This window comes from Flavobacterium sp. KH_035 (assembly GCF_057839565.1).
Genome location: NZ_CM174492.1, coordinates 2,074,961 through 2,305,646 on the forward strand (window position 1 = coordinate 2,074,961; position 230,686 = coordinate 2,305,646).

A 230,686-nucleotide genomic window follows, 5' to 3' on the forward strand; every position below is an offset into this window, starting at 1 on the left:
TGAAAAACAATCGGGTAGGGGGTTTGATATTGATTATTCCTTCCAGATTACCGTTTTGCTGGGTAAACGTTCCTATTTTGGTATCAATCAAATTCCAGGTGTATTTTTTGCGTTCCCGTCTGATCTCTCTGAAGAAGTTAATTCCCCAGGTTTGCTTGTCTTCCCCAGAAAAACGCAAGGCGGCATACGGAATTTTTATTTCGACCGCCCAGCCTTTGTCATTAAGCACCGCTTTACTGATCCATACAGCATCCCATGAATAATCCTCGCCATTGGCATCTGTCATGATACAGTCGCCCTGAACATCAGCCGCTGAAACAAAGAACTGAAAATTTTGCTGACCGTCGTTAAAGCCATTTATAAAGACTCCAAACAAATCGGCTGTTCCGAAATTGTCACGCTGTGAAATCTCCTTCAAAACCTTATTAGGATCATCATACAGCAGCGCGGCAATATAAATCGCGTCATTGTTGTACAGAACTCTAACCTCGGTCTTTTGATTGTCCGGAATAGGTTTACCGTTATCGGGTTGGTACATTACAAAATCTGAAGCGGGCGTAACATTTTTCCAAGCCGGTTCGTCAATTTTTCCATCAATTAAAATATTTTCTTTAGTCAATTGAGCTTGCAGGGTTTTCTTTTGGGCATAACCCCAAAAAGAAAAGAAAAGGAAGCTGATAAAAACTAATTTTTTCATGCGGTTTTAAGAATCGAAAAATGGATGTAATGGCTTTTGTTAATAGACCCGATTTTTTTTAAAATGTTACAGTTTTAATTGAAATAAATGATTTTTCTGTCTTTTTTGCAAGAAAAGTACGTAAAAGCGTGTTTATTTTTATCATTGGGTAAACCTCCTACAAAAATATTTGTTTTTTGGTCTAAATGCTAATTTATTACTTTGATTTTGTTAAAGTTTCAACAAAATACGGCTGATTTATAGCCTTAAATTTTGACAGGTACATTTTTTTTATACTTTTGCCAAACCCCAAGCTTTGTTTAACCTAAAGAAATTCAATGATTTACAAGATTTATCCGTTACTGGTGTTTTTACTGTTGTCTTTTGGTAAAGATTCAAATAATACCACCGAAGTTAAAAAGGCGACTGTGAAAACTATCGCTAAAGTTAAAACACTTACTGTTGATTCTAAAATTGAAAGTATCTATAATACTTTAAATTCGAATCATTTTTCACTCCCGGAACTCAGAACTTTTTCTGAGGCTCTAAAGGGTTTTTACCTCTTGAAAGAAAGAGGTATAATTCAAAAAGATATCCTGACACTTATCGACTTTAGTTTGTCTTCAAACACAAAACGTTTGTGGGTAATCGATCTGGCAACCAATACTGTTTTATTTAATTCCTTAGTTGCTCACGGTAGAAATACCGGAGAAGAATTTGCATCTAATTTTTCAAATGCAAATTCATCTTTCAAAAGTAGTTTAGGATTTTATGCAACGGGTGAAATATATCAGGGAAAACACGGTGCTTCTTTGCGTTTAGACGGACTGGAGAACGGTGTTAATGACAATGCCCGTGAACGTGGAGTTGTAATGCATGGCGCTGACTATGTTTCGGAATCGTTCATTAGAAATAACAAACGATTGGGCAGAAGTCAGGGATGTCCGGCAATTCCAATGGAGATGACTAAAGAAATCATCGAGATCATAAAAAACAAATCGCTTTTGTATATCTATCATCCATCCAGAAGTTTCGCGATGGAAGAAAGGTTAATTTCTTAGCTTAGCATACAAATCTGAATCTAAATTATAAATATCAGCTCTGAAAATGAGCTGATTTTTTTTGCTCCATGCCGTCCAGTACCATTGGTATAAGGCATATTTTTTGGTAATTCGGATACTCGTTGTTTTCTTGGAGGCAATTATAGTATCAATTTTGTCTTTAGACCAATTTGTTGAATCACCCAAAATATGCTCAGCCAGTTCCAGCGGATTTTCTACACGAACACATCCCGAGCTTAAAGAACGGTTGCTTCTTCCGAAATTATTGCGGTGGTTGGTGTCATGTAGGTAAACACTATGGTTGTTTGGAAACAAAATTTTCATTAACCCTAAAGCATTGTTGTAGCCGGGACTTTGTACGTAACGGTAATTTCTGGGTTTGTTTTCGTTCCAGGCATTGGGCTGAACTATATTTCCGGCAGTATCATAAATAGTAATGTTTTTATTGGCTAAGTAATTACGATTGCGTTTCATTGCCGGAACCACATCTTCTTTTAAAATCGTTGGCGGTACCGTCCAGGTTGGGTTAAAAACCACCGTTTTTAATTTCGAAGTGATAATTGGGGTTTTTCTTTTACTTGTACCTACTACAATATTTCGTACCAAAGTGGTGTCTTGACTTTCGACAACATGTAAGCTGTAATCGGGAATATTTATAATAAAGTAATTTTCGGCTAAATCAGTAGTGTACCATCTCCAGCGTTCTAAGTTGGCTATGATTTGTTCTTTTCTTTTTTGTTTAGAAAAGTTTAAAGCATTTATAGTTCCTACCCCAATAACACCATCAGAAGCTAAGCCATGTCTCTCTTGGAATTTTTTGATCGACTCAAAAGTTTTTTGATCGTAAATTGAAGTAAGGCTGTCTTTTCCGGACATGTCTTTCCAGTATAAAAGCCTTTTTTTAATGTTGATCAAAGCGGTATTAGTATCGTTTAAAACAATTTTATTGACAGATTCAATAGTTTTAACATCGTCATCAGGAAAAGTATTGATAATTTCCAGTGCTTTTAATAGCTGTTTGTAAGGAGATGCCTTTGACTGAATACCGTCAACAATGCTGTCCAGTTTGTTTTTGTTGAACGCTTTTATCAGGACATTATTTACATCAAATGTTTTTTCTTCTAAATCCCAGTCAATGTATAGTTTTTTGGGGTCTAGTTTTCCTTTGTAAAGATGGTTGAGGTATTTTTCAAAATTATAAGTAAGCAAAATGTCATACGTTGCCAGATCGGCATCACTTAACGAACTGATTCTGCTTTCGAATTTTTTTAGCCTCGAAGCTTTGTAATCTTCAGGGTTTAATCCTAATTGTTCGGCATTTGACAATTGCGACAACACATAAGTTCTTTTTTTTAAGTTTCCCCAAACTGTAGAGTTTTCGGATGAGCTGTAGAACTGTTTAAGCGTTTCGCTTTTAAAAGTACCAATTAAAGCCGTGTCAATGGTCACCTTTCTTTCGTCAGTAAGTATAATGGCTGGGGTAGCTTTTTTTACTACAGGAATAATTTTAGGAGTGTCCTTTTTGCAGGCAATAAATAGGCATACTACTAATAAGAAGTAAAAATTCTTCATTTGATATTCTTTTAAACATAAAATTATCTCGCCAGTGTTTTTAGTTTGAACAGAATTGTCTGGGTAATGACGTTTCGTTCTTTTGTAAAATGTACAGTAGCGGTTTTGGTATTAAATCAAATCGGCTTTGTTTGCATTGCAGTAGGTTTTGCAATGTTTGATTAAAGCCTTTTCAAATTCGTTTTTCTATTGGAGCTTTTTTTGAAAAGATCCTTTTAAATGAGAATTTGATTTTTTCGGCAAATATAGGTTTGATTTTTTCAAAAAATGAAATAATTCCTATTAATTTTTTATTACCAAATAAACCCGGTTGATTGGCTATTTTTTAAGTTCTTCTTTCAAAGATACAACTTTCGGCTGATTTTTCTTTTCTGAAAATGGAGCGGCAATCGATATAAGTTTCTTTTTGGGCAATTTTGGCTAAACAACCCTAAAAACGCGGAAAATAATTGAGGTGATAACTTTTTAATTTTAAATAAGTTATCGAAAAATGTGAATTTTTATTGATTTTTTTTGCAGAAAAGCTTGCTTTGAACTGAACTTATGTTCTATATTTGCACCACAGTAATGCGAAAGTAGCTCAGTTGGTAGAGCTCCAGCCTTCCAAGCTGGTTGTCGCGAGTTCGAGCCTCGTCTTTCGCTCTAAAAAAACCGAGATTTAATCGTTTCGGTTTTTTTAACAAAGCTAAATAGTTTTTGACTTTTATTTTTTTAATAACTTAAAATTATTTATATTTGCACCCTGTTAATGCGAAAGTAGCTCAGTTGGTAGAGCTCCAGCCTTCCAAGCTGGTTGTCGCGAGTTCGAGCCTCGTCTTTCGCTCTTTAAAAAACCTCAAACATTTTGTTTGAGGTTTTTTTTGTTTATGGTCATAATTGGTCCGCGCAAAAAAAATAAAATCTGTATCTCTGTATATGAAGTGGAATTTTAAAAGATTGGAGTTTAGAAAATTTAGGATTTAATAGAAGAGATTTGAGATTTAAAAGATTTCTTGTGTTCTTCATGGTTGAAAAAAAAAATACGCGGATCATACTGATTCGCCAGGCGAAAGCGCGGGTCAGCACGGATTTTTTATGTTATCTGTTTGATAATAATTTGTGTTCTGTTGAGGGATCCGTTTTTATCAGCATTTTCGTGAAACGAATCCGCGTTATCTGTGTTCTGGTTAGAATCAAAAAAAGAAAAAATTCCAAATTCCGAATCTTTATATCTAATTTGATTAAAAAATTGGAATTTGGAATTTAAAAAGATTGGAATTTATAAATGTTGTGTTTTTATTTCAGATGGCTTAAATCACTACCTGTTTCTAATTCTGTTGGAATTTCGTTTTGTAGAAATAAACGAGCTTGCAGGTTTCCTCTTAGGGTGATTTTATCGCCTTTTACTTCCAACCAGCTGCCTTCTCGTAAGCCTAAAACCGGAATTGTATTAAAAGCATGAAACTCTTTAATTCGTGTTTCTCTTGTTTCTCCCATGTGTTTCGATTGTAGATCCGGGTCTAAGTAATGTGGGTTTAGATTGAAAGGGATTAAACCTAGGGTTTGAAAACTTGGCGGATAAATGATAGGCATGTCATTTGTGGTTTGCATAGATAATCCGCAAATATTACTTCCGGCACTTGTGCCTAAATAAGGTGTTCCGTTTTTTACAGTTTCGGCAAGAAGCTGCATGATGTTGTGTTTGTACAATTGGGTAACCAGTAAAAAAGTATTTCCACCTCCGGTAAATATTCCTTCAGCATTTTTTATAGCATCGTCTGCGCTTTCAAATTCATGGATTCCTTTAACAGAAATGTTGATTGTAGCAAAAGCCTGTGAAACTTTTGCAGTATAATCGTCATGCGAGAGACCTCCGGGTCTTGCGAACGGAATAAATAAAATGCTGTTGCAGTTTTTAAAATGAGAGTGTAAAGTAGGGAGTAAATACTCTAAATAACCGCCTTCATGAAGAGTAGAAGTGCTGGCAATGATAATGCTTTTCATATAATTTTAACTCAGGTTGAACCGGTTAAAGATATTAAAAACTCTCTTTTTGTAGCCTCTTTATTGAGTTTAATTAACATATTTTTACCAACTCCTTAGTATTAAATTTGGAGAACATTAAGATATTTTTACAGTTTTAAGAGAAACGCTAAATAATTGTCATCGATGCATAAGGTTATCTGTTTTTTGGTTATTGTTTTAGGGCAAACCGGTTGGTTACAGGCTCAGGGCAAGGCTGTTTTAAACGGACGAATAGCTTCGAATGCTGCTGATCTGGAAGGTGTTTATGTAATCAATGCTCAGACAGAGGTAATGACAACAACAGATGCTGAAGGTGCATTCTCGATTGTCGCCAAAGCGGGTGATGAACTTGTTTTTTCTTCCATACAATTTAAGGAATGCAAAGTGTTGTTAACAGCGGAGAATTTTTCGGATATCAACTTTACGGTGAAACTCAATATGATAATGCATCAGTTGCAGGAAGTAATCGTGAAAAATTACAGTAATGTGAATGCTGTTTCTTTGGGAATTATTCCTGCGGGGCAAAAGTCATATACGGCAGCTGAACGAAAATTACGTACTGCTACCGATTTAAATGCGTCGGCAAGCGCAGGAGGTATGGTGGGGGCTTCTGTTTCTGCTGATCCTTTATTGAATTTTTTTTCAGGACGTACCGCCATGCTTAAAAAAGAAGCAGTGGTAGAGAAAAAAGAGGCTTTTATGAAGCTTTTAGAGAAGATGTTTACGCTCGAGCATTTTGTTGACCGATTGAAAATTCCTCTGGAATATGTGAAAGGATTCGAATATTACGCAGTAGATAATGATAAATTCACAGTGATTCTGAACTCTAAAAACAAAACTTCGACGGAGTTTTTGTTGGGAGAATTAGCTGTTAAGTATAAAGAGATAATTGCAAGTGAAAATAAATAAGATCATATACATTGCCCTGCTGCTGTTTGTTCAGTTGGGTTTTACGCAAAATAAAACTTCGAAAGAAATTTTTGGACAGATTTTCGAGCAGTCTACTTCGGTTGACGCTGTAAATATCATCAATAATGCAACTCAGGTAACGGCTGTTTCAGATGCAAATGGTCTGTTTTCGATCGTAGTAAAAGAAGGAGATGTTTTGGTGTTTTCGGCGGTAAATTTGGAAGGTTATAAAAAGAGAATTACGGCAGAAGATATGAATTCAGGTTCGCTTCAAATTAAAATGACAGCCAAAGAAGTAGAGCTTAAAGAAGTAGTTGTGAATGAAAATGCTAATATTACGGCTGAAAATTTAGGGATAATTCCATACGGACAAAAAAAATATACAGCTGCAGAACGAAAAGTTTATACTGCAACTTCTACTTCAGTAGACAAATTATTAAATAAGATTTCCGGACGAACTGCGATGCTTAAAAAAGAGATTAATGTAGAAAAGAAGGAGATGCTTTTCAGGAAAATGGAATACCTTTTTGATGAAAATTATTATACAGACCGATTGAGAATCCCTGTGACAGATATTAAAGGATTTCAATTATATTGTGTCGATGATGCTGAATTTGCCGTATCTTTGGATAATAAAAACAAAACAATGAGTATGTTTTTATTAACCGATTTAGCCCGAAAATATCTAATAATTCTCGAAAATGAAAAATAGCCTAACTGTATTACTTATAAGCCTGGTTTGTCAAATTGCACTGGGACAAAATTCAAGAAAACCATTACATGGACAAGTTACGAATAAGTCTCTCGCCATTGAAAGTGGTTATGTGATGAATGTAAATGCAAATGTCAGAACATTTATTGGTTCAGGCGGATTGTTTGATATCATGGCAAGACCTAAAGACACCTTATTGTTTACAGGATTGGCATTTCAATCTAAAAAAATTGTACTGACGGAGAAAGACTGTGCTGAAATTTTGCTTTCGGTGCCTTTAAACCTCATAAGCAATGAGCTGAAAGAAGTTTTGGTGCATAAAGATCTTAAAGTGAAATCGCTGGGAGGAGGATCTCAGAAATATGTTGATATGCAATTTGAGGATGATAAACAGTCTACAGCTAAAAATATTGCAATGTACTCTGATCAGACGATTAAGTACGGAATGGACTTCGTTAGAATTTTTAAAGATGTTAAAAAGCTGCTTTCTAAAAATGATGAAGTCAAAGAGGAAGTTATAACTGATATGGCTTTTATCGAATATTCAAGATCTAATTTTAAACCAAATTTCTTTACAGGTACCTTAGGGTTAAAAGAAGATGAGATTGAGTTGTTTTTAATGTATTGCTCTAATGATCCGGAATCAAGAAAACATCTTGACCCAGACCAAAAATTTGAATTGATCGATTTCTTAGTTAATAAAAATAAGGAATTTAAAAAAGTGAAAGTTTCTCAGTAATGAAAAATAAAGTAATCTATCTTTTACTTGGGATATTGTTTTTATCGCTCACTGCTTTTGCATTCCATAAGTTTTATGTGGGTGTTTTTCAGATCAACTATGCCGCTGAAAAAAAGATGATTCAGATTACTTCCCGTATTTTTATTGACGACCTGAATAATGGTATGGAGAAAAAATACCATAAGAAAACATTTATTGGAACTGATAAAGAAACCGAAGCAGATGTAGAGTTGTTAAAAAGATACCTTTCGGAAAACTTTAGCATTAAAATAAACGGTCAGTCAAAGCCCATTACTTTTTTATCTAAAGAAGTAGAGGCTAGTGATGTTTTGGTGTGTTATTCCCGAATAAAAGACATTGATAAATTTAAAACCATTGAGATTTCTAACACGATTTTAGTGGGTTGGAACGCTGAACAACAGAACATTACGCACATTACGGCATTTGGTAGTAAGAAAAGTGTTCTGTTTACGGAATCTTCAAGGAAAGAATTGTTAAAGTACTAAATAATATATAAAATTATTATTTTAAATTGTTATTTTCACACCCTGACAAAATTACCATTAAAATTTTATGAAAAAACTTTCATTATTATTGATTTTTCCTGCCATTCTTATTGCTCAGGAGAAAACAGTTGCTCCAAAGCAACAAGGGAAGTATGATACGAACAAATTCAGCCAGATGTACGATCTGTTAGCTACTCCAAATATGTTTCGTACCGCTTCGGGAGCACCGGGTCCTGCGTATTACCAACAGCAGGCAGACTATAAAATTGATATTGAATTAGACGATAAAAAATCAAGAATAGATGGTTCTGAAGTAATAACTTATTCTAATAATTCTCCTGATGTTCTGGAGTATTTATGGATACAGTTAGACCAAAATCAAGCTAGAGCAAACGGTCAAACCTCTTTGGCAGAAAGCGAGAAAATCAATCCTGTTTTACCATTGGATGGATTTTCAAGCAAATATTTGAAAAAAGATTTAGAGCGTGGTTTTAATATCGAACAGGTAAAAGACGCAAAAGGAAATCCAATGTCTTATACCATTAATGAAACCATGATGCGTATTAACCTGGCAACACCGTTAAAACCGGGAGAGAAAATTTCTCTGGCCATCAAATGGTGGTACAATGTTAATAACTATAGAAAAGAAGGTGGCGGACGTTCCGGTTATGAGTCATTTGACAAAGACGGAAACAAATTATATGTAATTGCTCAGTTTTATCCAAGAATGGCCGTTTACAATGATGTTGAAGGCTGGCAGAATATGCAGTTTTGGGGAAGTGGAGAATTTGCATTGCCTTTTGGTAATTTTGATGTAAACATTACAGTTCCTGCAGATCACATTATTGATGCGACGGGAGAATTGACAAACAGAGCTGAAGTTTTCACGCCAGAGCAGGTAAAACGTTACGAACTGGCTCAAAAATCATTTGATAAGCCGGTTGTAATTGTAACACAAGCCGAGGCTGAGGCAGCAGAAAAAGGTTTTTCGGAAAAGAAAAAGACATGGAGATTTAGTGCAAAAAATGTACGTGATTTCGGAATTGCTTCTTCAAGAAAATTCATTTACGATGCAATGGCTGTGAAAATAGGAAACAGAGTCGTGATGGCGGAGTCTGTTTATCCAAAAGAGGCAAACCCTTTGTGGGGAGAAACTTCTACAATGGTAGTGGCGCACACTTTAAAAAGTTATTCAGCACACACCTTTGATTATCCTTATCCAAAAGCAGTATCTGTTTCGGCAGAAGATCAGGGGATGGAATATCCAATGATTTGCTGGAATTATGGTCGTCCGGATGAAAATGGAGTAACAAGCAAAGAAGTTAAAAACGGAATGATTGGTGTTGTAATTCACGAAGTGGGACATACTTTTTTCCCAATGATTGTAAACTCAGATGAGCGTCAATGGAGTTGGATGGATGAAGGATTGAACTCTTTTTTACAATATATGGCAGAACAGGAACGTGATCCAAGCTTTCCTTCAAGACGTGGCCCTGCAAAGAATATTGTTCCTTACATGAGTGGAGATCAGAAATTTTTAGAGCCTATTATGTCTAACTCTGAAACCATTCATCAATTTGGAAATAATGCATACGGAAAACCAGCAACTGGTCTTAATATTTTAAGAGAAGTTGTAATGGGAAGAGAATTGTTTGACTATGCTTTTAAAACATATGCCAATAGATGGAAATTTAAACACCCAACTCCTGAGGATTTCTTTAGAACGATGGAAGATGCTTCGGCGGTTGATTTAGACTGGTTTTTCAGAGGATGGTTTTACTCTACAGATTTTGTAGATATCGGAATTAAAGAAGTAAAACAATATTATGTTTCTGAAACGCCAACAGCAGATATCAAAGATATTAAAGTTAGAAAAGGACGTTTTGGATTTGATAAAGGGCCTTTTGTATATTTAGTTGCCGGTGATAATGCTGAGGTAAGCGCTTCCAATAAAAAGGCTTTAAAAGTAGAAGAGATAAAATTATTATCAGATTACGTTAGTCAGACTTTTACAGCAGAGGAAAAAGCAAGCCTGAAATCACCTAAATATTTCTATGAGGTAGAGTTTAACAAACCAGGAGGAATGATCATGCCAATTTTGGTTGAGATTACTTATGAAGACGGTACAAAAGAAAATTACCAGTATCCGGCTCAAATCTGGAGAAAGAATAATGATACCGCTAAGAAAGTTTACGCAACTGAAAAAGCAATCAAAAGCATTCAAATAGATCCAAAATTAATGACTGCCGATATTGATGTAACCAACAATAGCTGGCCGAAAATAGAAGAAAAGTCAAAATTTGATTAATAATAAGCTTAAAAGACTCTGAAAAGAGTCTTTTTTTTTAAGTAAATTTTAAAACGGTCCGTTGCAAAATTTAATATCTTTGTGACACACAAAAATAAAAGATATGTTTGGTATAGGAGGAGGAGAATTAGTTTTTATACTGTTTATAGTACTAATGCTTTTTGGTTCAGATAAAGTGCCGGAAATCGCCCGTACAATGGGGAAAGCGATGGCTCAGTTAAAAAACGCAACTAACGATATTAAAAGTGAAATTCAAAAAGGAGCCGAGGCTAATGGCCTTGATACAAAATCGCTTACAGATATAACTGGTAATATCAATGCGCAAATTAACGATGCCAAGAGTAATTTGATGGGGGATTCTGCTAATTTATTAGGAGACACTGCTACAGAAATAGACAAAGTAAAAGAAGATATTGATTTAATCTCAGGACCTGTAAAACGCCAAAGATAATATGCTCGAAAAAATACAAAAAATAGACACCGAACTATTGGTGTATCTTAACGGTTTAGGTTCTGAAACATACGACAAATTTTGGCTGATTATTACCAGTCAATTGAATTGGACTCCTCTTTTTCTATTGTTCTTTTATTTGATTTTTAAAAAGTTGGGAGGTAAACAAACCTTATATCTATTGCTTTTTATAGCTGTTCTGATTACGTTTACAGATCAGGTTACCAATTTGGTAAAGTACACTGTTCAGCGATTGCGACCATGTAATAATCCTGACATCAACACCATTATTCGTGTGGTACAAAGCCGAAAATCGTTTAGTTTTTTCTCTGGTCATGCGGCCAATACAATGGCGGTAGCTACTTTTTTATACTTCGTTTTACGAGGTCGTATTAAGTATTTGGGATTTATCTTTCTATGGCCTTTGATTTTCGCTTATAGCCGAATTTATCTGGGATTGCATTATCCGGGAGACATTCTGACTGGTTATTTCGCAGGAGCACTTTTCGGAGCATTACTTTATTTGGTATATCGTAGGTTGAAACCACAATATTTTCCGGGTTAGTTTTTTTGAAGGCTCTGAGGTTCTAAGATACTAAGGTTCTAAGTTTTTTTTTGAGAAAACTTAGAACCTTATTTGTTTAGTATTTTAATTGTTTTGAAAAAACGTTTTTTCACTCCACTCTAATCCGGAAGGAAGCTGCTGATTGCTAAATTCGATATGAATAACTCTTCTTCTCTCGTTATTTGTGGTTTTATTGGAAGCGTGAAACAATAAAGGCTTCATTATCATAATATCGCCTTGTTCAACTTCACAAATGGTTTCATTTGCATTTTCAAAATCCATGTTTTCAACTCTGAAAATTCCCTTAGAGTGTGAATTGTTTATCACTTTTAAAGCGCCATTTTCTTTTGTCGTTTTATCCAGATGAATTCTTATGGTGAAATTTTTTTCTAAAACTTCTTTAGGAGGCTGAACGGCAAATTGATTTTGTTTCACAGTCCAATTTTCGAAATTTTTAACTTCAATTTTCTTGTCAACTGAAATAGTTAAATCCTGATGGTAAGCGACAAACCAGTTTGATTTTTCGGGCTTGTCAAAATAAATTGATTTGGTTATGAAATACCCGTTTCCAAAATTAGATTTGATAATGTTTTTCAGATTTTCATTGAAAATAAAGTCTAAAGTTTCCGGAACTTCTTTATGGAATTGTCTAATGGCAAATAAATCTTGAGACTTTCTAAAAGTTGCATTATCAAAATCATTTCCGGTTACATTTTCAATTAATGAAATTAATTTTTCAATTTCAGTTTCATCGTAAACATTGTTTATGATTGCAAAACCTTGAGAGTTTATTTTGGTGCTGTAATTCATATTTAAAAATCACTGTTGAATTGTCTCCAGCTTTTGCTGGAGAAATATATTTTTAGAAATACAAAGAGGCTTTAGCTAAATTATCACAGTTTATTTAATTCAGCTAAAGCTGAAGACAAGTAATTCAATCAGTCAGAAAAAAAACGTAGAGCCTTAGTATCTTAGCCTCTTTTCTAAAGCACTCTGCTAACCGTCAACCCATCTCGAATAGGCAATAAAACCGTTTCTACTCTCGGGTCATTTTTCAAGAGTAAATTGTACTCTAAAAGTACTTTGGTGCTAACGTCATTCGGATGAACCGGTTCCAGTATTTTTCCACTCCACAAAACATTATCCGATAAAATAATACCGCCTTTGTTCATCTTTGGAACAATCATTTCCCAGTAATTCAGGTAGTTTTCTTTATCGGCATCAATGAAAACCAAATCAAACTTAACATCCAGAGTTGGAATGATCGTAATAGCTTCGCCTAAATGCTGGAAAATTTGTTTTCCCCAGGGCGATGCATCAAAGTATTTGCGTTGAAAATCAATTAATTCCTCTTTGATATCAATAGTATGAAGTTGTCCGTTTTCCTGCATTCCTTCACATAGACACAAAGCGGCATAGCCGGTATAAGTGCCAATTTCAAGAATGTTTACAGGACGAATCAATTTGGATAACATGCTTAGAACACGCCCTTGAAAATGTCCGCTAAGCATCCTCGGCAAAAGTATTTTTTGGTACGTTTCTTTGTTGAGTTTTGCTAATAATTCCGGTTCGTTCTCAGAATGTTGTTCGATATAATCTTCGAGGTCTTGTGAAATAAAATGCATCTTGTAGTATCTTCTAAATTTGAGTGTAAAAATACAAAAATATTGGCTCGCTTTGGGGTATAAAAAAAACCATTCGTTGTAGCGAATGGTTTTGATTTTAGAATGAGAAGGGACTATTTTTTCAAAGCGTCTTTAACTTCTTTTGCGGTTTTTACAGTTCCGTCTTTAGCTGCTTTAGCTGCATTTTCTACTTTTTCAGCGCCTTTTTTCGTCGCGTCTTTTACATCTTCAGCTGCTTTTTTCGTAGCATCTTTTACGTTTTCGGCAGCATTTTCTGTTTTGCTTACAGCACTGTCTTTTACTTCTTCAATATCTGTTGTTAAAGAGTCAACCTTGTTGCCAAGAGTTAATTCTTCTTCTGCAGGTTTTGGTTCTTTCTTTTCGCAAGATTGAACACCGAATGCTAATAGAGCGATAACAGCCAGACTTAAGATTTGTTTTTTCATAATGAATTGATTTTTTAGATTGATAAAATTTAAAGGTTATAAAGCTGAAAAATAAAGATACACATTTTAAAATAATTGAGCTCTTTGTAAGATTACTTTCCTTTTGAGTGCAAGACAATTCTCGTGCCAAAAATTTATGTTTTGAAAAGTTGCACTAGTTTTTTTGAAAATTCACTTTTAGAAGAGAAGATTACATTGTTGTTCTTTAATTCTAATTGGTGTTCTTTAATTGTTATTTAATCACTAAAACATTTTCATTTTTTACATAATCAGTTAAGGTAATATTGAAAAGCACGGTTAATTCTTTGCCGGCTCTAACAACTCCAAGTGCTGCTGAAGGAGGAGCCATTTCAAAATCACCAAAAGTCATTCGGTTAGAACCTTGCAGTGTAAAAGTATCGTTATTGTAAGCTGTTACTCTTATCTGGGTTTTGTAGTCCTTGCTGACACCCGCGATGGTATAGGTTCCGGTAAGCATCCAGGTTGTTTCGTTTACTTTATCGGCAGATTTTAGAACATACTTGATGGTTTTGTATGTCTTTGTATCCAGAGTTTTATAGGCTACATCATCCATACTGCTTTTGCTGCTTTTTATGCTTTCCGCTAATAAGGTTACGGTTAGGTTTTTAATATCGGTTATTTTTGAATCTGCGACGCTTAAGTAAGCGTTGCCAGATGCTTCTGATGATTTCATTACCCAATCGTGTATGTTGGACGTTCCTGCAACTTCAAAAGTTGATTTGGATAGGGTGTATTTCTTTTGAGAATTTGCTTGTAAAGTTAACATGGTTACTACTGTTAATAAAATTGATTGAATCGTTTTCATCTGTATGTGGTATTTATTTAGTTAAATTTAAGATCAGTTTCTAACTAAGTCTGGCTTTGTTAGTGAGTTGCTGTCTTTTTCTTATGTCAAATGTATCACGAACGAATAGCATAAGAACTGATAAAAATCATGGTTAGGATTTTATTTAAAGCTTATAATAGAAAGGAAAAATGTACTTCCTGAAAAGTGTTTTATAAAAAGATCTTTTAAAAAGACATTTTCGTTTTATTGATTTTTAAACAAGAATGACTCTAAAAATCAAAAAAAATGACAAAAGTGATTAACTTTGCAGCATGCAAATTGAGAAAAAAGACATACGAGCCTTATCAAAAGATCAGTTACGCGATTTTTTTGTCGCTAATAATGACAAAGCTTTTCGTGGAAATCAAGTCTATGAATGGTTGTGGAGCAAAGGAGCGCACAGTTTTGATGACATGACCAATGTTGCCAAAACAACTCGTTCTATGCTGGAAGATAATTTTGTAATCAACCATATTAAGGTTGACACCATGCAGCGCAGTAGCGACGGAACAGTAAAAAATGCTGTTCGTTTACACGATGGTTTAGTGGTAGAATCAGTTTTGATTCCAACAGAAACAAGGACAACGGCTTGTGTTTCAAGTCAGGTAGGATGTAGTTTAGATTGTAATTTTTGTGCCACTTCACGTTTAAAAAGAATGCGAAATCTGGAGCCGGGAGAAATCTACGATCAGGTTATTGCCATAGATAAAGAGAGTCGTTTGTATCACAATCACCCGCTTTCGAATATCGTTTTTATGGGAATGGGAGAGCCTTTGATGAATTACAACAATGTAATCAAAGCGATTGATATGATTACATCACCTGTAGGTTTAGGGATGTCTCCAAAACGTATTATGGTTTCCACTTCGGGAATTCCTAAGATGATTAAAAAAATGGCCGATGATGGTGTGAAATTCAAATTGGCAGTTTCACTGCATTCCGCTATCGATGAAGTTCGTGCACGAATCATGCCTTTCAGTAAAAACTTCCCATTGGCAGATTTAAGGGAATCCTTAGAATACTGGTACAGAAAAACCAAGAATAAGATTTCTTACGAATATGTAGTCTGGAAAGGGATCAATGATGATAAAGCATCGATTGATGCTTTGGTGAAATTTTGTAAGTATGTTCCGTGTAAAGTCAATTTGATTGAATACAATCCAATTGATGACGGTGAATTTCAGCAAGCTTCAGAAGAATCTATTCTGGCTTATATAAAAGCATTAGAAAACATTGGCGTAGTGGTAAAAGTACGTCGCAGCCGCGGAAAAGATATCGATGCCGCTTGTGGACAATTGGCGAACAAAGAAGGATAGATGCTGTTTTGTCCGGCAAATAAATAGTACAATCGATTTTTTATCAATATCCTTTTCAAGCCTGAATTCAAATCAGACTTAATAGAATGTTCCTGACCCGGTTTTTTACATTAGTGTATAAATTATTGATATACTAATGTAAAATACACAGGGTTTTTTTATTTAAAATAGTATATTTGGGATCGAAATGAATATTACTTCTCAAATAAAACAGCCCATCTTTAACGAGATGGAACTTTTTGAAAAAAAGTTCCATGAATCGATGACCTCAAAGGTGGCTTTATTGAATCGTATCACCTATTACATAGTAAACCGAAAAGGAAAACAAATGCGTCCGATGTTTGTTTTTTTAACCGCTAAAATGGTTTCTGAAGGTATTGTAAACGAGAGAACGTATCGTGGCGCTTCTGTAATCGAACTTATTCATACAGCCACTTTAGTACACGATGATGTCGTAGACGATAGTAACCGTCGCCGTGGATTTTTCTCCATCAATGCACTTTGGAAAAATAAAATAGCCGTTTTGGTTGGAGATTATTTACTATCCAAAGGACTTTTACTCTCTATAGACAATGGTGATTTTGATTTACTGAGAATCATTTCTGTAGCCGTTCGCGAAATGAGCGAAGGCGAATTACTTCAAATCGAAAAAGCCAGAAGACTCGATATTACCGAAGAGGTTTATTACGAGATCATCCGAAAGAAAACAGCAACACTTATTGCGGCCTGTTGTGCACTTGGTGCAAAATCGGTAATTGAAGATGATGCTCAGGTCGAAAACATGAGAAAATTTGGTGAGCTTATCGGAATGGCTTTTCAAATCAAGGATGATTTATTTGATTATAGCGAAGAAGCTATAGGGAAACCAACTGGAATCGATATTAAAGAACAAAAGATGACTTTGCCTTTAATTCATGTATTAAATACTTGTACCCCGCAAGAAAAAAAGTGGTTGATAAACTCCATCAAGAACCACAATAAAGACAAAAAACGCGTCAAAGAAGTTATTGCTTTTGTAAAAAATAATAATGGTTTGGCTTATGCTGAACAAAAAATGGTGCAGTTTCAACAGGAGGCACTTTCTTTATTAGCGAATTTTTCGGATTCTGAGTTTAAAGACGCCCTTATTTTAATGGTAAACTACGTTATTGAAAGAAAGAAATAATTTTTTTTAAATTAGATAATTAGGAAATTTGTTAATCAGATAATTGATTTAATTTTTTGAAAATCAGCTATTTAGTTATGTGTATTGGAATTTGGGATTTTTTTTTTTTTTCACCCCCCATGCAACCATTTCAAAACGTTATGCGTCTATGCTAATAGAAGTCTGTTACTAAACCAAAACCAAATGCTTATTAATGAAAATTATTCACCTACATCAGGAAGAAACTGAAATTATAAAGTTGGCAGTCGGTAATAATCGACAGGCGCAACAGCAAATATACAGTCGGTTTTCCTCAAAAATGTTAAGTGTTTGTCGACAGTATATAAAAGACATTCAACTGGCAGAAGATGTAATGATAACCGCCTTTATGAAAGTGTTTACGAATTTAAGCAGATTTGAGCACAAAGGAAGTTTTGAAGGATGGGTCAGGCGAATTATGGTGAACGAATGTATCTCTTATTTGAGAGTTCAGAAAAAAGTAAAATTTAGTGAAGAAGAAATTTATGTCGAAGAGAGTTTCAATGCAATTGACAGTCAGTTTTCGATCGATCAGATTCAGTTTTTAATTGATGCTTTACCGGATGGTTATAAAATGGTTTTTAATTTATACGCCATAGAAGGATACAAACACAATGAAATTGCCAAGATGTTAGGGATTAATGAAGGAACATCGAAATCGCAATTATCGCACGCCAGAAAGATGCTGCAAACACAAATTACAATTTTAAAAAGACAAGATAATGGAACCGAATAATTTTGAAAAGGATTTCCGTGAAAAACTAAATCAGCATAAAATAGAACCAAGTGACAAAGCCTGGGATCGATTGGATGCGATGCTGAGTGTTGCTGAGGACAAGAAAACAACGATTGACCTTCGTTCACGACAAACCGAAAAAAAGAAATGGATGTATGTTGCGGCAAGTTTGGTTGGGTTTTTACTGGTTGGAACCTTCTTCTTTAATCAGAATAAAAATGTAAACCAAACGCCAAAAGATGCAATTGTCATTGAAGAAAATACACAGAAAAATTCGGTTGTACAGCCAGCTTTAAATATAAAGGATACTGTTGTAGAAGTGGTAGCGGTTTCAGATGAAAAAGTGACTAAGAATTCAGTTAAACAAGAAAACCATCAAATTTTAAAACCACATAAAACTATTAAAAATGAATCAAATCAAATAGCGGAGTCTTCAATCATCATCAAAAACAATCATCAAAAACAATCAACCCTTGCCGAGACTTTAGTTGCTGAGAATTCTAAAAAAGAAACTGTAGATCAGTTGTTGGAATCGGCTGAAAAAACAGTTGTCGCTGAGAATTCGGTGAAGCCAAAATCTAAGCTAAAAGTCAACGCCAATGATTTGCTGAATCAGGTAGATGGCGAATTAGAGCTGTCGTTTCGTGAAAAAGTAATTACAAAAGTCAATAAAAATTACCAGACGGTAAAAGTGGCTTTGGCTAATCGAAATCAGCAAGAATAAAGTTTCAAACTCCAATCCGGAACGCTCCGATTGGGGAAATCAAAAAATTAAAAAACAAAATCGTAATTCCGATAACTATCGGGTAGGTTTTTAGTGCCAATTCCGAATCAAATTAATAATGTATAAATCATCAATCAATAATCAATTTTAAAAAGAAAACAGTCATGAAAAATTTTACCATTTACCTCGTTATTTTAGTCTTCTTGTTTGTTAGTAAAGTAGTTGGTCAGGAGACTTTTGAGTCAAAAGCGAGAAAAATTGCCAACAAAATAGAGAAAGTTACGAAAGAGGAAAAAGAAGCTTTGAAAGAAGAAGTTGAAGCGATTAATGTTCAGTTGTCTGAAGGAAAAATCACTCAGGAACAAGCAGATAAGCGTAAAAAGGGATTAGCAGAAGCCAGAGCGGTTATTATCGAAGAAAAAGTAACACTGGCGCAAAATGAGTTAAATGATTTAGTACAGCAAAAAGTGGACGGAAAAATCAAGGAAGGGAATTATAAAAGTGGGCGTGCTTTGATTGTTCATTGGAATGACATAGAATGGAAGGGAAATAATAAAAAAAGAAAAGATTCTATACGCGGCGAAAGAAGAACGACATCGCAGTTTGTATTTGCAGCAGGATTGAATAATATGATGGTTGATGGTAAATTACAGGATTCTAAATATAGGTTTACAGGATCACATTTTTACGAATGGGGATTTACCTATAATACCAGGTTAATGAAAAACGATAATTTGTTACACGCTAAATACGGATTGTCTTTAATGTATAATAATATTCGTCCGAGAGATAATAAATATTTTGTAGTCAATGGAAACCAGACAGAATTGCAAACCAATGCGATTCATTTAGATGAATCCCGTTTTAGAAATGTGTACATCGCAGTGCCAATTCATTTAGAGTTTGACTTTTCAAGACCAAAAGTGAGTAACGGAAAAACTTACTTTAGAACACATGATAGTTTTCGCTTTGGAATTGGAGGTTACGCAGGGGTCAATGTAAAATCTAAACAAATTCTAAAATATGATCAGGACGATTTAGATTATAAGACAACTGTAAAAGGAGATTATAATGTGGATAATTTTATTTACGGATTGAGTTCTTACATTGGTTATAAAGAAATGAGTTTGTATTTGAAATACGATTTAAACCCATTGTTTAGGAATAATACTGTAAAAGAAAATAATATTTCATTGGGATTAAGATTTGATTTTAATTAAGAATACAATTGATTAGTTAGTGAGAAGAGCGCTTCGAAAGAGGCGCTTTTTTTTGCTTAAAATTGCCCAATTTCATGGGGATTTGTGTACTTTTACACACTTCAAATTTTCTAAATATTTTACGTTTTGATTTCACAAAGTACAATTGATTCTGTTTTTGAAACTGCTCGTGTAGAGGAGGTTATTGGTGATTTTGTCAATTTAAAACGAGCCGGAAGTAACTTCAAAGGCTTAAGTCCATTCTCAGATGAGCGCTCTCCGTCGTTCATGGTGTCACCTGCAAAAGGAATCTGGAAAGATTTTAGTACCGGAAAGGGAGGGAATTCAGTTAAATTCCTGATGGAACATTCGCAGTTCACCTATCCGGAAGCGATTCGATATCTGGCGAGAAAGTATAATATAGAGATTGAAGAAACGGAGCAGACAGATGCTGAAAAAGCAATGACTGATGTTCGGGAAAGTATGTATCTGGTTTCAGAATTTGCCAAAGAATATTTTCATAAAACGCTTCTGAATTCAGAAGAAGGTAAGGCGATTGGACTTTCTTATTTTAAGGAAAGAGGTTTTACCAATGAAACTATCAAAAAATTTAGTTTAGGATATTCGCCGGAAACCTGGGATGCTCTTACTAAAGAAGCTTTGGGTAAAGGATACAAACTGGAATTTCTGGAAAGTACCGGTTTGACAATCGCAAGAGAAGATCGTCCGTTTGATCGATTCAAGGGACGTGTTATGTTTCCTATTGAAAGTATGTCTGGGCGTGTTTTGGGGTTTGGAGGACGTATTTTAACGAATGATAAAAAAGCAGCAAAATACTTAAACTCGCCCGAAAGTGATATTTACCATAAAAGTAAAGTGCTTTATGGAATTTTTCAGGCGAAACAGGCTATTGCAAAACAAAATAACTGTTATTTGGTTGAAGGTTATACCGATGTAATTCAGTTTCATCAGGCCGGAATTGAGAACGTTGTGGCTTCATCGGGAACTGCATTAACACCTGATCAGATTCGTCTGGTAAATCGATTAACGCGAAACATAACCGTTCTTTTTGATGGGGATGCCGCGGGATTACGGGCTTCTGTTCGTGGAATCGATTTGATTCTGGAAGAAGGAATGAATGTAAGAGTTTGTGCTTTTCCTGACGGAGAAGACCCGGACAGTTTTGCACGAAAAAATTCTCATGATGAACTGGTTGCTTATTTAGAAGAAAACAGTAAAGATTTTATACAGTTTAAAGCATCTCTTCTGATGAAAGAGGCTAAAAACGATCCTATAAAAAAGGCCGATCTTATTCGGGATATGGTTAACAGTATATCTAAAATTCCGGATCGCATTCAGCGTGAGGTTTATACGCAGGAATGTGCCAGAATTATGGATATTTCTGAGCAGGTTTTGGTGAGTACTTTGGCGCAGCTGATTCAAAAGGATATTGCCGAAGTCAATAAAAAACAAAAGCAGGAACAAAAACCTTTTGAGGTTTTTAGGAATCAAAGTCCAAAAAATACCGGATATTCAGGAGGTGATCCGGATGATCCAAGAACAGGGCCGCCCGAAGATTATTATCCGGGGGAGCCTGGGTTTGCCCCACAAGAATCAGCTGAAAAAGTTGATGTTTTATACCGTTTAGAACGTAAAGTAATTGAGATTTTATTACTTTATGGAGATAAGAAGGAAGAATTTGAAGATGTGCTTTTAAAAAACAATGATGAAGGCGAAGTTGTGATGGTCTCTGAAATGAGAGAATACAAAGTGTATGAACGTATTTATTTGAGTTTACAGGAAGATGAAGTAGAGCTTTCTAATAATCTGTTCCGTGATATCTTCACCGATTTAATTGGGTTTTATAATCAGAATGAAAAATTCAGTCTCGAACAATATTTAATGCGTTTGCAGCCTGATTTTGCTCAGGAGGTTACGGATATTTTAATGGAGGATGAAAAACTAACGCTGCACGATTGGGAAGGTCAGAACATTTTTTCTAAAATGAAGCACGAAACCATTGCACAGTATGTTACAGAAACGATTATGTCTATGCGTTGGTTTTTGGTTGATAAAATCATCCATGAATTAAAAAGCTCTATAAAACCTGATAATTCAGATAATACAGAGCTTTTGTCTATGGTTGTCGATTACTCAAAATTAGTTAACTCATTTTCGAAAAAACTGGGTAGAGTAATGTCGAGATACCATTAAATAATTTCTAAAGTCTTAGCTTTGTTTACTAAGTCAACTAAATTAGTAACATTTAATTTAGTTAATAATCTTAATTTGTAAGTACTGATTGTTTTTTCGTTCAGGTTTAAGATTTTAGAGATTTCATTGTTTTTCTTACCATCACTTAAGTAGCGTAAAACTTCGATCTCACGATTTGAAAGTTTTCTGTACAAACGCTCGCTTTTGCTTTGTTTCGCAATAAGAGCCATGTTTTTGCGTACTGTTTCGTTGATGATAATTTTTCCTTCGTGTACTTTAATAATAGAAAGACCTAAAGTTTCAAGTTTTTCTGTTTTATGTACATAACCGGAAACTCCTGCTTTAATAGCATTTGGAGCGTACATTTGTTCAGCGAGGTCACTAAAAATTACAATTTTTGTTTTCGGGAAATTTTTTAAGATAGATTTTACTTCAAAAATACTTGAAAGTCCTTCCAGTTCTAGATCTAGAATCAGGATGTCGATTTCTTTCGTTTGAAGGATATCTCTAACCATTGAAAAATTGCCGACGTTGGCAACAATTGAAATTTGATCGTGGTCTTTGAAATAAGACTTAACGCCAAAGTGAGTCACAGGATGATTGTCTGCAAGACATACTTTAATCATAATTTTTACCTTTTTTAGAATTGTTCATGTTTTTGGAACTGTAAAATTAATAAATAAATTCTGTAATTAATTGCAGACAAATGTTAAAAAGTATTATTTTAACGTTTTTGGTATTATGCAGACCGGAATTGGATCCATTTTATGCTTGTTGCTGGTGTTTAAACGTTTATAAATTTCAAAGACAGTTTTTTCTCTCCCACTTAAGTCAGTTCCCGTGTTTCCTGACTCCGAGGTCAACATTGCCCATTCTAATTCGTCATAACTGGCGCCTAATTGATCCTCGTCGGTACGGTTGTCGCCAAATAATCCATCAGTAGGTGCGGCGGTTAAAATTGACTCCGGAATTGTTAAAAATGCCCCCAGAGCGTATACATCTGACTTCATTAAGTCGGCAATTGGGCTTAAATCGACTCCACCATCTCCATATTTAGTGTAAAATCCTACTCCAAAATCTTCTACTTTGTTTCCTGTTCCTGCTACAAGTAAACCATGAATTCCTGCTAAATAATATAAAGAAGTCATTCTTAAACGGGCACGTGTATTGGCTAACGATAAGTTTACTTTTGCTTCGTCATCAGTTTTGGGTACAGCACTTTTAAAGGCTTCAAAAGTGGCGGTTAAATCGGTTTCTACATTCGAAACATTTGGAAAACGTTTCTTAAGTTGTTCAATATGCTCTCTTCCTCTTGAAACCTGATTGGGAGCCTGGTGAATTGGCATTTCGACACACAAGACTTTTAAGCCTGTTTGCGCACATAAGGTTGAAGTTACAGCAGAGTCAACTCCGCCTGAAATTCCAATTACAAAACCATTAACTTTTGCCTGGGTAGCATAATTTTTTAACCACTCTACAATGTGGGCGTTTACTTTTTCTGTCTGAATGGTACTTTTTTTAGCCATAATAGTTCAAGATTTAAGATGCAGGGATGTATATTTGCACAAATATTTTTAAGCGCAGTTTGCTTAAAATATGAGCAACACAAATCTAATTAAAATAAAATGAAAATATATCGCTTAGCAGTGGTTCTGTGCTTGTTTTTTTTGTCCTGCGATCAAAAAACTAAAGTCGAAAAAGCAGTAGAAGAAATTCCGGTTGATATTAAAGTAGAGCGTTTTGATAAGGTGTTTTTTGAAACTAAACCAGAGGATCTGGCTAAAGTAAAAAAGCAATATCCTTTCTTCTTTCCGGTAGGAAATGATGACAATATCTGGCTGAAAAAAATGCAGGATCCAATCTGGGGAGAAGTTTATGCGGAAGTTCAGAAAAAATACAGCAATTTTGAGCCTGTACGCGAAGAGTTCAATGCGCTTTTTCAGCATGTGAAATATTATTTTCCTAAAACAAAAACGCCAAAGGTAATAACTGTAATTGGTGAAATGGATTATAATGCCAAAGCAATATACGCAGACAGCCTGGTAATTGTAGCATTGGAGTTGTATTTGGGGAAAGATCATAAGTTTTATGAATTTCCAAGTTATCTGAAACAAAATTTTGAAGAGAAACAAATTATGCCCGATGTGGTTTCGAGTTTTGCTTATCGAAACATTCCGGCCTTTCCGGATAAGAATTTAGTTTCTCAAATGATTTTTGAAGGAAAACAATTGTACGCAAAAGATCTACTGCTGCCGGATTATACCGATGCTGAAAAAATAGGTTATACACCTGAGCAAATAAAATGGAGTCAGGAAAACGAAGCTTATATGTGGCGCTATTTTATTGAAAATGAAATGCTGTATAGTGATGATCCAAAACTAACAACCCGATTCATAGCGCCGGCACCGTTTTCTAAATTCTACTTAGAAATTGACAACGATACTCCTGGTCGAATAGGAGCTTGGCTGGGATGGCAAATGGTGCGGTCGTATATGAAGAATAATAACGTAACTTTGCCGGAATTATTAAAAACAGAAGCAAAGGTAATCTTTGAAAAATCAAAATATAAACCTAAGAAATAATGTCAGATACAATAAAATCAGAAATTAGATTCAATATAGAATTAGATGAAAACCGCGTTCCGGAAAAATTATCATGGACGGCTAAGGATGGCGGAGTAGAAGCGGAAGATGCAAAAGCAATTATGTTGTCTATTTGGGATAGTAAAGCGAAAGAAAGCATGCGTATTGATTTGTGGACAAAAGATATGCCGGTAGATGAAATGAAGATTTTCTTTCACCAGACTTTGGTTGCTATGGCGGATACTTTCAAACGCGCAACAGACGACGAGAAAATGTCAGACACAATGAAGGACTTCTGTGACTATTTTGCAGAAAAACTGGATCTAACGAAATAGTTAAAATTCCAATAAAAAAAATCCCAAATCCCAAGTTTTAGTAATTTGAATTTGGGATTTTTTTATTGATTGCTTCTCCTTCTACGATTGGAATTTGGAATTTTCCTATTGGAATTTCTATTTACCTGTTTTTATTTGACAGATCGTTTTTTCAAATCTTTAAAAATTCGTTTTAAAGCTCCTGTCATCAAGAGGTCTGAATTTTTATAAAACGTTATATTGTCTATAAGTTTACTTGATTTTTCGGTTTCCCACATAGATTTTGTGTTCCCTTTGTTGGTTATGCCAATAACTTTTTGGGAGTAAATAATTTGCTGTAAATTTAAATCGTATATCTCTAAGGTTACTGAAGCTTCATTTTTTTTAGTGGAGTATTCATCTTGATAAAGTTCTATTGAAGATAAGTCGCTTCTGTCTTTTTTTGTGGAAATATTGATAAAGAAATCAAAACCAGTTCCGTCTTTTAATTCTTTTAGCTTTAAATGATTTGGGTTTAGATTGATTTTTCGGGTTACGAGCAATCCATTAACGTCATGAATATATAAAATCCGATCACCTAGCCTCTTTTTGAAGAATTCTAAAGATTTCTCGGTTAAGTTGTCTTTAGAGTTTTTTGGACAATCTAATTCATTTAAAAGCCATTTTCCAGAAGTAAAATCAACTCCGGTTCTTTGTCCTGTGGTAAACATGTAATGAGATGACTGACAGGAAAATAAAAAGAGGAAAGAAACAATGCAAAGTATGAGATTTATTGATTTGAAATTATTCATAAAGTATAATTGATTTGGATTCAAATATAAGATGAAAATATTTTACAAGGTTTTTCTTTAAAATAAAAATCCCAAATCCCAAGTTTTAACAATTGGAATTTGGGATTTTTTTATTGATTATTTTGGGATTTGGAATTTCCCTATTGAAATTTAAAACCCTGAGTTGTTTTTAAAAACTTCCTGATTTACTTCGTCGATATAGGATAAAAGTTCTTCTTTTCCAGTGGCCTCCGTAGATGAGGTTACGAAATATTGAGGCATTTCGGCCCAGTTATTGGCAAACATTTGTTTTTTATAAGCTGCGATATGAGAATCGATTTTTACTTTGCTGATTTTATCTGCTTTGGTAAAGATGATGCAAAACGGAATTTCGCTTTCTCCCATATAAGACATGAATTCGATGTCAATTTTTTGCGCTTCATGGCGAATATCAATCAAAACAAAAGCGCAAACTAATTGCTCTCTGGTTTCGAAATAGTCCGTGATAAATTGCTGGAAAACAGATTTTGTTTTCTTGGACACTTTGGCGTAACCATAACCCGGTAAATCGACTAAAAACCAATTGTTATTGATTTTAAAGTGATTAATTAACTGTGTTTTTCCAGGTCGCCCTGATGTTTTTGCTAAATTTTTATGATTGGTAAGCATGTTGATCAAAGAGGATTTACCTACGTTTGATCTTCCGATAAAAGCATATTCTGGTAAAAATTCCTGCGGGCATTTTGATACTTCAGAATTGCTGACAATGAATTCGGCGGTATTAATTTTCATGTTTTTTGTTTTTAAAACCTCCTAAAAGTCGAAAGTTAGATGCTATAAATTCTTTTTAACGAGCCATTCTTCCAGAATTTTGTTGAATTCCTGAGGGTGTTCCATCATAGCAGCGTGTCCACATTTGTCTATCCAGTACAAAGTTGAATTAGGCAATAATTTATCAAATTCTTCGGCAACATTTGGGGGAGTAACAGCGTCATTTTTACCCCAGATGATACAGGTTTCTGTTGTCATTTTTGGTAAATCTTTGGCCATATTATGACGAATGGCGCTCTTGGCAATCGTCAGGGTTTTGATCAGTTTGATACGGTCATTAACGGTTGCATACACTTCGTCAATAAGCTCCGGTGTTGCAATTGCAGGGTCGTAAAAAACATCTTCAGCTTTCTTTTTGATGTATTCGTAATCGCCTCTTTTTGGGTAGCTGTCTCCCATTGCGCTTTCGTAAAGCCCTGAGCTTCCTGTTATTACTAGTCCTGCAACTTTTTCAGGATATAGTTTTGTGTGGTAAAGTGCAATGTGACCGCCTAAAGAATTGCCCAGCAAGATAACGTGATCAAAGCCTTTAAAAGTAATAAAGTCTTTTACATACTTGGCAAAGCTTTTTACGTTCGTTTTTAAAATGCTTTGAGTGTATATTGGCAAATCCGGGATTACAACTTTGTATCCTTTTGTTGGAAAATATTCGGCTACAGCATCAAAGTTACTAAGGCCTCCCATTAAGCCATGTAAAATAACGATAGGAGTTCCTTCTCCAGCTTCATAATAGCTGTATTTGCCTTCTTTTTTGTAGTGTTTGTCCATTTAATTTAATGCCAATTTCAATTTGGACAAATATAGGGTTTAATAAATAAAAATGAATTTTTGCTACCGTTTTTTAACTAGATAATTTTAGTATAATTTATAAGTGATTAAAAATCAGTTTAAATGGTTGTTTTTGGCGGATTTTTTAAATGTTAATAAATCGGTATAATAGCTAAATTTTTAAGAAAAATAGTGCGTATTTTTTTTGAATGATTAGTGTTATTGATAATTCGTTAATGATAAGTTAATGTATTGATTGTCTATGTGTTAAGAGAAGTGGGGGGAAAGTGGTTAAACTTATTAACAAAGTGGTATATAGTGGTAAAATGTGGTAATATTTTTTATATTTTTGTCCTATAACATATTAATGAATTTTTCTTGAACACAATTGTCGGAACATATGAGTGTAAAGTCGATGCTAAGGGAAGGCTAATGTTGCCTGCGCCCTTGAAAAAGCAGCTGACTTCCTCTCTTCAAAACGGATTCGTTTTGAAGCGTTCTGTATTTCAACAGTGTTTGGAATTGTATCCAATGGACGAGTGGGACCTGATGATGCAAAAAATCAACAAGCTGAATCGCTTTGTAAAAAAGAACAATGATTTCATTCGAAGATTTACTGCCGGTGTTAAAGTGGTAGAGATTGATGCATTGGGGAGATTATTGGTTCCAAAAGATTTGGTGACTTTTTCGGGTATTTCTAAAGATGTGGTTTTTTCATCTGCGGTTAATATTGTGGAGATTTGGGATAAGGATTTATATGAAAAATCAATAAGCGGCGAAGATATGGATTTTGCAGATCTAGCCGAAGAAGTAATGGGAAATATTAATGACGACGACAATGGAATATCATAATCCGGTTTTGCTTCATCCTACAGTTGATGGTTTAAATATTAAACCTGACGGCATTTATGTAGATGTTACGTTTGGAGGCGGGGGGCATTCAAAAGAAATTTTGAAACGATTAGGGCCAAACGGAAAATTATTTGCTTTTGATCAGGACGAAGATGCGCTTGCGAATGCATTACCGGATGAACGGTTTACCTTAATTAATGAGAATTTCAGATTCATAAAAAGATTTCTGCGTTTTCATGGTGTTAAAGGAGTAGATGGAATTTTGGCTGATTTGGGTGTTTCATCACATCAGTTCGATGTTCCGGAAAGAGGTTTCTCGACAAGATTTGATGCCGAACTGGATATGCGGATGAGTCAGAAAAATGATTTAAATGCTTATCGGGTAGTTAACGAATATGAAGAACAGGATTTACGTCGTGTTTTTTTTGATTATGGGGAATTGAAAAATGCTCCGGCTTTGGCAAGAACAATTGTAGAAGCAAGACAAGGTTATCCGATCAAAACGACAGATGAATTGAAAGAAGTTCTGGCAAAATATTTACCGGAAAGAGTTCGCAACAAAATATTGGCTCAAATTTATCAGGCCATCCGAATTGAGGTAAATCAGGAAATGGATGTTTTGAAAGAGTTTATCGAGCAGTCGTTAGAAATTTTAAATCCAGGTGGAAGATTTTCGGTAATCTCTTACCATTCTTTAGAAGACAGGCTGGTAAAAAGATTTATCAAAAACGGAATGTTTGAAGGAGAGCCGGAAAGAGATTTTTACGGAAACTTTTCAGTACCGTTTAAAACAATCGGAAAACTCATTGTACCGGACGATGCTGAGATCAAAATCAACAATAGAGCAAGAAGTGCAAAATTAAGGATTGCTGAGAAGATATAGTTTGTGAAATGTTGGTTGTGAAATGTGAGTTTGAAACCATAAACAGTTAAACGATTAAATGGTTGAAGGCTTAAGCAATTAAACAGACTAGTATAATATATATAGGTAGAAAAAATGAAAAGTGGTGTATTTGATATATTAAAAGCAAGATTTCTGATCAATGATGATGCAGTAAAAAATTGGCGCTTCATTGTTTTTATTATTCTGCTTGCAATTCTGATGATTGCAAATACACAGCGTTACGAACAGAAGGTTTTTGAAATTGCAAAACTGAATAACGAAGTAAAAGAATTGCGATCTGAATTTGTAGACCGTCGTTCAGAATTGATGAAGTTAAAAATGGAATCAACGATATCGGATAAAATGCTTGAAAAAGAAATTTTTCCATCGACGGTTCCTCCAATTAAAATAGAAGTAAAAAAAGAAGAAGAAAAAAGTTTCTTTAAAAGAATATGGCAGTAGAAGATAAACATATATCCTACAGAATTTACCTCGTAGCAGTTTTCATCTTTGTGATGGCAATTGCTATTGTTGTTAAGTTGACCAATATTCAATGGGTAGAAGGAGATTATTACAGAAAACTGGCGAAACAGCGTACCGTTAGAAATTTTGTAATTCCGGCAAACAAAGGAAACATCTATTCGGCTGACGGAAGTTTACTGGCGACATCAATTCCTAATTATGAAATTCGTTTTGATGCTAAAGCTCCAAAAACGGAGACTTTTGAGAAATATGTGAAAGCATTATCCGACTCATTGGCAACTGTTCTAGATCGCCCAGGTGGATATTATGAGCAGGAATTAAGAAAAGCAAGAGCAAATAAAAACCGTTATTATTTGATTGCCCGTAATTTGAGTTATACTGAATATGTGAAAATAAAAGGCTTTCCTTTATTCAGTTTAGGAGCTTTTAAAGGAGGGATTATTGTTGAACAGGAAACGGTAAGAAAACATCCTATAGGGAAAATTGCGGAAAGAACCATTGGTTATGACCGTATTGATCCGGCAACCGGAGTTGAAGTAGGTAAAGGGATTGAATGGGCTTTTAAAAGTTATCTGAACGGTAAAGACGGTAAAATTTTAAAGCAAAAAATAGCCAAAGGACAATGGAAACCAATTCGTGATGTCAATGAAGTTGATCCTCAGGATGGTTTTGATGTAGTGTCGACAATTGATGTTTTTATTCAGGATATCGCGCATCATGCCTTATTGAAACAGTTGGAAGAATACGAGGCAGATCATGGTTGTGTAGTAGTAATGGAGACTGAAACGGGTCATGTAAAAGCGATTTCCAATTTAGGAAGGGCAGAAGACGGATCGTATTATGAAACCACAAATTACGCTATAGCTGAGTCGCATGAGCCGGGATCGACTTTTAAATTGGTTGATTTAATGGCGATTTTGGAAGATAAAGTGGCCGATACAAGTACGGTTTATGACAGTCATGGAGGAGTGGTGAGATATTACGGACGTGTAGTTCAGGATTCTCACAGAGGAGGTTACGGGAAAATTTCATTAGCACGCGGATTTGAACTTTCGTCGAATACTGTAATGGTTCAGGCAGTTTATGACAATTATAAAAGTGATCCGTCAAAGTTTGTAAATCATATTAACTCGTACGGATTAAATAAAACATTAGGCTTGCATTTTAAAGGAGAGGGAAGGCCTTATATTCCACAACCAGGAGACAAACATTGGTCGGGAGTTTCACTTCCGTGGATGGCTTTTGGTTACGGAGTTTCGGTAACACCTATGCAGACACTGGCGCTTTATAATGCAGTTGCCAACAATGGGGTGATGGTTAAGCCGCAGTTTGTTTCCGAAATTAAAGAATGGAATAAAACGATTAAGAAGTTTGATGTAGAAGTAATCAATCCGAAAGTATGTTCGCAGGAAACCATTAATAAAGTAAGAGCGGTATTGCTCAATGTGGTTAAAAAAGGAACCGGTTCTAAGTTGTATTCGAAAGATTTTTCGATGGCAGGAAAAACAGGAACCGCACAGGTTAATTATGGAGGGAAAGAAGGAAAGTCGGCTTTGTATTATGCATCCTCTTTTGTGGGATATTTTCCGGCCGAACATCCTAAGTACTCTTGTATAGTAGTAGTGCATAAGCCTAATACATCAAAAAATAATTATTATGGAGCAGACGTTGCAGGGCCGGTTTTTAAAAGAATCGCTCAAAAAATATTTACAGACGCGCCCTCAACAAATAAAATAAAACGACTGGATTCAAGGATTCCAAAACAAGACGACAGTTATAACAAGTATACCGCAGAAGCCAATAAAAAATTAAATCAGGTTCCGGATTTAAAAGGAATGCCGGGAATGGATGCTGTTGCATTGTTAGAAAACCTTGATTTAAAAGTAAGGGTTATTGGAGTAGGAAAGGTGAAAAAACAGTCTATTCAACCGGGAAAAAACATTAGTAAAAACGCAATTATAGTATTAGAATTATCGTGAAAATACTGAAAGACATATTATACAAAGTAGCGATTGAATCTGTGACAGGTTCAACAGAAATCGATATACATAAAATTGATTTTGACTCGAGAAAAATTGAGGCAAATGACGTTTTTGTAGCTATTCGCGGATCACTTTCAGATGGTCACGATTATATTGAAAAAGCGATTCAGTTGGGTGCCATTGCAGTTATTTGCGATACATTGCCTGAAAATATCGAAAAAGGAATTACCTATATTAAAGTAAAAGATACCAATGCGGCTTTGGCTTTTATGGCGGCTAATTTTTTCGGAAATCCATCCGAAAAATTAAAACTGGTTGGAGTTACCGGTACAAACGGAAAAACAACCATTGCATCATTATTATTTCAGTTGTTTCAAAAGGCAGGTTTTAAAGTTGGGTTATTATCAACTGTAAAAATCATGGTCGATGAAACCGAATATAAAGCGACACATACCACACCGGATTCAATTACGATCAATCATTATCTGAACGAAATGATTGAAGCAGGTGTAACGCATTGTTTTATGGAGGTAAGCTCGCATGGAATTCACCAAAAACGAACTGAAGCATTACATTTCGTGGGTGGGATATTTACGAATTTATCGCACGATCATTTGGATTACCATCCCACTTTTGCGGAATACAGGGATGTGAAAAAATCTTTTTTTGATTCGTTGCCAAAAACAGCTTTTGTCTTATCAAACATTGATGATAAAAATGGAAGTGTGATGTTGCAGAATACGGTTGCCAGAAAATTTACTTATGCTTTAAAATCATATGCTGACTTTAAAGCGCAGATTCTGGAAAGCCAATTGTCGGGTTTATTGTTGAAAGTAAACGATAATGAAGTTTGGGTAAAACTAATCGGAACTTTTAATGCTTACAACGTTTTGGCAATTTACGGTACAGCTGTAGAATTAGGAATGGATAGTCTTGAAGCGTTGCGCTTACTGTCTGATTTAGAAAGTGTTTCGGGACGTTTTCAGTATATTGTTTCAGAAGGAAACATAACAGCGATTGTTGATTATGCCCACACGCCGGATGCTTTAGACAATGTTTTAAAAACAATTAACGATATCCGTACCAAAAACGAACAGCTGATTACAGTTGTAGGTTGTGGCGGAAACAGAGATAAAACGAAAAGACCAATTATGGCAAAAATTGCTACAGATCTTAGTGATAAGGCAATTTTAACCTCAGACAATCCAAGAAACGAAGATCCTGAAGTGATTTTAGACGAGATGGAAAAAGGGGTTGAGGCTCATAATTATAAAAAGATATTGAGAATTTCCGATCGAAAACAGGCTATTAAAACGGCTTGTCAATTGGCGCAGCCCAATGATATTATCTTAATTGCCGGTAAAGGTCATGAAACTTATCAGGAGATAAATGGAGTACGTCATCATTTTGACGACATGGAAACGGTAAAAGAAATTTTAGAACAATTAGGGAAATAATAATAGGGAAATTCCAAAATGGAAATTCCAAAATCCAAAACCCAATTTAATGTTGGAATTTGGGATTTAAAAATTGGAATTTAATTCAAAATCGGAATTTAAAAAATAGAGAAATATGCTATACTATTTATTTGAATATTTAGACAAAACATTAGATGTACCAGGAACGGGAGTTTTTCAGTACATCACTTTCAGATCGGCTTTAGCATTGATGCTTTCATTGCTTTTGTCAACGATTTACGGAAAAAGAATTATAAACTTTTTGCGTAATCAGCAAGTTGGTGAAACGGTTAGAGAGTTAGGTCTTGCAGGTCAGAATGAAAAAGCAGGAACTCCGACAATGGGGGGACTGATTATCATTTTTGCGACGCTCGTACCGGTTTTGTTGTTTGCCCGTTTGCATAATATTTATATCGTATTGCTTATTGTGACCACACTTTGGATGGGAACAATTGGTTTTGTAGACGATTACATCAAAATATTCAAAAAAGACAAGCAAGGACTTAAAGGAATCTTTAAAGTTATTGGACAGGTTGGTTTAGGTATTATAGTGGGATCTGTACTTTATTTTAATCCTGCTGTAACTGTTAGAACAGATACAGGAAGAACAGATATTTTTAAAGCGTCAGGTAACAATACAACGGTAGTTTTGCCGGCACCTGTTGAAGAAAAGTCAACGGCTACCACAATTCCTTTTGTGAAAAATAACGAATTTGACTATGCCGAAATCTTAGCGTGGACAGGTGAAGGATATGAAAAATGGGCTTGGTTGATTTTTATTCCGGTGGTAATTTTTATTATCACAGCAGTTTCAAACGGTGCAAATTTGACGGATGGAATTGACGGACTCGCCGCGGGAACCTCGGCAGTTTCGGTTCTGGCTCTGGGGATATTTACATTCCTTTCGGGGAATATCATTTTTTCAAATTATCTCAATATCATGTATATACCGAACTCAGGAGAGATGACAGTTTTTATCTCTGCATTTGTTGGGGCGTTAATTGGTTTTCTTTGGTACAACTCTTATCCGGCTTCAGTTTTTATGGGAGATACGGGAAGTTTGACTATTGGGGGAATTATTGCAGTTTTGGCAATTGCAGTTCGAAAAGAGTTATTGATTCCGTTATTATGTGGGATCTTTTTGGTAGAAAATTTCTCTGTGGTTTTACAGGTTAGTTATTTCAAATTTACCAAAAAGCGTTTCGGTGAAGGCCGAAGAATTTTTCTGATGTCGCCATTACACCATCATTATCAGAAGAAGGGGTATCATGAGAGTAAAATCGTAACCCGATTTTGGATTGTTGCCATCATGTTAGCCATATTATCAATCGTTACTTTAAAATTAAGATAGATGAGATTGGTAGTTTTAGGTGGAGGAGAAAGTGGTGTAGGTACTGCTATTCTCGGAAAGAAAAAAGGATACGATGTTTTTGTATCGGATTTTGGAAAGATAAAAGAAAGTTACAAGGAAGTTCTTATCATTAATAAAATTGCCTGGGAAGAAGAACAGCATACAGAAGACCTGATTTTAAATGCCGATGTGGTGATGAAAAGCCCAGGGATTCCGGAGAAATCTCCCATCGTAAAAAAACTGGTAGCAGCCGGAGTAAAAGTGATTTCTGAAATCGAATTTGCAAAACCTTTTACAGAAGCATTGACTATTGGGATTACAGGTAGTAACGGTAAAACTACCACAACGATGCTGACACATTATTTACTGAAGTCAGCGGGTTTGAATGTAGGGCTGGGGGGAAACATAGGAAAAAGTTTCGCCTGGCAGGTTGCCGAGAATAAATACGATGCCTATGTGCTTGAACTGAGTAGTTTTCAGCTTGACGGAATTATTGATTACAGACCCGATATAGCCATTATAACCAATATTAGTCCGGATCATTTAGACCGATACGAATATAAATATGAGAACTATATCAATTCGAAGTTTCGAATAACAATGAATCAGACCGAGAGTGATTATTTGATTTATGACGCAGATGATGAGGCGATTGCAGGATGGTTGAAGAACAACAAAACAAAAGCAAAATTAATTCCTTTTTCATTGACTGAAAAATTAGGTGAAGGGGCTTCTATAAATAACAACAAAATGGAAATAAAGATCAACCAAGAAGAGTTTACAATGGAAACAGAACACATTGCGTTAGAAGGAAAACATAATATGAAAAACGCAATGGCAGCAAGCTCTGTAGCGAAGTTGATGCAAATTAGAAATGCAACAATTCGCGAAAGTTTATCGAATTTTCAAGGTGTTGAACACCGTTTAGAGAAAGTGCTTAAAATTCAGAATGTTCAATACATCAATGACTCAAAAGCGACAAATGTTAATGCTACTTTCTTTGCTTTAGATAGTATGAATGTACCGACAGTTTGGATTGTTGGTGGAGTTGATAAAGGAAACGATTACAATGAATTGATGTCATTAGTTCGTGAAAAAGTAAAAGCTATTATTTGCCTTGGAGTTGATAATCATAAAATAATCAATGCTTTTGGGAATGTGGTTGACATCATGGTTGAAGTAAATAATATGAACGACGCTGTAAAAACAGCACAACGTTTAACAGAAAAAGGTGATACGGTTTTATTGTCTCCTGCCTGCGCAAGTTTCGATTTATTTGAAAGCTACGAAGACAGAGGAAGACAGTTTAAGCAAGCGGTGCACAATTTATAAAAGATAGTTTATAGTTTCATGTTTCAGGTTTCAAGTTCGATGCCTAAAACATGAAACCTGAAACAAAAGAAACCTGAAACAAAAGATTATGAAAGAGCTGGTGAACAAATTAAAAGGAGACAGGGTAATATGGTCATTCGTGGCTTTATTGGCGTTGTTTTCGTTTATGCCTGTTTTTAGTGCGAGTAGTAATTTGGCGTATATAGGTCATGGGACTGGAAACACCTTAGGGTATTTGGTGAAACATCTGGCTCACGTTTGTATTGGTTTTCTGATTATTTATTGGGTACATCGTGTGCCATATCATTATTTCAGGGCGATCTCAAAAATTGCGTTGCCTATTGTTTGGTTTTTACTGCTTTATACTTTATTAAAAGGTACTGTTATTGCAGGTGCAAACGCGAGTCGTTGGATTCAGGTTCCTTTTATCGGAATTACGTTTCAGACGTCGACATTGGCCGCCAGTATATTATTCATATTTGTGGCGCGATATCTGTCGAAAACCAGAGAAGAGAACGAACCGTTTCAGGCTTCGTTAATACAGCTTTGGTTGCCGGTTTTTATTACGTTGGCACTTATTTTACCTGCAAATTTTTCGACTACGGCGTTGATTTTTGCTATGGTAATTATGCTGACATTTATTGGTAAGTATCCATTAAAATATATTGGTTTTATCATTGGTTCCGGAATTGCAATGTTTGCGTTCTTCCTTTTGGTGGCAAAAGCGTTTCCGGATTCTAGATTCTTTAGCAGGGTAAGTACCTGGGGGAGTCGTATAGAAAACTTTACAACTGATAAACCGGATGAAGATGATTATCAGATTGAAAAAGCAAAAATTGCAATAGCATCTGGAAAACTGGGAGGTTTAGGACCTGGAAAAAGTGTTCAGAAAAACTTTTTACCACAGTCTTCTTCCGATTTTATCTATGCGATTATTGTTGAAGAATACGGTTTAGTGGGCGGAGTGTCGATTTTGGTTTTGTACTTATTGTTATTGTTCCGATTTGTGATAGCCTCGCACAAAGCCAATACATTGTTTGGGAAGCTCGTCGTCGTCGGGCTCGGGTTCCCGATGATCTTTCAAGCAATGATTAATATGGCAGTTGCGGTAGAGCTGTTGCCGGTAACAGGACAAACACTTCCATTGATTAGTAGTGGAGGTAGTTCGATTTGGATGACTTGTTTTTCTCTTGGGATCATCATTAGTGTAACGAAGAAAGAAGAAGAAATCGCTGAAGAGCAGGAAGAAAAAGAAAGAAGGAGAGAAGCACTTCAGAGGTTGATTGATAAAGAATTAGCAGAAGAAGATTTGCCTGCAGATGAAAAGATATATGAAGAAGAAGGATCGTATTCGATTGAAGACAATTCAAGAAATCCGATGAATGCAGTTTTAAATAAATAAGTATAGAGCTGAGATAATAGAAGAAAGAAAATAGAGGAATAGGTTGATAAGTTATAGAGGGAACTCATGACTCACAACTCAGTAACTAAATAAAATATGACAAAATATAAATTCATATTAAGTGGTGGTGGTACAGGTGGGCATATCTATCCTGCAATTGCTATTGCAAATGAATTAAAATTACAATTTCCCGATGCTGAGTTTCTTTTTGTAGGGGCTAAAGATAAAATGGAAATGCAGAAAGTACCTCAGGCGGGTTACGAAATCAAAGGCCTTTGGATTGCAGGTTTGCAAAGAAAGCTGACATTACAAAATTTAATGTTTCCATTAAAACTGGCAACAAGTTTGCTGGAGTCAAGACGAATTATAAAACAGTTTAAGCCAAATGTGGTGATTGGTACAGGAGGTTTTGCCAGCGGACCTTTACTGCAGGCAGCTGGATCGGCTGGAATTCCAACAGTTGTTCAGGAACAGAATTCGTTTCCGGGAATTACAAATAAATTGCTGAGTAAAAAAGCAAATGCAATTTGTGTAGCCTACGAAAATCTGGAGCGTTTTTTTCCAAAAGAAAAAATCGTTCTGACCGGGAATCCGGTTCGCCAGGATTTGATTGACATCGAGAGCAAACGTGCGGAAGCAATTGCTTTTTATGGTTTAGATCCGAATAAAAAGACATTGTTGGTTTTAGGTGGAAGCTTAGGAGCGAGAAGAATCAATCAATTAATTGAAAAAGAATTGCAAAAATTTCTTTCACAAGATGTTCAGGTAATCTGGCAATGTGGAAAATTATATTTTGAAGAATATAAAAAGTACAATCAGCAAAATGTTAAGGTAATTGATTTCATTGAAAGAATGGATTTTGTATATGCAGCTGCAGATGTGATTATCTCACGTGCAGGAGCATCATCGGTTTCGGAATTGTGTATTGTAGGGAAGCCGGTAATATTTATTCCGTCACCTAACGTAGCTGAAGACCATCAGACTAAAAATGCACAGGCTATTGTAGAGGCTAAAGGAGCTATTTTACTGAAGGAATCAGAATTAGATAATGAATTTAGTATTGTTTTTGAAGCTTTGCTTAAAGATGAAGGAAAGCAAAAACAATTGAGTGTAAATATTAAGAAGCTGGCAATGCCAAAAGCAACACAGGCAATTGTAGCTGAGATTGTGAAGCTGATTTAGCTGTAGGCTTTAAGCAATAGGGTGTAAGCTTGTTGTTTAATGAAGAACGGCGAATGGTAAGGTAATAAAATTAGAGAATAAATAATTAAAGATAAAAGTGGAAGGCTTATAGCCTAAAGCCTATTGCTTAAAGCAATAAAAAAGCAAAAAAAAAAATGAATTTAAATCAAATACAAAACGTTTATTTTATTGGTATTGGAGGCATCGGAATGAGTGCTCTGGCCCGCTATTTTAAAAATATAGGGAAACAGGTTTCGGGTTACGATAAAACGCCATCAATGCTGACAAGCGAGTTGATTGAAAGCGGTATTGATATTCATTTTGAAGATAATATTGGTTTAATTCCAAAGGACTATTATACCGAGAATACACTGGTGATTATTACACCGGCTGTACCCAAAACACATTCTGAATGGAATTATTTTACAGAAAGAGATTATGTGGTTAAAAAACGCGCTGAAGTTTTAGGGATTATCACTAAAGACACGTTTTGTTTTGCTGTAGCAGGAACACATGGAAAAACTACAACCTCAAGTATTTTAGGGCACATTTTGTATGAAAGCGGGGCAGATGTCACTGCTTTTGTGGGTGGAATTGTAGAGAATTATAATTCGAATCTAATCGGAGAAGGAAAAACAGTAACCGTAGTAGAGGCAGATGAATTTGACCGTTCGTTTTTGCACTTACATCCTAATATTGCCTGTATTACTTCAATGGATGCAGATCATTTGGATATTTACGGAACCAGTGATGCTATTGAAGCTTCGTTTGTCGAATTTGCTTCAAAAGTAGAAGATAAAAATAACTTGTTTATAACCAAAGAACTGCCGCTTGAAGGAGTTCAGTGTGCTATAAATGAAGAAGCAGTATATAAGGCTTTTAATGTTCGTATTGATAACGGAAGTTATGTTTTTGACGTGCAGACACCATCAGAAGTTATGACCGACCTACGTTTCGGATTGCCTGGAAAACACAATTTAATGAATGGATTGATGGCTATTGCAATGGCTAAAACGTTCGGCACCCCGACCGACTCCATTGCAAAGGCCATTGCTTCATTCAATGGAATCAGAAGACGTTTTTCATATCAGATTAAGACTGAAAATTTAGTTTATATAGATGATTATGCGCATCATCCAACAGAGATAAATGCTGTTCATCAGGCGGTTAGTGAATTGTATCCAGGACGAAAAGTTCTAGCGATTTTTCAGCCACATTTATTTAGCAGAACAAGAGATTTTGCAGATGGATTTGCCGAAAGCTTGTCTCAGTTTGACGAAGTATTTTTAATGGATATTTATCCGGCACGTGAATTACCAATGGAAGGGATTACATCGGAATGGCTGTTGGGTAAAATGACAAATTCGAATAAAAAAATTGTTGCAAAAAATGATTTATTAGCGGAGATCAAAGCCAGTGATGCGCCAATAATTGTGACAATAGGAGCTGGTGATCTTGGTGAAATGGTTCCATCAATCAAAAAAATGCTGAATGAAAATATTTAATTGGACAAATATTCGATTAGTACTCATTTTTGGGCTTGTTCTTTTTTTATATTCTTTCGCGCAACACCGAAATGGAGATAGAAAATTGAAGAAATCTATGGTTGTTTTTGTAGGAGAAAATACGCTTTTTGTGAAGCCCGAAACGGTTAATAAATTGTTGATAGAAAATAAAAGAGATGCTTCCAGTATTAGAAAAGATGAGTTAGATTTGAATAAGATAGAGAAAACCCTCGATGCGCAAGACATGATTGAGAAGTCAGATGTTTTTGTAAGTATCGATGGCGTTCTAAAAGCAGTAGTAAAACAGAAGACACCAATAGCGCGAGTTTATGATGGTGATCAGTCTTTTTATATTGACTATGAGGGTAATAAAATGCCTTTGTCAGCCAATTATACTGCGAGAGTTCCTCTTGTTTCGGGGGCAATTAATAAAAAAAATAACGAAGATTTAGCTGCTTTATTTCGCACAATTTATGACGATGCGTTTTTGAAAAAAAACATCATTGCAATACAAATTATGCCTAATGGCAGCTTAAAAATGTTTAATAGAAATTATAATTACTTCATCGATTTTGGCAGAACGATGAATGTTGATAAGAAATTTAATAACTATAAAGCCTTTTTTCAAAAAGCGGTTTTAGATAGTTCGTTATACAAATACAATAAAATTGACCTTAGGTTTACGGAACAAGTAGTTTGCACAAAATAATAGAAAATGGAAAAAGATAACATTGCAGTAGGTCTAGATATTGGAACAACCAAAATAGTTGCCATGATAGGCAAGAAGAATGAATATGGTAAACTGGAGATTTTGGGTATTGGAAAATCCAAAAGTTTGGGAGTCGCAAGAGGAGTTGTAAACAACATCACACAAACGATTCAATCGATTCAGCAGGCAATACTTGAAGCAGAAAACAATTCGGGTTATAAAATTAAGGATGTGGTTGTGGGTATTGCCGGACAGCACATCAGAAGTATTCAGCATACAGATTATATCAGCCGTAATAATCCGGAGGAAGTAATTGGTGAAAAAGACATTCAACTTTTGATTGATCAGGTTAATAAACTGGCCATGTTACCGGGAGAAGAAATTATACATGTTTTGCCACAAGAGTTTAAAATTGACGGGCAATCTGAAATTAAAGAGCCTATCGGAATGTACGGAGGTAGACTGGAATCCAGTTTTCACGTAGTGGTAGGACAGGCTTCTTCGATCAGAAATGTTGGAAGATGTATTCAGAGTTCAGGAATTGAACTATCCGGACTAACATTAGAACCTTTGGCTTCTGCCGATGCGGTTTTAAGTCAGGAGGAGAAAGAAGCCGGAGTCGCGTTAATTGATATTGGTGGCGGAACAACAGATTTGGCCATTTTTAAAGATGGCATTATTCGTCATACTGCAGTGATTCCTTTTGGAGGAAATGTTATTACAGACGATATCAAAGAAGGTTGTTCAATTATTGAAAAACAAGCAGAGCTTTTAAAAATAAAATTCGGATCGGCCTGGCCAGGAGAAAATAAAGACAACGAAATTGTTTCTATCCCAGGATTAAGAGGAAGAGAGCCAAAAGAAATTTCGCTTAAAAACTTATCCAAAATTATTCATGCCCGTGTGGTGGAGATTGTAGAGCAGGTTTTTGCAGAGATTAAGGCTTACGGACACGAAGATCCCCGTAAAAAGTTAATTGCCGGAATCGTTCTTACAGGTGGTGGTGCTCAATTAAAACACATTAAACAATTAGTAGAGTATATTACTGGTATGGATACCAGAATTGGATATCCAAATGAGCACCTGGCAGGAAATTCCAGCGAAGAAATTTCCAGTCCGTTATTTGCAACCGCAGTTGGTTTAGTAATGAACAGTATCGAAAATAGTACACAAAGTGCTGTTAGAATGGAGATTGTAAATGATCAGCCAAAAGTGGTTTATAGAAATGTACCACCACAGCAACAACAGCCGGTACAACAGCGATACGAAGTAGAAGAAAACTACGTTGAAAGAGTAGAAACTATTGAAGAAACCAGAGAAGTTCGAAACAGCAGTTCTAAGGAGGAATCTACGGAAACAAAAATAAGAAGATCATTTTTTGACCGATATGTCGATAAAATCAAAGATTTTTTAGACAACGCAGAATAAGACAATAAAAAGAAAAGGATTACTTTATTGGCCCCAAGTCAAGAAGTAAAAAATGTATTAAATAAGAATTTCAAAAACCAAAAAGATGATGAGCAACTCAGAATTTGGAAGTATTTCATTTGATTTACCAAAAAACCAATCAAATGTTATCAAAGTAATAGGTGTAGGTGGAGGTGGTAGTAACGCTATCAACCATATGTTTAAACAAGGTATTAAAGGCGTAGATTTTATCGTTTGTAATACCGATTCACAGGCACTGCAGAATAGTTCGGTACCAAACAAAATTCAGTTAGGTATGAACTTAACAGAGGGTCTTGGAGCAGGAGCAAATCCTGATGTAGGACAACAGTCTGCTATAGAAAGTATCGCTGATATCGAGAAAATGTTGGACCGTGGTACTAAGATGGTATTTATTACCGCTGGTATGGGTGGTGGAACAGGTACCGGTGCAGCTCCGGTAATTGCACAATTGGCCAAAGAAAGAGAAATTTTAACTGTTGGTATTGTTACTATTCCGTTTCAGTTTGAAGGGAAAGTGCGTCAGGAGCAGGCACTTTTAGGAATCGAAAAATTGCGTAAGCAGGTCGATTCATTAATTGTGATCAATAATAATAAATTAAGAGAAGTATACGGAAATCTTGGTTTTAAAGCCGGATTCTCTAAAGCAGATGAAGTTTTAGCAACTGCCTCAAGAGGTATTGCCGAGGTAATTACGCACCATTATACTCAAAATATCGATTTACGTGATGCTAAAACTGTTCTTTCGAATAGTGGAACAGCGATCATGGGATCTTCTGTTGCCGAGGGAGAAAACAGAGCTAAGGAAGCTATTATTTCGGCATTGGATTCTCCGTTGTTAAACGACAATAAAATTACAGGAGCCAAAAACGTATTGTTGCTTATCGTTTCTGGATCAAATGAGATTACCTTGGATGAAATCGGTGAAATCAACGATCATATTCAGGTAGAAGCAGGTTACAATGCTAATATTATCATGGGGGTTGGTGAAGACGAAACTCTTGGTGATGCTATCGCTGTAACTATTATTGCGACAGGTTTTGATGTTGAACAACAAAATGAAATCGTTAATACAGAGCCTAAGAAAATCATTCATACTTTAGAAGATGAGCAAAGAAGCGTTCATAATCTAACGAATAAATCAGTTACTTCCTTTGATTTAACAATCGATACACCAACGAGTAAATCAGAAGAAAAAATTGTTTTTGATTTAATGGATGATGAAGATACGGTTGCTCCCGTAACACCTACTCCGGTTGTGCCAGTTGCAGTTACTCCATTTGAAGTTGCTCCGGTTGCAGTTATTAATCAGGACGAATTAGTGGTAATGTCTGAGTTTATAAAAAATCTTGACGTTACTTTTGAAATTGTTTCGCCTATAACGGATATTGATTTTACAATTACAGCTCCGCAGGCAGAAGTTTTTCAGGATGTAAAACCTGTTCAGCAAGTGCAACAAAGAACATTCGAAAGAGAAGAGCAAACGACATTTTCATTTGATTTGCCAATCTTCAGATCAGAGCCTGAAGTGAGAAAAGAACCAGTTGTTGAAGAAACTAAAATCTTATTCGAATTAACAAACGAAACCCGTAACATTAAAGTGAATGATCCGGTTTCATTTGTACCGGTAACGGAACTTTCTGATAAGGGAATCATCAAGTATTCTTTAGAAGAGTACATGGAAGTTGAAAACGATTTAATGACATCAAAGCCGGTTGAAAAAGTGGTAGAAGAAGTAATTCCTGAGGAATTGAATATCACAATGAAACCAAGACCTGATTTTGCTACTGATGCCGATTATTCAACAACGGCTAATGTTTCTCCAATGGAATTGACAATTGAAGAAACTTTACGTTTAAGAGCTGAAGAAAGAAGAAAAAAATTAAAAGAATTTAATTATAAATTCCATAATAATGTGTCGAGAATTGATGAATTGGAAAAGGAACCTGCTTACAAAAGATTAGGTATCGATTTGTCTAATTCACAATCAAATAACACAAATTCGAGAATTTCGGTTGGAACAGATAGTAACAACGATTTACAATTGCGCTCCAACAATTCGTTTTTGCACGACAACGTAGATTAATTTTAGAATCATAATAATTAGGATAACCCGAAAATTGGATTTAATTTTCGGGTTATTTTTTTTATCTTCGCACAGAATTTAAAATTTGACTTCGTAAATGGCTTTTTAAAGTGAATCTTAATTAGTAGTTCGAGTGGAGACAGTATTATAATTTTAAATGTAATTATTAATCTATAAGCTTAGCTTATTTAAATAGAATTAAAAAATGAGTTTACAAACACTAATCATGGACGAGATTAAAACCGCCATGAGAGCAAAAGATACAGTAGCATTAGAAGCATTAAGAGCGATTAAGTCTGAAATGTTATTGGCTGCAACGGCTTCAGGTTCTAAAGAAGAATTAACAGAAGACGATGAAGTTAAATTGCTTCAAAGATTGGTGAAAACCCGTAAAGAAAGCGCCAGAATCTTTACAGAACAAAACCGTCCTGATCTAGCAGAACCGGAATTGGCTCAGGTTGCTGTAATCGAGAAGTTTTTACCGGCTCAGTTAAGTGAAGAAGAAGTAGAAGCAGTAGTAGCAAAAATCATTGCTGAAACTGGAGCTTCCGGAATTGCTTCAATGGGTAAAGTAATGGGATTAGCTTCTGCACAATTAGGAGGAACAGCTGAAGGGAAAACCATTTCTGCAATTGTAAAAAAATTATTGGTATAAAATGTCAATATGTAAATTCTAATTTTTAAATTCCAAATTCCAATTCTAAAACTTGGATTTGAATTTTGAAAAATTAATATTTTTGATCGCGTAGTTCAACTGGATAGAATATCAGATTTCGGCTCTGAGGGTTGGGGGTTCGAACCCCTCCGCGATCACTTTAAAAAAAAACCTATTTCGTGATGAAATAGGTTTTTTTTGCTTTTTATAAACTGCCAAGTAAGCTTTTTTATAAATATTGAGACTTTGTAAATTCTATCGAGTTAGATTGATAGAATTAGAATCATTTTCTATTAAAGACAATTAAGTAGATCTTCCACTGTACTTATCATCTTTTATCTCTTCCATATTTTTCTTAGGCGTTTGATCATTGGACTTTCTTGCTTTTTAGTAAGCTCATCAAATGGTATTTTACAGTTGCCGGATATTTCAATATCGGTTAAGTTGTTATTTGGGGTGTCTTTATAGTTCTTTATTTCTAATTCAAAAAGTTCTTCTTCGTCAGGTGGTTGCTTTATGTCTGCACCGCCTTTATGAGGAAACGGGATATAATTGTCGGGTGGTTTTGGTAGTTTGCTTTCACATTCGCCCGAACACAGGTTTACAAGGAGAGGTAGAACGTCAGTACCTACTTTTAGAGAAATCCAAAGTTGATTTACTTGTTCGTATGTTGTGTTTTGATTACAAATACTACAGTTCACGGTTTGTCCTGAATAGCGTATCGGATTATGATTTAAACGTGGGAATTTCATTCGGTTCTTCCAATTGCCATATAAAATCCGTGTACTTATTCTGCTGTCTTTAAGTTTTTTGCACTTTGTAATTTCGTATGGAAACCAATGTAAATCATAAGAAGTATATGCATCAAAGTATTCAAGTGCTTCCATATCTCCAATTTCTGGAGGAATACGCTTTAATTTACTTCCATAAAGCCATACTTTTTTGACTTTTTTTAACTTAGAAATGGTCTCTGGTAAAGTATGTATTTGAGAAAATAATTCTTGACCAAGTTCTTCTACCGGAGAAAATTCTTCAAGGTTTTCTGTGGCGACCTTGTCAACATAATCACAGATTTTTTTCCAAGCAAGAGAATTTTTATCTTGTACTTCATTTTGTATTTTAGATATTCTTTTATTCATTTTTTCTTGTTTGCGTCTACATCTTTTCGAATATTCTTTAGTAATCGAAAAGATAAAATTAGGTTAATTATTAGAATAAATTGACAACTCATAGTTCCGTCCAAATTTATTAGACGGAACTATGGTACGTTTGCTACAACAAAAAACTTCTCGAGAAAATAATTTTGTTGAAATTTATTTATTAACTATTTTAAAATTTAAAACTTATGAATTTAGAGAATTTAAATTTAGTAGAGCTTAATGTTAAGGAATTGCAGGAAATTGACGGAGGTGATCCTTTTTTAGCTTTTATAGGACTTGGCGCGCTAATAATTGGAATTGGTTTATTGTCTAATAAAAACAGAAAAATCAATGGCCCTAGCGGGAATGGGAATAATGATCCGTCAGGTTATTATAAGGGTGATTTGCTTACAAATGGAATGTTTTAATTCCTTAATGAGTCTTGATGAAAATCAAGGCTCATTTTAAATTTACGATATCAGTAAAGCGGATTAACGAAATGTGAAAAATTAAAGTGACTCATAATGAAAAAATATTTTTTAGAATTAATTAAACGTGGAATCTTATCTCTAATTGCGTTTTTGGTGTTTTCATGTGGACTGAAATCAGTTCCCTCTGAATATACTTTTATTGAAAATGGATTAGTGAATGTGGAGTTAAGTAAACTTGGTAATGGAAAAATACTGATTTATAACGGAGCCGGTTTTTTATATAAAATGGATAATACCGGGGAATTGAATATTTGGATCGATGGTAAGTCTTTGGGGCAACTGAGAACGAATGAGTATGTTGTAATAGATCTTGAAAAAGGAAAGCGCAAATTTGAAATTTTACATTTTGATGTGGTCAATATGAGAAGTAAAAAGGAAGTTGAAATTGATGAACATACTAAAATTATTAGAATCAAACCCAATCTTTTTTCTAATAGGCTTTCTGTAACAAATAAAATGCCTGGGAATTTTACTGAATTTAGGTATACTAAAAAGTGATTTTGAAATTACAGCTCCCTGTGTTTTTAATAATTGAAAAGAACTTCATTGATAACATTTTTTGATGTATGTCGATATTAATTTACTGAACAAATAGCACTTTTTTTTCCATAAAAAATGCCCCTAATAGTGTTTAGCTTTTTGGGGCATGTTCAAATTTGGTCCTTAAATGACTTCTTTTTTATGTCTTAACAGTTTTATCTCGTTGATTTTTAAATAATTTCTATTTTTCAGATCCCGCTTTTGGTTTTCTTATCAGAATGTAAAGTGAGACTAAAAAAACAATGATGTAAAGTGTTGCTAATGCGGGTTTTTCGAATTTTAGCTTTTCAAAGTCGAATTGTTTATACAGCGTTACTCCTAAAATGATAGCTACGATCAGAAAAGTAAACGATATAGATCTTTTTTTTTCCATTTTTTAAGGTTTTATAGGTATTTTAATTAGTATTCTTAGAATAGCGACAACTATTCCTGCGGGTATCATTGCCAACAGAATAGCATGTAGCTGCTTTTAAATCATAGCAAGTTTTTTATTGATTTTCCTTTTTATTCCGACAGAAAATTACTTTCTGGAAAATAAATTCTCTACCACCCAGGCCGGCCCGATCATTAAAAACTGAAGGTCTTTTAGAAAGGAAGGTTTTTTTCCTTCGATATTATGCCCGTAGAATTGTCCAATCCAGGCAATCGCAAAGACACTAATTGAAAATATCCATAAAGGTAAAACTTGCCCGACATAAAAATTTACAATCAGGCAAATTGCTGATAAAACGGCAATCTTAAAGGTCATTGCTACTGATAAGCGAATGTAAAAAAGAAGTACAAAAACTAAAACAACAGCGGCCCAATTTTCTATAACTGGGGCATTTAGTTTCAAAGTATTTGAAATGATGCTACTTGGAATACTCATTAACAACCCTACGATTGAAAAGTAAATTGCAGGTACACAAATATAATGAATCGCCTTGTTCTTTGGGTTTTGATGACTTACTGCATATTCATCAAACCATTGTTCTAATGTTCTCATTGTTTTGGATTTAGGATAGTAAATCTACTAAAATTTCTTTTAGTTTTATCTATTTTAAACTTTCGTAGAAAGAAATGTGGCTAATCTTCAGAAAAATACTGATGTAGGAAGGAATGGTAATTTAGCTGAAGACAATTCAGAGAATCCTTAAAATGTAATAGAGTTTGTAATGATAAAGCAGATATAAAAATGGTTAGTATAAAAATTAAAGTTGCGTCGTTTTAAAATTTCCATACTTCTACGACTACGAAAAAATGTTAAAACTTAGATTAAACACTCAAATAATAGAGTATATGTCTTATTTTGATAGTTTTATGGCTTTATTCGGTGTGCTATTCGTTTTTTACTTATTAAATTTGGCAAAATTTAAAATAAATCTTGTTAAATAATTGAGTATGAGTGGAAAGAAAACTAAAAAAAAGAGAGTCATACAAGTTTATGTCACTTTACAACGTAAAGAAGATCAAACGGAGAAAGTAATAAACAAGTTCAATTTTCATGAATATTTAGAGGTAAGAAATGATACTTTGGAAGATATAATCATAAAAGCAAGAATAATATTTAGTGTACTTATTCTTCTCGCTTTTTTCGTTTCATTTATAACATTATTGATCATGAGAGTTATTGATTAATGACACTGAGAAGTTTCTTTCTGATTGTAATCAAAAACATTGTCCCATAGTGCGTCGATCGTACTGAGTGATTGATCTAACGAAATTACGCTCCATTTTCCATTGGATTCAATACCAAGCCCCATATCTTGTAGTTTTAGCAAAGCATCCTGAACATCAAAATCGAGGTCTGTATTTAGTTTTGTTGTAAACCATGATTCAATTTGAGTATCGAGTTCATTGGCAGTAATTGGGAATTCAGCTTTGTACAAAAATGTATAAGCCAGAATGGTTTCCTTTAATACCTCCTCTTCAGAAGAATTCAACAGCGAATAAAAAGCTCCGCTGTTATTTCCAAGGTTCTTAAAATAAAGACTATCTGAAAGTATTTTGGAATATTTAATTTTCTTATTGACAAAGTTGCTGTATTGACGGAACAGATAAAGTGACAAAATGCCCAATGCTATTAAACCTTGGTTTAAAGAAGCTTTGCTGTTAAGTAAATCTATTGTCTCACCAGATTGATATGCCGCATACATACCGATCAAAGCAGGGATTACAGTTGTGCTTAAAAGGGAAATTCCACCTCCGATTCCGGGAACCCAAAAAAACAGTTTATCTGTGGTAGACATTCTCGGAATGGCATTTGGAAATATGGTTTCGAGATCATTTTTAGGAACACGTTTAAAAATTTTTAAAGCAACTGATCCAGGTTCAATGGGCATTTTCCCCAATTTTACTTTCTTTTCTTTAATATAATCCTCTTCGCTGTAATGGAGATAAATTAAGACACGATCATAATATTCGATTTCAATTTCTTTTTTCCAGAAAAAATATTTCTTAATCTTTTCGTTTGCTTTATGATGCCCCCGTACGTATAATTCGTAATCTTTAAAGGCATTAAAATCAATTGAAAGTTTTAAACCAATTAAGTCTGAATCTTCAAAAGCTTTGTCTAGTGTTTCCTGATCTATTCGGCGATAATTCCCTTGTTCTAAAACCGTAAGCAATGTTTTTTTGAAAATGGTGAAATCGCTTTTTCCTCTAAAACTTTTACGTTCTTTTGGACTCAAATCCGGATCAAACTGAGCATAGTTTTGTTTTAGATTTCGGTTAAGATTAAAAGCTTCGTAATGAAAATAATGCTCGATAATATCGAACAGTTTTTTGAAATCATCAACTTTTTTCGAATCGTCAGCAAAGGTGCTAAGCTGTTGTTCCAGTAAGAATTCTTTGTTAAAAGGAATATAATGTTCTCGTGTCATAGAGATTTAGGGCTTTGTTTTTTAAGGCTCAAAGATACATAGGTTCAAAGTGATTTTGTTTTGATCATCATAGAGTTTTTTGGAGTTTGTTGTTGTTTTATATTCAACGAGGAAGAAATCTTTGCCGTTACCTAATATTAACTGAAGCAGGCGTAATAATTGAAGAAACATAATCAAAAAAAAGTGAGACTTTTAATCGTTGGCATCGATTAGAAATCTCACTTAATTGTTCCAAAAAAAATGACATCATTTCATAATCTTCCCTTAGGAAAACTATAGTTTTAAATAAAAATTATTTACGGCAATTTTACCACTTAATAAAGATCTGACACCCCGTATTTATACCTGTTTTTAGATTTTTTTGCCACAATAATACAAGCGTGAAAAGGCTGGTTTTTGCTTTGATAATGAGGTTTTTAGTTTTTTTAAGGTTCTTCGACTTCGTAGTGCAGCTGAAGTGGGATTTTGTTTGATACTATTTTCGTTCAGCTTTTTTTAATTCTATTATTTTGCTGATGTACTGTATCAGGTTTTCTTTCTCTACCGAAAAGGGGGCTTTTTCGTCTTCTGTACTCAGATACAAATGGGCGATACTTTGGGCATCCATATTTTTGTTTAGGTAATGGTATTCAGTATACTTTATAATGTTTTCTACAAAAAGTTCCTGTAGCTTACCTTTTTCTATAGTTTCTTCGTCTCCATTTTTTATTTTTTCTATTTCAGATTCGGGTAAATCAATAGTGAGGTAAGTAGTATCTACAGCCACGTTAGAGAGCATTTCTTCTGTCGCTTTTCCTGAGGCATTGCAATAAGCACAGGGGCCGGGTGCCCATTTTAATTGATTGTTTAAACGTTGTATATCTTCCCAATCTACAAAACCTTTTCCGAGACATCTTGGGCATCTGGAATTTGATTTTTTAAACAGAAAATTAAAAAGAGTCATTTTTTAAAATTTGGTTAAGGTTTTACAGTCTCACGAAGATAATTTATTTATGTAAGAAAAATATCTTTAAAGCAGATTGTTTTTTGAGATTATAAACATTTTAATAATAGAAAAAATATCAGGTTTTTGCTCTGCAATAGGCCCCGTTTTTAAGTGTAGAAATTTGAACAGAGAACCTGTAAGTCAGATATTTTATATTGTTGTTTGGTCTTAAAAAAAATGTGGAAAAATAGAATATTTTTATCGAGAGCAGAATCGAATTCAGAAAGTTTTGTTTAAATTTATGCACCTCAAATTTAAAGAGAATCTACAAGTTAAAGTAACCGGAGTTAAGAACCGGAATTGCCTATATAGCATTGCGTCTAAGGGATTTTTTTTTAAGCCAGTATTAAATATTTTTAATGTTCGTGTAACAGAAATTGGGAGCGAACGTCTAAGTATAGGGTATCATCATTAGGAAACCTCAGGGTTATTTTAGATTCGGAATTTCTCATAATCCATTTTAATTAGGATTTATAATTCGGCGTAGTTCTGTAATTCGTTGATTATTTCATGTATCATTAAAGTAGAAAAATATGGTTGTTGAAGTTTTTAAAACAAATGTGCAAAAAGAGGCAGATAAAAACTATGTCATTGCCGTTATTCAAACCCAGTTTCCTGATTATAAAATCAACTTTGATTTAGAAGATTGCGATAAAATATTGCGTATAGAAGGTATTGATCTGCAGCCTGACAATATTATCGATTATGTAAATTGTCTTGGATATACTTGTGTAAAATTAGAATAATTAAACTATGATAAATTTTATTGTTTTTTGCTTTTTACTGTTAGTGAAGCAGTTTTAAGATTCGGTTTTAGAATAGGAAAGCTTTCTTTAATATATGTGCACATTATTTTTTAAATTTGTGCTCTTATGAAAAAAAAGTCTTCTCTTTTTGATTTCACTCAAAAGGTCAATTACAAAAACGAAATTTTAGCGGGATTAACAGTTGCTATGACCATGATTCCTGAATCATTATCGTTTGCAATTCTAGCTGGTTTTCCACCTTTGGTGGGATTGTATGCTGCTTTTATTGCGGGTTTGGTTACCTCTGTTTTTGGAGGAAGACCAGGAATGATTTCGGGTGGGGCAGGAGCGACCGTTATTGTTTTAATCGCTTTAATGAAATCGCACGGCATAGAATATGTTTTTGCAGCTGTCGCACTTGGAGGTATCGTTCAGATCTGTGTTGGACTTTTTAAACTAGGAAAATTTATCAGACTGGTACCGCAGCCAGTCATGTATGGTTTTGTAAACGGACTTGCGGTAGTAATTTTTATGTCACAGCTGGAACAATTTAAAACCGTTGTGAATGGACGAACTATTTGGCTACAGGGATCTCCACTTTATATTATGCTGTGCTTGGTTCTACTTACGATTGGAGTGGTAGTGCTTTTTTCGAAGATAACAAAAGCAGTTCCTGCTTCTTTGGTGGCTATTATGGTCGTATTTGCAATCGTACTAATCTTTAATATTGAGACCAAAACGGTTCAGGATATTGCTTCTGTGCAGGGAGGATTTCCTCCTTTTCATATCCCGAATATTCCACTTTCTTTGGAAACTTTAAAAATTATATTTCCGTATTCGGTAATTGTTGCGGCAGTGGGCTTAACAGAAGGTTTACTAACGTTGAATCTTGTCGATGAAATAACGCGTACAAGAGGTAATAGCAACAGAGAATGTATTGCTCAGGGGAGTTCAAACATTTTGAATGGTTTCTTTTTTGGAATGGGGGGATGCCCAATGATTGCACAAACACTGGTTAATCTCTCTGCTGGTTCGAGAGCACGACTTTCGGGAATAATCGCTTCTTTAACGATTTTATTGATTATCCTTTTTGGAGCTCCTGTAATTGGTAAATTACCAATGGCTGCTTTAGTAGGAGTCATGATGATGGTTGCGATTACCACTTTTGAATGGGCGAGTTTCAGGATTATTAACAAAATGCCGGCGCATGATATTTTTGTGGGTGTTTTGGTGGCAGTTGTTACTATTTTACTGCACAATCTGGCGTTAGCGGTTCTGATTGGAGTAATTATTTCTGCCTTGGTTTTTGCCTGGGAAAGTGCCAAAAGAATTCGTGCCAGACATTATATTGATGAAAAAGGGACAAAACATTACGAAATCTATGGGCCATTATTTTTTGGCTCTACAGCTGCTTTTATAGAAAAATTCGATCCTGTAAACGATCCCAATCATGTGATTATTGATTTTAAAGAAAGCCGCATCGCAGATATGTCAGCTATCGAAGCATTGAATAATTTGACGAAAAAATACAGTCAGTTAAACAAAGTGATTGAATTGAAGCATTTAAGCAAAGACTGTATTGTTTTACTTAAAAATGCTGAAGCTGTTATTGCCGTAAATGTAATTGAAGATCCAACGTACAAAGTTGTTTCTTAGTAGCTTAATGTGTCTATTAGATAATTAGATAATTGCTGTACGTTACGCATAGAAATTTCTAATTTTCTAATTGACAAATTATCTAATTGCCACATTTTCTAAATTATTTAAGCATACTGCTAACCTCGCTAAATTTTCCGTCTACTTCGTCAATTTGCAAGCCGAGAATATGAGCAATTAAAGGGTATACAGAAACATTCTGAAAGGATCCGACCGTTTTATTTACTTTAAAAGCGGGGCCTTTAGCATAAAAAATAGCCTGCATGTCTTTCTCTTTGTTGTCGTATCCGTGTGTACCTCCGCTTACATGTACCGATTTTTCTTTTACTAAACTATATCCTTTTTTGGCCTCAATGACAAAATCATGAACTCTCGGATTAGTTCCGAAGTGTAATCTTTTAGGAACCTCTTTGGATTTCCAGAATTTAATATGCGGTACTTTCTTTAAGGCATTTGCAATCGAATCCTGAAAGCCGGGTTTTGCCTGAAGACTCATGATTGGATTAATTACAGCACTATAACCAAGCCATTCGGGCTTTAGGTAATCCAGAACGGCTACTTTTTTATCATCGCTAATGTTCGCCATTCCATGATCTGAAACGATAATTAAATTGATTTGTTTTCCAATGGATAATTGATTCAGTTTAGAAGATAACCGCCCCATAAGAGTATCCATTCTTCGGATTACTTTTTCGTTTTCAGGAGAAAGCGGACCGAATGAATGACCGGTATGGTCAGGCTCATCAAAATAAAGTGTGATAAAATGCGGACGTTGTTTTTCGGGAAGCTGAAGCCATTTGATTACGGTATCGATTCGGGTTTCGTAAGGAATTTTGTTATTGTATTCTTTATAAATACCAGGTCTTTTTTGATCCGTATCTGACCCCGGCCAGAAAAAAGAAGCGGCTTTTACGCCCTGTTGTTCAGCAACGTTCCAAATAGGATTTCCACCATAAAAACGGGAATCATTTTTGGCATTTGAAGACAATGAAAAGGATTCGTTTAATGCAGCATCGTAAAAAACATTATTAATGATTCCATGATGATCGGGGTAGAGCCCAGTAACGATGGCATAATGGTTGGGGAAGGTTTTGCTGGGATAAGAAGGTCGCATTGATTTGGCATGGACACCTTCTTTCGCTATTTGAGCGAGATTTTGAAGTTTGAAATGTTTAGCATAATCCCAACGAAATCCATCCATTGAAATCAGAACCACATAAGCATCTTTTTGGGTTTGCGCATTGGAAAGAATCGTAAGAAATAAGAATGTAAAAGATAGAAGGTGAATTGTAAATTTTCTCATTTTGAAATTTTAAGCAGAACTGTAAAGATATTAATAACAGGATTTTTAATGAAAAGGAGAATGTTAAACAATTTTAAAATAAAAAGTATTTGCCACAGATTAAAAGATTTTTACGGATTTTAATTCTTTTAATCTGTGGCCGAAAAATAATAATTCGTACTCTTTGTAATAAAAAAAAACATCTAACAGAATTTTCTGTCAGACGGTTTATGTGTTTGAGACATAGAAGTATTTTGAATGTAATCTATGTCTCTGTATTAGCTTTTGTCTATCTTTTAATAAAATTACTTCGCTAATGCTCTACCAAGAATTTCTCCTTTATCAAACATATATGCACAAACTATCATAATAATCATAAGAGCAAGCATAATATAATAAGAGTTGTTTTTTGATGATTCCATATTAAATGTTTTTTAGGTTAAAGAATAGTTTGGCGCGAATTTAATTAATCCCTGTCAATTATTAGTCATAAAGAATAAGAAAATAGGTGTAAATTCGTGCAATTATTGGCAAGAAAAAAAACCGTCCGGCAGAAAACTCTACCGGACGGTTTATAGTATAAGAAATAAAGAACGATTACATCATTCCTGGCATACCGCCACCCATTGGCATTCCGCCAGCGTTTTCTTCTTTAATATCGATTAATGCACACTCAGTAGTTAAGATCATTCCAGAAACTGAAGCAGCATTTTCAAGAGCCACACGAGTTACTTTTTTAGGATCGATAATACCTGCTTTAAGCATGTCTACATACTCGTCAGTTTTTGCGTTGTAACCAAAGTCACCAGAACCTTCACCTACTTTTGCTACAACTACAGAACCTTCAAGACCTGCATTTTCAACAATAGTTCTTAATGGAGATTCAACAGCGCGAGCTACAATTTGAATTCCGGTTGCCTCGTCAGCATTATCCGCTTTAAGGTCAGCCAAAGCAGCTTTTGCTCTTAGTAAAGCTACACCACCACCAGCAACAATTCCTTCTTCAACAGCAGCACGTGTTGCGTGTAGCGCATCATCAACTCTGTCTTTTTTCTCTTTCATTTCAACTTCAGAAGCGGCACCAACATAAAGAACAGCAACACCACCAGCTAATTTAGCCAAACGCTCTTGCAATTTTTCTTTATCATAATCAGATGTAGTAGCTTCCATCTGACCTTTAATTTGGTTTACTCTGTTTTTGATGATATCAGCTTCACCAGCACCACTTACAATCGTTGTATTGTCTTTATCGATAGAAACTCTTTTTGCAGTTCCTAACATTTCGATAGTTGTATTTTCTAGTGTATAACCTCTTTCTTCAGAAATTACAGTTCCACCAGTTAAGATTGCGATGTCTTCTAACATTGCTTTTCTTCTGTCACCAAAACCAGGAGCCTTTACAGCAGCGATTTTAAGAGCACCTCTTAATTTGTTTACTACTAATGTAGACAGAGCTTCTCCGTCAACATCTTCAGCAATAATTAATAATGGTTTTCCTGATTGAGCAACTGGCTCTAAAACAGGTAGTAATTCTTTTAAAGAAGATACTTTTTTGTCGTATAATAAGATGTATGGAGAGTCTAATTCAACTTCCATTTTCTCTGGATTTGTTACGAAGTAAGGAGAAAGATATCCTCTGTCAAACTGCATACCTTCAACAACATCTACAAACGTATCAGTTCCTTTAGCTTCTTCAACAGTAATAACTCCTTCTTTACCCACTTTTGCAAATGCAGTAGCGATTAGTTCCCCAATCACTTCGTCATTGTTTGCAGAGATAGAAGCAATTTGTTTGATTTTATCAGAATCACTTCCAACTACTTTTGCTTGTTTTGCAAGATCAGCAACGATTGCTTCAACCGCTTTATCGATACCACGTTTCAAATCCATTGGATTTGCTCCTGCGGCAACGTTTTTAAGACCTTCTTTTACGATTGCCTGAGCTAAAACTGTAGCAGTTGTAGTTCCGTCACCCGCTAAATCATTGGTTTTAGAAGCTACTTCTTTAACCATTTGCGCACCCATGTTTTCTAATGGGTCTTTTAATTCGATTTCTTTTGCAACCGAAACACCATCTTTAGTAACGGTTGGTCCACCAAATGATTTTCCAATAATTACGTTACGACCTTTTGGTCCAAGAGTTACTTTTACAGCATTTGCTAATGCATCAACACCACGTTTTAATCCGTCACGTGCTTCAATATCAAATTTTATATCTTTTGCCATTTTTTTAATTTTGTTTAAAGTTTTATTTGTTTCAAGTTAATGAAGTTCTTAATTCTTCGTACTTAAGACAATATTTTTTTAGATAATTGCAAGAATATCATCCTCACGCATAATCAAATAATCAGTTCCTTCCAGTTTTAATTCTGTTCCTGCGTATTTACCGTAAAGAACAGTATCGCCCACTTTTACAGTCATTGTATGATCTTTTGATCCGTTTCCTACTGCAACTACAGTTCCTTTTTGTGGTTTTTCTTTGGCAGTATCTGGAATAAAGATTCCTGATGCAGTTTTAGTTTCAGCTGCAACAGGCTCAATAAGTACGCGGTCTGAAAGCGGTTTTATGTTTAAAGCCATGATTTTATTATATTATTAGGTTATACGTTTTTTAATGTTCTAGAAACTTTCAGAAACTGTGCCATGCTCATAAAACTGACATTATTTCTTAAAAAAAATGCCAGCTTTGACAGGCTGGCATTTTATATTGATATTGTAAATTATTATTTTGCTGCAGGTGTTGCCGGAGCAGGTGTTTGTTGAGCCGGAGCAGCTGGCGCTTCGGTTTTTTCAATGATTTTAGACTCACCGTCACTTAGTGATCCTGTGAAACTTAAGCTTGAAAGCAAAATTAAAGCAATCAAAATAGTAGCCAATGTCCAAGTACTTTTGTCTAAAAAGTCAGTTGTTTTTTGTACTCCACCTAACATTTGAGTTCCGCTAATTGTAGAAGACAATCCGCCTCCTTTAGGGTTTTGTACCATGATTACTACGATCAATAGAAAGCAAACTATTGTGATTAAAACTAAAAAAATTGAAAATGTGCTCATTGTTTAAATATTATTGTTATTTTGTTGTAAAATCTTTATATCCGAAATACGGTCTGCAAAGAAACTAATTTTTTCTGGATATTTCAAAATTAATATTTCATATGCTTGTATTGCTTTTGTGTATTTTTTTTGTTCTAAATATACTCTGGCTAAAGTCTCTGTCATTAAGTAAGAATTATCTTCTTTATTTAGATCAGATTGAACTGTTTGTGTTATTGCAGTCTGTTTGATAGGAGAGATTTTCGGATTGGTTTCGATGAATTTATCGATTAATTCCGCTTTTTTCTTTTTCTCTTCGTCAATTATTTCAGTTTCAACTTTTGATTCAGTTACTTTTTCAGCCTGTTTTATTTCGGGTGAAGTTTCTTCAGTTCTGTCAATAGGTTCCGTTCTGGATAATTGCAGCCATTCCTGAAAAGAATGTTTTTCATTAACAGAAAAATCTAAAGGCTGTCCTATTTCCAGATTTTCTTCTGCAACTTTTACACTCTCTGGAACTTCAAGTTCCTTTAGTTCTTCAATTGCTTTAGGCTGTTCAGGAACAACTGTTGTTGCTTCTTTTATAGAATTTAAGATCGATTGCTCAATTGGATTAACTTTTACTTCCGGAATTTCTTCCTCTACGATTTCATCGAAAAAAGTTGGTGTTGGCTCTTTAACCGGCGGTAATACAGGTTGCTCCATAGCTAAAATTACTTCTGGATGTTCCACTTTTATCGGTTCTTCTACAGTTATTGGAGTGGCTTCTATAGGAGTGACAGAAAGGGGTTGTTCGACAACAACTTCAACAGGTTTTTCTTCTGTTTTTACTGGCTCTTCAAAAGTTACAGCTGCAATTTCTTTTACTGCATCTAGAATAGATTGCTCAATGAAGGGTTTAACAGGTTCTTCTTCTATTTTTACCGGTTTCTCAAAAGTTACTGTTGTGGCTTCTTTTATAGAATCCAGAATAGATTGTTCGATTGGATCAACTCTGATCTCAGTTGCTTTTTTTATTTCTTCAAATGAAACAATTTCACTGTCAAAAACTTTAATTTCCAGTAGGTCTCTTAGTTTTTTGTCGTAATATTCGCTTTGAATAGAGGTAAAAGCCTCAGAAGTAATAAAATCAAATAAAACGGTACGATCCGTAGTATGTGCTGCCGTAACTTTTAGGGCATAATTATACTTAAAGCTGTTTTGATCGTAAAGTCCTTTCAAGCGCAATGCTCTTGCACTTTGAAAATATGGGAACTCATTCAAAACACTTCCTAATGCATCTGCCTGCTTTTCTGTAATAGCATCAGGCTTGTTCATTAAGTAGGTATAATCCGTTACATTCATTTATTCTTTTGTTTAATCGGTTAACTGTTTAATCGTTTTAATTGTTTGACTGTTTAATCGGTTGAACGGTTAAACGTTTTAACGATTAAACAAATAAGTAAACTACCATTTTGCTAATGACTCATTGAAAATATCTTGGGTGATTCTTTCAAAAATAACCTGTAATGCTGTATTTAGAGTAGCTCCGGTAGGCAGTCCCTGTCCTTCGAAATCATAGTAGAATTCAAATGTTCTTTCAAAATCGTCTTTTTCTTTCTTTTTGTTTGTGAATCTAACATTTACACGAACAGTCAAACGGTTTTGAGAAGCTCCCTGATTGGCAGTTGCTGTCATTGGAGTAGTTCTGTAATCTATAATTTCTCCTTCGTAAACTAAATCCCCACTATTGCTGACTAAGTTTAAATTGGTTTGATTTTGAATCAAATCCTGTAAAGTTAATGTAAAAGTTCTGTCGATTCCCGGTTCAATTAAATCAGCATTATTCTGAAAAAAGTTAACCTGAAAAGTTTTGGCATCGATGTTTCCTGTTCCTGTAAAGTTGTAAACAGAACAACCGCTTAATAGGAACAAGCTCATTAAGGCTAGTAAAGAATATATTTTTTTCATAATATCAGTTGGGAGTAAATTCCAAATTACAAATTCCAAATTTTAGGGAGATTCCATTTTTTTTCAAATATAACAATTTGAATTCGGTGCTAGCGAACTGACGAAGCAATTTAGAATTTATTTTTTAGATTCAGCTTTTAAACTTGGAATTTAAAATATTGGAATTTATTTATTTTTATAAATCGAATTGTTTAATTTTTCTATACAAAGTTCGTTCGGAAATCCCTAATTCATCTGCCGCAGCTTTTCGTTTTCCTTTGTTTTTTTCTAATGACTTTTTAATCATTTCGATTTCTTTTTGTTCTAAACGCAAAACCTCTTCTTCTTCGATGGTTTCTGCAAACAAATAATTGTCATCCTGCATCTGATAATTTTCTTCGCGTGCAGTAGGTGTCATTACAGCGGTTCTTGGTTCTTCTTCAAAATCAATTTCGCTTTCGTTTTCCTGTGAACCATATATTTTCTGAATTAAATTCGGATTGATATCCTGCACTTTTGTGCCGTTTTTCATTAATTCTAAAGTAAGTTTCTTTAAATCATTCAGGTCGCTTTTCATATCAAAAAGCACTTTGTACAAGATGTCTCTTTCGGTACTGAAATCACTTTCTTTTTTATTGTCATTAATAACAGAAGGCAAATTACTTCCTTCGGTTGGCAAATATGATTGTAAAGTAGCTAATGAAATATCGCGATTGGTTTCCAGAACCGAAATCTGTTCGGCTACATTTCGCAATTGACGAATGTTTCCGTTCCATCTAAATTTTTGAAGAAGCTGTACAGCATCATCGTCCAATTTTAATGGAGGCATTTTATATTTGTGTGCAAAGTCGGCTACAAATTTTCTAAACAATAAATGAATATCATCGTTTCTTTCACGCAATGGGGGTAAAGTAATCTCTACGGTCGTCAAACGATAATACAAATCCTCACGGAACTTTCCTTTTTCGATTGCATTGAACAGGTTGACGTTTGTAGCGGCTACAATTCGAACATTGGTTTTTTGAACCTGTGATGAACCTACTTTGATAAATTCGCCATTTTCAAGTACACGAAGCAAACGAACCTGAGTTGTTAAAGGTAATTCACCAACTTCATCAAGAAAAATAGTTCCGCCGTCGGCTACTTCAAAATAACCTTCACGTGTGCTTGTGGCTCCTGTAAATGCTCCTTTTTCGTGACCAAAAAGTTCGCTGTCGATTGTTCCCTCCGGAATTGCTCCGCAGTTTACAGCAATATATTTTCCGTGTTTTCTGTGTGAAAGCGAATGGATGATTCTTGGAATATTTTCTTTACCTACACCACTTTCCCCGGTTACCATTACCGAAATATCAGTAGGTGCAACCTGAATGGCTTTCTCAATAGCGCGATTTAGTTTAGGATCGTTCCCGATAATCTCAAATCGCTGTTTTATTGCTTGAACTGTTTCCATGTATGTTTTTGTTTCAAGTTTTATTTGTTTCAGGTTTCAAGTTTCAAGTTACGCAAAGAACCTGAAACTTGAAACCTGAAACTTGAAATAACTTTTTAATTCATTTCAGAATATCCAACCGCTTCACCTTTTAAAGTTCCGCTAGTACAACTTGTGATTTTTACGTTTACGAAATCTCCGATTTTATAATTTTCTTTAGGGAAAACTACCGTAATACTTTGAGAATTTCTTCCTGAGAATTCTTCAGTTGATTTTTTAGAGACTTTCTCGACTAAAACTTCAACTGTTTGTCCTACGAACTCTTCACTGCGAAACCAGGCATGCTTTTGTTGTAAGTCGACAATTTCCTGTAATCTTCTGGCTTTGGTTTCTTCAGCAACATCATCTTCCATTTTTCTTCCGGCCAAAGTTCCCGGACGCTCAGAGTAGGAGTACATATAACCGAAATTATACTTCACATATTCCATCAAACTCATAGTGTCCTGGTGATCTTGTTCAGTTTCTGTAGGGAAACCGGCGATCATATCTTGTGAAATCGATGCGTTCGGGATAATTGCTCTGATTTTATCAATCAAAGTCATGTATTCTTCGCGAGTGTGCAAACGATTCATTTCTTTTAAAATTCTGTTACTTCCCGATTGAACCGGTAAGTGAATGTGTTTACAAATATTAGGGTGTTTCGCGATAACGTGCAATACACTTTCGTGCATGTCCTGCGGATTAGATGTCGAAAATCTGATACGCATTTTGGGGAAACCAACGGCTACCATTTCCAGTAACTGATCGAAATCAACTGCTGTTGCTTTTTGCATTTCAGAGGCATTTATGAAATCCTTTTTTAATCCGCCGCCGTACCAAAGGTAACTGTCGACATTTTGACCTAATAATGTAATTTCTTTAAAGCCTTTGTCCCATAAATCCTGAATTTCATTCATGATACTCTGAGGTTCACGACTGCGTTCACGCCCGCGTGTAAAAGGTACAACGCAAAACGTACACATATTATCACAACCACGGGTGATGGAAACCAGAGCAGTAATCCCGTTACTCATTAAGCGAACGGGTGAAATGTCTCCGTAAGTTTCTTCTTTTGATAAAATTACATTGATGGCATCGCGTCCTTCTTCAACTTCTGCTAATAAATTTGGCAGATCTTTGTAGGCATCAGGTCCAACAACAAGATCAACTATCTTTTCTTCCTCTAAAAACTGACTTTTTAAACGCTCGGCCATACAGCCCAAAACGCCTACTTTCATTTTCGGATTGATACGTTTTACCGCATTATATTTTTCCAGACGCTTGCGAATAGTTTGTTCTGCCTTATCTCGAATCGAGCAGGTATTTACCAAAACTAAATCAGCGTCTTCAAGAGTTTGTGTAGTGTTAAAACCGTTTTCAGATAAGATGGAAGCTACAATTTCACTGTCCGAAAAATTCATCGCACAACCGTAACTTTCAATAAAAAGTTTTTTAGTATTCTCAGGTTTATTTTCCAAAACGAGGCTTTCGCCTTGTTTGCTTTCCTCAATAATCTTTTCCATTGTATAATTTCAAAGTGCAAAGATAAGGGAAATGCCGTGAATCTGACAAGATGGCAGAGAAAAGATTTTAGATTTATGATTTTGTAATTTGTGGGATGTGACCTGTGAGTTGTGAGCTGTACTTTGTGATCTGAAATCTACAATCTAAAATCTCAAATCAACAATATAAAATCTACACCTATATATGTATGAAGAGAGATTACAGATAAATCTGCAATTTTAGGAAACATAATACTAAAATAAGTCAAAAATGAGTTCGCGGGGCAGATATTTAAAAAAAATAGATACTTTTGTTGCAGAAAAATAGAGCAATGGCAAAGAATTTAGTAATAGTGGAGTCACCTGCAAAGGCGAAAACGATAGAGAAATTTTTGGGAAGTGATTTTCAGGTAGAGTCAAGTTATGGGCACATAGCCGACTTACCATCAAAGGAAATAGGGGTGGATGTTGAGAATGGTTTTAAACCTAAATATGAAGTTTCTCCGGATAAAAAAGCCCTGGTAAGTAAACTGAAAACACTATCTAAGAATGCCGAAATGGTTTGGTTAGCGAGCGATGAGGACCGCGAGGGGGAGGCTATTTCATGGCACTTGGCGGAAGAATTGAAGCTGGATACTAAAAAAACCAAAAGAATAGTTTTTCACGAAATTACAAAGTCTGCAATTCTTAAAGCAATCGACAATCCGAGAGAAATTGATTATAATCTGGTAAACGCACAACAGGCACGTCGTGTTTTGGATCGTTTGGTAGGTTACGAATTGTCTCCGGTATTGTGGAGAAAAATTAAAGGCGGTTTGTCTGCAGGTCGTGTACAATCTGTTTCTGTACGTTTGATTGTAGAGCGTGAACGTGAAATTCAAAATTTTAATGCAGTTGCAACTTATTCTATCGTTGCAGAATTCGTAAATGAGGCTGGTAAAGCTTTTAAAGCGAAATTGCCAAAGAACTTCAATACTAAAAAAGAAGCCGAAGATTTTTTAAATAAAAACATCGGATCTCAATATCAGGTAGCCGATTTAGAAACTAAACCTACCAAAAAATCACCAACAGCACCTTTTACAACTTCGACCCTGCAACAAGAAGCAGCCAGAAAATTGTATTTACCGGTTGGGATTACCATGCAGTTAGCACAGCGTTTGTACGAAGCCGGATTGATTACTTATATGAGAACCGATAGTGTGAACCTTTCTACTGAAGCGATGAATGCTGCTGAAGCCGAAATTATAAAATCATACGGGAAAGAATTTTCTAAGCCGAGAACTTTTGCCAACAAGAATAAAGGAGCACAAGAGGCGCACGAGGCTATTCGTCCTACAGATATGTCTCGTCATACTGTGAACATTGATCGTGATCAGGCTCGTTTGTATGATTTGATCTGGAAAAGGACTCTGGCTTCACAAATGAGTGATGCACAATTGGAGAGAACAAATGTAAAAATCGAGGCGAACAATCACGATGAAATTTTTACAGCTTCGGGAGAAGTTTTACTTTTTGAAGGATTCTTAAAAGTTTATCTGGAAGGACACGATGATGATGAAGAAGAACAGGAAGGAATGTTGCCGGCCTTAAAAGTAAACGAAAAATTAGCGAACAACTATATTACTGCAACCGAGAGATATTCAAGACCTCCGGCACGTTATACAGAAGCTTCCTTGGTAAAAAAATTAGAGGAATTAGGAATTGGACGCCCGTCTACCTATGCACCAACAATTTCTACCATCATCAACAGAAATTATGTTGAAAAGGGAACTCTGGAAGGTCAGGAGCGTAATTATACCCAATTAACATTACAAAATAGTAAAGTTGGAGAGAAACTATTAAAAGAAAATACGGGTTCGGATAAAGGGAAATTAGTCCCAACAGATATCGGAACAATTGTTACTGATTTCTTGGTGAAAAACTTCGGAAATATTCTGGATTACAACTTTACAGCAAAAGTAGAGCAGGATTTTGATGAAATTGCTGAGGGGAATATTGATTGGGCAACCATGATGCAGGAGTTTTACAATAAATTTCACCCAAATGTAAAAGAAGTTGAGGCTAATGCTGAACGTGAAAGTGGGGAGAGAATTTTAGGGAAAGATGCTGACGGAAGACAAGTTTCAGTTCGTTTAGGAAAATTTGGTCCAATGGCTCAGATTGGAGAAGCGGATGATGAGGATAAAAAGTTTGCCAGCTTAATGGCAGATCAGAATATTGGAAGTATTACACTGGAAGATGCTTTGAATTTGTTTTTACTTCCTAAAAGTTTAGGAGAATATAAAGGAGAAGAAGTTGAAGTAAATAATGGTCGTTATGGTCCTTATGTACGTCACGGAAGTGTTTTTATTTCGTTACCAAGAGGAGAAGATCCTCTAAGTCTTTCTAAAGAGAGAGCTCAGGAATTGATAGATGAAAAAGCACTTGCTGATGCGCCAATTGCGGTGTATAAAGGAGAGTCGGTTCAAAAAGGAGTTGGTCGTTTTGGTCCGTTTATCAAATGGAACGGTCTTTTTGTAAATGTGAGTAAGAAATATAATTTTGATAATTTATCTCAGGCAGATATTGAAGAATTGATTGAAGATAAATTGCAAAAGAATATCGATAAAGTGCTTCATAATTGGGAAGAAGAAGGAATTTTGGTTGAAAAAGCCCGTTGGGGTCGCTCTGTGATTACAAAAGGGAAAATCAAAATTGAATTGAGTAAAGATGTTGATGCTACAAAATTAACATTGGCCGAAGTTCAGGAAATGATCGCAAAAAAAACACCGGCTAAAAAGACTCCGGCTAAAAAAACAACAACTGCAAAGAAAGCTCCGGCTAAAAAACCGGCTGCAAAAAAGAAATAAAGAATGGAATTTGATTTTTTAGAACCGGTTAACGAAGGAATTTTAAAATTTATTAGTTCGTTATCTTCACAAGAGCTGGGGAGTAAAATAGTTTTGCATACTCAAGATCAGTTTCCGGATATTAGTAAAATAACTATTGCAATCATTGGTGTTTTGGAAGATCGTCGGAATGATGATGCTGTGAATGTGGTTAATTTGAATGCGGTTCGTAAAAGACTTTATAGCATGTTTCCTGGTAACTGGGATGCTTCGATTGCGGATTTGGGAGATATTCTGGCTGGTGATTCTGTCGCGGATACTTATTTTGCTTTGAAAAAAGTGACTTCTGCCTTAATAAAGAATAAAGTGATTCCTATAGTCGTTGGGGGTTCACAGGATTTGACTTATGCTTTGTATCGTGCTTATGATGATTTGGAGCAAATGGTAAACATGGTTGCAGTGGATAATAAGTTTGATTTTGGTAAAGAGAATGAGACAGTTTCGGCTAATTCTTATTTGACTAAAATCATTATCGATGAACCTAATAATCTTTTTAACTACTGTAATATAGGTTACCAAACCTATTACAATTCGCAGGAAGAAATTGATCTGATCGAAAAGCTATTCTTTGATGCGTATCGTTTGGGGGAAATTTCAAATAATATCGCATTGGCAGAGCCTGTTTTCAGGGATGCTGATTTGGTTAGTATTGATTTGAATTCGGTAAAATCATCAGCTTCAGGGAACATGATTTCATTTGAACCAAACGGTTTCAATGGAAAAGAAATATGTTCATTAGCCAGATATGCCGGAATTAGTGATAAGGTTTCCTGTTTTGGAATTTTTAATCATAATAGTACAACACCAGAATCGGCTATTATTGCACAAATAGTGTGGTATTTTATCGAAGGATATCACTACCGATCGAAGGAATACCCTTTTGGTAGTAGAGCAACGTACTTAAAATATATTGTTCCTTTGGAAGATGAAGAGTTGATTTTTTATAAAAGTGACAAAACGGACCGTTGGTGGATCGAAATTCCGTTCGAATCAAATGGTCACAATAAATTAAAAAGAAATACGTTATTACCGTGTTCATACGACGAGTATCTTTCTGCTTGCAATCAGGAATTGCCGGAAAGATGGTGGAAAGCACAACGAAAAAATGCGTTATAAAGTGAAATTTCAGCAGAAATCTTAATTTTTTAGTACTTTAAGAATATTGTTAAACGATATTAGTAAGAAAATAAATGCAACGTTTGTAAAAATGCGTTTTACGTCGATTTTTTGTGTTAGTTTATCGATGAAATATTTTTTTTTTATTTTATTTAACATTATTTTTGAACGGTAAAATAAATTTCGCAACTAGTATTGTTTTTTAGATAAATAATAAATACGTTTACGGACTTATAATAATGAATAGATAATCCCAAATTTATATGAAGAAGTTTATTGCATTTGCAACAATGTTAACACTGGTAATTGGCTGTGGTAAGTCAGGTGACAAAGGTGAGTTAGTTGGTGTTACAGGAGGTAAATGGCATCCTGAGAAGCCTTATGGAATGGCATTAGTTCCTGGTGGATCTTTTATTATGGGTAAATCAGATGCTGATTTAGCTAATGTGGAGGATGCTCCTACTAGAACGGTAACAGTTCGTGCATTTTATATGGATGAAACTGAGATCACCAATAGTGAGTACCGTCAATTTGTAGAGTGGGTAAAAGATTCTACAATGAGAGTTCGTTTAGCAATCTTGGCTGATATGACTGGGCAAAAACCTGCTGGAGACTCTAAAGGTAAAAAAGGCGGCAGTATTGCTGATTATGCATTTAATGATTCAGATCCGGAGAAAATGACGGCTTATGATAAATATATGTATGATAACTACTACAGCGTAGGAACGAAAGATGATCCGTATGCAGGTAGAAAATTAAACAAAAAAGTTAAGTTAATTAAAGATACAAAAGCTTACCCAGACGAGTACTATACTGAGGTAATGGATTCTATGTATTTGCCAATTGAAGAGTCTTACAATGGCTTAAGAACAATTGATGTAAACAAGTTGAAATTCCGTTACTCTTGGATGGACATTCAGGCTGCAGCAAAAGCTAAAGTTGGAAAAAGAAAAGACTTCGTTAAAACAGAGCAAGTTAGCGTGTATCCTGATACTACAGTTTGGATTAAAGATTTTGCTTATTCTTATAATGAGCCAATGCACAATGATTATTTCTGGCATAAAGCTTATGGAGACTATCCGGTAGTGGGTGTAACTTGGAAACAAGCAAAAGCATTTTGTGCATGGAGAACTTTGAATAAAAACAGTTACATTAAATCTAAGAAAAAAGGACGTGACTTAGTAAATTCTTTCAGATTGCCAACAGAGGCAGAGTGGGAGTATGCTGCAAGAGGAGGTCTGGAATCAGCTACTTACCCTTGGGGTGGTCCTTACACTAAAAGTGACAGAGGTTGTTTCTTAGCAAACTTCAAACCAAGCAGAGGAGATTATGCTGCCGATGAGGCGTTATATACAGTTGAAGCTAAATCTTACGAAGTTAATGGTTATGGTTTATATAACATGGCAGGAAACGTTTCTGAGTGGACTGATTCAGCTTATAATCCAAATGCATACGAATATGTTTCCACAATGAATCCAAACGTAATTGACGGAAACAATCAAAGAAAAGTTGTTCGTGGAGGTTCTTGGAAAGACGTTGCTTATTTCCTACAGGTAAGTACACGTGATCACGAATATGCTGATTCTGCAAGAAGTTATATTGGTTTCAGAACTGTACAAGATTACATGGGAACTCAGGCAACTGGAAGCGGAAAAACAAGAAAATAAATAATTAAAATCAAATTCAATAACCAAATCAAATCTATTTTAAATTAAAACCTAAAAAAAAGTATTATGGCATTATTAAGTAAAAAAGCAATGAATTTCGCTTATGGTATGGGAGCGGCAGTAGTAATTATTGGAGCTTTATTCAAAATTACTCACTTTGAAATTGGACCATTAACTGGAACTGTGATGTTATCTATCGGATTGGTAACTGAGGCGGTAATCTTTGCTCTTTCTGCTTTCGAACCAGTTGAGGACGAATTAGACTGGACTCTTGTTTACCCTGAGTTAGCAAATGGTCAGGCTAGAAAAAAAGCTGACAAAGTTGAAACTACATCTGATGCCCAAGGATTGTTGTCTCAAAAATTAGATGCAATGTTGAAAGAAGCTAAAATTGACGGAGAGTTAATGTCAAGCTTAGGAAACAGCATCAAAAATTTCGAAGGAGCTGCAAAAGCAATTTCTCCAACAGTAGATTCTATTGCAGGACAAAAGAAATACGCTGAAGAAATGTCTATGGCTGCTGCACAAATGGAATCATTAAACAGCTTATACAAAGTACAATTAGAAAGTGCTTCAAGAAATGCACAAGCAAACAGCGAAATTGCTGAAAATGCTTCTAAATTAAAAGAACAAATGCAATCTATGACTGCAAACATTGCTTCATTAAACAGTGTTTATGGTGGTATGCTTTCTGCAATGAGTAACAAAGGATAATTAGTTTTTGACTATTATATTAAATTTATTAATAAGAACTAATTAGAAAAAATGGCAGGAGGAAAATTAACCCCTAGACAGAAGATGATTAACCTGATGTATCTGGTTTTCATCGCAATGTTAGCAATGAACGTATCAAAAGAAGTAATATCTGCTTTTGGTTTGATGAATGAAAAATTTGAAGACGCAAACACTTCTTCAGTTACTACAAATGCAGGTTTATTAACAGCTTTGGATCAAAAAGCTGCTGAAGCAAAAGGAGAATTCGCTATTGCTGCTGCAACTGCCCATAAAGTTGAAGCAATAACAAAAGATTTTTACAGTTTTATCGGAGGTTTAAAAACTCAGGCTGTAAAAGGATTTGAAGTAGATAAAGAAACCGGAAAAATGCCTTATGAGTCTATGGACAGAGGTGATAACATCGACGACTGGTTTACAGGAGACGGTTATACTAAAAAAGGGAATGAAATTATCGCTAAAATCGAGAAATACAAATCAGATATTAAAGCTGCTTTAGGTACAGACAAAAAATATGCTGATATTATTTCAGAGGTAGAGAAAAAATTTGATGTTTCTGATGTGAAAAACAAAGATGGTATCAAAGAAAAATATTTAGCATACCACTTTAAAGGATTTCCTGCAATTGCTTCAGCTGCAAAACTTTCAGCTTGGCAAAATGACGTTCAAAAAGTTGAAGCTGACGTTTACAACCGTGCTTTAGGAAAAGCTGCTGTTGCTGCTGCTTCTTACAGTAACTATCAGGCAATTGTTGTTTTAGACAAAAATGCTTACTTCCAAGGTGAAAAAGTTACTGGTAAGGTAGTTTTAGGACGTTACGACGAAAATACAAAACCAACTTCATTCCAAGGTCCAGGACAAATTGTTAACGGACAAGCGGTTATCTCTTTAACTGCCGGAGGTGTTGGAGAGCAAAATATTAATGGTCAATTTACTTTCTTAGAAGATGGTAAAAACATTCCACTTAAATTTGCAGGAAAATATGTTGTAGTACCAAGGCCAAACTCTGCTACAATCTCTGCTGATAAAATGAATGTAGTTTATAGAGGAGTTGTTAACCCAATCTCTGTATCATTCGCAGGTGTTGACGCTAACAAAATTGTTGCAAGCGCACCTGGATTAGTTTCAGCTGGTAAACCAGGTAAATATAACATGAACCCGGGTTCAGGTACTGAAGCTACAATTTCTGTTACTGGTACATTGCCAAACGGAGATAAAGTTACAGATAAGAAAACATTCAGAATTAAAGGTATTCCTGGACCAACAGGAACAATCAGAGGAGAAATGGGTGTTGTTAAAGGACCTAAATCTAACTTAGAGATTGCTACTATTGGTGCTAAATTACTTGATTTTGATTTTGAAGTTGGTTTAGATGTTGTTGGATTTAATTTAAAAATTGCCGGACAGCCTACAGTTGTTGTTAATGGTAACAGATTAAATGCACAATGTAAATCAGTTCTTGCAAGAGCTGGAAAAGGAGACCAGGTTACTATTTCTGAAATTAAAACTAAACTTGTTGGAGCTGGTAGTTACTTATTGCCAAGAACTGCTCCGGTAATTTACGAAATACAATAATAAAGTAGGTAAAACTACATTCAATATCTTATAATGATATCATGATGAAAGTAAGAAATTTTTTAATAGCTATTGTTTCTATCGCTGGGGGTTTTTCTTCCTATGCACAATCGAATTTGCTTAATGCAAAAACACCGGCTCAGATAGGACTTAAGACTCCTGCGCAACTTATTTCTGATAACGATAAGCCTTTGGCTTACGGTTATGTAGATGATAGAGATATCTTAATGGGAAAAACTACTTGGGAAATCATTGATTTAAATGAAAAAATCAATTTTCCAATGTACTTTCCGGTTGATACAGCTAATATTGGTTCTGACAGACGTTCGCTTTATGACGTTTTGACGAAAGCTGTTAAAAACGGCAAAATAACTGAAGTGTACAGCGACAGTTATTTCAATACTAAAAAATCTTTGAAAGATATTCAGGGTGCATTATCTCGTATTGATACAACAGATGCAGGTAGAGAATTAATCAACCAGTATCCGGACGACTACAAAACACGTGTTGTGAAGAAAAAAGTTGTTACCGGTACAGGTAAGAAAAAAGTAGTTTCTTATGTTGATGAAACTGTTGGGCCAACAAGATCGGTACCAGCTGAATATATCCTGAAACAAGACTTAACTGCTGCAGATGTTACACAGTATAAAATTAAAGGATACTGGTATTTTGACAAACGCCAGAGTGAATTGAAATATCGTTTGCTAGGAATTTGTCCTGTAACTCCGGATGTTTACACTATGAATAGTGACGAAAAGGATTATATCGAGTTATTTTGGGTTTTCTTCCCTAATGCCAGAGAGGCACTGCACGAAGCAAAAGCATTTAACGACAGTAATTCTGCACTTCCAATTTCATTCGATCAGATCTTAAATTCAAGACGTTTTAATGCTGTTGTTTATAAAGAAGAAAACTTGTACGGAGATCGTGAGATTAAAGATTACATGAAAGACAACGCACAAAACCAATTGTTAGAATCTGAAAGAGTAAAAGAGAAGATTCGTAACTTCGAGCAAGATATGTGGAACTACTAAGTATCTGAATAACAATATATCAAAAACTCTTACTACATTTGTAGTAAGAGTTTTTTTTTTGTCCATTAATAAAAAGATTAATTACCGAATTCGGAGAGGTCGGAATTTCTTTTATAAACAGTTTGGAGTGTCTTTGTAGTGCTCTTATTTGGTTTTTTTGTTATGTGTAGGAAAAAGAGTAATAAATAGTATAAGTTTACGTTCAATAGATTTTAATCATCTCATTATGAAAGTAAGAAAGTTTTTAATCGTTATTTTTGGAGTTATCGGAAGTTTTAGTTCTAAGGCACAATCAAATTTACTGAATGCAAAAACAGCAGATCAGATTGGTATAAAGAAGGCGTCTCAGATTGCTGCAGACAATGATAAACCTTTGTCCTATGGTTATGTAGATGATCGGGATGTTTTGATGGGGAAAACGACCTGGGAGATTATTGATTTAAATGAAAAAATCAACTTCCCTTTATATTTTCCGGTAGATACAGCCAATATTGGTTCTGACAGGCGTTCGCTTTACGACGTTTTAACCAGAGGGATAAAAGCGGGCAGAATCACTGAAGTATATGCCGATAGTTACTTTAATACAAAGAAATCACTTAAAGATATTCAGGGCGGACTATCGCGTATTGACACCACGGATGCCGGTAGGGAATTAATCAATCAATATCCGGATGACTACAAAACACGTGTGGTGAAGAAAAAGGTTGTTACCGGAACAGGTAAGAAAAAAGTAGTTACCTATGTCGATGAAACGGTTGGTCCGACCAGAACTGTACCGGCTGAGTATATTTTGAAACAGGATTTAACAGCAGCAGATGTTACTCAGTATAAATTGAAAGGATACTGGTACTTTGACAAACGTCAGAGCGAATTGAAATATCGCTTACTCGGAATTTGTCCTGTAACCCCCGATGTTTATACAATGAATAGTGATGAGAAAGATTATATTGAGTTGTTCTGGGTTTTCTTTCCCAATGCGAGAGAGGTGCTGAATGAGGCAAAAGCGTTTAATGATAGTAATTCTGCACACCCAATTTCATTTGACCAAATTTTAAATTCGAGACGTTTTAATTCGATTATTTATAAAGAAGAAAATGTATACGGAGATCGTGAAATTAAAGACTATATGAAAGACAACGCGCAAAAACAGTTGTTGGAATCTGAAAGGGTGAAAGAGAAGATTCGTGACTTCGAACAGGATATGTGGAGCTATTAAGTATATCGTGACATTATACCAAAAACTCTTACTACATTTGTAATAAGAGTTTTTTTTATTTTACCCTATTTACACATGTTGGATTATATAATCGTCGGATCTGGATTGGCTGGAATTTCATTTGCTGAAATTGCGCTTAAAAACAATAAGTCTATAGTAGTTATAAATGATGAATCGCAAAATTCATCAAGAGTTGCGGGAGGATTGTATAATCCGGTGATTTTAAAACGCTTTAGTGAGGTTTGGAAAGCAAAAGAACAGTTATCTTTAATGGACGAATTCTATGAGAGCATCGAAGGTAAGCTGAAAACGAAGGTGAATTTTAAACTCCCTATTTTAAGAAAATTTTTCTCTATAGAAGAACAAAATAATTGGTTCTCGGCTTCGGATAAACCACTCTTAGCGCCATTTCTTTCTACCAAATTAATCTTTAAAAAGTACAATGGTATTGATTCTCCGTTTGATTATGGAGAAGTTTTGCATACGGGATATGTTGATACGGCTCTTTTGTTGGATAAATACCACGAATATTTACTTCAGAACAAATTATTACTTCAGGAGTCGTTTGATTATGCTAAGCTGATTATTGATGAAGATTTTGTTCAGTATAAAGAATATCAGGCTAAGCATATTGTTTTTGCAGAAGGTTTCGGATTACATGCCAATCCGTTTTTTCAGGATTTGCCATTAGATGGGACTAAAGGAGAGCTTTTTGTTATTAAAGCGCCTGATCTTGATTTAGATGTAATTGTAAATACCAGTGTCTTTATTTTGCCTTTAGGAAACGATTTGTTTAAAGTTGGTGCAACTTACAATTGGAAAGACAAAACGGATACACCAACAGAAGAAGGGAAAACAGAATTAATTGATCGTATAGAGGAAATTATCAATTGTGATTTTGAAATTGTTTCGCATTTTGGTGGAGTTAGGCCAACTGTACGCGACCGAAGGCCAATTATAGGAACGCACAACCAGTATCAATCATTACATCTTTTAAATGGTTTAGGAACACGTGGTGTGATGCTTGGACCGGCAATGGCCAAAGATCTGTTTGAGTATATCGAAAACCAGGAAACATTGGATCCAACAATTGATATTCGTCGTTTTTACAAAAAAATAAAATAATTTTATTTCTGTCCGGCGTTAGGGTCGTAAGAAACAAACATGTTGATGTACAGGTTTCTGGAAAGTCTTAAAACAAAAGGGAACAATAGGATTAAAGTAATAACGATGATCAAAAAAGATTCTTCGATAGAGGTTTTAAAAAACACAAAGGAAACAATAAAAGCTGCAATTCCTACGGCCACATTTAAACCGTAGCTAACATACATAGCACCGTAAAAAAACGACGGTTCTATTTGATATCTTAACCCACAGTGACTGCAATTTTCGTTCATTTTAAGAACCTTAGTCAAATGCAGCGGATTTCGGTCTGAATACATGCTTTCTTTCTGACATCTCGGGCAGCTTCCTGTTAGTATACTGTTTAGTTTGGATCCTTTTTTTAACATGGTTACAATTCAATTATTTGTTGAAGTTATTGCGAATCATTTTTTTGCTTTTAGAATAAAACGTTCTGATTCTGAGAAAAAATATTCAAAAATTATCTTACAATGAAGAGTAGAACAAATATACTACTTTAGTTTGTTTTTTTTGCAGAAAGGAAGCTATGACTTGTTATGACTGACAGATGAGTTTTTTTTAATAACAAAACTCAATTTGTTAATAAATATTTCTGCTTTTACGGGAACCCTCATTTTTACTTAGTTTGCTTTTTGTATCATTGTATGGTTTAATTTTTTTTAAAAGGATATTTTAATGGCAATAAATTTACAGAAAGGACAAAAAATTGATATTGGTTTATCAAGAATTACTATCGGATTAGGTTGGGATCCAAATGAAGGAACAGGACATAATTTTGATTTGGATGCTTCGGCTATAATGATCAATTCTGATCGTAAACTTCTTGGTGAAAACTACTTTGTTTTTTATAATAACCTTGCCTCTCCGGATGGAGCATTAGAACATACCGGAGATGATCCTACAGGTGGTAACAGTGATGGTGATGATGACGAAGCGATTAAGGTTGATTTGAGTAAAATTTCTTCCGAGGTTAAAGAAATCCTTTTTGTGGTTACCATTGAAGATTTTGAAAGAAGAAAACAAAATTTTGGACAGGTGAGAAATTCATATATCCGAATTGTAGATGATGCCACAGGTCAGGAAATTGCCAAATATGAATTAGACGAGGATTTTTCTATTGAGACCGGTGTAGAGTTTGGAAGATTGTACAAACGAAATGAGCAATGGAAGTTTGAGGCTTCCGGAATTGGCTACAGAGCAGATTTGGGATTCTTTCTGGAAAAATATTATTCTGGAGAAATAATTAAATAGCGTTTGATCTTTAAATGTTAATCGGGTTTAAGGATATTGTTCTTTACAATGATTTATAAAGATGTTCTTAGAAGCAAACCGCGATCAATAGAAAGAAAACTAATTGGTAAATTATAATAAACAGATATTTCTGTAAGCATTTTAAAAGTATTCATTTGAAAATAGATTATAAAAAATATTCCCATATCTCTTTCGATTTATGGCTCACATTGATAAAATCGAACCCCGAGTTTAAGAAGGAAAGGAATTTATTGTTTAAAAATTTCTTTGAAATCGATAGTAAGATTGATAAGGTAAATGAGGTGGTGAGATATTATGATGTTCTGTGCAATAATATTAACGAAAAAACAGGATTGAATATAGATACGTATGAACTTTATTACCTAATTTTAAGCGCACTTGAAGTTGATATAAATAAATTTGAAACGGATAAATTAAGTGAGTTTTACGAAGAAACGGAAGCTTTATTTATAAAGTATAAACCAGAATTGATTTTTCCTGATACGAAGAAATTATTTCAGGAAATGACGAATGAAGATAAGTCTATAAATATCTTAAGTAATACAGCCTTTATCAAAGGCAGAACCTTAAGAAAGTTATTGGCACATTATGAATTGACAGATTATTTTAAATTTCAGATTTACTCTGACGAAGTTGGATTTTCAAAACCAAACAATGAAATTTTTCAATTGGTTTTTGACGAGATTAATACCTTTAAAAGTGCACAAAAAAAAGAAATATTGCACGTTGGAGACAATAGTGTTGCCGATTATAATGGCGCAATTCGTTTTGGATTTGATGCCTATCTATTAAAATTATAAAAGTGAATAAAAGTTACAGCTTACATAAGATTCTTGACAGCGATAATTGTCCGTTTAGAGAAGAGGAATACAGTAAATTTAAATTTGGAGACAAATTATATGCAGAGCAATTTGCAAAAGACTTGTTTGAAGGTTTTGTAAAACAGTTTGGAGATTTGTTGTTGTCAGGACAGGAAATTGTTATTCTGCCAAGCCCATACCTGTCTATACCTACAGCTTCTAATTTTTTATGTTCTTACTTTAAGAAAGAACTGAATAGTTTTTTGTTCAGGAATGGTAAAAAGACAAGTATAGAATCTAAAATCTACAGAAATCAAACCTATGTTACAGATTACGGAAATTTAGATTTTGATGAAAGGGTGAAGTTAATCTCGAACGATACCTATTATATCGATCGTAATTTTATAGATGGAAAGCTTTGCATTTTTGTTGATGATATTAAAATTACCGGTAGTCACGAACATACTGTTAATAAGATTCTAAATCAATACAATGTAAATGGAGATTTTGTTTTTGTGTATTTTGCAGAATTAGTGAATAAAGACATTCATCCTAAAATTGAAAATCATTATAACTACTATGCTGTTAAAAATGTTGAAGATATTGTTGGCATTATAAACAGTCCTTCTTTTCAATATAATACCAGAATCGTCAAATTTATTTTAAGTTTAAATGAAGACCAGTTTAGGTATTTAGCAGAAAATATTTCAATCGAAAAAACGAATGACTTATTTCATCTGGCAATAAGCAATAATTATCATCAGATTCTAGAGTATAAATCAAACATTAATGTAATAAAAATAGATTAAAACTATGGCTATCAATTTACAAAAAGGACAACGTGAAAACATAAATGCACCTAAATTTACCATTGGTTTAGGATGGGATACAAACAGCAGCAGTACAGGATCAGGTTTTGATCTTGATGCGTCGGTATTTATTTTGGGAGATAACAGAAAAATTATATCAGATTCTCATTTTGTTTTCTACAACAATCTAACCTCACCAGATGATGCAGTAATACATACAGGTGATAATTTAACCGGAGACGGAGACGGAGATGACGAGCAGGTAAAAATTGATTTGACTAAAATTAATTCAGCAGTAAAAGAAATTTGTGTTGTTGTAACCATTCATGATGCTGAGAACCGAAAACAAAATTTTGGTCAGGTTAGAAACTCTTTCATTCGTATTGTAGATGACAGCAATAACAGTGAAATGGTTAAATATGAGTTAGAAGAAGATTTCTCAATAGAAACGGCTGTAGAGTTTGGGAGAATTTACAACAAAGACGGGCAATGGAAATTTGAAGCTATTGGCGTTGGAATGAAAGGCGGATTAGAAGATTATTTAAATAAATACAATTAAAAAAAGATATGGCAATTAATTTAGAAAAAGGGCAACGTATCAATCTTGAAAAAAGTAATGGTACTAAATTACAAAATATTTGTGTTGGTGTAAACTGGGGAGCAATTGAAAAGAAAGGGCTTTTCGGTACCAAAAAAGAAGCAGTAGATTTAGATGCAAGCTGCGCTATTTATGACGATAAGAAAAATCATATTGACTCTGTAAATTTTAGAAAATTAGTATCAAATGATCGTGCTATCAAGCACAGTGGTGATGATTTAACCGGAGATTTGAATGGTGATGACGGTTTGGATAATGAGGTGATTACTTTAGATTTTTCGCAATTATCACCAGCTGCAAATCATGTTGCCTTTTTTATAAATAGTTTCAGGGGACAGGATTTTAAAGACATTCCTTTCGCTTCTATCAGAATTTATGAAGGGACTCCAACAAGAGTAAGTCAGGAATTTGCCCGTTATGATGTTGCAAATGATGCTTCTTTTGCCGGAAATGTTTCTATGATTTTGGGTGTTTTTTATAAAAGAAATGGAGATTGGAAATTTAGTGCAATTGGAACACCAACAAATGATAAGAAGTTGGAACAAACTATAGTTACCATTCAACAAAACCATCTATAAAAAATTATGTCAGAAAATCAATTAGTTACTCAAGAGAATACCGCATTGATTGATAAGGATGGAAATGTAAACTTAGCTTCAATTTCTGAAACGGAAGTTAATAGTTACAAATCAATTTCGAATCAGTTAAATGAAAATGATACTAATTCAATTTTGAATTATGGAGCCGAAATCCAGAATTCAATTGCGAAGCAAAGTGATACTTTTTTAACCAATGTTAGAACTTATAATTCAGGTGAAGTTGGTACGTTGATAAATGACTTGCTTACAGAGTTAAATTATGTTGATGTAGATCAGCTGGATCAGGGACCGTTTAAACGTTTCCTGTCTAAAATTCCGATTCTGAACAAATTGGTAACCGATGTAAAGAAATTATTCCAGCAATACGATAAGATTACTGTAAATATCGATAAGATCAGTAATAAAGTAAAGGCAGGAATGATCAATTCTGTAAAAGATAACAGTGCTCTTCAAACTATGTTTGACGGAAATGTGAATCTTATTAAAGAGATGGAAAAACACATTATTGCAGGACAAATTCGATTTAAAGAATTGGGTGAAGAGCTTGCTGTAATGGAAGGAAACCCCGCTCAATACCAGGATTATCAAATTTCAGATAAAAGAAACTTTATTAATCGTCTGGACAAACGTCTGGCCGATATGAAAATTGTTCGCTTTATTATGCTGCAATCTTTGGCCCAAATTCGTGTGGTGCAAAATAACAATACTTCAATTGCCGAAAAAGCACAATCGATTCTGACTACAACCATGCCGGTTTGGAAGAATCAATTAACGCTTGCGGTTGCTTTACAAAGACAAAAACAAAATATCGAAGTACAGCGAAGAGTATCTGAAACAACAAATACCATTTTGCAGAAAAATGCTGAAATGTTAAAACAAAACAGTATTGAAGTAGCAAAAGAAAATGAAAATACAATTGTATCTCTTGAGACTTTAAAAATGACAACAAAATCATTGATTGATACGTTGACAGAAGTAAAACAAATTCACGATCAGGGTACTGAAACCAGAAGACAGCTTGATGCTGGATTACAAAGTCTTGAAGTTGAACTAAAAAAAGGTGTGATAAGCTAATTGAACAGAAATCAGTTAAATGCAAGAGGAAGAGGAACGGTATGTTCAAATAATAAAAGATAGTAATAGAAAACTTGTGATTTTAGAATTGTTATCCAATTTCTTTAGTCACAAGGATTTTGTTGGTGTTTTAATAAAAACAAGAATTATTCATACTCTTTTCGAAAACAATAAAACATTAGACATAAATAAATTAGAACTCTTTCATATACAGTTTACGAGTAGTTTTATTGAGTTGTTTCAAAAATTAAAAAAATCGAAAGAACAGCAGTATCTTTTGATTTCTGATGAGATTTATATCAATGAAGATATTATAACCAAATTAAAATCAGAAATTGGAGAATCCGGATTTGCAGAAAAAGCAAAGAAACATGCGCAAAATATGTCCGGAAAAATTGAAGTACTCTATAGTATGTTTGTCAATGAAAGTTCAGATTTTTTTAGTTGGAATGAAATTACAAGTTTTTCAGACCGTGTCAAACTAGAGTATTATCGGGAGATCACAATTGAAGAATATGAAAAAATAGCCTCTTTAAATAAGAAGCTGTATGAAAATAAACATGCAAAATTTGAAAAGAAACTTTTAGGAAGACTAAATATCCTGAAATTTAAAATTAAGTTTTTGTGTGGGCTGGTTTGCAATAATGAAGTTATCGAGATATTCGAATTTAGAGACTCTAACGATAAATTTATTTTTATAGCTAATGAAAAAGCATTTTATTTTTTAGATGATGCAGTAGTAGAAGAGATTAATCTAGCTAAAAATGATTCGGTTAAAGGTGAGATTATCACGCAATTAAAAGAAAAAAACTCAGCATTAACATTCGAGTTAAGTACAATAAAAACATCATTTCCTGAAAATGTAAACGGTGTATTGCGAGAATATCTGAATAAAATTTCCTCAATGGATTTTATAGAAGATCTTCAAAATGTAGATGAGCAAACCAATATTTTAAAAACAATGTTAAATATTAATATTAAATAAAAGAAGATTAAAATGGCAATTAATTTAGAAAAAGGACAAAGACAGAGTATCGATGCTCCAAAATTTATTGTTGGACTTGGCTGGGATAGTAATTCAAGTAACACAGGAGAAGGTTTTGATTTGGATGCTTCCGTTTTTTTAGTGGGTGCTAATGGAAAAATTCCAAATGACAACCATTTTGTTTATTATAATAATTTGAAATCTCCTGATGGAGCTGTAACACATACCGGAGATAATTTAACCGGAGCAGGAGATGGAGATGATGAAAAGATTCAGATCGATTTGTCTACAGTATCACCGGATGTGAATGAAATTTGCTTTGTTGTAACGATTCATCATGCTGATACCAGAAGACAAAATTTTGGTCAGATAAGAAATTCATTTATCAGAATTATAGATCAAACCAATACCGAATTGGTGAAGTACGAGCTTGATGAAGACTTTTCTATTGAAACAGCTGTCGAGTTTGGAAGACTTTACAAAAGAAACAATGAGTGGAAGTTTGAAGCTGTAGGTATTGGTATGAAAGGTGGCCTACAGGATTATTTAAATAAATACAACTAATTTAAAACACTATTAACAAGCATGGCTATTAACTTAACTAAAGGACAAAAAATTGATTTAAGAAAATCAAGCGGCGAAACATTAACAAATTTCTGCGTTGGTGTAAACTGGGGAGCAATCGAAACCAAGGGATTTTTAGGATTATCAAAAAACGTAGTTGAAATTGATTTAGATTTGAGCTGTGTATTAATTGATGATCAGAATAAACTTTGTGATCATTTGTATTCTCCTTTATACAGAGTAGAAGTATTACAGCAATTTGGTCTTCCAAAAGGTAAATTGTTAAGTGTTGACGGTGCTTTAAAACACACAGGAGATGATCTTGCAGGTGATACAGGTGGAGATGATGGTTTAGATAATGAAATTATTACTGTTGATCTTTCTAAAGTTGATGCCAAAGTAAATCAGATCTTTTTCTTTTTAAATAATGCAGGAAAAGAAGATTTCTCACAAATTCCGTATGCTAAAATCAGAATGTATGAAGGTACTCCAACCAGAGTAGTTTCAGAATTTGCTTCTTATAATGTTTCTGCTGATTCTCAATATGTAAACAAGCGTTCTATCATTATGGGCAAATTATACAAACGTAATGGAGAATGGAAATTCAGCGCGATTGGAGATCCAACAGACGACACATTTTTAGGACAAACTATTCATAAAATCGTTCAGTCTTACCTGTAATGGAAATCAAAAATATCGAAGGGCTAAGAGTTTCGCAAATTCGGGACATGGTTCAGCAAGGAGGTAAATTTGTGGTGTTTCCATACACAGTGTCGTTTATATTAATGACCTTAAAAAGAAGTTCTGATATTTATTTCATTAAGGCAAATGAAAATACGTTTAAGTACTCATATGGTTTTGTTTTTCTGAACTTGATAGTTGGTTGGTGGGGTATTCCCTGGGGACCAATTTATACAATAGGTTCAGCATATCATCATGTAGTAGGAGGTAAAGATTTAACTCAGGCCGTAATGAGTCATTTAACGCAGCATGATCCTGAAGCTAATACAAATACTTATAACATCAACGGTGTTGAAAGCTATAATCAAGGAAGCAGCGAAACACCAACTTACAATATTCCTGTATAAAAAAATAGTTCCATGAGAAGACTGCCCGTTTACCTATTATTAGACACATCTGGATCAATGACCGGTGAGCCTATCGAAGCTGTTAAAAACGGCGTACAAATGATGATTAGTTCGTTAAGACAAAATCCACAAGCCATTGAGACAGCTTTTTTAAGCATCATTACATTCGATACTACAGCGCAGCAAATTATCCCATTAACGGATTTGGCTTCTTTTCAAATGGTCGATATTAAAGCAGCCGGAGTGACAGCCTTTGGAGATGCATTGAGATTAACGGCACAAAAGATAGAAACTGAAGTCGCCAAAACGACAACAGAACAAAAAGGGGACTGGAAACCATTGGTATTTATTATGACTGACGGAATTCCAACCGATAATTGGGAAAGTGGTCTTAATGAATTTAAAAAAGCAAAAGTCGCCTACACCATTGCCTGTGCAGCCGGTGGAGGAGCCGATACCGCTATTTTAAAAAGAATCACAGATAATGTAGTAAGTCTGGATACAGCGGATAGTTCCAGCATCGGAAAATTTTTTCAATGGGTCACAGCTTCGATTGGAGTAACTTCAACAAAAGTAGAGGACTTCGGTAAAGAATTTACAAATTTAAAAGAATTGCCTCCGCCTCCGTCCGAACTAAACATTGTAGTTTAAATTTCAGTGAGGCAGAGTTTATATTATCGTTTTAATTCAATGAACTTTTTCGTATAACGTCTTTTTTAAAAGAAGTTATACTCATTAAGTATGCGTGCGAATTTCTAAAACTCATGTTAGTAGTGAAGTAATTCCATTTATTAAATCATTTTAAAGTTATGAGAAGACTACCTGTTTATTTTTTGCTGGACACCTCCGGTTCGATGTATGGAGAGCCCATTCAGGCGTTAAATAATGCCTTAAGTGGTATGATTAACACTTTGCGCTCAGATCCTCAGGCTTTAGATTCCCTTTGGATTAGTATCATAACTTATGATCGTGAAGTAAAAGAAATTGTGCCGTTAACAGAGTTGGTTCACTTTCAGCTTCCTGAAATCACCTGTCCACAAAGCGGTCCTACAAATACAGGAGCAGGTTTGGATTTTGTGATTAAAAAAGTAAAAGCGGATGTTATAAAAGGTTCAGCAACTCAAAAAGGAGACTGGAAGCCATTATTATTTGTTTTTACAGATGGGAAACCTAGTGATATCCAGTTTTACAGAGAAAAAATCACCGAAATACGAGATCTGAGTTTTGGAGCTGTTGTAGGTTGTGCGGCGGGACATATGGCCAATGATTCTATTTTGAAAGAACTGACAGATAATGTAGTGCATTTGGCATCAGCTGATAGTTCTACATTGAAACAATTTTTTAAATGGGTTTCTGAAACAATCGAAAAAGGGAATAAAAGTCAGGGAACGGGAGAAAGTGTAACATTGCCGCCGCCGCCAAGCGAAATAACGGTAGTGATTTAGGTATGGAAATACTTGGCACCCTGATCACAATTATTGGTATAATTGTGCATATCGTTCAAAAAGCAAATGAATCCTCATCCGGAAGCGATAACAACAGAAACTCTTATAAGGACGTAACTTATGAGGTTGTTCATGAGTTTACACCGCAGGAAAAATTAGAAAACATGAACATTGACAGTTTAAACATTTGTTATAAAACTGCCGGAATCAATGGCTTCTCTATTGAAAATGCAAGACGTACTTTGCTTAATAATTACGTGCAGGATGATTTTTACATAGATGATGTTATCATACGTCAGAATTGTATGTATATAAAAGTAATGCATGCTATTCCGTATAACGGGAGGAATAAATGTTATGGGGCTTCTTTTTCAATCAATTTTATGACTGTAAATGATGGTGTTGCTGTTTATGGATCAAAGAAAATAAATGCCGATGAAGAATTGGTTTTTAAAGAAATCGCAAACGAATTAATAAACGCAGTTTCCTAATGTATTTCATAAAGCTATTTATTCAAATTCTAATTGTCGGGTTGTTTCTGTACTCCAAATTATTGCCTTATAAAGACAAATTGAGCCCACAGTACAGAAGTATTTTTGATTTTTTCAATAGTATTTTTTCACCCATATTCAATTCCCTAAAAACAATGATAAAACCCTTTCAGGTTGGAGCGGGTTTAGCGGTTGATATGACACAGATTCTGCTTTTAGTTATTTTTTTAATGATATTAAATTTCCTTTAAAATGAGAAGATTACCCATATATTTTTTAATTGATATTTCGGAGTCAATGGTTGGAGAACCAATCCAACAGGTTGAAGAAGGATTAGCTACTATAATTCAGGCATTAAAAACAGATCCGCATGCCTTAGAAACCGTTTTTGTTTCTATATTAGTATTTGCAGGACAACCCAAAACGTTAGTTCCTTTACAGGAAATCGTGAGCTTTTATCCTCCAAAATTTCCAATTGGCAGCGGTACTTCTTTAAGCAAAGGCTTAGGGCATTTAATGCATGAATTAAGAGCCAATATCGTTAAAACTACTTATGAGGTAAAAGGCGACTGGAAACCAATTGTTTTCTTGTTTACAGATGGAGTTCCTACTGATGACAGTCAGGCAGCAATAAACGAATGGAAACAAAACTGGCAGCGAACAGCCAATTTAATTGCGATCTCTTTTGGGAACGAAACAGATACAAAATTATTAGGCGAGCTTACAGAAAATGTACTACATTTTAAAAATACCAATGTACAATCGTATAAAGAGTTTTTTAAATGGGTCACAGACTCCATAAAAACAAGCAGTATAAGTGTTGAAAATAATTCGAATGGTTTTGAATTGGCAAAATTAGACGGAGAAACACTTTCGAAAATAGATTTAACTAAAGAAAGTCCAAACCGTCAATATGTCGATGATAATTTTGTAGTTCTAAACGGAAAATGCCAAAATACCAAAAGGCCTTATTTAATGAAATACCGTAAAACTATTGCGGAATCTATTTATGCGGGAATAGAATTATCTTCAAAAAACTACAAGTTAGTAGGCGCATATCAGGTTGATAACTCTTATTTTGAATTAGCAGATTCGGCTAATTTTAACAATAAAGTAAATACCGATGAACTTATTGGCGGACCAACTTGTCCGTGTTGCGGAAATCAGATTGCTTTTGCCGTTTGTGTTTGCGAAAAAATACATTGCATTGGTGACGAAGATATAAGTACTTGTCCTTGGTGTAACAATCAGGGAAGTTACGGTGCCGGAGGCGGAGGATTTGATGTAAACAGAACACAAGGATAATTTCATGGAGGAAACCAAAAGATATATTCAGTCTTTTTTATCCCAAAAGAAAATTGACATTTCTGCAGATAAAGCAGCGCTTTTTGCAGCCTTTGCAGCCAATGAAAAGAATGTCAATGCAGTAAAAATAATTCAGGAAAACCAAAAAATGATTATGCAGAATTGGATATTGAAAAACAGAATCGACGATATTTTGACGCAGACTGTCTCAATACCAAACGGCACAGTAAACAAAAAATACGAAGCAAGTATTGATTTCAATACTTTGGGCTGGAATGATTTTATTTCTTTTGAAATAGCTGGTTTAGAAAATACAGGGCTTCAATTTAATGAAAAAAAGGAATTGCTTTTTGGAGTTCCGGAAATAAGCGGCGATTTAAAAATAAAGATTTTATTTAGAGTTGAAGGCGAAGCAGAAAATACAGTTTTAAATGAAAAAATACTAACACTTATTATAAATCCAGATCCAAAATCATTGTGGAAAAACTTGGAAAGTGATAAAAAAGATCCTTTCTGGAAACAAGATAATGAAGCTGTTACAGCAAAGTTTTTAGATAAAAATATTGTAATTGCATCTAAAAGAGGAAGAAGTCATGCTAATGTTGGCTCTTTTAGAGAAGATGATTTTGCATTTAAAAACCTTAAAGAAATTGGCTGGAGTATTTTAGCCGTTTCAGATGGCGCAGGTTCTGCAAAATTATCAAGAAAAGGTTCCGATTTAGCGTGTAATTCAGTTGTTCAATATTTTGAAGAAAACTTAAACGCAGCAATTCTAAAAGAATTTGATCAGGTTTTAGTGAATCATCATCATAAAGCAACTGACGAAACATCAAAAAAAATAAGTCATTTTGTATATCAAAATCTGTCGAAAGCGGCTCATTTTGCACATCAAAAAATAGAAGAATTTGCAATAAAAAGCGAAACCGATTTAAAGAATCTGCATGCTACTTTAATTTTTACTTTGGTTAAAAAATACGATTTTGGATATGCCATTCTAACTTTTGGAATTGGTGACTGCCCAATTGGGTTATTGAATAAAGATCTGACAGAGGTTAAGTTAATGAACTGGCTTGACGTTGGCGATTTTGGCGGCGGAACACGTTTTATTACCATGCCGGAAATTTTTCAAAGCGATAAATTTTCGACACGATTTGGATTTAAACTCGTTGATGATTTCTCTTATTTAATGCTGATGACAGACGGAATTTACGATCCTAAATTTGTAGTTGAAGCCAACCTGGAAAAGATTGATAATTGGAACGAATTTCTTGAAGATCTAAGCGGGAAAAATGAAGACGGAAATAAAGTTGATTTTGATAAGGAAAATACTGAAATTGCCAACCAGCTTTCAACCTGGATGGATTTCTGGAACCCAGGGAATCATGACGACAGAACCCTTGCTATAATTTATTAAGTATGAGCGTAATTACAGTAAAATCAATTAATGACACCGTAAAAACCTATCAATTTGTTGATAATGGCGAGCCCATGCGTGGTGGTGTCAAAGACGTTTATTTTAGTCCGGATAGAAAATATGTTGTTGCTATTTTTAGAGATAAATTAGATTTCAATCAAAAAGAGAGATTACAAAGAATCACAAATAAATATCTGGCTCAGATCCAGAACGGGGATGCAGGAGATTATTATTTAAATGAAGTATACAGATGGCCTACAGATGTTATAGAGCATAAAGGTTTGACAGGCATAATTGTTCCGATTTATGACGGTAAATTTTTCTTTAAAAAAGGATATGCTACCAGTGACTTAATTCAGGGAAAAGAAAAAAATGGGAAATGGTTTGCAGGTCCTAAATTCAGAAACCCTCATTTTCCTCTTAGAGTCTCGAATTCAGAATTAGGAGACTGGCTGAGTTATTTTCAGGTTTGTGTTAATTTAACCCGTGGTGTAAAGAAAATGCATGCTATGGGATTGGCGCATTCTGATTTGTCGTACAATAATGTTTTAATCGATCCAATTCAAAGATCGGCCTGTATGATTGATTTGGACGGATTAGTGGTGCCAGGACTATTTCCTGCAGAAGTAATTGGGACAGCAGAGTTTATCGCTCCCGAAGTACTTTCGACCAAACATTTAAACAAAACCGATCCCGACAGAAAATTACCGAGTCGATTAACAGATCTGCATGCATTGCCGGTTCTTATTTACATGTTTTTACTACACAGACACCCTTTGAAAGGAGGGAAGGTTCATGATCTTGATACCGAAAAAGATGATTTGCTGTCTATGGGAGAAAAAGCAATGTTTATAGAACATCCAACGGATGAAACGAACAGACCCAAACTCAATCAGGTTTCTAAATGGGATTTGCCATGGGCTGATATTAATCAATTGCCATATTCGATTACGGGGCCTTATTTAAAAACTTTGTTTGATAAAGTTTTTATAGACGGATTACACAATCCCATGCAAAGACCTAATGCAGAAGAGTGGGAAATTGCATTACTGAAAACAACAGACTTAATGCAGAAGTGTCACAATGCGGCGTGCGAGCAAAAATGGTATGTTTTTGACAATACAAATACGCCAAAGTGCCCATTTTGTAATACTCCCCACAAAGGTACACTACCAGTTTTAGACCTCTATTATCAGTTTCAGGAAACAGTATGGAAACCCGAGAATCATAGATTAATGGTTTATAACGATCAGTACTTGTTTCAATGGCATGTAAATCGTAATATTGCCCGCAATGAAAAATTAACGCCACAGCAAAAAGTACCGGTTGGTTATTTTACCTATTTTAATGATAAATGGGTATTTGTCAACCAAAAGTTAACTTCATTAAAAGATCTAACCGAAGACAAAGAAATTCCTATTGGAACTATGATAGAGCTGACTGACGGAAAAAAAATACTTCTTTCAAAAGAAGAAGGAGGAAGAGTCATCATGGTTACAATGGCCAATAAATAAATTTTAAATTAACTTAATTAATATTCAAAATGAATCAGCACCCTATTTTTTCAGAACATCCGGGATTAATAATCGTTTTCGCGATTGCAGTAGTCATCATGCTATTGTTGGATTTAGGAATTTTCAACAAAAAAAGCCATGAAGTAAGTAACAAAGAAGCAGTAACCTGGTCATTAGTATGGATTAGTTTAGCGATGATTTTTAGTGGCTTGGTTTATTACTTTGCAGGATCAGCGAAATTTTACGAATTTCAGTCAGCTTATTGGATTGAAAAAGCGCTTTCAGTAGATAACCTTTTTGTATTTATATTAGTATTCAAGTTTTTTGACGTAGCCAACCAAAACAAACACAAAGTTTTATTTTGGGGTATTATCGGAGCATTGGTTTTGAGAGCTATTTTTATCTTTTCGGGAGCTTTCTTAATTGAACTTACCTATTTAAACAAGCTTCTAAGTTTGGTTGGAGTAGCAGGTTTTAAATACGATATCAATTTAATCATGACGGCTTTTGGATTGTTTTTGGTTTATGCAGGAATCAAATCATGGTCTGCTGGCGATGATGACGATGAAGAGGATTATAACAATACCAGAGGAGCGAGATTGATCAGAAGGTTTTTCAGCGTTAGTGATAAATACGATGGAGATAAATTCTTTACATTCGAAAACGGAAAAAAATTGGCAACACCACTTTTAGTAGTAGTAGCTGTAATTGAGTTTACCGATTTATTGTTTGCAGTAGATTCTATACCAGCAATTTTTGCAATTTCGAGTGATCCATTCATTCTTTATACGTCTAACATTTTTGCAATTTTAGGACTTAGAGCCTTATTCTTTTTATTGGATAACTTTATTCATTTGTTCAGTAAATTACAATATGGTCTGGCTATAATTCTTTCGTTTATTGGAGTGAAAATGATTATTTCTCCATTTTATCATATTGAATCTTTGTATTCATTACTTGTAATTGGAGGGATTCTGGCAATTTCGGTAATTGCATCAGTAATGTTACCGGAGCCAAAAGAGGCATAAGGAACACGATAAATGTTTTATTAAACGGATAAAAGTCTTTTAGACTTCTATCCGTTTTTTTATTATTCAAACAAAAGAGGTTAAAGACTAAAAAAGAGTTTTTATCGCGAAAAAAACCAGTACGATTTGTTTTTAAATCGACAGTCGAAACTTAAATTAATTGTCATACTTTTGCACTTTCAAAAAGTAAAGTAAATAAGGTACTTAAAACCTTTACTGCTTGCAACAATAGTTACAAATTATGCTTAATATACACAATCTTTCGGTTTCTTTTGGAGGAACATATTTATTTGAAGAAGTTACTTTTCGTTTAGGTGCTGGCGACCGTGTAGGTCTTGTTGGTAAAAACGGAGCAGGTAAATCTACAATGCTTAAAATGTTAGCAAGAGATTTTGCTCCTGATTCAGGGGTTATTTCCCAGGAGAAAGATATCCGAATGGGGTTTTTGCGTCAGGATATTGATTTTGAACGTGGAAGAACTGTGCTGGAAGAAGCGTATGAAGCCTTTACAGAAATTAAAGTTGTAGAGAAAAAACTAGAAGAAATCAATCATCAATTGGTTACCAGAACCGATTATGAAAGTGAAGAATATGGCCAGATCATCGAGGATTTATCTGATTACACCCATCGTTTTGACCTTCTTGGAGGTTACAACTATGTGGGAGATACAGAGAAAATTCTTTTAGGATTAGGTTTCAAAAGAGAAGTTTTCAATAACCAAACCGAAACATTTTCGGGAGGTTGGAGAATGCGTATCGAGTTGGCTAAACTTCTATTACAATCCAATGACGTATTGCTTCTTGATGAGCCAACCAACCACTTGGATATCGAGAGTATCATTTGGTTAGAGAGTTTCCTGCGTAACTATCCCGGAGTTGTGGTAATCGTATCGCACGATAAAATGTTCCTTGATAACGTTACCAATCGTACCATCGAAATCTCTTTAGGTAAAGCCTATGACTTTAATAAGCCGTATTCTCAATATTTAGAATTGCGTCATGAAATTCGTGAAAAGCAATTGGCAACTCAAAAGAATCAGGCAAAGAAAATTGAAGAAACTGAAAAGTTAATTGAAAAGTTCCGTGCAAAAGCTTCCAAAGCTTCGATGGCGCAATCGTTAATTAAAAAGTTAGATAAAGTTGAAAGAATCGAAGTAGATGAGGATGATAATTCGGTAATGAATATTTCGTTTCCAGTTTCAAAAGAACCGGGAAAAGTAGTAGTCGAGGCCGAACATGTTACAAAAGCTTACGGAGATAAAGTTATTTTAAAAGATATTGATTTGTTGGTAGAACGCGGAAGTAAAATTGCTTTTGTGGGACAAAACGGTCAAGGAAAATCAACTTTTATTAAAGCTATTGTAAACGAATTTGAATACCAGGGGAATATCAAATTAGGACACAATGTACAATTAGGTTATTTTGCTCAAAATCAGGCAGAATATCTTGATGGAGAGATCACGTTGTTACAAACTATGGAAGATGCCGCGACAGACACAAACCGTTCTAAAGTTCGTGATATGTTGGGGTCTTTTTTATTCCGCGGAGACGATGTTGAGAAAAAAGTAAAGGTACTTTCAGGAGGTGAACGTAACCGTTTGGCACTTTGTAAATTGTTGTTGCAGCCTATCAATGTGTTGTTGATGGATGAGCCTACGAATCACCTGGATATTAAATCGAAGAACGTTTTAAAAGCAGCACTTCAAAAATTTGGAGGAACACTATTATTGGTTTCTCACGATAGAGATTTCCTTCAGGGAATGTCGAACATCGTTTACGAATTCAAAGATCAAAAAATAAAAGAATATTTAGGAGATATCAACTACTTCTTAGAGCAACGTAATTTAGAAAACATGCGTGAGGTTGAGAAAAAGGATGTGGCGAAAGCTGCTGCTCCAAAAGAAAGCAATAAAACGTCATACGAAGATCAGAAAAAAGGAAAAGCACTTCAAAATCGATTGAGTAAAGTAGAGAGTCAAATCAAACAATTGGAGAAAGACATTCAGCACGATGATAAAATGCTGGCTTCTAATTACGACAAACATATCGAAGATGCCTCGTTTTTCATGGCATACAACAAAAAGAAAAAAGACTTAGATCAATTGTTGCTGGACTGGGAAATCGTTCAGGAAGAGATTGATAACTTTAATGCTTAATTAGTTTTCAGTCACTGTCACAGTCTTCGGTCTCAGTGCCAGTTTTCAGTTTTGAAATGAATATATAACTTTGTCAAAGGCTTGAACTTTGGCAAAGTTTTTTTTATGTCTAAAGTTTACCATCCCTTACAAAAAATAGAAGACAGGCTACATTTACTCCATACATTTCACAAATCACATCTTACGAAATAAGACCGATAGATTTAGAGTGCATAATGGCTTCACTGCTGTCTTTATAATAACAAACGGAGACTTCTAAATTTTCGAGGTTTTTCATAATTGTCTTGGTGGCTTCTTTTTTGTGTTTCCCAGTTTGCCTGATGTAAACCGCCTTTACGGTTACGGGAAATATTTTACAGATTCGCTCATACAAAATGGGATCGTGCTGTGAATCATCTCCTAATAAAACATATTTAAGATTGGGGTAGAATTCTAAAACGTGTTTTATTTTATCAAATTTATGGTCGTGATTTCCACGTCCGCTCATGAAGAAATCGGGGACTCCTCTTTTGATGTCTTTCAATAGAATTACGGCCCTTGGCAGATGGTGTATTTTGGTGAATTTGACAATAAAACGATACAAATTCCATTCGCTGCTGGATACATAAAAAAAAGCATTTTCTTCTTCTTTATTATTTCTTCCGGCTGAACTCAAAGCCTGATAATGTGGTACCACATCTTTAAAAACCTTGCGGTCATTCACATTTTTAAATAAGAGAACATATATTTTTCGAAAGAAATTTCCGGTGTGGGAGATCAGAAAAGTATCATCAATATCGGAGATAATGCCTAATTTACCTTTGTGGGGCCGAATAAAACTGCCTTTTTCGGTTATGGTTTCTGTTTTATGTTTAATACTGACTTCGTATTCAATCCACCCAAAATGAGTTTCTTTTTCCAGCGGAATACAAAACTTAAAATAGCCGTCGTCCAATGTTTTGGTGTGAATCTCCTGATTACCGCATTTTAGATAAATATCAAAATTTTTAATAGTTTTTATCCTGAACTGATTGATAATCGAAGTAGCATTTTTAAAGTTTTTCTTCTGAAAATCATATTCATACGTTCTTCTGAAAACATGTCCCATTACAATTAATTCTTCTTCATTGGCGTAACCGCGATATAATTGTAAGATTGGTTTCATTAATTATGTATATTTATAGATGATGTAAATTAATTATTTTAATTGATTTTAAAAATAAAACTTTGAAAAAGAATATTCTATTTGTCGTAAACCCGATTTCGGGAGATCTGGATAAATCAGATTTAATAGCTGCTGTACAAGAGTTTGCAGCCACTCATCATTTTGATCTGGAAGTTTATGAAACTACTGGTAAGAACGATCAAAAAAAGGTACAGACGCTTTACAATCAGTATCATCCCGAACGCATTGTGGTAGCAGGAGGTGACGGAACCATAAAAATGGTGGCCGAAGCTATGGAGCAATTTGATATCATTATTGGTATTTTACCCGCTGGTTCGGCTAACGGATTGTCTGTAGATTTGAATCTGCCGGACTCTATCGAGGAGAATCTGAAAATAGCTTTTCTGCATCATTATATCGAAATGGATATGATTTGTATCAATGGCAAAAAAAGCATTCATTTGAGCGATATTGGAGTAAATGCAAATCTGGTAAAGAACTACGAAGAAAGCAATTTGCGCGGTTTCTGGGGATATGCTTTACAGGCGTATTCGGCTTTAAAAGAATCAGAAGAGCCTTTTGTAGCCACTATCTCAGCTAATCATGAAACCGTCGAGCATACGGCGCGAATGATTGTGATTGCCAATTCTCAGAAATACGGGACAGGTGTAGTCATTAACCCAAATGGTGCGATGAACGACGGAAAGTTCGAATTGGTCATCTTAAAAAGCCTCGATTTATTATTGATTGGAAAAATTATTACGGGAAACATGCCAATTGATTCGGATGATATTGTAATTATTTCCACTGATAAAGCGACGATAAAAACAGATTATCCCGTGAATTTTCAGATTGATGGCGAGTATTGTGGCGCACAAACGGATTTGGAAATTCACATTCTACACAAGCAGATGAAAATTGCAATTCCGTAGTTTTTGTAGTCTGTGTGAAACCGATTGTGAAATATATCGCCCCGATGGGGCTTAAAACGGTGGCTGAATATTTTTCTATAAATATTGCACTCCTAATGGAGTTGCTTTTGTAATTGCAATAGAAAATAATTGCAAAGTATTATTTTACTCCCTTTTAAATTCCGTAGGAATGAACATATTGTAGCAACTGATTTTAAGCTGTTGAAAATAAGGATGGTGTTTTAATCGGTTCCATAGAAACGATTCATGTAATTGTTTTTGATTAATAATTTTTGATTTCAGCTGTATAAAAACTGTAAAAATAGATGGTGTTTATTATCGACCAATATCAAATCAGAAATCTACAATCGTTAATCTACAATCAAAAATCTCTTGACTCAATCGCACTTTTCATGAAAGGTTTATTTAAACGGATTCCTTTCCTGCCAATCAGTTTTAGGTTCCAGATAATTGAATAATTTCGCTATGTTATGATTGATTAAAGTATTGCTGTGTGTAATTAATCCGTACATTTTAACAGGCTTTGCTCCAACAGAACTTTTAATTTCGAGGGCTGTTCTGGCAAATACAATGGTTTTGAAACCGTGATTGATAGAATAAGCAATCATGTCATAAAGCATGTTGAGGTACAGCATTTTTTCGCGTTGGATCGTTTCGTCATAACCTAAAAAATAAGTATCCATTGCATTTCCATTTCGAATCAGAGTATTGAATCCAATTAGCTTTTCTTCTAAAAAGTAACCATAAAACAAAAAATTATCCTTCATGATCTCTTTAAAAAAGCTAAAGTGATTTCGGGCTAAGAAAAAGGTATTAAAAGGAGCATTCTTAGCCACATGGAAATACAAATCGTAGATCACATCTTCATATTTCTTAATGTCGGCTAAAGACATTTTTCGTTTCTCAATTCCGTCCGCTTTTTTTCGGGCCCGTTTGTATTGATCGCGATATTTTTTTGACAGCGCATCAATATAATTTTGTTCAGAGGTCCATTCTTTGTGGATCTCAAAAATCATATTGGGTTGGGTCGAAAAGGTGTAATTGTTTTTAAATTCGGTCTGTAAAGGTATAATTTCGGTTGCGGTAAAATCTTTTATGCTTGTAATGTGAACCTTTTTTCCATTTTCTTTCAGGTTTTTTTTGAGCTGATTAATAGCTTTGTGTAATGTTTTAAAGGCTATTGATAATTTTATATCTGAAGTAAATACAAACGCATTTTGCCCTGTGAGCATATTGTTTCCGACAAATAATACATGTGAAGCAAAATTTTTAAAAGCAAAATTACGTACAGAAGTTTTTAAACATTGATCGCGTTCGCCAAATGAGTCTAATTTTTCAGCAAACAAAAACTGAGTTAAAACAATTCCTGCCAGTTTGTTGTCGTTGAAAATTCCGATAAAATGACATATCATATTTACCGGACAGGAGTTTTCCAGTACTTCAAGATATTCTTTGGTTAGAAAAATATTATCTACGGCCAGAGAATTCCATTCTGAGGGCAGTAGTGACGTGCTGTTGTATATTTCGAAAGAATAGGTTGTAGTCAAAAGAGTGAGCTAATTTCTTCAAAATTAGATAATATTTATAAGAACTCAATTGCTTTAAGTTATTATTAAGAAAACCCGTCTGAGTTTTAATTTCAAACGGGTTTGTATGTTGTTTTTTAGGCAAATGCGCAGATGATTCCACCCATTAGAGTAAGTGAAACAGCCCAGAAACCAGCATGGATAAAGATGTATTTCCATGATTTTCTCTCAAATAAACCATTGATTCCAATCACCGGTAAGGCAAAAAACAACGCCGACATGAATCCGTGAAGGGCACCATGTTTAAACGTGCGGTATGCCAGCCCGTAATCATTCAGAAAAGCAGCATAAGAAGGTTTTGCGGTGGCAACCAATGGAGGTCCGCCCACCATTCCCAAAGCACCGGTTTGATGAATGGTTAGTGACATTAGGATTACGGTAATCATTAAGGAGAAAAGATACGTAAGACCGAATATTTTGAGCATATTTCCTGTTCGGAGATCTTCTTCTGTGAGATTATTTTCTCTCATCCAGATCGTTCCAAACACTTTTGGGTTGTACCAGATAAAGCCAACGGCCAGTGTTACGATTGCGGATAAAAACAATGCAATAGGGTTAAATTCCATAATATGAGGTTTTTAGGATTAGTTGTTCAAATTTAAACAAAAAATTACAAAAATTGCATTTTTATAAAAAGTAGTAAAATTAGGGTTAAACTAATATTTATCAACACTTTATCGACATTATGTGCTTTATAACTACGAAATGTATAATTTTATACCATCAATAAAACCCCAATTTTGTGATGAAAAGCTTAGCCACATTTTTTTTAGCTTTTATTTTTTCTCTGAATATTTTTGCTGATACGGTTTCAGATAAAGAGAAAGAAGCGCTTATCAAATTGTATGATGCAACAAAAGGTTCAGAGTGGAAAGTAAAGTGGGATTTGTCATTATCTGTAGCAACCTGGTATGGGGTGATCGTTGAGAATGGTAAAGTTGTCGGGCTGCATTTAGCAGCTAATAATTTGCAGGGAAATCTGCCTGTTGAATTGTTTGCATTGGTTAATTTAGTCACGATCGATTTGCACGATAATAAAATTCAGGGAGAGCTTCCTTTAGAGATAGGAAAACTGAACCAATTAGAGACTCTGGCATTATTCAACAATGAAATTCAGGGACAGTTACCGGGCTCAATTTATACCATAACGACTTTAAAAGTTTTACTTTTAAACCAGAACAAGCTGACAGGCAGTTTAAGTAAAGATGTGGTCAACTTTAGCGCTTTGCAAAACCTGAGTTTGTTTGATAATAATTTTGAAGGAGAAATTCCAAATGAATTGGAAAAATTACATCATTTGTCTGAATTGAATCTTTCGTATAATAAATTTAAAGGAGGCGTTTCGAAAAATCTGATTTTGTTGGACGCTCTAAATATGACGATGTTTGATGAAGAGGGGAATCCTTTTTTATTAGAAATCGCCACTAAAAAAGAAACTACAATGGTTACCCGAAATTAATCGTGCTTATGAATGAATTTTACACTCGTTAAAAAGTTGATTAAATATATTTAGTTAATTGTTTAAAAGCCGTAATTCGTTACGGTTTTTTTACGCCTGAAATTTACCTTTTTACCGGTAGAAAAAATAACATTTTTTTTAGTCCATTACTTTTTTTTCATAACTTTAATTCTTCAATTTGCAGAAGGAAAAAAATCAGAGTACAATAAGATAATCTAACCTCTTTAATAATAAAATTATGGTAGTACAGTATCAGGGAGAACAACACGGAAAAGCAACAACATTTACAATAAGAATCATAGGAAACAATTTGTCTAAAAGCAGTTCGAATTACCAGATTGATTTATTGGTCGGGGACAAGCAATTGCCAACTTTTACAACGGGAATTCATCAGAGCTTGTCCAATTGTTTAAAAGAGATCTATTTGTTCAGAAAGCACAATGGTATTACATTTCAGCCTTCGTCAGAAAAAATAGCACCGCTTTTAGTTCCTTACGATCAGGTTTTATACAATTATAATAAATATGCTTTGTTTATGGCTTAAGCCAAAGTTTGTTTATCGCAAAATATTTAGAAAGACTGTCTTTAGGGCAGTCTTTTTTTGTTTTGTAATGCGGCTTTTGAACTAAAGTTTTTATATTTTTTTCTTTTGGGCATTTCTGTTACATAAATTTTATTATGTTTGCTAAATCGATTTAGCAATACCTGAAACACTTTATCAATGAGAAAAATTCTTTTAACCTGTTTTTTTATTATCGTTTCGAATGCATGGGCAAATGCTCAGGAACTAAAATCTCCCGATGGGAATTTGACACTAAAATTTAATTTAAACACTGAAGGAACTCCGGTTTATTCACTGAATTATAAGAAAAGAGAAGTAATTAAAGAAAGCAGGCTGGGCTTTATTTTAAAGTCGGATATTAAGATGAATAAAGGCTTTCAGATTGCCGATACAAAAAAACAGTCGGAAGACAGTTCTTGGAAACCGGTACTAGGAGAACAGAAAGAAATTAGAAACCAGTACAATGAGCTGAAAGCTGATTTGATACAGGAAAAGAGTAAACGAAAAATAACTATTTATTTCCGCTTGTTTAATGATGGTCTTGGTTTTCGATACGAGTTTCCGGTGCAGGATAATTTGCGTCATTTTATTGTTCAGGAAGAAACTACCGAGTTTAATTTAACGGGAGATCATAAACTTTTCTGGATTCCGGGAGATTATGACACAAACGAATATAGTTATACCACTTCTAAAATATCGGAGATGCAATCTTTGGTATACAATGCTACTCACGTTTCGTTGGCTGCTCAGACTACGATTAAAAATTTGGCTACTCAGACGCCTTTGATGATGAAGACCAATGATGGACTTTATATTAATATTCACGAAGCAGCTTTAAAAAATTATCCTGCAATGTGCCTGAACGTTGATGATAAAGCCTATTCGTTGAGCTCGCATCTGGTTCCCGATGCTGTTGGAAATAAAGGATACATTCAGACTGGGAGCTTTACGCCTTGGCGTACCATTGTTGTGAGTGACGATGCCAGAAATATTTTGGCTTCAAAAATGATCTTAAACCTAAACGAGCCTTGTGCATTTGATGATACTTCATGGATTAAACCTGTAAAATATATTGGAGTTTGGTGGGAATATTTTACCGGAGGAGGATCTACATGGGCGTATTCGGATAATCAGGATGTGGTGATCGGTGCTACTGATTTTTCTAAATTGAAATCCAATTCAACACATGGGGCCAATACAAAACACGTAAAAGATTATATAGATTTTGCTGCTACAAATGGTTTCGATGCCGTCCTGGTAGAAGGTTGGAATGAAGGATGGGAAGATAACACCGCTTTTAAAAAAGAACGCATTTATAGTTTTACCAAAGCCTATCCCGATTTTGATGTGAAAGGTTTAAGTTCGTATGCGAACCAAAAAGGAGTAAAAATCATTATGCATCATGAAACGACTTCTTCAACTGCAGAATACGAACGACAATTGAATGATGCCTTAAATTTCATGGTTGATAATAAGTATAATGCTGTAAAGACGGGTTATGTAGGGCCAATTATTCCAAGAGGAGAACATCATGACGGACAGCAAATGGTCAATCATTATACCTATGTAGCCAAAGAGGCGGCAAAGCATAAAATCATGGTAGATTCTCACGAAGCGGTTCGTCCAACAGGATTACATCGTACCTATCCCAACTGGTTTGCGCAGGAATCGGCTCGCGGAACTGAGTTTGAAGCTATGGAAGGAATTCATCCGGATCATACTACAATTTTACCGTTTACACGCCTTATGGGAGGTCCGATGGATTATACACCGGGAATTTTTCAGGGAGATTTATCGGTATATGGATCAAAGAAAAATAAACTGAGTACTACATTAACGAAGCAGCTGGCTCTTTATGTGACAATGTACAGTCCGTTACAGATGGCAGCCGATTTACCCGAAAACTATATGCGTTTCAAGGATGCTTTTCAGTTTATAAAAGATGTGGCATTAGACTGGGATGAAAGCTACATTCTTGAAGCAGAACCGGGCGATTATATAACAATAGCCAGAAAAACCAAAGGGAAACAAGAATGGTTTGTAGGCGGAATTACAGATGAAAACCCACGTACAGCTGTGATTGATTTTAGCTTTTTGCCTGCAGGGAAATCCTATAGCGCAACGATTTACGAAGATGGAAAAACGGCAGATTACAAAACCAATCCACAATCGTATAGCATTCGCAAAGTGACAGTAAACAGTAAAACTAAACTAAAGCAAAAACTTGCTTCTAGCGGTGGAGTTGCTATTTCTATTAAGTAATGAAGTAAGAAGTAAGAAGTAAGAAGTAAGAAGTGAAAAGTGAAAAGTGAAAAGTGGTACACGGATTCCACAGATTCGCTAAAGCGAAAACGCGGATTAAACTGATTTAAAAAACAGCTAAAAAAAATCTGCATTATCTGCCTAATCTGCGAGAGAAAAAATTTAGGCATAGAATTAAAAAACCTTCCAATCCGTGGCAAAAAAAAATAATAAATAACCAGAGGACGAGACCAATCCGTTCCTCTCAATGACATAAAAAATGAGCATGAAAATTTATCCTTTACAATTTGAACCTATTCTAAAAGAAAGAATCTGGGGAGGTGAAAAACTAAAAACAATTCTGAATAAACCCATCACATCAAAAATTACAGGAGAAAGCTGGGAGTTGTCTACCGTAGAAGGAGATGTAAGCATTGTTGCCAACGGAGCATTAAAAGGGCAATCGTTAACCAATCTAATTGACCAATCACCAAATAAAATTTTAGGAACAGCAGTTTACGAACGATTTGGAAATCAGTTTCCTTTGTTGTTTAAATACCTGGACGCAAGAGAAGATTTGTCAATACAAGTGCATCCGAATGATCAATTGGCCAAAGAACGCCATAATTCTTTTGGTAAAACCGAAATGTGGTATGTGATGCAGGCAGATGCCGATGCAAGAATTATTGTTGGTTTTAAAGAAGATTCAAGCAAAGAAGAATATCTGGAAAATCTTAACAATAAAACATTGGTTTCGATTCTGGATGATGTAAAAGCCAAAGCCGGTGATGTTTTCTTTTTGGAAACGGGAACTGTTCACGCGATAGGTGCCGGTATGGTTGTAGCAGAAATTCAGCAGACATCAGACATAACGTACCGTTTGTATGATTTTGACCGCACAGATGCTCAGGGGAATAAAAGAGAATTGCATGTTGATTTGGCATTGGATGCGATCAATTATAAGAAAGTCGATACACAAAAAAAATATGATACTGCCGCAAACAGATCAAATGTGATGGTGGATTGCCCGTATTTTACCACCAACTTTCTTCCGCTTGACGGGACAGTTGAAATCAGTAAAAAAGGAACAAGCTTTACCGTTTATATGTGTACCGAAGGTAATTTTGAAATTCGCTATGAAAATGTAAATTATCAGTACAAACAAGGTGATACCGTCCTGATTCCGTCAGGGATGCACAGTTACGTCATAAAAGGGACTGCTTCAATTTTAGAAGTATATATATCATAAAGAAAGTGATGGAGACTATTTTTGTCACGTTACAGGTTTTTAGTCAGGCCCATACTTGTCACTTTGAAAAATAGAGAATTGAAGAGAATTCATATTAAAACAATGGTGATTGTCAGGAAGTAGAAAAAATGATTAATGGAGAAAATACCTGTAAATACTGATGATTATATGTTTAATTAACTTTAAAATAATGATTTGTATAAAAAATATATTTGCAAAATCGTTTTAGTAACTGTTTTTATATATATTTGTGATATAATTAATAACTGCTTAATAAAAAATTAACTTATTAGATGAAAAAGATTACTATTAAGGATATTGCTACAGAGGCTCAGGTATCTATATCTACTGTATCTTTTGTCATCAACGGTAAAGGGGAGAAAATGGGCATTAGTCCGGCAGTAATCAAAAAGGTACAGGAAGTGGCCGAAAAGCTCAACTACAGACCAAGTATGATTGCGACCAGCCTTAGAACCGGGAAAACCAGATCTATTGGGCTTATTGTCGAAGATATTTCGAATCAGTTCTTTGCAGATCTTGCCAGAGTTATAGAAGATGAAGCCAAGAATATTGATTACAGAGTTTTTTATTGCAGTACAGGAGGAGATGACGGACGTTCTGAAGAATTAATACATAGTTTGTTGCAGGCAAATGTAGACGGCTTTATTGTGACGCCAACGCAGAATTTGGAAAATAGTATTGATCTTCTTTTAAAGTTAAAAAAACCGGTAGTATTAATTGACAGGTATTTTCCGGGACAAAGAGTGAGTCATGTGGTAATGGACAATTATGAAGCCTCCAATTCGGCAGCAAAATTCCTGATTAGTAAAGGCCGTAAAAACATAGCGGTTGTAAATAATACCTCAGAAATGATTCAGATGAAGCTGCGTGAGGATGGATACAGAGATGCTTTGAAAGAAGCCGAAATGTACAACCCGTCACTTGTTCTCCACATGGATTACCATACGAATGAAGAAACAAGAATCGCCGGAATAATTGGTTTTTTTGAGAAAAATCCTGAGATTGATGCCGTTTTGTTTTTAGCAAATTACATGGGGCTCGCAGGGCTTCAGGCTTTTAGAAGAATGGGAGTTAAGATTCCCGAAGACATTTCGGTTATTAGTTTTGACGACCACGACAGTTTTAAATTGCATACGCCAACTATAACCGTTATTGCACAGCCCATAGAAGATATCGCTGTGAAATCCATCCAGTTGTTAATGAGTCAGATGACTGATATGGAAAAATTTGAAATAGAAAAAAGTCTTAAAAAAGGAAAATTGATTGTTAGAGAATCGGTTTAATTTTTTGTGAAGAAAAAATAAAGAAGAAAAGAAACGTGTCGTTTTTTTTTACTCTTTTTACTAAATCGTTTTAGTAAATTTTAGGTCAGATAAATGGAGAATCAATTGTTTTTTTGGCCAGTTTACGATATCGATTTCTTAAAAGAAAGGTTTATAAACATGACTATTACACCAGGATATTTATAAGGTGAAAGCCTTATAAATATCTTAATTCAAAAACCGAGTGCAAAATTTTTATTAATTATTTAAAAACAATCAAATTAAAAACAATCACAAAAATCAAAACAAACAAATAACCAAAAAAAAATGCTTATGAAACGAATATTGGCAGTGTTAGGAATGGTGTTGTTAAGCAGCTTAGGAGCTGTGGCACAAAACCGATTGATAACAGGCATAGTGGCTGATGCAGAGAACAAGGGAATTGTTGCTGCATCGATTGAGGTTCAGGGAAAACCGTTTAGTGCAATTACTGATGCGGAAGGCCGATTTAAAATGAATGTTCCCGAAGGACCGGTTACTCTAAAGGTATCTTCTATAGGTTTTACATCGCAATCAGTAGTATTGCAGCAAAACCAAAACAAAATTTCAGTGGTATTGGTAGAAAATACTCAGGAATTAAAGGATGTTGTAGTAACCTCATTTGGAGTTAAAAAACAAAAGAAAAGTTTAGGTTATGCCGTTGGAGAATTGAAAGGCGATGAACTGACGAAAAATAAAGAAATTAACTTAGGGAATGCCCTTCAGGGGAAAATTGCCGGAGTTAACGTTTCTGCACCGGTTACCGGGCCGTCAGGATCCAGCCGTGTAGTAATTCGTGGAGCAACTTCGGCTTCAGGATTGAACCAGCCTTTATATGTTGTTGATGGTATTCCAATTGATAACAGCCAGCAAGGAAACGCAGGAATGTGGGGAGGAGCTGATAAAGGAGACGGTATGTCTTCCTTCAATCCTGATGATATCGCTTCTATGTCGGTATTAAAAGGTAGTGCCGCTTCTGCTCTTTATGGATACAGAGGATCAAACGGTGTAATCTTAATTACGACTAAAAAAGGAAAAACAGGAACAGGAATTGGAGTAGATTTTAGTACCAACTCTACTTTTAACACACCGGCAAGTTTATTGAAATGGCAGGATCAATACGGAGCGGGAGCACCGGTAAATGGTGTTGCTACAAGATTTAAAAGCCTACAGGAACTTAGAGATGCATATTATTTTGCCTGGGGAGATAAATACGACGGAACACCTTCTTTGGCTATTGACGGAACTACTAAACCTTACCAGGCTTACGGAAAGGATAACGTTGAAAACTTCTACAGAACCGGATTTTCTTTCAGTAACACGCTGGCCATTTCAGGTGGAAGCGAAACCACAAATTTCAGATTGTCTTTCGGAAACACCAAAGACGAGTCTATTTTGCCGGGAACAAACTTCGGAAGAAACAACATCGCTTTGAGTTTAAATTCAGCAGTAAATAAAAAAATAAGCATCGAGACTAACGCTCAGTACATCACAGAGAAAAGTCACAACCGACCTTATTTGAATGACTCTCCAAGAAACCCTTCTTTTCCAACTACTTTCCTGACACCGGGTACTGATATCAGATGGATCAGTAATGGTTTTGATGAAAATGGTGGCGAGGCTGATTATTTTGGAACAAATAACTACCACACAAATCCTTACTTTGCATCACAATCGCCTTTAAACGATGACCTTAGAAAACGTTTTATCGGTTCTGCAAAAGTAAATTACAACATCACCGATAAAATCTACGCAAGAGCAGTTCTTGGAGTGGATGATATTAACTATGAGTACACGGAGATCGAGCCTACCGGAATCAACTACCTCCCAGGCGGATCTTATGAAAACAGATTAGAAAACCGTTCAGAATACAATGCTTCGGGTTATTTAGGGTACAAAGGCGATATCGTTAAAAACCTTTCTTTAGATGCTTTCATTGGAGCTAACCGTCAACACAACAGGTTTAGCGGAATTAAAATGAAAGGGAATAACTTCATTGTTCCATTCCAATATTTCTATGGAAACACACAACCGGCTCAAACGGAGAAATTATTTGGTGAAACCGAAGTAAACTCTCTTTTTTATTCGGCAGATATAGGATACAAAGATTTCTTATATGTAAGTTTAACAGGTCGTGAAGACTGGTTCTCTACTTTAGATCCATCCAGCAACAGCACGTTTTACCCATCTGTAAGTTCAAGTTTTATTTATTCTGAAGTAATCGATTTACCGGAATGGATGTCATACGGAAAATTCAGAGCAGGTTGGGGTAACGTAGGAGGTGGATTGCAGGAAGCTTATGCTTTATCTTTGAATTATACTGCGCCAGATGGACAAACTGATGCTTTGGGACAACCAATTTTGGGTGTTAAAGGGGAAACAGTTCCTAACAAATTTTTAAAACCTTATAACGTAACTACAATCGAGTTTGGTTTCGAAAATACATTCTTCAACAACAGAGTAAGTACAGATTTGACTTTCTACAGAAAGAAAACGACGAATGATATTACAGATGCTGATATCTCTCAGTCTTCAGGTTACAGAACGACTAAGATTAACGTGGGAGAAATCCTGAACAAAGGGGTTGAGTTTGCAATCAATGTAAAAGCAGTTAAAACACCAAACTTCTCTTGGAGTGTAGGATATAATTTTGCTTATAACAATAGTGAGGTTCTTAATCTTTCAGATAAAATTACAACCAAATCATTGGAAGGAAACAGAGATGGAAGAGCTTCTGTTGTGTTAGAAAAAGGACAACCTTTTGGAGTAATCAAAGCATACGACTATTTAAGAGATGCTAACGGAAATGTAGTAGTTGATACTAATGGAAGATTCCTAAGAGGAAACCTGATTATTGCTGGACAAGGTGTTGCACCAACATCTATGGGACTTTCAAATGATTTTCAATATAAAAACTTTACGCTTTCAGTTTTTGTAGATGCTAAATTTGGAGGAGAGATTTATTCTGCGACCAACCAATTAGGAGCCCGTTACGGATTATCAGAACAAACACTTTCTGGTCGTGAAGGCGGAGTTGCAGTAAAAGGAACAGATGTTAACGGAAATGCTGTAAACACAACTGTTTCTGCTTACGATTACTGGAGAAGCTATAGTGATGTTACTTCAAATTTTGTATACGATGCCGATTTTGTGAAACTAAGAGCCATCTCATTTAGCTATAATTTCCCAAAAACATATTTGTCAAAAACACCATTTCAAGCAATCAGCTTAGCGTTTTCAGCACATAATTTATGGACGATTTATGATAAAGTTCCAAATATTGACCCGGAATCAAACTATTCTAATAGTAATGCCCAAGGTCTTGAAAGAGCTTCTATGCCTTTGACCAGAAACTATGGACTGACACTTAATGTGAAATTTTAATAATCAAACCGAAAGATGAAAAATAAATATATAAAAATATTTTGTATCGCAATTGTGGGGGCAATGACATTGGCTTCATGCGATAAAGGATTCGAAGAGTTAAACAGGAATCCAAATGCTTTGCTTGATCCGGCTGTAAAATCAATGTTTACACTTGCCGAGATCTACGTTGACGGACAGGATTTTTCAAATACCAGAGGAAATAACCTGTATGCGGCACAAATCGTTCAGCAATTTTCTTCATTAGGAGGGCCAGGTTCAAAATATACTTATGCTCCGGAATATTCTGCAGCACTGTTTGGTGAGTCATACGGTAAAGGATTGAATCAGATTTTTCAATTGATGTCGGTTGCAAAAGACGCGCCGGAAAACTCAAATATGATTCAGGCTTGCAGAATCATGAAGGTGTTTATGTTTCAAAAATTGACAGATACTTACGGTGAAGTTCCTTATTTTGATGCAGGTAAAGGATACAACGGAAATGTTTTTGCCCCAAAATATGACACACAGGAAGCTATCTATAATGATCTTTTAAAAGAATTAGACGAAGCAGGTGATGCTTTAGACGCTAATAAACCATTCGTTGGTAATGCCGATTTGTACTACCAAAGTAATGTTGCCAAATGGAAAAAACTGGCAAACTCTTTAATGTTGAGAGTAGCGATGCGTTTGTCTAAAGTAAATCCTGCCAAAGCAAAACAATACGTAGAGAAAGCAGTATCGAAAGGAGTTTTTACTTCTAATGACGACAGTCTTGTTTTAAAACATGATTCAGGTCCGGCTGGGGTTAAAACCAATCCAATTACCTCTTCATGGGTTCAAAATGATCTGAACAAAGGAGATGCGAATATCAAATTCAGTAAAACGTATATCGATGCGTTGAAAAACAATAACGATCCGCGTTTAAGAATTTATGCTAAACTGGAAGCTTCAGGAAACAACAATCCGGCAAGTCAGCAAGGTCTTGCAAACGATGCTAAAGAATTTCCCGGAGGAGACAAAAAACTGTTTTCAGATCCTAACACTTCTACGGTTTTACGTTTAGATGCCCCAACTTTAATCATGTCTTATGCTGAGGTACAATTTATCTTAGCAGAAGCTGCTGTAAAAGGCTGGAATGTTGGAGGAAATGCACAAAAGTTTTATGAAGACGGTGTAAAAGCTGCGATGCAAATTCTGGTAATTTTTGGAGACAAAGTACCAGCGGTTACAACTGCAGAATACAATACTTATATCGCGGCGAATCCGTTTAAAGCGGCAGGAACCGAAGCTCAGAAAATCGAACAGATTATCACTCAAAAATGGATTGTATTGCTTTTCAATGGTTTTGAAGCATTTTCAGAATACAGAAGAACAGGATATCCGGTTTTAGTTCCTGTGAATGATCCAACAGGAGAAACAAAAGGAACTGTACCAAGAAGATTAATTTACGATCAGTCAGAATTGATCACAAATTCGGCTAATTATAAAGAAGCAATAGCACGCCAGGGGTTAGATTTAATGACAACCAGAATCTGGTGGGATAAGCAATAGTTTAAAATTGTGGTGAGTTAGTTGAGTTAAGCCGGGTAGGGATACCTGTACCTCCCGGCTTATTTTTAATTTTCTGTTTGATTTTCATTACATTAGAGGAATGGTATCGAAAATAGTTCGCCAGGTTTAAATCCCTTTTTTTCGCAAAAGACAAGTTGCTTCTGCTGAAAAAGATGGAATTACCATCCAAAGAATCTATAATGAGACAGCCTTTTAAGGAATCGAAAATCAGAAATCGAGGATTTAAAGTCAACAATCTAAAACAAATTAAAGCTAGGCAGCCGTAAAAAAAGGAAATGATTTCAGAGTATTTTGTTAGTTACTTTTATTCCGTATTAAACCCTTAAGCGAGAAGGAAATAATTAAAGAATAATTATCCTTCTCCAACTGCCGGCGACCGAATTAGAAAAAATGAATTACACCCAAAGCGTTAATTTATTATTCAGCGAATACCGATTTAGTATTCAATGTAGTCTAATAAAAATTTAGATTATTTTCACACTATATCGGCATTCTGCCAGAAAATAAAAGACTAGATATATAATTATAATTGGTATAAAATGGAGTATACAAAAAGATTTTATTGGTTTGTCGGCGTTTGTCTCGCCAATTTTTCATTGGCGGCAAATGCCCAAAACAAAGATTTGAAAACCGGCTGGCAGTATCGGGAGACTAAAACTACCAAATGGTACCCTGCAACAGTTCCGGGAGAAATACATACCGATTTACTGAACAATAAAACCATATCGGATCCATTTTATCGGGACAATGAAAAAAAACTGACCTGGATTGAAAAGAAAGACTGGGAATATAAAACCACTTTTAAAGTAAGTCCGGAAACTTTAAAAAAGAAAAACGCCGACCTCGTTTTTGACGGATTGGATACTTACGCCACCGTTTATTTGAACAATCAGCTGGTTTTAAAAGCGGATAACATGTTCCTGCAATGGCGTGTAGATGTAAAAAAGATATTAAAATCAGGAAACAACGATCTGCTTATTGTATTCAAATCGGCACAAAACGTAGTCGATTCCCTGGCAAAGAAAGACTTACCATTTGTAATTCCGGACAATCCACGTGCCTATGTGCGTAAAGCGCAATATCATTTTGGATGGGATTGGGGACCAAAATTCACCACTTGTGGAATCTGGAAAACACCGCGATTAGAAGCCTACGATAAAAAAACTCCAGAGAAACCTTATGTGTTAGATCGTAAAATCGAATTGGTTCAGGAACCGGATAATGTTGGTAAAACCTTTTATTTTAAAATAGATGGAAAACCCGTCTATATGAAAGGAGCCAATTATATTCCGTCAGATGCATTTCTTTCCAGAGTTACTAAAAAAGAGTATGAAAAAGTAATCGGTATGGCCAAAGGTGCCAACATGAATATGCTTCGTGTTTGGGGTGGAGGAATTTATGAGGATGACTATTTCTACGATTTATGTGATAAAAATGGTATCTACGTTTGGCAGGATTTTATGTTTGCGGGAACAATGGTACCGGGAGATGACGCTTTTTTTGCCAATGTAAAAAAAGAAGTTCAGTATCAGGTAAAACGTTTACGCCATCACAAGAGTATTGTTTTGTGGTGTGGAAATAACGAAATTGATGAAGCCTTTAAAGATTGGGGATGGCAAAAAAGCATGAAAATGCCCAAACAGGATTCTATTCGTTTATGGAAAGATTACGTTCGTTTGTTTCAGGATAGTATCCCAAAATGGGTAAAAGAAGTAGACAATAAACGACCATATATTAGCTCTTCACCTTCATTCCATTGGTCGAAAGCAAAAAGTTTAACCGAAGGTGACAGCCATTATTGGGGAACTTGGTGGGGATTGGAAGATGTTGAAGCTGTACAAAATAAAACAGGACGTTTTGTGAGCGAATACGGAATGCAGGCGATGCCCAATTATTCGTCGATCGAAAGATTTACAAAAGCTGAAGATCGATATTTATATTCCGATATTTTACAGGCACATCAAAAAGCCGGAAAAGGATTCATGAAATTAGATTCGTATCTGAACCGATATTTTATTGATTCGACAAAAATTAAGAAAATGAATGTGGAGGATTATACCTATCTCACACAGTGTTTACAATATTATTCGCTTAAAAACATTATTGGCATCCATCGTTCGAAAGCACCCTATAATATGGGAACATTGGTTTGGCAGCTCAACGATTGCTGGCCGGTAGCAAGCTGGAGTGTCACCGATTATTACGACCGACAGCCTAAAGCGGCCTGGTACGCAATGAAGGAAGCCTATCGCGATGATAAAACTCCTGAAATTGATTTGACTCGTCCGATCAATCTGAAATTAGAAGATCCAGAAATTACCTGGAAGGTTAAAGGGAATCAGTTGACTTTGAAAGCTTTAAAGATAGCTAAATACGTCAATGTTTCAATAAAAGGATACACCGGAAAATGGACCGACAATTATTTCGATCTGAAAGCCGGAGAAGAAAAAACAATTACGTTTGAAGGAAAAATTGCAAAACCGAAGGTTAGAGTTTATTCTCTATATGATGTTCTTAAAAGGTACTAAGCCTTCTAGGTACTAAGCCTTCTAGGTACTAAGGTTCTGAGAGGCTGAGGTTCTGAGTCTTTTTAGGTTCAAAGGTTCAGAGTTGCAAAGGTCTTCTGAGAATGCGTCTGCTTGGCGGACTTTGCGTAAATCCTTGCGCACTTTGCGGTTAAATTTTTAGGTTCAAAATTAAAAAATAGCTGTGTAAATCTGTTTAATCAGTGTCATCCGTGGTTAATCAACACAAGTCAATAAAAAAATAATATGTTTACAAAATATAACAAAATAGCTTTTAGCGGGATTTTAGCTTTAAATCTATTTTTTGTCAATCCGGTTGTTTCACAGCAAAAGAAGGCAAAACAAACCAATTTAGATTATACGCAATATGTAAATCCGTTTATTGGCTCTGCGGGTCACGGACACGTATTTGTGGGAGCCAACGTTCCTTTTGGAGCAGTACAGCTCGGGCCTGTAAATGTTTTTGAAGGCTGGGATTGGTGCAGCGGATATAACTATGCCAGCAACACCATTTTGGGTTTTACACATACCCATTTGAGCGGAACGGGAATTGGAGATTTAAACGATATTCTTTTGTTGCCGGTATCTGGAAAAGTGCCGCTTACCAAAGGAACAAAAGAAGATATGACCACGGGTTATGGCTCTTATTTCTCTCATAAAAATGAGGTAAGCAAGGCTGGATATTACAGCGTTGTACTGGACAAATATAAAATTAAAGCAGAGCTGACAGCCAGTGAAAGAGTAGGCTTTCATAAATATACTTTTAATACTACTACAGACAATCACATTTTACTGGATCTTGCAGACGGAATAGGCTGGGACAAACCGGTAAAAACGTTTATTAAAAAAATCAATGAAACCACTCTTGTGGGCTATCGTTATTCTGCAGGCTGGGCTGCCGATCAGCGTATTTTTTTCACAATGGAATTTTCTGAGCCAATTTCTAATATGGCATTGTATGACAGTACCACTGCGGTTGCAGGAAACGAAGGAGAAGCGGTAAAAATGAAAGCTGTTTTGGATTTTAAAACATTAAAAAACAAACAGATATTAGTAAAAGTCGGAATATCTCCGGTAAGTTATGAGAATGCTTCGGCAAACATTAAAGCCGAGATTCCGGGTTGGAATTTTGATGCTGTTACCAAAGAAGCAACTTCAAAATGGAACAAGGAATTGAACAAAATTCAGATCAAAGCTGACGATAAAACGATGAAAGTTTTTTACACGGCCATGTATCACACCATGTTTGCACCTTCCATCTTTAATGATGCCAACGGCGATTACAGAGGTACTGATAAGAAAGTGTATGAAAAAGCAAATTTTACCAACTACACCACTTTTTCACTTTGGGATACGTATCGCGGACTGCATCCATTGTACACCCTTACACAGCCCGACAAAATCAATGATATTGTGAAGTCGTTCCTGGCCATTTATGAGCAGCAGGGGAGATTACCGGTTTGGCATTTAATGGGGAATGAAACCAATACCATGAACGGAAATCACTCCATAGCGGTTATCGTTGATGCTTACATGAAAGGATACAGAGGATATGATGTTGCATTGGCCTACGAAGCCATCAAAAAAACAGCGATGCAAACCCGTGACGGGATGGATTATGTACAAAAACTGGAATATATTCCTGCCGATAAAATGGTGGAATCTGTTGGAAATGCTTTAGAATACGCCATCGACGATTATTGCGTAGCCTTAATGGCCAAAGATCTGAACAAAACCGAAGATTATAATTATTTCTCTAAAAGAGCCAATTTATACAAACTCTATTTCGACAAAGAAACTACGTTCATGAGAGGGAAATTAACCAATGGAAATTGGAGAACACCTTTTAATCCGCTTTCATCAGCACATCGAAAAGATGATTATGTAGAAGGAAATGCCTGGCAGTACACCTGGTTAGTTCCGCAGGATCCATATGGTCTGATCGATTTGTTTGGAAGTGAAGACAAATTTCTGGCCAAATTAGATTCTCTTTTTCTAATAACAGATAAAGTAGAAGGCGAAGAAATCTCTCCGGATATTAGCGGTTTAATAGGGCAGTATGCACAAGGAAACGAGCCGAATCACCATATTCCGTATTTATATGCTTACGCGGGGCAACCTTGGAAAACAGCTAAGTTAATTCGTGAAATTGATGATAAATTTTACTCAACAAAACCGGACGGGTTATGCGGAAATGAAGATTTAGGACAAATGTCAGCCTGGTACGTTTTATCTTCCATGGGATTCTATTCGGTTAATCCGGCAAACGGAATTTATGTATTAGGAAGTCCGTTAGTGAATACAGCAGTTCTACATCATAAAGAAGGTATTTCGTTTACCCTGAAAGCAATCGATAATAGCAAAACAAATATTTATATCCAAAAAGCGGAGTACAACGGGAAACCCTACACAAAATCATACATCACACACGATATGATCGTAAAAGGAGGAGAGCTTAAATTGTTTATGGGAAGCAAACCGTCGATAACTTTTGGAGTGAAAAAAGAAGACAGACCGCTTTAGAATTGTAGATTTTAGATTGCAGATTTTAGAATAAAGAATAAAGAGTATAGATTTAAGAAATGTAGCGTGAGAAAAATTCGATCACAACAGACATCTCACATTTTACATCTTACAATACACATCATATGAAAATAAAAAGTTTAATTTTTTTAGGGATACTACAATGTTGCATTTTTGTAAATGCACAAGTCAAAACCATAGACGCTGTAGAATACGTTAATCCGTTGATGGGGACACAGTCCTTACATAGTCTTTCAAACGGGAACACCTATCCGGCGATTTGCAGACCCTGGGGAATGAATTTCTGGACGCCGCAAACCGGAAAGATGGGTGACGGCTGGGCCTATATTTACACAGCCGATAAGATTAGAGGATTCAAACAAACCCATCAGCCTTCGCCGTGGATGAATGATTACGGACAGTTTTCGATCATGCCGGTAACAGGTAAATTAGCTTTTACAGAGGACGAAAGAGGAAGTTGGTTCAGCCACAAAGCAGAGGTTTCAAAGCCCTATTATTATAACGTTTACCTGGCCGATTATGATGTAACTACAGAAATTACGACTACCGAAAGAGCTGCACATTTCCAGATCACCTTTCCGGAAAATGAGCAGTCTTCTATCGTAATCGATGCTTTTGACAAAGGATCTTACATCAAAATAATTCCGTCTGAGAATAAAATTATCGGTTATACCACCCGCAATAGTGGTGGAGTTCCTGAGAATTTCAAAAACTATTTTGTACTGCAATTCGATAAGCCTTTTGCCACTACTGCTGCCTGGCACGGGAAAGTTTTAGAAAAAGACAAACTCGAATTAAAAGACAATCATGTAGGTGCTGTTATTGGATTTAAAACTAAAAAAGGAGAAATCGTAAACGTAAAAGTTTCCTCTTCATTTATTAGTTTCGAACAAGCCGAATTGAATTTAAAGAACGAATTAGGTACCGCATCGTTTACCGAAACCGTAGCACAATCCAAACAAGAATGGAATAAAGTTTTAGGAAAACTAACTGCCGAAGGCGGAAGCGAAGAACAATTAAAAACGTTTTACTCCTGCTTGTACCGCACCGTTTGTTTTCCGCAAAAGCAGTATGAGATAAATGCAAAAGGTGAAATCGTGCACTACAGTCCGTATAATGGTAAAGTATTGCCGGGTTATATGTATGCAGGAACAGGCTTTTGGGATACTTTCCGTGCCTTGTATCCTTTGTTAAATCTGGTTTATCCTTCAATTAACAAAGAAATGCAGGAAGGACTCATCAACGATTATAAAGAGGGAGGCTTTTTGCCGGAATGGTCAAGCCCGGGATTCCGGGACGTGATGGTAGGAAACAACTCTGCCTCAGTAGTTTCAGATGCTTATATTAAAGGATTACGCGGTTATGACATCAATAAACTGTATGAAGCCTTATTGCATGGAGCCAATAACGAAGGTCCATTGGAAGCAGTAGGAAGAAAAGGAGTATCGTATTACAACACTTTGGGTTACGTTCCTTATGATGTGAAAATCAACGAAAATGCAGCCAGAACCTTAGAATACGCTTATGATGATTTTGCGATTTGGAAATTAGCCAAAGCGCTAAACCGTCCGAAAAAAGAAATCAGTTTGTTCGAAAAAAGGATGATGAATTATAAGAATCTATATAATCCTGAAATCGGTTGGATGAGCGGTAGAAACAAAGACGGAAGCTTTCCGAAAAACTTTAATCCGCTTAAATGGGGAGACGCTTTTACCGAAGGGAATGCTTTGCATTATAGCTGGAGCGTATTCCATGATGTACAGGGTTTGATTGATTTAATGGGAGGACAGAAAAATTTCACGGCCAAATTAGACGCTGTTTTTACAACACCTCCGGTTTTTGATGACAGTTATTACGGATCCGTTATTCATGAAATTCGCGAAATGCAAATTATGAATATGGGACAATATGCACATGGAAATCAGCCTATACAGCACATGATTTATTTGTATAATTATGCCGGAGAGCCTTGGAAAACACAATATTGGTCAAGAGAAGTTATGAATCGTTTGTACAAACCAACCCCGGACGGTTACTGCGGCGATGAAGATAACGGACAAACTTCGGCATGGTATATTTTCTCTGCAATGGGATTCTATCCGGTTTGTCCGGGAACAGACGAGTATGTACTTGGAGCGCCTTTGTTTAAAAAAATTACGTTGGAGCTCGAAAACGGAAAACAATTGGTCATCAATGCGCCAAACAATTCAGCAGACAACAAATACGTTCAGGAATTAAAATGGAACAGCACCACTCATACCAAAAACTTCATAAACCATTTTGAAGTATTAAAAGGAGGTGAATTCAATTTTGATATGAGCAGTAAACCTAATTTACAAAGAGGAACTTCGGCAAGTGCCTATCCATATTCTTATTCAACTTCAAAATAATACTATGCAGTCACGTAGAAAATTTATAAAAAATACAGGGATTTTTTCAGCTGGATTATTAGCCCTTCAAACGGATGTTTTTGGGATGAATTCAGATGCTTTCAATTTTGTACTAAAAGATTTTATTACCAAAAGACCTCCTTTGGCAGAACGAAAATTTACCAGTAAAGCGATTGAAGCTGCCATTGTAAGAATCAAAAAACAAATCGCCAATCCGGAACTCGCCTGGTTGTTTGAAAACTGTTTTCCAAACACCTTAGACACCACTGTCGATTTTGAAATCATTGACGGAAAACCGGACACTTATGTCATTACAGGAGATATCGATGCGATGTGGTTGCGTGACAGTACAGCACAAATTTGGCCGTATATTCCGTTTATAAAAGAAGATAAAAAACTTGCTGAACTGATAAAAGGAGTCATCAATCGTCAGACCAAATGTATCTTACTTGATCCTTATGCGAATGCTTTCTACAAAGATTTTGCGCAAGTAAGTGAGTGGAAAAATGATATGACCAAGATGCAGCCCGGGATTCACGAACGCAAATGGGAGATTGACAGTTTGTGTTACCCAATACGATTGGCACACGGCTACTGGAAAGAAACAGGAGATATTAGTTTGTTCGACAGCAAGTGGAAAGAAGCCATGCTTTTGGTATTGCAGACTTTCAAAGAGCAGCAAAGAATGCATGATAAAGGACCTTACAATTTCCAGCGAGTTACTGCCTGGGCTACAGATGGTGTACCTTTAAGCGGTTACGGTTATCCGGTAAAACCATGTGGATTAATTGTTTCGACTTTCAGACCAAGTGACGACAGTACGCTGTTTGGTTATTTGATTCCGAGTAACATGTTTGCAATTGAAGTATTGGGATATCTGATGGAAATTTTCTCTTTGCCGGCTTTAAAAGATGACAATTTAGTCGCTAAAGCCAAAGAATTGCGTGGGCAGGTTCAAAAAGGATTGGAAGAAAACGGAATCATCGAACATTCAAAATTCGGAAAAATCATTGCTTTTGAAGTAAACGGTTACGGCAGTTTTCACATGATGGACGATGCAAATGTTCCGTCTTTATTGTCGTTACCTTATTTAGGCGCTATCGCACCGGACAATCAACTGTATCTGAATACCCGTAAAGTAGTCCTTTCAGAAAACAATCCGTTTTTCTACAAAGGAAAAGCAGGAGAAGGTATTGGAGGACCACATACCGGAACCGATACCATCTGGCCGATGAGTATTGTTTTAAGAGCCATTACCAGTGTAGACGAACAGGAAATAAAACACTGTATCAGCAATTTGATCAAAACAAATGCCGATACCGGTTTCATGCACGAATCTTTTCATAAAGATGATGTAACCAAATTTACCCGAAAATGGTTTGCATGGGCCAATACCTTATTTGGAGAAATGATTGTACATACCAGTATTCATTATCCTCAAATTTTAAAAGACAAAAACATTTAAACTAAAATATTTGCCATTAAGGAATTCGTAAAACTAGAGATAAGAATATTCACCATTAAGAAATTAAGAAAAATGAAGCAGTTAGACTTAATTTCTTAATGGTGAAAAAAAATAAAACTAAATTTTTCTAATCCCTAATATTGGTTCAAATCCAAAATACAAAAGAATGAATAAAGAATATGCCGTTGGATTAGACATTGGAGGTACACATATCACCGCAGCGATTATTGATATAGTAGACATGAAAGTGATCGATTTTTCACTGCACAAAGAATCTTTCGATTCGAATTTGCCTGTAGCAGAAGTAATGACCATTTGGGAAAAAGCAATTCGTACTGCAATAGAAAATTCTAAAGTAGAAAACACCACAGGATTGGCAGTTTGCATGCCGGGGCCGTTTGATTATACGAATGGTGTTTGCTGGATAAAAGGACAATCTAAATACGAACATTTTTACGGTTTAAATGTTCGTGATTTGTTTCAGGATAAACTGAATCTTTCAAATGATTTTCCGATACTTTTTGAAAACGATGCTGTTTGTTTTGGCAAAGGAGAAGTTTTTAAAAATGCTGAAAATCTTTCTAAAAAAGTAATGGCAATCACATTGGGCACCGGATTAGGAGCTTGTTTTATAGACAAAGGCGAATCGATTAGTACTGGTGATTTAGTACCAAAAGACGGCGAAATATACGATCTGCCTTATAAAGATGGGATTGCTGAAGATTATGTTTCCGCACGTGGACTTATAGCGGGTTATTTCGCTTTAAGCGGAAAAAAAATAAATAACGGATTGGAGCTTTTTAATTTGGCTAAAGCCGAAGATAAAGTAGCGATAGAAGTGTTTGAAAAAATGGGAGAAGATTTAGCAGCGATTGTTATTCCGTGGTTAGAAAAATTCTCGGCAGATGGTTTTATTATTGGAGGGAAAATAGCCAATGCAAGTGAATTTTTTCTGCCGGTTTTCAATAAAAAATTAAAAGAAGCAGGAAGTAACGTTAGCATTTCTGTTTCTACCGATAATGAAATAGCAGCGTTATTAGGCGCAACAAGTTTGCTTTATACAGCATAGTTTTGATTATATTAGATGCCACAGATTAAAATGATTTTCACAGATTAGAAAATCCATTTGGATCCTTTAATCTGTGGTAAAAAAGAACAGTTCGTTGGCTAATACAAAGTATAGATATGACAAATTCAAATCGCAGAAATTTTATAAAAACGGCAGCTATAGCTTCAGTTGCTGTAGCGTTGCAATCTTTCAATTCACATACTGAAGAAGAAGAAAAAAACATAGTTTCTAAAAAAGGAAAAAAGCCAATTGTACTTTCCACCTGGAGATTTGGAATTCAGGCCAATGAAGCGGCTTGGGAAGTTTTAAAAAACAAAGGAACCGCTTTAGACGCTGTCGAAGCCGGAGTTAAAATTCCGGAGGCCGATCCTAAAGAAAGAAGTGTGGGGTACGGCGGACGTCCGGACAGAGATGGCCGCGTAACGTTAGATGCCTGTATCATGGATGAAAATGCCAATATAGGATCAGTTGCTGCTTTAGAATATATTAAACATCCCATATCGGTTGCGAGAGCAGTAATGGAAAAAACACCTCATGTGATGCTGGTAGGTGATGGAGCCTTGCAATTTGCAGTAGCACAAGGTTTCAAAAAAGAAAACCTGTTGACAGAGGAATCTGAAAAAGAATGGAAAGAATGGTTAAAAGACAGTAAATACAAACCCATCGCGAATATTGAAAATCACGATACCATTGGAATGATCGCTTTGGATGCCAACGGAAACCTTTCGGGAGCGTGCACGACAAGCGGAATGGCTTTTAAAATGCACGGACGTGTTGGAGACTCCCCAATTATTGGAGCTGGTTTATATGTTGACAATGAAATTGGAGCTGCAACAGCCACCGGACATGGTGAAGAAGTCATCAGAATTTCGGGTTGTCATCTGGTGGTTGAATTGATGCGACAAGGTAAATCTCCTCAAAAAGCCTGCGAAGAAGCCGTTGCCCGAATTGTAAAATTAACAAAGAACAGAAACAAAGACTTAAAAGACATTCAGGTAGGTTTTATCGCCCTCAACAAAGCCGGAGAATATGGTTCCTATTGTATTCAGGGAGGTTTTAACTATGCCGTTTATGACGATACCGGAAACCGTTTAATCGATGCCGATTTTTTTCTGAAGTAAGAAGAAGTTGACTCTTTATCGTAATTAATTTTGAGAGATCGTAGCGTAATAAAATAGTACTTCTTTGTGATTTTTATGAATCAGGTTCAAAAGTTGTGGAGTGAAAAAAAGTATTCTCTTTATCGTAAAGCACTTTAGGAATGAAAGTGACAGCCTTTTGCAATCTTTAAAGGTTTTACATTTTCCTGTAATTACTTAATTGTAAAAAATAATTTACAGCTTACCCCATAAGTGATAAGTGTTTGGGATCTGTTGCTCTGAAAGAGCCTTAGCAATAGTAGGGTGTGAAGCACCATCAATAATGATGATGATTGTTTAAGCCCTGTAAGGGCGAAAGCATAACCCAAAAAGCACATATCTTATTTTATGATATTTCCGAAAGTAAGTAACTTTTAATTAAGATCTTATACTTTGTTTATTGCTGCTTATGTCCTTTCAGGGCAATATGATTCATTATCTTAATTTATAGTGCGTTGCACTATCTTTATGCTTTTGGGCTTTCAGCCCTTTTTAAACATTTCAAGTCTTTATACCAGAAGGTAGCGCTAATTATAAAATCAGCTGTAATAAAAAGATCTCTTAAATGAAGAGCTGAAATCATTAATAAAAGGAATAACTTCTATCAGCATCACAACATTTTGTATTGATCCATTTTTATTAGAAAGTATACACAAGCTATGTACAAAAAAAAGCTTCGGAGAAATCCGAAGCTTTTGATTTTTATAATCTTAACATGCGTTTAATGATGACTTGAATAAGAAAGAAATCGGTGTAAATCCGCGTTTTCGCTTTAGCGAATCCGTCTCATCTGTGTACACTATATGCAGCTCTTTTGGGTTAATGCATATTAATTTTCAGCCTATTCCTCCATTGCAGTTTCAAATTCCATGTGATCGATGGTTTCTGCTACTGCTTGTGCGGGTTTAGATGCTTTTAGAGCATTGAATCTTTCTAATCGTTCTGATTCACCTTCTTCACCACTGAAATAAGGGAAAACATCCATAATAGGAGATTCAGAGACTGCCGGGATAGAATATTCTCCCATCGTACTTTGCATCACATGCAACGTGTTATCATAAGCTTCTCTTACATCATTTGCCTGAACCAGCATGTACATGTTTGATTTTCTTTCTTTACCGCTTTCTTCATCATAAGCCAATAGAGATACTTTGGATTTAAACCAACGGTCTGTATTTTCAAAAGGGTGAATTTCGGCGTAATTGGCCACTTTTATATTGGTGATTTTGAATTCCTCACTAATAAAAGCCGACATCTCTTCATTAATTCTTCTCTCAGCTTCTGTATAAGACAGAGCATCTACCAAATAAGGTTCTGTTAAAACCTTTTGTCCTCCGGTTTCGTCAGTCTTTCTATATTTTACTTTGCATTCGTACCAAGTTGCGCTCATCTTTGTTATTTTTTAAGGATGCCAAAGATAGATTTTACAGGAAAAAAAACTCGGAATTTACGAAATAGATATTCACAATTTCAAGACTTTTTTGGTAAGATTTTGATTTTTAGAGCTTAACATTTAAAAGGTTGAATTTATTCGAATCGTTGCTTTTACCAAAGCTAATCCTTCAATATTTTTAAGAAGTACCTCCTTTGATTGATACTGGGCGTTTTCACTTACTAATTCGATCCTATCGTCGCCTTTGTCTGATTTTTGAATTCGTCTGATAAGCAGAAATTCTTCAAGATCATCTGTTATGATGGCGGTCAGATATAATTCTCCCCAGATAATATGTTCGGCCTTGTTGCTCATCTTTTTATAGATAATAAGATCTCCACTCTTTAAAATCGGATACATACTATCTCCACTAACATAGACAGCACCATCGCATTTAGGTAAATTGGGAACCGAAACGTAATCTACAGGTTTTTCGGTGTTTTCTTTAAACAAAGAAACGGTGCCTGCAGCAGTCTCAACATCGTATACAGGTATAAATTGTTTTTTAACTGTTTTTACAGTGGTAACTTCGTAAACAGAAGTAGGTTCTTCAATCTGACTCATTTTTATACCCCATTCATATTCAAAAAAAGCAGTATTTTCGAGCATATGACCTTTTCCCGTCAGGAGCCATTCCGGGCTAATTTCAGGATAGATTCGGAGTATCTGCTCTATTTTTGAGGCACCAACATCTTTAACCTTATCTAAAAAACCATTGGAAAGCCCTGTTTCAATGTAAAATTTTCTTCTATTAATTCCTTTATAATCAATTATTTGTAAGATTCTATTTATAATCATTGTAATTATTTTAGATTATTAGATCTTTTTATGGTTTTATATAGGATATAATCTATATATTTGTAAGTAAAAAGACACAAAAACGCGATTTAAGCAAACGTACGAAAAAATATATGAAATACATTAATAAAGTGTAAGATCGTCAAAATTTCAGAAAGGAAATAGAGCTTACTATTGTCGAAGGTTCTTTAAGTTATGAAGTGATAGTCAGGAAAAGAGAGATGAGGTTTAACATAAAAAGAATAAAATATGAATTATACGCCCAGAATAGACCAAAACAATCCGCATCGGGAACAATTAGAAAGAGCTATTACAAATTTGCTTCCATATGTTGAAACAGAAGCCGTTTACCTATCTTGTAATCGAAGTAATAAAGTAATAGTGCTCACTTTTATTTTGAAAGAAGAGTGTGATCAGGATGGAGAGGCTTTGGATGATACAATATTGGATAAGATCATAATGATATATCCCGATTTTATTTTTAAGTTTATTAGTTCTGATAATGCCAGGCTTGGATTTAGAAAAGGGAAACCTTACTTTATTCGGCATTGTACCCTTAAAGAGTTAGTATACTTCAAACCAGGGGCTGAAGTTTTTTACCCTCAAAAAAATACCTCAAAAAAGCTGATAAGGAGAGCTAAGAAAAGATTTTCTCTTGATATGGAAGCTGCTGTGGTGTCTCTTAGAAATGTCTCGGTTTATACCAGAAACAATAATAGTGTTGCGACTGCCTTTGCCTTGTATCAAACCTTGAGATACATCTACATTTGTGCTTCAGAATTTTTTACGCCTGTTTTTATTACTTCTACCTGCTTGTTTGTTCATTATGATTATATAATCGATTTCGCACCCTCTCTAAAGAAAATACTCAATAAAGATGTTGAGATGGATAAAGAGATACTTGAAATGCTTAACAATGCCTATTTCTGCGTGGTGGAGAATAGGAACATAGCTGATATTAATCCCGAGTTGCTTGTTAGAACAAAAACAAAAGTAGAACTGTTACAAAAGGAGATTAATAAGCTATTTCTGGACTATAAAGCGTTGTGCAGTGAGAAGATGCAGAAATTGAGCTATCAAAAATGTATTGGAAGACATATTTTCAACGAGAAGATTCCATCCAATTACTTCATCGAAGATGCTTTGGAGAAAATTGGAGCTGTAATGGCAACGACTTTTGTTATAAGATGTATATATTGTTTTGGTTATATTGTACGCCATAATCAGGACTATGAGGCTAAGAACTATTCGGATAAACTTCCCCGTTATCACTTTTATTTATTGGTAGTGAATCTGGAGAAATCGGAAGAAGATATACCTTTGATGAAAAAATTGATTGATGAAAAATTTAATGCCAATTATAAAGTAACAATTCTGAATCATTGCCCAAAATCGATTCGTAGCAGGAAACTAGATAAAAAACATTTTTTTGATCATATTCTGACGAATGGACTTCTGGCTTACAATATACCAAGCTATCTTCCTTATCCTAAAAAGTGTATTGCGAAATGGGATTCTGATGATAAAGAAAGATATGAGAAACACAAAGTTGCAATGGCACGACAATTTTTTGATGAGGCTCAGTTTTATCTCAACGATGATACGACTACCATTAAAAAAGTCATTTTCAAGAAAGTGATAGAGCAAATTTGCTCAGGGCTCATCTATTTGTATTTGGGATATCTTCCGGATAAGTTACCAATGAGTAGTTTGTTTTCTTTATTAAGATATATTGAAGATGTGGAACTTCCTTTTGATTGCAACAGTGAAAAAGAAAAAATGCTTTTTCAATACCTTTCTGAAACTGCAGTGGTTTCTATAACCAAAGCAACAAGTGATGCAAATCGTGAATATGATAAACTTATTGAGTATAAGTGTATCTTGTTTTTGAAGTATGCAAATGATTTGGCAGAGAAAGTAGCTGAAAAATTAGATTATAAGAAGACACGGTTTTTTAGTTAATTTCCGGATTCTGAAAAGAGTTCTGTTAAAAATTGCACAAAGGCTTTTGACTTGGTGCAATTTTTTCATTTTCTACAGATGGCTTTTTGTGAATATCTTCCGCTTTTTTACCTAATGAAGGTAGAGAGGTTTGTCCTTTTAGAATTAAATAAGCCTTAGAATCTGACTTAGATTATCCTGGCCTTATACTATCTTATCTGATGTTGTTTCTGTGGTACTTCTTTTATGAAAATAATTGAATTGCGGTTTTTTTATTTGTTTTATTTGCGCCAAATTTTACCTTTTTAGGATAGAATTTGAATTTTACTTATGGATCATTACGTTTTTTTTGGACGCGTTACTTGCAAGGGTGATTTACTGTAATTAACAGGCTGTATTGTAGCGGTATTTTATGGAAATATTCTCGATACGATGTTATTGTTTAATAGTATTTAAAGACTGTCGATTTGATAGTATAGTTAATCTTAGAATGAAAAAAATAATTACACTAACATTAATCATTAATTCATTTTTTATTTTTTCTCAGGAAGTGGTTAAAAATGAGAGGAGTGATTCTTCAAAAGTAGAAGTTCTCAAAGAGATCAAAATCATTAAAAATAAGAGAAAAGCAGGAGTTTATAAACTTCACTTACCCAAAGAAATTTTAAAAAATGAAAGTATGGGTAAGACTTTGCGGAGAGTCGAGAACATTACTTTAGATAACAATAAAACCGTTTATTTTAAAGGGAAAAGAATTAAAAATTACATTTATAATGATAAAGTCATAACTCAGGAAGAATTTTTCAAACTATTGTCTGAGAACATTGTTTCTTTTCAAATCGTTGAGAATTATTTTAATTTATCAACTGGTGAGACTGAACTTGTTATCAAAGTAATAGATAATAATGGTAATGTTGATAACATAAAAGGCTCCGTTGACGGAACACTTGGTTTTTTGCAGGAGTTTAATTTTTTAGGCTCTAGTTTATTTTACAAAAGGAATAAATTTTCGACAGTTCTAAATATTTCCGGTCTCAAGAATGTTTCGGATAACAGCTCGGAGGAAACTTATAATGAGCGCGCTTTAAATTATGCGAACCACAGAGTTTTGTATCAGTCTAATTTCTCAATGCTTAACATTTATGAAATCGATAAGTCAAGTAGTATTTCGTTACGAAATAAATACTCGGTAGTAGATGAAAACAGGGTCAGTTTTTTTCCCGATTTATCAGAAGCAGCTTATTTTTTTCTTGTCCGCGATTATAACACCAATGTGAGGTACGAGAAGAGAACAGTAAATGATTTAGAGTATAAACTCAATTTAGACTATGTAAACAGCAATAATAAAATTGAAAACAGATTTAATAAATCGAATCAAAAATTTACAGAATGGACGTTGAGTTCCTCTGTCTCAAAATCAATTAATAAATTATATGTCCAATCGGCATTAGTACTAACGTATCGCAATTATGTTTTTGATAATGTAACAGATAGAAGTGAGGTCAGGCAGAATATTGTTACTCCTTTTGTCAGTTTTAGTTACGATATAAATTCTAATAATTCGTTAGCATTTGGAAACAGATTTCAGTTTTCTGAGGATAAAGTCAATAATGATGTTGTTTTTTACCATAATTTTTATCTGCCAAATTTTACTTATTTCTCGAAAATTGACTCCATATTAGATGTAGAATTCAATTATAAAAGATATGTCATCAGACCAAGTATCAGATCAATTTCTAATTTCACTTATCAGGATTTTAATAACAATTCAGTTGTAAATCCTTCTTATATAGAACCTGAAATCGACAATTCTTTTTCTCTAGATTTAGTAAAGAACATAAAGAAAGTCGATCTAACCTTAAATTTAGGTTATTTAAAATCATCCAATAATATTTCTGTTGTCAATACACTAGATGTATACAAAATGGTTTCTGAAAATGTAAATCTGGATTCCTACAATAGCCGATCAGTGGGTACTTCTGTTTCGTTTAAATTTTATAAAGAATCCAGATTCAACTTAAATTATAGTTATACAAAGTTAAAAATGCAAAAGGCAAATGAAATTCAGAAAGGAGTTGTGAATTATCTTGATTTATCTGTTAGTGGCAATATAGATAAAAGCACTATGTATTCGATTAACTCTTATTATATTGACAGGTTTTATGATTTTAATTTATATCGTTCGGTGAAACCGGATCTTTCATTAAGTGTATCACGTAATTTACTCAAAGACAGACTGAATATTAGCCTGGAGTATAGAAACATATTGAATACTGATGCAAACAGAATGTTGCGATTTAGATATAGTGGCAATGAATATGTGTTAAACAATACCAATACATCTAATATGATCTTAATAAATGCATCCTATAATTTCGGAAAAACATTTAAAGAAAATCGCAAATACATTCGGAATATTAGTTCGGATATGAAGTTGTAAATTCGGGTACCATTCGAAACCTTTTGAAATTTTAGGACGAGACATTTATAACAAAAAAAGCTTCAGATTTCTCTGAAGCTTTGTCTTTATAAGAAGTTGTCTTAAAAATTTGTATTTACTTTTTTAGAACGGTCTGCCACATAGGAGATAAGCCAGGTTATTGGTCCCTCTTTTACAAAGTATATTTTTTTCTTCTCTAAATTAGGAATACTTTCTACGCAAGCTGATAGTATGTTATTTGCTGAAATAAGATATTTCTGGTCGTATATGTTTAATACTCTTGCTGCCTCTTTATTGGTTTTAGAAAGATTGTTAAACTTGTTGAAATTATTCTTTAGGACTGCATCGTAATCGATAATATCTTCAAGGGTTATAGGTAAGAAATGATCTTTGGTGTTTTCATTATAGTATAATGTTGTAAAAGCCCAAACAGCTCCTCCCGACAAATAGATCTTTTCTTTTTTTAGTAAAAGAGGATTTGCATCGAGCATTTCTTTGATCTTCTTACGTACCACCGGGTTAAAATCAAAAGATTTTTCCTGATATACTGACATATCACCCGCCTGGCTTTGGTTTGCAACCGTTTTTTTTACAGCATCGGTAAGCGACATAGTACCAAAGTCAAGTTCTAAAGGCATAAACTCTAATTTACCATCCTGAAGTTCGTCGATATATCCACCTTTAGTACTGGCAGCACCAATATCAAGAAGCAAAGCGTTAGCATAATCAACTGGTGGAATAGAACCTTTAACTAGTATTTTAGCTTCTTCGTCAACATTAATAACATCAAGTTGTTTGTTGGTTAGGGTACTGATTTTGTTTTTTAAAACATCAAGGTTGCGTGCAGATCCAAAAACAGAAGAAGCTACTAAAAAGATATTTTCTTCGGGAATTTTAAATTGAGCTCTGATTTTCGTCAATTGCGTAAAAACAATAAGACCGGCTTTGCTGATGTCTTCCTGAGTAAGTTCGCCATTTGCAGTGATATGTTTGGCAAAACTAAGACCTTCATCATTCGAATAGTAGGCAATTTTATAGTCTGCTTTTTTGATATTGTTTACTTCAAGAACAGTAACCTTTATTGTTCGGCGTCCGATCTCAATTCCGGCATAAAGATTTTTTTGAGCAAATGAACTTATGGAAAAAAATAAACTGAAAAGTATAAAAACTAGAAGTTGGGGGGTGTTTTTTTTAAGCATTGGATTTAATTGTAATGTATTTTTTTTGATAAAGACTGTAGGTTGTTGTTGTTGTTGTTGTTGTTGTTGTTGTTGTTGTTGTTGTTTGAAATTTAAAAGGTTAAGTAAGAAATAATGTTTTTTTAATGTAAATAATTTAAAACTGCAGAAGTGGATTTTTTAAAAGTAATTCAGATTTTTGTCGCGATAGCTTTAAAAAGCAAAAAAGGGTTTCATAATTATTAACATGTAAATGACTAGATTAAAGAGCAATCGCCTATCAATACGGATAAAAAACTGCTAAATATTCAGGGTGCAAATTTATAAAAACAATTACGAATACAAACCCGGTTATTAAGAAAACATATTATTTAATTGTTAAGGCAGTTCCGCAAAGTTAGTGGCATACAGTTCTGTATTTCTAAAGTATTGAAAAAGAAGAATAACAGGAAATAATCTGGTAGAAGTACAGCTATGATATTTATGGGATCTCTTAAAATTATCCTGTTTTCAGCATAGCCCGCGGCAGGAAAAGTAAGGGGTATTGTGCTCCTATTGGTTGAAATTGTAAGGAATATTTGCTGTGGTATTTACAATAAATGTTGATTTTACTTCGTCTTAACTTTTACTCTAGATCCCAATGACCTCAAGTATATTGGTTCAGTTTTTCTAAAAAAAAGACTGCCAGGGATTTGGCAGTCTTTACTATATAGCAACTATAACTTTATAAGATTATTTTTTAGTCACTTTCATGACAGAGGACTGATTAGGGGAAACGATTTTTATAAAATAAGTGCCTTGAGCCAATGGTGACAGATCAACCTTGGTTTGTACAGAGTGAACCGACTGTCTAATGAGTTGCTGACCAGCAAGATTCAATACAATAACTTCTGTCATTTCGTGAGGCATTTCAATGTTTATCATTTCAGAAGTTGGATTTGGGTAAGCCAGTCCCAAGCTTCTGTTTTTCTCAAAAGCGGGATCAGACAAAGTACCTGCATAATATGCAGTATTATCTATTGTCCAGTTACTGCCAGTGGGAGCAGTATTTTTATCGGCTTGAATAGCCGTAAGATTAGGATTTTTTGTGGCATCAAAAGCCCTTAAATTACTATTGTTTTTATTTTCAATATTCAAAGCCGTCAATTGATTGTTAGAGCAATCCAGATAAGTTAAGTCCTTATTTTTAGTTGCATCCAAAGAGGTCAATTGATTGAACGAACAATCTAAATAGGTCAAAGCAATATTTTTGGTTATGTCTAAAGCGAAAGCATTGGCTAAGACAGCATTTTTAGTGCTGTTTTTTGTGCCTCCTAATTTATTATGCGAGCTATCCAAATAAGTCAAAGCTGTATTTTGGCTTACATCCAAAACGGTTAGCTGATTATAAGAGCAGTTTAAATAAGTCAAAGCGATATTTTTACTGACATCCAAAGCGGTCAATTGATTTCCGGAACAGTTTAATTTAGCCAATGTCTTATTTTTTGTCAGATCCAAAACAGTCAATTGATTTCGATGACTATACAAAGTGTCTAAAACGATATTTCGTGTTACATCCAAATCGGTCAATGCGTTATCAGAACAATCTAAAGTCCGCAATGCCACAAAATCCTGTATTCCTTTTAAATTTGTAATTTTTCTGTATGAAATGTCTAAACGGCTTAGATTTTCAATCTTAGAAGTCAGTATTTTCCCGTCTATCTTGCCAGAGTCTATTCCCTGATCAATCAACGATTGTTCAAAGTTAGTGTCAGGAATAGCGGTGTATCTAGGTAGAATACAAGCGATCGTACTATAATTTGCCGTAACATCTTTTACCCAACCCGTATTTGGAGCTGTGACATTATCGGCTTGAATGCAGGTCAGTTCCGGATTCAAGGTAGAATTAAAAGTGGTTATCGTGCTGTTATTTCCATTTTTAACATTCAAATCCAGTAATTTATTAGAAAAGCAATACAATTGGGTTAAATGCGCATTCTTACTTACATCCAAAGCGATCAATTGATTGTTGCCACAATGAAAACTAAGCAAAAGAGGGTTTTTAGTTACATCCAATGTGCTTAGCTGATTTTGAAAACAATTCAAATATTCTAAAGCTGCATTTTTAGTTACCTCTAAATCTGTCAATTTATTACTGCCGCAAAACAGTGCTTTTAGAGCTGTGTTGTTGGTTACATTTAAGGAATTCAATTGATTATAGGAGCAATTCAATGAAGTCAAACCTGTATTTGGGGTTACCTCTAAAACACTCAATTTATTATTATTGCAATTCAAATCGATCAAAGTTGTACTCTTTGTTAAAGTTAAAGTGGCCAGTTGATTAGAATAGCAATATAGATTAGTCAGGGTATTATTTTGAGTAACATCCAAAGCGGTCAATTTGTTTGAACTGCAATCTAAATAAGTTAAAGCAGTATTTTTGCTTACATCCAAAGCAAGTAATTGATTTGAAAGACAACGTAAATCGGTCAATGCTGTATTTTGTGTAACATCCAAAGTCGCCAGTTTATTAGCGGTACAATCTAACTTGGTCAAGCCTGTATTTTTGGTTACATTTAAAGAAGTCAATTGATTACCAATGCTCTCCAGCTCAACTAAAGCGGTATTTAGTGTTAGATTCAAAGTGGTCAATTGATTATAACTGAAATACAAGCCTGTCAAAGCAGTATTTTTAGTAATATCTAAAGTAGTCAGTTGATTTCTGGTACAATTTAATAAAGTCAAAGCAGTGTTTTTGGTAACATCTAAACTTGTCAATTGATTGTAATTGCAATATAAAGTCTGCAAAGCCACAAAATCCTGTATCCCTGTTAAATTTGAGATATTCTTATTAGAGACATTCAGGCTGGTTAGGTTGGCAATATTAGCAGTCGGTATTTTTCCGTCAATGCTACCCGAGTCGTAGCCTAAACTAATCAAAGCCAGCTCAAAATTGGGATCCGGAATGTTGGTGTAAGTTTGTACTGAACAAGCTGTAATGCTATAGTTTGCTTTAGGATCTTTTCTCCATCCAGAATTTGGAGCCGTGGTATTATCAGCCTGAATACAGGTAAGTTTGGGATTCTGTGTAACATCAAAATCGGTTATTTTACTATTATTTCCGTTTTTAATATTCAAAGTAGTCAATTGGTTTGAATAGCTTTTCAACTTATTCAGGGCAGTGTTTTTGCTTAAATCCAAAGTGGTTAATTGGTTTGAATAACAAGTCAAATCAGTCAAAGCAATATTTTTGGTTACATCCAAAGTGGTCATTTGGTTGCTATTACACCATAAAGTAGTTAAAGCTGTATTTTTGCTTAGGTCTAAAGTGGCAAACTGATTTGAATAACATTGTAATACGGTCAAGGCGGTATTGTTATTTAGATTTAAAGCGTTCAGTTGATTATCAAAACAATAGAGGACACTTAGAGCAGTATTTTTGGTAATATCTAAAGCGGTCAATTTATTGCTGCTGCAATACAGGGTAGTCAAAGCTGTATTTTTACTTACATCCAAGGTGGTTAATTTATTTGCATAGGACTGTAATGTAGTTAAAGCTGTATTTTGGGTTACATCCAAAGTAGACAACGGATTTGATCCGCAAATCAATTCTGTCAGAGCTGTATTTTGGCTTACATCCAAAGCAGTCAGTTTATTTAACCAACATACCAATTGAGTCAAAGAGAGATTTTTACTCACATCCAGAGCTGCCAATTCATTGGTATTGCAAATCAAAACAGTCAACGCAGTATTTTTGGTTACGTCCAAAGCTGTCAATACATTTCCTCGGCAATTCAAACTAGTCAGAGCTGAATTCTGGGTTACATTCAAGCTGGATAATAAATTTGAGGAGCAATCTAAAGTTTTCAAAGCTATAAAGTCCTGTATCCCTGTTAAGTTTGCAATGCCCTTATTGGAAACATTCAAATTGGTTACACGAATAATATTATCAGTAAGCACCTTTCCGTCTGTGCTGCCGGAATCGTATCCCATAGCAATAAGCTCTCTCTCAAATTTTACATCTGGGATTGCCGTGTAACAGGCAGTTGTACTATAGTTTGCAATGTTGTCTTTGGTCCAGCCAGAGTTTGGAGGATTTATACCGTCGGACTGGATGCACTTAAGATTAGAATTGCTTCTGGCATCAAAAAATGATATATTGGTGTTGTTTCCGTTTTTAATATTTAAAGTCGCCAATTGATTGTTGTTGCAAGTCACAGCTGTTAAAGTTGTGTTTTTGCTAAGATTCAAAGCGATTAGCTTGTTGGAACTGCAATTCAAAATTTTTAATGCTGCAAAATCCTGTATCCCTGTTAAATCTGCGATATTTTTATCGGATATCTCTAAATTGGTTACGGCGGCAATATTGGAAGTAAGTACTTGCTTATCTAAAGGGGCAGAATCATAACCAAGATCAATTAAGGCTTGTTCAAAATTAGGATCTGGAATTGATGTATATCCGGTTGCGGCACAAAAAGTACTATAATTTGCAGCAGCATCTTTGAGCCAGGATGAATTTGGAGGAGTTAGGTTATCAGCCTGGATACAGGAGAGGGTAGGATTATCTGTAGCATCAAAACTCATTATATTGCTGTTGTATCCGTTTTTAACATTTAAGGATACTAACTTATTGGAATAACAATAAAAGGATGATAAAGCAGTATTTTGACTTACGTCCAGAGTGGTCAATAAATTAGAAAAGCAATTCAAATAAGACAGTGAAGTATTTTTGCTTACATCTAAAACGGTTAATTTATTCTCTCTGCATTGTAAAAAATTCAAGGATGTATTTTTACTTACATCCAAAGCAGTCAATTGATTTAAGTAACAATTTAATGTAGTTAATGCGGTATTTTTGCTGACATCCAAAGAGGTCAATTGATTTAATTCACAATAGAGTATTTCTAAAGCTGTATTTTTGCTCACATCCAAAGAGGTAAATGAATTTCCGCCACATTGTAAATTGGTTAAAGCAGTATTTTGAGATAAATCCGGGGCCTGATCAAATTTATTTACAATGCAATACAATCTGTTTAAAGCTTTGTTTTTGGTTAGATCCAAAGCTGATAATTGATTGTTACCGCAATCGAAATCTGTCAAAGCCAGATTTTGGGTTACATCCAAAGAGGTAAATGCATTTTTAGCGGCAAACAGAATAGTCAAAGCCCGATTTTTGGTGAGATCTAAACTGGTTAACAGATTTTTAGTGCAATCTAAATCGGTCAAAGCAGTATTTTTAGTGACATCTAAAGCGGTCAATTGGTTATAAGAACACTTCAAATTAGTCAAAGCTGTATTTTGTGTTACATCCAAAACCGTTAATTGATTTGAGCCACAATCCAAATTAATCAAAGCGGTATTTTTGCTGACATCCAAAGTGGTCAATTTATTGCCTTCGCAACTCAAAGTTTTTAAAGCTGTAAAATTTTGTATCCCGGTTAAATTTGAAATATTATCACTGGTAAGATACAAAGCCGTTATATTGGCAATTCTGGAAGTAAGTACTTTTCCGTCTATAGCACCAGAATCGATACCTTGATTAATCAAGGCTTGCTCAAATTTAGCATCAGGAATAGCCGTGTACTGTGCATTGGCTGTAAGACATAAAAAAAATAACATTGCAAAGAATGTTGTAAAGAGTTTGTTGTTTCTCATTTAATTATGGTTAATTTTATGTGTTGCAAGATATTGTATTCTCTTATAAATTACAACAAAATGCCTATAGGCTTTAGTAAGATATTTTATATATTCGCTGTTAACGCTAATCAATCTTATCGGGCAAACTTGTGATGCATTCAGGAGAAGATCCAGGGGAGTGAGGTTTAATAAATAAATGAAGAGATGAAACAGAATATTTACGATGATACAGATTTTTTTGAAAACTATGGTAAAATGGCGCGTTCGATTGATGGTTTGAATTCGGCAGGAGAGTGGCATGTTTTAAAAAAGATGCTGCCTGATTTTCAAGGGAAAAATGTTCTTGATTTGGGTTGTGGTTATGGATGGCATTGTATTTACGCAAAAGAACAAGGTGCAGAGAGTGTCATTGGAATTGATTTGTCAAAAAAAATGATTGATAAAGCAAAGGAAAAATCAAAAGGATTATCAATAGAATATTATCAAATGCCAATAGAAGATATTGAATTTGAAAAGGAGCAGTTTGATGTTATTTTTAGTTCACTTACCTTTCATTATATACAAGACCTGGAAGCTCTTTTTCGTAAAATCAATAAGTATTTAAAGAAGGGCGGAAGTTTTGTTTTTTCTATGGAACACCCTGTTTTTACAGCAAAAAGTGAGCAAGATTGGTTTAAAGACGAAAATGGAAACCGACTACATTGGCCAGTTGACAATTACCAGTACGAAGGAGCGAGAGAAACCTTTTTTTTAGGTCATAAAGTAGTAAAATACCATCGAACAGTAGCAAGTATTCTAAATATTGTAGTTGATTCAGGTTTTAGTATTATACAAATATCGGAACCAAAACCATCAGAGGAAATTATTGAAAAATATCCGGAAATGAAAGACGAGCTAAGAAGGCCAATTTTTATTATGGTTGCTGCTTGTAAATCATAAATTAATGAATTTTAGAATGCAAATAGTACACAGATTATACGGATTCGCTAGGCGAAAACGCTGATAAAAATGATTTTAAATGTTTTTCCCTTTTCATAGCTTCTGATTTTGAATCTAAATGATTTGCCAAATCCGAAGAATGGGCTTAATTTAGTTCCAGACTCAGCAGTAGTCCCCGAAAATTGACGACAAGTTTTAAAAAATGAGAACACGAATTTTAATAATATTATTTCTGACTTTTTTGATTTCAAGTAGATCAGCTGCTTGCGAGTGTAAAATCCCTAAAAGTTTAAAAGAAATTCAAAATAGAGAGTTTACAAATTCAAAGTATATTTTCGTCGGAGAAGTTTTAAAAATTGATGCTAAAAAACATACTTTTGAAATTAAAGTTATTGAATCTTTTAAGGGAGTAAAAAACGGAAAAGTGTACAGCGGAATATATAGAGAATCATGTGGGCCTGTAATTGATGAAGTTGGAAAATGGCTGATTTACGCAAAGTCTTCCACAGGTAATGTGATTAAAATAAATATTTGTGGGTTAACGAGAAGTTTTAAGAATCCTGAACATAATATTTCTGCAACAAAACTGCCAAAACCACCGTCTCCGAATGCGTCAAAATCTCAAATTAAAAAGGAAACGGCTGATCGGAAATTAAGATCAAAGTCTGATCTAGAAAACGAAATAACTAATTTGAGAATAAGAAGTAAATAAAAACCTGTTGCCAACAGCCACTACAACGAATTTGGGCAATAACGTTGATTGAAAGTTGGTTTTGTATTTGGGATGATTTTGTAAGTCTGAATAACGGGAATAATTTAGTCGTAAATCTGCTGTAGCCCCGTAACATTATAATGAGTTACTATAATTAACGATAACTAACGGCTTATAATTCTGATTTTTTTAAGTGGTAATTATAAGAAAACTTCAGAATTAAAAACTGAATTCGTATATTGTTCTGCTAAAATCAAATATGCCAGGCATATACATTTTAAAATACCTGCTTTCAAACGTTTTTCAGTTCATTTTAATAGAAATCATTTAGATTATGAAAAAATCATTAATGCTCTTCATTGCATTCTTAGCTTTAACAGCGTGCTCTAAACATCAAAAGGAAAAAAATATTGCTATCACCGGAATAGATTCCACATTGCGGCCTGGTAATGATTTTTTTAAATATGTAAATGGTAAATGGTATGATTCTGTATCAATACCTGCATCTCAAGCCGGAGTTGGTGTCTACATGTTCATGAATTACCCGCAACGAATGCGTCTGCAAGGAATATTGGACAGTATTTCGCAAAGTAAGAATTCAGCAGGAAGTATAGCACAAAAGGTAGGTGATTTTTATGCATCAGGTATGGACACTGTAACTATTGACAAACGCGGTTATGCACCTATCAAACCTCTATTGGCCAAAATTGAGGCAATTAGCGATTTACCGTCTTTAATGAACTTTGTAGTTAATGAAGTAAAAGTGGGCAATTCTTCTATTATAGCTTTTGGAGTGTCAACCGATGATAAAAATAGCAGTATGAACATTGCTCAAATCTATCAAACGGGTATCGGTTTGCCTGACAGGGACTATTATTTCAAATCAGATGCACCAACTGTTGCGATACAGGAATCGTACAAAAAATACCTAACTACATTATTTCAACAAACAGGCAGCAATGCCGAAGAGGCTAAAAAGAATGCTAATTTGGTGTATGATATAGATAAACAACTTGCGGTTGCGCATAAAACAAAAGTTGAGCTTCGGGATGTGCAGGCCAATTATAATAAAATAGCTGTAACAGATCTTGTAAAAAGACATTCCAACATAGGCTGGACTGCTTTTTTAAATAATTTAGGGGCTAAAACCGATTTCATTAATGTTGGCCAACCTGCTTATTATGATGCCCTTAATAAACTTTTAAAATCTGTTCCTATTGCTAATTGGAAGATTTACCTGAAAGCAAATTCGTTAGAAAGATATGCCGATGATTTAAGTAAACCTTTTGTAGATGCCTCATTTGAATATACCAAAGTGCTTTCTGGTCAGGCTGTTCAAAAATCACGTGGCGAAAAAATGGCTAGTGTTCTTGATGCTTACTTAGGTGACGCATTGGGCGAATTGTATGTTAAGAAATATTTTTCGGAAGATGCTAAAAAACGTATGTTAATCCTCGTGAATAATTTGCAAAAAGCTTATGCCATAAGAATTGATAAATTGGAATGGATGAGTCCTGTTACAAAACAAAAAGCGAAAGAAAAATTGGCCGCCATGACTAAGAAAATAGGATATCCGGATAAATGGAGAGACTATAGCAAGGTGCATATTGCCAGAGATGCTTATTTTGAGAATATGGTTTCGGCCGCTACAGTTGCCTATCAATTTCAATTGGCAAAATTGGGCAAACCGGTTGATAAATCAGAATGGTATACGACAGTTCCAACCGTTACGGCATATAACAATCCTACTGCAAATGAAATTGTTTTTCCTGCAGGTATTTTACAGCCTCCCTATTTTGATAATAATGCAGATGATGCACTTAACTATGGAGGTATCGGAATGGTGATTGGTCACGAAATAACCCATACTTTTGACGATCAGGGTGCGCAATATGATAAGGATGGTAACTTAAAAAACTGGTGGACAAAAGAGGATTATGCACAGTTTAAATCAAGAGTACAGCAGGTGATCAATTTGTACAGCACCTATACTGTTTTGGGTGATCTGCACGTTAATGGTGCCATGACAGTTGGTGAAAATACAGCAGATATTGCAGGATTAGCAGTCGCTTATGATGCTTTTAAAATGACCGAACAAGGAAAAGGGAACACAAAAATAGACGGTTTTACTCCAGACCAGCGTTTCTTTATTTCGTTAGCCAAAATATGGAGAGTAAAAATGAAAGACGAGTTCCTTCGTTTGTGGATTAATAATAACCCCCATTCTCCACCAATTTGGCGTGTGAATGGTACTTTAATGAATACTACACCTTTTTACGAAGCATTTAATGTACAACCCGGAGATAAAATGTTTTTGCCGAAAAAAGACAGAATAACGATTTGGTAATTTCGCTCTTCGAAGTATTTCTGTAAAAATTTGCGCAAAGGTCCTTGTGAACTTTGCGCATTTTTTTTATTTTTTAGAAATTGCAAACTTTATAAAAGGCTCTTAATTTGATAATTTGTAATGAAAAAGATATATTTGAAAATAAATAATTGTGTGAAATTTATCATACATATTTGCCCAAACTTGGATGGTTTTGTCACCTAATATAATTAAGGCATAACCTTAAAAGACCAAACCTAAAAAATTAAAAACTAAAGCATATGTTATGATTAATTCGAATGAATTAAATGATTATTCAAATAAAGTCTATGAATATTTAAAAAAGAATGATAGCAAATTACTTGAAAATATATCATTACAACCTTCTGATTTTGGAAAAAATCACATTTTTATAGAACTCATAACTAAAAACGAAAATAGTGTTTCAAATTTATTCTTAAGTTCCGAAGACAATCAATTAACCGTTGGATTTGACAACTATCATTGTCATTTTGATAGTTTTAGTGAACGAGATTTCGAAGAAGAAATGGAAATTGCATTGGAATATTTTTATAAGATATTAAATGAAGAACTTTTTGTTGTTTGCGCGGGTGGTGGAGCTACAACTTTATTAACAAATGAAGAAATCAACATTATTGAAAGCGGGAATAAACTTGAAAGATTTGATTATGATTGTATTACATATTATGTGACTTCTTGGAGCGGCAATTACGATAGAGTCTTTAAAAATCCTAATTAGATAAACAATTGGCTTGATGAAACCTTGGTTTTGTATTTGGTATGATTTGGCAAATTCGAAAATAGGACCTAATTTAGTTTCAAACTCGCTGTAATACCAGAACGTTATGTAATATTTCATGAAAAAACTGCAAAAAATAACATTTTTATTTCTTTTATTTCTTCTTTCTTGTAAGAACGATAAACCGGATTTATCTTTTGACAAGGAACACGAAAAAATGCATCAAGAAGACGAAAAAATTTCAGAAGCATTTACAAAGTTTAATAATCTTTTAAATAAACTATATGTTGAATCAAAAAAAAGACCAGAAAAAGTTCTTAGGAAAGTAGACAGTTTATTGCTCGTAAACAAGAACGAAAAAGATAGGTATATATCACAAATTAAACCTAACATTGACCGTAGCTTACATAGTTTTAAAGCAGAGTTGTTTTATAATATTGGCAAATATAAAGAATCAATTAGCGAACTAAATATTAAAGGAGACAAAACTGGAGGTGTAGCTATCGCTTATGCTGCAAACTATGTTAAATTAAAAGACTTTAAGACTGCTAAATCATTTATCGACAGTATTGGTAATTGGAATGGTAACTATTATGCGCTCGGAAATTATTATGAAAGCATAGGAGATAAAAGCTCTGCTCTTAAAACATATAAATATAATCTTGAAGAAGACAAATCGAGGAAACATTTTATTTATTACGTGTGGACTCAAAAAAGGGTTGAAGAGCTTGAAAAAAATAAACCTTTACTCAATGAAGTTTTTTTTCCTACTGGAAATCCAAGTTTTGAAATTTGTGAAATTTGTAATGTCGACAATGAAAAACGAGAAAAGATTACGCAATTATTGATGAAAATACCTGAAAATCTACATTGGTCTTCAACTACCATTTTAGAATCTCCATATGATACTGGAAAAAGCTATTATTGGATTAGAGTAGAAGTTGGGAATAAAGAATTAAATTATTATGTAGACCAAAAAACTTTTGAAATAAAATACTTCAATCCAAAAACTAAAATTGTAATGACATTGGAAGACTGGCGGAAAGGGAAATGAAAATGTTTTATAGCAGCTACTACAACGGATTTGGGCAATTGGCTTAATGAAAAGTAGGTTTTGTATTTGGGATGATTTAGCAAATCCGAAGAAAATGCTTGTTTTAGGCACAAAACAGTTGTAATGTGAGCCTAATGTGTAAAGCGCATGAAGCCGATAATTAAAGAACCTACAATATAAATGAAAAATATAAAATCAATTTGGACTTTTTTTTTAATTCTAAATTTTGTAAATATCTATGCAAATAAAGATAGAATTGAAGCTCCACAATCGTTTAAATTTATTTTTAAAAATAATGAAGTTATAACTTTAAAGTCAACTGATATAAGGTTGAAAAAGTATTGTGATGAAATAGTGAGTAGAAAAAGAAAAATTATTGAGGCTCAATTGAGATATAAAACAGGAGAAATAATAACGGCTAAATATGACGGTAAGAATTGGAGTTGTTTAAAAATACGCTACAAAAACAAAGAAAGAAATGTTCCGAAAAACATTTTAAGAAAAATTACTCAAATTCATTTTTCAACTTTAAATCTGATATGGTCGTCAGATAATGAAATAGCTTTTAATTCATCGTATTTCTTAATGAATTTTGAAGTTGGAACTGTAAAATATTTTAATAAATTGCCAAACTTGAATTTACTTTTCGAAGATTCAATGTTTTTTGGAAATAAGAAATTTTCAAAGTGTACACTACAAAAGCAAGTCGGAGAAAATGCAACTCAAATATTTGCTTTTTAGCATAACAAAATACATTACTCCCTTGCTGGAGCGAGTGTCTTGCTCGTGAACGCGACGAAATGTTGATAAAGAAGGTTTTAAGGATAGTTAAAAACAAAGCTCCAGATTTCTCAGGAGCTTTATTTTTGATATATTTTATAAATAATTATTTCTTAATTTACATATTTCCAGATATGAATAAGAATTATTCCGAAACTATTTATTGATTAATTTTTCAAGCCTTGCCATCATTTCATCTTTTTCTTTCAGCATGCGCTCGTATAAATCAATTTTTTCTTCGTGAAGTTTTTTTAACTCTTCGATTGGATTGATGTTGAATGTAGAGGTAGGATTTTTTCCAACACAAGCATTATCTCCAAAAGTATTAGAAATAATATTTATAGCCTGATCCTCATTAAAGTTTTGAAACGCTTCTACAGGAATTCTTAACACTGCAGAGATTTGTTTCAGCAGATGATCTTCAATTACATCTTTCTGCTCTAACATAGAAATTTTCTTCTGATTCCAGTCTTCTCCCAGATCATAAGCTAATGCCTCCTGTTTTATATTGAGCATTTCTCTGAAGCGTTTTACGTTTCTTCCCTGATGTATTTTCTGTTCCATAATGAATATCAATTTTCTGTAGGCTCAAAGATAAAGTTATCCAGGCTAAAAAGTCTTGGTTTCAAAGATAAAAAAATATCCTGTAAATATCTTTTTTGTCAGATATTATACTCAAATTAGAAGGAGATATCAAGCTTATATCCTTTGCCACGTACAACAACAATTTTGATGTTCGGATCATTTTCCAGTTTTTTTCTAAGTTTTGATATGAACATATCCAGACTACGGCCTACAATAACGCCTTCATCTTCCCATATTTCTTTTTGCAGTCGGCTTCTCTCTATGGTCTTGTTGGGAGACAATGCAAAAATGAGCAATACACGGGTTTCCGTAACAGTCAGGTCTATTGTCTTTTCATTCATGATAAGCTTACGATCGTTCGCATTGAACAATACTGAACCCAAAGTGAATATATTTGTGTGTTGACTTTCGGGTAAATGTTTTCGAGGTTTAACTGATTTCAAAAAAATAAATCCAACAAATGCCAGAAAGGAAAGTCCCCCGAGAAGATATCCGTTTTTTGCCCTAATAATGCCCGTTGGTTTAAATTTAATATTAATCCTGTAACATGCTTTGGGTTGTTTTCTTCCGATACAGGTTACAATGTCATCTTTCTTATTTTTTGAGATAGCGTATCCATAAGTTACGTTACCATTGTCACAATTAAGAACATTAACAATATAATTACTTGAGCCGGGAGCTTTGTCCAAAAAACGGCTGGTAATATTTATTAGAGAATCTGGTTGAAAAGTAAAGTCATTCTCAAAATTGATTTGATATTCATTTTCGGAAATCTTTTTTACAGGAAGCACCCTTGATGTATTGTCACCCGATTGTAAAAGTAGTTCATGTCCAATTTTGCGGAGTAAAACTTCTCTTCTGGAAATATCAAAATCATTACCATCTCCCATATCGAAAGCTACACAGATTACAGAGATAGACAGGAGTACTATTAGTGTAAACAGGTATTTGTGTTTCCCATAAAGAAGTTTTTGGCTATTAAGCATATTGTCAATATTTTATTTACAAAGTTTACATTTTTATTTACAATTCAAATCTATTAAACCGAAAAATGTCAAAGTAATTTTGCCGTATAAATTTTAAATAGAGATATAACTATGTTATTAATTAAACCAAAAAGAACATGAAAAAAATCATTTATGCGCTGATCTTATCGCTGGTTGTGGTAAGCGGACTGGTATTTGCAAATCGTGAAAATAAAAGTGAAACTTCTAAAAAATTAACTCAAAAACCAATCTCTATTGCTGATAGGAAAATTGCATTGAATAAATGGAAGGCTACGCCAGATGGTATTGTATACAAAAAATGGGAAGAGTCTCCGGCAGGTAAAAAAGTGTATGCCAGTGAAACTAAAATAAGGAAGTCCATTTATGGTTATACCAAAATGGATGGAATTATAACCTCACTTTCTCTTCCACCTGACTCAAAATTAGGTTTCGGGGTGATGGTAAGGATTAAAGGAGATGATTATATAGTTAGTTTTGGACCAGAAAACTTTAATGACGATGAATTTTGGCAATTACATGGTCTAAAAGTTAACGACAGAATAATTATAAAAAGCCATAGTGTATCGCATGCTCCCAAGTATTCCTACCCAATAATATCGGGTGATTATGTAGAACGAGATGGTAGGATAATTTATAAACGTAAACTTTCTAAAGACGGTTGCTAGTAAATAAATTACGGAATACATTCAAATTTGCGTTTTGTTGTGAGTTTTAATTTAAGAAAAAAAGCTTCAGAGAAATCTGAAGCTTTGTCTTAGTATTGGAAAGTACTCAAATAGCGATCAAAATAATAAATGATCCTTATAGGGTTACTTGTATTTATTTTGTGATCCTGTCTGGTTCTTTTAATCAGGTAGGAAATCTAAATTCACTAGTTCGCTATCATTTCATCTTTTTCTTTAAGCATGCCATCGTATAATCGATTTTTCCCCGTGTAATTTTAAAACCTCTTTTTATAGGGTTGAAAGTTGGATGAAGATTATTGTTCGATGTGCATCTTACTGATTTATGATAAAAAATAGAGCACTTTATCACACAACGCTGCGCCAATTTGGAGAGCTTTGCGTAGTTTGTACAACATATAAAGAAGTTGACAGTAATTTTAAGCAGACATTATGAAAACAAATATATTTATGATCTTTCTCAGCCTTTTGATATTCAGTTCTTGTAGACAAGATAATGTTGACTGGATTTTTGTAAATGGAGGGACTTTTGAACAGGGCAAAAACCAAATCATCATTAGCCCCAAAGGCGACACAATAAAAGGATTTACAAGTCCGCACCGAATGGTTGAACTTGATGATTTTTACATAAGTAAATATGAAATAACTGTTAAACAGTTTCGCGAGTTTTGTGAAAAAACAGGCAGAAAATTGCCTGATGCACCTATTGAAAATGCATACGGAATAAAAGTATATTATAAATGGATAGACGAAAATCCAATGCTGGCAACTTGGGATGAAGCTAATGACTTTGCAAAATGGGCCGGTGGAAGATTACCAACAGAAGCAGAGTGGGAATATGCCGCTAAAGGAGGAAAGAAAACTAAAAATTACAAGTATAGTGGCAGTAATAATCCAATCGAGATTGCATGGGTAAAAGAAAATTCAGACAGTACCTTTCATAAAGTTGGGCTTCTCAGGCCTAATGAACTGGGAATTTATGATATGACCGGAAATGTTGGTGAATGGGTTTCTGATTGGTACAACCCTGAAAAGGATAGTTTAGTAAGTAAAAAGAACCCGCAAGGGCCAAAAGAAGGAGAAGGATCGTATAAAATTTCGAAAGGTGTTAGTTGGTTTTACGAAACCCAAAGCGTAGATGGAAAACCATTAGAATATGGAATTCATATGCCAGAAGTTAGATACCAATCTCCAAAAGGCACACGAAATGACGGATTTGGATTTAGAATCGCGAAAAATAAATAAAAAACTATTCACAACAGGCCAAAATGGATTTGGGCAATAGTATTAAGGGGAATAATTTAATGATAGAATCAAGCTTAGTCTAAAAGAAATGAGTCCTATAAAATATGGGGCTCATTATTGTCTAATTTTTATTATAAATTCGTCTAAACTTTTGGGAGTAGTCTATCGTAAAAAGCACTAATCATGATAATATGCTGCTCCCTTGTTTTTACATCATTTTAGGATAATATTATATACATTAGAGATAATACAATATTACAAAAAGAGATAAAGACATGAGATATTTGCTAAATTAATAGTTGTAAAAACAATTAAGTTTGAAAAATGCTAAAAGCAGGCTTTCTATAAGAGAGATGAGAGTTATTGATGGTGGAGGACCTGTTGGTACTAAAGATTGTGGCGCCTGTTCTAGTGCATATGATTGGGGATCAGGTTGTAATGCGTGCGATGGACGTTCCTGTTTTACGTTTAAATAGTTTTTAGCACTTCTTATGCAATAAATTAGGTTTAAAAATAATGTACATGAAATTAAAATGTTCAATTTTCTTTTTAGTTCTTCCATTTATAATGGTAGCGCAGCACAATTTTGTGCTAAATGGTGTCTGCTCCCAAAAAACGAACAAAAAAAATATTTATTTGACATATAAGGCCAACAACGGCAAGAGCATTACCAAATCTTCAGAGATTTGTAACAATAAATTTGTATTTAAAGGGGAAATTGATTTCCCGGTTAAAGCAATTATTTGTACTGACCCTAGATTTTATATGACAAACTTAAATTCAAAAATAATTTATTTGGAGCCGTCCACAATGAGTGCTAAACTCGATATTGATGATTTGAATACTATAGTAATAAATGGTTCTAAAACGAACGATGAATTTTATGCATTGCAAAATACAGCGGAAAAGGAAAAAATTCACAAAAAAATCGATTCTATCAGAGAATTGAGTAGATTTTATTCTGTTAAAATGACTGCTACAAGTGATAATTCTCTAAAAATTCAATTTCAAAAGAGTTTAGATTCGCTCGATCAACAGTTGGATCAATGGGTGGATCAAAATATAAAAATAAATAGGCAATCGGATTTTGAATTTATAAAAAAAAAATCAAATTCATTTATAGCACCTGACTTATTAGATCACATATTGGCAGAAGAGGATAATCAAATTCCATATGATACAATTAAAAAATTATACGATAAATTAGGGCCAGCAGTAAAAAAATCTTACAGCGGAAAACAATTGGCTGAAAAATTAAGCTATTTTAAAAATAGTAGAATTGGAAACTTAGCCCCTGATTTTGAAGTAAATGATGTGAATGCTAACTTGGTGCAACTTAGCTCATATAAAAACAACAAATATGTGCTTCTTGATTTTTGGGCAAGTTGGTGTGGCCCTTGCAGAGAAGATTTTCCTTTTCTAAAAGAAATGTACTCTAAATATCAAGACAAAGGCTTTGAAATTATAAGTGTTACAAAGGATGAAAAGCTAGATTTGTGGAGAGCTACAATACAAAAAGAAAATATTGAAAAATGGAAACATTTTTCAATCAAAGAAAACAAAAGCACAATTGAAAATACCTATGCGGTAACAGGAATTCCAGTGAAAATCTTAATCGATAAAGATGGAAATATCATCGGCAGATGGATAGGCAGCAGTGTAGAAATCAAAGCAGAAATTGAAAATATGATTACTGGAATATTTCACAACTAATAGATAATGTATACCTGATAATACCTTAAAATAATAAATAATCATAAGTAAATCCTATTCATTTTTTATCCCCGCTCCCGCACGAATCCTTTCGTGTGGTACGTTCTACTTGCACTTTCAGAATTACGAAATTTATAGTTTCTACTCATTTTTAATATTTTAAACCTTTATAACGAAACTAGGCCTTGACATACATACTGCCGCACGAAAGGATTCGTGCGGGAGCGGGGATGCTAACTGAGCGAGATGCTGAAATATTAGTATTAATTTGGAAACCATCTATCAATCAAAGTTTTTATTTCCAATTTCGCATTTTCAAGAATTGAATTTAATTGGTCCCTATTTTGGTCGACCCCAAAAGCTGAAATTTGTTCTGAAGAGATACCCATAAAATCAAAATTTTGTTTTATTGTAGATGAAGCAAATTCCTTGATATTGTCGGAATTATTGTAATCGAATCCACTAACTATTATTGATAGAGCTTTTTTATCTTTACAAAGACCACTAAAGCCTGTTTCAGGGCTAAAAGAAAATGTCTTGTCACTAACTACAATAGCATCTATCCAGGCCTTTACGGTTGCTGGCATTGTAAAATTGTAAATAGGAAAAGCCAATACAATATTATCAACTGCAATAACTTCATCTATAAGTTTATGATGATTAGATAGAGTTAAGAGTTCTATTTCTGAAAAGTCTCTTTTACCCATATTCCATTCCATTATTAAATTCAAATTTTTCTCTAATAATAATTCTGGTGGAGTTTCAGCTAGATTTAAATATTTTATTTCTGTTTTTCCTTTTGCTAGTTCCACAAACTCATCAAATAAAATTTGGGTGTAAGAACCTTTTCTAGGTGCATAGTTTATTACTAATGTTTTTGTCATCTTCTTTTTTTTTACAAATATAGAGTCAATGCATTGATAATTTTAATTATTTTTGTTTGCTTATTTATAATATATGTTATGATTAATTTAGAATGGTTGAGAACTTTTGTTGCTATATATGAATGTAAAAACATAACAGAAGCTTCAAAAAAATTAAATATGACTCAACCTGGAGTTAGTAAACATTTATCTGCCCTGGAAAGCCATATTGGAAAAAAACTATTTGAAAGAACTACTCGGAAATTAGCACCTACCGAATATGGGAAATTTTTATATTCACAAATTAATAATCCATTAAGTGAATTAGAAAAAGTAGAATATTATTCAGGTCAAAGAGCAAAAAAACAACGATCTGCAATAACAATTGGTTGTACCACAGATTTTTTTAGGGAAGAATTAATACAGCACATTTATACTTTTGACATGTATATAGTGACCCAATTTGGAAGTGAAAAAGAATTGATTGAAGCTCTTGAAATGGAAAAAATTCAATTATTGGTTGGAATAAAAAAACACGATACTTACGACCATCAATTCACATACTTAAAGAATGAAGAGTTAGAATTAATTTGCTCCAATTCTATTGTTATTCCAGAGAATATTGAAAGAAATGATAAGCAATTCATCACATGGCTACAAAAGCAAACTTGGTTTACATATGACAATAACCAAAATGATATAAAAAAGTACTGGGATTCTAGATTTAATATTAATCCTAGAATAGTTCCAAGATATATTTTACCCTCTTATTTGGATATAATAGAAACTTTAAAAAATAATAGCGGTTTTAGTATAGTTCCTAAACATTTATGTGATGAAGAGTTAGACAAAAATTTAATTAAAAGACCAATTAAGTCTTTTAAAATAATAGAGCAAAAACTATTTTATTCATTCAAGCTGAAGAATAATAACTTGAAAGAAATTAACCTTTTTATAGAGAAGATGAAAAAAACTAATTTATCCGATCGCTCCATTATGTAGACAACGATAGCGCAGATTTGCAATCTGTGTCCGCAAAGAGAATCAGAAAGGTATAAATAAAAAAAGCTCCAGATTTCTCTGAAGCTTTTTGTCTTAGTAGCAGGAAGCATTCAAATAGCTAGCCAGCTTATAAAGGATTATTATAGAGTTATTTGTATTTCTTTTGTCAGCCTGTCTAATTCTTTTAATAAGGTAGGAAATCTAAATTCCCCCGCCATACTTTCGACTTTTGTAAATGCATCGTCCAAATTGATACCGATTGAAGTAATAAAAAGAGGTTTTTTACTATCGCCTCTAAATAAGCTTTTTTTGTCTTTATTTAGTGATGCAAAATTAGTTTTGGCAACACCAATTATTGGAATTTTCTGGTTTAGTTTTTCATATAGATATCCTCCTAAACCATATTTTTTATCATCATCCAGATAAATATATCCATCGACAATAATCGCGTCAATATTTTCTAGTTTCATCTTTTGTAAAAGACTTAAAATGCATGGTAATTCTCTTCGATAAAATTCTCCTGGGATATAGTCTTCGATATTATCAATTATTTCTGAATGTACTTTGTAATCTTTGTCTTGATTCCATTGATTAAATTCAATACAAACGGTTTTGGCTTTTCCGTCAAAATAATAAGTGTCAAATGCTAAAAGCACAAAATTTTCTATCATAATTCTATTGGTTTTATTGTGTCAAAGGTACTTAATGTGTGCGGTATTATTGGATAAGTGAAAAATTTAGCTATTGTTAATATTCTCTTTATCATAAAGCAATTTAGGAGTGAAAATACTAGCTTTTACAATCTCAAAGTTTTTTGTATTTTCTTAAAATTCTTTAGTTGCAAAAGATTTAATGTACAGCTTTCCTTATAAGATACAAGTGCTTGCAACTTGCTGCTCTGAAAGAGCTCTGGCAATAACATGGTGCGAAGCACCATGAATAATGATGATGCTTCTTTAAGCCCTGTAAGGGCGAAAGCCTAACCCAAGAAGCGTGTGTCTTATTTTATGACATTTCCAAAAGTTAGCAACTTTTAACCAAGATCTTATGCTTTATTTATAACTGCTTATGCCCTTTCAGGGCAATATGATTCATTATCTTACTTTATAGTGCGTTGCACTAGTTTTATGCTTTTGGGCTTTCAGCCCTTTTTAAACATTTCAAATAATTATACCGAAAGAGAACACTAATTATAAAATCAGCTGTAATAAAATGATTTCTTAAATGAAGAGCTGAAATCGTTAATAAAAGGAATAACTTCTATCAACCCCACAACATTTTGTATTGATCCGATATGAGCCCACCAGTTTTCGTTTTGAAATAAAAAAAAACACCACTTGTTGAAGTGGTGTTTTACTTAGTAGCCCTAACGGGACAATTCTCGAACCATTTTATGGACGATTTAATAATTGTGAATCATTAATTAAAATTTTTCAGGTTTCCAAGTAATGATAAGTTAGGACACTTCTGAATACCCAGTTTACTTTATTTATTTTCTATTGCAACGATTTTCTTTCCTTCTTCACCTAGATAATGAAGAACCAGCTTTTCATAGATCTTAGAACCGTCATCGGTATTGGTAAAGATTACAAGTCCCTTACCTGATTTAGGTAATATAAGAGCAATACATCGTGTACCGGAGTCTGATCCTCCATGTGATAAAGCATAATCTCCGTTACCCAAGTCATATACTTCAAAACCTAATCCGAAAGATTTATTGTCTTTTATTTTTACCTGCTGTTTGATCATTTCCCTAAATACTTCAGGCTTTAGATTTCCACCTTTTATGATATTGACCATAAAATTCCCTAAATCTTCTACCGTAGTATGTAGATCATCAGCGGCATTCGCTACTTTGTTTTTTTCTGTTGGATAAGACTTACCTTCCTTATCATATCCAATAGCAAATCTTGATTCATCAGTATTTTTATCCCAAATGTAATTGGTATCTTTCATTTTGAGCGGTTTAAAAATCAATTCTTTGGCTAGCTGATCTAATGATTTTCCAAACTTCTTTTCCATGGCTTTTCTTAGATATTCAAATCCTTCTCCTGAATACTGATAGCTTGTTCCCGGGTCAAACTGAAAATGCAGTTTTTTATCCACATTCATCAACCTCCAGTTTGGAAAACCAGTCTTATGGGTTAGAATGATCCTCGTGGTTAATTTTTTGTGTCTAGGGTCATTGGCAAGATCTGGATCTATCCAATATTGATCAAGAGGTTCATCCAACTTCCATTTTCCCAAACTGACCAGGCGTAGTGCAACCATTGTAGTCACAGGTTTGGTAATAGAAGCTACATTGAAATAGGTGTTATAAGGTGCAGAAATACCTTTTTTTATTTCTCCAAAAACTTTTACCTGCTTCAGTTTTGCTCCTTCAATGATTCCTAATCCTAATGTTGGAATTTTGTTTTCTTTCAGCCAGTTTTCAATAGCAAGATCATCTTCAAAAACATTCTCATCGCTGATTTGTTTTGCCTGGTGATCAAAGCTCAGTGATCTTTTTAGTTTCCACTCCGCATTTTCCTGAACCCACACATGGGTAAACTTAGCAGCGCCCGTTAGTCTCTCCGCCAGATTGGCTTCTTTTCTATAAAACTGATGGGTGCCGTTCTGGATGACGGCATATACTTTTCCTTCTTTATACATTGGATAGATTTCAGTACTTTTTTCAACTAGAGCCCTTCTGACCTTATAAGTATTCGATGGTCTGCATGATCCGTTTTTAAAATCAACCATAAATTTCTTTTTATCCGAAAAGCCATCTTTGTCATGATAAAATTCAAGTTGATCACTGAGTAAATTTTCCATTTGTATTACATTACACGTATTGAAGCCTACTGAAAAAAGCAAGCTGTCTCTGGATATAATTGTTTTGTATAAGGTGTCAGTCTTTTCTATTTGTGCATGAACATTGCTAGAGAAGACGATAAAAAAAGTGAGGATAAAATGAGTATACTTTGCCATTGTTATTTTTTTGACAAAGATTATATTTTCATTCGTTATTCCGTCAAGAACGACCCTGACAAAAACCCGACAAAGTACTGACAGGGCTTATATTATGTTGAAATTCAATCTGTAATATAATTTTTTATGGCGGTCTATTTCTGCAGCATTGCGAAGAATAACAAATACATTAGACAGTATAATGATGATCATAAGGACCAATGTAAGTTCAGGTCCGGGCTTTAAAAAGACTCCCAGTATAAACACAATAGGCGCTATTACCGACCATAGAATCTGGACTGAAATAATTTGTCTTACCAGGCTATTTCTCTGCTTCATTTTAAACATCAGCAGAAGCGGAATCAAAATATTTAAGGGTGGTACTATAATAAAAAGGAGTGATGAAAGATTGATAAGCTTAATTAAAGAATAGTTAATGTTTTCTTGTGCTAACTCTTCTTCTCTTCTTTCGATTTTTATCTCAGCTGTTTCAGCTATTACGACCGTATTTTTTAATAAATTTTGCTGTACATCCAATACCTGTGCCAACGCACGGAGCGTATGTCCCTTCGGCTCAGTTCCGGACTCTATTCTTTGAATCGTTCTTACAGAAATTTTTGATTTTTCTGATAACTCTTCTTGAGTAATATTTTTTTGCTCTCTTATCGTTTTTAGTATTGACATAGCACTTATGATCCTAAAAAGTTGTTTTCAATTGATTTTCGATGCTAATTTAAATCTTTTCCAATAAAGTGACTAAAATTGGTTAATTATTGATTTCACTTAAAGGGGGGACAAAAACACTGAGATTAAGTATGTTTAAAAATATTAGTTAAACATTACGGAGAATCCGCTCTTCGAAGAGTTCTTATGAAAAGTTGCACAAACGTCTCCATACTTCGCGCCCACAATCTGAATCATACATTGTTTTGTAAATCTAAATAAAAACAAAAAAAGCTTCAGATTTCTCTGAAGCTTTGTCTTAGTAGCGGGAACAGGACTCGAACCTGTGACCTTCGGGTTATGAGCCCGACGAGCTGCCTACTGCTCTATCCCGCGATGTTTCGGGTGCAAAGATACACAGTAAATACGGTTATGCAAAGGAATTTCGGAATTATTTTTAAATATGTGAATTTTAATTTTAAGTAGCTGGTATTTAGTTGTTTGTGTTTTTGACTAAAGTGGTTTAAATCTCATACTTTAGTAGTTCTGAGTATGGATCTCCTTTTAAACCTAATAAAAAAGCAAAAGCAGGCTCCGTTTTGTAACCGTTTTGTTTGAGTTTGACGATCTCTAATCGGAAATTTTCGCCTTTTGATTGCAGGATTTGATACTCTATAACCATGTGGCGATACGCATTCTGTTCTTTGGTTGGAATATTTTGTCCAAAGATCTCAATTTCAAAAGAGGCTATTTTAAAATTTGCAATAATAGATTCTTGATTATCAATTAGTGCTTCCCGGATGGTATAGTTGTCTTTACTTCCGAAGGAAACGTTGAGTTTCTCTATAAATTCAGTTTTGTTTTTCCAGTAGCAAATAATGTCCAGATCACTATTTTCAATATCGATATGAATTGGAATAGTGCCAGCTAAAATAGGGGCAAATTCAGCGAGATCATCCAAAATCTTATGTTGGGTAAGGATTTCATAAGTGTGAATTTGTCTGGTGTTTCCGTTTTTTAGATAGTCGATAGTGGTAAAATCGGTCATTTACTATAATTCGTTTCTTCTTTAATTTCAGCTTTGAGTCTTTTGTTAATGTCGATTTTGGCATTTGTGAAAACAAAAATAGTGGTTCCATGCTCTCTTGCATATTTATTAGTGATTTCGCCTCCAATACGGGAAGACTCAAAGAAAGGACTTGTTTCTTGTAGCTCAGCAGTTCTTTCCCAATAGTTTTTAACTCTGATGACGTTTTTGTAGGGCACATCAAGAACAAACCAATTGAGATAATCGGCATTAAAAGACAACGCTTTGATTCCTTTTTTAGAGTAATAGTTTATGGCTCCGGCCTGTCCGTAATTATCACAAAGTACCAGAGTTGTTTCGGGATTCGGAATTAAGGCATAAAGAGAATCTGTTTTGCGGGCGAGCTCTTTCCAGCCCAGCATGTCGGCAAAATCTTGTGGCAGCGCATGCTCTTTTCCATCTTCCCATTTAAGCATTCCCATTTTTCTATAGGCTTCCGGATTTTTTACGATATACTCTGGACTTTTATTAGGGAAAGCCAAGTCGTACATAGGTATAAAAAATAATATTGGAATGATGATGAAGATAGGTTTTAGATAACGTTTCCAGCCTGTTTGTAGTGCCTGAGAAAGAAAAATAGCTCCAAAAGCGATATAAACAGGATATAAACCAATAGCATAATAAGCTTTGGCTTTGAAATACAGAAAAATGATCAGTGTAAAGATTATCGAAGCAAAAAAGAATCTATATTTTTCGAAAGGTTTGTAGAAGAGTAATGCGTACAAAGAAGCAAGAAGTACAAAGAAAGAACCGATAAAAAATAACAACTGTTTTTTCAAAAATTCCATTCGATCTACATTAACGAGCTGTGTTTCGGCGAGCTCTTTCATGTGATGCACAATAGGGAAGTGGTTGTTGTATTGCCATAAAAGATTTGGTAAAATCAGTAGCACTCCTAAAAGCAGTGCCCAATAGAGTTTTTTCTCTGCGAATATTTTTCTTTGTTTGGACAGCAAAAGAGCAGGTAAGAGACCAATAATCAGAAACAATATGTTGTATTTATTCAAAAAGCCAAAAGCAAAAACAACGGCACCAATGTAAAACCATTTTTTGTTTTCGGTGGTAACGTATTGAATGATCACATAATAAAAAGAAGTCCAGCATAAGATGTCTAACGAATTCGGTTGGTACAGTATATTGATTCGCAACAGAGATGAAAACAAAACGCAGGTAGCACCTAAAATCAGAGCGTATAAATTTCCTTTCAACGTTTCAATAGTTTTCCAGACCACCATAAGTGTCAAAGCTCCAAAAAGAGCCGGGAAAAACTTCACCCAAAAAATCGAATTTCCAAGTAAAAGAATAAGATAAGAAACCCAGGAAGTAACTGGAGGAACCGATAAATAGCCCCATGCCAAATGATGTGCCTGATCAAGATGCAAGTATTCGTCGCGTTGCAAATCATATTCAGGACTTATTAAAATATATTGCAGTATAAATTTTAAGGCGATAAACCCTAGCAAGATGGCAGTTTTTTTGGTCATGGTAGTTTTTGGTTTTTTAAGCGGTAATTTTCGGGTCTACTGTTTCTTCTCTAATCGTTTAAATTTAAGGCTAATATAAGTTTATTTTAGATGGAGGACAAAAAGAGCTTTTTGAAGTTTGGACTAAACGCATAAAAAAAGCTTCAGATATTTTCTGAAGCTTTGCATGAAGTTCGAAACACATTTAGTTGGCTCTGCTTCTTTCTTCTTCATTTCCAAAATCTCTTTGTTTGGATTTGATGTTTTGATTGCCGAATTTATAACTCAGAGAAATTCGGAAACCTCTGCTGTCACTATAGCTTTTTACATTGGTCTTAATATCGTTTGAACTATAGGAAATTAGTGGTTTTTGCGCATTCAGTAAATCTTCACCAATGATGGTAACAGAAAGATTTTTGTTGAAAGTTAACAGCTTAACTGAAATGTCAAGAATATTCAAAGTCGAAATATTAAAAATTTGATAACGGCCCGGCAGTTGTAAACCATAATTTAATCCAAGAAATAGTGTTTTGTTACTGTTTATGGTAAAATCATTATTGCTGTAAATGTATCCGTTATAGCCATCGATTGACTGAATAAAATTGGTTTTTGATTTTACATTTTGATAGTTTAAATTGAATCCGGTGAAGCTGTTCCACCAGGACCATTTATTGAAATTGTATGAAGTCGAAAGTCCAATTTGGTACGTATTAGCATAGTTTAAAGGAGTGTTTCTGGTAACATTTGTATCCGGATTGATGATCGATAATTCCTGTCCAAAATCTGAAACCTGAGAAAAATAAACAGAACTTACCCATTTTTGATTTCGGATAAACGAAAACTCAAAATTATCAATCAGTGAAGGTTTCAAATACGGATTCCCTTCAGAATAATAATAAGGACTTGTTTTAATGACAAAAGGATTTAAATAGTCAAAATCAGGTCTGCGGATTCTTCGGCTGTAGTTTAAGGAGAAAGAATTACTTTCATTAGGAACATATGTCAAATAGGCCGTTGGGAATAATTTTACATAATTGTTGGTATTGGTTTGATTCAGATTTTCAGAATAACCTTTGGTTTGTGTCGCTTCGATACGTAAACCAATTTGTGTCTCCCATTTTGAATTTATTTTTTTACTTCCCGAAAAATACAAAGCCTGATTGTACTCTTTATAATTAAAAACATTCGATTGATTGGTATTGAAAACCGGTGTTCCGCTTTCGTTATCATAAACAACCAGATTATTATCTGTATTAGTATGGAAAGTTTTCGCTCCAAAACTAATGTTTGCCCAGTCGTACGGTAAAGAAACATCGATATTGGCTGAGTAATTTTTGATGGTATTGACATTGGAATTCGTTGAAGAGAAAAAACCTCCGGGAATCTTATTTTTACTACTGTCTAATTCATTCCCTGAAAAGAAACGGGAGTCATTTTTGTTATAATCAAAATAATCCAGATCCATTGATATGTTTTTTCCTAAGCTGTCTATTGCAACCGAATTATGAAAGTTAACCGCATTCATTTTTGGATTGTTTTCACCATTTGCGTTCGACGTAATATAAGAATCTGCCATTCCGTTAGCATTATTGAATCTGGTAGTAAATGGGTTGTTTGAGTTCACTTTATCTGTAAAACTGCCCAGATATTTTAGTCCACTGCTCCATTTGTCAGTTACTTTATAATCAAAACCAAGACCTAAGCTCAGTACATCTGTGGTCGATTTATTTTTAAGTTCTTGTTTCCAGGTTTCATTGGTATAAAAAATAGAACTTTCAGAAGAAGTCAGTAATTTTTGTTTCCCTTTACTAGCGGTAGCCTGTATCGAAAGTTTATCGTGATTGTACGTAAAAAGTCCGTTCACGTTCCCGCCTGCGTATGTTTTCTGTGTGTAGGAAGTTCCAACATTTGCATTCCACGAATTGGCTTTTGCCGTTTTCAATTTAATATTAATAAGACCGCTATTGCCTTCTGCGTCATATTTTGCCGGAGGTGTGGTGATAACTTCAATACTCTTAATATTATCAGATGGAATTGATTTAAGAAAAGCCGCCAAATCTTCCTGAGGCATTCTTTGCAAACGATCGTCAATCATCACTAAAATTTCACCTTTACCCACAATCGAAATCGCTTCATTTTGAACCCTTACAGTAGGTGTTGCTTTTAAGGCATCTAAAGCCGTTCCGCCAGTAGCGGTTACCGAATTTTCGACATTAAAAACAAGTCGGTCAACTTTTTGTTCAATCAGTTTTTTTCTTGATTTTAAAGTCACGCCGTCAAGTTGCACAGACTCTTTAATTTCAATCGTGCCCAGATCGGTATTTTGATCTATTGTAATTTCGCGGTTCATGAATTCTGTACCAAATTGTTCTAATAGTAAACGGTAATTTCCTTTTGGAGCTTTCAGAACAAAATTTCCCAGACTGTCTGTTGAAGCCTGAGCAGCTAAAGTTTTTTGTTGGTTTAATAAACCGCTGATTACAAATTCAACGGCTAGTTTATTTTGATTGATCACTTTTCCTTTAACTTCGAATTCCTGGCTAAAAGAATACGTCTGATACAAAAAGGCAAGTACTAAAAGGCTAATATTTTTCATGGTTTTTAAATTAATTACCCTGCAAAACTGCGCTGAAAAAAGACCGAAAAGAACTTTTATCGACAAACCCCCGTGATTAATCTACAAACCCGGCTTTGGACTTTTTAATGAATGTATATCTTTGAAAAAAAAACGAAACGATGTATAAAGGAACATTATCAAAAAGGGTAGAAGTGTTTATTCATATCATATATTGGCTTTTGATGGGGTATTTCACATTTGTTAAAAATCTGATACAGAGCGAAAACTTCATTCCGGATCTGTTTCTTTCAACATATATGATTGTGTTTGTGCTAACCTTTTATTTTCATTATTTTGTGGTGATGAAATTGGTTTTTAAATCCTTTCAGTGGAAAAGATTTTTTGTGGGAGTATTGGTTTCGTACTTGTTTTTTACGGGGTCGCGATGGTTGTTGGAACAGGTGATAAGCGATGTTTTATTTCATCGAATCAATTACACCAATCCAACTTTCTTTAAGTATATGGAGGATAATCTGCATTACAGCAGTATGCCTGTAATTTTAAGTTCACTGCTTTGGTTTGTTATTTATTTTATCCGTTTGTTGGAGTACAATCAGGTTATTCTGGAAGAAAACAAAAACACCGAAATCAAATTTCTGAAAGCACAGATCAATCCGCATTTTATATTTAATACGCTCAACAATATTTATTCGATGGTTTATTTTCAATCGGATAAATCGTTGGCTGCCATTGAAAAACTAAGTCAGATTATGCGTTTTACGACCTATGAATCTCAAAAAGAAAAGATAAAACTGGCCGATGAAATCGAGTATATAAAAGCCTATATTGAGCTCGAACAATTAAGGCATCAGGAAAGCGCTTTTATTGATTTCAGAATTGAAACCGAAAATATTTCTGAAGAAATTCCGCCTTATATTTTGTCTCCGTTAATTGAAAATGCCTTAAAACATGGTGTTACATCTAACGAAAAACCAATTATAATCGAGCTGCGCTTAGAAGATCAAAAACTCAATTTTAAAGTGATAAATGATATTGCCATACAAAAGAAAGATAAGTTGGGAGGTATTGGATTGAGTAATTTAAGAAAGAGACTGGAAATTCATTATCCGCAAAAACATCAGATAAAAGTAGTAAATCAAAACAACCAGTTTACAGCTGAACTTGAAATAGAATTAAAATGAAGAAAATAAATTGTATCATATTAGACGACGAACCGTTTGCAGTAAGACTGATGGCAGATTATGCCTCTAAAGTACCGAGATTAAACGTTTTGTATGCCGATTCAGATGTTTTTAAAGCCATCGAAATACTGAACAATGAAGCGGTTGATTTGGTGTTCATAGACATTCAAATGCCACAGCTAACCGGAATTGAATTAATGCAAATGTTCAATCAGAAACACAACTTCATCATTACATCTGCTTATCCGGATTATGCTTTAGATGTTTTTCAGTTTCATGTTATAGATTATTTACTCAAACCAATTGTTTTTAATCGTTTTTATCAGAGTGTTGAAAAATTTATCGGTTGGCAGGAAACCTTTCAAAACCAGCAAACTGAAGATTTTCTATTTGTAAAAGCCGACCGGAAGCATCATAAAATAGCAACCGAAAACATCCTTTATATTGAAGGACTCAAAGATTATATTCGCATCCATACCAAAGGGGAGAAAATTATGGTTCTGGAAAACATGAAGGATATTCTGGAAAAGCTTCCTGTAAATCAATTTGTTCGAATTCATCGCTCGTATATAATCCCAAAAAGTAAAATAAAAGTTATTGATGGAAATCAGATACAACTTACTAGCGGAGAGCAGCTTCCCGTTGGCGAAACCTATCGAAAGTTAGTCAGTGACTGGTTAAGTTAGCAGAAAAAAAATATTGAACTGCCCTAAATAGAGTAAAGATGTACAGTATATAAATTTAAAAACCAGTGAATTAGTCTCACTGGTTTTTTTATACCCAAAATGAAGAATTTTCATTTTTAAACTTAAATGAGGTCTTTTAGTAGTATAGAAAGCGTTAAGGAATCATTTAAAATCAATTGCCGATTTGTAACAGATGCATTTTGAAACTAAGAATGAATTTTTGACCGCTTTGGATCCTCATTATTTGATTTTAGCAGAAAGGAAATAAAGTGTTTTTTTTGTGAAAACAGTTGATAATTTGCTAAAACTGGTTTCATTCTTTTACACTTATGTCTAAAAACCTGCCAATTGTTACTTAGATGATACCAGTTGTTACTTTTAAAGTCCATGTATGAATTATGTAGTCTACATTTGGCACAATAGCAAAAGAGATTGTTGCGAAACAAAATTTACATAAACTTGTCTTTCATTACTTTTTCTCTTTGTAAAAAATAAGAATTACATCTCTATCTCCTGAAAATACCACTTTAGCAGGAAATTGAATCCCATTTTTTTAACGATATATCAGATACACGACATGTAATTTACTTGCAGTGTTTGTCCTAAATGTATAATGGCATTCTCCATTCAAATACCACAACTTTTGTTTTTAGAAAATCACGAAAAAGAACTCAGGCAGTCTTTTCTCTCTATATAATCAATTCTTAAGGTAATGAACTCCGGTAATTTAAAAACTATGAAAATTATGAAAAAAATGAAAGCCCATGCAGCAACTCTATTTTATTTAAAACCATCCTTAAAAATTAAGTTAACCGCATTTTTTCTTATTGTTTCGATATTGAATGTACAATCTGAAAATTATGCGCAGAAGACTAAAACTTCAAAGGAGTCTTCTCTTGACCTAATCAGTAAAAACGCAAATCAAAAGAAGATTCGTGGTGTGGTTAAAGACCATACAGGTTTGCCTTTAATTGGAGTAACAATTTTAGTAAACAATAATAAACAGGGCACAATTACTGATTTTGATGGTAAGTATGAAATCGCTGTAAACGAAGGTGATGTGGTAAGCTTTAGCTTTGTAGGTTTTACAACTAAAAAAATTAAAATTGCAGGTCAGGTCTTGCTCAATGTTACCCTTGAACCCAATACGAACCAATTGGATGAACTCGTTTTAGTAGGGTATGGAAAAATGAATCGTGATAAAATTACAGGAGCTGTAACAAAATTAGATACCAAGGTATTACAGAATACACAAAATGTATCTTTTGCAGACGCTTTAATTGGAGTCGTTCCCGGTTTATTTGTTCAGGAAAATTTTACCTCTCCCGATGCTCCGCCCTCTATTTTATTAAGAGGTATTGGCTCGATAAGTGCCAGTACAGATCCTCTGATAGTAGTTGATGGTGTACAGATGCCTAGATCAGGACTAGGTGCTTTCACCTTAAATGCTGCAGACATACAAGAGATTAGTGTTCTAAAAGATGCAGCATCAACCTCTATTTACGGATCTAAAGGGACGAATGGTGTAATAATGATAACCACAAAAAGAGGAAAGAGAAACACTGGATTGCAGGTCACTTTTAATACCCGACTTGGAATGAAAACAGCTGACCAATCATTTACTAATGATTTAATGACTGGATCTCAAAAATTAGATTTTGAAGAGTCACTGGGGTTTTATAAAACGAATCCGACATTACTTCAAAACAGAAGAGCATTGGGTAATAATGTAAATTGGGCTGATTTGCTTTTGAAGAATGAAATAAATCGTGAAGATAATATCTCTTTCTCCGGAGGTTCCGATAAAGCCAACTATTATACTTCTATAACCTATAACAAGGTCGATAATATTTTTGGAGGTGAGTATAAAAGATATACAGCAAGTACTCGACTTGATTTTGATTTGGGGCGTAAATTAAAAGTTGGATTTTCAGGAAATTTCGGAAATGTAAACGATGTAAATAAACGTACTGTCGGTTCTCCTTTTTCAAATGCATTTATGTTAAACCCATGGTTGAATTTTCTTGATGATAAAGGAAATCCGCTAAGGCTTTTGGATATTGGCACTTCTTCGGGAGCTCCATACAATCCATTATTTATAAGAGATAATACAATTGTAAATTCCAATCGAAAAAATATTGGAGGAAGTGTAAACCTGACTTATACACCTTTCAAATGGTTAAGTTTGAATGGTGTTTTAGGAGCAAACTATAATAACTCAAAGGGCAGTAATTTCGAAAAAGTAATTGTAAAAGGGGGAGTCCTAACTAATTCTAGTGGTGATAATAATAATTATACAGGTACACTAACAGCTACTATAGCAAAGAAATTTCAGAAACATAGTTTTGATTTGGTATTGGGTAATGAAGTTAATGAATACGAAACCAACAGTCTTAATATACTGGCTAATACTTTTAACTCCGATGCAATACAAATTGTAAGTGCAGCAAAAACGGTAACTTCAGCTACAGAACAAAAATCAGTAGCAGGTTCATTGTCTTATTTCTCACGACTAAATTATAACTTTAATAGTACTTATAATCTGTCATTATCCTTTAGAAGAGACGGCTCTTCCCGTTTTGGGGCGGATAACAAATATGCTAATTTTTGGTCTGTAGGAACTTCATGGAATGCATATAAAGACTTATTTAAGGAGAATAAAATCGTAAGTTCTTTAAAATTGAGAGCCAGCATTGGGACTTCCGGAAATGACTTTATTGGAGATTTTGCTTCTCAATCCTTATACAATTACTCTAGCCAAATCATTTATGCAGGTGGTACCGTACCTTATCTATCAAGGGGAGAAAATCCGAATTTAACTTGGGAAAAGAATTATAATAAGAACTTCGGTATCGATTACGGACTGTTTAGCAATCGTATTTCAGGAACTGTTGATTATTATATAAGAGATACCAGAGACTTATTAAATAATAAGCCAATTCCGTTAACCTCGGGTTTTAAAGAGTTGGTCTCCAATATCGGAAATTTTAGAAATGAGGGTGTTGAGATTAGTCTTCACACTGTAAATTTAAAAGGCAAAGATTTTAACTGGACCACTGATTGTAATATTGCTTTCAACAAGGGAACAGTTATAACCTTATCAGACAAAAAGGATATTCTTTCTAATTCGGGATCTACCGTGTTCCAGGAAGGAAGTGCAATACGCTCTTTTTATATTGCAGATTGGGCAGGTGTTAATCCGGTTACAGGTTTTAATCAGTACAGAGCGCCAGATGGGAGGCTGGTTGACTACAATACCAATAAAACGACAACCAATGCAACTGAAATCAATAATCTGAGACAGGTTAGTAACAAAACTGCTATGCCCAAATATTATGGAGGTTTGACCAATACGTTCAGATACAAACAACTGGATATGTCGGTCTTGATATCTTATGCTGGCGGTCATTATGTTTTGAATGAAGGAATCTATAATTTATATAACAATCCTGCTTACAATCAAAGTACTGATGTGCTTAATGCATGGAAAAATCCTGGTGATCAGTCAAATATAGCTATAAGACAGGTGAATACAGCCAACCCTACAGCATTCATAGAATCAGATTATAAAAACTCTACTCAATTTTTAGAGAATGCCAGTTATATTAAATTGAAAAACGTTGCCCTTGGATATACACTTCAGAAAAGTGTTTTAGAGAAAGCGGGAATCGAAAGTCTTAGAATTTATGTTCAGGGACAAAATCTTTTTACCAAAACGGCTGTTACCTATATTGATCCCGAATATGCTACTGCGGCTGGAGGTATTGGACTTTCTTCATCCATTGTCAGAGCCTATTCTTTAGGTCTTAATGTTAGTTTTTAAGATACAGCAAACCACAAATTGGACATCAAATAACAACGAAGACAAAAGAGTCTTATACGATAGATAAAAAATTAAAGAACAACATAATGAGAGCAAATATAAAATTATTCTTCATATCAGTAATAGTTACTTTCTTTAGCAGCTGCTCTGATGATATTATAAACAAAGAACCTTTGGATCAATTGGCTCCCGAAACACTCTTTCAGACAGAAGGAGGTTTTAGAAGTGCCTTGGATGGGGTTTATGGGCTTATGAAACAAGATTTCCATGGTTATTCCTTGGGTATATATACAATTCCGGAAGCCATTGGAGATGATCTTTTAGGTTCGACAAATTCAAAAGACTTCTCTTTTGATAACAGTTCACTTTCGATATATCCGCTGGCATATAACAGTTCGACTGGTGGTATAGAGGGGTTTTGGAAAATTTCGTATCAGGCCATCTATAACGTAAATACTATTATAAAGTATGCGAGAAAAAGTACGCTGACAAACAAAAATGCTTTTTTAGGAGAAGCACTGGGGATAAGAGCTTTATTGCATTATAATTTATACAGGTTTTATTCACCTGCTTATAATGCTGATAAAAAGGCACTGTCAGTACCTTATCGATTTGAAACAGATAAATTGTTAGACATAAAACCCAGAAACACTACAGCCGAAGTGATTCAGTTTATTCAGGCAGACTTAAAGGAAGCAGAAGCATTAGCCACCAATACGGTTAACTCGTACAGAATTTCTAAGACGGCTATTTATGCATTATCCGCCCGCGTATCTCATGAAACAGCCGATTACAAAAATGCTATTTCCTACGGTAATTTAGCCTTAGCAGATACCAGGTATAAATTAGACAACACGCTGGCTGCTTTGCAAAAAGAATGGGATAAGGATGATTCCGGTGAAATCATTTTTAGAATACGTTTTGAAAATTCCGAAATGGGGCAGACCGCAGCAATCTTTGCAATACCGGTTCTCTCGAGTTATCCCTATTCGGTAGCAACAGATTTAATAAATCTTTATGACAAAACGAAAGACTTTAGATTTACAGTATATTTCAAAAACCATCCTACTATTAAAGACAATTACTATCCTAAAAAGCAAGCAGGTACAAGAACAACAAATGCCGCTGCTTTTGATCCTGGTAATATAGATATAAAACTCATCAGAGTGCCTGAATTATATCTGATACTGGCCGAATCGTATCTAAAGGGAGGTGATAATGCATCAGCATTGATAAATCTCAATAAACTTAGAAATGCCCGTGGTATAGGAGATTATTCAGGGACAGACCTGAGTAATGAAATTCTTAATGAACGAAGAAGAGAATTAGCCTTTGAAGGGTTCAGATTTACAGATCTTAAAAGACTTGGGTTAGGTTTTAAAAGAGCAGACGGCAGTGGTTTATCGGCTAACGCAAATCGATTTGCTTTGCCCATTCCACAAACAGAAATAGATCGTTCTGGTATTATACAAAATCCAGGTTATTAAAAGTAGCCATTTTTAGGATCAATGTTTTCGTTAGAGAATATTGATCCTTTGAATCATACTGCCTGCATTCGATGCATTTTTCTAATAGTATAAAAGCCTTTTTACATGAAAAAAAAACTAGTCTTAATCTTTTTGTTTTCGGTATTTAACTTAATAACCGGATATTCACAAAAGAAGGAAAACTTAAAAATAACAATACTTAAGAACGGATTTATTTTTGACGATAAATTTGACTTAAAGGCAGGTAATATCGTCATTAAAGGCAATCAGATTACAGATCTATTGTATACGGATAATTTTAGTGCGTATCCGGAAGCAACAATAATTGACATAACCGGAAAGTATGTTATGCCCGGATTAATAGATACACATGTTCATCTGGCAACAGTCCCTAATCTCAATAGAGAAAAGAGTAATAAATACATGGAGGATCAGCTTTCTAAAATGATTTATGCAGGGATAACATCGGTTAGAGATATGACAGGGAATGCAATTGTCCTTGCCGATTATAAACGGGCAAGTACCCTGAATCAATTGCCGACTCCTTCCATTTTTTACTCGGCTCAATTTGCGGGACCAGACTATTTTAACTTAACCCGAAAGTATACTACAGAAAAAGATACTCCATGGCAACGTACGATTACTGATACGACAAATATTAAAATCGCTGTGGCCGAAGCAAAAGGAGTAGGGGTAACCGGAATAAAAATATATTCTGATTTCAGTGCTCGCATGATTAGAAAGATTGTAAAAGAAGCAAAGAAGCAGGGATTACAAAGTTGGAGTCATGCAGCGGTATTTCCTGCTACACCAACAGATGTTGCCGCTGCCAAAGTAAATTCGATGTCGCATGCTTTTGATATACCTTATGATTTTTCTTCAGGGAAAATGGATCACCTAAAAAGACCATCAGCCATCGATATTATAAAAATGGACAAGTTATTACTCCTGATGAAAGCAAACAATGTGATACTGGACGCGACTAACTACATTGGGAATAATAATAAGCTTTTTGATGGAATGAAAGTAACCAAGAGAGCCCATGAACTTGGTGTTAAAGTGTCTACAGGAACAGATTGGCCTTATTTGTTTGAAAAAGATAATGCGACCCCGTTGTTTAATGAAATAAAAATATTGACCGATAACTGTGGTTTCACCAATAAAGAAGCCCTGATAAGTGCTACTAAAATAGGTGCAGAAAGCATTGGAATAGAGGATAGAGGTATTATAGCTATTGGCAAACGTGCAGATCTATATATAACCAATTCAGATCCTGCACAAAATATTGAAAATTTAAAAGATGGCTTTATGACCATTAAATCGGGGATTATTTATACGAAAGAATAATTTTCCAAAACGTGTCAATAAACAAATTATAAAATAAAGTTTAAAAGAAAAATCTAATGAAAAAATGGTATTGTTTAGGGATTCTAACCCTTATTTTTAGTCTGCATACTTTTGCGCAAAAGGAAGGAAATGACTATCTGCGTTTATCTGGAAAAATCACAGATAAAAATTCAGATTCTTTGCTTGTTTTCAAGAACAGAACTAAAATTAAAAGAATTAATGTTAACAAAGATGGTTCTTTCTCTGATACTCTGAGAATAAAAGAAGGTTACTATGGGATATTTGATGGTAAAGAACAAGGCTTCTTTTACCTTAAAAATGGTTACAATCTGAAAATTACTTTTGATACCAAACAATGGGACGAGACAATGGCTTTTAAAGGTGAAGGGGCAATACCTAATAATTACCTATTTAAGAAAGCACTGTATACTGAAAAGGCCACTGCGGATAAATCTATATTTAAATTAGAAAGTGCCGAATTTATGGCCAAAATAGAGGAAATTGTAGCGGGTTATCAAAATCTTCTTGAACAGACTAAGGGATTGGAAGTCTCTTTTATTGCTCTTGAAAAAAAAGATCTCGAAGAATTTAAGAAAAGTAGTGTGGCCAGATATAACAAAACTACCGGATTAAAAAAACATCAGGAAGAAGTGCTTCCAAAAGGAAAAGTTTCACCAAAATTTTTCAATTATGAGAATTACAATGGTACTAAAACTTCTCTGGATGATTTTAAAGGTAAGTTTGTTTATATCGATCTATGGGCTACCTGGTGCGCACCGTGTAAAAAGGAAATTCCCTTTCTTAAAAAAGTTGAGAAAGAATTTCATAATCAAAACATAGTGTTTGTCAGCATTTCTACCGATCGTGTAAATCATCATGACAAATGGAAAAAAATGGTGGCAGATCTTCAATTAACGGGTGTACAATTGTTTGCTAATGGTGATATCTCTTTTGAGAATGCTTATGAAGTAACCGGTATTCCGCGATTCATACTGATTGATCCGCAAGGCAATATTGTTGATCCAAATGCCCCAAGACCATCAGATGAAGGATTAAAAAACTGGTTGAAAGAAGCGGGCGTTCATTAGTTTATTGTCAGGAAAGAAGTCTTTTGATTTGTTTCATAGCTTTGATTTAATGCGTTTTATCAGATTTTAAAATGATCTTTTTGTATTTCAAATTAGAACGTGAAATGAATGTATCTTACATCATTTTACCTTCCTTCGCATATTCTTTTTTGATTCCCTGAAGAAGATGATGAAGGTTGATACTTTCGTTTTCGCTCTCTAGTGTTTTCAGACAGGCGTATTGAATGATGTTCACAATATTGGCTCCTGTAATATCGTATTTTTTAGAAAGCTCGTTAAGATTTACATCTTCAGCGATTTTAATTCCTTTGGGCAGGTTGTTCTCCCAGAGCTGCAGACGTTCGGCATAAGAAGGGACTTCAAACTCAATGATCGATTGAAATCTACGGGTAAAAGCCGTGTCAATATTGGCTTTAAAGTTAGAGGCCAGAATAACCAGTCCAGGATGATTTTCGATGCGCTGCAGTAAATACGAAACTTCCTGATTGGCATATTTATCATGGGCATCTCTTACATTGGTTCTTTTTCCGAAAACGGCGTCGGCTTCGTCAAAAAATAGAATCCAGTCTTTATCAGCTGCTTTGTCAAAAAGGGAAGAAAGATTTTTTTCGGTTTCACCAATGTATTTTGAAATTACCATAGACAAATCGATTCGATAAACGTCTCTTTGTGTATATTTTCCAAGAAGTGAAGCCGTCAGTGTCTTTCCGGTTCCCGGAGCACCGTAAAACATAACTCTGAAACCCGGTTTTATTTTGGCTTTCATGTCCCATTCATGGAGTAAAATGTCGTTGAACTTAAGCCAAGTTTCTATTTCTTTGATGTGATTTATAGTGGTAGCATTAAGTACGAGATCTCCCCAGTCCAATTCGGTTTCGATTAATTGTGCAGGGAAGATGCTACTAAGCTGTGGTTTTAGAATTTTCCCGGTCAGGAATTTTTCGATGTATTCGTCCTCCAAAATTAGTAAACCGCTTAGTTTGGGTTCGCCGTATGGTACAGATTCTATTTTGATGATTCCTTTCTGATAGAGATAAGACTGATTGTGCAAGTAATTATAGAAAGAAATTCGGTTTTCAAGATCATTTCCGGCTATTAAAAACTGAGCCGTTTCACCTGTTGGTAAAATGCCGCGGTGATTCTTTGATTTTACACCTCCAAATTCGGGTAATTCTCCACCGTTGGGAAGATAATTAGAAATCAAAGACGTTAAAAATTCCGGATGGATATGGGGAATTAGTGCCAAACCTAATAACAAAATTTCGACATGAGGTAATTTATTTTCAATAATAAAAGCCTCGACAAACGAGTGTTTGTCCGATTCATATTCAGGCTCGTTGCTTTTGGTTTCAGAACCAAAAAGTTTATCCATTTGAATTTCTAACTGGTATCGGAGTAATTCTTTAATGTTTTTCATATGTGTGGTATGTCAAAAGCAGATAAATCTGTTTCAATATGGCTAAAAATAAAAGGAATGAACTGTTTCATAAGTTCATATTCAGAAGCTTTTTTTCTAAATAAATAGACTAATTGCCAATTTTTGAAGCATTTGGCCTGATAGGCTAAATTTAAATACTCCTCGAGTCCGATTTTCATATCATATACCTTATCAGCATCTGTATGTATCAGCCAGATCGTATCCGAAACCTGATTGTTGGTTTTCTTAAAACAGGCGGTAACCGAACTTTGAATGTCAAAAGCAAAAAAGGTATCAGCTGTTTTAAGTTTTTTTAGGGTGTATGCAAATGTTTGCTGGTCATTATACTCCTTGTCAAAGATCAAATCAGAAGCTGTTATATTGATATAACCGCTTATCAGTTCTTTTACAAAAGACCAGGAGTAATCCTTTTTGAGGTAATTTTCTATTATAAATTCATTTTTCTGAAAAGGTTCAATATTTTCAGGTGTATCAGTTAACTCCCATGCCAATTCCAATCGGGAGGTTTGATTGTAGAATTCAATAATTAAATCATCGATTTCTAGTGAAGTGTTTAATTTTTTAGGAGGTAAAGCCGCTGTCACTGGCGTTTTTATAAGAACTCCATGAGTGTAGGCATTGCCAATTTCCACAATTAAAGTCCATAAGAATAATTCTTTAAAATTAATCATAGCTGTAAAATTGTTAAAGTTACTAAGTTATTGAATTTTGTGAATGCAGAGTTAAAGGCTGCCTGATCAGTATATTCTATTGATACAGCATCGTGGATTTGAATAATGTTTTGATACCCCGGTGCTGGTGGGCGAACCCGTACAAGTCGATCAAAGAATCCTGACAGACCTATTCCATCGGCACCACCTTCGCTAATTGCCTTTTGATTCAATGCATTGCTGGACGAACGGTTTATGGTTGTTTGAGCAACGGCTGAGGGGGGCGATTGGGTAAAACGTTTGGATTTTATAGCGGCACCTTTTTCTCTGGTTTCGACATTATATGGTCCAAAACTCATTACCACAATATCCGGAATGTCTTCAAAAACTCCTGTATTTCCATAGGAGACATCAACATTGTAATATAATATTTGGTTGTTATCCCATACAGCTTCTTTTGCAGGATCTTCAACCTGACTTTCCATATCTCTTAAATTCATATCCCTGGTGCCCGGAAATAAATTTTGAACTGTTCCGGGGCCATGTAATCTGTGATTTAAAAGATGTGCTCTTACCCATTGTCCGGCGCTTCTTTGGTTAAGCGGAATGTTCGACCATCCCATCGGATCATTGGTTGGCGTGGATCCTCTTGTATTGCCGGGAATCTTTGTTAAAGGTGCGGCTCTGAGCATATATGATCGGCCTTTGGTGTCTGTTTCAAATTCAACGTGAGAGATTGGCAATTCGATGTGATGTTCCAGTACTCCAACGATTCCCAAATCTGTTGCAATATTGGTTAGATTTGTTCGTATGTTTTCATAAGCAGCCCGAATAGGTTGGTTTCCGCCCCCCGTTTCATAAGCATTAGCAACGGCCCGTCTATAGCTGCCAATATTGGTTCCTAACACGTTTTTCTCGCTGAATAGATTTTCAATTGCTCTCGATTTGGCCGTATATTGCGGGTCAGAATCCCTGTTGTCGTGTATTTCCTGACGTTTATTGTTTAAAAGCTGATTTAAAGTCTGCTTGTCACTGTAGACATTAATTTCAACACGTTCAACAGTACCTTCAATTTTAAGGTTGTGACCTCCATCAACATTAACAGCATGTTCCAATCCAATAATTGTTGGAATTTCGGAATTTCGATCCGAATCTCCACCTTCAGCAATTGGTGCAGCTTTGACTACTATTGGTGTGCTGTGGTTGCTAATGTTAGGCATTTCGGCGTTGATATTCCAGTTTTGACCGCTTCGAACGGCATTGAGGCGGCTAAAATGATTACGGTTTTTTATAATATCTAATCGGGCATGAATTTGTTGTTCATTCAATGGGCTTTGTTCTGATTCTGTTGCTAAAGCACGTAAAGCTTCCAATCCGGTTCCCCAATGTGCAAGAACTTCGGGTGTTGGTGGATTTGGCGGAGCATCTGCACCAGGCGGTGCTCCGGTTGTTCCGGCATTAGGATTTCCTGTTGAGTCTGTAACCTGAGGAGTTTCACTCCCTTCTCCTCCCGTTGTTCCTTCCTGAAATTCTGCCGGATGCTCTGCATCTGTAGACTGCGTTGGAGGGACGTGGTCGTTCATTAAATCGGTCATAAATTTATCTGAGTTGAAATCAACAGGAGCAAATTCAACTTCAGGTAACTCGTCAGAACCTAAAACATAATCTACATCAGCACCAATACCAAACTCTCCGGGTAAAGGATATTCTAACTCCCCTAATGGCCAGGTCCATTTATCATCTGGTGCAGGAGACCACCATGGACTGTCTAATTCTACAAACAAATCACCACCTAATGCTAAGAAGGGCTGTGCGGCCATTTCGGCATGCCCGTGTATGTAAAATTCTCCTTGTCTTCCAGCTTCAGGAGATGCAGTTTCTCTATAACCTATGGTCGGTGTGGCATCAACATATCCTCTAATTCCAGCTAATGCATTAACTCCAACACCTACTTTTATATCATGACCTAGTAATTCAACACCCAATCCTCCCTCTGCTCGGAGTCGCAGTCCTGCGAACATTGACATATTAAAAGAGGCGGAAAGACTAAAATCATTAAATACTGCAGGATCGGTAGAATAAGTTCCTACTGCTCTTATATTATAAATTTTTGCAGGACCAATTTTAGCAAGAGCTTCCAATCCAATGTTAGCAAATAAGAAAACATTTCCGACTAACGGAACTCCATACATGGTACGAACTTCGACAGTAAAGATTTCTCTTATATAATCTCGTTGAGCAAATAATTCTACTTCTGCCGGTGGTGTAATTTCTCCATGAATAGTAACGTGGCCTTCATTGTCGATAATAACCATGGCTCTGCCTGTCATCCATTCGGTAAAGCTAAAATCGACTTCGCCCCAACCTGCCATCGCTCTTGGTCCTGGTGTTGGTCCACTGTTTGCTTCAGGAATTCCATTTGCTTCTCTCGCGCTTTCGTCAATTTGAGAAGGGTCCAGTTGGCTTAAAGCGGCATTTCTGGCTGTTGCAGCATCTGTCACCAATAAGGTTACCTGACCACTTATTTTTTCGGTTTGATAACCTACAGTACCTCTGATGTCAAAAGTTCCATTTAAAAAAGCAGCATGGATGCTGCCGTTAAAATTAGCCATACTTACAGCCAAATCAATTTCGCCGGTTATATTTCCTTCGGCATTACGTTCAATTGTAATTTGAGTTGGACTTAGATTTGGGACTTCGATACTTCCACTGGCTCTAAATGTGATTACTTCGCCCTGAATTCCAAAGTCAAGAGTTGCATTTACAAATCCTCCCAATTGAACAGGAATTCCATTAGCCGTTAACGTTAGATTTCCACCTTCAATGGTGTTTTGCACGTTAGGGACACTTGTAACATCAATTCCAATCCAGCCAAAAGTTTCGCTATTGTCTTTAATGGCATTAATAAGACCGGCTGGATTTCCAACTAACCGATTGCCTGTTTTTACCGTAATATAACCAGCTATCGTATTGTTTTCTATTTGAATGGCCAAAACCGGGGTAATATTTATACTTGTAAGCGGGCTTAAATAGTTAATATTAAGATTTATACTTTGTCTATTGTCTTTTGTATTGTATGTACCATCTGTATTTTTTTTCATTTTGATTGCACCTGACGCCCATTGTCCAAAAGTTACATTAACCTCAGCACCTCTGTCTCCCGCTACCTCAATTTGAGAAGCAATTGTTTCTGGTGGTGTAAATGTTGGCGCTTGTAAAGAAATGCTTTGATTGGTACCAGATACAGGGGAAGCAGTAGTTGGAGCAGTTGGTGTTTTTTGGATCATTTTAGGCTGAACAGAACTAGTGCCTTGTTGTACGGTATGTGTTAATTCGTGTGCTAAAAGATGCTTTCCGGCTGTTGAGTTTGTATTGTATTTACCTTGGTTAAAATAAATGTCATTTCCGTTGGCAAAGGCCTGTGAACCCAGTTCTTTGTTCATCTGAACGGCATTTGAATCGTTATGGATTCTTACATTGCTAAAATCAGCTCCAAAACCGGATTCCATCTCCGTTTTAGTGTTTTTAGAAAGTGGAGAACCACCACCTCTGCTATTGTTTAAATTGCTTTCCAAATCAGAATCATCAGAAGGATTTGCATCGGCACTAGCGCTCATTTGAAGCTCTTTTTCGTCTTCTTTGGACTGAATTTCTTCTTCCTCTTTAGTTTGAACTTCTTCTTCTGCTTTCTTTTGCTGAACAATTGGTTTTGGAACAGAAATGGCTTCAGTGGTTTTAGTCGTTTCGTTTTGAGGAGCTTCTATTTTATTTTGTGGAGTTTCTTCTACAGTTGCTTTTTCAGAAACGATGGTTTCCTTTTCTTCTTTTTCTGATTTTAACTGAACAACGGGAGAGATGTTTTCTGCTATTGACTTTTGGGGAGTGGCTTCATCCTTTTTTGGTACCTCATCTAATTTATTTTGGATTATGGGTGATGGGCTGAAAAACGGTTCAGGATTATTTTTAGGAGTTTTAGCGACTATTTTGTCGGCTGCGCTGTCGGCTTCCGCTTCATATTTATCATTTGATTTACCAATGCTGAGTTTTGCCTGTAAACCAAAAAAAGAGCTGCTGCCTTGCTCATTCGTTGAGGTAGTTTGATTGGAGGAATGAGCTGATTTTTTAGCAAGAACACCCATAATTAAGTCATATTTTACCGTTTTAAAATTTAAAAAGAACTATTGATCTCCATCAGAACAATTTCTTTAGGTCCAACCAGGGATACCAGTAACTTATCATAGTTCGGAATATTGAAATAACGACTTTGTCCAATTTTCCATCGATAAGGCAATATGTTTTTTTCATATATCTTTTCATCGATATTGTTTGTTTCTTGTGCCTTTTGATTTTTTTTACTGAATTCACCAAAGCTGTTCAAATGATAACCGAAGTAGGAATCTCCTTTTTCGAAAACAATGGGCAGAATGTAACTTTTAGAATCTTCGGGAATATCCCATTCTTTTGATATGGTATTGGTTTTTAAGTAGGTTTTTTTGCTTTCGGTATAAGAAATAAATACCTCTCCATTATTTAAAACACCGGCAGACTGAAGTGCTATTTTTCTCTTCAAAACAGATTTCTCATACCATCTGAAAGTGGAACCTTCCAGCGTGATGTATTTGCTGCCCCAAAAGCCGGCCAGCTTTTCAAAGGGACCAAAATTTTGTTTTGTTTTTTCATTTGTAACAATACCTTTTGTGTCTAAAGAAACAATTACACTTTTGGAATTATCGATGCAATGGAGCGCATTTTGATAAGAAACGGTATGAATACCGCCAAACCATTCCAGAGCTTTGATTTTTGTATAATCATCTTCAATCAGCCACGCATTATTGATCCCAATCACCCAAATGTCTTTGTTTTCTGAAAGGATAATTTTCATTCCTTTTAAAGGATGCTGAATCTTGACATTATCTTTTTTTACGATATACAGGAAGTCAGAAGTTAACTTCAGAAAATCCCCATTTGAAGTAACGGCCAGATCAATAACATCCGAATCGGAATGGTAGTCAAGGGAATCATTGAGGATAGAGAAAAAATGATTGTTCCGTGTACCATTTTCAGAAACATATCGACCAATTAACGCCTCTGAAGTTCCATACAATTCCATATATTTTCTGGGAAATGCAAGTTCAGGGTTTGGGATGTCTATACGAGAATATTCGTGCCCGTTTTTACCAATTGTAGGATACTTTGATAAAGCGGGTACGGAATCTATCGATTGTTTATAGACAATTTTAAAAGTGAGGTCATGTTTGTTTTCGGGATTCATTTTAGAAACGTTTTGACAATTGGTAAATACTAAAAATAATAATAAAGATAAAGCCTTTTTCATATCTGATTGCATAATTTACCAAGGGGGATTAGAAATTTGAATTACTCCCGAAAACACGGTAATATTGACACGCTGTATAAAAAAGTCATTATTAGGCTGCGACCAGAGGCTGATGGCATGGGTTCCGTCGATTGCCATCGCAACGTGTCCCGGGTAAGGTCTGCCGGATTCGGTATAAAAAATTAACTGTCCGACCGTTGGTGTTGTAGCCGGATAGACAGGAAGACCGCTGTTCCACCCCAATTGACTCCATATTAATACATTCGGATCAGAAGCACCGAAGGCAGTATTATAAAAATTCTGAATCCAGGAAGCGTTAATTTTGTTAGACAGATAAGCGGCGTACATGATACTTTCCCAGCAATTCATAGTCGCAGCAGCCGGAAGTGTTCCGGAACCTCCATTGGTTACAAAATAAGCGAAGAAATCATTGTTCTGAGGATTTCTCCAGTACATGGAGCCCAATAACAGATGGGAGAAAACAGCAACAGATACCGGAGCTGTTAGTTTTGAATTGATTAAACTTCTGATGTTGGTATCTGCCAATGCAGTTTGTCTGTCGCCGTTAGAAACACTTAGTATCTCATTTCTAATCGCATCATAATCGGTACTGTGATTGAGAAGCCAGGTAAGTCGTGTAATAAAATCGACACCTTCACCGGTAATCCATTCTAATTGTGTGGCAATGTCGAAACTGAGATCTGTTACCGCCTCGAGTATAGTGGTGTTATCACAAACGGCGCTGAAAAATGCTTTCCAGTCGGGAGTTTTTAAGGAGTCTTTTTGTGCTTGGCTAGTGGCGGAATCAATAATCCAGGGTTTTATGGTTGGATAACTGAGTTCCCAGCTTGTAATGAATACCTCCGCATTAAGCCAGGTTAATTTTGTAACCAAATCGTATTGCAGATCGTTTAAGGCTTCAATTATAGTGGCATTGGTACAAACATCTACGAAGAAACTCATGCCCACATCGGTGTGCACTTTTAAGGCATCCCTTTCGGTTTGGGTGGTATTGGCGTGTGTAATCCAGGGTTTTATGGTTGCATAATCAAGTGCCCAACTGGTGATGGTAACTTCTGCTTTGAGCCAGGTTAATTTGGTAATTAAATCGTATTGCAGATCGTCTAAAGCCTCAATCATAGTAGCATTGGTACAAACGCCCACAAAAAAGCTTCTCCAGGTATCGGTTTTTAAAGCTTCGCGCTGTGGTTGATCGGCAGCAGTTATCATTCCTTTGATCTCGCTGTATTCCATAAAAAAGGTTCCGAAAGTAGCAGCTGCATTTACCCATTCTAATTTTGTACTCAGGGGCGCGCCTAAATTGTTAACTGCTCTGATCATTTCGGACACATCCAATGCATTGGCCATTCGTCTTTTGTAACTTCCGTCATTTAAAACAGTTGTTTTTTCCGAAGCGCTGAGCTGTGCACACATTAAAATAACTTCATCTTCAGGAACATTAAAACTGTCGAGCATTTCGTTTAGACTGTCTAAATTGCTTGGAGGATTCTGTTTCTGAATGTTTGGTTTATTGCCTTGCTGTATCGTATGCGTAAGTTCGTGTGCCAACAGGTGTTTTCCGTCCTGAGAATCGGGATTGTATTTTCCTTCGTTAAAATAGACGTCATTACCATTGGCAAAAGCCTGAGACCCCAGTTCCTTGTTCATCTGAACAGCATTAGAATCATTGTGGATTCTCACCTTGCTGAAATTGGCTCCAAAACCAGACTCCATCTGGTTTTGAGTGGCATTGGCCATGGGAGAACCACCACCTTTACTGCTTTGAAGTTTGCTTTCCAGCGATGCCGTATTTGTTGGACTTGTTTCGGTGTTGGCACTTTTTTGAATTTCCTGTTCCTCCTCTTTAGTCTGAACTTCCTCTTCTGTTTTTTTCTGCTGAATCAGTGGTTTTGAAATCGGATTTTTTTCGACTGCTTTAGGAGTTTCAGTGGCAACAGTTTCAATTTTGTTTTGAAGTGTTTCTTCCTGTTCCTTTTTTAATTGCGTAACAGGCGTACTTCGTTCTGCTAAGGATTTTTTTTGAACCACAGGTGAGGGGGGAAAAAAAGATTCCGATTTGGCATTTTGTTTTTGAGAAACGATTTGATCTGCTGCTTTGTCGGCTTCAACTTCATATTTGTCATTCGATTTTCCGATACTGAGTTTTGTCTGTACGCCAAAAAAATCCTCACCCTGCCTTGAATTAAAGGCGGATGGTCCGGAAGGATTGGATTTTGATTTTTGGTTAAAGGCTCCCATGTGTCGTTAACGGTACTTGATTTTATTAATGTCTGTGTTTTGATCCCACACCTTTAAAAGCATTCTCTCCACAGGAAGCCGGAGTTCCAATGATCATCCTGAACTTGCCTGCTGTTGGGGCGGTGAAATTAATTGGAACTGTACCACCAATTTTGAACGAGGTTGGTCCCATTAAACTTGTCCCTGTGGAATCGATAATTTCGACGCTGTAACCTGAACAGGGGTTCTCATTTTTATTTCTTGTCGTTGTTAATGAGATAGAAAATGATTTACAAGCACCATCTGTTTCTAACGTTTCAATATGAACCGGATCTGAGGAGAAATGAAATATATTCGTTATATCGCAGGTCTTTTTTTCTTTTTTCTTTGGTGGTTTTTTCTTTTTGTCTTTGCCTGGGCCTGGGCCTTTTCCAACATAAATATCATCTAAACGTCCAATTGTTTGTACGCCAACAACACCATCGTAGCTCAGACCGTTATCGGATTGAAATTTGAATACAGCTGCTCGTGTTTCACTGCCAAAATCACCATCAGCACCGAATTTAGGAAGCTGATAACCTAAATCCATTAAACCCGATTGTACTTTTTGTACAGGCTCCCCCTTACATCCGGTAGCGAGATAATCTAAATCATCGTGCGTTTGCTCTAATTTGTAATCTCCTTTAAAACGAGGAGATTCTAAATCTTCAGCTGCGGTTGAAGAAGGATCGACGGATTTTTGTACAGCTCCGGTTTGCTGAATGGTATGGGTTAATTCATGTGCCAGCAAATGTTTCCCTTCCCGGGAATCCGGATTGTATTTTCCTTTGTTAAAATAGACATCGTTTCCATTGGTGAAAGCTTGTGCTCCCAATTCCTGGCTCATTTGGACAGCATTAGTATCAGTGTGAACTTTTACATCGCTGAAATCAGCTCCAAAGCCCGATTCCATTTCTCCTTTAGTTTTTTTATCTAGGCCGGTGCCGCCTCCTTTGGAGTTGTCCAGTTTTCCTTCCAGCTCGTTATCGTTAATTTCAGCATCAGGGTTTTGCTCTTTTTTCTGAACGGCTTTATCTTCTTCTTTTTTGTCTTTTGACTGAACTGTTTCTTCTTTTTCGCAATCGTCACACTTGGCCTGTATCGGTTTTTCTTCTTCTTTCTTATCCGATTTCTTCTGAACGGGTTTTTCCTCTTCTTTTTTGTCGGATTTTTTTTGAACCGGTTTCTCTTCTTCCTTCTTGTCCGACTTTTTCTGTACCGGTTTTTCTTCTTCCTTCTTATCCGATTTCTTCTGAACAGGCTTTTCCTCTTCTTTTTTATCTGATTTTTTTTGAACAGGTTTCTCTTCTTCCTTTTTATCTGATTTTTTCTGCACAGAAGATATGGTTTCCGAAATTGGCTTTTGTTGTACGTTTTCTTTCGATTGCAAAAGGCCGCTTCCGGATGAATTATTGTTTACTACTTTATCGGCTACTCGGTCTGCTTCCACCTCAAACTGATCGCCCGCTGTTCCTGTTTTTAGCTTTTTTTGAATTTTAGGACTAAAAAAAGGAGAGGAGGAGTTCGTAATTGGTTTTTTATTTTCTAGCGTTCTCATAACTTCATTGTTTTACTAATTGAAACAAGTACTAATTGCTTTAACTTCAATAGAATTGATTTTTCTAAATAAGGATGTACTACGATGCTAACATCGTTGGAGAGCTGTTTTCTTCTTTCTGAATGATCTGATGTTTTTCTAATTCGATCTTGATTTGTGCATACCAGTACGGAAAAATTTTAAACAGGCGGTATTCAATTTCTTCTATAATGTCTTTTTTGTATTTTTTAAGTCCGAAGAGATGGCTGTAGCTCATTTCATTGGCATATTTGCTCTGCTCTATTATGTTTTTTCCTTTTAAGAGTAATGTCGGGCTAATATTATTGTGATCTAACAAAGAGGCCAGATTGTACTGTTCTATAACAATACAAGGTTCAAATCCTTGTTGTTTTAAGGGTTCAAATTCTTCGCGATGTGCGATGTAAATTTCTTCCAGATCATAGTAGGCACTTACAAATTTATTACGAAGCGTAAGATCATTAAATCCCAGTACACCACAGCTATACGAATGTCCCAGATCAGGATGCCAGTAAGGCAGATTTTTAGTATATGGGTTGAAAAAATCAATCTGTTTTTTATAATGTACTTCGTAGCCGCATTCTCTTCGTTCGAGAATAATAGTGTCAAAATTAAAATTGATTTTCTTTTTTATAAATACATCGGTATCGAGATGAACAAAGGGTTTGGTTTGCCTTTCGATAGCGTGAATCTTAGATTTCATCCAGAGTTCTTTGTTTTGCTCATGATTCACTTTTGTAACTCTGCAGGGCAGCATATACAGGAATTTATACGCCGTCTCGTCAGCATAAAGTTCGATGTCTTTGTACCAAAGATGACTGTATAAAATGCTCAAAGCCGTCATGTAAATGGTCTCTTTGAGTTTATTACCCATTTGCCAGCGGTTATTTATCAGAGGAAAAGCATCCAGGCTATATATTATTCTTGGTTCTTCCATAAAGTATCATTTAAGGTTTGAAGCTGTTGTTTTTCTTCCAGATAGCAGACGTTGTTGTATAACGAAGCTTTTTTGCTGTGTTTGTAGAGTCTTTTCCATTCGTATTTTTGACCCATTGCCTCTGAGGTTATCAACGGTATTTGGTTGTTGTGAAAAGCTTTCATTTCATTGAAAGTAGCATGCCACACCATCGTACCCAGGAGAGGAGACTGAACGAGTCTTATTCTGGAAAAAACTCTTTTGAAAAAGTCTGCATGCACCTCTTTATTATCGATCTTAAACTCTGAAACCAGGACTTCCACTTCCAGATCATAGAACCGGGTGAAATAGCGTGTGATACCGTCATTTTCTTTAATGGGCAATAAATCATCTTCATCTTGATAAATAATATCAATATCGTTTATAGGCATATCATAATAACTGCGAAGATTAATATAATCCGCAATTCCGCCTACAAAGGCGATTTTTGACATATCGAGTTTTTCAAAAATATTTTTTAGCGCTTGTTTTTGTTCGTAGAAAATATTTTTTTCATCCTCTTTTAGAAATGTTTCTTTTTCGGTTTCCATATTTTTTAATATTACCAGTCGACAAAAATTATTTTGTCTTTCCAGGCCAGTTTTACAATTCCCAGATTCCAGTTCATCTTTTCCAGCAGGATGTCCTGTGTTTTTCTTTCGATAATGACTTTAGGATTATCTTCAGTAAGTATTATTTTGCCGGGTCTTTGTAAAAATTCGTTCCGCAATAAGGCGACAGAAGAATTTTTCATAACCGGCCAATTGAATAAAACCGCCTGTAGCATTTTATGTCCCTCATTTTTTAATTCTTCCGAGAGTATAATGTTTCGGTTGATGGTTTGGTTTATTGGTATGTTGCACAATACTTTTTCGAATAGCATCTCAGACTCATAATCCTGCTCCCGTTCTGTGGCGATATAGTGCAAAAGGTGTGCTGCCGTTTCGGAATCGTTTATCGTATGGTTTGTATTTAGTAAACCGCAATTTTCAAAAAGAGCTTTCAAAAAAGGATGAACCAATATCAATCCGGCATTATTCACATAGTGTATCGAAGGAATTTCAGGGATTGTTTGGTCTTCCGGAAATAAAGAGGAGGGCCAGTTTTCTGCCTCTTTGACTTCCTCTTTAGCTTTCTCTTGGGTTTTCTTCTGAGTTTTCTCCTTACGATCGGAAACGCCATTTATTTCTGTTGTTTTTTCAGTATTGGATTCCTGAGGGACTACAGCAGAATTCGAACTTTCCTCGGTTTCGTTTTTTTTGTTGGGACCAAAAACGGAATTTATTTCGGTTTCAGTTTTTGGTTTTTTTGGATTGTCAGAATCTGGTCTATTTTCGGATAGCAGAGATTGTTTGCTTTCTGAAAAATCTGATTTTAGGAACGTTTCCTGGTTTTTTTTCGGAAGAATTTTGGAAGCTTTTTGATCGAGAATAGCAGTTATATTCAGAATTTCGGACTCAAGGCTGGCCAATATCTTTAAAACAGATTTATTTGATATGTACGTACGAGTGTGTTCCAAAACAAATTTTGGGTCGTATTGACGAACCGGAGCAAAAGAAGTAAGCAGTTGCAGTACTTTTTCTTTTATAATAGTATCAGCATGCTGCAACAATTGCAACAAAACTATATCCCAAATCAGGTTTCGTTGCTGTAAACCGTGTTTCGATTCCGAAGCAATAGTATTTATATTGCGTTTGATTTGCTTAGCCATTTTCGAAACCAAAACCGAGTCAGAAGCAGTTGCTTCTAAAAGAAGTGTTCTTTGGAGTAGGTTATAGATCTGTTCGTCTGATAATTGTTTTATGAAACGGGCTCTTATCTGTGGGTTCTCCAATGTTTTTCGTAGCCTTAAACTAAAAGTTTTATCAACTGCAATTTTTTTAAATATATGGTCTTCGTTTGTACTAAGCATGTTATTGTAAGAACTATTGAAGATGCCATTATCATTGCTATTGTCATTGTCATTGCCATTGCTATTGCTATTGCCATTGCTATTGTCATTGCTATTGTTATTGACATTGCCATTGGAAATTGCCCACCAGGGATTGGCTCCGGTTTCCAGAAAAATGAAGAATTCATCTCTGTTTTTTTCCTTGCGATCAATCAATTTGTATTGTTTTGTATCCGGAAAACCCTTTTCAATTTGCTCTTCAATTTGTTTCTGACATTGATTTACTATTTCGAGTTTTACAGTGTTGAAATTAAGGTCGGGAGCGAGAGAAAGATTAAGGTCTAATTTTTCTATCTGAATACTGTACAGCGGTATTTTTTTATCAAGCGTGTCAAAATAGGTTTCTAAAAGAGGAAAGAGTTCTTCTTTTAGAAACGTATCGAGATGATCTTTTAAGTAATACGCCTTTTCTTTAGAATGGGTATTGACCTCAAGAAACAGTTTAGAGATAATATGGCTGTCCGTACTTTGCACCTAGTTTAAATTCTTTAATTGTGATTCGATTGCTTCCAATATAAATTTGATATCCTTAAATGAAACCTTCTGATCGGATAAGAAATTTTTTAAGGTTCCCTTAGGATCTGTCTGATACTGGATTTTTACAAAACTTTGCAGTAAGACATCAATACGTGATGTAATAGTGGTTAGCTGTTTTTCGGATTTGTTTAAGAGTTCGGCGGGCTGGCATTTTATGATAATATAAAAGAGCGAGATATGACTTTCAGTAAGGAAACTCAATACTGTTTTTTCCTCGGCAATTCTTGCATTTTTTGCAGCCAGTAATAAATTGCTGTAAATGTTGTCTGTAAACATTTCCAGTAACAGATGATTGTTTTCGCCGTTAATAAAAGCATTTGTCTCTTTATCGACACTTGTAAATTGTTTTCCGATGTCAGAAAGAAGGGAAATAGTCTCTTTACTGAATTTTTGTAATTCAGGCTGCTGGTTTATTTTTTCAAAAGCAAGATTTGTTTTTTTGACAAACTCAGTCGCAGCTTTCAGGCATGGATTTTCAGTCGGTTTTTCACGAATTATGATTTCTCTTGGTCCGTCTACAGCTTCGCCGCATCTTTTATTTAATGCCGTAAGTGATACTTTGATAACATCATTTTTGTACAGTGAAACCGGTCGTATTATAGGTTCTGTAGAATCGGTTTCGATTACTTCTTCTTCGATGTTCCAGATATATTTTAAGGCATCTGTCGATTTATTGCTAAAAGCAATCTGACTGTTTCTGATCGCATAGCTAAACAAAGCTACAGGCGGATTGTGCATTGTAATGATAAGATTCGAAGGTTTACCGTTTATCAGTATAACTACCTGATCTACATCTTTAGGAACATTATTGCCGATAAAAATGTATTGACCTGCATCATTCTGGGAAACTCCCGGGCCTGATAAGACGGTTTTTTTGCTATTCGGTTCAATAGTTAAAACATGCGGTTTAAGGTCGTTTCTGCAGATGTTTCTGGTGTCGATACCTACGACTACAGGCACTTCAAAAGTTACCGGATGCTGTGCCTGAGCATTACAGTTTCCGTTTTCACCAGTAACTTTTACCTGAAAACTATAGCTTTCTTTAGCGGGTACTTCATAGGCATAAATATGTTGAATTTTTGCTTCAGTAGTGGCAACAGGCTCACTGCCATCACCAAAATCCCAAATATATTTCATGTCTTTCTGATTCTCACCGCTAATACTAAAATCGACTACAACTCCAGTTTTATTGAGTGATTTTGGGAAGACAAAAGTGAAATCAAATTTTGGTTTTCTAAAAATGGTTATTTGACAGTTGGTTTCAAAATTATTCACCGTAAAAGTTATCGGTTTTCCGATGAGTTCTTCACTGACTAATTTTGGATCGAAAACAAATTCTCCATACTGATTTTTGGTCACTCCGCCATTCAAATCTTCGTCTACATCGGCTTTTACAAAACCTCCGGTTGGGGTTACGTGAAAGGGGAAGTAAGGGGTTGTTTCATCAAAGCAGATATGGTTTACAGGTAAGGACAGCGTGATGAAATTATCATCGCAGCATAAATACGGCAAGGTAAAATCGGCTATTACCGGATTTAGCACGATAGATTCTCCGGGTTCTTTTTTATCGCCCTCTTTTTCAAAATCGCCTGCGAGAGAATTTCCACGCGGATATTCGTACGGATAACCATAGCCGTAATAATAAGGATATTGACTGTACTCTCCTTCAATATAAATCATGACAAATGTGCCGCCCGGTGCCACACCTGATTTGTGCTCGTATCCGTGATTTTTGTTCAGATAGTAGGAGGTATAATTTTCAACTATTTTTTTGGCTTCAGAGGCTTTTACTCCAAGTACAACAACATTGAATCCTAAACCATATTGACGTCTGATGGCCTGAATCGTTTTTAGTGCTTTTTTATAGTCTGTGCCCTGATGCCCTTCGATTCTGTAGAAGTTGTGATCTGAGACCATTTCGTTAGGCCATTTTGTATTCAATAAGTTATCGTGATAACTTCTGTTATTGCGCTGTTGTCCGATAGTGGTTTTTTCGTAATCCCAAAGTTCAATAAGATGATCACCCACGTTATTGTAAAATGGAATTGCTTTTTTACCAAGCGAACCCAATTCAAAACTAGGAGTGATTTTTATATAAGTATAGTTTACATTGTAATTCGCTAATAATTGTACGCAGCGTTTTATCAGACTGTACAATTTCTGTAAATCTGTATTTTTTCCATAACAGATTGTAATTTCTTTACCTTCTAAATCGACAATAAATTCGTTAATGGTATCTTTCTTCCCGGGTTCGTTAAGCGTGTCAAAAGGAAGACAATCGTTACAGGTGCTAAGGTTCTGTCCCGTGAGCAACGGTGATTTGTAAAAAGAATGTCGGTATTCAAAACATGGACCTGTTTTTTGCACTTCTCCCAGCATTAAGTGTTTGGGGAATGATTTGATATCCGGAAAGCAAAAATCATAGTCCATATTTGACAATAAAAGTCTGATCTCATTGTAAGTATCAATTAAATCGTTGAGCAGATCGTATCGATATTGAAAATCAGGAGGGACATTTTTTTCATCAAAACTGTACAGAGAAGCCAGATTCTTTTTTAAAGAATCCAGTATAGTTGGCATTTTTAATGGGGTCAATAGTATTTCAAAACCGTCTTGCAGTCTGGCCACTACATTGTTTCTGAAGATTCCGTTGGTGAATTTTCTTTTGATTTCATAATAACTGCTAAAATCTTCGGGCTGTAATACAATACGGTTAGAAACCAGTTCCGGAAGTTTGTAATACAGGTTAGAGAATTTTATTTTGCTTATGATTTTATCATGACTGTTTATCTGCGCCGCAACGGTTTTGCTTACCAATAAGGCTTTGTGATTGCCGATGATTTCCAGTCCCTGATTGTCGCAGGAGAGACTGACACAGAGATCGGAATCTTTTTCATAAGATTCGATATACAAAAGAACGACAGCATCCGTTACCTCTAATCCGGTATTTTTTTTAAGATAATATATTGGATAAGTATTGGCACTTTCGGTAAGCTGCTGTTCGGCAGTTAAAAGTTCGAAGATATCAAGCTGTTTTGTACCATCGTAAAAATAAGGTTTGTAAGCAGCTTTTTTGTTGTCGTATACTTTATAATGAGTGTACTGTTTACTTTCAAAATCAATAATTTTTCCGCCGTTTGGAGTAGACTTGTACAACTGTATAAGATCACCGTCGGTCGTGATACCGCTGCCTTGTGTTATGGTAATGTCTTTTGAAACGGGGCTGTATGAAACCTGAAATCCACAAATGATGCCGACACCACTAAGACCAATTCTGGAAATACGATCCTGATCATCAAAATAATCTACAATCTCGTTAAGATGTCCTTCTGTTAGTACCTGATTTTTGGTGAATCTTCGGTACAGCGTTGTTATGGTTGAAAGTTTTACTAACATTTTGAATGGTATTTATAGTGATCCTAAATTTGTTTTTCCTAAGATTATTTTCTCGAATTGATTTTCGTTTTCGTCGTTGCAATCAAATAGCCTTCCTGTAGGATATAAATTGCTAAGGCCGGATATGGACTTAATGAGCTGTATCAGTTCTGTTTCCGGTTGTTCCTGGTTCAGTGAGGTTTTAGCAAATAAATATTCCTTGTATGAATTCTCAAACTGTAAAAGTTCATTTTCTGCCGGGTTTTCAACTTCATTTTTCCGATGTCCGATCCAGCAGATTTTTGCCAGAACATGTGCCGGTAATTCTTCTTTAATAACTTTCTCGATATAATTTCTAAAATCGATATTGGCAAAGCGCAGGGTGTATCCCGGCAGTATAATACTTACGCGATAGGAGTAAGGGTCCAAAGGCTCACAGCTTTTGCATTGGTCTGTACAAATAGGTAAAAAGGTTTCCGGATTTACGGTCGTCAGATTTACATCGGGACGAAGCATCATATGTTCAACGATAAACATTCCTTCTTCTGTAAATACCTCTTTCATAAAATGGATTAAATCCAGAATAGATTGTTTTACTTTTTGCTGGGAACTGTAATATGTATAGCGTTTGGCAATAATTCTGTCCTTGTTGTTCTCGTCTGTAATTAACGGATTAATGATGTCATAAGAATATTTGCCGGAAGGAGAGCGGTGGATCTGAATGTTATCGATAACCTGCGGGTCCGAAATTCCTTTTTTAAAAGCTTCTTCAACATTATATTCTCTGGTTTGGATGATTTGCAGGATGGCAAAATACAATTCCCGGTTTGCCGTAGAAGTATCATAATACTCTGTTGTGGCAGAGAGCACAATCTTGTGTTTATCGTCTCTGACTCTCCATCGGTACACCAGCTGATTGTCTGAATCAATAAAATGATAGAGATCAACAAACGAATCGGAGAGATGTCTTCTATTGTAATTTTTAATCCCCAGAAGTCTGGCAAGTCTCTTCTTTACACCCGAAACATTGTTGGTATCCCACAAATTGCTGTTCGGCTGCTGGTAGTAATTAAAAGAGGTACCGCGGTTTTTGCTTACAATTTTATAGTCTTTCAAAAAGTCTTCTTTGTTTTTCAGTACCACTTCATCTGTAGCAGTGCCGTAGATGCTTTTGTTGATAAAAACATATTCGGAAAAACGTTCTGCAAAACGCCCTAAAAGATGATCCAGGATATTATTTCTTCTCTCGATATTATTATCCAGTTGTTTAAAAAGAATTTCGGTCAGGTAATCATCATTGTGTTCCGGATAGTCCGTTACCAGATCACTAAAACCTTCGATGTCTTTTACGGCCTGAGTAAAGAAAGTCTTGGTAAGATTCCCGCTTACCGAAAGAATTTCGTTAACCTGTCCTAAATGTTTAAAGTAACTGGCGAGAATCTGATCAAAGAATAAAAGATACCCTTTAAGTTGTTTGGCCTGTGACTGTCGGGCGACTGTGGCTCGAGTTGGTAAACCGGCTTCTCCGATACCGTAAGTGTCCGGGAAATCGTTTTGTATGGTAGTATAGCTGTCTGGTTTTAAGTAGCTGCCGGTAGGTATTTTCAGTTCTTTATGTTTACTCGCATAATCGGTAGCTTTATCTTTTTCGGCATTAATTTCCTCCAGATAAAGAGCTACCTGTGTTTTATTAATATTTAGAGGCAATACGCCTTTATTGTAATTGAAAACACTTTTATAACAAATGACCGGTTTTTGGTATTCCTCCAGACAAAGCAGCCATTGATTTCCCTCGGTTTCATTGTCTCCGCAATTTCCCAGAGAAATATCTTTGATGGTGAGTACTCCCGGCACATTCATAATAAGTTTTATAATATCTGATAATCGGACTTCACTGGTCAGTTCGGCTTCGATTAATTCTTTAGTATCGATAAAACCACTTTCTAAAACCGGACCGTCAAATATTTCTAAGGAAGAATAGCCTTTGTCCATCATTTGCTTAACGGAATAAAAATTAACGGTGGTCGACAAATAACCATCGAGTGCACTTAGTACAAGTGCATGAACCATTTCTTCGTCGGCCTGAGTATCGATCTCAATGCTGGTACATATTTTTATAGGGTATTCTTCAACTTTTATAATATTGATGAGGTCTTCGCACAGGTTTCTGTTGGCGTGGTATTTTTTTCTGATTTTGTCTTTGACGGCATTAATATCAGATAGTTTTCGGCTCTCAAAATCGACATATAGATCATACAATCCTTTGAGTTGAAACTGTTTTTTAAACCCTCTGGGAAGTTCATTAAAATCTTTATAATTATAGGAAAGCTGTTCGTCTTTGCAATTGACATACACTGTTTTTTTGTGTTTCGCCGGCCAGCAATTTTTAACTCCGTCAATATCGATAAATAGTTTTCTGTAATCCAGTGCCGTAACCGGACTTGTAGGTAGTACTTCAGAGGCTTTAAAAAACTGTGATGGAATATCTTTTTCCTTTACATCAGAGGCCAGAACGTTTTCGATAGGCAGATTGATTCGCATGCCAAGGTCGGTAATCGCATAACAAAGCATTTCCAGCATGGTGATACCGGGATCATGCGAATTAAAATCGGTCCATAACTTGCCTCCGAGCTGTTCGATATACTCAATACCTTTTTTTCTGAGATAGAAAAAATCCAGGTCATCTTCGGTAGCTACCTTTTTAGGAATTGTACTATTTGGATTTAATATTGACATGTCTCTGGGGATTGAATATTAGATATTTTACAAGTTTTTATCTCTGTCGAAATGATATGATTTTTTACCGATACCAGAATGCGTTTTGGATTAGACGGCGACAAGACCGATAAAAAATCAAGCGTTGCCAGATAAGCCGGATCACTTGGATTTTCAGATTCTGTATTGTCTTTGAGTTTGGCCATTTCCAGTTCTGCCAGATAGTCTACATAGTATAATTTTTCGATGTAATCAATTATAGTGCTTCGGTGCAATTCAATTCCAAAAAGGATGTCCTGAGTGGTGTCAAATGCCCATGGGGATAAGAATTTCGTAATGTCCTGATTAAGCTGTTTTTTATAGAAATTCTCATCGTATTCGGGATAGAACTTGGCATTTAGTTTTATAATTACTTTTTCGTATTCCGGATTAATGACCGAAGTCTCTACATGCATACTGTTTAAACCACTGATATAATGCTGAATTTTATTTAAAGTTGCTGTATTTACTCTGGGCTCATAAAGATCAAATACGTTTTTGTTTATAATATCCGGAACGACTATAATGGTCACATCTCCGGGTGAGAGAAAAGATTCGGTTTCATTATTGGTATGATTCAGGCATTTTACTCTGAAAACCTGAGGAAATTCCTGAAGAATAAGATGTTCATAATCCCAGAGTGTGATCGCTCTCTTTTTATGACGCAGACGTTCGCTTACACGTTTGTAATAGGTCTCATCTGATTCCAGTGCTTTTCCGTTAAAGGAATTAAAAGGCTGCTCGACACTTTTAATCTGTGTTATTCGGGTAATAAGTTTAGAAATGGTTTCGGCTGGCAGTCCTTTTTCTAAATGCGATAAATCGTTACCATTGTTAAAAAATTCGGCTGTGACCACCTGTGTTTTGATGTCTATTACTTTGCATATTGCATCATAGGCTTTATGCATTTTAGCTCTTACCCAAATTAGGTTATCCGGAAATAAAGTATTGTTTTTGGTTGCTTGTTTCGGAATAGCAAATTTCAGGATTCCTGACTTTAAAAAATTATCTGTTGAATTGCCCAGAATTTCATTTTCAATATTTTTCCAATAGTTATCGCAGAGTATAAACCATTCTATTTTTTCTCTTCCTACAAAGGATTTAGCAAGCGGATTTTCGCTTCCTTCCAGTAGTTGGATCAATAAGGCAATCTGTTGTAAGTTTTCTGCTTCTTCAAAGCCAATGTAAAATTCACCTCCATTACAATAATCAGGAACCAAACGACTTGAAATGGCTGTATTGGCGTCAAGAACTCCTTTTTGCTTGGCCAGATTCTTCAAATAAGAATGTTCTTTACTTTGACCAAAAGGGGCTTCTTGGAATAATTTTATTCGTTCTGCCTGATATTCTGCCTCCGTCTGATGGGTAAAATCTGCGGTTTCCTCTGCCGTATAATTCAAACTGATCGTTTCGACAAATGGAGTGTAAGCTTCGTTCGGAATCAATGTTTCCGGATTTTTACTCATGATGGCGAGCGTATATATTTTCGGGTACAAGGAGTGCAATAACGACTGGTTTAATGTCAGTCGGATCGGACCGCTTTTATCGATATCGTAAGTGCTTCCTGTGAGAGAGAATTCTGTTACATAAGACGCATCTTTTAGAGTAAACAAAACAGTATTAGGACTTTTGCTTTCCCAGTTTTCTTTGTTTAGTATCGATACAGTACCTTTAAAATATTCATCTGATTCTACAATTAGATCTGAGTCGTTTGTGTTTAGAACCGGAATACTTTTTGGCGGAGTATTTATTACAATAGCATCTATTGTGGGTTGTGGATCTTCAGGCTGATTTATGGCAACTTCTTTCACAACTTCTTCCAGAAACATTCCGCTAAGAAAAAGAGTCTGGCTTATTGTGGTATCAAGATATTTCGTTTTGTATGCTTTGTAATGTGTTTTAAAAGATTTGGGTGTGTTTTTCCAATTTATTTTAACATCTATATTTTTCCATTTTTTCGAAAAGATCTCCGGATAATTAATCAAAAAGGCAGAGCCGCTGGTAGGCTGTGTCGTAAACGGATAGAAAGGTTTGGCTACATTTAATACACCTGTATCGCTTTCCAATAACAAAGATTTGACATCTTTAACATCTACTTTTATATTTAGGGTACTGATGGTTTTGGTAACCAGGTTTCTAAACAAATAATGTCCTTTCTTATCTTCGGTATGAATTAAAAAACGGATAATGGGGTCGGTATCTGAGAAAGATTCTCCCAGTTTTTTTTGATCGTAATTGACAATGGATGGAATATCTTTTGAAATCTGAAAAACCAATCGCAACTGATTTCCTAAAATACCGGAGGTCGCGGCGGCTTCACTAATTCTAAAAGGACCAAGCCATTCTTTTTCACCACTGCAAAAAATACTGATATTTTCTGCAAGGTCATTAACGGTGATTGGTTCGGTGAATGGTTCGATGGTAAAATCAAAGGCTTCATTGAAGGTGATGGTAATATCAATATTTCTTTCTCCTTCTTTTAATTGCAATAAAGGGGAAGCGATGGCAAAGCCAAGTCTGGCGGCTTTGAGTTCGGTATATTTTTCTTCATTAGATGTATAACCAAATGGTAGCCAGTATTTGTATTCTTCTTTCAGACTCTCTCCTTGTCCGTCAAGAGAATTAGCCACCTGACTTACTTTGATTTGACCTAATTTAATGTCGTTGTAAACACTTTTAAGGGCTGTAATCTGAGCTTTATTGGCAATAAGTTCCTCAGTAGTTTTATAAATGAGCTTGTTGCCCTGAGCATCTTTTCCGGCATCTAACTGAGTTTGTGCTGCTATTTGCTCCTCTGTACTTTTTTTGGCCAATTCAAAAATAACATGTACCTGATCTGCTTTTGCAGGAAGTTTTTCGATTTGTAAAATATCTTTATAAAAGAAATCAAGGTGTTTTTTGGTGATTAAATTAAAGCGTGCTTTAGATAATTCCAATAGCTTTAAGAAACATATAAAAAGGGTCATATGCGGCGTTAGAGTACCTTCAAACTCAATATTGCGCAGTATTTCTGAAATGCTTTGTTTTAGCGTAGCATAAGTCTTGTCTTTTCTTAAAGGAATGTCCGTTTGTGAAAAACCAAAATGATCAAAAATCTCCTGCCAGTTACCAGATGCTTTTTGGCTGTTGGTCGTTTCAAAAAATTTTACTTGTTTGGCAAAGTTATAGGTAAAAAGAAACCAGTCTTCAATATCAAAGTCATGGAGTTTTAAATTGCCAGGATCAAGAATACTGTTCAGGCGGTCGCCCTGATCGGTGCCATTTCTTTTAAATACTATATCATTTGTATGGTCGCTGTTGTTACACATAATACTCTTAAATATTAGTTCCTTCTTGTTTGTAGAAAGGATATACCATATTAGTTCTGGAATTGGTAGCTCTTACTTTATAATCTAAAGCCACTAACAATTCACCATTTAGATCATCTCCCTGACTGATGTCGATTTTCTCTACATCAATTCGGGGCTCGTGGTACAAAATGGCGGTTCTTATTAGTTCAGCCACATAGGTTTTTAGGGTTGTGGTTAAAGGATTAAAAAGGAGTTCATCTACATTGCAGCCGTATTGAGGAAGCATAATGCGTTCTCCTATTTTGGTTGACAATAAAATTTCAAGACTGCTTTTAATATCTTCTTCGTCAGAAATCATTACAGCAGCTTTAGTTGTTTTTTTAAATTCCGGAGGGAAGCTCCATCCGGTTCCCAAAAAGGCTTGTTCTGTTTCCATAATTAACCAATTAAAACGGTTGCTAATCCGGCTACTATTGTACCGCCATGTGCGGTTGAATCTCCCATTCGCGCGGCAGGTTTTCCTCCAATTAAAACGGTCGACGAACCTGCGGCAATGGTATCAGGAGGACCTGTGCAAGTGGCCATGTCTCCGACACATGCGGCCGGAACTCCGCCAATTAATACGGTTGGCGAACCGGCAGGTAAGATAGGTCCGCCTACATGCGGAACCGTTCCGGTAACCATCGGACAAACGTGCATATCTGTAATTCTGGCGGCTGGTGCTCCCATGATTTTCTACCAATTTTAGTTATATTTCAGTTCAATATTTTTTGATATAATACCGATGCAATATGAAAATAGGACGATGAAATTGTACTATATTGAATACAATCGGGATTAATTTAACCTGTTGAGTGTAATTTATTTTAACACATAATAACGTAGGTTCTGTATCCATAAAAAAGACGTTTCACTCTATTGAAATACACATAACTTCTTATGTGAAAGAAATGTATTTCTTTTGTGTTCACTTTTTTGCACCTAAAAATCTATGTTTCTATGTGTTAAGTCATGTTTTTTTAAATTACACCCAATGGGTTAATTTATTTGTACAATGCTTCCTTTTACAATAGCTACTGCACCGGAGGACAATTCTGCACCGGCACTTCCTTCTGCTTTAAATTGCGCTGTGGCTTTTAAGGATACATTGGTTCCCTCTATTTTAACATCGCCTGATGCGACTATTTCAATGTTTCCGGCACTTTCCATTTTGATCCCCTTACTGTCAATGGTAATCACATTCGAATTTTCATCTTCAATAACGATAACACCTTTATCTTCATCGAGGGTTATTTTTTTGCCTGCGGGAGTTTCAATTCCGATCGATTTTTTTTCATCATCAAACATTACTTTCATTTCACTTCGGGTGACAATTCCTTTTTTGTGGTTGTCGTCAGAAGCTGTGATTGGAGCAGGTTTTCCGCTGCTGTGAAGCATTCCTAAAACGATGGCATTGTTTGGGTCCTCGTTAACGAAGCCAATAATAACTTCATCTTCTATTTCGGGTCTGAAAAACACGCCTCTGTTTTCTCCTGCATCTGGCGAAGCTACCCGGCACCAAATCCCCTGTTCTTCGTTGTTGATGATGGGTATTTTTACCAGAATTCGGTCTTCACCATTGGGGTCGCCTTCGAGCTGTGTTACAATTCCGGCATGAAGTCCTTTTATGACGGGAATGATTCCGGAACCTGTTGGTGTATGAATGTCGTAGGTTTCGGAGAACCATTCCGGATTTAATCCGAATTGTGTATCGATGGTCCAGTTTCCTTCCGTCAGTTCGTGAAAAACTCCGGTGATATAGGCTTTTCCATTGAAGCGGTCGCCAACACCTTCAAGCGTGATGATGGTATTTGGTTTCACGGCAGGAATACCCTGAAATTTGGCTCTTCCGCGGATTTTGGATAATTGCTGAAACAGTAATTTGGCATCGGCCCAATCCTGTAACTGAACTTCGGTAATGGTACCGCCGTGACGCAATTCCAGATTTTCAAGTTCAATAGTTTCAGACAAATCAGAAGCCGTAAGATTGCCGTTCAGACTCACGGCAGGATCATTTGCTTCAATTTCGACCAGCTCCTGGTTGGTGTAATCCCAGCTGTACGAAGACACTTTGGCAAATTGATTTCGGGCATCAATTTCGGCATCAAAATCAAGTAAAGAAGCTCCAAAAGTTACCGTTTCAACAGCTGCTGAGGTTACATCGGGTTTACTGACGGTTATTTTTCCGTTTTCTACAAAACAAAGCTTGCCATTGGCCTGTGCTCTCGAAACGATAAAATCCCAGTCGGAAGTATTGTACTGAACGAGTTCTTTATGACTGAAATTAGTAGCTTCGACGTCTTTTTCTAATCCGTAAGTACCAATAATTTCTTCAAAAACATCACTGTCTTTTACATCATAAAAATACTTGCTCTTTCTGCCAATTGTAAGTTTCACCGCTTCATCCTTGCATTCGATAATCAGCAAAGACGCACCACCTTTTATTTTAATAGCATGTTTAATGATGATTCCTTTATAAATGGTTTCTTCATCGTTGTGATAACCGGCAGTGATTTCGATTTTTTTCCCGGGAATCAATAAATCTTCATTGCTTAGTTTGAAATCTCTTTCAGAAGCTTCTCCGTCTGTCAGAACAATTTGAGCCATAGGAATCCGATTGACCTCATTTTGTACCACAATACTTTTTACCTGATAGGTTTTAGACAGTTCTTCCCCTTCAACTAAAATTTTATGCGTTACTAAATCGGCACTTTTACTGGTCTGTATGACTCCGCTGTTGTTCATCAGGATTGTTTTTGTAAAGGAGGGAAAAATAGTTTTTGCCCTGTTTTTAATTTTCTGAAATTGACAATGTTATTGACTCTGGCGACTTCGAGATAATATTTCGAGTCACCATAAATGTGAAAGGTCATCAAAGGCAGTGTATCGCCTTCTTTTACAATTCTGTAATGAGTCAGATCCGGAGATTTATTGTTCTCTTTTGCGGCCCTCAGTTTATCTTCGACAAAACCCTGAAATTTTGCTTTTGCAATGGCTCTGATTGGAGTTCCGTCCGGTTTAAAGAGTTTGAACTCTATATCCATTTCAGTTAAAGCCCCTTTGAAAAGCAATGTTCCCCAGGAAATAATCAGGTAATTGGGTTTGTGCTCGTCTCCATTGTAATCTAAAATAACTTTTTTAAATTTCTCAATGTCGTCGATGATCCCCTTGTTTACACTTGGGGAGCCATTGATTACTCCGGATCGGTCAAAAACAAAATCGAGTTCCAGATTTTCCGGTAGTTTTTTGTTGAACTTAGGAGACACTGTACTTGTCCCGGACGCCTGAGTTTCATCTTTCTCAATCTTATAGTGATAGGTATACTTTTCCGGGTTCATAAGTGTAGAAAATTTACCGTCGGCAATTTTGTTGTTAAATTGCGGGTCACTGTAAGCAACAACTTGTAGTTTTTCGAGTTCTCCTGCCATGATTTATCGTTCTTTTTTGCGTTCGATGATTTTCAGTACCTGTTCGACACATTCGGCTACCGGATCTTCACCCTTGCTTTTTGGAGCACTGGGAGAAGCTGCCGGTTTAGATCCTTCGTTCACGTTTATTTTAATGTGAAGCTCTTTTATCTCTATGGGCATAATTAACTTTTGATTACGGTGAAATAATTGTAGGTGAGCTCAAAATTTTCGATAACGAGCTTACTTTCTTCAGCATTAAAATCTTCAACCGACCATTTTACAGGATAGGCGTGAACTACATTCCATGAAACCAAAGGCTGATGCTCCGAATTGAGCAGTTTGACAGTCAGGTTTACGGGTTTGAATGAAAAATTTTCGATGGCATCCCTGCACCAGTCAATAACCACAGAATCAATCAGTATTCCTCTCTTTAAAGTCAGGTTTGGATATTTTGTCTTTACCGGAAGTTTGTGCTTGAATCTGTTTTCTCCACCCTCGGCAATTTCCTCGGTTTCGATATCGACGGACAAGCCGGAGACCGATTGAAACTGATGGTCCTTTTCTTTTGAACCAAGCCCCTGGAACTCCACTAAAAAATGAAAACCGACAGGTGGATAATAATTAGCCATGATTAGTCATTTTGGATGGATAAACCTTCGTGAACCAATTCCATAGATTCAATTGCTACTTCATTTCCGTCGGCTTTTAAATCGGTCGACTGAATTTTGGTTGGCCACGCATTTTTTACTTTCCAGATCGCCACAGGATTGTGTTCTTCATCGAGTAACTTGATGGTAATGTCTCTTCTTTCTATGGTGTTTAGTTTTACCGTATTCCACCAGGCATAATACTCATTATCACTTTTAAAAGTTCCCCTTTTCAGTGTGATGTTGGAGAATTTCTGCATGCCCGGCATTTTGATCTTACTGTACTCTGGACTTGCTCCCTGACGGTATTCAATAACCTCAGTTTCTACATCTAATCCCGAAACTTCAGTAAATCCTATTTTTGTTCCTCCCCAGTCAACTGAGAAATGAAACTTTGATAGCGGATAGCTCATGATTTATATTTTTTTAATGTTGATATTTAATTAAGATTCCTGCATTTTGTGAGAGAAACGAAGTATGATAAATTCTGCCGGACGAACTACTGCCATTCCGATTTCGATAATCATTCGGCCTTCAAGAATATCTATTGCCGACATGGTTTGCCCCAGTCCGATTCTAACATAAAAAGCTTGTTCAGGTTTGGCTCCGGCTAATGCTCCGGCTCTCCATTGAAGAATCAGGAAATTTTCGATCATAGCTCTTACTCGTATCCAGGTATTCGCGTCGTTAGGCTCAAATACAAACTGTTCGGTCGCTTTTTTGATGGATTCTTCGGCCATATTAAAGAAACGTCGAACGGGAACATAACGCCATTCGTTATCGTTTCCTGCCAGCGTTCTGGATCCCCAAACAAGAGTTCCTTTTCCGGTAAAACTTCTGATCACATTGACAGATTTACCCGCAACGGTATCCACATTTAAGTTGTCCTGAATGGTGTTGGTGATTTTAACGGTTGGTTTTATCACATAGTTCAAACTTACATTGGCAGGAGCTTTCCATACCCCTCTGTCTTTATCTACTCGGGCATAAACCCCTGCAATAGCAGAACTTGGCGGAAGTGTTATCGGCAGATTGTAGATCTCGGTAAGAATTTTATTGTAAGTAGCATTGTCAACAGCCTCAAGAGCACTTAATTTTCTGCCGTTTAGTTCTCCGTTATTCAAATCTTTTCCATCAACAGATTTAATGGCATTTAAAAGCGCAGTAAGAGCAGCAGCAATACCCGAAAAATTATTGACAAGTCCGCTAATTCCTGTTTGAACATTTAAAGGAGTATAGGTAACCAGTTTTTTTAGTTCTTTGTCAAAACTCACAGTGTCAGTAGATATAATTTTTAGCAGTTTAGCTGTAATGTTTTCGTCCTGAATTTTTTTCTTTAATGCGATTAAGTTTTTATAGACAGAATCAATTTTATTGGTAGCTGTAAAAATTAAATTGAAAGTATTCAGGGTAGTTGAGATCGTATTCGCAATTCCCGGATCTTCATCTGAGATGGTGCTGATGGCTGCATTGGCTTCATCATTCAACGAATTTCTCAATGCAGATAATTCCTGAAGAGAAACCAGTAAAGGGTTTAGCTTGTTTAAGAAAGCCGTTTTTTTGGTTGGATTGCTCACAAAGGTTCCGCCTAAATCAAAACCAGTGGCATTATTGCTGTACATCTGTAAAAACAAATCACTATACTGGCCGGCGATATCACCCGCAACTGGTTCACTAATTAATTTGGTTACCGTAGCAGTAATTCCGGTCGCAGGGTCTTCTATAGGGACTAATCCTGCAGCGATTTTGTCATATGCTTTTGCGGTATAAGAATAGTGTTTTAAAGTAATTCTACTGGCATCAAAAGCGTAATCCAGAATCGTCTCCAAGTGTGGATAATAAACAGCTCCGTATTTAATGGTGTCTTTTTCAGAACTGATTTCGTTTCTTAAATCGTCTATATTAGTATCTGTCGGACTTGTTGCGTCATAATTTAACGTATCGATTAAAGTGAATCTGTCCTGAAGATTTTTGCATTGCGTTAAAGCATTGTTGTATAAGCCGTAGAAATCCGTAATTGTTATTCCGGATACGTTTGTAGCGTCCGGAAACAAAAGTAAAGTTGGTTCGTCTACTTTTTCGATTTCTAATAATCCGTTATTCAGTGCAGTACTGTTGTTGATTGTCGTAACAGCTGAATCTGCATCATCTAAATCATCTCCATAACGACCTACCGAAACAATGTAGCAGGGACCACCGCCATTTGCAAAGAATAACTGCAAAGAATAATACATCAAAAAGGGTTGCTTTGAAGTAGGTTGATCTACAATAATAGAACGGGTATCTCCACTGTCAGTCGAAACATCATTAATAGTTATACTAATGGTAGTTTCTGGTTTTGCAAAGCCGAAAAAGCGCTCGTATTCCAGAAGAGATGTAATTCTGGTTGGTTTTAATTTCAAATCTCCATTAATCTTGTTTGTAGCTTTTTCGGTATAACCAATAAAAGCGGGAATCGCTGTTTCTACCTGGGCAACTGAAGGAGGAAATTTTACGATCTCCTCGACATATACCCCGGGTGTTTTGTAAGTTGTTGCCATGATTAATTGTTTTTAATTATTAAATAAATATTTCTGAGTAGTAATCACCATTGAATTTTGTTATTGATTTTACAGATGGGTTAGGGTAGTGGCTGTTTACTGGTTCTGCCGGTGTAAAATCGGTAAGCGGGTCAATTTCGACAAAACCGGAAAGTGTTAATGGTTTTGCGGTATTGGTTTCGATCTGAGTTGCTGCTTTACGGTTGATATATTTCCAAAGTGTTTTTCGATTATCAAAATGAATTTTAAAATTGGGACTTACTATTTTTCCCGTATTGTCTACAATATTTTCTGACACATTATCGCCTTGCAGTTGCAGTGAAATAAGTCCAAAAACACCTGGTTTTTCAAATGGCTGAAGGGTCGAAATTAAATTAGCAGAGGTTTCTTCAGACACTAAATAGGCATTGGAAATTAGTTTGTTGTCGTTTATTTTAGGCAAATATTCAAACGTAATCGGTTCGCTTGATGGTTTGACGTTGCTAAACAGAAATAACTGATCGGTTGTAAAAGCGAGATCGGTATAATTTTCAAACTGATAGTCGTTGATGGAAATCAAAAAGTTCAGATTCAAATCTGCAGGGACTTTTATGAAAGGATCAATGTCATTTGTTTCTTTCACTTTAATATAGATATTGAAACCCGTTTTGGTTTTTTTGAATACCATTTTGTAGTTTCTAAGTATAGTTTGAGTTTCCAGAGTTGGTGTTATAGAGATAAAGGATTCAATGCTGAATTTTTGCAACATTTTTTCTTTATCATCAGCTGACATGCCGGCAAAGGTGTTTTCACCGCTATTCAAGAAATAGTTGTGAAAAAAAGTGACTTCAAATAACAATCCATATATAACATTAAAACTCATGATTGTTCGCTTGTTTTGGTTATACCTTTAATTCGACTGATAAGCGGTCCTTCGCTTTGCGCAATATTGCGTTCGATTTGTATCATACTTACTTTGTATAAAGCCGATGGAAGCTGTTTGCCGCCCAAAGTCCCCCAGATGTAATTCAGTTCCTCAAAAGTGGGAGTATAGAGTTCCATCGTAAATCTGAAGTTGTCAATATTGGCCATAGCAACATTATTTCTGTTGTAGATCGTGTTGGCCTGTGTAAACAGGTTTTTCCCCTGAAAAAAGGCAATGATTTTCGAAATATCATTAAGAGAATTGATGTACGCCGTTCTGTTGGCACTAAAAAGCAAATACAGATTTAAGTTGATAACACTGTTTCGATAAACTGTTTTAGTACTTTCGACAATATGGTTGGGAAAGTTTTTTAAAGTAGCTTCCTGATCTAAGTTGATGAGGGTAAGCGCTACTTTATCATCTAAATTGGTACCTATGGCTTCATTTTGTGACTCTAAAAAAGCAATATTTTCAGGCACAACCGTTTTTTCCAACCCGATTTCCTCTAGGTAGTTGTTGACTTGTTCTGTAATTATCTGAATAACTTCAAAAATCATCTTGTGGAAAAGTTTTAATATATTTTGAAATTCGTTAAGAAAGGGCAATTCAAATCTCTGCCTTTTTAAAAGCAGTACTGATGTTTTTGGCTTTTTTTCGTGATATTTCGCTTGTAGAAAAACTGTATAAATAGGCTAAAAAGAGATAGCTCTGAGGCGCAGATTGAAAGGTAAAAAGAAGTGTTTCCCGGCTTAAATTTAGACTTGTACTTAAAACTAGGGCTTATAGAAGATCTAAGTTAGAAAAACATTAGGATATCAAAACAGCGTAAAAATACCTTTTTTTAAATAACTTTTGGTTTTCTAAATAGTTAATTTTCAGTTACTTAACTGTTATTATGGAATTTGTTTTCATTTTTTCAGAAAAAAGAAACGTCAGAATTTTCAAATACTATTAAAGTTTTAACGAGGAAAAGGCAAAAAAGTTTGTTTTTTAAGTCTATTTGTTTGTTTTACAGTATGATATGTTTTTGTGATGAAGTAGTGCAGCACTTTTTAGTTTCAAAAAGGCCTGAAAATATTTGAAGTAGACCATTCAAAGCTGCCTTAACAGACAAAAAATGACCTCATACTGTTATTTGGGTTTCTCATGGATAAAAATTCGGCACTCATGCCTTTTTTTTGATTTGAATTCTGGCAGACTGGTAATTTTATAATGGAATAAAAACCGGAGATAGCTTTAAAAGAATAAAAGCGAAGACGGTTACTGCCGAAAACAAAAACTACTCCTAATTTAGAATAGCAAAAAAATGAAACCTACAAAAGATTTTACAGTTGCAGATTATCTGCTCACCCGACTCAAACAATTAAATGTTACCGAGATTTTTCAGATTCCGGGCGACTATGTAAAGCATTTTACACAGGCTCTGGAAGACTTTGAAGGAATCAAAACGATTGGAACTTCAAACGAATTAGATGCTTCTTATGCGGCGGATGCTTACGCACGTACCCGTGGTTTGGGAGCGGTATCTCTGCAGTATGGAGTAAGTACCTATAGTGCATTAAATGCTATTGCCGGAGCTTATGTCGAGCGTAGTCCTGTGGTTGTAATTAGTGCGACACCCGGAGCAGATGCAAGGCAAATAGGAAGTATGTATAATGTGCTTTATCATCACTCGACTGGTAATCTCAACGCCGATCAGGAAATTTTTGAAAGAGTGACCGTAGCGGCTGAAACCCTGAGCAGTTCTGTAGATGCCCCTGAAAAAATCGATAAATTAATTATTGCAGCACTTACGCATCAGCGTCCTGTATATATTGCCTGTTATAAAGAGGTGTGGGGTGAACCTTGCCCGAAACCTTCCAGCAAAAAATTAGAGCCTCAAATTATAAAAAGTGAAGCTGCAGAACTTGAGAATGCTGTTTCTCAGGCTTGGAGTCAAATCAGTCAGTCAAAAACACCTTTGATTTTTGCGGGAGTAGAACTTTTGCGACACAATTTAACAAAGCAGTTAGAAGAGCTTATTAAAGCAAGTGGAATGTTGTATACCACAACTTCACTCGGGAAAACGGTTTTGGATGAAAAAGGAGATAAATTTATAGGTACCTATTCCGATCAGGCTTCAATACCCGAAGTTATAAAATTGGTTGAAGCTTCAGACTGTATTTTGTCTTTGGGAACGATTATCACCGATGATTATTTATGGCTGGTAGAAAATAAGTTTTCGAATATGATTCAGGCGACCACGCAGGAAATGCGGGTTGGTTATTTTACTTATACCGGTGTAACACTGAAAGACTTTATCGAAGCGTTAACCGAACGCTTTAAAAAAGCTTCCGGATATCCTTTAAAAACAATAGCTCCGGCTCAGCCAAAATTCCCAGAACCATGGCGATCCAACTCAGATCCTAAATATGATAAAACTCCTGAAGTGATAACGTTTAATCGTTTTTTTGAGAGAGCCACTTATTTTCTGGAAAAACAAAAAATGCTGAACGATATCGTGTTCACTTTTGGTGTGAGTTCGTCTATGTACGTAGCCACCAATATGTACGGATTATCTAAGAATGCCTTTATTTCTTCCGCTGCTTGGCAGTGTATCGGTTTTGAAACTGGTGCTGCTTCCGGAGCTCAGTTGGGAAGTGGCAAACAAGCTTGGACTATCGCAGGTGACGGTGGTTTTATGATGGTAGCACAAGCGCTTTCGACCCTGGTAAAATACAACATCAACTCTGTAATCTTCGTGATGAGCAATGGAGTATATGCGATTGAACAGGTGTACGTAGACATGGACTCTTTTAAAGCAGGTCCGTCTCATAAGTTTGATGAATTTGATATTCTGCCAAAATGGGACTATCAGGCACTTGCCAAGGCCTTTGGAGCTAATAGCTACCGCGCTGAAACCGTTAAAGAATTAGACGAAGTCTTGTTAAAGCTTAAGAAAAAAACAGATCTGCCAACTCTGGTAGAAATTGTAATTCCTCAAAAAGACCTTGCACAGCAGATGGAAAGGCTGGGGAATGAGTAAAACAACTACTAAAAAGCAGTAAAAAAATTAAAAACATAAAATCATGAGCAAGAAAACATACTCTATTTTTGGAGCCGGTGCAGCCGGACTCTATACCGCGTGGAGATTATTGGATGGAAAATCCAAACGTGACAAAAATGAAAAAATGCTGGTTAAAGGCGATGTATTAGAACTCTACGACTGGGGAAAATATGATTTTTCTAAAAAAAATACAGGAACCAGAGAGGCGGGAGCACGTGTTTGTACGTGGCATTATAAAGACAACAAAGACAATTCGTATCTGGAATTGGGCGGTATGCGATATTCATATTGGGACGGCACTCCACAAGGAGCAGGACATCGTGTAGTCACAAAAACGATAGAAAAACTGGATTTAAAGAAAGATTCAGTTGAATTTAACGAATCTGCGGATCCTTTAATGTCTTTGCGTTCCAAAAACATGTATGTCTCAGATATTAATTCTAATCAGCCGGCTCCTTATTTTGCTAATAATTATGGTGAAGATGCTCCGCCGGATGATGGATTCACCACCATACAATCTGTAGCAATCACAGCAACATCAGGTCCTGTTACCCGTAGAGAATGGTGTAAGTTTTATGAAGAGGGAAGAATCAATATTGATATGCCGGACAGTTCGATCTTTCAAAAAGGAGATTTACTAAAAGATATTGGATATTGGAATCTTGCCTATGACAGACTTGGACAAGAAGGATTTGGCTATCTGGCAGATGGTAACGGCTATAGCTCCAATGTAGTAAATAGTCATAGTGCCCAGTCGTTTAATGTTAATGACGAGTTTACGCCGGGAACAGAATATAAAACGCTGGTAAAAGGATATTCCAGCTTATTTGTTGCTTTATTCGATGAAGTTGAAAAACTGGCCAAACAAAAAGGAATTACGCTGAATTATTTTCCGGATACCCGATTGCGTTCGATTCTGCATACTAAGGCAGGGATTCGTTTTACTACCGCAAAACGCGCAACTCCTGATAAACTTGCTGAAAGTAAAATTTGTGATGCTGCATTTCTTGCCATGCCTCGCGCATCCATTGAACTGGTAGCTCAAGCAACACGTTATACAGATGATGAAGGTCAGGACATATTAAACCACGAAGAAGTTCAGCTCTATCTGGAATCTGTAATTATGGAACCTTCCTATAAAATTGGAATGTTTTTCACTACGCCATGGTGGAGAACAACCGAAGCCGGAAGTCCAACTTATCCTGCCAAACTAACCAGTTACTTTTTAACGCAGGAAGGAATTGCTAAACTGAAAAAAGAAAAATTTCCTTCTAATTATCTGAAAGCAATAGAATCAGCAAAAAATCCGGTTATTATCGCGACATCGTTTAACGATAAAGCCAGTTTTATAGCTGCGGTAGAAAATGCGATTCAGGAACGTCTGACTTTTAAAGAAGAAAAACAAATCTCGGCTATAGCCGAATTAGATACCATTGGTCCAAGTATTACCGATATGCCGATCCGACAAGTGGTATATTTTGGTGATAACGCCATCAATCAAAAAGGGGAAAAAGTGTATGGTATTTTGGCCAGCTATGACGATATTCAGTACACCACATTTTGGAAAGCTTTAGAACTCGGCCCTCATGGAACACGTGAAATTCCGGAGTCCAGAGATTGCCAGACGCTCGAAGGGCCTCGCTTAGCCACTCCGGTAATGGTCAAAATGCTTCGCTCGCAACTGGCAGCATTACATTTTGGACCACAGACTGATTATTCGGCCGTACCCGAACCTTTAGAAACGAGATATATGGACTGGTCATTACCTCCTTTTAATGCAGGATATCATGCCTATAAATCACACTATAATCTGGGTGATGTACAACGAAAAATTAGAAAACCTTCACAACTCGTTCCAAAAGCAGATTGCGATATTTTTATCGTTGGTGAAACCTATTCTAACGATCAGGCCTGGGTAGAAGGTGCTTTCTGTACTGCGGAGTCTGTTTTGAATGACTTTTTCGGTATTGAGCCTATTATAGACGAAAAGTATTATCCATTCATTAGTCCGGAATAACAGGTTTTTAATGATTTGAAATTTATATTTTCGAATCAGAAAAAAAAGAATTAACATAACAGGCGATTATATTGGAGTACAAACTCCAATATAATCGCCTGTTTACTTATCTAAATAGAGCTGTTTTTTTAGAGATAAATTGCAATTAAAACAGTGTTACTAATGAAATATAAAATCCATATTAATCCGCGTTTTCGCCCTGGCGAATCTGTCCAATCCGCGTACAATACCACGCTTCTATTTATTTTGCAATCAACTTAAGAACAAATTCCATTTGTGTGTCCTTTTGCTGGAAAAAGTCGTCCAAAGTGGGCCATACTTCATAGTCAGGCATAATACCGTGACCTTCTGGCTGGTTCTCTTTTTTAGGAGCATCCTGTATGACATTTACAATTGAAAATTGTGTTTTTACTTTTGAGTTAGGAAGTTCGTAAACCAATGGTGAATGTCCATTATGAACATAATAACCTCCAACTGTTTCCAGACCTACTATGGTAACATTATCCACATAAGCTTTTACCAGAGAAGCAAAATGGGAAGCAGCTGATGCCACATTTTCATTAATCAAAAGATAAAGCTTGCCTTTAAAGAGCGGTGATTTAGGGTGATAAACCGGATTGTATTTCTGGTTCTGGAAGCTTATTTTGTTTTCGAAAACCGGATACAGTGACTTTAGATACTCTTTTCCTGCTTTTAGAGCAGTACTATCCATTCGTTCTGAAGTTGAGGTACCCCAAAAATACTTTTCGAGAGGTAAAACATTAGGGTCGAATATGATAGTAGCCTTTACATTTTCCTTGAAGGGTTTATCGGTGAGGTACATTACAGGCTGTTCGAAGTTAGGATCACTTCCTCCCGGATTATTTCTAACATCAATGATTAGATTAGCAACTTTGTTTTTGTTCAGTTCTGTAAAAATGCTATCTAAAAATCGAACATACGGCTTAAACTTAGGATCGTCTGATCCATAGGCCATACCAAAAAATCTTAGGTTCAACAAACCTAAGGTCGGATTGATCATACGAAAGCTATACGGAGGCTGTTTTTTATAATCTAGTAAATCAGTAACCGGAGCACTAAACCTGTTTTTAAGGTTGGCTGTTCTTTCCTTCAGCGTTACTGAGCGAAGCACTGTTTTTTTAAGAGATTCAGATTTTGGTGCGCTGTATTCTATAATAAATTCATCACAAAGACCATATTCGAGCAGGTAGTTCAGCCCAAATGATTTATTTACGCTGGCCGATAATTTTTGGGTAGCATGATGACCATCTGTTGTATAATATTTGTAGAAAGAGCGCATTAATTGTACGTCATTTATTCCGTTTATACTTTTTATTCTTGAGCCGGGAGGTATATCCGATGATTGACCGTCAAAAATAATTTGTCCGTTAATATAGACCAGAGGAAAAGGGAAAAATGATTTTTGTCTGTTCAGAAAATTGATTAAACCGAGATCAGGAATGGTGTAATTGTGTAAACTTCCTTCATAATCAGACAGACGAAGCATTATTTTGTAAAATTCGATAGTGCTCATGGGCTTTTTAATACTTTTAATGGCACTGTTGTAAATACTGTCTATTTGTTTTTTAGAACGGTATTGGTATAAACCGGAATTTGCTTTTTCATTTATCGCAAGGAGTGTTTTAAGATCCTCCTGCATTTGTTTTTGCGAAAGCATTTTATTGTACAGCATTAAACTATCCTTCATGGTCTTACCAGAGCTTTGCGCCTGAACGGTACAGGAGAAGAAAAACAACAATAAGAGGGTGAAGACTGACAGTAAATTTTTAGGATTCACAAATGCATTCGTTATTCGTTTATAAAAGCAAATGGGTGGAGTAATAGGGGTACAATACATGGTTTTGGGAGGTTTTTTTATAAGGTTTTGGTGGTTAGGGTTAGAGTAGCTAAGCCAATTGCTGTCTACTATTTTTAGTATTTAGAAAAAAGAGTAATTGGTCCACTTTTTTAGAATTTTCTCCAAAGTCTATCAAATTATTAAAATCGATTATTAAGGACTCGCCGCTATTAAAATATATTTTTAATCGGTCAGCGCCACGTCCATTAAAAAACTTCCAGCTTTTAATTTCGGATAAAAGAATAACCTGATTTTCTATTTTAGTATAGATTGGTTTTTTATCCCACTCCAATGTAAGCGTGTCTTTGCCGTTATTGAAATCAATAATTAAGGTGCCTGTAAATAGGTATATTAAAAAAATGAAGAAAATAAAATGAGAAAACAAGAGGAGAAGATAGTGTGTTTTAACTCCTATAATTGCCCAGAAAAATGCTTGAAGTGGGATAGAAATTAAATAAGCGATTACCATAAAGGTAACATTTAAGGTTTTAATTTTCATAATTTAAAATTTGATGCTTTTGCAGGTGTTAGTCTTTAAAAAAATCTTTAATTTATATTTTTCGAATATACTAATATATCACAGAAATTCCTTTCAAATTAGATGTTTTTCTTAAACTAAACGGGTCTATTGAATGTCTTTAATATTTATCGTAAAATAATTTAATGCAATTTTAAAACTTAAATAAATTAGATGTAATTAATTTATAGTGCGTGACTTGCTTTACCGGGAGTAAATGATCCAATTGAAAATCACTTAGAATTCTTTTAACTCAAAATGATGCTCTGCTTGTTTCCATTTTAATTCGTTTACCAGGAAATATTTATGATAGAAACCAATCAAAACAACGATCTTTTTATCCGGAAATTGGACCTTCCATTTCAAAATATTATCAATTATAGTTCGGTTTCTTAACTCTTCAAAATGACAATATCTTTTATATAATTCTCTTAATGAAATGGTTTCTTTAGTAGCAGTTTCGATTTTCAGTTGAGTAAATTGGTCATTTTCGTCTACAATTTCCTTTAGTTTTCGATATTGATAAAATTGTCTTTCACTAACCAGATTTGCGGTAGAATTTGAATTTATTTCCTTTAACGGACTATTGTCTAATTCATTTAAAGAGTTTGAAAGCTCTATAAATCTATTCCATATTTTTTTATGTTTGGCAGAGAGGATATTTAAGGAGTCAAGAACGTTTATTTCATTAAATACCGCATCGGTATTCTGGATACCGTTTTGTCTTCTGTAATCATTTCGTCCTTCAAATTCTATTGGTCTGAATAGAGTATTCTTAAAATTAGCTTTGTATTTCAGAACTGCATTCCATTCGTTTTCGTCGTAAGTATTTTTGAAGGTAAAATCAGAATTAAAATTAGTTTTATCAGATTCCATCAGAATTAAATCCGGTTTTAGATTCTCCAGTATCTTATAGATTGTATCCGTATTGATGTTTTTTGTCGGAAAATGTACTGTTCCGATAACGATTAATTCTGGTGTCTTCGTTTTACTGTTTTTTTGGGCATTACTAAATAGTGAGGTTAAACATAATATAGTAAGTAATAGTCTTGGTTTTGCATTTGCAATCCTGATGAGGTAAACAAAATTTATATTCATTAAATAAAGTGGTTTTTATAAAAGTAAATATAAACAAAAAAGCTTCAGATTTCTCTGAAGCTTTGTATTTAGTAGCCCGTAGCGGAATCGAACCGCTCTTACATGGATGAAAACCATGCGTCCTAACCGATAGACGAACGGGCCTTCTTGTTCGTTGCGGGTGCAAAAATACAACTGTTTTTAGAATACACAATGGAATTTTTGATTTTTTTTTCGAGGTTATTTTGAAAACACCATTCTTAGAAACAATCAACGGCAAACGAGCAGAATTAACCAAAGCTGTATTTATTTGATTAATAATTGGTTGTTTTGGCAGTAAAAAATAGGAAATAAGATTTTTCTTTTGTTTTCTTAAAATAATACCTTTCAAAAAAAATGAAAATAATTTTTCAGAATTCTTGTTTTGAGAGAAAATTCATTCGTTATTTTTGATGTGCTTGCCGGGTTTTCCTTGAACATTTGTATGTATATTTGATATCGGTGTTTTAAATTAAGCATTCGTGCTTTTAACTCCACACTTACAAGGAAAAAGTATTGTGTCCCATTTCAGAGAAAACCGCCTTATGTATATTGAGCAAATAATAGAAACTATAAGTACCACCTACGTTACGTTAACAGATGATTGTAAAGACGATCTCAAAAGAGGGGCAAAAGTTTTGACATTTGACAAAGAGACAGTGCTTGTAAAAGAAGGCCAGTTTGCTGATAAACTCTATTTTATAATTAGTGGAAGTGCAAGAGCCTATTATACTAAAAATGGTAAGGATATTACAGATTGGTTTGCATTTGAGGGTGATTTTGTAAGTGCCATTGATAGCTTTTTCCGAGGCGGTCCAACGATATACAATATCGAATTGCTTGAACCCACAACTTTATTGCAAATTTCAAGAGAAACAGTATTGGCATTGAGCGATAAGCATCATTGTTTTGAGAAATTAGGAGGAATTGCGGTAACTAAAACAATGCTTAAATTGCGGGAAAGAGTTGTTTCTATACAATTTGAGAGTGCTTTGCAGAAATATAAAAGTCTATTAGATACGCGCCCCGATATTATTCAACGAGTACAGTTAACTCATATTGCTTCTTATATTGGTGTTACACTTGAAACTTTGAGCCGGATTCGCAACCCAAAATACCGAATTTGATTTAGATCAAATGGATTTTGAATAAGTTGATTGAACTTTGCAGAAATCAAATGAGATGATACGAATTCATTATATTTCCGGACTAACTATTACCGTCTTTATTGGGTTACACCTATTCAATCATTTTTGCAGCATTTTTGGTGAAGAGAACTACATGGCAATAATGGATACTTTACGATTGTTTTATCGCAATACTTTTGTTGAGACAATTTTATTAGTTGCAGTTTTTATTCAAATCGTATCAGGAATCAATCTTTTTAAGAAAAGTAGAAAAACAGCAACATCCCACTTTGAGAAACTACATATTTGGACGGGACTTTACCTGGCTTTTTTTCTAATTGTTCATGTGAGTGCTGTTTTCATCGCCCGTCTCTTTTTGCACCTCGATACCAATTTTTATTTTGGTGTGGCAGGCCTTAATACCTTTCCTTTTTATTTGTTTTTTGTTCCGTATTACGGACTTGCAATTCTTTCTTTCTTCGGGCACATTGCTTCGGTTCATAACAAAAAAATGAAAAATAATATTCTCAGTTTAACACCAGAGCAACAAGCAGAATCAATTCTTATATTCGGATTTGTGTTAACAATCATCCTATTTTATGGACTAACGAACCATTTTAATGGAGTAACATTACCACATGAATACAAAATAATAATAGAGAAAATAAGGGACGTATGATTGATAAAAGAAATGCCTATTGGGTATTTGCCGGAATAATCAATTCGTTTATTAATCTGTTTAGGAACTAAAAAAATAAAATTATGCTAAAACTAGGAGGATATATCAATATTGTAATTGCAATCGGGCACGTTCTTGGATTAATTTGGGCGGACCAAATGTTTGAAATTACGGGAATTGGAAAAGAAATGGCAACACTTGCTCAAAAGCATACTGCTTTGCCTTATTTGCTGACCATCATTGTGGCTATTGTGTTTTTTATTTTCGGTCTTTACGGACTTTCTGCAGCTAATAAGTTTAGAAAGCTGCCATTACTAAAGACTGTTATTTTTTTAATTGCCGGAATATATTTATTGCGTGGAGTTGGAGAATTAATTGCCGATACAATACAGGGAACAAACTCATTATCTGAAACAATATATTCATTATTTGCTTTAATAATCGGGCTTTTATTTCTAATTGGCGGGTTGCAAAAATGGAGAGCAGAAAACAAGATTTTGTTATGAAAGTAATCAATGTACATACAAGAATAATTAATCAGCCCAAATACAAAGTCGAAGAATTGTTTAGAACCTTATCATCTGGAGACGATATGATGCTGGCAACAGACAAATGGCCACCAATGCGATTAGACAACGGATTAAGTATTGATTCAAAGGGTGGACACGGGCAAATAAGATATACTGTTATGGATTATAAGCCGAACCATTATATTCAATTTCAATTTACAGAACCAAAAGGATTTAATGGATGTCATAAGTTTGAAATTACGGAATTAGATTCTCATGTAACCGAGCTGAAACATTCTATTGATATGAATACAATAGGTTTGGCGACCTTAAAATGGGTGTTTGCAATTCGTTGGCTGCACGATTCTTATATTGAAGATGCATTTGACAAAGTCGAAAACCATTTTACAAAGGAAAAGAAAAACAGTAAATGGACCATTTGGGTAAGGTTTCTAAGAAGAATTTTTAAGCCCAAAAGGAAATGAACTCCTGAAAATTCTATCCCATTCTCAGAAGAGTTCCTCAAGAAAAGCAGTATGTTTTTTTTTGGAATTTTTACAAATTATAGGCAAAATCATTTTTTATTTCTTCCATCACAAAAGAACTTTGCACATTTGAAATCCCTTTGATAACCGATAATTTATCGATCACAAACTTCTGATATTCGTTCATGTCATTGACGGTCACTTTTAGCAAAAAATCATAATTTCCGGACACGTGAAAACAACCCATTATTTCGGGCAATACAAGAATGTGCTGTTTAAAATCATCTATCAATTCTCGCGAGTGCACCGCCAAAGTAACCTGACAATATACACTGATCGATTTTCCAATTTTTTCGGGATCCAGTAAAGCGACATAATTCTTGATGTAGTGCTTTTGTTCCAGTTTCTTGATTCTCTCAAAGGTGGGAGAAACAGATAATCCTATTTTATCGGCAATTTCTTTGGTATTTTGTTTCGCATCTTGCTGCAAAAGCATCAATATTTTTTTGTCTATGGCATCCATCTCAGAATAATTATATGGTTTTAGAAAAAAGAAATAGTAAATTCAATATTAAAAATCTTTATTGTGCTTCAAATTTAGAATTATATTTTGAGTTTTGTTATTAATGAAGGATATTAAACCATTAAAAGTACATTTACAGAAAAATTAAATGTTATGACACCCATCTCAGAATCGCTATCCATAGAAGACAATCAACGTTTATTCGATTTGAATCAATATATCGAAAATGCCAGAGATAATTTCTTGGGTTATCCTGTGTCCAAAGATTTTGATTACTCGGAAATCAGTCATTTTTTAAAGTATCCGATTAATAATCTTGGTGATCCTTTTGAGGATTGTACTTACAAAGTACAAACACATGAATTGGAAAGAGAAGTAGTTGGCTTTTTTGCCAAATTATTCCGTGCCAATCCAAAAGATTATTGGGGGTATGTAACCAATGGTGGTTCTGAAAGTAATTTATACGGACTGTACCTCGCACGAGAATTATATCCAAAAGCAATGGTTTATTATTCGGAATCGACCCATTACAGTGTGCGTAAAAACATTCATCTGCTAAATATTCCAAGTATCGTTATTCGCTCACAGGAAAATGGTGAAATTGATTATGAGGATTTTGGGAATACATTAAAACTGAATCGCCATAAACCGGCCATTGTGCTTACTACTTTTGGTACAACCATGAAAGAAGCCAAAGATGACGTATCAAAAATTAAAAACATTCTAAAAGCATTAGCCATACAGGATAGTTACATCCATTGTGACGCAGCCTTATCCGGAAGTTATGGTGCTTTTATGGAACCACGACTTCCTTTTGATTTTATGGATGGAGCGGACAGTATTTCCATAAGCGGACACAAATTTATAGGTTCGCCTATTCCAACAGGTGTTATTATCACGAAGCGTTCTAATAGAGATAGAATCTCAAAAGGAATCTCGTATATCGGTTCCTTAGATACGACGATTACAGGATCCAGAAATGGTCATTCTCCGTTGTTTTTATGGTTTGCCCTGAAAAAATTAGGCATTGAAGGTTTAAAAAAACGTTATTTACACAGCCTGGAAGTCGCAGAATATTGTGAGCAGAGACTGAAAAACATGGGGATTGCTGCCTGGAGAAATCCAAATTCGATCACAGTTGTTTTTCCAAAAATAACCGAAGAAGTTAAATCAAAATGGCAACTAGCCACTGAGGGCGATATTTCTCATATTATCTGCATGCCAAACGTGACCAAAGAACAAATCGATCTGTTTATCAACGACGTAGAAAATTGCATTGAAATCCCTGAAGAAATGGCAGAATTCAGCTGGTAGTGTTTTAGAATAGTATTGTTAGTTCTGTTCTGTAAAAGAGCTTATGAAAATTGCGTAAATGTCTCCGACTTTACGCAAATTTTTTATGATATTGTAAATGGTAGATTTTTTAAAAATCTCAATTGTAAGTGTTTTGAATGTGAAATCATTTAACTAGTGGAAATTACACGAAATTTCCGGTAAATTTAAAAACATTTGTGCAGTAGTGATGAGGACGCGTCGGGGAGTGTAGAACAATTGGCTTACTGGGAAATTGGTTTTGTGTTTAGAATGATTTGGCTAATTCGAATATTGGGCGTAGTTTAGTCCAAAACCGCAATAGCATAAGAATATTATCAGCAATTTTTATTCTTTAAAAAAACTAGAAAAAAGAAACAAATATACAATGACTAAAATATTAAAATTCTTCTTGTTTATACCATTAGTTTCTTTTGGTCAGGAAAAAAGCGAAACTAAATCTGTATATCCAAATTATGTTGGGGATATCGAATTTAATTCAGAAATGGACAATAAAGATTTTGAGTTATGTAATTCAAAACATATTTATCAATACTTTAATAGGGGTGATGGTTTGGTATATGAAGGAGATAAATTGGCTATTGAAAAAGAGTTTGCTGAAAAATATAAATCAAAAATCATTAAAAACGAAACAGGGCTAATCAGAATTAATTTTGTTGTTAATTGTAAAGGAAAAACGGATAGATTTCGTTTGATTTCTATGAACGAAAATTATGAAGAGAAAGTTTTTGTTAAATCAATAACAGAACAACTTATGAGTATTACAAAAAACTTAAAAGGCTGGGAAGGGAAAAAAATCAAAGAAATTGATTATTATCAATACTTGATTTTTAAAATAGAAAATGGACAATTAAAAGAAATATTACCTTGAAAAATTTAGCTTACTTATTTTTGCTTTGCCCTGTTTATTTATTTTCTCAACCAAATTGTAATGCTTTTTTGTACAAAGGCGATACCTTACAATATAAAGCTTGTATTGAAGCGGAAAAAACGGAAAAACTATATCAATTTCAAAGAGAGTTTCAAGAGATTCTTGATAATGCAATTAAAATTTGTCCAAATTTCGCATATGCTTACAGAGAGAAATCTACAGCGTATTTAAAAAGCGGAGATTTTTTAACCTGGAAAAAATTAATAGACAAAGCAGTTGATTTAGATTTCGGTTTAAATTTAGGTTATCGTGCTTGGTGTCGTTATCAATTTTTTAGAGATTATAAGGGGGCTATTAAAGACATTGAAAAACTTGATAGTTTGGTAAATTACGATATAGGATATTCAACAAATGGAGATTATCATTTGAACATAACAAAAGGTATTTGTTATAGTGCAATTAATCAAAAGAAAAAAGCAATTAAAATATTCAACGAACAATTAAAAACAAAAGATTATTCGGCTGGATTATATGATTATTATCAATTAGGCGTAACTTATTATCAAGTTAAAGATTATGCGAATGCTTTAAAAGCATTTGAAAAACAAACTAAAATAAATGAGTTCGCTGATAATTCTTATTATAAATGTAAGGTTTATAAAGTCTTACAAAACCAAGAAAAATATAAAAAGCACAAAGAAACTGCGTTAGCATTGTACGCTGAAAATAAAAAAATGTTCGATCCTTATACTCGACATTTTAATAGTGTTTATTACGAAACAATTAAAAATGAATAAAAATTGTTGGTGACAACCCAGCTCTCCGAAGAGTTCCTCTGCAACGCTGTGCGAATGTCTCTGACTTCGCACTCGCAAAGTGATTAAGTTTTCTTGTAGAAGATGTAATTTGGAAAGGACTATTAATATAAATAGAATTAAGAAAAGTCGGGAGACTTTGCATAGTGTGCTATAAGTAGGTATGAAAAAAATAGTATTGTTAATGATTGTATTTAATCTGATAAATGCTTGTCAGAAACCAAAAGACAGTAATAATTGCCATTATAGTATTAAAGTTAAAAATAATACCGATAAGGTTTTGTATATCTATAGAGGATTCGATTCAGTTATGCCATTAGGAGACTTTCGTTCAGATCCATATTTTAAGACCACGGCTGCATTTGCAGGTAATGGCAATATAGAAATTGGAGAAATTCGTTTTACTGGTGGTGGCAGGCCAACATGTATTGAAGACATATTACATGTTGACGAACGATTATATATTTATGTTTTTGATTCCGCTTTTATTGCAAACAAAAATAGGGATGAAGTTTTAAAAGACAGTCTTGTAGATAGGCGACTTGAGGTTACAATAGATGAATTGATAAAGAATAATTTCAAGATAAATTATAATAAAAAGTGATCTTATGGTTAACACACACAAAAGCCGCGCTATACAAAGTGTTTATCTTTATTGCTGTGCATGTCTCTGACTTCGCACCCGCAAAGTGATTAAGTTTTTTTGTGGAAGATGTAATTTAGAAACGATTATTAATATAAATAGAATTAAGAAAAGTTGGGAGACTTATAAAGGTTTGATGTTTATGAAAACTAAAGGTTAAAAATGCAAAGTCAGGAGACTTTGCGTGGTGGATTTGCATATTCAACAGAAATGAGATTATAATTTTTCTATCTTAAAATAAGCTAGCTCTTCTTCATTTCTTATCAGATTATTTAATCGTTCAAATCCGGCTTTTTGCAGTACATTTTGTGATCCGGTGTTATTGATATCTGTTACGGCTACAACTTCTTTTGTATTTGTATTTGCAAAACTATATTGCGTTATTGCTTTGCATACTTCTGTAGCAATACCTTTTCCCCAATACTCCTTACTAAGTACATATCCAATCTCTATTTGGTTTATGTTATGTATGAAAATACGAGCAACACACATTCCTATGAAAATATTATTTGTAATGTCAAATATCGCCCATCGACTAAGATTTTTCTTTTCATAATTTTCAAGCAATTCATGAAACATTTCTAGATATCTTTCTGGTGAAGCATCAGGAAGATATTGTGTAACTTGATTGTCTTTAAAAAGATTTAAAAATGTTTGTTGCTCTTGAGGTAAAAATTCGCGAATAATAATTCTTGGGCTTTGATAAAGAGTAGACATTGGTTATATTAAGATAAATAATTTAGAAGTTCTTTGCTAAAATTATTAGCAGATTTGTTTTTGTAAATACAGTCAAATTTACAGAAAATAAATAGAGAAAACTTCTCGATTTTTAAAATGTTTAATGATTTTACACAATCCCGCTCTCCGAAAAGTCCCTTATGAAATGCTGCGTAAATATCTTTGACTTTGCGCCCGCCCACAATCAAAATCATTAAAGATCTTAGAATTTAAATAATTAGATATAATCAATTTGTGTTTTTATCTGTTTTTTTTGAAAAAAAATACAGCTTTTTCTGGTGTTATCATATAAGATAACCTTTTTTTTAAAATATATGCTAAAATTTGAATGATCAAAAAAAGTAAGATTAATTTAAATAATAGCTCAATGAAAACAAATGAAAATAAAGATTTAGAGTATCTCAAAAGACTAGCAGATGGGTATTTGAATACATTAAAACCAACAAATGACAAAACAGGGTATTATGCCGCCGAAATCAAAGTGCTGAATTATTCTGAACTTGGGTGTGTTATTGCAAACTTGCTTAAATTATGCGTTTTGGCGCTGAATCAGGATGAATGTAAAATTTCAGAAACGGTTAAACCATCATCTATAGATGTGGGGATTGTATTGGAAGTTGCTCTGCAACTTTTTCCTAATGATGAGTTTGATTTGTTAAGCGAAATCAATGAAGTTCTTATTTCTAGTAAGATTGAAACCGTAAATGAATAACAAAAATCTATATATTTGGAATAGATTAAGTATGAAGTTTGTCATACATATTTATGGAAGTTAATAGTAATTTGAATAAGTATATGGAGATTAATAAAGATGAATTGACTCGGATAAAGTTATTGGAGAATTCAATTTGTTTATTTTCTGATTTCATGAGTGTATTGTCAGACGGTTATAATCCGTCAATTGTAGATATAAGAATTAGCATTGATAAAAGACTGGATGACCAAGATCGATTTATATTTCCTTCTCCAAACAATAGCGGCACGGAATTTTTTTTTATAAACAAGATTCAGCCAACAAGAAAAAATGTTGATAGCATTAAAGAGAGGGTAAATGAAAATTTTTCATGGTGTATTGACCATTTAGCTACATTCAATATAGCGCCTGATATATTCAAAAGTAATTATCATATTGAGTACCTAAGTAAATTGGTAGAAAAAGTAAAAAGGAACATTTTTGATCTGACGGACTTGTGGATTGTAACTAGTTATGAATATTTGATTGATACTAATGATGGAAGTTTAGTCAGAGTTCTTTTTATCCATTCTGACAATAAATCATTGATTTTAGATTTTGGAAATTATATACACTGAAAATTGCTTTACGTTGGTATGATTGTCTCGTTCGTAAACATATGAACCGTTGCTAAAGATGGTTAAATTAAAAAAGCTCCAGATTTCTCTGAAGCTTTTGTCTTTAATAGTTCGTTGCGACGAAGGTTCGATCTTAAGTAGTAATTTATTTACTTTGTTTTAATTGAGTAGTATTAACTCTTGTTGGCGTATCTTTTCCACTAATAATCGAAGAAGAACTTAATGCAATTGATTTTATTATTTGGGTCATGTTATCAATATCTAACGTTTCAAATTCATCATCGGCAGTGTGATACTTGAGCTCGTTATCCATTTTTGAAGTAGAAATGGTGTGAGCTGGAACTCCAAGTTTGGCTAAAGTAGCGTTGTCTGAGCGGTAAAATAATTGTTGTTCCGGATAAGGGTCTGCATAAAATTTAAAGCTTGTTCCGGTTAAATTAGTTTGTAAAATCTGTCCCATATTCGACTTCTCGAAGCCTGTAATGTAAGCAGAGTTTTTGCCCCATTTAGATTCTGTTCCTATCATTTCAATATTGAACATCGCAATCACTTTTTCTGGCGCAAGCTGTTTAGAAAAATATTTGGCTCCATAACCACCTAATTCTTCAGCTGTAAATGTGGTAAAAATAATAGTACGCTCGTTGTTGTTTTGTTTTTTAAAATATTTTGCAAGCATAATTACTGCTGTTGTTCCGGCGGCATCATCATTGGCGCCATTGTAAATAGAATCTGTTGCAGGATGCGGGACACCTTCTTGAGGAGAGCCTACACCTAAATGATCATAATGTCCTGAAAAAATCACATACTCATTTGGTTTGGTTTTTCCGGGTAATATTCCAACAACATTATTCAATGTTTTTTTGGAGATTGTATTCGTTAATTCAACAGAAAAAGTGGTCGCTTCTGGGGTGCCAAAAACAAACATAATGGTATTGTTCCCAGGATTAGCAGTTATTCGATCAATATGTTGAATATTTGGTAAGACCTTATCAAATGAAGAGTCAACTAGTACCAAAAGATTTTTTGGGCTTTTATAATATTCATTAAATTTCTCGCCAATGTTATCCCCTTTATTGATTTTTACAACAGAAATATCGCTTTTTTCAGTTAAAGAAACTTGAGGAAGGTAGGAGAATGTTACAACTTGATTATTATTTATTTCTTTGCCATCAATAGTAATTTTTGAAGAAACTGCTTTAGAGTCAGTCATCGAAAATTCTTGTCTGTAATTCGTTGCTGTATTGAAAGTTTGCAAACCAATTTCTTTAAACTCTGATTCTATAAAGGCTGATGCTTTGTCAATACCGGGAGTAAAAGTTCTTCTGCCCTGCATATCATCTGCTGAAAGTATTTTCTCTATGCGAGTTACTTCCTTATTCGTAATGATTTTATCTATCGATTGTCCATGTACATTAAAACAGTGACTTAGAACAAACACACTTACAATAATTTTTCTCATATTTTAGTTTTATAAATAAGGTTTTAGTTAATCCAAAAGTATGTTATTTATTTGCAAAACTTAGCGCTGGTAAAAGTTTTTAATTAAAAAAACTGACAACATTGCTAAATTATAAATTGCAATTACATCAGTGAAAATGGAGGTAATAAAGCCACAATGTAATTTTTATTTAAAATTTGATTCGCAGGATTTTTAATTATTTTTTGGTTGACTGCATCCTCTAGTGAATGCAAAGTTATTCTAGGAGTAGTTTTAAAAAAAAGCTCCAGATTTCCCGCTATGGGAAGTGTTCTTTATGAAAAACTGTGCGAATGCCTCTGACTTCGCATCCACAAGTGATTAAGTTTTCTTGTAGAAGGTGTAATTAGGAAACGACCATTAATATTAAAGAGAATTAAGAAAAGTCGGGAGACTTTGCGCAATGGGCACCAGCAATATATAAATCTACGCAAAATCATTGCGTACTATATGAGTAGCTTTGGAGTCAAAGATATTTGCACGGCTTAAAGAAGAACACTCGGTAGTTGAGTGAATTATTACACCTTTATTTAACTGTAAAACTAATAAAATATGATGTCAAAGAATAAAGAATTTGAACTAGAAGTTGAGAGGATAAAAGCAATCTTTTTTTCAGCTCAAGAAACTTTTTATATAGTAGAAGAACTTTATCATGAAAATGATGTAAGTGATAAAGAAATTTATACTAAAAACATGAGTTCATTTTTCTATTACTGTAAAATATATTTTTGGAGAAATACCGTAATTGAGTTGTCTAAACTTTTTAATCAGAGCGATAATGAAACCTTTAATTTAGTCAAATTCATTAAGAAATTAAAACCAAATGGGCATTTTAAAAGTTTAAGATATGATGAATTATTTTTAGATAGCATTTTAAAACGAATAGACGAAAGTCAAAATGTGATTAATAATTTAATTTTACAACGAGATAAAATGTATGCACATGAAGATCGAAATAATCAAGATGTAAATAATCAAACTTCATTTTTAGACATAAAAAAGCTATTAGATATATGCAAAGACTTAATTCAAAAAATAACAAATCAACATTTTGGCACACATCTTCAATTTGAGATGATCAATTCACCTAAGCAAAGTTTGAAATATTTAATTGAATGTATAATTAAGGGAGAAGAAGTTATTGAAGGTGAACATCGTGCTTTAATTAAATCGATTAACAACCAGTAAAAAAAATAGGCTCTACAAAGAGAGTTTCTTATGAAAAGCTGAGCAAATGTTTCTGATTTTGCGCTTTTTTTTTGCTGTAAATTAAAAACAATAAACGAAAAAAGCTTCAGAGAAATCTGAAGCTTTTTGTCTTAGTAGCGGGAACAGGACTCGAACCTGTGACCTTCGGGTTATGAGCCCGACGAGCTGCCTACTGCTCTATCCCGCGATGTTTCGGGTGCAAAGATACGCCGATTTTTGAGAAATCCAACGAAAACATTAAAAAATGTTTTATTTTCTGTATTGAGTTGATATGACTACCTTTGCAAAATAAATAGAACACAAATGTCACATAAAGCAGGTTTTGTAAACATCATCGGGAATCCAAACGTTGGAAAATCAACATTGATGAACGCCTTTGTTGGAGAAAGATTATCGATTATTACATCAAAAGCACAAACAACCCGTCATCGTATTCTTGGAATCGTGAATGGCGAAGATTTTCAACTTATATTATCGGATACTCCCGGAATCATCAAGCCCGCTTATGAAATGCAGGAGTCGATGATGAACTTTGTAAAATCGGCTTTTGAAGATGCTGATATTTTAGTTTACATGGTCGAGATAGGAGAGCAGGACTTAAAAGATGAAGCTTTCTTTAATAAAATTATCCACGCTAAAATTCCGGTTTTACTATTGTTGAACAAAATCGACAATTCAAATCAGGAACAGTTAGAGGAGCAAGTAGCATTCTGGACTGCAAAAGTGCCAAATGCTGAAATTTTCCCAATCTCGGCTTTACAGAATTTTAATGTACCGGAAGTTTTTGGAAGAATCATTGAATTGTTGCCAGAATCACCAGCCTATTATCCAAAAGATCAATTAACAGACAAACCGGAACGTTTCTTTGTAAACGAGACCATTCGTGAAAAAATCTTATTGAACTACAGCAAAGAGATTCCGTATGCGGTTGAAATCGTGACTGAGGAGTTTTTCGAAGATGAAAATATTATCAGAATCCGTTCGATTATTATGGTAGAACGCGAAACTCAAAAAGGAATCATTATTGGACATAAAGGTGCAGCTTTGAAAAAAGTAGGTACTGAAGCTCGTGCTGACTTAGAGAAATTTTTCGGAAAACAAATTCACATTGAACTAGTTGTAAAAGTGAACAAAAACTGGAGAAGCAATGCCAACATGCTGAAACGATTCGGGTATAATCAATAAAAGAGTTTTCAGTCGCAGATTTCAGTCTCAGTTTTGATATGAAAATCGTTTAGTGTAAAACTGAAAACTGATACTGGCAACTGAATCTTAGTTCTGAATAGCAGGAATAGCTCCTGCAAAAAGGAGTCAGTTTTAAGTTTAAAGTCACAATTTTGTCAGTTTTTTTACTGAATACTGAAAACTGTGACTGCAAACAAAAAAAGACTACCTTTGCAAAAAATTAAAATAAAGCATTTTGGATTTATAAGTGATAGAATTTTAGGAAACTAAAAAGCTAAAATTTAGGATCCAAAATCTAAAATTCAAAAAAATGAATAACATTGTTGCGATAGTAGGAAGACCTAATGTAGGGAAATCAACCCTTTTTAATAGGCTGATACAAAGAAGAGAAGCTATTGTAGATTCGGTATCTGGGGTGACCCGTGATAGAAACTATGGTAAAAGCGAGTGGAACGGAAAAGAGTTTTCTGTAATTGATACCGGTGGATACGTTCGCGGTTCTGACGACGTATTTGAAGGTGAAATCCGCAAACAGGTAGAGCTTGCTATCGATGAAGCTGATGTTATTATTTTTGTGGTTGATGTAGAAGAAGGAATTACACCAATGGATGAAACAGTGGCGAAATTGTTGCGTAAAGTTACAAAACCTGTTTTATTGGCTGTAAATAAAGTAGATAACGCAATGCGTGAGAAAGATGCAATTGAGTTTTATAATCTTGGTTTAGGAGATTATTTTACGTTTGCAAGTATCTCAGGAAGCGGGACTGGGGATTTATTAGATGCTTTAATTGATGCATTCCCGGAGAAACCGGAAGTTGAAGTTAAAGAAGATTTGCCTCGTTTTGCTGTTGTAGGACGTCCAAATGCTGGTAAGTCCAGTTTTATCAACGCTTTGATTGGTCAGGATCGTTATATTGTAACCGATATTGCGGGAACAACGCGTGATGCAATTGATACAAAGTTTGACCGTTTTGGTTTTGAGTTCAATTTGGTCGATACTGCGGGAATCCGTCGTAAAGCTAAAGTGAAGGAAGATTTAGAGTTTTACTCGGTAATGCGTTCGGTTCGTGCGATTGAGCATGCCGATATTTGTATTTTGGTTATTGATGCAACCCGTGGCTTTGAAGGCCAGGATCAGAGTATTTTCTGGCTGGCAGAGAAAAATCGTAAAGGAGTTGTAATCTTAGTAAACAAATGGGATTTGGTAGAAAAAGATACCATGTCGACTCGCGATTACGAAGAGAAAATCAAAAAAGAATTAATGCCTTTTACTGATGTGCCAATTTTGTTCGTTTCGGCTTTAACCAAGCAACGTTTGTTGAAAGCATTAGAAGCTACTGTTCAGGTTTTTGAAAACAGAAAACAAAGAATTGCGACTTCAAAATTCAACGAATACATGTTGAAAGTAATTGAAGCTTATCCGCCACCGGCAACAAAAGGAAAGTATGTAAAAATTAAATATTGTATGCAATTGCCAACTCAAACGCCTCAGTTTGTATTTTTTGCCAACATGCCACAATACGTTAAAGAACCGTACAAACGTTACCTGGAAAATAAGATCAGAGAAAATTGGGATTTTGCAGGAGTGCCAATCGATATTTATATCAGAGAGAAATAAATTAGAGAATAAAGATATATTAAACCCTTATAAGCAGATTTATAAGGGTTTTTTCTTGTTTGTTACTTTGGTATGTTATATTTCATGATAACTTTTTAGGAAACTTGCCATCTGAAGCATAAAGACAAATTGAAGAAACTGTATTTCTTGAATTCAGTAATTATAAATCTGAATATTATTCATTTACGGATAACTGTAAAGAGGCAAACTTCATAGGTACTATATTTGAAAACTAATCAATTAACTAAATATACAATGAAAAAAATTACCATTATTTTGTTTGTTACTTTGCTTTTAACTCCAAAACAATCTCATGCGCAAAACGATGGCGCAAAAGCTGTTGCAGCTGGTGTTGGAGCTGCAATAGCTGTTGGGGCTATTATTGCATCAATTGAAGACATGAAAGAACGGGCTGAGTTGAAAGCTACAGAATGGGTTTTGGCAAATCATCCTGAACTAAATAGCTTTTCACTTAAAACACTAGATTTTAATGGTAAAAAAACAAAAGATATGTCAGCAACGTCCGTAATTTCTTTTAAAATTCAAGAATTTATCCCTTCTGATAATCCTACTCTTGATGGTAGAAGACAAGTTCTATTTGCATTTACTAGCTATGGTTGGATTAGTGATCAAGGAGTTGATTTTAATAAGATAGAATGGTATTTAATGGATAATGAGGAATGGATGAATATGATGGTAGCGTATGCAAAAACCTCATCAAAAGAAAAAAATGAAGGATTTATTAAAGAAAAATTAGAAAAGGGAATATTGGTTGATAAAGGCATAAAACTTAAAGGGAAAATGGAAATTCCTTTTTTTAAATTAGAAGGAGATATGTATTTAGTAACAGATTACTCTCCAGAAATGAAACTGATTTACAATGAAAAAACGCTTGGGATTTTTCTGAAAAAGTCAGGAAATTTAGTGCAGATGCGTAGGGGAGCTGTAATAGATACTCACGAATTTCTTTTTGCAAAGGATTAGTACATTATTAATGATGTCAGAGAAATGTAAAAGTAAAAGTCCTCCTAAAAGAGGACTTTTTTTATGCCTTATTATTAATTCAAACTATTTTTGCCAGGCTTACTGGGATAATATTTGACTGAATGTTTCGTTCACAATAAACCTTTTAACTCTTTTGGAGTCTTACTGTTTCTAACAAATCTTTTTCATGACCAAATTTTTGTACTATTTGATTGCTTTCCTTTTTTGCTATTCGGCAAGTGCACAGAATGACATTGTGCTTAAAGGAACCATCGTAGATATCAACACCCAACTGCCACTTGAGCTGGCAACGGTTTACTTTACAACCGTTAAAGATTCTACGGTAATCGAATATGCAACAACTGATAAAAATGGTGCTTTTAGCATTAAGACCAAAAAGTACGACAAACCTGTTTTTTTGAAGGTAAATTATATGGGGTATCAGCCTTATTTTGAGGAGGAAAAAAGTATTCTCGAAAGTAAAGATTTTGGGAAATTGTATTTGCTTGAAAATGTAAATGTTTTAAAGGATGTTGTGATCAAAAGTGAAGCTCCGCCAATTACTATTAAAAAAGATACTTTAGAATTTAATGCGGCATCATACAAAGTGCGCCCAGACTCGAATGTAGAAACTTTATTGAAACAATTGCCGGGTTTTGATGTGGCAACTGATGGTAAAGTTACGGTAAACGGAAGAGAAGTCAATCAGGTTTTGGTAAACGGGAAGACGTTTTTTAATAAAGACGGTGCGATAGCATTGAAGAACCTTCCTGCCGAAATAATCAAAAAAATTCAGGTGTCCGATTTTAAAACAAAGAAAGAAGAACTTTCCAAACAGGAGTCGACTTCAGATTTTTCGAGTATCAATATCACAATCGACGAAAAGAAAAATAAAGGTTACTTTGGGAAGATACTGGGCGGTTATGGTTCTGATGAACGATACGAAAGCAGTCTGCTTCTGAATTTTTTTAATAACAAACAAAAAATAAGCGTGCTGGCTTCTTCTAACAATATTAATTCTACCGGTTTCGCAATGGATGAAGTATTCGATAATATGGGGGGCGGACGAAATAGCAGGGGCAGCAGCGGAAATTCGGGAGGCAGTAAAGGAATTACGCAATCGAATCTCGCAGGGCTTAATTATTCTGATGATTGGTCAAAAAGTTTGATGGCTGCGGGAAGTTATAATTTTTCGAATTCGATTAATAATAACGAGAGCAAGTCGGATCAGGTCAGTTTTTTACCCACCGGAAATATTGCTACATCTTCTGATTCTAAGGCAAGAAATGAAACCACCGGGAATAATCTAAATTTTGAATTAGAATATGTGATTGACCCGACAAGCCGCTTGGTAATCATACCAAAAGTGAACCAATCACGTTCGAACAGTAATTCGTCTTCATCGAGTTTTTCTGAAGACGAGAATGGAAATTCTCTGAATGAAAGTAATGCCAAATCGTATTCAGAAAGTACAAATACCAGTCTAGGGAACACTATAAATTTTAATAAGGGGTTCAAGAAAGAACACCGCAATTTTAATCTTTCTTTTGACAGCAACAATACCAGTACTGATAATGAGGTGCAAAATCTTTCTCAAACTATTTTTTATCAGGACAGTAAACCTAATGACGACAGAAATCAGAAAAGTTTAAACAATAATAAGAATGATGCGTATTCGCTTGAACTTGAATATACAGAGCCGGTGACAGATTCTTTGCGAATAAGATTCGGATCTAATTTTAACTGGACGAAAGAAATTAAAGATGCAAAAACATTTGATTTTGATGATGCAACGCAGTCTTATTCGGATCTCAATGCGTCTTTGACAAATTATACTGCTTCAAAGCAAAATTCGTTCAGCCCGAAAGTTGGACTAACCTGGCAAAAGAGAAAGTTTACGGTCAATTTAAATTCCCATACAGCAATAGTAGAATTTGACAATCACGCTCTATATCTGAACAATGCTACCGATTTGAACAAACGATACGTTTTGCCTTATGGCGATTTTCAGATTCGTTATAAATTTAGCCGTTCGAAAAATATGTCATTCAAGTACGATTATTCGAATGCGCTTCCTACAGCAGTTCAGCTACTGCCGGTTTTAAATTTAACCAATCCGTTGAATACAATTACAGGAAATCCTGATTTAAATCTTATCGAAAAAAGCAGTGCTAATTTTAGTTTCAGAGACTATGATTTCCGAACCCGTTCCGGTTACAGTCTGTATGTAAAAGGGGACTACTACAACAACGATGTGGTTTCGACTTCAATTTATGATGGCAGCGGAAAAAGAACCACAACTTATGCTAATATCTCAGGAACTTATACGACTTCGATTGGCGGAAACTGGAATCAGTCCGTTAAAAAAGAGGCACATCTTTTTAGATATGGTTTCGGATTAAATGGAAGTTATTCTTTCGATAAGGGTTTTACAAATGCAGTATTGTACAATGCAAAATCAACAGCGATTACTCCAAAAATCAATTTTACTTATGAATACGGTGAGTTGCTTATTATTTCTCCCACCTATAGTTTGTCTTACCACGAAACCAAATACGAGAACTCTTCGAGAGATGCCAGTTCAAATGTAGTGCACAGAGTCAATTTGCAAACGACAAGTTACTGGCCTGCAAACTTAATTTTTGGAAATGATTTTGGCTACACCTATAATTCAAGTATTTCAGGCAATTTTAAAAAGGATTTTTATCTCTGGAATACCAGTTTGTCGTATGGTTTTTTTGATAAGAAAGTATATGCTAAGGTGAAAGTTTATGATGTTTTAAATCAGAATCAAAGCGCCACAAGAACGATTTCGGCTACCTCAATTCGAGACGAAGAAAATACGGTTTTGAAGCGTTACATAATGTTTTCAGTAAGCTACAAAATAGGAAATTTTGCAGGTGCTGAAAAAGGAGGGAAGAGAAGACAGAGAATGGATTAATAAAGGTTTAAAGGGACAAATGTTTTTTTACGTAGAGACGTTTTTTATTAATCTAAATTATCCATACGGTTTGTCATTTTGATTGCTAATGGTAAAAACAAATCTTTTTTTCAGGAGCTAATCCCGCTATCCGTTCCAATCTTTTGTGGCGAACCCCGCCACAAAAGGATTTCCACTTCTATCGGGGCTAGGACATTCATTTTTATAACAATATTTTTCGTGTAGTTTCATTTTAGAGAAACGAAAAATCTCAGCAAGAAACTCCGCGACCAGAGGTTTAGTTTTGTAGATTAATTTTATTTTAAAAAAGTTTAACTTAATGAAATTGTGCTTTGTCTTTAATTAAAGACTTTAACCAAATTGGTAAAGAATAGAAATTTCAACTTTCAGAAAAAATCTAAAATCTAAAATCAACAATCTAAAATAAAAAAAACGAGACAGATTTAAGAATCGGCCTCGTTTGATGTATTGAAAATTAACTAACTGTTTACAATGAATATTTCAAAGTTACTCCGTAAGTTCTTTGATCACCAATCACTCCTGCATATTGCCCGGAATTTCCTCCCGCAGGTAACAATTGCTCGTAGTAATCTTTGTTTAAAAGGTTTCTTCCCCAGAATTGAACAGATAATCCTTCTGATGCACGGAATCCCAAACGAGCGTTGAAAATAGCGTATCCCTGTACTACTAAGTATTTTGAAGCAGAAGGGCTTGATGAAAATTTAGAACGTGCGTAAGAATCAACCGCTAAGAAGATTTTTCCTTTGTTTCCGAAGAATTTTGCATTGTCAGAAAGCTCACCACCTAAAGACCCTGCCCATTTTGAAGCACCTGGTAATTCTGATCCCGAAACATCTTTAAAGGCTACTGGAGCTCCGGTTTCTTCTAATGGAAGTGGTGCATTCGTAAACTTAATGTATTTTCCATCTGTATAAGTAGCAGCTGCATTTACAGTCAGGTGTTGGCTGAAAACAAAGCTTGCATCAAGCTCAGCACCTCTTACACGTACTTTATCGGCATTGGCAAGGTAGCCACGGTTTACACCAAGTTCAGCAGCCTGAACATTCGTTTGAAAGTCTTTGATTTCTGTATTAAAGAAAGTCAGGTTGAATACTGAATTCTTAAACGGAGAAGTTTTTACTCCAACCTCATAATGATTCACTTTTTCAGGTTTAATCACGGCAAGATCCAATAATGGCAATCCTTTTGAGTCTGTTGGAAGTCCGGCAACATTCACACCCACCGGTTTGTAGCTTTTAGCGTATGTAGCATAAGCATTGATTTTGTCTGATGCTTTGTAGGATACTGTTATGTTTCCCGAAAAATCGGTGTTGTCTGTATTAGAAGCAAAAGACTGATCAGAGTAAACCGATTTTTTAAGAGCTAGTAAAGCCGGATCGGTAGTTTGAAGACCACCGTAGGTTGTACGGCTGTAATTAGCGTCTTTTTTGTCAAAATTATATCTTAAACCTGGTAATACGTGTAATCTTTCTGTAATAGCCCAATCAATCTGACCAAAAACGGCAGCACTCGAAGCTCTGATTCTGGCATCTGTTTTAATTCCGTATCCTTCAAACAGCCCCGGAGTTTTCCATAACGGACTAGTACTGCTTTGAGAGAATCTCCATTGCGCATTACCCGATTCCTCTGTTCCGTTTGTCTGCGAAGTCTGATCAATAAAGAAAGCCCCCACAACACCACTAACTTTTGAAGTTAGCTGACCTGCATAACGTACCTCCTGTGTAAATTGTGTTTGTCTGGTTGGGTTTTGAGATTTGGCCAAAACCTGTAATCCTGTAAAATCTCTGTCATTTGATGGATCCCAGTTCCAAAAACGCCATGCGGTAGTTGAGGTAAGTGTTCCTGATCCAATCTTGGTATCAACATTAAGAGAGACACCACCCATATCTTGTCCTGAACGCCATGGAGTATCGTGATCAATTTTTCGGTCAAAAGCATTTTGACTTGGAAGCTGATAATTTAAATCTTTAATAATCGCATTAAACTGTCTGTAAGCAGCTCTTTGTGTTGGTGCAACACCTGCAACAACCTGTGCGTATCCATCCGGACGCTGAGTTGTGATATCGGCAGCAAGAATAATATTTGTATTTTCTGATGGAGTAAAAAGTAATTGACCTCTAATTCCCTGATTGTTTAAGCTGTTGGTCGGTCTTCCGGTTGCCACATTGTCGATCAAACCATCGCGTTGTGTACCTGAAAAGGAGATACGACCAGCTACTTTTTTACCTAATGCTCCTGTAACGGATGCTTTGGCCTGAAGAAAAGCATAATTTCCGTAACTAACTTCAAAGTCAGCACCACTAGTAAAACTTGGTTTGCGGGTTGTAATGTTGAAAGCTCCTGAAGTAGTATTTTTACCAAATAAAGATCCTTGCGGTCCGCGTAACACCTCGATTTGATCTACATCAATAAAGTCAAGAGTAGTTGCGGCTGGACGGGCATAATAAACACCATCTACATAAAAGCCAACCCCTGGATCGATTCCGTCATTAGTAAGTCCGAAAGGAGAACCAAGACTACGAATGTTGATTCCTGTATTTCTTGGGTTTGAGGAGTATAATTGTACAGAGGGAACCAATTCTTTAATACGATTCACGTTAAAAGCTCCGGTTTGTTCTGCTTGTTTACCCGTAATTACCGATATGGCGATTGGCACATCCTGTACTTTTTCGATTCTTCGTCTTGAAGAAACCACTACTTCGATAAGTTCGTTTTCTTCTTTAATAGTTACCTGTAAAGGAGCTGTCGGTAAATCGTCAAGTTGGATTTCAGTAGTTTTGTATCCTACATATTGAATTAATAGAGTTATAGGAAGTTTTCCTCTACTGTCGATGCTGAATTTTCCGTTTTGATCCGAAGTAGTATTTGAGGTTGTTCCTTTTATAACAATATTTGCTGCTTCTAATGGAATATTTTCACTTGTTTTAATAACGCCTTCTATGTTTTGTGCAAATGATATGGAGAAAGTAAAAATAGAGAGAACTGTAAGTATATTTTTTATCGAATTTTTCATTTTTATATTAAGTATATGTGATTAGTAGAATTTAAAATAAAATTTTTTTACCAGCACATACACATTGTAGAAGAATTGTTTTTCACCGTAGTGAATTGAATATTATAATTTCTTTGCAAAAGATTTTTTGATACATCGATTGGTTGTAAATGTATTTTCATAGTTAAAATTTTGGAAATGGTTTGTGAATTATTTTTTGCAAATATATATATAAATTCTATCGATTTACTAGGAATTAAAAAATATTTTTTTATTTCTTTACCAATGAGGCGATTGTGATGCCTTGCATGGCTTTTAGAGTTTCATCTCGGATGATCATTAAACCATGTCTTAGACTGCATTCTTCCTCGGTTTTACAATCTGAACAAGGTTCGTAAAAGTTTAAAGAGGCACAAGGTAACAGCGCAATTGCACCGTCAAATAAACGGTGAATTTCTGCCAGAGTAATATCGTTTTTAGAGCGTATCAGATAATATCCGCCAAATTTTCCCTGCTTACTGCTCACAAAACGTCCTCGTTTCAGATCTAATAAAATCTGCTCGAGGAACTTTTTTGGAATATTAGCTCCATCAGCAATTTCAATTGTTCTTGAAATGTGATTTTCTTCCTGTTCCGCTAAATAAAGTAAGGCCTTAAGGGCGTATTTTGCTTTATGTGATAACATCTATTTTTGAATTATAAATTTGTAAAATGTAAGCTGTGAGTTGTGAGCTGTAAAATGTGAGTTGTGAAATGTAAGCCGTAAGCTGTAAATTATCACTAAAAAACTGCGACTGCGACTGTCAACTTCCTCTACCAGCCTCCGCTTGAACCTCCCCCAGAGAAGCCTCCGCCGCCAAAACCGCCGCCAAAACCACCTCCGCCACCGGATGATCCACCGCCAAAGCCTCCAAATCCGCCTCCGCCGCTTCTGCCAAGATTACTTAGAATAATAACATCAAGCAGACTAGGACCACCTCCGCCGCTATTATTGCCTGAATTACCTCCACCGCCTCTTTTATTTCGGGATAGCAAAATTAATACAATTACAACAATAACAATGAAAGGCAGTATAGGAAAATCTTTTCCTTTGGTTTGCTTGCGCTCACCTTTAAATTTTCCTTTAAAAACATCAATTATCGCATCAGTTCCTTTGTCTAGTCCGTTGTAAAAACTTCCGGCTTTAAACTCCGGAATAATGATATTTCGGATTATCGTTCCGCCAATTCCTGCAGTAAGTCTGTCTTCGAGACCGTAACCGGGATTTATAGCGATTTTTTTCTCGTTCTTTGCCAGCAGAATAATAACACCATTATCATCTTTCGCGGTTCCTCCAATTCCCCAGGTTTGTCCCCATTTAGTCGCTAGCTGACTTACATCTTCACCTTTTAAACTCTCGATTGTAATCACAACAATTTGAGTAGTAGTCGAATCAGAATAACGAATTAGTTTTTCTTCAAGCTGTGATTTTTCAGTTGCGCTTAGAATGTTGGCATAATCGTAGACTGAAGTTTGTAAAGTTGGTTTTTCCGGAATTGTAAATTGTGCAAAAATACCGTTGCAGGTAAAAAATGCTAGAAACAAAAAGGTAAACTGAAAAAATCTTTTGGAATTTGAGATTGTATTGTTGAAAATTTTCATTGTCTATCCTTTTGATATTTCGTTTGATAATTCGTTGGTGTTCCCTTCAGACCATGGAAAGTATTTTTTCAATTGTTCGCCGGCATTTAAAATACCGTCGACAATACCTTGTTTAAATTTTCCTGATTTAAATTGTTGAACCATGGCATCTTTGGTGCAATCCCAAAAATCTGCGGTCACCACATCGTTTATGCCTTTGTCTCCGCAAATAGCAAAAGTTTTATCGGCTACGGCAAAGTAAAACAGAACCCCATTTTTAAGTGAGGTTTCGTGCATTTTTAATTCATGAAAAACTTCCAAAGCCCTGTCAAAAGGAACTTTAGAAGTTGTTTGTTCTATGTGTACTCTAATTTCGCCAGAAGTATTATTTTCGGCCACACGAATAGCTTCAACAATATCTTGTTCTTCTTCTTTGGATAAAAAATCTTCTACTTTTGACATCGAAATTATTTTTGAGTGAAAGATTAACGATTTTAGCTCTCAGCATTAATCTGCAGTCTAAAATCATAAATCATAAATATTAAATCTTATTTTTTAGAATTTTACTTCAACAGGTTTTTCAGCTCCGGCAACAGCTTCAAAATATGGTTTTTCTTTGTAGCTTAAGAACCAGCTATTTGGAATTGCAAGTACATAACCATTGTAATCTTGTACAGCTTCGTTAAAACGAGTTCTGGCCGTTAAAATTTGATTTTCTGTACTAGCCAATTCATCCTGTAATTTCAAGAAATTTTCATTTGCTTTTAATGTTGGGTATTGTTCAACAGAAACTAATAATCTTGATAAAGAGGATGATACGCCACTTTGAGCCTGATTGTATTGCGCCAATTGCTCAGGAGTTACATTACTTGGATCAATGGTTACCGAAGTAGCTTTTGCTCTGGCTTCGATTACAGCTGTTAAAGTTGATTTTTCAAAATCTGCCGCACCTTTTACTGTGTTAACTAAATTTCCAATAAGATCATTTCTTCTTTGGTAAGTTGTACTCACATTTCCCCATTCTTTATTAACTGCCTGATTTTTTTGCAAACCAGTATTTTTAATTCCAATTGACCAAAAAGCAATAATAGCAATTAGTACTACAATAATTCCTACGGGGATTAACCATTTTTTCATATCTGTTTTGATTTAAGTTTGTTTCTGATTTATTTAATATGTTATAATTCGTTCTTAATTTCGGTTAATTGAGTTTTTATGGTCTCTAATTTACGTATTATTTCGAATTTATCTAATGTTTTCTTCTGACCTTCTTTCAAATGTGTTTTGGCGCCTTCGAGCGTAAAACCTCTTTCCTTAACCAAATGATAGATTAATTGTAGGTTGGTGATGTCTTCGGGCGTAAACATTCTGTTGCCTTTCGCATTTTTTTTAGGTTTCAAAATATCAAATTCGCTATCCCAAAACCGAATCAATGATGCATTGACATTAAAAGCTTTGGCTACTTCGCCAATACTAAAATATCGTTTATCTTTTGAAAGCTCAATATGCATGTTTCTTAATTTTCTATTTTATTCCAAAAATACTACTTTTTGCAGTATTAATCTAATGACTGATTTTCCTGGTTCGCCATTTGTGAAATGGCCACATATTCTACTGCCGAAATATTACCGTAATAGAAGTTTAGCGGATTTACAACTTTCCCGTCTTTATGTACTTCATAGTGGCAATGTGGTCCTTCAGATCTTCCCGTGCTTCCTACATATCCAATAACGTCACCTCGTTTTACGTGTTGGCCTGGTCTGCAATTGTATTTGCTTAAATGTGCATACAAACTCTCGTAGCCAAAACCATGTCTGATGACGACATGATTCCCAAATCCTGAAGCCGAATTATCGGCCCGATCTACAACACCATCCCCTGTCGCATAAACTGGAGAACCCGTTTTAGCAGTGAAATCCATTCCGTTATGCATTTTTCGAACTTTCGTAAACGGATCGGTTCTATATCCGAAACCCGAAGCCATACGTATTAAATTCTCGTTTCGTACAGGCTGAATTGCCGGAATCGCGAGTAATAAGTTGCCTTTTGTACTTGCCAGCTTTAGAATTTTATCTAAAGACTGGGACTGAATGGCCAATTCTTTAGAGAGACGGTCGATTCGTTTTGTGGTGTTTAAAACCAACTGAGAATTGTTGTAACCTTCTAAATCTTTGTATTTTCGATAATCTCTAAAACCTGCTTTTCGAAGAGAATCCGGAATTTCGGCTTTGTTGAAATAAACTCTGTATATGTTGTTGTCTCTATTTTCTAGTGCCTCTGTTACAGCATCGATCTCATCCATTTTTCTGTTCAAAATGGCGTATTGTAATTTCAGGTTTTCAATTTCACGTGCCTGTAAACGATCTTTTGGTGTTTCGAAATAAGGGGTATTGATTAAAAGGATAAAAACTAAAAAGCCAAACAATGCCGAAGCCAATAAAAATAGTAATGCATAGCCAATTTTAGCCCTTTTTCGGGTCTTTATTTTCGTATAAGCCAGATTTTCTGAGTCGTAATAATATTTTACTTTCGCCATATTTTAAAATACCCTATTTTTGCAGCTTGTAAAATAAGTTAGTCGAACAAATTTAATAAATGTTTCATGATGTTCGAAGCTTTTTTTCAAGAATAGAACAATTAGATAATGTGTCAATTTGATAATTAGATAATGTCTTAAATGCGAAATTTATTGTTTTGAACTTTAATTTTTGTGCTAAAAAGAGGTAAGTGTCACATTTTCAGATTAACATATTTTTTAATTAATTATCACATTTTCAAATTGACACATTTTCTAATTTTAATATGAAATCACAAGACGTACGTAAACAATTTTTAGATTTTTTTGAGAGTAAAGGACACACTATCGTGCCATCAGCTCCTATTGTACTTAAAGATGACCCAACCTTAATGTTCAACAACTCGGGAATGGCCCAGTTTAAAGAATATTTCTTAGGAAACGGAACTCCAAAAAGTCCGAGAATTGCCGATACGCAAAAATGTCTTCGTGTTTCCGGAAAACATAACGATCTTGAAGAAGTAGGTATTGATACCTATCACCACACCATGTTTGAGATGTTAGGAAACTGGTCTTTTGGAGATTATTTCAAAGAAGAAGCAATCAACTGGGCTTGGGAATTACTGACAGAAGTATATAGAATTCCAAAAGAGAACCTTTATGTTTCGGTTTTTGAAGGAAGTAAAGAGGATAATGTTCCATTTGATCAGGAGGCTTGGGATATCTGGAAAGAATTAATCGATGAAGATCGAATTATTCTTGGAAATAAAAAAGACAATTTCTGGGAAATGGGAGATCAGGGACCATGCGGACCTTGTTCTGAAATTCATGTTGATTTACGTACTCCGGAAGAGAAAGCAGCCGTTTCGGGTAAAAGTTTAGTAAACAACGATCATCCACAGGTAGTTGAAATCTGGAATAATGTATTCATGGAATTTAACCGTAAGGCTGATGGTTCGTTAGAGAAACTTCCGGCACAACACGTAGATACCGGAATGGGATTTGAGCGTTTGTGTATGGCGTTACAAGGAAAAACATCGAATTATGATACCGATGTTTTCATGCCTTTAATTAGAGAAATTGAAACCATCACCGGAGCAAATTATACTGTTAAAGCATCAAATGAAGCTGAAGAAAAAGTAAATATTTCGATTCGTGTAATTGCAGACCACGTTCGTGCGGTAGCCTTTGCTATTGCTGATGGACAGTTACCGTCTAACACGGGTGCTGGTTATGTAATTCGTCGAATTTTGCGTCGTGCAATTCGTTACGGATTTACTTTCTTAAATATAAAAGAAGCTTTTATCTATAAATTGGTAGAAACTTTGAGCGAACAAATGGGAGATTCTTTCCCGGAGATCAGAACTCAAAAAGCACTTTGTTCCAATGTGATTCGTGAAGAAGAAAACTCTTTCTTACGTACGCTTGATCAGGGATTGGTACTTTTAGATGCTGTGATTTTAAACAATTCAGGAGATACTATTGATGGTAAAAAAGCTTTTGAATTGTATGATACTTATGGCTTTCCGATCGATTTAACGGCTTTGATTCTTTCTGAAAAAGGATTGAAATTAGATGAAAAAGGATTTCAGGAGCAACTACAATTGCAAAAAGAACGTTCCCGTGCAGCTTCAAAAGTAACTGCTGGTGACTGGAATGTGCTTGTAGAAGATGATATTCAGGAATTTGTAGGTTACGACAGATTATCACATCAGGTAAAAATTACGAAGTACCGCAGGGTAGATAGTGTAAAAGATGGCGAAATTTATCAGTTGGTTTTCAATGCAACTCCTTTTTATGGGGAAAGCGGAGGACAAACCGGAGATAAAGGATATCTGGAGTCTCAAAATGGGGATATCGTTTACATCATAGATACTAAAAAAGAGAATAACCAAACGATACATTTGGCAAAATCGTTACCTGAAAATCTAACAGGAACGTTTAATGCTGTTGTTGATGCTAATCAAAGAGCAAAAACATCGTCAAATCACTCGGCTACGCATTTATTGCACCAGGGATTGCGCAAAATATTAGGAACACATATTGAGCAAAAAGGATCTATGGTTCGAAATGCTTCCTTGCGTTTTGATTTTTCTCACTTCTCAAAAGTATCCGATGAGGAATTGAAAGAAGTAGAGAATTTTGTGAATGCAAGAATTCGTGAGAGTTTGCCTTTAATTGAAAAAAGAGCAATTTCGAAAGATCAGGCTCTTGAAGAAGGAGCAATTGCTTTGTTTGGCGAGAAATATGGAGATTTGGTTCGTATGATTAAGTTTGGAGATTCTGTCGAATTATGCGGTGGAACTCACGTAGCAAATACTTCAGATATCTGGCATTTTAAAATT

187 protein-coding genes and 6 tRNA genes (2 of these 193 cut by a window edge) are annotated in these 230,686 nt (G+C 35.0%); 113 read left to right on the forward strand and 80 right to left on the reverse strand.

Annotated features, from left to right (window positions below):
• Nucleotides 1-697: the 5' portion of a DUF5916 domain-containing protein gene (locus AC3IS6_RS08960; protein WP_489164555.1), read on the reverse strand. 1,730 nt of this gene lie to the left of the window's left edge; the window shows 697 of its 2,427 coding nt (coding positions 1-697); it begins with the start codon at nucleotides 695-697; the stop codon falls past the left edge of the window.
• A 317-nt stretch (nucleotides 698-1,014) separates the two neighbouring features.
• On the opposite strand from AC3IS6_RS08960, the gene AC3IS6_RS08965 reads away from it, so the two are divergent.
• Complete coding sequence (locus AC3IS6_RS08965; protein WP_489164556.1) at nucleotides 1,015-1,737, forward strand: murein L,D-transpeptidase catalytic domain family protein; 723 nt, start codon at nucleotides 1,015-1,017, stop codon at nucleotides 1,735-1,737.
• On the opposite strand, the gene AC3IS6_RS08970 is transcribed toward AC3IS6_RS08965, so the two are convergent.
• Complete coding sequence (locus AC3IS6_RS08970; RefSeq protein ID WP_489164557.1) at nucleotides 1,726-3,309, reverse strand: L,D-transpeptidase family protein; 1,584 nt, start codon at nucleotides 3,307-3,309, stop codon at nucleotides 1,726-1,728. The two genes, AC3IS6_RS08965 and AC3IS6_RS08970, sit on opposite strands and share 12 nt — an antisense overlap.
• A gap of 569 nt (nucleotides 3,310-3,878) precedes the next feature.
• Between AC3IS6_RS08970 and AC3IS6_RS08975 the strand changes: the two genes are divergently transcribed.
• Nucleotides 3,879-3,951: transfer RNA gene (locus AC3IS6_RS08975), tRNA-Gly, on the forward strand.
• 108 nt (nucleotides 3,952-4,059) lie between these two features.
• A tRNA-Gly gene (locus tag AC3IS6_RS08980) sits at nucleotides 4,060-4,132 on the forward strand.
• Nucleotides 4,133-4,584: 452 nt separating this feature from the next.
• Here the strand turns inward: AC3IS6_RS08980 and pepE are convergent.
• Entirely contained in the window at nucleotides 4,585-5,292 is a 708-nt protein-coding gene (gene pepE / locus AC3IS6_RS08985; protein WP_489164558.1) for a dipeptidase PepE, read from the reverse strand.
• A 165-nt stretch (nucleotides 5,293-5,457) separates the two neighbouring features.
• Here pepE and AC3IS6_RS08990 point away from each other — a divergent pair, with 165 nt between their 5' ends.
• The 7 genes from AC3IS6_RS08990 (at nucleotide 5,458) to AC3IS6_RS09020 (ending at nucleotide 11,503) form a co-directional block, all read left to right on the forward strand.
• Nucleotides 5,458-6,222: a carboxypeptidase-like regulatory domain-containing protein gene (locus AC3IS6_RS08990; RefSeq protein ID WP_489164559.1), complete on the forward strand. Its 765-nt coding sequence runs from the start codon at nucleotides 5,458-5,460 to the stop codon at nucleotides 6,220-6,222.
• Nucleotides 6,209-6,934: a carboxypeptidase-like regulatory domain-containing protein gene (locus AC3IS6_RS08995; RefSeq protein ID WP_489164560.1), complete on the forward strand. Its 726-nt coding sequence runs from the start codon at nucleotides 6,209-6,211 to the stop codon at nucleotides 6,932-6,934. The genes AC3IS6_RS08990 and AC3IS6_RS08995 overlap by 14 nt, the downstream gene beginning before the upstream one ends.
• Entirely contained in the window at nucleotides 6,924-7,673 is a 750-nt protein-coding gene (gene bamP, locus AC3IS6_RS09000; RefSeq protein WP_173965528.1) for a BamP family beta-barrel-assembly machinery protein, read from the forward strand. Before AC3IS6_RS08995 ends, bamP begins: the two co-directional genes overlap by 11 nt.
• The gene (locus AC3IS6_RS09005; RefSeq protein WP_489164562.1) at nucleotides 7,673-8,179 is read left to right on the forward strand and encodes a DUF6702 family protein; all 507 of its coding nucleotides are present in this window, start codon (nucleotides 7,673-7,675) and stop codon (nucleotides 8,177-8,179) included. Before bamP ends, AC3IS6_RS09005 begins: the two co-directional genes overlap by 1 nt.
• 67 nt (nucleotides 8,180-8,246) lie before the next feature.
• The gene (locus AC3IS6_RS09010; protein ID WP_489164563.1) at nucleotides 8,247-10,487 is read left to right on the forward strand and encodes a M1 family metallopeptidase; all 2,241 of its coding nucleotides are present in this window, start codon (nucleotides 8,247-8,249) and stop codon (nucleotides 10,485-10,487) included.
• 103 nt (nucleotides 10,488-10,590) lie between these two features.
• Nucleotides 10,591-10,938 (forward strand): Sec-independent protein translocase subunit TatA/TatB, encoded by a 348-nt coding sequence (locus AC3IS6_RS09015; RefSeq protein WP_489164564.1) that lies wholly within the window; start codon nucleotides 10,591-10,593, stop codon nucleotides 10,936-10,938.
• Between the two features lies 1 nt (nucleotide 10,939).
• Entirely contained in the window at nucleotides 10,940-11,503 is a 564-nt protein-coding gene (locus AC3IS6_RS09020) for a phosphatase PAP2 family protein (protein ID WP_489164565.1), read from the forward strand.
• Nucleotides 11,504-11,587: 84 nt separating this feature from the next.
• Here the strand turns inward: AC3IS6_RS09020 and AC3IS6_RS09025 are convergent, their stop codons facing one another.
• From AC3IS6_RS09025 to AC3IS6_RS09040, 4 genes are all read right to left on the reverse strand, one after another.
• Nucleotides 11,588-12,313 (reverse strand): phytanoyl-CoA dioxygenase family protein, encoded by a 726-nt coding sequence (locus AC3IS6_RS09025; RefSeq protein ID WP_489164566.1) that lies wholly within the window; start codon nucleotides 12,311-12,313, stop codon nucleotides 11,588-11,590.
• 173 nt (nucleotides 12,314-12,486) lie between these two features.
• A complete protein-coding gene (locus AC3IS6_RS09030) occupies nucleotides 12,487-13,128 on the reverse strand; it encodes an O-methyltransferase (RefSeq protein ID WP_489164567.1) in 642 nt (213 codons plus the stop codon).
• 113 nt (nucleotides 13,129-13,241) lie between these two features.
• Nucleotides 13,242-13,574 carry a hypothetical protein gene (locus AC3IS6_RS09035; RefSeq protein ID WP_489164568.1) on the reverse strand — a complete coding sequence of 111 codons (333 nt, stop codon included), beginning with the start codon at nucleotides 13,572-13,574 and terminating at the stop codon, nucleotides 13,242-13,244.
• Nucleotides 13,575-13,806: 232 nt separating this feature from the next.
• The gene (locus tag AC3IS6_RS09040) at nucleotides 13,807-14,400 is read right to left on the reverse strand and encodes a YceI family protein (RefSeq protein WP_489164570.1); all 594 of its coding nucleotides are present in this window, start codon (nucleotides 14,398-14,400) and stop codon (nucleotides 13,807-13,809) included.
• Between the two features lie 293 nt (nucleotides 14,401-14,693).
• Here AC3IS6_RS09040 and rlmN point away from each other — a divergent pair, with 293 nt between their 5' ends.
• The 6 genes from rlmN to dnaG all read left to right on the forward strand — a co-directional run bounded on the left by rlmN (nucleotide 14,694) and on the right by dnaG (nucleotide 21,793).
• Nucleotides 14,694-15,737 carry a dual-specificity RNA methyltransferase RlmN gene (gene rlmN / locus AC3IS6_RS09045; RefSeq protein WP_489164572.1) on the forward strand — a complete coding sequence of 348 codons (1,044 nt, stop codon included), beginning with the start codon at nucleotides 14,694-14,696 and terminating at the stop codon, nucleotides 15,735-15,737.
• Between the two features lie 187 nt (nucleotides 15,738-15,924).
• On the forward strand, nucleotides 15,925-16,902 hold the full coding sequence (locus AC3IS6_RS09050) for a polyprenyl synthetase family protein (protein WP_489164574.1): 978 nt from the start codon (nucleotides 15,925-15,927) through the stop codon (nucleotides 16,900-16,902).
• Nucleotides 16,903-17,095: 193 nt separating this feature from the next.
• Complete coding sequence (locus AC3IS6_RS09055) at nucleotides 17,096-17,656, forward strand: RNA polymerase sigma factor (protein WP_489164576.1); 561 nt, start codon at nucleotides 17,096-17,098, stop codon at nucleotides 17,654-17,656.
• On the forward strand, nucleotides 17,643-18,380 hold the full coding sequence (locus tag AC3IS6_RS09060; protein ID WP_489164578.1) for a hypothetical protein: 738 nt from the start codon (nucleotides 17,643-17,645) through the stop codon (nucleotides 18,378-18,380). Before AC3IS6_RS09055 ends, AC3IS6_RS09060 begins: the two co-directional genes overlap by 14 nt.
• A 164-nt stretch (nucleotides 18,381-18,544) precedes the next feature.
• On the forward strand, nucleotides 18,545-19,600 hold the full coding sequence (locus tag AC3IS6_RS09065; protein WP_489164580.1) for a hypothetical protein: 1,056 nt from the start codon (nucleotides 18,545-18,547) through the stop codon (nucleotides 19,598-19,600).
• Between the two features lie 126 nt (nucleotides 19,601-19,726).
• Nucleotides 19,727-21,793 carry a DNA primase gene (dnaG, locus tag AC3IS6_RS09070; protein WP_489164582.1) on the forward strand — a complete coding sequence of 689 codons (2,067 nt, stop codon included), beginning with the start codon at nucleotides 19,727-19,729 and terminating at the stop codon, nucleotides 21,791-21,793.
• On the opposite strand, the gene AC3IS6_RS09075 is transcribed toward dnaG, so the two are convergent.
• Together AC3IS6_RS09075 and nadE are read right to left on the reverse strand one after the other, a co-directional pair.
• On the reverse strand, nucleotides 21,790-22,419 hold the full coding sequence (locus AC3IS6_RS09075) for a response regulator transcription factor (RefSeq protein WP_026730588.1): 630 nt from the start codon (nucleotides 22,417-22,419) through the stop codon (nucleotides 21,790-21,792). The two genes, dnaG and AC3IS6_RS09075, sit on opposite strands and share 4 nt — an antisense overlap.
• 93 nt (nucleotides 22,420-22,512) lie before the next feature.
• Entirely contained in the window at nucleotides 22,513-23,319 is an 807-nt protein-coding gene (gene nadE, locus AC3IS6_RS09080) for an NAD(+) synthase (protein WP_489164585.1), read from the reverse strand.
• 99 nt (nucleotides 23,320-23,418) lie between these two features.
• Between nadE and gldB the strand changes: the two genes are divergently transcribed.
• Together gldB and gldC are read left to right on the forward strand one after the other, a co-directional pair.
• A complete protein-coding gene (gene gldB / locus AC3IS6_RS09085) occupies nucleotides 23,419-24,375 on the forward strand; it encodes a gliding motility lipoprotein GldB (protein WP_489164587.1) in 957 nt (318 codons plus the stop codon).
• Nucleotides 24,375-24,710: a gliding motility protein GldC gene (gene gldC, locus AC3IS6_RS09090; protein ID WP_173965544.1), complete on the forward strand. Its 336-nt coding sequence runs from the start codon at nucleotides 24,375-24,377 to the stop codon at nucleotides 24,708-24,710. The genes gldB and gldC overlap by 1 nt, the downstream gene beginning before the upstream one ends.
• A 131-nt stretch (nucleotides 24,711-24,841) precedes the next feature.
• On the opposite strand, the gene AC3IS6_RS09095 is transcribed toward gldC, so the two are convergent.
• From AC3IS6_RS09095 to AC3IS6_RS09105, 3 genes are all read right to left on the reverse strand, one after another.
• Nucleotides 24,842-25,480 (reverse strand): hypothetical protein, encoded by a 639-nt coding sequence (locus AC3IS6_RS09095; RefSeq protein WP_489164588.1) that lies wholly within the window; start codon nucleotides 25,478-25,480, stop codon nucleotides 24,842-24,844.
• Between the two features lie 150 nt (nucleotides 25,481-25,630).
• Entirely contained in the window at nucleotides 25,631-26,251 is a 621-nt protein-coding gene (gene yihA, locus AC3IS6_RS09100) for a ribosome biogenesis GTP-binding protein YihA/YsxC (RefSeq protein ID WP_173965546.1), read from the reverse strand.
• 42 nt (nucleotides 26,252-26,293) lie between these two features.
• On the reverse strand, nucleotides 26,294-27,058 hold the full coding sequence (locus tag AC3IS6_RS09105; protein WP_173965547.1) for an alpha/beta fold hydrolase: 765 nt from the start codon (nucleotides 27,056-27,058) through the stop codon (nucleotides 26,294-26,296).
• A gap of 378 nt (nucleotides 27,059-27,436) precedes the next feature.
• Here AC3IS6_RS09105 and mraZ point away from each other — a divergent pair, with 378 nt between their 5' ends.
• The 15 genes from mraZ to AC3IS6_RS09180 all read left to right on the forward strand — a co-directional run bounded on the left by mraZ (nucleotide 27,437) and on the right by AC3IS6_RS09180 (nucleotide 44,541).
• Nucleotides 27,437-27,910, forward strand: coding sequence for a division/cell wall cluster transcriptional repressor MraZ (gene mraZ / locus AC3IS6_RS09110; protein WP_173965548.1), 474 nt, complete (start codon nucleotides 27,437-27,439; stop codon nucleotides 27,908-27,910).
• Nucleotides 27,885-28,793, forward strand: coding sequence for a 16S rRNA (cytosine(1402)-N(4))-methyltransferase RsmH (gene rsmH / locus AC3IS6_RS09115; protein WP_489164589.1), 909 nt, complete (start codon nucleotides 27,885-27,887; stop codon nucleotides 28,791-28,793). Before mraZ ends, rsmH begins: the two co-directional genes overlap by 26 nt.
• Before the next feature lie 114 nt (nucleotides 28,794-28,907).
• Nucleotides 28,908-29,255: an FtsL-like putative cell division protein gene (locus AC3IS6_RS09120; protein WP_489164591.1), complete on the forward strand. Its 348-nt coding sequence runs from the start codon at nucleotides 28,908-28,910 to the stop codon at nucleotides 29,253-29,255.
• Complete coding sequence (locus AC3IS6_RS09125) at nucleotides 29,246-31,255, forward strand: penicillin-binding protein (RefSeq protein ID WP_489164593.1); 2,010 nt, start codon at nucleotides 29,246-29,248, stop codon at nucleotides 31,253-31,255. The genes AC3IS6_RS09120 and AC3IS6_RS09125 overlap by 10 nt, the downstream gene beginning before the upstream one ends.
• Complete coding sequence (locus AC3IS6_RS09130) at nucleotides 31,252-32,715, forward strand: UDP-N-acetylmuramoyl-L-alanyl-D-glutamate--2,6-diaminopimelate ligase (RefSeq protein WP_489164594.1); 1,464 nt, start codon at nucleotides 31,252-31,254, stop codon at nucleotides 32,713-32,715. The genes AC3IS6_RS09125 and AC3IS6_RS09130 overlap by 4 nt, the downstream gene beginning before the upstream one ends.
• A 115-nt stretch (nucleotides 32,716-32,830) precedes the next feature.
• Nucleotides 32,831-34,066: a phospho-N-acetylmuramoyl-pentapeptide-transferase gene (gene mraY / locus AC3IS6_RS09135; protein WP_173965553.1), complete on the forward strand. Its 1,236-nt coding sequence runs from the start codon at nucleotides 32,831-32,833 to the stop codon at nucleotides 34,064-34,066.
• Nucleotides 34,067-35,398 (forward strand): UDP-N-acetylmuramoyl-L-alanine--D-glutamate ligase, encoded by a 1,332-nt coding sequence (murD, locus tag AC3IS6_RS09140; protein WP_489164595.1) that lies wholly within the window; start codon nucleotides 34,067-34,069, stop codon nucleotides 35,396-35,398. It abuts the gene before it with no gap.
• A gap of 88 nt (nucleotides 35,399-35,486) precedes the next feature.
• The gene (locus AC3IS6_RS09145) at nucleotides 35,487-36,800 is read left to right on the forward strand and encodes an FtsW/RodA/SpoVE family cell cycle protein (protein WP_489164596.1); all 1,314 of its coding nucleotides are present in this window, start codon (nucleotides 35,487-35,489) and stop codon (nucleotides 36,798-36,800) included.
• A 96-nt stretch (nucleotides 36,801-36,896) separates the two neighbouring features.
• On the forward strand, nucleotides 36,897-37,982 hold the full coding sequence (gene murG / locus AC3IS6_RS09150) for an undecaprenyldiphospho-muramoylpentapeptide beta-N-acetylglucosaminyltransferase (protein WP_489164597.1): 1,086 nt from the start codon (nucleotides 36,897-36,899) through the stop codon (nucleotides 37,980-37,982).
• Between the two features lie 155 nt (nucleotides 37,983-38,137).
• Nucleotides 38,138-39,487: a UDP-N-acetylmuramate--L-alanine ligase gene (murC, locus tag AC3IS6_RS09155; RefSeq protein WP_489164598.1), complete on the forward strand. Its 1,350-nt coding sequence runs from the start codon at nucleotides 38,138-38,140 to the stop codon at nucleotides 39,485-39,487.
• Nucleotides 39,474-40,196, forward strand: coding sequence for a cell division protein FtsQ/DivIB (locus AC3IS6_RS09160; RefSeq protein WP_489164599.1), 723 nt, complete (start codon nucleotides 39,474-39,476; stop codon nucleotides 40,194-40,196). Before murC ends, AC3IS6_RS09160 begins: the two co-directional genes overlap by 14 nt.
• Nucleotides 40,197-40,202: 6 nt before the next feature.
• Nucleotides 40,203-41,624 (forward strand): cell division protein FtsA, encoded by a 1,422-nt coding sequence (ftsA, locus tag AC3IS6_RS09165; RefSeq protein WP_489164600.1) that lies wholly within the window; start codon nucleotides 40,203-40,205, stop codon nucleotides 41,622-41,624.
• An 85-nt stretch (nucleotides 41,625-41,709) separates the two neighbouring features.
• On the forward strand, nucleotides 41,710-43,728 hold the full coding sequence (gene ftsZ / locus AC3IS6_RS09170) for a cell division protein FtsZ (RefSeq protein ID WP_489164601.1): 2,019 nt from the start codon (nucleotides 41,710-41,712) through the stop codon (nucleotides 43,726-43,728).
• Nucleotides 43,729-43,933: 205 nt separating this feature from the next.
• Nucleotides 43,934-44,383, forward strand: a complete 450-nt coding sequence (locus AC3IS6_RS09175) for a GatB/YqeY domain-containing protein (RefSeq protein WP_074659845.1) — start codon at nucleotides 43,934-43,936, stop codon at nucleotides 44,381-44,383.
• Between the two features lie 84 nt (nucleotides 44,384-44,467).
• Nucleotides 44,468-44,541 (forward strand) — tRNA-Arg (locus AC3IS6_RS09180).
• Between the two features lie 177 nt (nucleotides 44,542-44,718).
• Here AC3IS6_RS09180 and AC3IS6_RS09185 read toward each other — a convergent pair.
• A complete protein-coding gene (locus AC3IS6_RS09185) occupies nucleotides 44,719-45,522 on the reverse strand; it encodes a hypothetical protein (protein WP_489164602.1) in 804 nt (267 codons plus the stop codon).
• Between the two features lie 206 nt (nucleotides 45,523-45,728).
• Here AC3IS6_RS09185 and AC3IS6_RS09190 point away from each other — a divergent pair, with 206 nt between their 5' ends.
• A complete protein-coding gene (locus AC3IS6_RS09190) occupies nucleotides 45,729-45,950 on the forward strand; it encodes a hypothetical protein (RefSeq protein WP_281921538.1) in 222 nt (73 codons plus the stop codon).
• 96 nt (nucleotides 45,951-46,046) lie between these two features.
• Nucleotides 46,047-46,511: a hypothetical protein gene (locus AC3IS6_RS09195; RefSeq protein WP_489164603.1), complete on the forward strand. Its 465-nt coding sequence runs from the start codon at nucleotides 46,047-46,049 to the stop codon at nucleotides 46,509-46,511.
• 223 nt (nucleotides 46,512-46,734) lie between these two features.
• Here the strand turns inward: AC3IS6_RS09195 and AC3IS6_RS09200 are convergent, their stop codons facing one another.
• The 4 genes from AC3IS6_RS09200 to AC3IS6_RS09215 all read right to left on the reverse strand — a co-directional run bounded on the left by AC3IS6_RS09200 (nucleotide 46,735) and on the right by AC3IS6_RS09215 (nucleotide 50,357).
• Nucleotides 46,735-46,926, reverse strand: a complete 192-nt coding sequence (locus AC3IS6_RS09200) for a hypothetical protein (RefSeq protein ID WP_489164604.1) — start codon at nucleotides 46,924-46,926, stop codon at nucleotides 46,735-46,737.
• A 147-nt stretch (nucleotides 46,927-47,073) separates the two neighbouring features.
• A complete protein-coding gene (locus tag AC3IS6_RS09205; RefSeq protein WP_489164605.1) occupies nucleotides 47,074-47,538 on the reverse strand; it encodes an Mpo1 family 2-hydroxy fatty acid dioxygenase in 465 nt (154 codons plus the stop codon).
• A gap of 628 nt (nucleotides 47,539-48,166) precedes the next feature.
• Nucleotides 48,167-49,414 (reverse strand): TMEM143 family protein, encoded by a 1,248-nt coding sequence (locus tag AC3IS6_RS09210; protein ID WP_489164606.1) that lies wholly within the window; start codon nucleotides 49,412-49,414, stop codon nucleotides 48,167-48,169.
• Between the two features lie 475 nt (nucleotides 49,415-49,889).
• On the reverse strand, nucleotides 49,890-50,357 hold the full coding sequence (locus AC3IS6_RS09215) for a hypothetical protein (RefSeq protein WP_489164607.1): 468 nt from the start codon (nucleotides 50,355-50,357) through the stop codon (nucleotides 49,890-49,892).
• Nucleotides 50,358-50,932: 575 nt separating this feature from the next.
• Between AC3IS6_RS09215 and AC3IS6_RS09220 the strand changes: the two genes are divergently transcribed.
• Complete coding sequence (locus AC3IS6_RS09220) at nucleotides 50,933-51,145, forward strand: hypothetical protein (protein ID WP_173967684.1); 213 nt, start codon at nucleotides 50,933-50,935, stop codon at nucleotides 51,143-51,145.
• A 126-nt stretch (nucleotides 51,146-51,271) separates the two neighbouring features.
• Entirely contained in the window at nucleotides 51,272-52,801 is a 1,530-nt protein-coding gene (locus tag AC3IS6_RS09225) for a SulP family inorganic anion transporter (RefSeq protein WP_489164608.1), read from the forward strand.
• A gap of 103 nt (nucleotides 52,802-52,904) precedes the next feature.
• Here the strand turns inward: AC3IS6_RS09225 and AC3IS6_RS09230 are convergent, their stop codons facing one another.
• The 8 genes from AC3IS6_RS09230 to miaB all read right to left on the reverse strand — a co-directional run bounded on the left by AC3IS6_RS09230 (nucleotide 52,905) and on the right by miaB (nucleotide 62,032).
• Nucleotides 52,905-54,104 carry an alkaline phosphatase family protein gene (locus AC3IS6_RS09230; protein ID WP_489164609.1) on the reverse strand — a complete coding sequence of 400 codons (1,200 nt, stop codon included), beginning with the start codon at nucleotides 54,102-54,104 and terminating at the stop codon, nucleotides 52,905-52,907.
• 576 nt (nucleotides 54,105-54,680) lie between these two features.
• Complete coding sequence (gene groL / locus AC3IS6_RS09235; RefSeq protein WP_173967687.1) at nucleotides 54,681-56,309, reverse strand: chaperonin GroEL; 1,629 nt, start codon at nucleotides 56,307-56,309, stop codon at nucleotides 54,681-54,683.
• 78 nt (nucleotides 56,310-56,387) lie between these two features.
• Entirely contained in the window at nucleotides 56,388-56,663 is a 276-nt protein-coding gene (locus tag AC3IS6_RS09240; RefSeq protein ID WP_012023920.1) for a co-chaperone GroES, read from the reverse strand.
• A gap of 143 nt (nucleotides 56,664-56,806) precedes the next feature.
• A complete protein-coding gene (secG, locus tag AC3IS6_RS09245; protein ID WP_489164610.1) occupies nucleotides 56,807-57,133 on the reverse strand; it encodes a preprotein translocase subunit SecG in 327 nt (108 codons plus the stop codon).
• 3 nt (nucleotides 57,134-57,136) lie between these two features.
• Nucleotides 57,137-58,456 (reverse strand): tetratricopeptide repeat protein, encoded by a 1,320-nt coding sequence (locus AC3IS6_RS09250; protein ID WP_489164611.1) that lies wholly within the window; start codon nucleotides 58,454-58,456, stop codon nucleotides 57,137-57,139.
• Between the two features lie 102 nt (nucleotides 58,457-58,558).
• Entirely contained in the window at nucleotides 58,559-59,062 is a 504-nt protein-coding gene (locus AC3IS6_RS09255; protein WP_489164612.1) for an LptE family protein, read from the reverse strand.
• Nucleotides 59,063-59,237: 175 nt separating this feature from the next.
• Complete coding sequence (locus tag AC3IS6_RS09260) at nucleotides 59,238-60,491, reverse strand: sigma-54 interaction domain-containing protein (protein WP_264522872.1); 1,254 nt, start codon at nucleotides 60,489-60,491, stop codon at nucleotides 59,238-59,240.
• 95 nt (nucleotides 60,492-60,586) lie between these two features.
• Complete coding sequence (miaB, locus tag AC3IS6_RS09265) at nucleotides 60,587-62,032, reverse strand: tRNA (N6-isopentenyl adenosine(37)-C2)-methylthiotransferase MiaB (protein ID WP_489164613.1); 1,446 nt, start codon at nucleotides 62,030-62,032, stop codon at nucleotides 60,587-60,589.
• Between the two features lie 311 nt (nucleotides 62,033-62,343).
• Between miaB and topA the strand changes: the two genes are divergently transcribed.
• The 8 genes from topA to AC3IS6_RS09305 all read left to right on the forward strand — a co-directional run bounded on the left by topA (nucleotide 62,344) and on the right by AC3IS6_RS09305 (nucleotide 73,364).
• Nucleotides 62,344-64,860, forward strand: a complete 2,517-nt coding sequence (gene topA, locus AC3IS6_RS09270; RefSeq protein WP_489164614.1) for a type I DNA topoisomerase — start codon at nucleotides 62,344-62,346, stop codon at nucleotides 64,858-64,860.
• A gap of 3 nt (nucleotides 64,861-64,863) precedes the next feature.
• The gene (locus tag AC3IS6_RS09275) at nucleotides 64,864-66,015 is read left to right on the forward strand and encodes a formimidoylglutamase (RefSeq protein WP_489164615.1); all 1,152 of its coding nucleotides are present in this window, start codon (nucleotides 64,864-64,866) and stop codon (nucleotides 66,013-66,015) included.
• 263 nt (nucleotides 66,016-66,278) lie between these two features.
• Nucleotides 66,279-67,682 carry a T9SS ring complex lipoprotein PorK/GldK gene (gene porK, locus AC3IS6_RS09280; RefSeq protein WP_489164616.1) on the forward strand — a complete coding sequence of 468 codons (1,404 nt, stop codon included), beginning with the start codon at nucleotides 66,279-66,281 and terminating at the stop codon, nucleotides 67,680-67,682.
• 66 nt (nucleotides 67,683-67,748) lie between these two features.
• A complete protein-coding gene (gene porL / locus AC3IS6_RS09285) occupies nucleotides 67,749-68,396 on the forward strand; it encodes a type IX secretion system motor protein PorL/GldL (protein WP_173967697.1) in 648 nt (215 codons plus the stop codon).
• Nucleotides 68,397-68,447: 51 nt separating this feature from the next.
• Nucleotides 68,448-69,989, forward strand: a complete 1,542-nt coding sequence (gene porM / locus AC3IS6_RS09290) for a type IX secretion system motor protein PorM/GldM (RefSeq protein ID WP_489164617.1) — start codon at nucleotides 68,448-68,450, stop codon at nucleotides 69,987-69,989.
• A gap of 44 nt (nucleotides 69,990-70,033) precedes the next feature.
• A complete protein-coding gene (gene porN / locus AC3IS6_RS09295) occupies nucleotides 70,034-71,023 on the forward strand; it encodes a type IX secretion system ring subunit PorN/GldN (protein ID WP_489164917.1) in 990 nt (329 codons plus the stop codon).
• A 226-nt stretch (nucleotides 71,024-71,249) separates the two neighbouring features.
• Nucleotides 71,250-72,239, forward strand: a complete 990-nt coding sequence (gene porN, locus AC3IS6_RS09300; protein WP_489164618.1) for a type IX secretion system ring subunit PorN/GldN — start codon at nucleotides 71,250-71,252, stop codon at nucleotides 72,237-72,239.
• Nucleotides 72,240-72,314: 75 nt separating this feature from the next.
• Complete coding sequence (locus AC3IS6_RS09305; RefSeq protein ID WP_489164619.1) at nucleotides 72,315-73,364, forward strand: NAD(P)/FAD-dependent oxidoreductase; 1,050 nt, start codon at nucleotides 72,315-72,317, stop codon at nucleotides 73,362-73,364.
• A 2-nt stretch (nucleotides 73,365-73,366) separates the two neighbouring features.
• On the opposite strand, the gene AC3IS6_RS09310 is transcribed toward AC3IS6_RS09305, so the two are convergent.
• Entirely contained in the window at nucleotides 73,367-73,750 is a 384-nt protein-coding gene (locus tag AC3IS6_RS09310) for a DUF983 domain-containing protein (RefSeq protein ID WP_489164620.1), read from the reverse strand.
• A gap of 307 nt (nucleotides 73,751-74,057) precedes the next feature.
• On the opposite strand from AC3IS6_RS09310, the gene AC3IS6_RS09315 reads away from it, so the two are divergent.
• The 18 genes from AC3IS6_RS09315 (at nucleotide 74,058) to AC3IS6_RS09400 (ending at nucleotide 90,523) form a co-directional block, all read left to right on the forward strand.
• Entirely contained in the window at nucleotides 74,058-74,633 is a 576-nt protein-coding gene (locus AC3IS6_RS09315) for a TerD family protein (protein ID WP_489164621.1), read from the forward strand.
• Between the two features lie 155 nt (nucleotides 74,634-74,788).
• Nucleotides 74,789-75,454, forward strand: coding sequence for an HAD family hydrolase (locus AC3IS6_RS09320; protein ID WP_489164622.1), 666 nt, complete (start codon nucleotides 74,789-74,791; stop codon nucleotides 75,452-75,454).
• A 2-nt stretch (nucleotides 75,455-75,456) separates the two neighbouring features.
• On the forward strand, nucleotides 75,457-76,263 hold the full coding sequence (locus AC3IS6_RS09325; RefSeq protein ID WP_489164623.1) for a phosphoribosyltransferase family protein: 807 nt from the start codon (nucleotides 75,457-75,459) through the stop codon (nucleotides 76,261-76,263).
• A gap of 4 nt (nucleotides 76,264-76,267) precedes the next feature.
• Nucleotides 76,268-76,822, forward strand: coding sequence for a TerD family protein (locus AC3IS6_RS09330; RefSeq protein ID WP_017496982.1), 555 nt, complete (start codon nucleotides 76,268-76,270; stop codon nucleotides 76,820-76,822).
• 8 nt (nucleotides 76,823-76,830) lie between these two features.
• Complete coding sequence (locus AC3IS6_RS09335; protein ID WP_489164624.1) at nucleotides 76,831-77,439, forward strand: TerD family protein; 609 nt, start codon at nucleotides 76,831-76,833, stop codon at nucleotides 77,437-77,439.
• Between the two features lie 6 nt (nucleotides 77,440-77,445).
• Nucleotides 77,446-78,534, forward strand: coding sequence for a toxic anion resistance protein (locus tag AC3IS6_RS09340; RefSeq protein ID WP_489164625.1), 1,089 nt, complete (start codon nucleotides 77,446-77,448; stop codon nucleotides 78,532-78,534).
• A gap of 19 nt (nucleotides 78,535-78,553) precedes the next feature.
• Nucleotides 78,554-79,519: a hypothetical protein gene (locus AC3IS6_RS09345; RefSeq protein WP_489164626.1), complete on the forward strand. Its 966-nt coding sequence runs from the start codon at nucleotides 78,554-78,556 to the stop codon at nucleotides 79,517-79,519.
• A 12-nt stretch (nucleotides 79,520-79,531) separates the two neighbouring features.
• Nucleotides 79,532-80,083 carry a TerD family protein gene (locus AC3IS6_RS09350; protein ID WP_489164627.1) on the forward strand — a complete coding sequence of 184 codons (552 nt, stop codon included), beginning with the start codon at nucleotides 79,532-79,534 and terminating at the stop codon, nucleotides 80,081-80,083.
• Nucleotides 80,084-80,104: 21 nt separating this feature from the next.
• Entirely contained in the window at nucleotides 80,105-80,764 is a 660-nt protein-coding gene (locus tag AC3IS6_RS09355) for a TerD family protein (protein ID WP_017496977.1), read from the forward strand.
• Nucleotides 80,765-80,811: 47 nt separating this feature from the next.
• Nucleotides 80,812-81,171, forward strand: a complete 360-nt coding sequence (locus AC3IS6_RS09360) for a hypothetical protein (protein ID WP_489164628.1) — start codon at nucleotides 80,812-80,814, stop codon at nucleotides 81,169-81,171.
• 12 nt (nucleotides 81,172-81,183) lie between these two features.
• A complete protein-coding gene (locus AC3IS6_RS09365; protein WP_489164629.1) occupies nucleotides 81,184-81,822 on the forward strand; it encodes a vWA domain-containing protein in 639 nt (212 codons plus the stop codon).
• Between the two features lie 158 nt (nucleotides 81,823-81,980).
• The gene (locus AC3IS6_RS09370; RefSeq protein WP_489164630.1) at nucleotides 81,981-82,616 is read left to right on the forward strand and encodes a vWA domain-containing protein; all 636 of its coding nucleotides are present in this window, start codon (nucleotides 81,981-81,983) and stop codon (nucleotides 82,614-82,616) included.
• 2 nt (nucleotides 82,617-82,618) lie between these two features.
• Nucleotides 82,619-83,107 (forward strand): hypothetical protein, encoded by a 489-nt coding sequence (locus tag AC3IS6_RS09375; protein WP_489164631.1) that lies wholly within the window; start codon nucleotides 82,619-82,621, stop codon nucleotides 83,105-83,107.
• A 252-nt stretch (nucleotides 83,108-83,359) separates the two neighbouring features.
• Nucleotides 83,360-84,412 (forward strand): TerY-C metal binding domain-containing protein, encoded by a 1,053-nt coding sequence (locus tag AC3IS6_RS09380; protein WP_489164632.1) that lies wholly within the window; start codon nucleotides 83,360-83,362, stop codon nucleotides 84,410-84,412.
• Between the two features lie 4 nt (nucleotides 84,413-84,416).
• A complete protein-coding gene (locus tag AC3IS6_RS09385) occupies nucleotides 84,417-85,826 on the forward strand; it encodes a PP2C family serine/threonine-protein phosphatase (RefSeq protein ID WP_489164633.1) in 1,410 nt (469 codons plus the stop codon).
• A gap of 2 nt (nucleotides 85,827-85,828) precedes the next feature.
• Nucleotides 85,829-87,340 (forward strand): helix-hairpin-helix domain-containing protein, encoded by a 1,512-nt coding sequence (locus AC3IS6_RS09390; RefSeq protein ID WP_173967714.1) that lies wholly within the window; start codon nucleotides 85,829-85,831, stop codon nucleotides 87,338-87,340.
• 29 nt (nucleotides 87,341-87,369) lie between these two features.
• Nucleotides 87,370-88,368, forward strand: coding sequence for a TerC/Alx family metal homeostasis membrane protein (locus tag AC3IS6_RS09395; protein ID WP_489164634.1), 999 nt, complete (start codon nucleotides 87,370-87,372; stop codon nucleotides 88,366-88,368).
• A gap of 241 nt (nucleotides 88,369-88,609) precedes the next feature.
• Nucleotides 88,610-90,523, forward strand: coding sequence for an ABC-F family ATP-binding cassette domain-containing protein (locus tag AC3IS6_RS09400; protein ID WP_489164635.1), 1,914 nt, complete (start codon nucleotides 88,610-88,612; stop codon nucleotides 90,521-90,523).
• 181 nt (nucleotides 90,524-90,704) lie between these two features.
• On the opposite strand, the gene AC3IS6_RS09405 is transcribed toward AC3IS6_RS09400, so the two are convergent.
• The gene (locus AC3IS6_RS09405) at nucleotides 90,705-91,667 is read right to left on the reverse strand and encodes an App1 family protein phosphatidate phosphatase (protein ID WP_173967717.1); all 963 of its coding nucleotides are present in this window, start codon (nucleotides 91,665-91,667) and stop codon (nucleotides 90,705-90,707) included.
• Nucleotides 91,668-91,729: 62 nt separating this feature from the next.
• Here AC3IS6_RS09405 and AC3IS6_RS09410 point away from each other — a divergent pair, with 62 nt between their 5' ends.
• Nucleotides 91,730-92,599, forward strand: a complete 870-nt coding sequence (locus AC3IS6_RS09410; RefSeq protein WP_489164637.1) for a diacylglycerol/lipid kinase family protein — start codon at nucleotides 91,730-91,732, stop codon at nucleotides 92,597-92,599.
• A 401-nt stretch (nucleotides 92,600-93,000) separates the two neighbouring features.
• On the opposite strand, the gene AC3IS6_RS09415 is transcribed toward AC3IS6_RS09410, so the two are convergent.
• Together AC3IS6_RS09415 and AC3IS6_RS09420 are read right to left on the reverse strand one after the other, a co-directional pair.
• Nucleotides 93,001-94,146, reverse strand: a complete 1,146-nt coding sequence (locus AC3IS6_RS09415) for a GNAT family protein (RefSeq protein WP_489164638.1) — start codon at nucleotides 94,144-94,146, stop codon at nucleotides 93,001-93,003.
• A 116-nt stretch (nucleotides 94,147-94,262) separates the two neighbouring features.
• Nucleotides 94,263-94,751 (reverse strand): DUF1761 domain-containing protein, encoded by a 489-nt coding sequence (locus AC3IS6_RS09420; protein ID WP_489164639.1) that lies wholly within the window; start codon nucleotides 94,749-94,751, stop codon nucleotides 94,263-94,265.
• 179 nt (nucleotides 94,752-94,930) lie between these two features.
• Here AC3IS6_RS09420 and AC3IS6_RS09425 point away from each other — a divergent pair, with 179 nt between their 5' ends.
• The 13 genes from AC3IS6_RS09425 to AC3IS6_RS09485 all read left to right on the forward strand — a co-directional run bounded on the left by AC3IS6_RS09425 (nucleotide 94,931) and on the right by AC3IS6_RS09485 (nucleotide 117,070).
• Complete coding sequence (locus AC3IS6_RS09425; protein ID WP_489164640.1) at nucleotides 94,931-95,644, forward strand: leucine-rich repeat domain-containing protein; 714 nt, start codon at nucleotides 94,931-94,933, stop codon at nucleotides 95,642-95,644.
• Nucleotides 95,645-95,882: 238 nt separating this feature from the next.
• Nucleotides 95,883-96,188 (forward strand): hypothetical protein, encoded by a 306-nt coding sequence (locus AC3IS6_RS09430; RefSeq protein ID WP_489164641.1) that lies wholly within the window; start codon nucleotides 95,883-95,885, stop codon nucleotides 96,186-96,188.
• A 177-nt stretch (nucleotides 96,189-96,365) separates the two neighbouring features.
• Nucleotides 96,366-98,468, forward strand: coding sequence for a glycoside hydrolase family 97 protein (locus AC3IS6_RS09435; RefSeq protein ID WP_489164642.1), 2,103 nt, complete (start codon nucleotides 96,366-96,368; stop codon nucleotides 98,466-98,468).
• 259 nt (nucleotides 98,469-98,727) lie between these two features.
• Entirely contained in the window at nucleotides 98,728-99,696 is a 969-nt protein-coding gene (locus tag AC3IS6_RS09440; RefSeq protein ID WP_489164643.1) for a type I phosphomannose isomerase catalytic subunit, read from the forward strand.
• Between the two features lie 293 nt (nucleotides 99,697-99,989).
• A complete protein-coding gene (locus AC3IS6_RS09445; RefSeq protein WP_489164644.1) occupies nucleotides 99,990-101,000 on the forward strand; it encodes a LacI family DNA-binding transcriptional regulator in 1,011 nt (336 codons plus the stop codon).
• Nucleotides 101,001-101,312: 312 nt separating this feature from the next.
• Complete coding sequence (locus AC3IS6_RS09450) at nucleotides 101,313-104,402, forward strand: SusC/RagA family TonB-linked outer membrane protein (RefSeq protein WP_489164645.1); 3,090 nt, start codon at nucleotides 101,313-101,315, stop codon at nucleotides 104,400-104,402.
• 15 nt (nucleotides 104,403-104,417) lie between these two features.
• Entirely contained in the window at nucleotides 104,418-105,935 is a 1,518-nt protein-coding gene (locus tag AC3IS6_RS09455; RefSeq protein WP_489164646.1) for a SusD/RagB family nutrient-binding outer membrane lipoprotein, read from the forward strand.
• 560 nt (nucleotides 105,936-106,495) lie between these two features.
• Entirely contained in the window at nucleotides 106,496-108,484 is a 1,989-nt protein-coding gene (locus AC3IS6_RS09460; protein WP_489164647.1) for a beta-mannosidase, read from the forward strand.
• Nucleotides 108,485-108,727: 243 nt separating this feature from the next.
• On the forward strand, nucleotides 108,728-111,004 hold the full coding sequence (locus tag AC3IS6_RS09465; RefSeq protein ID WP_489164648.1) for a GH92 family glycosyl hydrolase: 2,277 nt from the start codon (nucleotides 108,728-108,730) through the stop codon (nucleotides 111,002-111,004).
• Nucleotides 111,005-111,129: 125 nt separating this feature from the next.
• On the forward strand, nucleotides 111,130-113,415 hold the full coding sequence (locus AC3IS6_RS09470; RefSeq protein ID WP_489164649.1) for a GH92 family glycosyl hydrolase: 2,286 nt from the start codon (nucleotides 111,130-111,132) through the stop codon (nucleotides 113,413-113,415).
• Nucleotides 113,416-113,419: 4 nt separating this feature from the next.
• The gene (locus AC3IS6_RS09475) at nucleotides 113,420-114,880 is read left to right on the forward strand and encodes a glycoside hydrolase family 125 protein (protein ID WP_489164650.1); all 1,461 of its coding nucleotides are present in this window, start codon (nucleotides 113,420-113,422) and stop codon (nucleotides 114,878-114,880) included.
• Between the two features lie 166 nt (nucleotides 114,881-115,046).
• Nucleotides 115,047-115,949: an ROK family protein gene (locus tag AC3IS6_RS09480; RefSeq protein WP_489164651.1), complete on the forward strand. Its 903-nt coding sequence runs from the start codon at nucleotides 115,047-115,049 to the stop codon at nucleotides 115,947-115,949.
• A gap of 116 nt (nucleotides 115,950-116,065) precedes the next feature.
• Nucleotides 116,066-117,070: an isoaspartyl peptidase/L-asparaginase family protein gene (locus AC3IS6_RS09485; protein ID WP_489164652.1), complete on the forward strand. Its 1,005-nt coding sequence runs from the start codon at nucleotides 116,066-116,068 to the stop codon at nucleotides 117,068-117,070.
• A gap of 859 nt (nucleotides 117,071-117,929) precedes the next feature.
• Here AC3IS6_RS09485 and AC3IS6_RS09490 read toward each other — a convergent pair.
• Nucleotides 117,930-118,478 carry a DUF4494 domain-containing protein gene (locus AC3IS6_RS09490; RefSeq protein WP_489164653.1) on the reverse strand — a complete coding sequence of 183 codons (549 nt, stop codon included), beginning with the start codon at nucleotides 118,476-118,478 and terminating at the stop codon, nucleotides 117,930-117,932.
• A gap of 123 nt (nucleotides 118,479-118,601) precedes the next feature.
• Nucleotides 118,602-119,318, reverse strand: coding sequence for a S24 family peptidase (locus AC3IS6_RS09495; protein WP_489164654.1), 717 nt, complete (start codon nucleotides 119,316-119,318; stop codon nucleotides 118,602-118,604).
• Nucleotides 119,319-119,567: 249 nt separating this feature from the next.
• Here AC3IS6_RS09495 and AC3IS6_RS09500 point away from each other — a divergent pair, with 249 nt between their 5' ends.
• Complete coding sequence (locus AC3IS6_RS09500) at nucleotides 119,568-121,280, forward strand: hypothetical protein (protein ID WP_489164655.1); 1,713 nt, start codon at nucleotides 119,568-119,570, stop codon at nucleotides 121,278-121,280.
• 469 nt (nucleotides 121,281-121,749) lie between these two features.
• Nucleotides 121,750-123,699 (forward strand): outer membrane beta-barrel protein, encoded by a 1,950-nt coding sequence (locus tag AC3IS6_RS09505; RefSeq protein WP_489164656.1) that lies wholly within the window; start codon nucleotides 121,750-121,752, stop codon nucleotides 123,697-123,699.
• A gap of 101 nt (nucleotides 123,700-123,800) precedes the next feature.
• Here the strand turns inward: AC3IS6_RS09505 and AC3IS6_RS09510 are convergent, their stop codons facing one another.
• Together AC3IS6_RS09510 and AC3IS6_RS09515 are read right to left on the reverse strand one after the other, a co-directional pair.
• The gene (locus AC3IS6_RS09510) at nucleotides 123,801-124,898 is read right to left on the reverse strand and encodes a Ppx/GppA phosphatase family protein (RefSeq protein WP_489164657.1); all 1,098 of its coding nucleotides are present in this window, start codon (nucleotides 124,896-124,898) and stop codon (nucleotides 123,801-123,803) included.
• A gap of 711 nt (nucleotides 124,899-125,609) precedes the next feature.
• The gene (locus AC3IS6_RS09515; protein WP_489164658.1) at nucleotides 125,610-130,511 is read right to left on the reverse strand and encodes a T9SS type A sorting domain-containing protein; all 4,902 of its coding nucleotides are present in this window, start codon (nucleotides 130,509-130,511) and stop codon (nucleotides 125,610-125,612) included.
• A 186-nt stretch (nucleotides 130,512-130,697) separates the two neighbouring features.
• Between AC3IS6_RS09515 and AC3IS6_RS09520 the strand changes: the two genes are divergently transcribed.
• The 6 genes from AC3IS6_RS09520 to AC3IS6_RS09545 all read left to right on the forward strand — a co-directional run bounded on the left by AC3IS6_RS09520 (nucleotide 130,698) and on the right by AC3IS6_RS09545 (nucleotide 137,025).
• Entirely contained in the window at nucleotides 130,698-131,432 is a 735-nt protein-coding gene (locus tag AC3IS6_RS09520) for a class I SAM-dependent methyltransferase (RefSeq protein WP_489164659.1), read from the forward strand.
• 202 nt (nucleotides 131,433-131,634) lie between these two features.
• The gene (locus AC3IS6_RS09525) at nucleotides 131,635-132,144 is read left to right on the forward strand and encodes a hypothetical protein (protein ID WP_489164660.1); all 510 of its coding nucleotides are present in this window, start codon (nucleotides 131,635-131,637) and stop codon (nucleotides 132,142-132,144) included.
• Nucleotides 132,145-132,478: 334 nt separating this feature from the next.
• The gene (locus AC3IS6_RS09530) at nucleotides 132,479-134,491 is read left to right on the forward strand and encodes a M13 family metallopeptidase (RefSeq protein WP_489164661.1); all 2,013 of its coding nucleotides are present in this window, start codon (nucleotides 132,479-132,481) and stop codon (nucleotides 134,489-134,491) included.
• 265 nt (nucleotides 134,492-134,756) lie between these two features.
• Entirely contained in the window at nucleotides 134,757-135,230 is a 474-nt protein-coding gene (locus AC3IS6_RS09535; protein WP_489164662.1) for a hypothetical protein, read from the forward strand.
• A gap of 118 nt (nucleotides 135,231-135,348) precedes the next feature.
• The gene (locus AC3IS6_RS09540) at nucleotides 135,349-136,284 is read left to right on the forward strand and encodes a hypothetical protein (RefSeq protein ID WP_489164663.1); all 936 of its coding nucleotides are present in this window, start codon (nucleotides 135,349-135,351) and stop codon (nucleotides 136,282-136,284) included.
• A 180-nt stretch (nucleotides 136,285-136,464) separates the two neighbouring features.
• Nucleotides 136,465-137,025: a hypothetical protein gene (locus tag AC3IS6_RS09545; RefSeq protein WP_489164664.1), complete on the forward strand. Its 561-nt coding sequence runs from the start codon at nucleotides 136,465-136,467 to the stop codon at nucleotides 137,023-137,025.
• Nucleotides 137,026-137,220: 195 nt separating this feature from the next.
• On the opposite strand, the gene AC3IS6_RS09550 is transcribed toward AC3IS6_RS09545, so the two are convergent.
• Together AC3IS6_RS09550 and AC3IS6_RS09555 are read right to left on the reverse strand one after the other, a co-directional pair.
• The gene (locus AC3IS6_RS09550; RefSeq protein ID WP_489164665.1) at nucleotides 137,221-137,628 is read right to left on the reverse strand and encodes a helix-turn-helix domain-containing protein; all 408 of its coding nucleotides are present in this window, start codon (nucleotides 137,626-137,628) and stop codon (nucleotides 137,221-137,223) included.
• Nucleotides 137,629-137,744: 116 nt separating this feature from the next.
• Nucleotides 137,745-138,635, reverse strand: coding sequence for a winged helix-turn-helix domain-containing protein (locus tag AC3IS6_RS09555; RefSeq protein ID WP_489164666.1), 891 nt, complete (start codon nucleotides 138,633-138,635; stop codon nucleotides 137,745-137,747).
• Nucleotides 138,636-138,772: 137 nt separating this feature from the next.
• Here AC3IS6_RS09555 and AC3IS6_RS09560 point away from each other — a divergent pair, with 137 nt between their 5' ends.
• The 3 genes from AC3IS6_RS09560 to AC3IS6_RS09570 all read left to right on the forward strand — a co-directional run bounded on the left by AC3IS6_RS09560 (nucleotide 138,773) and on the right by AC3IS6_RS09570 (nucleotide 142,297).
• Entirely contained in the window at nucleotides 138,773-139,321 is a 549-nt protein-coding gene (locus AC3IS6_RS09560) for a hypothetical protein (protein ID WP_489164667.1), read from the forward strand.
• Nucleotides 139,322-139,771: 450 nt separating this feature from the next.
• On the forward strand, nucleotides 139,772-140,584 hold the full coding sequence (locus tag AC3IS6_RS09565; protein WP_489164668.1) for a formylglycine-generating enzyme family protein: 813 nt from the start codon (nucleotides 139,772-139,774) through the stop codon (nucleotides 140,582-140,584).
• A 522-nt stretch (nucleotides 140,585-141,106) separates the two neighbouring features.
• Nucleotides 141,107-142,297 (forward strand): thioredoxin-like domain-containing protein, encoded by a 1,191-nt coding sequence (locus tag AC3IS6_RS09570; RefSeq protein ID WP_489164669.1) that lies wholly within the window; start codon nucleotides 141,107-141,109, stop codon nucleotides 142,295-142,297.
• A 263-nt stretch (nucleotides 142,298-142,560) separates the two neighbouring features.
• Here AC3IS6_RS09570 and AC3IS6_RS09575 read toward each other — a convergent pair whose 3' ends face one another.
• Nucleotides 142,561-143,181 (reverse strand): NAD(P)H-dependent oxidoreductase, encoded by a 621-nt coding sequence (locus AC3IS6_RS09575; RefSeq protein ID WP_489164670.1) that lies wholly within the window; start codon nucleotides 143,179-143,181, stop codon nucleotides 142,561-142,563.
• Between the two features lie 78 nt (nucleotides 143,182-143,259).
• On the opposite strand from AC3IS6_RS09575, the gene AC3IS6_RS09580 reads away from it, so the two are divergent.
• A complete protein-coding gene (locus AC3IS6_RS09580; protein ID WP_489164671.1) occupies nucleotides 143,260-144,162 on the forward strand; it encodes a LysR family transcriptional regulator in 903 nt (300 codons plus the stop codon).
• A gap of 140 nt (nucleotides 144,163-144,302) precedes the next feature.
• On the opposite strand, the gene AC3IS6_RS09585 is transcribed toward AC3IS6_RS09580, so the two are convergent.
• From AC3IS6_RS09585 to AC3IS6_RS09615, 7 genes are all read right to left on the reverse strand, one after another.
• Nucleotides 144,303-144,833 carry an endonuclease V gene (locus AC3IS6_RS09585; RefSeq protein ID WP_489164672.1) on the reverse strand — a complete coding sequence of 177 codons (531 nt, stop codon included), beginning with the start codon at nucleotides 144,831-144,833 and terminating at the stop codon, nucleotides 144,303-144,305.
• Between the two features lie 814 nt (nucleotides 144,834-145,647).
• Entirely contained in the window at nucleotides 145,648-147,132 is a 1,485-nt protein-coding gene (locus tag AC3IS6_RS09590) for a serine hydrolase domain-containing protein (protein WP_489164673.1), read from the reverse strand.
• A gap of 87 nt (nucleotides 147,133-147,219) precedes the next feature.
• A complete protein-coding gene (locus tag AC3IS6_RS09595) occupies nucleotides 147,220-147,795 on the reverse strand; it encodes a helix-turn-helix domain-containing protein (RefSeq protein WP_489164674.1) in 576 nt (191 codons plus the stop codon).
• A 302-nt stretch (nucleotides 147,796-148,097) separates the two neighbouring features.
• A tRNA-Met gene (locus AC3IS6_RS09600) sits at nucleotides 148,098-148,170 on the reverse strand.
• A 127-nt stretch (nucleotides 148,171-148,297) separates the two neighbouring features.
• On the reverse strand, nucleotides 148,298-148,822 hold the full coding sequence (locus AC3IS6_RS09605) for a DUF4269 domain-containing protein (RefSeq protein WP_489164675.1): 525 nt from the start codon (nucleotides 148,820-148,822) through the stop codon (nucleotides 148,298-148,300).
• Nucleotides 148,819-150,345, reverse strand: coding sequence for a glycosyltransferase family 39 protein (locus AC3IS6_RS09610; protein ID WP_489164676.1), 1,527 nt, complete (start codon nucleotides 150,343-150,345; stop codon nucleotides 148,819-148,821). The genes AC3IS6_RS09605 and AC3IS6_RS09610 overlap by 4 nt, the downstream gene beginning before the upstream one ends.
• Before the next feature lie 184 nt (nucleotides 150,346-150,529).
• The gene (locus AC3IS6_RS09615) at nucleotides 150,530-152,920 is read right to left on the reverse strand and encodes a TonB-dependent receptor domain-containing protein (protein ID WP_489164677.1); all 2,391 of its coding nucleotides are present in this window, start codon (nucleotides 152,918-152,920) and stop codon (nucleotides 150,530-150,532) included.
• Nucleotides 152,921-153,060: 140 nt separating this feature from the next.
• Between AC3IS6_RS09615 and AC3IS6_RS09620 the strand changes: the two genes are divergently transcribed.
• From AC3IS6_RS09620 to AC3IS6_RS09645, 6 genes are all read left to right on the forward strand, one after another.
• Nucleotides 153,061-154,083, forward strand: coding sequence for a sensor histidine kinase (locus tag AC3IS6_RS09620; protein ID WP_489164678.1), 1,023 nt, complete (start codon nucleotides 153,061-153,063; stop codon nucleotides 154,081-154,083).
• Nucleotides 154,080-154,769, forward strand: a complete 690-nt coding sequence (locus tag AC3IS6_RS09625) for a LytR/AlgR family response regulator transcription factor (RefSeq protein ID WP_489164679.1) — start codon at nucleotides 154,080-154,082, stop codon at nucleotides 154,767-154,769. Before AC3IS6_RS09620 ends, AC3IS6_RS09625 begins: the two co-directional genes overlap by 4 nt.
• A gap of 745 nt (nucleotides 154,770-155,514) precedes the next feature.
• Nucleotides 155,515-158,592, forward strand: a complete 3,078-nt coding sequence (locus tag AC3IS6_RS09630; RefSeq protein ID WP_489164680.1) for a SusC/RagA family TonB-linked outer membrane protein — start codon at nucleotides 155,515-155,517, stop codon at nucleotides 158,590-158,592.
• Nucleotides 158,593-158,678: 86 nt separating this feature from the next.
• A complete protein-coding gene (locus AC3IS6_RS09635) occupies nucleotides 158,679-160,079 on the forward strand; it encodes a RagB/SusD family nutrient uptake outer membrane protein (protein ID WP_489164681.1) in 1,401 nt (466 codons plus the stop codon).
• 105 nt (nucleotides 160,080-160,184) lie between these two features.
• Nucleotides 160,185-161,426 carry an amidohydrolase family protein gene (locus AC3IS6_RS09640; RefSeq protein WP_489164682.1) on the forward strand — a complete coding sequence of 414 codons (1,242 nt, stop codon included), beginning with the start codon at nucleotides 160,185-160,187 and terminating at the stop codon, nucleotides 161,424-161,426.
• Between the two features lie 56 nt (nucleotides 161,427-161,482).
• A complete protein-coding gene (locus AC3IS6_RS09645) occupies nucleotides 161,483-162,514 on the forward strand; it encodes a TlpA family protein disulfide reductase (RefSeq protein ID WP_489164683.1) in 1,032 nt (343 codons plus the stop codon).
• Nucleotides 162,515-162,629: 115 nt separating this feature from the next.
• On the opposite strand, the gene AC3IS6_RS09650 is transcribed toward AC3IS6_RS09645, so the two are convergent.
• The 22 genes from AC3IS6_RS09650 to AC3IS6_RS09755 form a co-directional block, all read right to left on the reverse strand.
• A complete protein-coding gene (locus tag AC3IS6_RS09650) occupies nucleotides 162,630-163,931 on the reverse strand; it encodes an ATP-binding protein (protein WP_489164684.1) in 1,302 nt (433 codons plus the stop codon).
• Nucleotides 163,928-164,623, reverse strand: coding sequence for a hypothetical protein (locus AC3IS6_RS09655; protein WP_489164685.1), 696 nt, complete (start codon nucleotides 164,621-164,623; stop codon nucleotides 163,928-163,930). The genes AC3IS6_RS09650 and AC3IS6_RS09655 overlap by 4 nt, the downstream gene beginning before the upstream one ends.
• Nucleotides 164,620-168,741: an eCIS core domain-containing protein gene (locus tag AC3IS6_RS09660; protein ID WP_489164686.1), complete on the reverse strand. Its 4,122-nt coding sequence runs from the start codon at nucleotides 168,739-168,741 to the stop codon at nucleotides 164,620-164,622. Before AC3IS6_RS09660 ends, AC3IS6_RS09655 begins: the two co-directional genes overlap by 4 nt.
• Nucleotides 168,742-168,770: 29 nt before the next feature.
• Entirely contained in the window at nucleotides 168,771-169,874 is a 1,104-nt protein-coding gene (locus AC3IS6_RS09665; protein ID WP_489164687.1) for a hypothetical protein, read from the reverse strand.
• 78 nt (nucleotides 169,875-169,952) lie between these two features.
• Nucleotides 169,953-172,196, reverse strand: a complete 2,244-nt coding sequence (locus AC3IS6_RS09670; protein ID WP_489164688.1) for an eCIS core domain-containing protein — start codon at nucleotides 172,194-172,196, stop codon at nucleotides 169,953-169,955.
• Nucleotides 172,197-172,221: 25 nt separating this feature from the next.
• A complete protein-coding gene (locus AC3IS6_RS09675) occupies nucleotides 172,222-173,772 on the reverse strand; it encodes an eCIS core domain-containing protein (protein WP_489164689.1) in 1,551 nt (516 codons plus the stop codon).
• 79 nt (nucleotides 173,773-173,851) lie between these two features.
• Nucleotides 173,852-174,727 carry a DUF6734 family protein gene (locus AC3IS6_RS09680; protein WP_489164690.1) on the reverse strand — a complete coding sequence of 292 codons (876 nt, stop codon included), beginning with the start codon at nucleotides 174,725-174,727 and terminating at the stop codon, nucleotides 173,852-173,854.
• A complete protein-coding gene (locus tag AC3IS6_RS09685) occupies nucleotides 174,709-175,296 on the reverse strand; it encodes a hypothetical protein (protein ID WP_489164691.1) in 588 nt (195 codons plus the stop codon). Before AC3IS6_RS09685 ends, AC3IS6_RS09680 begins: the two co-directional genes overlap by 19 nt.
• A gap of 11 nt (nucleotides 175,297-175,307) precedes the next feature.
• Nucleotides 175,308-177,170, reverse strand: coding sequence for a contractile injection system tape measure protein (locus AC3IS6_RS09690; RefSeq protein WP_489164692.1), 1,863 nt, complete (start codon nucleotides 177,168-177,170; stop codon nucleotides 175,308-175,310).
• Entirely contained in the window at nucleotides 177,171-180,629 is a 3,459-nt protein-coding gene (locus tag AC3IS6_RS09695) for a PKD domain-containing protein (RefSeq protein ID WP_489164693.1), read from the reverse strand. It abuts the gene before it with no gap.
• 12 nt (nucleotides 180,630-180,641) lie between these two features.
• On the reverse strand, nucleotides 180,642-183,344 hold the full coding sequence (locus AC3IS6_RS09700; RefSeq protein WP_489164694.1) for a hypothetical protein: 2,703 nt from the start codon (nucleotides 183,342-183,344) through the stop codon (nucleotides 180,642-180,644).
• Nucleotides 183,332-186,670, reverse strand: coding sequence for a baseplate J/gp47 family protein (locus AC3IS6_RS09705; RefSeq protein WP_489164695.1), 3,339 nt, complete (start codon nucleotides 186,668-186,670; stop codon nucleotides 183,332-183,334). Before AC3IS6_RS09705 ends, AC3IS6_RS09700 begins: the two co-directional genes overlap by 13 nt.
• 7 nt (nucleotides 186,671-186,677) lie before the next feature.
• Nucleotides 186,678-187,088, reverse strand: coding sequence for a GPW/gp25 family protein (locus AC3IS6_RS09710; RefSeq protein WP_489164696.1), 411 nt, complete (start codon nucleotides 187,086-187,088; stop codon nucleotides 186,678-186,680).
• Between the two features lie 2 nt (nucleotides 187,089-187,090).
• Entirely contained in the window at nucleotides 187,091-187,381 is a 291-nt protein-coding gene (locus tag AC3IS6_RS09715; RefSeq protein WP_173965873.1) for a PAAR domain-containing protein, read from the reverse strand.
• A gap of 309 nt (nucleotides 187,382-187,690) precedes the next feature.
• Nucleotides 187,691-189,436 (reverse strand): type VI secretion system tip protein VgrG, encoded by a 1,746-nt coding sequence (vgrG, locus tag AC3IS6_RS09720; protein ID WP_489164697.1) that lies wholly within the window; start codon nucleotides 189,434-189,436, stop codon nucleotides 187,691-187,693.
• On the reverse strand, nucleotides 189,436-190,119 hold the full coding sequence (locus tag AC3IS6_RS09725) for a CIS tube protein (protein ID WP_489164698.1): 684 nt from the start codon (nucleotides 190,117-190,119) through the stop codon (nucleotides 189,436-189,438). The genes vgrG and AC3IS6_RS09725 overlap by 1 nt, the downstream gene beginning before the upstream one ends.
• 3 nt (nucleotides 190,120-190,122) lie before the next feature.
• Nucleotides 190,123-190,281, reverse strand: a complete 159-nt coding sequence (locus AC3IS6_RS09730; RefSeq protein WP_173965871.1) for a DUF5908 family protein — start codon at nucleotides 190,279-190,281, stop codon at nucleotides 190,123-190,125.
• Between the two features lie 2 nt (nucleotides 190,282-190,283).
• Nucleotides 190,284-190,730 carry a phage tail protein gene (locus AC3IS6_RS09735; protein WP_489164699.1) on the reverse strand — a complete coding sequence of 149 codons (447 nt, stop codon included), beginning with the start codon at nucleotides 190,728-190,730 and terminating at the stop codon, nucleotides 190,284-190,286.
• 2 nt (nucleotides 190,731-190,732) lie between these two features.
• Nucleotides 190,733-191,161, reverse strand: a complete 429-nt coding sequence (locus AC3IS6_RS09740) for a phage tail protein (protein WP_489164700.1) — start codon at nucleotides 191,159-191,161, stop codon at nucleotides 190,733-190,735.
• 30 nt (nucleotides 191,162-191,191) lie between these two features.
• Nucleotides 191,192-193,288, reverse strand: coding sequence for a phage tail sheath family protein (locus AC3IS6_RS09745; RefSeq protein ID WP_489164701.1), 2,097 nt, complete (start codon nucleotides 193,286-193,288; stop codon nucleotides 191,192-191,194).
• A 19-nt stretch (nucleotides 193,289-193,307) separates the two neighbouring features.
• The gene (locus AC3IS6_RS09750) at nucleotides 193,308-194,150 is read right to left on the reverse strand and encodes a hypothetical protein (protein WP_489164702.1); all 843 of its coding nucleotides are present in this window, start codon (nucleotides 194,148-194,150) and stop codon (nucleotides 193,308-193,310) included.
• Complete coding sequence (locus AC3IS6_RS09755) at nucleotides 194,147-194,749, reverse strand: Pvc16 family protein (RefSeq protein ID WP_489164703.1); 603 nt, start codon at nucleotides 194,747-194,749, stop codon at nucleotides 194,147-194,149. The genes AC3IS6_RS09750 and AC3IS6_RS09755 overlap by 4 nt, the downstream gene beginning before the upstream one ends.
• A gap of 749 nt (nucleotides 194,750-195,498) precedes the next feature.
• Here AC3IS6_RS09755 and AC3IS6_RS09760 point away from each other — a divergent pair.
• Nucleotides 195,499-197,217, forward strand: coding sequence for an alpha-keto acid decarboxylase family protein (locus tag AC3IS6_RS09760; protein ID WP_489164704.1), 1,719 nt, complete (start codon nucleotides 195,499-195,501; stop codon nucleotides 197,215-197,217).
• Between the two features lie 43 nt (nucleotides 197,218-197,260).
• A complete protein-coding gene (locus AC3IS6_RS09765) occupies nucleotides 197,261-199,255 on the forward strand; it encodes a flavin monoamine oxidase family protein (protein WP_489164705.1) in 1,995 nt (664 codons plus the stop codon).
• 241 nt (nucleotides 199,256-199,496) lie between these two features.
• Here the strand turns inward: AC3IS6_RS09765 and AC3IS6_RS09770 are convergent, their stop codons facing one another.
• The 4 genes from AC3IS6_RS09770 to AC3IS6_RS09785 form a co-directional block, all read right to left on the reverse strand.
• Entirely contained in the window at nucleotides 199,497-201,053 is a 1,557-nt protein-coding gene (locus AC3IS6_RS09770; RefSeq protein ID WP_489164706.1) for a S41 family peptidase, read from the reverse strand.
• Between the two features lie 109 nt (nucleotides 201,054-201,162).
• Nucleotides 201,163-201,612: a hypothetical protein gene (locus AC3IS6_RS09775; RefSeq protein ID WP_489164707.1), complete on the reverse strand. Its 450-nt coding sequence runs from the start codon at nucleotides 201,610-201,612 to the stop codon at nucleotides 201,163-201,165.
• Nucleotides 201,613-201,867: 255 nt separating this feature from the next.
• Nucleotides 201,868-202,728: a hypothetical protein gene (locus tag AC3IS6_RS09780; RefSeq protein WP_489164708.1), complete on the reverse strand. Its 861-nt coding sequence runs from the start codon at nucleotides 202,726-202,728 to the stop codon at nucleotides 201,868-201,870.
• 72 nt (nucleotides 202,729-202,800) lie between these two features.
• A tRNA-Glu gene (locus AC3IS6_RS09785) sits at nucleotides 202,801-202,872 on the reverse strand.
• 356 nt (nucleotides 202,873-203,228) lie between these two features.
• Between AC3IS6_RS09785 and AC3IS6_RS09790 the strand changes: the two genes are divergently transcribed.
• The 4 genes from AC3IS6_RS09790 (at nucleotide 203,229) to AC3IS6_RS09805 (ending at nucleotide 205,546) form a co-directional block, all read left to right on the forward strand.
• Nucleotides 203,229-203,873 (forward strand): Crp/Fnr family transcriptional regulator, encoded by a 645-nt coding sequence (locus AC3IS6_RS09790; protein WP_489164709.1) that lies wholly within the window; start codon nucleotides 203,229-203,231, stop codon nucleotides 203,871-203,873.
• Nucleotides 203,874-203,928: 55 nt separating this feature from the next.
• Nucleotides 203,929-204,552 (forward strand): succinate dehydrogenase/fumarate reductase transmembrane subunit, encoded by a 624-nt coding sequence (locus tag AC3IS6_RS09795; protein WP_489164710.1) that lies wholly within the window; start codon nucleotides 203,929-203,931, stop codon nucleotides 204,550-204,552.
• A gap of 83 nt (nucleotides 204,553-204,635) precedes the next feature.
• Nucleotides 204,636-205,058, forward strand: coding sequence for a hypothetical protein (locus AC3IS6_RS09800; RefSeq protein WP_489164711.1), 423 nt, complete (start codon nucleotides 204,636-204,638; stop codon nucleotides 205,056-205,058).
• Nucleotides 205,055-205,546: a hypothetical protein gene (locus AC3IS6_RS09805; protein WP_489164712.1), complete on the forward strand. Its 492-nt coding sequence runs from the start codon at nucleotides 205,055-205,057 to the stop codon at nucleotides 205,544-205,546. Before AC3IS6_RS09800 ends, AC3IS6_RS09805 begins: the two co-directional genes overlap by 4 nt.
• A 70-nt stretch (nucleotides 205,547-205,616) precedes the next feature.
• On the opposite strand, the gene AC3IS6_RS09810 is transcribed toward AC3IS6_RS09805, so the two are convergent.
• Entirely contained in the window at nucleotides 205,617-206,069 is a 453-nt protein-coding gene (locus AC3IS6_RS09810; protein WP_489164713.1) for an Lrp/AsnC family transcriptional regulator, read from the reverse strand.
• A 153-nt stretch (nucleotides 206,070-206,222) separates the two neighbouring features.
• On the opposite strand from AC3IS6_RS09810, the gene AC3IS6_RS09815 reads away from it, so the two are divergent.
• The 4 genes from AC3IS6_RS09815 (at nucleotide 206,223) to AC3IS6_RS09830 (ending at nucleotide 209,691) form a co-directional block, all read left to right on the forward strand.
• Complete coding sequence (locus AC3IS6_RS09815; RefSeq protein WP_489164714.1) at nucleotides 206,223-207,383, forward strand: histidine decarboxylase; 1,161 nt, start codon at nucleotides 206,223-206,225, stop codon at nucleotides 207,381-207,383.
• A gap of 385 nt (nucleotides 207,384-207,768) precedes the next feature.
• Complete coding sequence (locus AC3IS6_RS09820) at nucleotides 207,769-208,272, forward strand: hypothetical protein (protein ID WP_489164715.1); 504 nt, start codon at nucleotides 207,769-207,771, stop codon at nucleotides 208,270-208,272.
• A complete protein-coding gene (locus tag AC3IS6_RS09825) occupies nucleotides 208,269-209,069 on the forward strand; it encodes a tetratricopeptide repeat protein (RefSeq protein WP_489164716.1) in 801 nt (266 codons plus the stop codon). The genes AC3IS6_RS09820 and AC3IS6_RS09825 overlap by 4 nt, the downstream gene beginning before the upstream one ends.
• Before the next feature lie 181 nt (nucleotides 209,070-209,250).
• Nucleotides 209,251-209,691 carry a hypothetical protein gene (locus AC3IS6_RS09830; protein WP_489164717.1) on the forward strand — a complete coding sequence of 147 codons (441 nt, stop codon included), beginning with the start codon at nucleotides 209,251-209,253 and terminating at the stop codon, nucleotides 209,689-209,691.
• Between the two features lie 255 nt (nucleotides 209,692-209,946).
• Here the strand turns inward: AC3IS6_RS09830 and AC3IS6_RS09835 are convergent, their stop codons facing one another.
• The gene (locus AC3IS6_RS09835) at nucleotides 209,947-210,447 is read right to left on the reverse strand and encodes a GNAT family N-acetyltransferase (RefSeq protein ID WP_489164718.1); all 501 of its coding nucleotides are present in this window, start codon (nucleotides 210,445-210,447) and stop codon (nucleotides 209,947-209,949) included.
• 388 nt (nucleotides 210,448-210,835) lie between these two features.
• Between AC3IS6_RS09835 and AC3IS6_RS09840 the strand changes: the two genes are divergently transcribed.
• Nucleotides 210,836-211,180 (forward strand): hypothetical protein, encoded by a 345-nt coding sequence (locus tag AC3IS6_RS09840; RefSeq protein WP_489164719.1) that lies wholly within the window; start codon nucleotides 210,836-210,838, stop codon nucleotides 211,178-211,180.
• 83 nt (nucleotides 211,181-211,263) lie between these two features.
• On the forward strand, nucleotides 211,264-211,779 hold the full coding sequence (locus tag AC3IS6_RS09845; protein WP_489164720.1) for a hypothetical protein: 516 nt from the start codon (nucleotides 211,264-211,266) through the stop codon (nucleotides 211,777-211,779).
• A 145-nt stretch (nucleotides 211,780-211,924) separates the two neighbouring features.
• Here AC3IS6_RS09845 and AC3IS6_RS09850 read toward each other — a convergent pair whose 3' ends face one another.
• The gene (locus AC3IS6_RS09850; RefSeq protein WP_489164721.1) at nucleotides 211,925-213,238 is read right to left on the reverse strand and encodes a M20/M25/M40 family metallo-hydrolase; all 1,314 of its coding nucleotides are present in this window, start codon (nucleotides 213,236-213,238) and stop codon (nucleotides 211,925-211,927) included.
• Between the two features lie 570 nt (nucleotides 213,239-213,808).
• Here AC3IS6_RS09850 and AC3IS6_RS09855 point away from each other — a divergent pair.
• Entirely contained in the window at nucleotides 213,809-214,444 is a 636-nt protein-coding gene (locus tag AC3IS6_RS09855; RefSeq protein WP_489164722.1) for an AbiU2 domain-containing protein, read from the forward strand.
• A gap of 135 nt (nucleotides 214,445-214,579) precedes the next feature.
• Here the strand turns inward: AC3IS6_RS09855 and AC3IS6_RS09860 are convergent.
• Nucleotides 214,580-214,652, reverse strand: a tRNA-Met gene (locus AC3IS6_RS09860).
• 116 nt (nucleotides 214,653-214,768) lie between these two features.
• On the opposite strand from AC3IS6_RS09860, the gene era reads away from it, so the two are divergent.
• The 4 genes from era to AC3IS6_RS09880 all read left to right on the forward strand — a co-directional run bounded on the left by era (nucleotide 214,769) and on the right by AC3IS6_RS09880 (nucleotide 221,193).
• The gene (gene era / locus AC3IS6_RS09865) at nucleotides 214,769-215,650 is read left to right on the forward strand and encodes a GTPase Era (RefSeq protein ID WP_041517423.1); all 882 of its coding nucleotides are present in this window, start codon (nucleotides 214,769-214,771) and stop codon (nucleotides 215,648-215,650) included.
• 310 nt (nucleotides 215,651-215,960) lie between these two features.
• Nucleotides 215,961-217,268 (forward strand): ribosome biogenesis GTPase Der, encoded by a 1,308-nt coding sequence (der, locus tag AC3IS6_RS09870; protein WP_017498805.1) that lies wholly within the window; start codon nucleotides 215,961-215,963, stop codon nucleotides 217,266-217,268.
• A 255-nt stretch (nucleotides 217,269-217,523) separates the two neighbouring features.
• Nucleotides 217,524-218,252 (forward strand): hypothetical protein, encoded by a 729-nt coding sequence (locus AC3IS6_RS09875; RefSeq protein ID WP_489164723.1) that lies wholly within the window; start codon nucleotides 217,524-217,526, stop codon nucleotides 218,250-218,252.
• Nucleotides 218,253-218,439: 187 nt separating this feature from the next.
• Nucleotides 218,440-221,193, forward strand: a complete 2,754-nt coding sequence (locus AC3IS6_RS09880; protein WP_489164724.1) for an outer membrane beta-barrel protein — start codon at nucleotides 218,440-218,442, stop codon at nucleotides 221,191-221,193.
• Nucleotides 221,194-221,680: 487 nt separating this feature from the next.
• Here the strand turns inward: AC3IS6_RS09880 and AC3IS6_RS09885 are convergent, their stop codons facing one another.
• The 7 genes from AC3IS6_RS09885 to AC3IS6_RS09915 all read right to left on the reverse strand — a co-directional run bounded on the left by AC3IS6_RS09885 (nucleotide 221,681) and on the right by AC3IS6_RS09915 (nucleotide 228,362).
• Nucleotides 221,681-224,227, reverse strand: coding sequence for a TonB-dependent receptor (locus tag AC3IS6_RS09885; RefSeq protein WP_489164725.1), 2,547 nt, complete (start codon nucleotides 224,225-224,227; stop codon nucleotides 221,681-221,683).
• 250 nt (nucleotides 224,228-224,477) lie between these two features.
• Nucleotides 224,478-224,891: an RrF2 family transcriptional regulator gene (locus AC3IS6_RS09890; protein ID WP_173964655.1), complete on the reverse strand. Its 414-nt coding sequence runs from the start codon at nucleotides 224,889-224,891 to the stop codon at nucleotides 224,478-224,480.
• 128 nt (nucleotides 224,892-225,019) lie between these two features.
• Nucleotides 225,020-225,847 (reverse strand): TPM domain-containing protein, encoded by an 828-nt coding sequence (locus AC3IS6_RS09895; RefSeq protein WP_489164726.1) that lies wholly within the window; start codon nucleotides 225,845-225,847, stop codon nucleotides 225,020-225,022.
• 3 nt (nucleotides 225,848-225,850) lie between these two features.
• Entirely contained in the window at nucleotides 225,851-226,288 is a 438-nt protein-coding gene (locus AC3IS6_RS09900) for a TPM domain-containing protein (protein WP_489164727.1), read from the reverse strand.
• Between the two features lie 93 nt (nucleotides 226,289-226,381).
• Nucleotides 226,382-226,963: a LemA family protein gene (locus AC3IS6_RS09905; RefSeq protein WP_078008523.1), complete on the reverse strand. Its 582-nt coding sequence runs from the start codon at nucleotides 226,961-226,963 to the stop codon at nucleotides 226,382-226,384.
• Between the two features lie 41 nt (nucleotides 226,964-227,004).
• A complete protein-coding gene (locus tag AC3IS6_RS09910) occupies nucleotides 227,005-227,337 on the reverse strand; it encodes a MerR family transcriptional regulator (RefSeq protein WP_263362893.1) in 333 nt (110 codons plus the stop codon).
• 47 nt (nucleotides 227,338-227,384) lie between these two features.
• Nucleotides 227,385-228,362, reverse strand: coding sequence for a M23 family metallopeptidase (locus AC3IS6_RS09915; RefSeq protein ID WP_489164728.1), 978 nt, complete (start codon nucleotides 228,360-228,362; stop codon nucleotides 227,385-227,387).
• A gap of 266 nt (nucleotides 228,363-228,628) precedes the next feature.
• On the opposite strand from AC3IS6_RS09915, the gene alaS reads away from it, so the two are divergent.
• Nucleotides 228,629-230,686 carry the 5' portion of an alanine--tRNA ligase gene (alaS, locus tag AC3IS6_RS09920; RefSeq protein ID WP_489164729.1) on the forward strand. It continues 573 nt past the right edge of the window, so 2,058 of the gene's 2,631 nt are visible here — the first part of the coding sequence; the start codon lies at nucleotides 228,629-228,631; its stop codon lies off the right edge, out of view.

Bases quoted from the DNA above. Each gene is read 5' to 3' on its own strand.
- AC3IS6_RS08965 (WP_489164556.1), top strand. From the start codon at position 1,015: ATGATTTACAAGATTTATCCGTTACTGGTGTTTTTACTGTTGTCTTTT.
- AC3IS6_RS08970 (WP_489164557.1), bottom strand. From the start codon at position 3,309: ATGAAGAATTTTTACTTCTTATTAGTAGTATGCCTATTTATTGCCTGC.
- pepE (WP_489164558.1), bottom strand. From the start codon at position 5,292: ATGAAAAGCATTATCATTGCCAGCACTTCTACTCTTCATGAAGGCGGT.
- AC3IS6_RS08990 (WP_489164559.1), top strand. From the start codon at position 5,458: ATGCATAAGGTTATCTGTTTTTTGGTTATTGTTTTAGGGCAAACCGGT.
- bamP (WP_173965528.1), top strand. From the start codon at position 6,924: ATGAAAAATAGCCTAACTGTATTACTTATAAGCCTGGTTTGTCAAATT.
- AC3IS6_RS09005 (WP_489164562.1), top strand. From the start codon at position 7,673: ATGAAAAATAAAGTAATCTATCTTTTACTTGGGATATTGTTTTTATCG.
- AC3IS6_RS09010 (WP_489164563.1), top strand. From the start codon at position 8,247: ATGAAAAAACTTTCATTATTATTGATTTTTCCTGCCATTCTTATTGCT.
- AC3IS6_RS09015 (WP_489164564.1), top strand. From the start codon at position 10,591: ATGTTTGGTATAGGAGGAGGAGAATTAGTTTTTATACTGTTTATAGTA.
- AC3IS6_RS09020 (WP_489164565.1), top strand. From the start codon at position 10,940: ATGCTCGAAAAAATACAAAAAATAGACACCGAACTATTGGTGTATCTT.
- AC3IS6_RS09025 (WP_489164566.1), bottom strand. From the start codon at position 12,313: ATGAATTACAGCACCAAAATAAACTCTCAAGGTTTTGCAATCATAAAC.
- AC3IS6_RS09030 (WP_489164567.1), bottom strand. From the start codon at position 13,128: ATGCATTTTATTTCACAAGACCTCGAAGATTATATCGAACAACATTCT.
- AC3IS6_RS09035 (WP_489164568.1), bottom strand. From the start codon at position 13,574: ATGAAAAAACAAATCTTAAGTCTGGCTGTTATCGCTCTATTAGCATTC.
- AC3IS6_RS09040 (WP_489164570.1), bottom strand. From the start codon at position 14,400: ATGAAAACGATTCAATCAATTTTATTAACAGTAGTAACCATGTTAACT.
- rlmN (WP_489164572.1), top strand. From the start codon at position 14,694: ATGCAAATTGAGAAAAAAGACATACGAGCCTTATCAAAAGATCAGTTA.
- AC3IS6_RS09050 (WP_489164574.1), top strand. From the start codon at position 15,925: ATGAATATTACTTCTCAAATAAAACAGCCCATCTTTAACGAGATGGAA.
- AC3IS6_RS09055 (WP_489164576.1), top strand. From the start codon at position 17,096: ATGAAAATTATTCACCTACATCAGGAAGAAACTGAAATTATAAAGTTG.
- AC3IS6_RS09060 (WP_489164578.1), top strand. From the start codon at position 17,643: ATGGAACCGAATAATTTTGAAAAGGATTTCCGTGAAAAACTAAATCAG.
- AC3IS6_RS09065 (WP_489164580.1), top strand. From the start codon at position 18,545: ATGAAAAATTTTACCATTTACCTCGTTATTTTAGTCTTCTTGTTTGTT.
- AC3IS6_RS09075 (WP_026730588.1), bottom strand. From the start codon at position 22,419: ATGATTAAAGTATGTCTTGCAGACAATCATCCTGTGACTCACTTTGGC.
- nadE (WP_489164585.1), bottom strand. From the start codon at position 23,319: ATGGCTAAAAAAAGTACCATTCAGACAGAAAAAGTAAACGCCCACATT.
- gldB (WP_489164587.1), top strand. From the start codon at position 23,419: ATGAAAATATATCGCTTAGCAGTGGTTCTGTGCTTGTTTTTTTTGTCC.
- gldC (WP_173965544.1), top strand. From the start codon at position 24,375: ATGTCAGATACAATAAAATCAGAAATTAGATTCAATATAGAATTAGAT.
- AC3IS6_RS09095 (WP_489164588.1), bottom strand. From the start codon at position 25,480: ATGAATAATTTCAAATCAATAAATCTCATACTTTGCATTGTTTCTTTC.
- yihA (WP_173965546.1), bottom strand. From the start codon at position 26,251: ATGAAAATTAATACCGCCGAATTCATTGTCAGCAATTCTGAAGTATCA.
- AC3IS6_RS09105 (WP_173965547.1), bottom strand. From the start codon at position 27,058: ATGGACAAACACTACAAAAAAGAAGGCAAATACAGCTATTATGAAGCT.
- rsmH (WP_489164589.1), top strand. From the start codon at position 27,885: ATGACGACGACAATGGAATATCATAATCCGGTTTTGCTTCATCCTACA.
- AC3IS6_RS09120 (WP_489164591.1), top strand. From the start codon at position 28,908: ATGAAAAGTGGTGTATTTGATATATTAAAAGCAAGATTTCTGATCAAT.
- AC3IS6_RS09125 (WP_489164593.1), top strand. From the start codon at position 29,246: ATGGCAGTAGAAGATAAACATATATCCTACAGAATTTACCTCGTAGCA.
- mraY (WP_173965553.1), top strand. From the start codon at position 32,831: ATGCTATACTATTTATTTGAATATTTAGACAAAACATTAGATGTACCA.
- murD (WP_489164595.1), top strand. From the start codon at position 34,067: ATGAGATTGGTAGTTTTAGGTGGAGGAGAAAGTGGTGTAGGTACTGCT.
- AC3IS6_RS09145 (WP_489164596.1), top strand. From the start codon at position 35,487: ATGAAAGAGCTGGTGAACAAATTAAAAGGAGACAGGGTAATATGGTCA.
- murG (WP_489164597.1), top strand. From the start codon at position 36,897: ATGACAAAATATAAATTCATATTAAGTGGTGGTGGTACAGGTGGGCAT.
- murC (WP_489164598.1), top strand. From the start codon at position 38,138: ATGAATTTAAATCAAATACAAAACGTTTATTTTATTGGTATTGGAGGC.
- AC3IS6_RS09160 (WP_489164599.1), top strand. From the start codon at position 39,474: ATGAAAATATTTAATTGGACAAATATTCGATTAGTACTCATTTTTGGG.
- ftsA (WP_489164600.1), top strand. From the start codon at position 40,203: ATGGAAAAAGATAACATTGCAGTAGGTCTAGATATTGGAACAACCAAA.
- ftsZ (WP_489164601.1), top strand. From the start codon at position 41,710: ATGATGAGCAACTCAGAATTTGGAAGTATTTCATTTGATTTACCAAAA.
- AC3IS6_RS09175 (WP_074659845.1), top strand. From the start codon at position 43,934: ATGAGTTTACAAACACTAATCATGGACGAGATTAAAACCGCCATGAGA.
- AC3IS6_RS09185 (WP_489164602.1), bottom strand. From the start codon at position 45,522: ATGAATAAAAGAATATCTAAAATACAAAATGAAGTACAAGATAAAAAT.
- AC3IS6_RS09190 (WP_281921538.1), top strand. From the start codon at position 45,729: ATGAATTTAGAGAATTTAAATTTAGTAGAGCTTAATGTTAAGGAATTG.
- AC3IS6_RS09195 (WP_489164603.1), top strand. From the start codon at position 46,047: ATGAAAAAATATTTTTTAGAATTAATTAAACGTGGAATCTTATCTCTA.
- AC3IS6_RS09200 (WP_489164604.1), bottom strand. From the start codon at position 46,926: ATGGAAAAAAAAAGATCTATATCGTTTACTTTTCTGATCGTAGCTATC.
- AC3IS6_RS09205 (WP_489164605.1), bottom strand. From the start codon at position 47,538: ATGAGAACATTAGAACAATGGTTTGATGAATATGCAGTAAGTCATCAA.
- AC3IS6_RS09210 (WP_489164606.1), bottom strand. From the start codon at position 49,414: ATGACACGAGAACATTATATTCCTTTTAACAAAGAATTCTTACTGGAA.
- AC3IS6_RS09215 (WP_489164607.1), bottom strand. From the start codon at position 50,357: ATGACTCTTTTTAATTTTCTGTTTAAAAAATCAAATTCCAGATGCCCA.
- AC3IS6_RS09220 (WP_173967684.1), top strand. From the start codon at position 50,933: ATGGTTGTTGAAGTTTTTAAAACAAATGTGCAAAAAGAGGCAGATAAA.
- AC3IS6_RS09225 (WP_489164608.1), top strand. From the start codon at position 51,272: ATGAAAAAAAAGTCTTCTCTTTTTGATTTCACTCAAAAGGTCAATTAC.
- AC3IS6_RS09230 (WP_489164609.1), bottom strand. From the start codon at position 54,104: ATGAGAAAATTTACAATTCACCTTCTATCTTTTACATTCTTATTTCTT.
- groL (WP_173967687.1), bottom strand. From the start codon at position 56,309: ATGGCAAAAGATATAAAATTTGATATTGAAGCACGTGACGGATTAAAA.
- AC3IS6_RS09240 (WP_012023920.1), bottom strand. From the start codon at position 56,663: ATGGCTTTAAACATAAAACCGCTTTCAGACCGCGTACTTATTGAGCCT.
- secG (WP_489164610.1), bottom strand. From the start codon at position 57,133: ATGAGCACATTTTCAATTTTTTTAGTTTTAATCACAATAGTTTGCTTT.
- AC3IS6_RS09250 (WP_489164611.1), bottom strand. From the start codon at position 58,456: ATGAATGTAACGGATTATACCTACTTAATGAACAAGCCTGATGCTATT.
- AC3IS6_RS09255 (WP_489164612.1), bottom strand. From the start codon at position 59,062: ATGAAAAAAATATATTCTTTACTAGCCTTAATGAGCTTGTTCCTATTA.
- AC3IS6_RS09260 (WP_264522872.1), bottom strand. From the start codon at position 60,491: ATGGAAACAGTTCAAGCAATAAAACAGCGATTTGAGATTATCGGGAAC.
- miaB (WP_489164613.1), bottom strand. From the start codon at position 62,032: ATGGAAAAGATTATTGAGGAAAGCAAACAAGGCGAAAGCCTCGTTTTG.
- topA (WP_489164614.1), top strand. From the start codon at position 62,344: ATGGCAAAGAATTTAGTAATAGTGGAGTCACCTGCAAAGGCGAAAACG.
- AC3IS6_RS09275 (WP_489164615.1), top strand. From the start codon at position 64,864: ATGGAATTTGATTTTTTAGAACCGGTTAACGAAGGAATTTTAAAATTT.
- porK (WP_489164616.1), top strand. From the start codon at position 66,279: ATGAAGAAGTTTATTGCATTTGCAACAATGTTAACACTGGTAATTGGC.
- porL (WP_173967697.1), top strand. From the start codon at position 67,749: ATGGCATTATTAAGTAAAAAAGCAATGAATTTCGCTTATGGTATGGGA.
- porM (WP_489164617.1), top strand. From the start codon at position 68,448: ATGGCAGGAGGAAAATTAACCCCTAGACAGAAGATGATTAACCTGATG.
- porN (WP_489164917.1), top strand. From the start codon at position 70,034: ATGAAAGTAAGAAATTTTTTAATAGCTATTGTTTCTATCGCTGGGGGT.
- porN (WP_489164618.1), top strand. From the start codon at position 71,250: ATGAAAGTAAGAAAGTTTTTAATCGTTATTTTTGGAGTTATCGGAAGT.
- AC3IS6_RS09305 (WP_489164619.1), top strand. From the start codon at position 72,315: ATGTTGGATTATATAATCGTCGGATCTGGATTGGCTGGAATTTCATTT.
- AC3IS6_RS09310 (WP_489164620.1), bottom strand. From the start codon at position 73,750: ATGTTAAAAAAAGGATCCAAACTAAACAGTATACTAACAGGAAGCTGC.
- AC3IS6_RS09315 (WP_489164621.1), top strand. From the start codon at position 74,058: ATGGCAATAAATTTACAGAAAGGACAAAAAATTGATATTGGTTTATCA.
- AC3IS6_RS09330 (WP_017496982.1), top strand. From the start codon at position 76,268: ATGGCTATCAATTTACAAAAAGGACAACGTGAAAACATAAATGCACCT.
- AC3IS6_RS09335 (WP_489164624.1), top strand. From the start codon at position 76,831: ATGGCAATTAATTTAGAAAAAGGGCAACGTATCAATCTTGAAAAAAGT.
- AC3IS6_RS09340 (WP_489164625.1), top strand. From the start codon at position 77,446: ATGTCAGAAAATCAATTAGTTACTCAAGAGAATACCGCATTGATTGAT.
- AC3IS6_RS09345 (WP_489164626.1), top strand. From the start codon at position 78,554: ATGCAAGAGGAAGAGGAACGGTATGTTCAAATAATAAAAGATAGTAAT.
- AC3IS6_RS09350 (WP_489164627.1), top strand. From the start codon at position 79,532: ATGGCAATTAATTTAGAAAAAGGACAAAGACAGAGTATCGATGCTCCA.
- AC3IS6_RS09355 (WP_017496977.1), top strand. From the start codon at position 80,105: ATGGCTATTAACTTAACTAAAGGACAAAAAATTGATTTAAGAAAATCA.
- AC3IS6_RS09360 (WP_489164628.1), top strand. From the start codon at position 80,812: ATGGTTCAGCAAGGAGGTAAATTTGTGGTGTTTCCATACACAGTGTCG.
- AC3IS6_RS09365 (WP_489164629.1), top strand. From the start codon at position 81,184: ATGAGAAGACTGCCCGTTTACCTATTATTAGACACATCTGGATCAATG.
- AC3IS6_RS09370 (WP_489164630.1), top strand. From the start codon at position 81,981: ATGAGAAGACTACCTGTTTATTTTTTGCTGGACACCTCCGGTTCGATG.
- AC3IS6_RS09375 (WP_489164631.1), top strand. From the start codon at position 82,619: ATGGAAATACTTGGCACCCTGATCACAATTATTGGTATAATTGTGCAT.
- AC3IS6_RS09380 (WP_489164632.1), top strand. From the start codon at position 83,360: ATGAGAAGATTACCCATATATTTTTTAATTGATATTTCGGAGTCAATG.
- AC3IS6_RS09385 (WP_489164633.1), top strand. From the start codon at position 84,417: ATGGAGGAAACCAAAAGATATATTCAGTCTTTTTTATCCCAAAAGAAA.
- AC3IS6_RS09390 (WP_173967714.1), top strand. From the start codon at position 85,829: ATGAGCGTAATTACAGTAAAATCAATTAATGACACCGTAAAAACCTAT.
- AC3IS6_RS09395 (WP_489164634.1), top strand. From the start codon at position 87,370: ATGAATCAGCACCCTATTTTTTCAGAACATCCGGGATTAATAATCGTT.
- AC3IS6_RS09400 (WP_489164635.1), top strand. From the start codon at position 88,610: ATGCTTAATATACACAATCTTTCGGTTTCTTTTGGAGGAACATATTTA.
- AC3IS6_RS09405 (WP_173967717.1), bottom strand. From the start codon at position 91,667: ATGAAACCAATCTTACAATTATATCGCGGTTACGCCAATGAAGAAGAA.
- AC3IS6_RS09420 (WP_489164639.1), bottom strand. From the start codon at position 94,751: ATGGAATTTAACCCTATTGCATTGTTTTTATCCGCAATCGTAACACTG.
- AC3IS6_RS09425 (WP_489164640.1), top strand. From the start codon at position 94,931: ATGAAAAGCTTAGCCACATTTTTTTTAGCTTTTATTTTTTCTCTGAAT.
- AC3IS6_RS09430 (WP_489164641.1), top strand. From the start codon at position 95,883: ATGGTAGTACAGTATCAGGGAGAACAACACGGAAAAGCAACAACATTT.
- AC3IS6_RS09435 (WP_489164642.1), top strand. From the start codon at position 96,366: ATGAGAAAAATTCTTTTAACCTGTTTTTTTATTATCGTTTCGAATGCA.
- AC3IS6_RS09440 (WP_489164643.1), top strand. From the start codon at position 98,728: ATGAGCATGAAAATTTATCCTTTACAATTTGAACCTATTCTAAAAGAA.
- AC3IS6_RS09445 (WP_489164644.1), top strand. From the start codon at position 99,990: ATGAAAAAGATTACTATTAAGGATATTGCTACAGAGGCTCAGGTATCT.
- AC3IS6_RS09450 (WP_489164645.1), top strand. From the start codon at position 101,313: ATGAAACGAATATTGGCAGTGTTAGGAATGGTGTTGTTAAGCAGCTTA.
- AC3IS6_RS09455 (WP_489164646.1), top strand. From the start codon at position 104,418: ATGAAAAATAAATATATAAAAATATTTTGTATCGCAATTGTGGGGGCA.
- AC3IS6_RS09460 (WP_489164647.1), top strand. From the start codon at position 106,496: ATGGAGTATACAAAAAGATTTTATTGGTTTGTCGGCGTTTGTCTCGCC.
- AC3IS6_RS09465 (WP_489164648.1), top strand. From the start codon at position 108,728: ATGTTTACAAAATATAACAAAATAGCTTTTAGCGGGATTTTAGCTTTA.
- AC3IS6_RS09470 (WP_489164649.1), top strand. From the start codon at position 111,130: ATGAAAATAAAAAGTTTAATTTTTTTAGGGATACTACAATGTTGCATT.
- AC3IS6_RS09475 (WP_489164650.1), top strand. From the start codon at position 113,420: ATGCAGTCACGTAGAAAATTTATAAAAAATACAGGGATTTTTTCAGCT.
- AC3IS6_RS09480 (WP_489164651.1), top strand. From the start codon at position 115,047: ATGAATAAAGAATATGCCGTTGGATTAGACATTGGAGGTACACATATC.
- AC3IS6_RS09485 (WP_489164652.1), top strand. From the start codon at position 116,066: ATGACAAATTCAAATCGCAGAAATTTTATAAAAACGGCAGCTATAGCT.
- AC3IS6_RS09490 (WP_489164653.1), bottom strand. From the start codon at position 118,478: ATGAGCGCAACTTGGTACGAATGCAAAGTAAAATATAGAAAGACTGAC.
- AC3IS6_RS09495 (WP_489164654.1), bottom strand. From the start codon at position 119,318: ATGATTATAAATAGAATCTTACAAATAATTGATTATAAAGGAATTAAT.
- AC3IS6_RS09500 (WP_489164655.1), top strand. From the start codon at position 119,568: ATGAATTATACGCCCAGAATAGACCAAAACAATCCGCATCGGGAACAA.
- AC3IS6_RS09505 (WP_489164656.1), top strand. From the start codon at position 121,750: ATGAAAAAAATAATTACACTAACATTAATCATTAATTCATTTTTTATT.
- AC3IS6_RS09510 (WP_489164657.1), bottom strand. From the start codon at position 124,898: ATGCTTAAAAAAAACACCCCCCAACTTCTAGTTTTTATACTTTTCAGT.
- AC3IS6_RS09515 (WP_489164658.1), bottom strand. From the start codon at position 130,511: ATGAGAAACAACAAACTCTTTACAACATTCTTTGCAATGTTATTTTTT.
- AC3IS6_RS09520 (WP_489164659.1), top strand. From the start codon at position 130,698: ATGAAACAGAATATTTACGATGATACAGATTTTTTTGAAAACTATGGT.
- AC3IS6_RS09525 (WP_489164660.1), top strand. From the start codon at position 131,635: ATGAGAACACGAATTTTAATAATATTATTTCTGACTTTTTTGATTTCA.
- AC3IS6_RS09530 (WP_489164661.1), top strand. From the start codon at position 132,479: ATGAAAAAATCATTAATGCTCTTCATTGCATTCTTAGCTTTAACAGCG.
- AC3IS6_RS09535 (WP_489164662.1), top strand. From the start codon at position 134,757: ATGATTAATTCGAATGAATTAAATGATTATTCAAATAAAGTCTATGAA.
- AC3IS6_RS09540 (WP_489164663.1), top strand. From the start codon at position 135,349: ATGAAAAAACTGCAAAAAATAACATTTTTATTTCTTTTATTTCTTCTT.
- AC3IS6_RS09545 (WP_489164664.1), top strand. From the start codon at position 136,465: ATGAAAAATATAAAATCAATTTGGACTTTTTTTTTAATTCTAAATTTT.
- AC3IS6_RS09550 (WP_489164665.1), bottom strand. From the start codon at position 137,628: ATGGAACAGAAAATACATCAGGGAAGAAACGTAAAACGCTTCAGAGAA.
- AC3IS6_RS09555 (WP_489164666.1), bottom strand. From the start codon at position 138,635: ATGCTTAATAGCCAAAAACTTCTTTATGGGAAACACAAATACCTGTTT.
- AC3IS6_RS09560 (WP_489164667.1), top strand. From the start codon at position 138,773: ATGAAAAAAATCATTTATGCGCTGATCTTATCGCTGGTTGTGGTAAGC.
- AC3IS6_RS09565 (WP_489164668.1), top strand. From the start codon at position 139,772: ATGAAAACAAATATATTTATGATCTTTCTCAGCCTTTTGATATTCAGT.
- AC3IS6_RS09570 (WP_489164669.1), top strand. From the start codon at position 141,107: ATGAAATTAAAATGTTCAATTTTCTTTTTAGTTCTTCCATTTATAATG.
- AC3IS6_RS09575 (WP_489164670.1), bottom strand. From the start codon at position 143,181: ATGACAAAAACATTAGTAATAAACTATGCACCTAGAAAAGGTTCTTAC.
- AC3IS6_RS09580 (WP_489164671.1), top strand. From the start codon at position 143,260: ATGATTAATTTAGAATGGTTGAGAACTTTTGTTGCTATATATGAATGT.
- AC3IS6_RS09585 (WP_489164672.1), bottom strand. From the start codon at position 144,833: ATGATAGAAAATTTTGTGCTTTTAGCATTTGACACTTATTATTTTGAC.
- AC3IS6_RS09590 (WP_489164673.1), bottom strand. From the start codon at position 147,132: ATGGCAAAGTATACTCATTTTATCCTCACTTTTTTTATCGTCTTCTCT.
- AC3IS6_RS09595 (WP_489164674.1), bottom strand. From the start codon at position 147,795: ATGTCAATACTAAAAACGATAAGAGAGCAAAAAAATATTACTCAAGAA.
- AC3IS6_RS09605 (WP_489164675.1), bottom strand. From the start codon at position 148,822: ATGACCGATTTTACCACTATCGACTATCTAAAAAACGGAAACACCAGA.
- AC3IS6_RS09610 (WP_489164676.1), bottom strand. From the start codon at position 150,345: ATGACCAAAAAAACTGCCATCTTGCTAGGGTTTATCGCCTTAAAATTT.
- AC3IS6_RS09615 (WP_489164677.1), bottom strand. From the start codon at position 152,920: ATGAAAAATATTAGCCTTTTAGTACTTGCCTTTTTGTATCAGACGTAT.
- AC3IS6_RS09620 (WP_489164678.1), top strand. From the start codon at position 153,061: ATGTATAAAGGAACATTATCAAAAAGGGTAGAAGTGTTTATTCATATC.
- AC3IS6_RS09625 (WP_489164679.1), top strand. From the start codon at position 154,080: ATGAAGAAAATAAATTGTATCATATTAGACGACGAACCGTTTGCAGTA.
- AC3IS6_RS09630 (WP_489164680.1), top strand. From the start codon at position 155,515: ATGAAAAAAATGAAAGCCCATGCAGCAACTCTATTTTATTTAAAACCA.
- AC3IS6_RS09635 (WP_489164681.1), top strand. From the start codon at position 158,679: ATGAGAGCAAATATAAAATTATTCTTCATATCAGTAATAGTTACTTTC.
- AC3IS6_RS09640 (WP_489164682.1), top strand. From the start codon at position 160,185: ATGAAAAAAAAACTAGTCTTAATCTTTTTGTTTTCGGTATTTAACTTA.
- AC3IS6_RS09645 (WP_489164683.1), top strand. From the start codon at position 161,483: ATGAAAAAATGGTATTGTTTAGGGATTCTAACCCTTATTTTTAGTCTG.
- AC3IS6_RS09650 (WP_489164684.1), bottom strand. From the start codon at position 163,931: ATGAAAAACATTAAAGAATTACTCCGATACCAGTTAGAAATTCAAATG.
- AC3IS6_RS09655 (WP_489164685.1), bottom strand. From the start codon at position 164,623: ATGATTAATTTTAAAGAATTATTCTTATGGACTTTAATTGTGGAAATT.
- AC3IS6_RS09660 (WP_489164686.1), bottom strand. From the start codon at position 168,741: ATGGGTGTTCTTGCTAAAAAATCAGCTCATTCCTCCAATCAAACTACC.
- AC3IS6_RS09665 (WP_489164687.1), bottom strand. From the start codon at position 169,874: ATGAATCCCGAAAACAAACATGACCTCACTTTTAAAATTGTCTATAAA.
- AC3IS6_RS09670 (WP_489164688.1), bottom strand. From the start codon at position 172,196: ATGGGAGCCTTTAACCAAAAATCAAAATCCAATCCTTCCGGACCATCC.
- AC3IS6_RS09675 (WP_489164689.1), bottom strand. From the start codon at position 173,772: ATGAGAACGCTAGAAAATAAAAAACCAATTACGAACTCCTCCTCTCCT.
- AC3IS6_RS09680 (WP_489164690.1), bottom strand. From the start codon at position 174,727: ATGGAAGAACCAAGAATAATATATAGCCTGGATGCTTTTCCTCTGATA.
- AC3IS6_RS09685 (WP_489164691.1), bottom strand. From the start codon at position 175,296: ATGGAAACCGAAAAAGAAACATTTCTAAAAGAGGATGAAAAAAATATT.
- AC3IS6_RS09695 (WP_489164693.1), bottom strand. From the start codon at position 180,629: ATGTTAGTAAAACTTTCAACCATAACAACGCTGTACCGAAGATTCACC.
- AC3IS6_RS09700 (WP_489164694.1), bottom strand. From the start codon at position 183,344: ATGTCAATATTAAATCCAAATAGTACAATTCCTAAAAAGGTAGCTACC.
- AC3IS6_RS09705 (WP_489164695.1), bottom strand. From the start codon at position 186,670: ATGTGTAACAACAGCGACCATACAAATGATATAGTATTTAAAAGAAAT.
- AC3IS6_RS09710 (WP_489164696.1), bottom strand. From the start codon at position 187,088: ATGGAAACAGAACAAGCCTTTTTGGGAACCGGATGGAGCTTCCCTCCG.
- AC3IS6_RS09715 (WP_173965873.1), bottom strand. From the start codon at position 187,381: ATGGGAGCACCAGCCGCCAGAATTACAGATATGCACGTTTGTCCGATG.
- vgrG (WP_489164697.1), bottom strand. From the start codon at position 189,436: ATGAACAACAGCGGAGTCATACAGACCAGTAAAAGTGCCGATTTAGTA.
- AC3IS6_RS09725 (WP_489164698.1), bottom strand. From the start codon at position 190,119: ATGGCAGGAGAACTCGAAAAACTACAAGTTGTTGCTTACAGTGACCCG.
- AC3IS6_RS09730 (WP_173965871.1), bottom strand. From the start codon at position 190,281: ATGCCCATAGAGATAAAAGAGCTTCACATTAAAATAAACGTGAACGAA.
- AC3IS6_RS09735 (WP_489164699.1), bottom strand. From the start codon at position 190,730: ATGGCTAATTATTATCCACCTGTCGGTTTTCATTTTTTAGTGGAGTTC.
- AC3IS6_RS09740 (WP_489164700.1), bottom strand. From the start codon at position 191,161: ATGAGCTATCCGCTATCAAAGTTTCATTTCTCAGTTGACTGGGGAGGA.
- AC3IS6_RS09745 (WP_489164701.1), bottom strand. From the start codon at position 193,288: ATGGCAACAACTTACAAAACACCCGGGGTATATGTCGAGGAGATCGTA.
- AC3IS6_RS09750 (WP_489164702.1), bottom strand. From the start codon at position 194,150: ATGAGTTTTAATGTTATATATGGATTGTTATTTGAAGTCACTTTTTTT.
- AC3IS6_RS09755 (WP_489164703.1), bottom strand. From the start codon at position 194,749: ATGATTTTTGAAGTTATTCAGATAATTACAGAACAAGTCAACAACTAC.
- AC3IS6_RS09760 (WP_489164704.1), top strand. From the start codon at position 195,499: ATGAAACCTACAAAAGATTTTACAGTTGCAGATTATCTGCTCACCCGA.
- AC3IS6_RS09765 (WP_489164705.1), top strand. From the start codon at position 197,261: ATGAGCAAGAAAACATACTCTATTTTTGGAGCCGGTGCAGCCGGACTC.
- AC3IS6_RS09775 (WP_489164707.1), bottom strand. From the start codon at position 201,612: ATGAAAATTAAAACCTTAAATGTTACCTTTATGGTAATCGCTTATTTA.
- AC3IS6_RS09780 (WP_489164708.1), bottom strand. From the start codon at position 202,728: ATGAATATAAATTTTGTTTACCTCATCAGGATTGCAAATGCAAAACCA.
- AC3IS6_RS09795 (WP_489164710.1), top strand. From the start codon at position 203,929: ATGATACGAATTCATTATATTTCCGGACTAACTATTACCGTCTTTATT.
- AC3IS6_RS09800 (WP_489164711.1), top strand. From the start codon at position 204,636: ATGCTAAAACTAGGAGGATATATCAATATTGTAATTGCAATCGGGCAC.
- AC3IS6_RS09805 (WP_489164712.1), top strand. From the start codon at position 205,055: ATGAAAGTAATCAATGTACATACAAGAATAATTAATCAGCCCAAATAC.
- AC3IS6_RS09810 (WP_489164713.1), bottom strand. From the start codon at position 206,069: ATGGATGCCATAGACAAAAAAATATTGATGCTTTTGCAGCAAGATGCG.
- AC3IS6_RS09815 (WP_489164714.1), top strand. From the start codon at position 206,223: ATGACACCCATCTCAGAATCGCTATCCATAGAAGACAATCAACGTTTA.
- AC3IS6_RS09820 (WP_489164715.1), top strand. From the start codon at position 207,769: ATGACTAAAATATTAAAATTCTTCTTGTTTATACCATTAGTTTCTTTT.
- AC3IS6_RS09830 (WP_489164717.1), top strand. From the start codon at position 209,251: ATGAAAAAAATAGTATTGTTAATGATTGTATTTAATCTGATAAATGCT.
- AC3IS6_RS09835 (WP_489164718.1), bottom strand. From the start codon at position 210,447: ATGTCTACTCTTTATCAAAGCCCAAGAATTATTATTCGCGAATTTTTA.
- AC3IS6_RS09840 (WP_489164719.1), top strand. From the start codon at position 210,836: ATGAAAACAAATGAAAATAAAGATTTAGAGTATCTCAAAAGACTAGCA.
- AC3IS6_RS09845 (WP_489164720.1), top strand. From the start codon at position 211,264: ATGGAGATTAATAAAGATGAATTGACTCGGATAAAGTTATTGGAGAAT.
- AC3IS6_RS09850 (WP_489164721.1), bottom strand. From the start codon at position 213,238: ATGAGAAAAATTATTGTAAGTGTGTTTGTTCTAAGTCACTGTTTTAAT.
- AC3IS6_RS09855 (WP_489164722.1), top strand. From the start codon at position 213,809: ATGATGTCAAAGAATAAAGAATTTGAACTAGAAGTTGAGAGGATAAAA.
- era (WP_041517423.1), top strand. From the start codon at position 214,769: ATGTCACATAAAGCAGGTTTTGTAAACATCATCGGGAATCCAAACGTT.
- der (WP_017498805.1), top strand. From the start codon at position 215,961: ATGAATAACATTGTTGCGATAGTAGGAAGACCTAATGTAGGGAAATCA.
- AC3IS6_RS09875 (WP_489164723.1), top strand. From the start codon at position 217,524: ATGAAAAAAATTACCATTATTTTGTTTGTTACTTTGCTTTTAACTCCA.
- AC3IS6_RS09880 (WP_489164724.1), top strand. From the start codon at position 218,440: ATGACCAAATTTTTGTACTATTTGATTGCTTTCCTTTTTTGCTATTCG.
- AC3IS6_RS09885 (WP_489164725.1), bottom strand. From the start codon at position 224,227: ATGAAAAATTCGATAAAAAATATACTTACAGTTCTCTCTATTTTTACT.
- AC3IS6_RS09890 (WP_173964655.1), bottom strand. From the start codon at position 224,891: ATGTTATCACATAAAGCAAAATACGCCCTTAAGGCCTTACTTTATTTA.
- AC3IS6_RS09895 (WP_489164726.1), bottom strand. From the start codon at position 225,847: ATGAAAATTTTCAACAATACAATCTCAAATTCCAAAAGATTTTTTCAG.
- AC3IS6_RS09900 (WP_489164727.1), bottom strand. From the start codon at position 226,288: ATGTCAAAAGTAGAAGATTTTTTATCCAAAGAAGAAGAACAAGATATT.
- AC3IS6_RS09905 (WP_078008523.1), bottom strand. From the start codon at position 226,963: ATGAAAAAATGGTTAATCCCCGTAGGAATTATTGTAGTACTAATTGCT.
- AC3IS6_RS09910 (WP_263362893.1), bottom strand. From the start codon at position 227,337: ATGCATATTGAGCTTTCAAAAGATAAACGATATTTTAGTATTGGCGAA.
- AC3IS6_RS09915 (WP_489164728.1), bottom strand. From the start codon at position 228,362: ATGGCGAAAGTAAAATATTATTACGACTCAGAAAATCTGGCTTATACG.